This window comes from Nitrospira sp. KM1, assembly GCF_011405515.1.
In the GTDB taxonomy this organism is placed as follows: Bacteria; Nitrospirota; Nitrospiria; order Nitrospirales; family Nitrospiraceae; genus Nitrospira_C.
In genome coordinates, this window is record NZ_AP022671.1 from 806,005 (window position 1) to 1,036,690 (window position 230,686).

228 protein-coding genes, 2 tRNA genes, 2 pseudogenes and 2 riboswitches (2 of these 234 running past the window's edge) are annotated in these 230,686 nt (G+C 55.5%); of the genes and pseudogenes, 107 read left to right on the top strand and 125 right to left on the bottom strand.

Annotation, left to right across the window (positions count from 1 at the left end):
* From W02_RS03740 to W02_RS03845, 22 genes are all read right to left on the bottom strand, one after another.
* A protein-coding gene (locus W02_RS03740; RefSeq protein WP_173044940.1) for a hypothetical protein crosses the window boundary here: on the bottom strand, positions 1-915 show its 5' portion. It extends 27 nt beyond the left edge of the window; only the first 915 of its 942 coding nucleotides appear in the window; its start codon is at positions 913-915; its stop codon lies off the left edge, out of view.
* A 54-nt stretch (positions 916-969) separates the two neighbouring features.
* Complete coding sequence (locus tag W02_RS03745) at positions 970-2,505, bottom strand: response regulator (protein WP_173044942.1); 1,536 nt, start codon at positions 2,503-2,505, stop codon at positions 970-972.
* A 36-nt stretch (positions 2,506-2,541) separates the two neighbouring features.
* Positions 2,542-2,991: a chemotaxis protein CheW gene (locus W02_RS03750; protein ID WP_173044944.1), complete on the bottom strand. Its 450-nt coding sequence runs from the start codon at positions 2,989-2,991 to the stop codon at positions 2,542-2,544.
* A 27-nt stretch (positions 2,992-3,018) separates the two neighbouring features.
* Entirely contained in the window at positions 3,019-3,495 is a 477-nt protein-coding gene (locus W02_RS03755; protein WP_173044946.1) for a chemotaxis protein CheW, read from the bottom strand.
* Positions 3,496-3,551: 56 nt separating this feature from the next.
* Positions 3,552-6,977, bottom strand: a complete 3,426-nt coding sequence (locus W02_RS03760) for an Hpt domain-containing protein (protein ID WP_173044948.1) — start codon at positions 6,975-6,977, stop codon at positions 3,552-3,554.
* Between the two features lie 36 nt (positions 6,978-7,013).
* Positions 7,014-8,888, bottom strand: a complete 1,875-nt coding sequence (locus W02_RS03765) for a methyl-accepting chemotaxis protein (protein ID WP_173044950.1) — start codon at positions 8,886-8,888, stop codon at positions 7,014-7,016.
* A gap of 56 nt (positions 8,889-8,944) precedes the next feature.
* Entirely contained in the window at positions 8,945-9,481 is a 537-nt protein-coding gene (locus tag W02_RS03770) for a chemotaxis protein CheW (RefSeq protein WP_173044952.1), read from the bottom strand.
* A gap of 4 nt (positions 9,482-9,485) precedes the next feature.
* Entirely contained in the window at positions 9,486-9,848 is a 363-nt protein-coding gene (locus W02_RS03775) for a response regulator transcription factor (RefSeq protein WP_173044954.1), read from the bottom strand.
* A 52-nt stretch (positions 9,849-9,900) separates the two neighbouring features.
* Positions 9,901-10,638 carry a DUF3365 domain-containing protein gene (locus W02_RS03780; protein ID WP_173044956.1) on the bottom strand — a complete coding sequence of 246 codons (738 nt, stop codon included), beginning with the start codon at positions 10,636-10,638 and terminating at the stop codon, positions 9,901-9,903.
* 410 nt (positions 10,639-11,048) lie between these two features.
* Positions 11,049-11,810 (bottom strand): adenosylcobinamide amidohydrolase, encoded by a 762-nt coding sequence (locus W02_RS03785; RefSeq protein WP_173044958.1) that lies wholly within the window; start codon positions 11,808-11,810, stop codon positions 11,049-11,051.
* Positions 11,803-12,924, bottom strand: a complete 1,122-nt coding sequence (locus W02_RS03790; protein WP_173044960.1) for a histidinol-phosphate transaminase — start codon at positions 12,922-12,924, stop codon at positions 11,803-11,805. The genes W02_RS03785 and W02_RS03790 overlap by 8 nt, the downstream gene beginning before the upstream one ends.
* Positions 12,909-13,862, bottom strand: coding sequence for an adenosylcobinamide-phosphate synthase CbiB (gene cbiB / locus W02_RS03795; protein ID WP_197742130.1), 954 nt, complete (start codon positions 13,860-13,862; stop codon positions 12,909-12,911). Before cbiB ends, W02_RS03790 begins: the two co-directional genes overlap by 16 nt.
* Complete coding sequence (cobS, locus tag W02_RS03800) at positions 13,859-14,623, bottom strand: adenosylcobinamide-GDP ribazoletransferase (protein WP_173044964.1); 765 nt, start codon at positions 14,621-14,623, stop codon at positions 13,859-13,861. Before cobS ends, cbiB begins: the two co-directional genes overlap by 4 nt.
* A complete protein-coding gene (gene cobT / locus W02_RS03805; RefSeq protein WP_173044966.1) occupies positions 14,620-15,675 on the bottom strand; it encodes a nicotinate-nucleotide--dimethylbenzimidazole phosphoribosyltransferase in 1,056 nt (351 codons plus the stop codon). Before cobT ends, cobS begins: the two co-directional genes overlap by 4 nt.
* A 7-nt stretch (positions 15,676-15,682) precedes the next feature.
* Positions 15,683-16,231: a bifunctional adenosylcobinamide kinase/adenosylcobinamide-phosphate guanylyltransferase gene (cobU, locus tag W02_RS03810; RefSeq protein ID WP_197742131.1), complete on the bottom strand. Its 549-nt coding sequence runs from the start codon at positions 16,229-16,231 to the stop codon at positions 15,683-15,685.
* Complete coding sequence (locus W02_RS03815; RefSeq protein WP_173044968.1) at positions 16,231-17,727, bottom strand: cobyric acid synthase; 1,497 nt, start codon at positions 17,725-17,727, stop codon at positions 16,231-16,233. Before W02_RS03815 ends, cobU begins: the two co-directional genes overlap by 1 nt.
* Positions 17,728-17,730: 3 nt before the next feature.
* Positions 17,731-18,327: a cob(I)yrinic acid a,c-diamide adenosyltransferase gene (locus tag W02_RS03820; protein WP_173044970.1), complete on the bottom strand. Its 597-nt coding sequence runs from the start codon at positions 18,325-18,327 to the stop codon at positions 17,731-17,733.
* 1 nt (position 18,328) lies between these two features.
* Positions 18,329-18,538 (bottom strand): cysteine-rich CWC family protein, encoded by a 210-nt coding sequence (locus tag W02_RS21990; protein WP_370467973.1) that lies wholly within the window; start codon positions 18,536-18,538, stop codon positions 18,329-18,331.
* Positions 18,539-18,624: 86 nt separating this feature from the next.
* Complete coding sequence (locus tag W02_RS03830; protein ID WP_173044972.1) at positions 18,625-20,628, bottom strand: TonB-dependent siderophore receptor; 2,004 nt, start codon at positions 20,626-20,628, stop codon at positions 18,625-18,627.
* A gap of 25 nt (positions 20,629-20,653) precedes the next feature.
* Positions 20,654-20,917: riboswitch (cobalamin riboswitch) on the bottom strand.
* Positions 20,918-20,974: 57 nt separating this feature from the next.
* Positions 20,975-21,868, bottom strand: coding sequence for an ABC transporter ATP-binding protein (locus W02_RS03835; protein ID WP_232068645.1), 894 nt, complete (start codon positions 21,866-21,868; stop codon positions 20,975-20,977).
* A complete protein-coding gene (locus tag W02_RS03840; protein WP_173044973.1) occupies positions 21,865-23,010 on the bottom strand; it encodes an iron ABC transporter permease in 1,146 nt (381 codons plus the stop codon). The genes W02_RS03835 and W02_RS03840 overlap by 4 nt, the downstream gene beginning before the upstream one ends.
* The gene (locus W02_RS03845; protein WP_173044974.1) at positions 23,007-23,906 is read right to left on the bottom strand and encodes an ABC transporter substrate-binding protein; all 900 of its coding nucleotides are present in this window, start codon (positions 23,904-23,906) and stop codon (positions 23,007-23,009) included. Before W02_RS03845 ends, W02_RS03840 begins: the two co-directional genes overlap by 4 nt.
* Before the next feature lie 191 nt (positions 23,907-24,097).
* Positions 24,098-24,289, bottom strand: a riboswitch (cobalamin riboswitch).
* A gap of 142 nt (positions 24,290-24,431) precedes the next feature.
* Here W02_RS03845 and rpmB point away from each other — a divergent pair.
* Positions 24,432-24,623 (top strand): 50S ribosomal protein L28, encoded by a 192-nt coding sequence (gene rpmB / locus W02_RS03850; RefSeq protein ID WP_173044975.1) that lies wholly within the window; start codon positions 24,432-24,434, stop codon positions 24,621-24,623.
* Positions 24,624-24,639: 16 nt separating this feature from the next.
* Here the strand turns inward: rpmB and W02_RS03855 are convergent, their stop codons facing one another.
* From W02_RS03855 to W02_RS03965, 23 genes are all read right to left on the bottom strand, one after another.
* The gene (locus tag W02_RS03855; RefSeq protein WP_173044976.1) at positions 24,640-24,954 is read right to left on the bottom strand and encodes a hypothetical protein; all 315 of its coding nucleotides are present in this window, start codon (positions 24,952-24,954) and stop codon (positions 24,640-24,642) included.
* Positions 24,955-25,321: 367 nt separating this feature from the next.
* Positions 25,322-25,396 (bottom strand) — tRNA-Gly (locus W02_RS03860).
* Entirely contained in the window at positions 25,368-25,880 is a 513-nt protein-coding gene (locus W02_RS21995; RefSeq protein WP_370467959.1) for a site-specific integrase, read from the bottom strand. The genes W02_RS03860 and W02_RS21995 overlap by 29 nt, the downstream gene beginning before the upstream one ends.
* A 3,616-nt stretch (positions 25,881-29,496) precedes the next feature.
* Positions 29,497-30,708: a tyrosine--tRNA ligase gene (gene tyrS / locus W02_RS03870; RefSeq protein WP_173044978.1), complete on the bottom strand. Its 1,212-nt coding sequence runs from the start codon at positions 30,706-30,708 to the stop codon at positions 29,497-29,499.
* Entirely contained in the window at positions 30,705-31,220 is a 516-nt protein-coding gene (locus tag W02_RS03875) for a ComEA family DNA-binding protein (RefSeq protein WP_173044979.1), read from the bottom strand. Before W02_RS03875 ends, tyrS begins: the two co-directional genes overlap by 4 nt.
* A gap of 247 nt (positions 31,221-31,467) precedes the next feature.
* Positions 31,468-31,854, bottom strand: a complete 387-nt coding sequence (gcvH, locus tag W02_RS03880) for a glycine cleavage system protein GcvH (RefSeq protein WP_173044980.1) — start codon at positions 31,852-31,854, stop codon at positions 31,468-31,470.
* Between the two features lie 29 nt (positions 31,855-31,883).
* A complete protein-coding gene (gene ndk, locus W02_RS03885) occupies positions 31,884-32,303 on the bottom strand; it encodes a nucleoside-diphosphate kinase (RefSeq protein ID WP_173044981.1) in 420 nt (139 codons plus the stop codon).
* Positions 32,304-32,398: 95 nt separating this feature from the next.
* Complete coding sequence (gene mtnA, locus W02_RS03890; RefSeq protein ID WP_173044982.1) at positions 32,399-33,430, bottom strand: S-methyl-5-thioribose-1-phosphate isomerase; 1,032 nt, start codon at positions 33,428-33,430, stop codon at positions 32,399-32,401.
* 118 nt (positions 33,431-33,548) lie between these two features.
* On the bottom strand, positions 33,549-33,737 hold the full coding sequence (locus tag W02_RS03895) for a ribbon-helix-helix domain-containing protein (protein WP_173044984.1): 189 nt from the start codon (positions 33,735-33,737) through the stop codon (positions 33,549-33,551).
* Positions 33,738-33,932: 195 nt separating this feature from the next.
* Complete coding sequence (locus W02_RS03900) at positions 33,933-36,464, bottom strand: DNA internalization-related competence protein ComEC/Rec2 (RefSeq protein WP_173044986.1); 2,532 nt, start codon at positions 36,462-36,464, stop codon at positions 33,933-33,935.
* Positions 36,465-36,569: 105 nt separating this feature from the next.
* Complete coding sequence (glmM, locus tag W02_RS03905; protein WP_173044988.1) at positions 36,570-37,919, bottom strand: phosphoglucosamine mutase; 1,350 nt, start codon at positions 37,917-37,919, stop codon at positions 36,570-36,572.
* Entirely contained in the window at positions 37,912-38,748 is an 837-nt protein-coding gene (folP, locus tag W02_RS03910; RefSeq protein WP_232068646.1) for a dihydropteroate synthase, read from the bottom strand. Before folP ends, glmM begins: the two co-directional genes overlap by 8 nt.
* Before the next feature lie 225 nt (positions 38,749-38,973).
* Positions 38,974-40,785, bottom strand: coding sequence for an ATP-dependent zinc metalloprotease FtsH (gene ftsH / locus W02_RS03915; RefSeq protein WP_173044990.1), 1,812 nt, complete (start codon positions 40,783-40,785; stop codon positions 38,974-38,976).
* Between the two features lie 100 nt (positions 40,786-40,885).
* Positions 40,886-41,425, bottom strand: coding sequence for a hypoxanthine phosphoribosyltransferase (gene hpt / locus W02_RS03920; RefSeq protein ID WP_173044991.1), 540 nt, complete (start codon positions 41,423-41,425; stop codon positions 40,886-40,888).
* Position 41,426: 1 nt separating this feature from the next.
* Positions 41,427-42,815: a tRNA lysidine(34) synthetase TilS gene (tilS, locus tag W02_RS03925; RefSeq protein ID WP_173044992.1), complete on the bottom strand. Its 1,389-nt coding sequence runs from the start codon at positions 42,813-42,815 to the stop codon at positions 41,427-41,429.
* Positions 42,816-42,889: 74 nt separating this feature from the next.
* Entirely contained in the window at positions 42,890-43,840 is a 951-nt protein-coding gene (locus tag W02_RS03930; protein ID WP_173044993.1) for a bifunctional riboflavin kinase/FAD synthetase, read from the bottom strand.
* A complete protein-coding gene (hemB, locus tag W02_RS03935; protein ID WP_173044995.1) occupies positions 43,837-44,814 on the bottom strand; it encodes a porphobilinogen synthase in 978 nt (325 codons plus the stop codon). Before hemB ends, W02_RS03930 begins: the two co-directional genes overlap by 4 nt.
* Before the next feature lie 2 nt (positions 44,815-44,816).
* Complete coding sequence (locus tag W02_RS03940; RefSeq protein WP_173044997.1) at positions 44,817-45,209, bottom strand: cyclic nucleotide-binding/CBS domain-containing protein; 393 nt, start codon at positions 45,207-45,209, stop codon at positions 44,817-44,819.
* Positions 45,210-45,268: 59 nt separating this feature from the next.
* Entirely contained in the window at positions 45,269-46,828 is a 1,560-nt protein-coding gene (gene cobA / locus W02_RS03945; RefSeq protein ID WP_173045000.1) for a uroporphyrinogen-III C-methyltransferase, read from the bottom strand.
* A complete protein-coding gene (gene hemC / locus W02_RS03950) occupies positions 46,825-47,763 on the bottom strand; it encodes a hydroxymethylbilane synthase (protein WP_173051355.1) in 939 nt (312 codons plus the stop codon). Before hemC ends, cobA begins: the two co-directional genes overlap by 4 nt.
* 21 nt (positions 47,764-47,784) lie before the next feature.
* Positions 47,785-48,105, bottom strand: coding sequence for a hypothetical protein (locus W02_RS03955; protein ID WP_173045002.1), 321 nt, complete (start codon positions 48,103-48,105; stop codon positions 47,785-47,787).
* A 12-nt stretch (positions 48,106-48,117) separates the two neighbouring features.
* On the bottom strand, positions 48,118-49,494 hold the full coding sequence (hemA, locus tag W02_RS03960) for a glutamyl-tRNA reductase (protein ID WP_173045004.1): 1,377 nt from the start codon (positions 49,492-49,494) through the stop codon (positions 48,118-48,120).
* A complete protein-coding gene (locus W02_RS03965; RefSeq protein WP_173045013.1) occupies positions 49,494-50,297 on the bottom strand; it encodes an inner membrane protein YpjD in 804 nt (267 codons plus the stop codon). The genes hemA and W02_RS03965 overlap by 1 nt, the downstream gene beginning before the upstream one ends.
* 2 nt (positions 50,298-50,299) lie before the next feature.
* Here W02_RS03965 and W02_RS03970 point away from each other — a divergent pair, with 2 nt between their 5' ends.
* Positions 50,300-51,109: a 16S rRNA (cytidine(1402)-2'-O)-methyltransferase gene (locus tag W02_RS03970; RefSeq protein ID WP_173045014.1), complete on the top strand. Its 810-nt coding sequence runs from the start codon at positions 50,300-50,302 to the stop codon at positions 51,107-51,109.
* Here the strand turns inward: W02_RS03970 and W02_RS03975 are convergent.
* The 3 genes from W02_RS03975 to W02_RS03985 all read right to left on the bottom strand — a co-directional run bounded on the left by W02_RS03975 (position 51,088) and on the right by W02_RS03985 (position 52,535).
* Positions 51,088-51,348 (bottom strand): sulfurtransferase TusA family protein, encoded by a 261-nt coding sequence (locus tag W02_RS03975; RefSeq protein WP_232068647.1) that lies wholly within the window; start codon positions 51,346-51,348, stop codon positions 51,088-51,090. The genes W02_RS03970 and W02_RS03975 overlap by 22 nt on opposite strands.
* A 137-nt stretch (positions 51,349-51,485) precedes the next feature.
* Positions 51,486-52,247: a hypothetical protein gene (locus W02_RS03980; RefSeq protein WP_173045015.1), complete on the bottom strand. Its 762-nt coding sequence runs from the start codon at positions 52,245-52,247 to the stop codon at positions 51,486-51,488.
* A 201-nt stretch (positions 52,248-52,448) separates the two neighbouring features.
* Positions 52,449-52,535, bottom strand: a tRNA-Leu gene (locus W02_RS03985).
* Between the two features lie 162 nt (positions 52,536-52,697).
* Here W02_RS03985 and W02_RS03990 point away from each other — a divergent pair.
* The 12 genes from W02_RS03990 to alr all read left to right on the top strand — a co-directional run bounded on the left by W02_RS03990 (position 52,698) and on the right by alr (position 61,485).
* Positions 52,698-52,976, top strand: coding sequence for a Fe(2+)-trafficking protein (locus tag W02_RS03990; RefSeq protein ID WP_173045016.1), 279 nt, complete (start codon positions 52,698-52,700; stop codon positions 52,974-52,976).
* Between the two features lie 136 nt (positions 52,977-53,112).
* Entirely contained in the window at positions 53,113-53,580 is a 468-nt protein-coding gene (locus W02_RS03995; protein WP_173045017.1) for a bifunctional nuclease family protein, read from the top strand.
* Between the two features lies 1 nt (position 53,581).
* On the top strand, positions 53,582-54,088 hold the full coding sequence (locus tag W02_RS04000; protein WP_173045018.1) for a bifunctional nuclease family protein: 507 nt from the start codon (positions 53,582-53,584) through the stop codon (positions 54,086-54,088).
* A 35-nt stretch (positions 54,089-54,123) separates the two neighbouring features.
* Positions 54,124-54,552 (top strand): 50S ribosomal protein L13, encoded by a 429-nt coding sequence (rplM, locus tag W02_RS04005; protein WP_173045019.1) that lies wholly within the window; start codon positions 54,124-54,126, stop codon positions 54,550-54,552.
* A gap of 33 nt (positions 54,553-54,585) precedes the next feature.
* Complete coding sequence (gene rpsI / locus W02_RS04010; protein ID WP_173045021.1) at positions 54,586-54,978, top strand: 30S ribosomal protein S9; 393 nt, start codon at positions 54,586-54,588, stop codon at positions 54,976-54,978.
* 73 nt (positions 54,979-55,051) lie between these two features.
* On the top strand, positions 55,052-56,116 hold the full coding sequence (argC, locus tag W02_RS04015) for an N-acetyl-gamma-glutamyl-phosphate reductase (protein ID WP_173045023.1): 1,065 nt from the start codon (positions 55,052-55,054) through the stop codon (positions 56,114-56,116).
* Positions 56,117-56,134: 18 nt separating this feature from the next.
* On the top strand, positions 56,135-57,358 hold the full coding sequence (argJ, locus tag W02_RS04020) for a bifunctional glutamate N-acetyltransferase/amino-acid acetyltransferase ArgJ (RefSeq protein ID WP_173045025.1): 1,224 nt from the start codon (positions 56,135-56,137) through the stop codon (positions 57,356-57,358).
* A gap of 217 nt (positions 57,359-57,575) precedes the next feature.
* Positions 57,576-58,349 carry a 30S ribosomal protein S2 gene (gene rpsB, locus W02_RS04025; protein WP_173045027.1) on the top strand — a complete coding sequence of 258 codons (774 nt, stop codon included), beginning with the start codon at positions 57,576-57,578 and terminating at the stop codon, positions 58,347-58,349.
* Between the two features lie 54 nt (positions 58,350-58,403).
* Positions 58,404-59,000, top strand: coding sequence for a translation elongation factor Ts (gene tsf / locus W02_RS04030; RefSeq protein ID WP_173045029.1), 597 nt, complete (start codon positions 58,404-58,406; stop codon positions 58,998-59,000).
* Positions 58,997-59,722 carry a UMP kinase gene (gene pyrH, locus W02_RS04035; protein ID WP_173045031.1) on the top strand — a complete coding sequence of 242 codons (726 nt, stop codon included), beginning with the start codon at positions 58,997-58,999 and terminating at the stop codon, positions 59,720-59,722. The genes tsf and pyrH overlap by 4 nt, the downstream gene beginning before the upstream one ends.
* 17 nt (positions 59,723-59,739) lie before the next feature.
* Complete coding sequence (gene frr / locus W02_RS04040; RefSeq protein WP_173045033.1) at positions 59,740-60,303, top strand: ribosome recycling factor; 564 nt, start codon at positions 59,740-59,742, stop codon at positions 60,301-60,303.
* A 30-nt stretch (positions 60,304-60,333) separates the two neighbouring features.
* Positions 60,334-61,485, top strand: a complete 1,152-nt coding sequence (gene alr, locus W02_RS04045; protein WP_173045035.1) for an alanine racemase — start codon at positions 60,334-60,336, stop codon at positions 61,483-61,485.
* Here the strand turns inward: alr and W02_RS04050 are convergent.
* The 6 genes from W02_RS04050 to W02_RS04075 form a co-directional block, all read right to left on the bottom strand.
* Positions 61,482-62,831 (bottom strand): OmpP1/FadL family transporter, encoded by a 1,350-nt coding sequence (locus W02_RS04050; protein WP_173045037.1) that lies wholly within the window; start codon positions 62,829-62,831, stop codon positions 61,482-61,484. The genes alr and W02_RS04050 overlap by 4 nt on opposite strands.
* Before the next feature lie 89 nt (positions 62,832-62,920).
* The gene (locus W02_RS04055) at positions 62,921-65,614 is read right to left on the bottom strand and encodes an ATP-binding protein (RefSeq protein WP_173045039.1); all 2,694 of its coding nucleotides are present in this window, start codon (positions 65,612-65,614) and stop codon (positions 62,921-62,923) included.
* A 269-nt stretch (positions 65,615-65,883) separates the two neighbouring features.
* On the bottom strand, positions 65,884-66,540 hold the full coding sequence (locus tag W02_RS04060) for a PIG-L deacetylase family protein (protein ID WP_173045041.1): 657 nt from the start codon (positions 66,538-66,540) through the stop codon (positions 65,884-65,886).
* 39 nt (positions 66,541-66,579) lie between these two features.
* Positions 66,580-67,389, bottom strand: coding sequence for a sugar phosphate nucleotidyltransferase (locus W02_RS04065; RefSeq protein ID WP_173045043.1), 810 nt, complete (start codon positions 67,387-67,389; stop codon positions 66,580-66,582).
* A gap of 218 nt (positions 67,390-67,607) precedes the next feature.
* On the bottom strand, positions 67,608-67,916 hold the full coding sequence (locus tag W02_RS04070; RefSeq protein ID WP_173045045.1) for an MTH1187 family thiamine-binding protein: 309 nt from the start codon (positions 67,914-67,916) through the stop codon (positions 67,608-67,610).
* A 20-nt stretch (positions 67,917-67,936) separates the two neighbouring features.
* Positions 67,937-68,587 carry a bifunctional precorrin-2 dehydrogenase/sirohydrochlorin ferrochelatase gene (locus tag W02_RS04075; protein WP_173045047.1) on the bottom strand — a complete coding sequence of 217 codons (651 nt, stop codon included), beginning with the start codon at positions 68,585-68,587 and terminating at the stop codon, positions 67,937-67,939.
* A gap of 139 nt (positions 68,588-68,726) precedes the next feature.
* Here W02_RS04075 and W02_RS04080 point away from each other — a divergent pair, with 139 nt between their 5' ends.
* Entirely contained in the window at positions 68,727-69,182 is a 456-nt protein-coding gene (locus W02_RS04080) for a hypothetical protein (protein ID WP_173045049.1), read from the top strand.
* Positions 69,183-69,324: 142 nt separating this feature from the next.
* Here W02_RS04080 and W02_RS04085 read toward each other — a convergent pair whose 3' ends face one another.
* Positions 69,325-69,870, bottom strand: coding sequence for an HNH endonuclease (locus W02_RS04085; RefSeq protein WP_173045051.1), 546 nt, complete (start codon positions 69,868-69,870; stop codon positions 69,325-69,327).
* A gap of 143 nt (positions 69,871-70,013) precedes the next feature.
* Here W02_RS04085 and W02_RS04090 point away from each other — a divergent pair, with 143 nt between their 5' ends.
* Positions 70,014-70,352: a Rieske 2Fe-2S domain-containing protein gene (locus W02_RS04090; protein WP_173045053.1), complete on the top strand. Its 339-nt coding sequence runs from the start codon at positions 70,014-70,016 to the stop codon at positions 70,350-70,352.
* Here W02_RS04090 and W02_RS04095 read toward each other — a convergent pair.
* Positions 70,345-70,827 carry a hypothetical protein gene (locus W02_RS04095; protein WP_173045055.1) on the bottom strand — a complete coding sequence of 161 codons (483 nt, stop codon included), beginning with the start codon at positions 70,825-70,827 and terminating at the stop codon, positions 70,345-70,347. The genes W02_RS04090 and W02_RS04095 overlap by 8 nt on opposite strands.
* Before the next feature lie 186 nt (positions 70,828-71,013).
* Here W02_RS04095 and W02_RS04100 point away from each other — a divergent pair, with 186 nt between their 5' ends.
* Genes W02_RS04100 through W02_RS04110 form a run of 3 tightly spaced genes read left to right on the top strand, consistent with a single transcriptional unit; the run spans position 71,014 to position 72,364 of the window.
* Positions 71,014-71,463: a gamma-glutamylcyclotransferase family protein gene (locus W02_RS04100; RefSeq protein WP_173045057.1), complete on the top strand. Its 450-nt coding sequence runs from the start codon at positions 71,014-71,016 to the stop codon at positions 71,461-71,463.
* A gap of 40 nt (positions 71,464-71,503) precedes the next feature.
* A complete protein-coding gene (locus W02_RS04105; RefSeq protein ID WP_173045059.1) occupies positions 71,504-71,830 on the top strand; it encodes a ferredoxin in 327 nt (108 codons plus the stop codon).
* A 21-nt stretch (positions 71,831-71,851) separates the two neighbouring features.
* Positions 71,852-72,364, top strand: a complete 513-nt coding sequence (locus tag W02_RS04110; RefSeq protein ID WP_173045061.1) for a molybdenum cofactor biosynthesis protein B — start codon at positions 71,852-71,854, stop codon at positions 72,362-72,364.
* A gap of 491 nt (positions 72,365-72,855) precedes the next feature.
* On the opposite strand, the gene W02_RS04115 is transcribed toward W02_RS04110, so the two are convergent.
* The 3 genes from W02_RS04115 to W02_RS04125 all read right to left on the bottom strand — a co-directional run bounded on the left by W02_RS04115 (position 72,856) and on the right by W02_RS04125 (position 76,038).
* Entirely contained in the window at positions 72,856-73,293 is a 438-nt protein-coding gene (locus W02_RS04115; RefSeq protein WP_173045063.1) for a cyclic nucleotide-binding/CBS domain-containing protein, read from the bottom strand.
* A 137-nt stretch (positions 73,294-73,430) separates the two neighbouring features.
* Positions 73,431-74,459 (bottom strand): zinc-binding dehydrogenase, encoded by a 1,029-nt coding sequence (locus W02_RS04120; protein WP_173045065.1) that lies wholly within the window; start codon positions 74,457-74,459, stop codon positions 73,431-73,433.
* Between the two features lie 646 nt (positions 74,460-75,105).
* Positions 75,106-76,038 (bottom strand): PhzF family phenazine biosynthesis protein, encoded by a 933-nt coding sequence (locus W02_RS04125; RefSeq protein WP_173045067.1) that lies wholly within the window; start codon positions 76,036-76,038, stop codon positions 75,106-75,108.
* A gap of 287 nt (positions 76,039-76,325) precedes the next feature.
* Here W02_RS04125 and W02_RS04130 point away from each other — a divergent pair, with 287 nt between their 5' ends.
* Positions 76,326-76,988, top strand: a complete 663-nt coding sequence (locus W02_RS04130; protein WP_173045069.1) for a TIGR02466 family protein — start codon at positions 76,326-76,328, stop codon at positions 76,986-76,988.
* 126 nt (positions 76,989-77,114) lie between these two features.
* Complete coding sequence (locus W02_RS04135) at positions 77,115-77,951, top strand: aminoglycoside phosphotransferase family protein (RefSeq protein WP_173045071.1); 837 nt, start codon at positions 77,115-77,117, stop codon at positions 77,949-77,951.
* A gap of 252 nt (positions 77,952-78,203) precedes the next feature.
* Here the strand turns inward: W02_RS04135 and W02_RS04140 are convergent, their stop codons facing one another.
* Positions 78,204-79,454, bottom strand: coding sequence for a hypothetical protein (locus W02_RS04140; RefSeq protein WP_173045073.1), 1,251 nt, complete (start codon positions 79,452-79,454; stop codon positions 78,204-78,206).
* Positions 79,455-79,512: 58 nt separating this feature from the next.
* Here W02_RS04140 and W02_RS04145 point away from each other — a divergent pair, with 58 nt between their 5' ends.
* Positions 79,513-79,770 (top strand): hypothetical protein, encoded by a 258-nt coding sequence (locus W02_RS04145; protein ID WP_173045075.1) that lies wholly within the window; start codon positions 79,513-79,515, stop codon positions 79,768-79,770.
* A 69-nt stretch (positions 79,771-79,839) separates the two neighbouring features.
* Here the strand turns inward: W02_RS04145 and W02_RS04150 are convergent, their stop codons facing one another.
* Both W02_RS04150 and W02_RS04155 read right to left on the bottom strand, forming a co-directional pair.
* Positions 79,840-81,795, bottom strand: coding sequence for a radical SAM protein (locus W02_RS04150; protein WP_173045077.1), 1,956 nt, complete (start codon positions 81,793-81,795; stop codon positions 79,840-79,842).
* Between the two features lie 150 nt (positions 81,796-81,945).
* Complete coding sequence (locus W02_RS04155) at positions 81,946-83,847, bottom strand: B12-binding domain-containing radical SAM protein (protein WP_173045079.1); 1,902 nt, start codon at positions 83,845-83,847, stop codon at positions 81,946-81,948.
* 858 nt (positions 83,848-84,705) lie between these two features.
* On the opposite strand from W02_RS04155, the gene W02_RS04160 reads away from it, so the two are divergent.
* On the top strand, positions 84,706-84,969 hold the full coding sequence (locus W02_RS04160) for a hypothetical protein (protein ID WP_173045081.1): 264 nt from the start codon (positions 84,706-84,708) through the stop codon (positions 84,967-84,969).
* Between the two features lie 351 nt (positions 84,970-85,320).
* Here the strand turns inward: W02_RS04160 and W02_RS04165 are convergent, their stop codons facing one another.
* On the bottom strand, positions 85,321-85,635 hold the full coding sequence (locus tag W02_RS04165) for a type II toxin-antitoxin system RelE/ParE family toxin (protein WP_173045083.1): 315 nt from the start codon (positions 85,633-85,635) through the stop codon (positions 85,321-85,323).
* A 16-nt stretch (positions 85,636-85,651) separates the two neighbouring features.
* On the bottom strand, positions 85,652-85,840 hold the full coding sequence (locus W02_RS04170) for a hypothetical protein (protein ID WP_173045085.1): 189 nt from the start codon (positions 85,838-85,840) through the stop codon (positions 85,652-85,654).
* Positions 85,841-86,587: 747 nt separating this feature from the next.
* On the opposite strand from W02_RS04170, the gene W02_RS04175 reads away from it, so the two are divergent.
* From W02_RS04175 to W02_RS04205, 7 genes are all read left to right on the top strand, one after another.
* Positions 86,588-87,472 (top strand): HTH domain-containing protein, encoded by an 885-nt coding sequence (locus tag W02_RS04175; RefSeq protein ID WP_173045087.1) that lies wholly within the window; start codon positions 86,588-86,590, stop codon positions 87,470-87,472.
* Positions 87,462-88,319: a hypothetical protein gene (locus tag W02_RS04180; protein WP_173045089.1), complete on the top strand. Its 858-nt coding sequence runs from the start codon at positions 87,462-87,464 to the stop codon at positions 88,317-88,319. Before W02_RS04175 ends, W02_RS04180 begins: the two co-directional genes overlap by 11 nt.
* A gap of 15 nt (positions 88,320-88,334) precedes the next feature.
* A complete protein-coding gene (locus W02_RS04185; RefSeq protein WP_173045091.1) occupies positions 88,335-89,336 on the top strand; it encodes an AIR synthase-related protein in 1,002 nt (333 codons plus the stop codon).
* Positions 89,337-89,357: 21 nt separating this feature from the next.
* On the top strand, positions 89,358-89,912 hold the full coding sequence (locus W02_RS22000) for an adenylyltransferase/cytidyltransferase family protein (RefSeq protein ID WP_370467974.1): 555 nt from the start codon (positions 89,358-89,360) through the stop codon (positions 89,910-89,912).
* A gap of 9 nt (positions 89,913-89,921) precedes the next feature.
* A complete protein-coding gene (locus W02_RS04195; RefSeq protein ID WP_173045095.1) occupies positions 89,922-90,725 on the top strand; it encodes a Dam family site-specific DNA-(adenine-N6)-methyltransferase in 804 nt (267 codons plus the stop codon).
* Positions 90,726-90,979: 254 nt separating this feature from the next.
* On the top strand, positions 90,980-91,525 hold the full coding sequence (locus W02_RS04200; RefSeq protein ID WP_173045097.1) for a hypothetical protein: 546 nt from the start codon (positions 90,980-90,982) through the stop codon (positions 91,523-91,525).
* Positions 91,526-91,781: 256 nt separating this feature from the next.
* Positions 91,782-92,471, top strand: coding sequence for a hypothetical protein (locus tag W02_RS04205; protein WP_173045099.1), 690 nt, complete (start codon positions 91,782-91,784; stop codon positions 92,469-92,471).
* Between the two features lie 86 nt (positions 92,472-92,557).
* Here the strand turns inward: W02_RS04205 and W02_RS04210 are convergent, their stop codons facing one another.
* The 3 genes from W02_RS04210 to W02_RS04220 all read right to left on the bottom strand — a co-directional run bounded on the left by W02_RS04210 (position 92,558) and on the right by W02_RS04220 (position 94,624).
* Complete coding sequence (locus tag W02_RS04210; protein ID WP_173045101.1) at positions 92,558-93,265, bottom strand: hypothetical protein; 708 nt, start codon at positions 93,263-93,265, stop codon at positions 92,558-92,560.
* Positions 93,266-93,636: 371 nt separating this feature from the next.
* Positions 93,637-94,260, bottom strand: a complete 624-nt coding sequence (locus tag W02_RS04215) for an SH3 domain-containing protein (protein ID WP_173045103.1) — start codon at positions 94,258-94,260, stop codon at positions 93,637-93,639.
* A gap of 22 nt (positions 94,261-94,282) precedes the next feature.
* Positions 94,283-94,624 carry a hypothetical protein gene (locus tag W02_RS04220; RefSeq protein ID WP_173045105.1) on the bottom strand — a complete coding sequence of 114 codons (342 nt, stop codon included), beginning with the start codon at positions 94,622-94,624 and terminating at the stop codon, positions 94,283-94,285.
* A gap of 489 nt (positions 94,625-95,113) precedes the next feature.
* Between W02_RS04220 and W02_RS04225 the strand changes: the two genes are divergently transcribed.
* The 7 genes from W02_RS04225 to W02_RS04260 all read left to right on the top strand — a co-directional run bounded on the left by W02_RS04225 (position 95,114) and on the right by W02_RS04260 (position 99,536).
* Positions 95,114-95,395: a hypothetical protein gene (locus W02_RS04225; protein ID WP_173043555.1), complete on the top strand. Its 282-nt coding sequence runs from the start codon at positions 95,114-95,116 to the stop codon at positions 95,393-95,395.
* A gap of 54 nt (positions 95,396-95,449) precedes the next feature.
* Positions 95,450-95,743 (top strand): hypothetical protein, encoded by a 294-nt coding sequence (locus W02_RS04230; protein ID WP_173045107.1) that lies wholly within the window; start codon positions 95,450-95,452, stop codon positions 95,741-95,743.
* 284 nt (positions 95,744-96,027) lie between these two features.
* Positions 96,028-96,711 carry a dihydrofolate reductase family protein gene (locus W02_RS04235; protein WP_173045109.1) on the top strand — a complete coding sequence of 228 codons (684 nt, stop codon included), beginning with the start codon at positions 96,028-96,030 and terminating at the stop codon, positions 96,709-96,711.
* 203 nt (positions 96,712-96,914) lie between these two features.
* A complete protein-coding gene (locus W02_RS04240; protein WP_173045111.1) occupies positions 96,915-97,169 on the top strand; it encodes a type II toxin-antitoxin system Phd/YefM family antitoxin in 255 nt (84 codons plus the stop codon).
* Positions 97,170-97,175: 6 nt separating this feature from the next.
* Positions 97,176-97,439, top strand: a complete 264-nt coding sequence (locus tag W02_RS04245) for a type II toxin-antitoxin system RelE/ParE family toxin (RefSeq protein ID WP_173045113.1) — start codon at positions 97,176-97,178, stop codon at positions 97,437-97,439.
* A gap of 25 nt (positions 97,440-97,464) precedes the next feature.
* Positions 97,465-97,728 carry a hypothetical protein gene (locus tag W02_RS04250; protein WP_173045115.1) on the top strand — a complete coding sequence of 88 codons (264 nt, stop codon included), beginning with the start codon at positions 97,465-97,467 and terminating at the stop codon, positions 97,726-97,728.
* Positions 97,729-98,105: 377 nt separating this feature from the next.
* Positions 98,106-99,536: a CoA transferase gene (locus W02_RS04260; protein WP_173045117.1), complete on the top strand. Its 1,431-nt coding sequence runs from the start codon at positions 98,106-98,108 to the stop codon at positions 99,534-99,536.
* A 228-nt stretch (positions 99,537-99,764) separates the two neighbouring features.
* Here the strand turns inward: W02_RS04260 and W02_RS04265 are convergent, their stop codons facing one another.
* The 4 genes from W02_RS04265 to W02_RS04280 all read right to left on the bottom strand — a co-directional run bounded on the left by W02_RS04265 (position 99,765) and on the right by W02_RS04280 (position 102,815).
* Positions 99,765-100,409: a dihydrofolate reductase family protein gene (locus W02_RS04265; protein WP_173045119.1), complete on the bottom strand. Its 645-nt coding sequence runs from the start codon at positions 100,407-100,409 to the stop codon at positions 99,765-99,767.
* A gap of 53 nt (positions 100,410-100,462) precedes the next feature.
* A complete protein-coding gene (locus tag W02_RS04270; protein WP_173045121.1) occupies positions 100,463-100,669 on the bottom strand; it encodes a hypothetical protein in 207 nt (68 codons plus the stop codon).
* A gap of 239 nt (positions 100,670-100,908) precedes the next feature.
* Positions 100,909-101,349 carry a hypothetical protein gene (locus W02_RS04275; RefSeq protein ID WP_173045123.1) on the bottom strand — a complete coding sequence of 147 codons (441 nt, stop codon included), beginning with the start codon at positions 101,347-101,349 and terminating at the stop codon, positions 100,909-100,911.
* A gap of 14 nt (positions 101,350-101,363) precedes the next feature.
* Positions 101,364-102,815 carry a hypothetical protein gene (locus W02_RS04280; protein WP_173045125.1) on the bottom strand — a complete coding sequence of 484 codons (1,452 nt, stop codon included), beginning with the start codon at positions 102,813-102,815 and terminating at the stop codon, positions 101,364-101,366.
* 251 nt (positions 102,816-103,066) lie between these two features.
* On the opposite strand from W02_RS04280, the gene W02_RS04285 reads away from it, so the two are divergent.
* The 3 genes from W02_RS04285 to W02_RS04295 all read left to right on the top strand — a co-directional run bounded on the left by W02_RS04285 (position 103,067) and on the right by W02_RS04295 (position 105,497).
* The gene (locus W02_RS04285) at positions 103,067-103,438 is read left to right on the top strand and encodes a flagellar brake protein (RefSeq protein WP_173045127.1); all 372 of its coding nucleotides are present in this window, start codon (positions 103,067-103,069) and stop codon (positions 103,436-103,438) included.
* A 244-nt stretch (positions 103,439-103,682) separates the two neighbouring features.
* The gene (locus W02_RS04290; protein ID WP_173045129.1) at positions 103,683-104,615 is read left to right on the top strand and encodes a HEAT repeat domain-containing protein; all 933 of its coding nucleotides are present in this window, start codon (positions 103,683-103,685) and stop codon (positions 104,613-104,615) included.
* Positions 104,616-105,101: 486 nt separating this feature from the next.
* Positions 105,102-105,497: a translation initiation factor gene (locus tag W02_RS04295; protein WP_173045131.1), complete on the top strand. Its 396-nt coding sequence runs from the start codon at positions 105,102-105,104 to the stop codon at positions 105,495-105,497.
* A gap of 187 nt (positions 105,498-105,684) precedes the next feature.
* Here W02_RS04295 and W02_RS04300 read toward each other — a convergent pair whose 3' ends face one another.
* Complete coding sequence (locus tag W02_RS04300; protein WP_173045134.1) at positions 105,685-108,264, bottom strand: Ig-like domain-containing protein; 2,580 nt, start codon at positions 108,262-108,264, stop codon at positions 105,685-105,687.
* Between the two features lie 374 nt (positions 108,265-108,638).
* Here W02_RS04300 and W02_RS04305 point away from each other — a divergent pair, with 374 nt between their 5' ends.
* Positions 108,639-108,995 carry a PilZ domain-containing protein gene (locus W02_RS04305; protein WP_173045136.1) on the top strand — a complete coding sequence of 119 codons (357 nt, stop codon included), beginning with the start codon at positions 108,639-108,641 and terminating at the stop codon, positions 108,993-108,995.
* A 374-nt stretch (positions 108,996-109,369) separates the two neighbouring features.
* On the opposite strand, the gene W02_RS21725 is transcribed toward W02_RS04305, so the two are convergent.
* Both W02_RS21725 and W02_RS04310 read right to left on the bottom strand, forming a co-directional pair.
* Positions 109,370-109,501 (bottom strand): hypothetical protein, encoded by a 132-nt coding sequence (locus tag W02_RS21725; RefSeq protein ID WP_255458559.1) that lies wholly within the window; start codon positions 109,499-109,501, stop codon positions 109,370-109,372.
* An 84-nt stretch (positions 109,502-109,585) separates the two neighbouring features.
* Positions 109,586-111,139, bottom strand: a complete 1,554-nt coding sequence (locus W02_RS04310; RefSeq protein ID WP_173045138.1) for an AsmA-like C-terminal region-containing protein — start codon at positions 111,137-111,139, stop codon at positions 109,586-109,588.
* 244 nt (positions 111,140-111,383) lie between these two features.
* Between W02_RS04310 and W02_RS04315 the strand changes: the two genes are divergently transcribed.
* The 5 genes from W02_RS04315 to W02_RS04335 all read left to right on the top strand — a co-directional run bounded on the left by W02_RS04315 (position 111,384) and on the right by W02_RS04335 (position 115,437).
* On the top strand, positions 111,384-112,217 hold the full coding sequence (locus tag W02_RS04315) for an alpha/beta fold hydrolase (RefSeq protein ID WP_173045140.1): 834 nt from the start codon (positions 111,384-111,386) through the stop codon (positions 112,215-112,217).
* 215 nt (positions 112,218-112,432) lie between these two features.
* Positions 112,433-112,816, top strand: a complete 384-nt coding sequence (locus W02_RS04320) for a hypothetical protein (RefSeq protein WP_173045142.1) — start codon at positions 112,433-112,435, stop codon at positions 112,814-112,816.
* Positions 112,817-112,998: 182 nt separating this feature from the next.
* On the top strand, positions 112,999-113,403 hold the full coding sequence (locus W02_RS04325; RefSeq protein ID WP_173045144.1) for a hypothetical protein: 405 nt from the start codon (positions 112,999-113,001) through the stop codon (positions 113,401-113,403).
* 681 nt (positions 113,404-114,084) lie between these two features.
* Positions 114,085-114,534, top strand: coding sequence for a hypothetical protein (locus W02_RS04330; protein WP_173045146.1), 450 nt, complete (start codon positions 114,085-114,087; stop codon positions 114,532-114,534).
* A gap of 378 nt (positions 114,535-114,912) precedes the next feature.
* Positions 114,913-115,437, top strand: coding sequence for a hypothetical protein (locus tag W02_RS04335; RefSeq protein WP_173045148.1), 525 nt, complete (start codon positions 114,913-114,915; stop codon positions 115,435-115,437).
* Between the two features lie 167 nt (positions 115,438-115,604).
* On the opposite strand, the gene W02_RS04340 is transcribed toward W02_RS04335, so the two are convergent.
* Entirely contained in the window at positions 115,605-116,804 is a 1,200-nt protein-coding gene (locus tag W02_RS04340; RefSeq protein WP_197742132.1) for a Fic family protein, read from the bottom strand.
* Positions 116,805-117,077: 273 nt separating this feature from the next.
* On the opposite strand from W02_RS04340, the gene W02_RS04345 reads away from it, so the two are divergent.
* Positions 117,078-117,461 (top strand): VOC family protein, encoded by a 384-nt coding sequence (locus tag W02_RS04345; protein WP_173045150.1) that lies wholly within the window; start codon positions 117,078-117,080, stop codon positions 117,459-117,461.
* 141 nt (positions 117,462-117,602) lie between these two features.
* Here W02_RS04345 and W02_RS04350 read toward each other — a convergent pair whose 3' ends face one another.
* The 3 genes from W02_RS04350 to W02_RS04360 form a co-directional block, all read right to left on the bottom strand.
* Complete coding sequence (locus tag W02_RS04350; protein WP_173045152.1) at positions 117,603-121,103, bottom strand: hypothetical protein; 3,501 nt, start codon at positions 121,101-121,103, stop codon at positions 117,603-117,605.
* 37 nt (positions 121,104-121,140) lie between these two features.
* Entirely contained in the window at positions 121,141-122,493 is a 1,353-nt protein-coding gene (locus W02_RS04355; protein ID WP_173045154.1) for a hypothetical protein, read from the bottom strand.
* A 510-nt stretch (positions 122,494-123,003) separates the two neighbouring features.
* Entirely contained in the window at positions 123,004-123,297 is a 294-nt protein-coding gene (locus W02_RS04360) for a GYD domain-containing protein (protein ID WP_173045156.1), read from the bottom strand.
* A 502-nt stretch (positions 123,298-123,799) separates the two neighbouring features.
* Between W02_RS04360 and W02_RS04365 the strand changes: the two genes are divergently transcribed.
* Together W02_RS04365 and W02_RS22005 are read left to right on the top strand one after the other, a co-directional pair.
* A complete protein-coding gene (locus tag W02_RS04365; RefSeq protein WP_173045158.1) occupies positions 123,800-124,723 on the top strand; it encodes a TIR domain-containing protein in 924 nt (307 codons plus the stop codon).
* Between the two features lie 248 nt (positions 124,724-124,971).
* Positions 124,972-125,178 (top strand): hypothetical protein, encoded by a 207-nt coding sequence (locus W02_RS22005; protein ID WP_370467975.1) that lies wholly within the window; start codon positions 124,972-124,974, stop codon positions 125,176-125,178.
* Here the strand turns inward: W02_RS22005 and W02_RS04375 are convergent.
* The 4 genes and pseudogenes from W02_RS04375 to W02_RS04390 all read right to left on the bottom strand — a co-directional run.
* Positions 125,164-125,382: pseudogene (locus W02_RS04375) on the bottom strand (DUF1801 domain-containing protein); the annotation flags it as partial. The gene W02_RS22005 and the pseudogene W02_RS04375 overlap by 15 nt on opposite strands.
* Before the next feature lie 93 nt (positions 125,383-125,475).
* On the bottom strand, positions 125,476-125,751 hold the full coding sequence (locus W02_RS04380; RefSeq protein WP_197742133.1) for a YciI family protein: 276 nt from the start codon (positions 125,749-125,751) through the stop codon (positions 125,476-125,478).
* Between the two features lie 132 nt (positions 125,752-125,883).
* A complete protein-coding gene (locus tag W02_RS04385) occupies positions 125,884-126,288 on the bottom strand; it encodes a nuclear transport factor 2 family protein (RefSeq protein ID WP_173045164.1) in 405 nt (134 codons plus the stop codon).
* A gap of 81 nt (positions 126,289-126,369) precedes the next feature.
* Positions 126,370-126,828, bottom strand: a complete 459-nt coding sequence (locus W02_RS04390; RefSeq protein WP_173045166.1) for an SRPBCC domain-containing protein — start codon at positions 126,826-126,828, stop codon at positions 126,370-126,372.
* 407 nt (positions 126,829-127,235) lie between these two features.
* Between W02_RS04390 and W02_RS04395 the strand changes: the two genes are divergently transcribed.
* The 6 genes from W02_RS04395 to W02_RS04420 all read left to right on the top strand — a co-directional run bounded on the left by W02_RS04395 (position 127,236) and on the right by W02_RS04420 (position 132,512).
* Positions 127,236-127,661: a peptidylprolyl isomerase gene (locus W02_RS04395; RefSeq protein WP_173045168.1), complete on the top strand. Its 426-nt coding sequence runs from the start codon at positions 127,236-127,238 to the stop codon at positions 127,659-127,661.
* A 67-nt stretch (positions 127,662-127,728) separates the two neighbouring features.
* Positions 127,729-127,992, top strand: a complete 264-nt coding sequence (locus W02_RS04400; protein ID WP_173045170.1) for a hypothetical protein — start codon at positions 127,729-127,731, stop codon at positions 127,990-127,992.
* A 6-nt stretch (positions 127,993-127,998) separates the two neighbouring features.
* Positions 127,999-129,315, top strand: coding sequence for an FAD-dependent oxidoreductase (locus W02_RS04405; protein ID WP_173045172.1), 1,317 nt, complete (start codon positions 127,999-128,001; stop codon positions 129,313-129,315).
* A gap of 368 nt (positions 129,316-129,683) precedes the next feature.
* A complete protein-coding gene (locus tag W02_RS04410) occupies positions 129,684-130,649 on the top strand; it encodes a hypothetical protein (RefSeq protein ID WP_173045174.1) in 966 nt (321 codons plus the stop codon).
* A gap of 151 nt (positions 130,650-130,800) precedes the next feature.
* Positions 130,801-131,169, top strand: a complete 369-nt coding sequence (locus tag W02_RS04415; protein WP_173045176.1) for a VOC family protein — start codon at positions 130,801-130,803, stop codon at positions 131,167-131,169.
* Positions 131,170-131,306: 137 nt separating this feature from the next.
* Positions 131,307-132,512 carry a patatin-like phospholipase family protein gene (locus tag W02_RS04420; protein ID WP_173045178.1) on the top strand — a complete coding sequence of 402 codons (1,206 nt, stop codon included), beginning with the start codon at positions 131,307-131,309 and terminating at the stop codon, positions 132,510-132,512.
* A gap of 102 nt (positions 132,513-132,614) precedes the next feature.
* On the opposite strand, the gene W02_RS21730 is transcribed toward W02_RS04420, so the two are convergent.
* Together W02_RS21730 and W02_RS04425 are read right to left on the bottom strand one after the other, a co-directional pair.
* On the bottom strand, positions 132,615-132,746 hold the full coding sequence (locus W02_RS21730; RefSeq protein ID WP_255458560.1) for a hypothetical protein: 132 nt from the start codon (positions 132,744-132,746) through the stop codon (positions 132,615-132,617).
* A gap of 389 nt (positions 132,747-133,135) precedes the next feature.
* Positions 133,136-134,188 carry a methyltransferase domain-containing protein gene (locus W02_RS04425; RefSeq protein WP_173045180.1) on the bottom strand — a complete coding sequence of 351 codons (1,053 nt, stop codon included), beginning with the start codon at positions 134,186-134,188 and terminating at the stop codon, positions 133,136-133,138.
* A gap of 188 nt (positions 134,189-134,376) precedes the next feature.
* On the opposite strand from W02_RS04425, the gene W02_RS04430 reads away from it, so the two are divergent.
* Positions 134,377-135,432 carry an AraC family transcriptional regulator gene (locus W02_RS04430; protein WP_173045182.1) on the top strand — a complete coding sequence of 352 codons (1,056 nt, stop codon included), beginning with the start codon at positions 134,377-134,379 and terminating at the stop codon, positions 135,430-135,432.
* A gap of 197 nt (positions 135,433-135,629) precedes the next feature.
* On the opposite strand, the gene W02_RS21735 is transcribed toward W02_RS04430, so the two are convergent.
* Positions 135,630-135,755, bottom strand: a complete 126-nt coding sequence (locus W02_RS21735; protein ID WP_255458561.1) for a hypothetical protein — start codon at positions 135,753-135,755, stop codon at positions 135,630-135,632.
* 70 nt (positions 135,756-135,825) lie between these two features.
* Here W02_RS21735 and W02_RS04435 point away from each other — a divergent pair, with 70 nt between their 5' ends.
* Positions 135,826-136,686, top strand: coding sequence for a GNAT family N-acetyltransferase (locus W02_RS04435; RefSeq protein WP_173045184.1), 861 nt, complete (start codon positions 135,826-135,828; stop codon positions 136,684-136,686).
* Positions 136,687-136,742: 56 nt separating this feature from the next.
* On the opposite strand, the gene W02_RS04440 is transcribed toward W02_RS04435, so the two are convergent.
* Together W02_RS04440 and W02_RS04445 are read right to left on the bottom strand one after the other, a co-directional pair.
* The gene (locus W02_RS04440) at positions 136,743-137,144 is read right to left on the bottom strand and encodes a hypothetical protein (protein WP_173045186.1); all 402 of its coding nucleotides are present in this window, start codon (positions 137,142-137,144) and stop codon (positions 136,743-136,745) included.
* Positions 137,145-137,163: 19 nt separating this feature from the next.
* Positions 137,164-137,850, bottom strand: a complete 687-nt coding sequence (locus W02_RS04445; protein ID WP_197742134.1) for a class I SAM-dependent methyltransferase — start codon at positions 137,848-137,850, stop codon at positions 137,164-137,166.
* Between the two features lie 270 nt (positions 137,851-138,120).
* Between W02_RS04445 and W02_RS04450 the strand changes: the two genes are divergently transcribed.
* Positions 138,121-139,767 (top strand): NAD-dependent malic enzyme, encoded by a 1,647-nt coding sequence (locus W02_RS04450; protein ID WP_197742135.1) that lies wholly within the window; start codon positions 138,121-138,123, stop codon positions 139,765-139,767.
* A gap of 83 nt (positions 139,768-139,850) precedes the next feature.
* On the opposite strand, the gene tmpT is transcribed toward W02_RS04450, so the two are convergent.
* A complete protein-coding gene (gene tmpT, locus W02_RS04455) occupies positions 139,851-140,489 on the bottom strand; it encodes a thiopurine S-methyltransferase (protein ID WP_173045188.1) in 639 nt (212 codons plus the stop codon).
* A 232-nt stretch (positions 140,490-140,721) separates the two neighbouring features.
* On the opposite strand from tmpT, the gene W02_RS04460 reads away from it, so the two are divergent.
* The 4 genes from W02_RS04460 to W02_RS04475 all read left to right on the top strand — a co-directional run bounded on the left by W02_RS04460 (position 140,722) and on the right by W02_RS04475 (position 143,727).
* Positions 140,722-141,501, top strand: a complete 780-nt coding sequence (locus W02_RS04460) for a bifunctional 2-polyprenyl-6-hydroxyphenol methylase/3-demethylubiquinol 3-O-methyltransferase UbiG (protein ID WP_173045190.1) — start codon at positions 140,722-140,724, stop codon at positions 141,499-141,501.
* A gap of 187 nt (positions 141,502-141,688) precedes the next feature.
* Positions 141,689-142,705, top strand: a complete 1,017-nt coding sequence (locus W02_RS04465; RefSeq protein WP_173045192.1) for a catalase family peroxidase — start codon at positions 141,689-141,691, stop codon at positions 142,703-142,705.
* A 177-nt stretch (positions 142,706-142,882) separates the two neighbouring features.
* Positions 142,883-143,221 carry a helix-turn-helix transcriptional regulator gene (locus W02_RS04470; protein WP_173045194.1) on the top strand — a complete coding sequence of 113 codons (339 nt, stop codon included), beginning with the start codon at positions 142,883-142,885 and terminating at the stop codon, positions 143,219-143,221.
* A complete protein-coding gene (locus tag W02_RS04475) occupies positions 143,218-143,727 on the top strand; it encodes an SRPBCC family protein (RefSeq protein ID WP_173045196.1) in 510 nt (169 codons plus the stop codon). The genes W02_RS04470 and W02_RS04475 overlap by 4 nt, the downstream gene beginning before the upstream one ends.
* Positions 143,728-144,747: 1,020 nt before the next feature.
* Here the strand turns inward: W02_RS04475 and W02_RS04480 are convergent.
* Positions 144,748-145,473, bottom strand: coding sequence for a hypothetical protein (locus W02_RS04480; protein ID WP_173045198.1), 726 nt, complete (start codon positions 145,471-145,473; stop codon positions 144,748-144,750).
* 144 nt (positions 145,474-145,617) lie between these two features.
* Between W02_RS04480 and W02_RS04485 the strand changes: the two genes are divergently transcribed.
* Positions 145,618-146,022, top strand: coding sequence for a hypothetical protein (locus tag W02_RS04485; protein WP_173045200.1), 405 nt, complete (start codon positions 145,618-145,620; stop codon positions 146,020-146,022).
* A 276-nt stretch (positions 146,023-146,298) separates the two neighbouring features.
* On the opposite strand, the gene W02_RS04490 is transcribed toward W02_RS04485, so the two are convergent.
* From W02_RS04490 to W02_RS04500, 3 genes are all read right to left on the bottom strand, one after another.
* Positions 146,299-146,958 carry a hypothetical protein gene (locus tag W02_RS04490; protein ID WP_173045202.1) on the bottom strand — a complete coding sequence of 220 codons (660 nt, stop codon included), beginning with the start codon at positions 146,956-146,958 and terminating at the stop codon, positions 146,299-146,301.
* Complete coding sequence (locus W02_RS04495) at positions 146,948-148,183, bottom strand: hypothetical protein (protein ID WP_173045204.1); 1,236 nt, start codon at positions 148,181-148,183, stop codon at positions 146,948-146,950. Before W02_RS04495 ends, W02_RS04490 begins: the two co-directional genes overlap by 11 nt.
* A gap of 388 nt (positions 148,184-148,571) precedes the next feature.
* Positions 148,572-149,795 carry a tetratricopeptide repeat protein gene (locus tag W02_RS04500; protein WP_173045206.1) on the bottom strand — a complete coding sequence of 408 codons (1,224 nt, stop codon included), beginning with the start codon at positions 149,793-149,795 and terminating at the stop codon, positions 148,572-148,574.
* Between the two features lie 399 nt (positions 149,796-150,194).
* Between W02_RS04500 and W02_RS04505 the strand changes: the two genes are divergently transcribed.
* The 5 genes from W02_RS04505 to W02_RS04525 all read left to right on the top strand — a co-directional run bounded on the left by W02_RS04505 (position 150,195) and on the right by W02_RS04525 (position 154,705).
* Complete coding sequence (locus W02_RS04505) at positions 150,195-150,455, top strand: DUF2630 family protein (RefSeq protein WP_370467960.1); 261 nt, start codon at positions 150,195-150,197, stop codon at positions 150,453-150,455.
* A 13-nt stretch (positions 150,456-150,468) separates the two neighbouring features.
* On the top strand, positions 150,469-151,875 hold the full coding sequence (locus tag W02_RS04510; protein WP_173045210.1) for an ATP-binding protein: 1,407 nt from the start codon (positions 150,469-150,471) through the stop codon (positions 151,873-151,875).
* Between the two features lie 2 nt (positions 151,876-151,877).
* On the top strand, positions 151,878-153,542 hold the full coding sequence (locus W02_RS04515) for a response regulator (RefSeq protein WP_197742136.1): 1,665 nt from the start codon (positions 151,878-151,880) through the stop codon (positions 153,540-153,542).
* Between the two features lie 20 nt (positions 153,543-153,562).
* Positions 153,563-154,123, top strand: coding sequence for a thioredoxin domain-containing protein (locus tag W02_RS04520; protein ID WP_173045214.1), 561 nt, complete (start codon positions 153,563-153,565; stop codon positions 154,121-154,123).
* 255 nt (positions 154,124-154,378) lie between these two features.
* Complete coding sequence (locus W02_RS04525) at positions 154,379-154,705, top strand: nuclear transport factor 2 family protein (RefSeq protein WP_173045216.1); 327 nt, start codon at positions 154,379-154,381, stop codon at positions 154,703-154,705.
* 93 nt (positions 154,706-154,798) lie between these two features.
* On the opposite strand, the gene W02_RS04530 is transcribed toward W02_RS04525, so the two are convergent.
* On the bottom strand, positions 154,799-155,218 hold the full coding sequence (locus tag W02_RS04530) for a DUF1398 family protein (protein WP_173045218.1): 420 nt from the start codon (positions 155,216-155,218) through the stop codon (positions 154,799-154,801).
* A 418-nt stretch (positions 155,219-155,636) separates the two neighbouring features.
* On the opposite strand from W02_RS04530, the gene W02_RS04535 reads away from it, so the two are divergent.
* The 5 genes from W02_RS04535 to nhaA all read left to right on the top strand — a co-directional run bounded on the left by W02_RS04535 (position 155,637) and on the right by nhaA (position 160,708).
* Positions 155,637-155,852: a 4-oxalocrotonate tautomerase family protein gene (locus tag W02_RS04535; RefSeq protein ID WP_173045220.1), complete on the top strand. Its 216-nt coding sequence runs from the start codon at positions 155,637-155,639 to the stop codon at positions 155,850-155,852.
* Positions 155,853-155,876: 24 nt separating this feature from the next.
* A complete protein-coding gene (locus W02_RS04540) occupies positions 155,877-156,503 on the top strand; it encodes a hypothetical protein (protein WP_173045222.1) in 627 nt (208 codons plus the stop codon).
* Positions 156,504-156,571: 68 nt separating this feature from the next.
* On the top strand, positions 156,572-157,630 hold the full coding sequence (locus tag W02_RS04545) for an NAD(P)-dependent alcohol dehydrogenase (RefSeq protein WP_173045224.1): 1,059 nt from the start codon (positions 156,572-156,574) through the stop codon (positions 157,628-157,630).
* 470 nt (positions 157,631-158,100) lie between these two features.
* Positions 158,101-158,622 carry a hemerythrin domain-containing protein gene (locus tag W02_RS04550; RefSeq protein ID WP_173045226.1) on the top strand — a complete coding sequence of 174 codons (522 nt, stop codon included), beginning with the start codon at positions 158,101-158,103 and terminating at the stop codon, positions 158,620-158,622.
* 250 nt (positions 158,623-158,872) lie between these two features.
* On the top strand, positions 158,873-160,708 hold the full coding sequence (gene nhaA, locus W02_RS04555) for a Na+/H+ antiporter NhaA (RefSeq protein ID WP_173045228.1): 1,836 nt from the start codon (positions 158,873-158,875) through the stop codon (positions 160,706-160,708).
* Between the two features lie 36 nt (positions 160,709-160,744).
* Here the strand turns inward: nhaA and ilvA are convergent, their stop codons facing one another.
* Positions 160,745-161,953, bottom strand: coding sequence for a threonine ammonia-lyase (gene ilvA, locus W02_RS04560; RefSeq protein WP_173045230.1), 1,209 nt, complete (start codon positions 161,951-161,953; stop codon positions 160,745-160,747).
* A 122-nt stretch (positions 161,954-162,075) separates the two neighbouring features.
* Entirely contained in the window at positions 162,076-162,222 is a 147-nt protein-coding gene (locus tag W02_RS04565; RefSeq protein ID WP_173045233.1) for a hypothetical protein, read from the bottom strand.
* A 380-nt stretch (positions 162,223-162,602) separates the two neighbouring features.
* On the opposite strand from W02_RS04565, the gene W02_RS04570 reads away from it, so the two are divergent.
* Together W02_RS04570 and W02_RS04575 are read left to right on the top strand one after the other, a co-directional pair.
* Positions 162,603-163,829, top strand: a complete 1,227-nt coding sequence (locus W02_RS04570; RefSeq protein ID WP_173045235.1) for a tetratricopeptide repeat protein — start codon at positions 162,603-162,605, stop codon at positions 163,827-163,829.
* 123 nt (positions 163,830-163,952) lie between these two features.
* Positions 163,953-164,339, top strand: a complete 387-nt coding sequence (locus W02_RS04575) for a VOC family protein (protein ID WP_197742137.1) — start codon at positions 163,953-163,955, stop codon at positions 164,337-164,339.
* A 148-nt stretch (positions 164,340-164,487) separates the two neighbouring features.
* On the opposite strand, the gene W02_RS04580 is transcribed toward W02_RS04575, so the two are convergent.
* The 3 genes from W02_RS04580 to W02_RS04590 all read right to left on the bottom strand — a co-directional run bounded on the left by W02_RS04580 (position 164,488) and on the right by W02_RS04590 (position 168,127).
* Entirely contained in the window at positions 164,488-164,961 is a 474-nt protein-coding gene (locus tag W02_RS04580; protein WP_173045237.1) for a hypothetical protein, read from the bottom strand.
* A 69-nt stretch (positions 164,962-165,030) separates the two neighbouring features.
* Entirely contained in the window at positions 165,031-167,136 is a 2,106-nt protein-coding gene (locus W02_RS04585; protein WP_173045239.1) for an NHL repeat-containing protein, read from the bottom strand.
* 319 nt (positions 167,137-167,455) lie between these two features.
* Positions 167,456-168,127, bottom strand: a complete 672-nt coding sequence (locus W02_RS04590) for an alpha/beta family hydrolase (RefSeq protein ID WP_370467961.1) — start codon at positions 168,125-168,127, stop codon at positions 167,456-167,458.
* 290 nt (positions 168,128-168,417) lie between these two features.
* Here W02_RS04590 and W02_RS04595 point away from each other — a divergent pair, with 290 nt between their 5' ends.
* Complete coding sequence (locus W02_RS04595) at positions 168,418-169,761, top strand: patatin-like phospholipase family protein (RefSeq protein WP_173045241.1); 1,344 nt, start codon at positions 168,418-168,420, stop codon at positions 169,759-169,761.
* 146 nt (positions 169,762-169,907) lie between these two features.
* Here W02_RS04595 and W02_RS04600 read toward each other — a convergent pair whose 3' ends face one another.
* The 5 genes from W02_RS04600 to W02_RS04620 all read right to left on the bottom strand — a co-directional run bounded on the left by W02_RS04600 (position 169,908) and on the right by W02_RS04620 (position 173,624).
* Positions 169,908-170,408 (bottom strand): TlpA disulfide reductase family protein, encoded by a 501-nt coding sequence (locus W02_RS04600; protein WP_173045243.1) that lies wholly within the window; start codon positions 170,406-170,408, stop codon positions 169,908-169,910.
* A gap of 16 nt (positions 170,409-170,424) precedes the next feature.
* On the bottom strand, positions 170,425-170,895 hold the full coding sequence (locus tag W02_RS04605) for a DsrE family protein (RefSeq protein ID WP_173045245.1): 471 nt from the start codon (positions 170,893-170,895) through the stop codon (positions 170,425-170,427).
* A 138-nt stretch (positions 170,896-171,033) separates the two neighbouring features.
* Positions 171,034-171,696: a response regulator transcription factor gene (locus W02_RS04610; RefSeq protein WP_173045247.1), complete on the bottom strand. Its 663-nt coding sequence runs from the start codon at positions 171,694-171,696 to the stop codon at positions 171,034-171,036.
* Positions 171,683-173,110 carry a sensor histidine kinase gene (locus W02_RS04615; RefSeq protein ID WP_173045249.1) on the bottom strand — a complete coding sequence of 476 codons (1,428 nt, stop codon included), beginning with the start codon at positions 173,108-173,110 and terminating at the stop codon, positions 171,683-171,685. Before W02_RS04615 ends, W02_RS04610 begins: the two co-directional genes overlap by 14 nt.
* 253 nt (positions 173,111-173,363) lie before the next feature.
* The gene (locus tag W02_RS04620) at positions 173,364-173,624 is read right to left on the bottom strand and encodes a hypothetical protein (RefSeq protein WP_173045251.1); all 261 of its coding nucleotides are present in this window, start codon (positions 173,622-173,624) and stop codon (positions 173,364-173,366) included.
* Between the two features lie 295 nt (positions 173,625-173,919).
* Between W02_RS04620 and W02_RS04625 the strand changes: the two genes are divergently transcribed.
* From W02_RS04625 to W02_RS04650, 6 genes are all read left to right on the top strand, one after another.
* Complete coding sequence (locus tag W02_RS04625; RefSeq protein WP_173045254.1) at positions 173,920-174,390, top strand: nucleoside deaminase; 471 nt, start codon at positions 173,920-173,922, stop codon at positions 174,388-174,390.
* 293 nt (positions 174,391-174,683) lie between these two features.
* Positions 174,684-175,151, top strand: coding sequence for a hypothetical protein (locus tag W02_RS04630; RefSeq protein WP_173045256.1), 468 nt, complete (start codon positions 174,684-174,686; stop codon positions 175,149-175,151).
* A 31-nt stretch (positions 175,152-175,182) separates the two neighbouring features.
* Entirely contained in the window at positions 175,183-176,490 is a 1,308-nt protein-coding gene (locus tag W02_RS04635; protein WP_173045258.1) for an MFS transporter, read from the top strand.
* Positions 176,491-176,630: 140 nt separating this feature from the next.
* Positions 176,631-177,101 (top strand): hypothetical protein, encoded by a 471-nt coding sequence (locus tag W02_RS04640; protein ID WP_173045260.1) that lies wholly within the window; start codon positions 176,631-176,633, stop codon positions 177,099-177,101.
* A gap of 139 nt (positions 177,102-177,240) precedes the next feature.
* On the top strand, positions 177,241-177,738 hold the full coding sequence (gene lspA / locus W02_RS04645; RefSeq protein ID WP_173045262.1) for a signal peptidase II: 498 nt from the start codon (positions 177,241-177,243) through the stop codon (positions 177,736-177,738).
* Between the two features lie 187 nt (positions 177,739-177,925).
* Entirely contained in the window at positions 177,926-178,972 is a 1,047-nt protein-coding gene (locus W02_RS04650) for a hypothetical protein (protein ID WP_173045264.1), read from the top strand.
* 644 nt (positions 178,973-179,616) lie between these two features.
* Here W02_RS04650 and W02_RS04655 read toward each other — a convergent pair.
* Entirely contained in the window at positions 179,617-180,210 is a 594-nt protein-coding gene (locus W02_RS04655) for a sigma-70 family RNA polymerase sigma factor (protein WP_173045266.1), read from the bottom strand.
* 330 nt (positions 180,211-180,540) lie between these two features.
* On the opposite strand from W02_RS04655, the gene W02_RS04660 reads away from it, so the two are divergent.
* Entirely contained in the window at positions 180,541-181,089 is a 549-nt protein-coding gene (locus tag W02_RS04660) for a metal-dependent hydrolase (protein WP_232068648.1), read from the top strand.
* 486 nt (positions 181,090-181,575) lie between these two features.
* On the opposite strand, the gene W02_RS04665 is transcribed toward W02_RS04660, so the two are convergent.
* Together W02_RS04665 and W02_RS04670 are read right to left on the bottom strand one after the other, a co-directional pair.
* A complete protein-coding gene (locus W02_RS04665; protein ID WP_173045268.1) occupies positions 181,576-182,718 on the bottom strand; it encodes an AI-2E family transporter in 1,143 nt (380 codons plus the stop codon).
* 302 nt (positions 182,719-183,020) lie between these two features.
* Positions 183,021-183,776: a DUF72 domain-containing protein gene (locus W02_RS04670; RefSeq protein ID WP_173045270.1), complete on the bottom strand. Its 756-nt coding sequence runs from the start codon at positions 183,774-183,776 to the stop codon at positions 183,021-183,023.
* Positions 183,777-183,944: 168 nt separating this feature from the next.
* On the opposite strand from W02_RS04670, the gene W02_RS04675 reads away from it, so the two are divergent.
* Positions 183,945-184,433 carry a hypothetical protein gene (locus tag W02_RS04675; protein WP_197742139.1) on the top strand — a complete coding sequence of 163 codons (489 nt, stop codon included), beginning with the start codon at positions 183,945-183,947 and terminating at the stop codon, positions 184,431-184,433.
* Positions 184,434-184,523: 90 nt separating this feature from the next.
* Here the strand turns inward: W02_RS04675 and W02_RS04680 are convergent, their stop codons facing one another.
* Entirely contained in the window at positions 184,524-185,138 is a 615-nt protein-coding gene (locus tag W02_RS04680; protein WP_173045272.1) for a DUF3365 domain-containing protein, read from the bottom strand.
* 326 nt (positions 185,139-185,464) lie between these two features.
* On the opposite strand from W02_RS04680, the pseudogene W02_RS04685 reads away from it, so the two are divergent.
* Together W02_RS04685 and W02_RS04690 are read left to right on the top strand one after the other, a co-directional pair.
* Positions 185,465-187,347, top strand: a pseudogene (locus tag W02_RS04685) (potassium transporter Kup).
* A 118-nt stretch (positions 187,348-187,465) separates the two neighbouring features.
* Positions 187,466-188,212 (top strand): MBL fold metallo-hydrolase, encoded by a 747-nt coding sequence (locus W02_RS04690; RefSeq protein WP_173045274.1) that lies wholly within the window; start codon positions 187,466-187,468, stop codon positions 188,210-188,212.
* A gap of 99 nt (positions 188,213-188,311) precedes the next feature.
* On the opposite strand, the gene W02_RS04695 is transcribed toward W02_RS04690, so the two are convergent.
* The gene (locus W02_RS04695) at positions 188,312-188,620 is read right to left on the bottom strand and encodes a carboxymuconolactone decarboxylase family protein (protein WP_173045277.1); all 309 of its coding nucleotides are present in this window, start codon (positions 188,618-188,620) and stop codon (positions 188,312-188,314) included.
* A gap of 56 nt (positions 188,621-188,676) precedes the next feature.
* Entirely contained in the window at positions 188,677-189,498 is an 822-nt protein-coding gene (locus W02_RS04700) for a class I SAM-dependent methyltransferase (protein WP_173045279.1), read from the bottom strand.
* A 192-nt stretch (positions 189,499-189,690) separates the two neighbouring features.
* Here W02_RS04700 and W02_RS04705 point away from each other — a divergent pair, with 192 nt between their 5' ends.
* The 5 genes from W02_RS04705 to W02_RS04725 all read left to right on the top strand — a co-directional run bounded on the left by W02_RS04705 (position 189,691) and on the right by W02_RS04725 (position 194,204).
* The gene (locus W02_RS04705) at positions 189,691-190,749 is read left to right on the top strand and encodes an AraC family transcriptional regulator (RefSeq protein WP_173045281.1); all 1,059 of its coding nucleotides are present in this window, start codon (positions 189,691-189,693) and stop codon (positions 190,747-190,749) included.
* Positions 190,750-190,952: 203 nt separating this feature from the next.
* Positions 190,953-191,477, top strand: coding sequence for a cupin domain-containing protein (locus tag W02_RS04710; protein WP_173045283.1), 525 nt, complete (start codon positions 190,953-190,955; stop codon positions 191,475-191,477).
* 76 nt (positions 191,478-191,553) lie between these two features.
* Positions 191,554-192,147 carry a DJ-1/PfpI family protein gene (locus W02_RS04715; RefSeq protein ID WP_173045285.1) on the top strand — a complete coding sequence of 198 codons (594 nt, stop codon included), beginning with the start codon at positions 191,554-191,556 and terminating at the stop codon, positions 192,145-192,147.
* 341 nt (positions 192,148-192,488) lie between these two features.
* The gene (locus W02_RS04720) at positions 192,489-192,674 is read left to right on the top strand and encodes a hypothetical protein (RefSeq protein WP_173045287.1); all 186 of its coding nucleotides are present in this window, start codon (positions 192,489-192,491) and stop codon (positions 192,672-192,674) included.
* A gap of 69 nt (positions 192,675-192,743) precedes the next feature.
* Positions 192,744-194,204, top strand: coding sequence for an RNB domain-containing ribonuclease (locus tag W02_RS04725; protein ID WP_173045289.1), 1,461 nt, complete (start codon positions 192,744-192,746; stop codon positions 194,202-194,204).
* Between the two features lie 551 nt (positions 194,205-194,755).
* Here W02_RS04725 and W02_RS04730 read toward each other — a convergent pair.
* A complete protein-coding gene (locus W02_RS04730; protein ID WP_173045291.1) occupies positions 194,756-195,961 on the bottom strand; it encodes a potassium/proton antiporter in 1,206 nt (401 codons plus the stop codon).
* A 378-nt stretch (positions 195,962-196,339) separates the two neighbouring features.
* Here W02_RS04730 and W02_RS04735 point away from each other — a divergent pair, with 378 nt between their 5' ends.
* Together W02_RS04735 and W02_RS04740 are read left to right on the top strand one after the other, a co-directional pair.
* On the top strand, positions 196,340-197,083 hold the full coding sequence (locus tag W02_RS04735) for a 2OG-Fe(II) oxygenase family protein (RefSeq protein WP_173045293.1): 744 nt from the start codon (positions 196,340-196,342) through the stop codon (positions 197,081-197,083).
* Positions 197,084-197,281: 198 nt separating this feature from the next.
* Complete coding sequence (locus tag W02_RS04740) at positions 197,282-197,887, top strand: tetratricopeptide repeat protein (protein WP_173045295.1); 606 nt, start codon at positions 197,282-197,284, stop codon at positions 197,885-197,887.
* Positions 197,888-198,094: 207 nt separating this feature from the next.
* On the opposite strand, the gene W02_RS04745 is transcribed toward W02_RS04740, so the two are convergent.
* The 3 genes from W02_RS04745 to W02_RS04755 form a co-directional block, all read right to left on the bottom strand.
* The gene (locus W02_RS04745; protein WP_173045297.1) at positions 198,095-199,309 is read right to left on the bottom strand and encodes a class I SAM-dependent methyltransferase; all 1,215 of its coding nucleotides are present in this window, start codon (positions 199,307-199,309) and stop codon (positions 198,095-198,097) included.
* A gap of 62 nt (positions 199,310-199,371) precedes the next feature.
* The gene (locus W02_RS04750) at positions 199,372-200,760 is read right to left on the bottom strand and encodes a glutamate-5-semialdehyde dehydrogenase (RefSeq protein WP_370467976.1); all 1,389 of its coding nucleotides are present in this window, start codon (positions 200,758-200,760) and stop codon (positions 199,372-199,374) included.
* A gap of 65 nt (positions 200,761-200,825) precedes the next feature.
* Complete coding sequence (locus W02_RS04755) at positions 200,826-202,127, bottom strand: NTP/NDP exchange transporter (protein ID WP_173045301.1); 1,302 nt, start codon at positions 202,125-202,127, stop codon at positions 200,826-200,828.
* A 74-nt stretch (positions 202,128-202,201) separates the two neighbouring features.
* On the opposite strand from W02_RS04755, the gene W02_RS04760 reads away from it, so the two are divergent.
* The 6 genes from W02_RS04760 to zwf all read left to right on the top strand — a co-directional run bounded on the left by W02_RS04760 (position 202,202) and on the right by zwf (position 208,058).
* The gene (locus tag W02_RS04760) at positions 202,202-203,422 is read left to right on the top strand and encodes a hypothetical protein (protein WP_173045303.1); all 1,221 of its coding nucleotides are present in this window, start codon (positions 202,202-202,204) and stop codon (positions 203,420-203,422) included.
* Positions 203,419-204,447, top strand: a complete 1,029-nt coding sequence (locus W02_RS04765) for a low specificity L-threonine aldolase (protein ID WP_173045305.1) — start codon at positions 203,419-203,421, stop codon at positions 204,445-204,447. The genes W02_RS04760 and W02_RS04765 overlap by 4 nt, the downstream gene beginning before the upstream one ends.
* Positions 204,448-204,508: 61 nt before the next feature.
* Complete coding sequence (locus W02_RS04770) at positions 204,509-204,736, top strand: hypothetical protein (RefSeq protein ID WP_173045308.1); 228 nt, start codon at positions 204,509-204,511, stop codon at positions 204,734-204,736.
* 2 nt (positions 204,737-204,738) lie between these two features.
* Positions 204,739-205,524: a nucleotidyltransferase domain-containing protein gene (locus tag W02_RS04775; protein WP_173045310.1), complete on the top strand. Its 786-nt coding sequence runs from the start codon at positions 204,739-204,741 to the stop codon at positions 205,522-205,524.
* An 89-nt stretch (positions 205,525-205,613) separates the two neighbouring features.
* On the top strand, positions 205,614-206,507 hold the full coding sequence (gnd, locus tag W02_RS04780; protein WP_173045312.1) for a phosphogluconate dehydrogenase (NAD(+)-dependent, decarboxylating): 894 nt from the start codon (positions 205,614-205,616) through the stop codon (positions 206,505-206,507).
* A 9-nt stretch (positions 206,508-206,516) separates the two neighbouring features.
* Positions 206,517-208,058, top strand: coding sequence for a glucose-6-phosphate dehydrogenase (zwf, locus tag W02_RS04785; protein WP_173045314.1), 1,542 nt, complete (start codon positions 206,517-206,519; stop codon positions 208,056-208,058).
* On the opposite strand, the gene W02_RS04790 is transcribed toward zwf, so the two are convergent.
* Both W02_RS04790 and W02_RS04795 read right to left on the bottom strand, forming a co-directional pair.
* Positions 208,055-208,378, bottom strand: a complete 324-nt coding sequence (locus W02_RS04790) for a co-chaperone YbbN (RefSeq protein ID WP_173045316.1) — start codon at positions 208,376-208,378, stop codon at positions 208,055-208,057. The genes zwf and W02_RS04790 overlap by 4 nt on opposite strands.
* The gene (locus tag W02_RS04795; protein WP_173045318.1) at positions 208,375-209,013 is read right to left on the bottom strand and encodes a GDSL-type esterase/lipase family protein; all 639 of its coding nucleotides are present in this window, start codon (positions 209,011-209,013) and stop codon (positions 208,375-208,377) included. Before W02_RS04795 ends, W02_RS04790 begins: the two co-directional genes overlap by 4 nt.
* Positions 209,014-209,188: 175 nt before the next feature.
* Between W02_RS04795 and W02_RS04800 the strand changes: the two genes are divergently transcribed.
* The 3 genes from W02_RS04800 to W02_RS04810 all read left to right on the top strand — a co-directional run bounded on the left by W02_RS04800 (position 209,189) and on the right by W02_RS04810 (position 213,243).
* Entirely contained in the window at positions 209,189-211,012 is a 1,824-nt protein-coding gene (locus W02_RS04800) for a HEAT repeat domain-containing protein (RefSeq protein WP_173045320.1), read from the top strand.
* 12 nt (positions 211,013-211,024) lie between these two features.
* A complete protein-coding gene (locus W02_RS04805) occupies positions 211,025-212,590 on the top strand; it encodes an HD-GYP domain-containing protein (RefSeq protein WP_173045321.1) in 1,566 nt (521 codons plus the stop codon).
* Positions 212,591-212,682: 92 nt separating this feature from the next.
* The gene (locus tag W02_RS04810) at positions 212,683-213,243 is read left to right on the top strand and encodes an OmpH family outer membrane protein (protein ID WP_173045324.1); all 561 of its coding nucleotides are present in this window, start codon (positions 212,683-212,685) and stop codon (positions 213,241-213,243) included.
* A 40-nt stretch (positions 213,244-213,283) separates the two neighbouring features.
* On the opposite strand, the gene W02_RS04815 is transcribed toward W02_RS04810, so the two are convergent.
* Both W02_RS04815 and W02_RS04820 read right to left on the bottom strand, forming a co-directional pair.
* Complete coding sequence (locus tag W02_RS04815; protein ID WP_173045326.1) at positions 213,284-213,652, bottom strand: rhodanese-like domain-containing protein; 369 nt, start codon at positions 213,650-213,652, stop codon at positions 213,284-213,286.
* Positions 213,653-213,678: 26 nt separating this feature from the next.
* Complete coding sequence (locus W02_RS04820) at positions 213,679-214,692, bottom strand: PA0069 family radical SAM protein (protein ID WP_173045328.1); 1,014 nt, start codon at positions 214,690-214,692, stop codon at positions 213,679-213,681.
* Positions 214,693-214,805: 113 nt separating this feature from the next.
* Here W02_RS04820 and serS point away from each other — a divergent pair, with 113 nt between their 5' ends.
* From serS to W02_RS04845, 5 genes are all read left to right on the top strand, one after another.
* Entirely contained in the window at positions 214,806-216,095 is a 1,290-nt protein-coding gene (serS, locus tag W02_RS04825) for a serine--tRNA ligase (RefSeq protein WP_173045330.1), read from the top strand.
* An 887-nt stretch (positions 216,096-216,982) separates the two neighbouring features.
* On the top strand, positions 216,983-217,540 hold the full coding sequence (gene lexA, locus W02_RS04830) for a transcriptional repressor LexA (protein WP_255458562.1): 558 nt from the start codon (positions 216,983-216,985) through the stop codon (positions 217,538-217,540).
* Between the two features lie 19 nt (positions 217,541-217,559).
* Positions 217,560-218,744, top strand: coding sequence for a hypothetical protein (locus W02_RS04835; RefSeq protein WP_173045334.1), 1,185 nt, complete (start codon positions 217,560-217,562; stop codon positions 218,742-218,744).
* Positions 218,745-221,777: a DNA polymerase III subunit alpha gene (locus W02_RS04840; protein WP_232068650.1), complete on the top strand. Its 3,033-nt coding sequence runs from the start codon at positions 218,745-218,747 to the stop codon at positions 221,775-221,777. It begins immediately after the preceding gene.
* Positions 221,778-221,795: 18 nt separating this feature from the next.
* Positions 221,796-222,698, top strand: a complete 903-nt coding sequence (locus tag W02_RS04845; protein WP_173045337.1) for a DUF72 domain-containing protein — start codon at positions 221,796-221,798, stop codon at positions 222,696-222,698.
* Between the two features lie 194 nt (positions 222,699-222,892).
* On the opposite strand, the gene W02_RS04850 is transcribed toward W02_RS04845, so the two are convergent.
* The 8 genes from W02_RS04850 to W02_RS04885 all read right to left on the bottom strand — a co-directional run.
* Entirely contained in the window at positions 222,893-223,396 is a 504-nt protein-coding gene (locus W02_RS04850; RefSeq protein ID WP_173045339.1) for a group 1 truncated hemoglobin, read from the bottom strand.
* A gap of 673 nt (positions 223,397-224,069) precedes the next feature.
* Positions 224,070-225,017 carry a hypothetical protein gene (locus tag W02_RS04855; RefSeq protein ID WP_173045341.1) on the bottom strand — a complete coding sequence of 316 codons (948 nt, stop codon included), beginning with the start codon at positions 225,015-225,017 and terminating at the stop codon, positions 224,070-224,072.
* A gap of 640 nt (positions 225,018-225,657) precedes the next feature.
* Positions 225,658-226,134 (bottom strand): c-type cytochrome, encoded by a 477-nt coding sequence (locus tag W02_RS04860; RefSeq protein WP_173045343.1) that lies wholly within the window; start codon positions 226,132-226,134, stop codon positions 225,658-225,660.
* A gap of 267 nt (positions 226,135-226,401) precedes the next feature.
* Positions 226,402-226,911: a peptide-methionine (S)-S-oxide reductase MsrA gene (gene msrA / locus W02_RS04865; protein ID WP_173045345.1), complete on the bottom strand. Its 510-nt coding sequence runs from the start codon at positions 226,909-226,911 to the stop codon at positions 226,402-226,404.
* 55 nt (positions 226,912-226,966) lie between these two features.
* On the bottom strand, positions 226,967-228,448 hold the full coding sequence (locus W02_RS04870) for a YdiU family protein (protein WP_173045347.1): 1,482 nt from the start codon (positions 228,446-228,448) through the stop codon (positions 226,967-226,969).
* Positions 228,449-228,520: 72 nt separating this feature from the next.
* Positions 228,521-229,132 (bottom strand): cytochrome P460 family protein, encoded by a 612-nt coding sequence (locus W02_RS04875; protein ID WP_173045349.1) that lies wholly within the window; start codon positions 229,130-229,132, stop codon positions 228,521-228,523.
* Between the two features lie 96 nt (positions 229,133-229,228).
* The gene (locus W02_RS04880; protein ID WP_173045351.1) at positions 229,229-229,501 is read right to left on the bottom strand and encodes a helix-turn-helix domain-containing protein; all 273 of its coding nucleotides are present in this window, start codon (positions 229,499-229,501) and stop codon (positions 229,229-229,231) included.
* Between the two features lie 725 nt (positions 229,502-230,226).
* A protein-coding gene (locus tag W02_RS04885) for a chlorite dismutase family protein (RefSeq protein WP_173045353.1) crosses the window boundary here: on the bottom strand, positions 230,227-230,686 show its 3' portion. It continues 326 nt past the right edge of the window; the window shows 460 of its 786 coding nt (coding positions 327-786); its start codon lies off the right edge, out of view — the gene reads right to left on this strand; the stop codon is at positions 230,227-230,229.

Here is a 230,686-nt window from a genome sequence, read left to right on the forward strand (position 1 = left end):
CCGGTCGATTGCCGCACGTTCCGTTCGTCCGCATTCAATCCATTGATGAATAAGGTTCTTCACAACGAGAAGACGATCTCTGACCGCATCGATCCGCCGAGCGGCCAAACGAACGCGATGCTGCGCACACACTGAGAGAAATGTCTGCAGCCCGGACAAAAAGGAGATGGCGGGGACGGCATTGATCTGCTGGGCGTCTGCCTGCAGTTGCGTCACGTCTTTTAACGACTCTTCCAGCATTCCTTCTCGAGGTCGCGAGGGTTCAGCCAATAGCAGAAGCCGTTCCGCTAACGCGTCGACGGTGATGTCCAGTGTCTGAGCAAATGCCTCCTCCGATTGGGACATTCTAGCAAGATAACCCTGAATCGCGTCTACTCCCGCCTGCTGAACTCCGGCTTTGATCTGCGCTTCCACTTGGTCCATCATCGCTCCGACAAGATTCCGATTGTAGGACTCTCCGGGAATCGGATGGCGCGGCAGGCTGCACAGGGCTTGAAGGAATGCTTCCAACGACACAGAAGGCTGGACTTGGGCCGGTCGCTCTGTCTCGCCATGATCTTCAAATGACACACCTGTGGCACGTGTCAATGCGCTTTGGATTTGTCCAAGTTGTTTGCAGAGTGAGAGAAAGTCTTGAACGGAAAATGACTTCTGCGGATCGGTCAAGGCTTCAATGAATGGAATGGCACCAAAGCTTGCCCGTTCAACCTCGGGAAGGTTGATTGTCGCCGCAGAACCACCGAGGTTCGTGACCCCACCGGTCAGTATTCCGATCAATGCGGCATGGCGATCAGGATCTGGCCCCTGCTGCAGTTCATCCAGCGCGACATGGATGTTCTGTAGCCATTCCTGTGCTTCCTGAACAAACAGGTCGACCAGTTCCTTCTGAAACTCATCTGAAGATTCCCCTGCCATGAATCCGGTCCCTCACGCTGTATGCACTCGGTGCACCGCACGCATCATATACGATCAGGACCGCCGCGCCCCGCTTCCCAATTGGGAAGCCAGTCCGGCAATTTCTCCGAGCTTCTTGGCCATGTCCTCAAATCGTTTCGTGGCTTGCTGCGCCGATTGCTCGGTCTCCGACACATGCCTCGTCAGGACGGCGTTCCGATCACGCTCCATTTGCAGTAGCTCCTCGAGTTCTTTGACTTTGGCCGCGATTCCTTCAATCTCCGCCATTCGTTTGGCCATTTCCTCCATACGCTGCTTTTCTCGGGCGAGGTCCTGGACGAGTTCCTCGGAGCGCTTCTGTTCGAGCGCATAGTCTCGTGCGATCTCCTGCCCTCGGGCTACTTCCTCCTCCAGGCCGTTCATCTGCTGCACAAGCTGCATCGCCGCCTGACGCTCGGCATTCAACGCGGCTTCGAACTCTCTGGCCCGATCCGCCATCTTCTGGACCTCGGCGAGATGCTCCGCCTGCTCAGCCAGCGCATGGCGTTCCTGCTGCAGCGCCGTTTCCAGCTCCGGCACGCGATCTGCCAATTCTTGCAGCTGCGAAACACGTTGCTTCACGAGTCCGCACTGTTCCTGTTCCGCCCTGAGCTGTACCTCCAATTCGCTCACGCGTCCTGCGGCGAGCATGAGGTCATTCGCGGTCTGCTTCGCCTGGATCGCAAGTTCCTGCTTGGCCACACGCTCAGCCTCCAACTCTTGAATCTGCCTTCTCAGCAGCTGCAGTTCTTCTTGGGACTTGTGCGCGACCAGCGCCTGCTCCTGAGCCGACTCCTTCAGCTCCTGCATACGCTGTTTCGCCTCATGAAGCTCTTCGGAGGCGCGGTTAGCATGAGACGCCTGCTCCTGAGCCGACTCCTCCAGCTCCTGCATACGCTGTTTCGCCTCATGAAGCTCTTCGGAGGCGCGATTGGCATGAGACGCCTGCTCCTGTCCGGCAGCGACAAGCGACTCGAGCTCCTTGATTCGTCCAAGCTGGCTCTCCAGTTGGGTCAGCTTGTGGCTCAACATCGCCGTCTGATCACGCTCTCGTTTCAGATCATCCTCGGCCTGCTTCAATTGCGTGGACACCTGGCGGTATGTTGCAAGTTGCTCCTCGCTGATACGTATTCCCTGTGCCGCCTCCTGAGTGGGCTGAACTGGTTCTGCCGACTTGACCGGCTGCGCCGGGGAGGCGTGCGCTTGCCGTTTGGCAAGCAGCTCCAGGACGCGATCCTTGAGAGAGGTTCCTTGGAAGGGTTTTTTGAGCACACCGTCGGCACGGCAGGATTCCGCCTGTTTCGCTACCTCATCGTTCACGATTCCGGAAATCAGAAGGACTGGGGTTGCGGCCAATGCAGATTGGGCACGGACAAAGGCGCAGACTTCGTATCCGCTCTTATCAGGCATAATCACATCGGATACGATGAGATCCGGACATTCCTTGGACAGAAATGCAAGTGCTTCTTCACCGTTCGCCGCGAGGCTGACTCCCAGACCGGCTTCCGTCAGCAGCCGTTCAGCCACTTTCCTTACGGCGATGCTATCGTCAGCGACCAGGACTTTCGGCATATCTGTTCCTTTCGACAAATCTCATAGCGGTCGAATCTACAATTGTTTTCCCAGACGATCGAGCGCCACAATGGCCACGTCAGATCCGTCGTGATCGAAACTCCCAAATGTTGCGATGTCAAGGCCAGAGGTCGGGCGGATGCGTGACGCCTCGATCGTATGCAATGTTGGTATGTCCTCATCGATACAAATTGCCATCGGGCCATCAACGTGTCGCGCCATCAAACAGAGTCTCGTTGCCCCTTTGAGACTGCGGGTCAAACGAGATGCCAAGTCGTACACAGGCAGCACGGCCTTCTCCTGTCTGATGAGTGAATTGACAAATGGGGTACGGCTCGGAACTGGAATTTGTTGATCCCAGGGTGATACGCCGCCGACATCTTCGGTCCGTGCAGCAAGCTTCAGCCCTCCGACAGAAAAGACAACAACCGTCCACGCCCGCTTCGCCGCTACGGTCTGTTTCTGCTGACGCGCAGCTCTCAACACGGTCGAATCGCCTCTCTCTGCATCGGGTTACTCATGTCGGGTAGCAGGTCCGACTAATGCCAGCTCTCCGATCTCGCCCAACACCCACTCGGAATTGAGGATCAATGCCAGATCATGCTGATAGGTTATCGTCCCCGGTATCCAATTTCGTTCTTCGGCCTGAAACTGGGGAGGAAGCGGCTGACACTGCTCTCGGGATACCTCGACCAATCCCACGACCTCATCCACTCGTATGGCGGCATGAGAACGATCGTTGGAATACAAAATGGTCCGAATCTCCCGGCTCTTCTTGTCCAAAAACGTCGACAGAAGACCTGCAAGGTCGACATCCGGATACATGGAACCGAGCCATGTCACGGCCCCATTGATGCCAGCCTGTTCAACCGTCAGCACGCCTCGCACGCAATCGGAAGGCAGAGCGCAATAGCGCGTGCCGTATCGGATGACAAGAAATCTCGCCGAGTCGACCGCGGTTACGGCTTTGAAATGTCCGCGCAAGCTCATACTTGGTGTGCCCTTGAGAACCCCCTGGACTGTCCTCTAGGATGCGGCCAGCAACGTCACGCCTCGCCTGCATGCACCTCGGGTCCGATCCAGCGCTCCAGCTCCTGGATCAAGGCCCGTTCTTCAACCGGTTTGGCAATGTAGGAACTGGCCCCAATGTTGATAGCCATTTGACGGTGCTTGTCTCCAGCCCTGGTCGTCATGACGATAATAGGTGTCTGCTGGGTTTGCGGCCTGCTTCTCAGGGCCTGAATCACTTCATAACCGTTCAGCTTCGGCATCTCCAGGTCCGTCAGTATGAGCCTATAGCTCTGCGCGGACGCTTTCCTCAGACCTTCCTCACCGTCTACGGCAGTCTCAACCTCATATCCAGCGGTCTCCAACATGCGCCCTACGAACTTTCGGATACTTAGGGAATCGTCGATCAAAAGAATCTTCTTCTCACTCACCGGGGGAGCAATCGACGTGTCGAATGCTTTCTCACTGTTGGCGGCGATTGGCTCTTGCGAAACCGCATCAGCGATTGACGGTTTTTGAGTTCCCGTGACCAGCCTCGCAGGATCAAGCACGAGTACGACTCGTCCTTCCGGGTCGATGGTCGCGCCCCCGAACATAGAATGTGCGAGGGACTTGAGCGAAGCGATCGGCTTGATGACAATTTCCTGTCTGCCCAATAATTCGTCCACCACGAGCCCGATCGGCCCGACACCGGTCCGCACAATCACGACCGCTTTCCCAATCTCTACCGTGCCAACGGCGGCCCGATTCAGCAGCCGCTGTAGGGGTTGTACCTCTATCGCCTCGTCTCCTATCTGAATGACCGAGCGGTCACCCAGGTGCTGCAATGATCCGTTCGTCAACATGGTCACTTCTCGGACGCTTGGCAGCGGTATGCCGTATCGTTCTGACCCACTGCGGACCATCAATGCGGTTGCGATCAACAGGGTCAACGGGAGATGTAGCGTGAACTTCGTTCCGATCCCTCTGACAGATTCCACGTCGATGTGCCCGTTCATGCTTTCGATCACACGCTTGACCACGTCCATGCCAACCCCGCGACCGGCTTGTTCACCGACATGGTCCGCCGTGGAAAAGCCGGGCATGAAGATGAATTTGATGACCTCGCCCTCAGGAAGTGTCTTGGCCAGATCGGCACGCACGAGTCCGCGCTCGACAGCTTTGGTACGGATCTTTCCGATGTCGAGGCCGGCGCCATCGTCCTCGACTTCGATCACAACGGCATTTCCTCGATGTGAGGCGTGAAGATAAATGGTTCCGGCTGCCGGTTTGCCGATGGACACACGCACGGCCGACGGTTCGATACCATGATAGACAGCGTTCCTGACCAAATGGACCAAGGGATCGACCAATCGTTCGACAACGCCGGTATCCACTTCGGTATGCTCGCCCGAGGTGACCAGGGTGACCTCTTTCCCGGTCGCTCTCGCCATTTCCCGAGTCGCACGGCGGAACCGGGTAAACGGGGTGCCGATCGGAACCATGCGGGCTCTGGCAATCTCGTCCCGCATACCGAGCGTCAACTGCTGGAGCTGGCTCATATCTTCATGCGATCGCCGGATTGAACCGCTCAATTGCGACATCGACTCGGAAATATCGGCCGTGACCTCACTGATACGGCGCGCGAGAATGTTGAAATCATCGTACTTATCGAATTCCAGTGATCCGAAATCGCTGAGGCCGGGGAAGGAGGAGCCTGACTGGCCGGCATGCGAGCCTCTTACGCCGGCTGGGATGTTCGACACCACAGACGGAAGGGTAAAGGTGTGCTTTTCCTCGAAAGACCGGACAGAGTCCATCAATCGGCCTTTACAGGCAAGCACCTGCTGGGACAATTGTTCGAGCACTCGAAGACGTTGCTCCAAGCGGCCGCGGCCAATCACCAATTCGCCGACCAGATTCAACAATCGTTCCAAGCGGTCTCGGCTGACACGGATGACTTCTCGATCTTCACTCCCCGCGCTGTCTTTCGCTCTTGCATCGTTCTGTTTTGAAGAATCGAGATCCTGCGCATCTCTGGTCTCTGCGGCTGCCTGGGTTTGAATGGCCTGTGAATGATTAGACTGGGACATCGCCGCGACTATCGCGGCGGGGTTTTCCAGTTGCTTGAGCCCGTGCGAGGCGATGGTATAGCGCTGCCGTACGGTGTCCAGCAGTGTCGGATCTCTTCGCATCAGTAACCGCACGACGTCGATGGCCCTCAGAAGCATGTCGGCGTGGCCGGGCAGGACTTTCACGCGGCCGTCCCGCACAGCTCCCATGAAATCCTCGACATAGTGGGTCAGATCGCCGATCGCCTGAAAGCCGACGGTATACGCCGATCCCTTCAACGTATGGGCGGTGCGGAACAGTTGATTGATCAACTCTGGATTCTCTGGCTCCTTTTCGAGCCGAAGCAGTTGAGCCTCGAGCGATTCGAGATACTCCTGCGCTTCCGGGGCGAAGTAGGACAAAACCTCAGGATCCAGTTGTGGAAGCAGATAGTCGTCGGACAGCTGAAGCGGCTGGCCAATGGAATGGTCTGTTGTCTGGGACTGATCGATTGGCGATGCGACGACCGACACGGACGGGTGAACATCGGGCTTGGAAGCAACGGCCGACTGATCCACTGCCATGACGGCCTGTCCCTGTGCAATCGCATGGAGTCTCTGAATGGCGGCAGGAACATCGCGCTGGAGCTGAGCAATTCGTCCATCATCCCGTCGCATCAGGATTCGAATCACACCCGTGGCGTAGCCGATCGCTCCCCACAACACCTCTGACCCCGTGATGTGCTTTTCTCGGACGGCGATCAGGCAGTCCTCCATGCCATGCGCGACATCCCCCACGACAGTAAACCCAATGGTGTGGGCTGATCCTTTTAATGTGTGAGCGGTACGAAATAATGCATGAATCGTCTCGGCTTCACCTGGCGCTTCTTGCACGCGCCTCACGAGTCTGTCCACCGTATCCAGGTACTCTTCCGCTTCAGGTGCAAAATACGAGAGAACATCCGCATCGATGGATGGGATCAGATAATGGGGGGCGGGCAGGTTCTCACTTGACGGATCGGCATTCGAGGCCCCAGGTGACTGAACCAACAACCGCGCGACCTCGCTCCTCCACCGCTCACTCACAGCCACATCTTCGGAGCCTCCCTGTCGGACGACTTCCAGTTGGGCGGAAAAGGATTCCAGCATCCCTCGCAGCGCCCCAACGGCGTGCGGCCACAATGCCGCGTCAATCGACGTGGCCTGTTCCAACGTCGATTCGAGCAATTCCCCGAGCGTGGCCAGACCTGTGAATCCGTAAATCCCCGCAGCACCGCGAACCTTGTGAGCCCAGACGTATTGACTCTGCAGCTCCACAGCTGAAGGAAGTGCGTCTCCCGGAGGATGAAAGGATTCCGCCAGCGCCGTCGCGGCTTCGGTGGCTTCCATGACAAAGATGTCGATCAAAGCCTGTCGATCCAGTTCGGCGCTCATTCCAGTCCTTTCCTACAGGGAGCCCAGCCAGCATTCCTATGCGAGTTTGAACTGCGCAACCGAAGATGTCAGCCCGTCGGCGAGCTTTGCCATGTCCTCGACGGTCATACGCGCCGCATCCGTCGCCTTCTGCGTGGCAACGGCGCCGCCGGTAAAATCCCTGATCGACCGTCCGACCTGATCCGTCGACGCGGTCTGAGTGACAGCCGAACTCGCGATGGTCTGTGCCAACTCCGCGGACCGCTGCGCGATGCCCGAAATCTCATTGAACACTTCACCGGTACGAAGGGCCGACGCTGATCCGGCTTCCACCGCTTGAGTTTCCTGTTCCATCGCGACGACGGCGTCCTGGGTTTCCGACTGGATGACTTTCACGAGATCGGCGATCTCACGGGTTGCCTGCGTGGAGCTCTCGGCAAGCTTTCTGACCTGATCAGCGACGACGGCGAACCGGGCTCCGGCCTCACCGGCGCCGGCCGCTTCGATCGCCGCATTCAAAGCCAGCAGGTTCGTCTGATTGGCGATGTCTCGGATGGTCGACACGATCTGAGAAATTTCCAATGACCGGTCGCCGAGGGCTTTCACCTGTTTCGACATCCGTTGCACCGCGGAGCGGATGCTCTGCATGTCCTGCACAGTTTCCTGCACCGCAACCCGCCCGCGCTCGGTCGCCTGCAGCACTTGCTTTGCGGATTCAGACGAGGCGCCTGCCGTTTCAGCCACCTGCCGCATCTGCGCGGCCAATTGCTCGACGGCGCTCAGCGTTTTGACCGATTCGTCTGCCTGATGTTTGGCGGTTCCGGCCATCTGTCCCGCGCTGTCCCGCAATGTTCCCGCCGACTTGTTGACGCGATCGGCCGCTTCTCTGACCTGTTTGAGCAACTGTCCGAACCGGGAGATCATCAAGTTGAACCCGTCCGCCAGGTTACCGAACATGTCGGCCGTCACTTCACCACGCTTGGTCAGATCCCCTTTACCGACCTCGGACACCAACACGAGGAAATTCATCAACCGCTTTTGCATCTCGTTTCGTTCGTCTTCCGACGTCACCAGTGACGTGATTCGGTCCAACATCGTATTGAACGAGGTTGCCATTTGCCCGAGCTCATCCTTGGACGCAATCTTGGCGCGAGCCTGATAGTTTCCGTTGGCCGCGAGCTGCGCGACGCTGGCCACTTGGCCAAGACCGAGCGCCAGCTTGTGGGCGACCCAATACCCGAGCGCCAGACCAAGCAAGACGGCAATGAGTCCGCCGGCCACCAAGACCAGTGTTCCGTTCCATGCCAGCGACTTGGCGTCATCGTTCAGGTCGCTCGAAACCGCTTGGATGGTCTTAATCTGATCGGCATGTCGGCTGGTGACCAGGTCATACGCGGGAGCAATACTGACCGTCAGCGCCAACTGACCCAATTCACGCATTTGTAAGGCCTGAGACTGCGTCAGGGCCTTGGATTCGAAGCTCTCTGCAATCGCCGCAACGCCGGCTTCGGCCTGGGAGAAAAATCCGGACAGCGCCGCTTTCAAATCCGTCAGGCCTTTGGCCTCATCCAGTCCAGAGCTCGACGTCCGAAGGGGCTTCATGCCGTAATTGTTCACCAGCTGCATCGCCCGCTGTTTGTAGGGAGCCAGCTTTCCGATGTCCGCCTTGAAGTCCGCGGCACGCGGGGCTTTGGCCAAATCCTGCAGGGTTTCATGGTATTTGTTCACATTGAACAGCAGCTGATTGAAGTCGATCAACGCGACGGTGTAGTCGGCATAGATCTGATCCGCCTGCTGGCTCAGCCGCTTGTTGGTCCAGACGCCAAGCGACGCCATGAACATGATGATGACGCTGATGACACCGAACGTCACCAGAAGTTTGGACTGTGTTTTCAAATTCTCAAATTGCTGCATCATGCCAACCCGTGCCATGAGAGCCTCCTTCTCGCGTCCTCGGACCGTATAAAGCGTCGTTCAATTGTCTCCGGTTATGCTGCGTTTTCGAAATGCGAAAGCACGACGGATGTCTCCAACACCCCTCTGAGCCGATCCTCCAGTTTGACGACCCCGGAGATAAATGGATTGGCCGCGTCTCCCGTTCCTGACGGAGACGGCATGAATTGATCTCTCGCAATGGTGCGGATTTCCGGAACAGCATCGACCAGAACCGCGACTTGCCATGATCCATGCTTCAACACGACGGCATACCGAAGAACCGCGTCGTCTGCCAACCCGAACATTCCCCGCAGATCGAGAAGCGGCACCACCGCCCCACGCAGATTGGTCACGCCGACCAGTCCGGCAGGCATTCCCGGCACAGGAGTAATCGATTCCACGACGAACACTTCTCGGACATGTTGCAAATCGACCGTGAACAGCTCTCCGCCCAGCGAGATGATCGCCACACGGAGCGCGGCGGCACCGGGGGAAGGGGCGACGCCATTACCATGGGGTCGCCCCACCGACGGAACAGCCTTCTCAGGCTGACTGATCGGAACCGGCATAGAAGGCTGCGCCGACGCCATGTCTCTATCCCAGCACCCGTTTCACCGCCGCTAACAATTCTTCGCCCTTGAAGGGCTTCACGATGTGGGCGTTGGCTCCCTGTTGTTGTCCCCAAAACTTGTCGCTCTCGTTTCCCTTGGACGTGCAGAGAATGATCGGAATATTCTTGCATCGCTCATCGTTCTTGAGGTCCCGACAGGCTTGAAATCCATTGCGTCCCGGCATGACTACGTCCATCACAATGAGGTCAGGCTTTTCAGTGGCGACTTTTTCTTCAAGTTTGTCACTGTTCGGAAATGACACAACGCTATGGCTGGCTCCCTTCAAGACTCCTTCGATCACCTGGAGTTCGGCATAGGAATCATCAACGACGACAATCTTGCTCATCTTGCATTCTCCTTCAATTAATGGTGTATCGAACCCGGCACTGACGGTACATCTATTTGAGGGGCAGCACGACGCTGATCGCGCCGGCCAGTTCCCCTTCCTTCCATCCTTCCTTTTTGTGACCCGAGACATCGCGCTCACCCTTTGGTGATCCATGACAGCCTAAACAACTGGCAGCGGCATATTCCGGGTCCATCATGCGGAGAACCGGTCGGCCATCGAGCATGGTGTTGCGAACATACGACTGCCCCTTGGGATGTCGAGCATCGCTGAACATCCGCAGCACCTCGGCTTCGAAGTCATCGGGTTTGTTGCTGGGATTGCGATAGTCGATGCCCGTGAGCTTGAGCCGCACTCCGGATTTCTTGTAGAAATGTTCGCCCGTTCTCCTCGCAAACACTGCGGGGATAAAGCCCTTGAAAGAAATGCCGACCTTGTTGATCACCGGTTGCGCCTCGTCCACGACTTCCTTTTCGGCTTCGACTAAAGCCAGATACAGATTCGCCTGCGGCACGGCATTGGGAATGCGAAGATCGATTTTCGTCCGTTTTTTGAAGCGATCCATGACCTGGGCCGCCATATAGTCACCGGTAAACCCCTTGTCTCCCTTCGTCTGATCATTGATATTGGCCATCTGCTCGGACACGACTCCGCGCCCAATCTTGACAAGCTCGATCAAATGTTCGGCTACCTCTCCTTCATTCGCAGCGAGCGCAGATCCCGTCCACCCCGCCAATATGAAAACGGCAAGCGCGCCCATCGTCATCGTCCTCATACGTATCACTTCCATACCGCCCTCCTTGTTGGTCATGGCACGAGCATCGGCTGGACCATGCTCACGCGCTTACTCTTCATGGTGGGATTCATTCATCTCCACTTCGGTTGAGGACATCACTCCATTACACGGACACGCCTGCACAAGAGGCGACGGGGACCTGTGTGCCCGTCCATCCTCCGTTCAAAATATCCGAATATCGTACCCTGTCAACTTTTTTGGATTTTTGCACTCACGCAGACAGGCCATTCATCTCTGCCTGATCACCGAGGCAGTGTGCGATTGTTTATGGTGGCGAAGCCCAACCAGAACTGGAGCAGGTGGCGTGACCGATACCACGCAATCGCGGATGACACGGTGAGTGCGATCAATTTCCAGGATGACGATGAAGCATTATCGACAACGCGCCGGCGCCGACCCGGCCGTTATCGCGCTTTGGATGGGCGGAGGTTGTGTTGCCATCGACTGGAGCGCTGGAGCCCTTCGTACACGCAGTTTGCCACCAGACGACCGATGATCGATCCGATGATGGTGTGCGTCCCACTGTAGGACACTTTGGGACCATGACCTGAACTCGCGATGACGACGGCATCCGTCCCTGTACCGGTGGCCATATGTTTTCCGCTTGAACTGGGAACGCGGCACTCGAGTAGCGTCGCGGTCTTACTCTCCGTCGCCACCTGCACAGCACCAACCATCGCAGACCGAGACAGGCAAGCGTTCGTGACGAGAATGACGTTGATCGTTCCAGTCTGATCGCGTTGTTTGGGCGATCCTGTGTGACTTGCCGACTCACCGGCTCTCACCGCATTGGTCACCCCGACGGTGCAAAAACACATGACGGAGAATCTGCCAACCCGCTCGCTTGCTGTCACGAGTTGCTTGAGAGCGACCGCCGTCATCAATCCGACGCTGGGTTCAGCGGCACTGAGACGTGAAGCCACGTTTCTTAGATATCTCGCAGGACCGCTCCATGACATGCGTTGCAATCCAGGCCGCGTGCCTGCTGCAGGCCTTGCGAGAGGGTTCGCTTCTACCTGATGATTGATAATTGACCGTGCCATCGCAAACCCACCAGCCCGGGGTGCAGAAGACAACACACGATACGGTCGAGGGAAATCTATGACCAGCGTGTTGTCCGCGACTCGATACGATAGATCGATATGATTGGGTGTCCTTTTATGCATTCGTGTGAATTCTCAGCGTCTTCCTCAACAGGCGGACCAATCTATCGTTTTCCAGCGAGGTTCGAACGGCCAGGCGAATGGTCCGGCCATTGAGCCCCGGGGTTTGAGAACAGTCCCTGATCAGAATCCCCTTCCGCCCTAACATCATGGTCACTGCATCGGCACGCCAGCCCGGAGGCAACTCAATCATGACGAAGTTCGCATGCGAGTCGAATACGGTTAATCCCCCTATCGAAGCCAGACTCTCCATAAAACGCGGGCGTTCTTTCAGCATGAAGGCGAGCGATCGGTCCATATATCCACGATCCTGCATCGAGACGATGGCGGCGTGCTGGGCGAGGACGTTCACCGACCAGGGAGGCTGCAACCGACGAATCCGTTCTGCCGTGCTCGGACAAGAGATGCTGTAACCAATGCGCAGTCCAGGAATGGCGTAAAACTTGGTGAAGCTGCGGAGCACGACCACCAGGGGAAAATGTTGCAACCGCGGCACAATGGAGACCGCCGAACAATATTCCGCAAACGTTTCATCCAGAATGGTCCATGCGCGGGCTCGGTGAGCTGCTCTCAAGATCGTTTCCAGCTCCTCCTGCTCCCAAATTTGACCCGTTAGACTGTTCGGCTGACAGACAAACACGGCATCCACACCCCGCCTCTGGAGCTTCCGGCTCCGAATCCACCGTACGATCTCGCCACAGGAAGGACGATATTGCTCAATTCGCTTCGCCGACAAGAGAGTCGAACGGCCGCCGTGCTTCTCGACCGCGGCGGCATATTCTGAGAAAGCGGGCCCTGCAATGGCGGCTGAGCGGATCGACAGCGCACGAGGCACCGTATCGATCAACTCGGATGAACCGTTTCCAACTACGAACCAATCGGCCGGCAAATTAAACCGCACGCCCAGAGCGTACCGAAGCGCAGAGCATTCGGGGTCCGGGTAATGCCTGATGACCGGAAGCATATCCGCGAGCGCCCGCATGACTCTTTTCGAAGGACCGAGGGGATTGACACTCGCACTGAAATCGACGATCGCGTTGAGCGGTTTCCGAAGAATTCTCGAAGCTTGATGGACATTCCCACCATGCGTGGGCCGTTTGGTTACAGTGCCAGACATACGATCGATCCCGCAATACCGAGAACATAAGAGACGCTCATGATACGTTGGGCCTGTTCAATATGATTGGGGGAGAGCGCATGGACAGGTTCCCCGAGATACGGTCTTACGACCCTTTTGCCGTCATAATAGCTTTCGCCTCCTAACTGCACACCGATTGCACCCGCCATCGCAGCTTCCGGTCTACCGCTGTTTGGGCTCGCATGCTTGTGTCCATCGCGAAGCAGAACGGTGGCACCGCGTGTGGCGGCTTGCAAATCCCGCATGACAATTGCTCCCGCCGCAACCATCAACCATCCCGTGAGCCGTGACGGAATCCAGTTGAGCAGATCGTCCAACCTCGCGGACGCCCACCCAAACTCTCGATACTGGTCGTCCTGGTGTCCGACCAGCGAATCGAGTGTGCTCACGGCTTTAAAGGCCAATGCGAGCGGCACACCACCGAGAGTCAGATAGAAGAGCGGCGCGACAACGCCATCAGAGGCGCTTTCTGCGACGGTCTCGACGGTCGCCCTGACGATCTCCTGTTCGGAGAGTGGGTCGGTGTCACGGCCAACAATCAGGCTCACCGCCTTCCTTGCTTCGACAAGATCGGTTTGCCGCAGTGCATCGAGAACACGGTTCGAATGGTCCATGAGATCGCGCCAAGCCAACACCGTACTGGCAAGCCACAGGTTGACCACGAATCCAATCCACTCGTGGATCCCGGTGGCGACGGCAATGACAGCCCATCCCCCTATTGCGGCGACAGCCGGCAATCCCAAGGCGAGCACCGTACCGGCTATCCGAAGAGCCAGCGGACGCCGGCACGATGCGCGGATCACCTGTTCGAACCACACGCTGGCTGATCCCATCATCCGAACCGGATGAGGGAATCGGCGCGGGTCTCCGATTACCGCGTCCAATGCACAGGCCGAAATCACGTCGGCGGCTGTCATGGCCATCGGCTGAGGACAGGAATGCTCACGAGGAAGACCAGTTCCACAATTTCATTGGTGGCGCCAAGCGTGTCGCCGGTGATGCCTCCGAAATACCTGACATACGCAAATGTCAATGCTCTGCATACGGCGCCGCTTATGAGCACGATCAGTACGGCCAGCACAATTCCAAAACTCCAGGCTAGAAGAAAGAACACGGAAATGGTGGCCACAACGAGGTGACCGGCTTTCAGATGATCGAGGAATGGCGCAGCCAATCCGCCGCCTGGCCTTGCGTACGATGCGCCATACGCTCCGCTGGCCATGGACCAGCGGCCAACAGCCGGCATACACAATAATATGGACGTCCGGAGACCATCCGGCAGGGTCACAAGGGTGGCATAGCGGAGCAACAACGACAGACAGAGCCCGGTGCCTCCAATCGCCCCGATTCGGGGATCGCGCATGATCGTCAAACGCTCCGTGAAGGTCCGTCCACCGGCCAGTCCATCGAACGTGTCGGCAAGTCCGTCTTGATGGAGGCCGCGTGTCATTGCAACCAGCACGATCATGAGGATAATCGCTGTCACTTCCCGGGGGAACAATCCGGCCATGAGCAGATCAACCACTGCAAGCCCTGCCCCCAGGAGAAATCCGACGAGGGGATACCACATCATCGAAGCCGCGAGATCCCCAGGCATGGGATCGTGATGATGTCGGCTCAATGGGATGGCCGTGAGGAATTGCCAGGCCACCAACAAAGGGCGCAGCACCGCGGTCATTCGCTCCGCCCCGACACTCCTGCTTCTCCGAACGTCGCCATCTCCGTTAGAATCTTCACCGCAGCTTGCACCATGCCGATTCCCAAACAAGCTCCCGTCCCCTCTCCCAGCCGCAGATCAAGATCGAAGAGTGGGTTCAGCCTGAGTCTCTCCAGAATGATCCGATGCCCTCGCTCCACCGACCGGTGGGAGGCGATCAGGAATTCCCGGCACCGCGGAGCTACACCACAGGCAATCAATGCCGCGGCGCCGGCAATGAATCCATCCAAGACAACAGGCACCTTGACAGCTGCTCCTCCGAGAATGAGCCCGGCCATCCCGGCAATCTCCAATCCCCCGACTTTGGCCAGAACATCGAGCGGGTCTTCCGAGTCAGGCTGATGTATGGCCAACGCCCGTCCGATCACTTTAACCTTCTTTTCTCGAGCCCTCTCGTCGATACCAGTGCCGGCTCCCGTCACCGAATCGACAGCCGCGCCGGTCATGGCGGCGGTAATTGCTGAACTGGCTGTCGTGTTGCCTATCCCCATCTCACCGGTCCCGATCAACCCTGCTCCATCACGGACCGCGGCAGTAGCCAGTTCCACACCGACCATGATCGCTTGTTCGGCGACAGGTCGGCTCATGGCCGCCTCACGAAGCATGTTGCAAGTCCCTCTCATCAACTTCCGGTTGATGAGACCATCCGTCGTAGGAAATTCATGGTCGACCCCGATGTCCACCACGCGCACCGGGATGCCCACATGACGGGCCAGCACGTTGACCGCCGCGCCCGATCGAATAAAATTCAACACCATCTGGGCCGTCACTGCCCTGGGATAGGCGCTCACCCCCTCATCGACCACCCCGTGGTCCGCAGCGAATGTAAAGACGACACCCGACGGAACGGCGGGTTTGCGATCTCCAGTCATGGCGCAATACTGCACGGCTAACTCCTCAAGGCGGCCGAGGCTTCCTTGGGGCTTGGTCAAGTTGTCCAATCGCCGCTGCGCGTCAGCAGCGGCAGTCATATCAGGGAAACCAATCATACGTGTGACATCCAATAAAGACATAACTCTCCTATTTGATCTGAACAGGAAGCCCGCTCACCACTAAGAACACTTGGTCCGCTTCGGCGGCAATCAGCTGATTGAGAGCTCCTGCCAGTTCACGAAATCGCCTGGAGACTCTATCTGCAGGGACAAGGCCCATGCCCAACTCGTTACTGACGAGCACAGCCCGAGCGTGACTCTTCCGGATACACGAAAGAATGGCCTTTGCATCCTTCAGCACTCTTGAATCCGAGATTTCCTGTTCATACTGGTTCGACACCCACATCGTCAGGCAATCGACGAGAATCACGCGATACGACGCCGCATGCCGTTTCATCCATGCAACCAGTCCGAGAGGGACTTCCGCGGTCTTCCATGAGGATGATCGCGTGCGCCGGTGTCTGGCAATCTTCATCGCCATCTCCTCATCCAACCCTTGTCCCGTGGCCACGAATGCACGGCGCGCCGTCCGTTTCACACCGCGAACCGCTATGTTCATCGCCGCCTCACTTTTACCTGACGATGCGCCGCCCAGGACCAGGATCAGCTCGGATGCCGGCTTGTCCCTTCTCCGCACTACACTCCCTCTTCGATCAACCGGTCAATAACGGGTAGCGCCAGGTGCTTCACGACCACATCGGCCAGCCGGTCGATTTTAGCGTCCAATGAGTGGCTGTGTGTCACCGGGAGAACCTCCCATCCCTTCCATCGGCGCAATCGATTCAACCACCATCGCCGAAATTCGGCGCACTCGAACAGTCCATGCACAGAAGTCCCAAACTTCCTCCCGTGATCGAGGGAGACGCCATCATCAAGATATTCCTCCGCCGTCGGGGACTGCATATGAATGAAGGGCTGACTTTTTCCTCGAATGGTGGTGCGTCCCATATGCACACGATAGCCTGTCACTGCCGTCCCGCTCTCCGCGTGACGTCCTGCGACAGGTTGGACAATCTTCGGTACGGCGAACACGGTTTCGACCGGGAGGATTCCAAGCCCGCATGCTTCGGCCTGATCGGATTCCAGATGTTCCGGGTCCCGGATGGTCCGTCCAAGGAGCTGGTACCCGCCGCAAATGCCGCCGACCATACCACCGGCCTCCAGGACCCGTTCTGCAAAAGTGTCAAATTCACGAGCGCGAACGAAGCTCAATGCCTGGATCGTGTGTTTTGTTCCGGGGAATATCAGGGCATCCACCAAATGATCACCAGGTCGCTCCATTCGCAGAACTTCGACATCCGGCTCCGAGGCCAGCGGCTCGAAATCCGTCGCATTGGAAATTGCAGGGAGGTCCACGATGCCAACCCTGATGCGATCGGGCATCTTGTCAGTCGAAACAAATCCGCTCAACCACCCCAACGAATCCTCCTCCGGAATATTCATATCCTTTATATAGGGAACCACGCCGGCGCAGACCATCCCGGTTTCCTTCGAAACGCGAGTCAGCCCGCCGTCGAGAAGATGCTCGTCCCCGCGAAACTTATTGACGGCGAAGGCCTTCAAATGCCGACGATCGGGTTCGTCCAGCAATGACCAGGTACCGACCAACGAGGCAAATACCCCGCCTCGGTCGATATCCCCCACCAAAACAACCGGCGCCCCTGCGAACCGAGCCATCTGCATGTTTACGACATCGCAGTCCCGAAGATTGACCTCCGCGGGGCTGCCGGCGCCTTCGAGCACAACCAGGTCGAATTCGTGAGCGAGTCGCGAAAAACTTTCTTGTACCACAGACCAATATCGGCGCCGGATCATTCCGAAATCTGCGGCAGTCAATGTATCGCACACATCACCCGCGACAATCAGTTGAGCCCGGAGATCATCGGCCGGCTTAATCAACACGGGATTGAAATCCGCCCTCGGCGCCAGTCCGCAGGCCGCAGCTTGCACGGCCTGGGCTCGGCCGATCTCCTTCCCGTCCGGAGTGACGAAGGAATTATTCGACATGTTTTGTGCTTTGAAGGGCGCGACGCGAAGCCCTCGCCTCGTGAACACGCGGCACAGGGCCGACACGAGCGTGGACTTGCCGACATGCGACGCCGTTCCCTGGATCATGAGCGTGCGTGCCGGCATGCACTAGCGTTCCGCTTTGAGGTCTGCCGATTGACGCTCCCATAGAAACTCCGGCTCGCCGTGCATTTTGGCGACCCATCGCGCCAGGACGAACAGCGCGTCGCTCAACCGGTTCACGAATTTATTGATCTCGGCTTCGACCGTTTCTTCCCGCGACAGACGAATACAGACACGTTCCGCTCGACGGCAGATGGTTCGCGATACGTGCAACGTGGCGGAGACTTTCCCTCCGCCTGGTAAGATGAATTCCTTGAGGGGGGCTAGATCTTCCTGACAGCGATCAATCATATGCTCGAGCCCCGTCACGTCCTGCGCCGTGATCGTCGGCATGTTCTTGAAGCGATCACCTGCTGCCGTGGCGAGAATACTGCCGATATCGAACAGTTTGTTTTGAACCCATCGTAAATCGGTTTCGAGGCGAGCTGCCTGGACTGAGTCTTTTTCATTGTTCAGCGTCCGGGCCAGTCCAATCGATGCGTTCAGTTCATCGATGGTTCCATAGGCCTCCACGCGAAGACTGTCCTTCCACACCTGCTGTCCACCGGCCAAACGGGTTTGTCCCGCATCGCCGGTCCTCGTATAGACTTTTGTAATACGCATGTCAGGTCCTTTTCATGATTGCGGCAGTAGGACCGATTTCTCCGCTGACAATTTTCCTCAGACAGCTTGGGCAAAGACAATCGTCAAAGGCTTGCTCAATCCAATCCATCTGCTCTGTCGTCACAGCTAGTTGTCCGCACCAGCAGCAATACTGCCCGCACTCAAATGTCCCTCCGCACACTTCGCAGACCTTGACGATCGATCCCTTCATACAGTCCTTGACCTCCACGGAGCAAGCCGGGACGACGGCTCTTGCCGATCCGCCGTCCAGGCTCACAAATGTTGCTTCTCCTCGGACTATAACGGCACGTCGAAATTGATCCGTACCCCGCCGAATATCGATTTGATGGGCGTTCCGAAATACAAGACTTCTTCATACCGGCGGCCAAAAATATTGTCGGCTCTTCCATAGATTTGGACGGACTTACTGACGTCATAGGTGGCCGACGCATTCCAGACATAAAAAGACGAAATCGGTTGATCATTAAATGTATCATTGAACCGCTGCCCAATATATCGGCCCTCGAGATTGGCTCTGAACGATTCGACAGGCTGATAGCTGACTATGGTTGACCATTGATGGAGCGGCCATTTGGGCAGCCGGGTGTTCGCATTATCAGTCAGATTTTCGGTGTTCGTATACGTGTATTGGAACTGCACGTCCAGGCTCTTGATCCAAGGACGGTCACGAACCACTTGGATCTTGGCACTTGCTTCAAGTCCATCCGCCCTAGCTGCTCCGATATTCTGAGCACAAAACCCAAACCCTCCCGGTGGACATCCGGCTGGATCAAACACCGACAGGATCAGATTTTGATACCGGGTCCAAAAGTACCCGGCGCTTAACAGTACCCGGTCATTAAACAACGATTGATCGAGTGCAATATCTAGACCTTTGCTTTTCTCCGGTTTCAAATTTGGATTGCCGAAGTCGGGAAAGAATAGCTGATTGATCGTCGGAGCACGGAAGCCAGTTCCATAGCTGCCGCGCAACTTGGTTCCGGTTTCTTTGACTAGATAACCAGCTGTGACACGGTATGTAGTCGCACTTCCAAATACATTGTATTCGTCTTGCCGAATCCCTGCTGTTCCAAACAGACGGTCCCATAAATTGAGTTTGGCTTCGGCAAATCCTGCATTACTGCTCACGCCTTTGTTAGGAATGAGGCTTGTACCGTTCAGAGTATCGACAAATTCTCCAAGCTGCTCGCGAAATTGGTACCCCGCCGTCAACATTACCGGCTTGGCAACCTGAAAATCATGCTGCCACTCGATTCGATTACTGGTGGTGCTGATCTCGGAGTTGAAGGCAAACGGAGTATCCTCAAACCCAGTGACCAGATTACGCTGAAGCGTTCCAGAGCTCGTCACCAGATTATCGGTTGCTCGTGCCAACGTCAGCTTTTGCGACCACCAGTCCGTGATCGGTTGCATATATGAGCCGGAAAAGACATGCTGCTTGCTTTGCGTTTTTGCGCCAAGCACGTCGGCAGGATCAGTGAATGCGAATCCATCTAAGTTCGTAATTCCATCCATCCAACGAAAATTAAAATCCAGTCGTCCGTCTTTCGGAAGATCGACTCCCAACCTGACTGAACCCTGCCAGTTATGAAACCCGTCCCGTTCACTTGCACCGCGTCTGTAATTGATGGCGGAAAAGCTGGCTGTATCCCACCGAGTGAGGGATGCGGCTACATCGACCGGTCCCTTCTTTCCCGAAACGGTGGCCCCTTCGCGAATCGTATTAAACGATCCGTACTCTGCAAAGCCCGAGACGTTCGGCGTCTCTCGTCCACGTTTCGTTGTGATATTGATCACGCCGCCCATGGCATCCGAACCCCACATCATGCCTTGACTGCCCCGCAGGATTTCGATGCGTTCAATGTTGTCGCTCGTCAAATTGGCAAAATCATAGGTGCCCAGTGTGGCACTGTTGACGATGGCGCCGTCGATCAGAACGAGCGTCTGCTCCGGTGTTCCTCCCCGCATCCGCACATCCACATTCGTTCCCGGTCCGCCGCTTTGAAATACGGCCATCCCTTGCGCCCATCGTAACGCCTCAGCCACGGTTCTGACCTTGCGCTGTTGCATTTGTTCGCCGGAGATCACTTCGACGGCGCTCGTAACTTCTCTTATGGGAGTTTCCGTTTTTGTGGCACTGACGACCACTTCCTGAGTTTCTATGACTTCGGATGACTCGGCCATCGCAACTTCTTGCGCACGGACGGTCTGAACGGGAACCGCGAGGCCGATCACAAGAATCAGCACACGAATGACAAGGCAGACGGAAACCTGACACATGGAAACCTCCCTTTGGCTCGAAGGGTGTTGATGCGCTCCGTCGGTCGGGTCTCCTGACTCGCGGATCGATGCTTCTCTGCGCCTTCCCATCCTCTTGCGAGATCGGCTGAGAGCACGCCGCACCGGCGTGACCAGCCGATGCGACGGACCACTCGGTTCCGTCGTCACATTTCTAGACAGTGGCGTTCGTGCAGAGTCGCTCCCCGCTTACAGTGGCGGCACCGTGATGGTTTTTCACCATCTTCCCCGTCACCGACGGCGTTGGTCTGACAATCCCTCCTCAATATCCCATGCCCTGATCGGAATGACGGGTGGCCGGGCACGAACCTTCCCGTCTTTTCTTCTATCAACTCGAACTCTGAGCGGATCGATCTCCCGGTAATGTAATCCGTGGAAGTCCAGATTCCGGATGCCGGTCGATCAGGACATCGCAACTATAAACCTGGCGCAAGACATCGGCCCGCATGACGTGTTCCGGCGAGCCCAAAGCTTGGATAGCCCCGTCTTTCATTACCGCAACTCTATCGCAGGACTGACTGGCGATATTCAGATCGTGCGAGACCAAGACAATCGTCATGCTGCTGTCGCGTTTCAGCCTGCGCAGGAGCGCGCACATCTCAACCTGATGCTGCAGATCCAGAAATGCGGTCGGTTCGTCCAATAACAGGATCTTCGTATCTTGAGCGAGCGCGCGGGCGATGATGACACGTTGCCGCTCGCCGCCCGAGAGCTCCGTGACGGCTCGTCCGGCAAGCCCCCAGACATCCATGGTCTCCATTGCCTGTTGCGCGATCGCTCGATCGTCTCGGCGGTCCCAGCCAAATCCCATGTCCCAGTAGGAATGATGGCGATGCGGAAATCGCCCCATGAGAACTGTTTCGGCTACGGTAAACGGAAATGACAAATCGGATTCTTGGGGCACGAATGCCACGGACCGTGCAACCTTATCCGGAGTCAAATCCCACAAAGAGTGTCCAAATAATTCGATGGAACCCTTCGAGGGTCTGGCAATCCTCGCGAATAGTTTGAGCAGAGATGTCTTTCCGGACCCGTTGGGCCCGACGATTCCCAGGATTTGACCTGACTCGACATGGAAATTGACGTTTCGGATGATCCAGGGTGAAGCGGCCTGGTCTTGTTTCCCATAGCGGAAATGCAAGCCGCGAACGTCGAACGCATGCGGGACCGATCCCTGTGACTCGTTCTCTGCCGGCAAATTCATCTCGACGGAGGCGTTCACGACATGCGGTCCTTTCTCCAGACCAACAAATAGACGAAAAACGGACCACCGGCCAATGCCGTCACAATTCCCACCGGTAGTTCCGACGGCGCCGCGTACGTTCGGGCAAGTGTGTCGGCAACCGTCAGAAATGCGCCTCCGATCAAGACTGAAGCAGGCATAAGGAGACGGTGATCCGCACCAAACACCATACGCACGGCGTGGGGAATCACCATGCCAATGAAGCCAATCATGCCGCTGAAGGACACGACGGCGCCGGTCATCAAGGCCGATAGGAGAAGAAGATTCCGTTTCACCCGCTCGGTATCAATGCCCAGAGACCGCGCCGCATCCTCGCCGAACGCCATCAGGTTCAGCACGCCGACGTGTCTCAGCAAGAGAAATAGACCCAGCAGCACATACAAAGAAAAGACCGACAATGCGGGAAGAGCTGGAGCCGTCAGCGACCCCATGAGCCAGGCCATCATCCCGAACGAACGATTCGGATCCAGGATCGAGGTGATGAACATGATGAGTGCCGAGAAGATCGCATTCAAGATGACGCCGGCCAGGAGGACGCTGTGGATGGGGAGACGGTCATAACTCACCGCCATACGATAGATCACGGCCAACGCCATGAGGCTTCCCAAAAATCCGCATAGCGGCAACGCCGATACCGACAGTATCGTCGTACCCACGCCGAAAAGGACGGCCACCGACACGCCGAGCGCCGCTCCACTCGACACCCCGAGCACGTAGGGATCTGCCAATGCATTGCGCAGCAATGCCTGCAATGTGACGCCGATCGCGGCCAGGCTCGCTCCTGCCAAAAATCCCAACAACACCCTGGGAAGGCGCACCTGCATCAGAATGGTGGCGGTCACATCGGAATCGGCCGTCCCGGGGAAGCTTGTGATCGTCCGCCAGATGATTCCGAACATTTCGCCCAATCCGATGTATTGCGTACCGAACTGAAGGCATAACACCACTGTCGCCACCGATACCGCGGATAAGAAGATGATTATGGTCAACCAACGCTTCGTCGTGAGCGTGGACTGTTGAAAAGTATGGTGATCAATTTCTTGCGAACGAGGGACGGTATTCGATGCCTGGACCATGTGAGTCGGCTGGGACGATGGAGGATGCGAAAGAGTCGGCATCATGGTCGGGTCATGACAGGGTCGTCGGCAAATGCCTCCGGATGGATGGCGCGCGCGAGGAGTTCCAGCCCTTCGACGATTCGAGGACCCGGCCGATTGAGCGCGTCGGAGGAGACATCTCGGAACTGTCTGTGACGAACGGCCGAAAGGCCGTTCCAGCGATTCCATTCTTGTTGCTCGCTTTTGGGGATCCCCTCGAGAGAACCGACTGGGAAGATCAGGACTTCGGGGTCTTCGCCCAAAACAGTCTCCATACTCAGTCTGGGATACGGCATTGGAGTTCCGGAAGCAATATTGAGCCCTCCCGCCAACCCGATCATTTGATGGATGTAACTTCCCGGCCCGACGGTAATCAGCGGATGACTGTTGAGGACATAGAGCACGCGGCGTTTTCCGGATGCGGCGACCCGTCCGGAAATCTCGCTGATGCGCTCACGCATGGCTTTCGTCAAGCGATCCGACACCGGCGTCCGATTGAAGATCTTCCCCAGGTTCTGAATTTGTACCAGAATATCTTCGACAGTCTTGGCCTCCAGAAGAAAGACCGGAATCTTGAGCTCATCGAGCTTAGCCAAAATTTCCGCACGGAGAAATTCCTGCGGGGCGACGACGAAATCCGGCTTGAGGGCAAGGAGCGATTCAAGATTGGGACGCGCATACCCGACTTTCGGTTTCGTGAGGGCCGCCGGAGGATAGTTACAAAACTCCGTGACCCCCGCAATGTCTTCGTCGAGTCCGAGCGCAAACAGCATCTCGGTAATGCTCGGAGCAAGTGAGACGACTCTCGCAGGCGCCTTGGCAATGTAAATGTTGCGCCCCGCGTCGTCCACGAAGGTGCGTGGCGTGATATTCGCCATGAATGGCATACCGGTGAGAATGCCTTGCTGACGGCGTTTCATGATAATCGAGTCATCATCAGCGATTGCAACCGTCGGCCAAGCGACGAACAGCAGACACCAGGCCGCTAGCAATCGCTCAATCCACGATGTATGTTCGGTCCGGCAATGCAAACAAAAAATCCCCAAGGCCTAGGAGACCCTGAGGATTGCACCCGCTTCTCATCCTCGCCTGTTCCCCAGCCCTCGAGGGAACGGTGGTCAACTCTCAGGGCAGGTCTTCTGACTCGTGGTTCACCCTACTCCCTGCGCCTTCCCATCCTCGCCGGACAGTGGTCCTCGCAGGTTTCGTCCCCACTCACAGCGGCGGGACCGTGAGGGATTCACACCCTCGTTCCCTTACCCGGGAGACTATGTTGGCGGCAACTCTAGGAGAGAGGGATAAAACTTGTCAAGGTGAATATTCCTGGAGCTCTCAATCAATGGATATGGCCGGACCCAATGGACGGGCGGAGGCTCTTGTTATAGACGAATCTGCTGTGATATTTTATTCATTCGAACATCCACCTCGACGCAAGGGAGTCTCCCGTGGCATTTGCATGTGATATTTGTTCGAAGAAACATCAGACTGGCAACAACGTCAGCCATGCCAACAACAAGACGAAACGGGCGTTCAATCCAAATTTGCAGCGTGTTCGGGCAATCATCGATGGTTCGACCAAGCGCATCAAGGTCTGCACGCGCTGCCTTCGCAGCGGGCGGGTTCAAAAAGCCGTCTAGCTTCCCCACTCATTTCCTACTGAGCCGACCATAACACGCGACCAGTCCGGTCCGTGAGTTTGATGGCGGGTTGTTCGTCGGGAGACAGGCTGAGCTTTCTGGAGCCATCCCGACTTGTCAGGACCAGCCCCACCTCTCCATTCGCATCCAAACCGAGTCCGGCCCGAGCTTTGCCGCTTTGGTCCAATAAAAGGAATTCCTCCGCATGGACGCCGTTCGTCTTCTGCGCTCCTGCAGGCACGGCCCCTACCAACCATCCGATGAACGCTCCTCCGATCATGCTTCCGTAGAAGACCGCAGCGAGTATTAGCATAAATCTGAGACGATTCATGACAGATCCTTTCTGTATTAAGTCACAGTGTTAACCCGGCATGTCGGCAAGTACTGAAGTACTGAGCGGTGTCGATGCAGGTGAGGAGATGTGAATCTACTGCGTCGCTGGATCGGTCCGTGTTATCCAGCTTTTCTCAATGTCTCTGCCCAAGGATCCTTCGCAATTCCCGCGTCGTTTACTATCTTCATAGATGTTGGAGCGGGCGATGGGATTTGAACCCACTTCGTCGCCGGATCGGCTCTGAAGCACGCCTCCCGGCTCCTGCGGAGGGGGCCAGCCCCCTCGCAGCCTCCCCTCGAAAGGGCTTACCCCTTTCGGAATCCCCTGTCGCGGGATTCAAATCTCATCAGAATCTTCACCAAATTGGAGCGGGCGATGGGATTTGAACCCACGACAACTAGCTTGGGAAGCTAGGACTCTACCACTGAGCTACGCCCGCTCGCGATGAAATTTCGAGCACTTATAGTTTCGGCTCCGGCCGCCACACCCTCAGGTGTTATTAGAGTGTTAGTTTTGTGATTATGAAGCTTCTTGGCCGCAGCATGCAAGTCGTCCGGCGTAATCGTGTTATACCGGCGATGCATGCGGTCTGACTTATGCCCCACGATCTTCGTGGCTGTTGCTGTATCGACCCCTGCACGTCTAAGGTTGGTGCTCGCGGTATGCCGGAAGTCATGAATTTTGAGATTCGTGATACCCGCTCGTCGGCACGCCGCGTTAAAAGCTGTTCCGATCCGCTTCACCTCTGCACCGTTATACAAGAACACCCTCTGAGTGTCCAGGCGCCGCTCCTTCCACAATTCCGTGAACACTTGATACACGGTGGGAGTCATCGGAACCAGGCGCACCTCTCCGTTCTTTGTCTCTCTTAACGTGAACTCCTTGCGGCGCATATCCACGTCTGCCCATTCAAGCCTTAACAACTCCCTTTTCGAGGACCCACCTCATACGCCACCGTCAGAAGCCTTCGCAGATGTGGCGCAAGTGTCGCCTTCAGCCGTTCCCATTCCTCAGGGCTCGCGATTCTGTCCCGTTCATTCTGCGGGTTCGGCTTTGGCACATGTGCAGCAGGATTGTCAGTCACTAGACGAAACTGAGGGCTCCTGGCCACGTTGAACATGTGGGTTAATGCCATGTGGTCGTGGTTAATGGTCTGAAGCTTAACAGCGTTACCGGCATCAGTCCGCTTCCATCGACACTTCTTGCAAGTCGCGGCATTGACCCACTTCTGACACTTGGGGCACCGTGTACGTGAATACTGGACACGTTGCGCCCGATAGGCGGTTACATCCTCCGGTGTGATAGCGCCTAGCGCCTTATCCGCAAAGAAATCGGGGAGATTTTTGACTGTTTCCAGCGCCAGATACTGCTTCCCCCCTGGCGAAACGTGATGGATTGAGATCGAGCTTTGCGAGGACTCGCGATTTGTCCACTCATCAGCTTCGTACGAAGGACAGCTTCGTGACGCTTCGCCTCAGTTCTGTTCAGAGATCCCACTTTCCAAAATTTCCGCCATTATGTCTGAGCGATTGTAGTCAGTGAAGAGGTACCTCCCTAGACCCCAAGGATTAAATTGCTTCTAAATCAACTTTGAATAAAAATCCGTTCTCATCAATTCTTTGAGTTTCTTCCAGCCCCAATCCGAGTCGCGCTTCCAAACGTAATATGCGGCTGGCAATGTGCCTCCAGATAAAATCACGTCTACACGTTGCATAAACCCATGGATTTCAAGTTCCTGTAACACCGCCGCCGCAAAATTTGCTGACCTGCTGCCACCTCCTGAAATAGCGATTCCGATGAAGGCTTAGGCTTTTCTGTTTCGGCAGATGCCAGCGAATTATCCGGTACTTCAATTGTAGAGGGGACAGAGGTGTCACGCAGGATAAAGTCATTAGTGCTGGCATTGGAGTTCAGAAACCGACAGCTGAGTATTCCGCACAAGAAAACAAGGATCATTGCCAGATTGCCAGTTCTTAATGATGGCTTAGTGATCGACAACTTGGATCGTGTGGAGTAATGCGAGCAACTCGCTTCTCCGGTGACAATTCGCCGTACCCACAGCTCCTTAACAGTCCGATTCCAAGGATGGTGTATGTACAAAAAGTGGATTTCAGATGATGCGGAGGAGGTAAGCTATGCATGAAGAACTTCTGACATCTTCAGTTGGTAGGAGATTAGCATGTAAACAACCTAAGTCCAATCATCAACGGCTGGGGTCATTTTAATGCAATGTTCTTAAGTGAAATCAATCACTGCCGGGCGGAATGTTGCTAAATCTCAATAAATTATGACGCATTTCGAACCAGATACGAACCAATGTAGTGTGCCCGATAATCCAATGATTGGAGCGGATTGACCTCAGTATGCGAATTCGCGGGTCTGGTGATATTAAGGGAAAGATATCTTACAAACCATAAAGGGTCTCCTCCGTTGATTCCATAAGACATAATTCTTGAATCAGTGCCACTGCTAGGGGCAGCCAAATATTGTTTGCCATTCATAAGGTCTAGTAACACCTCAATGCCGGTGTGATTCCGTGAGTCATTGGGTGACGGTAAAAATGCCGGTTCAGTCAGACCTTTGGTTATCCCTGCGTGGCCGTAGAGTACTCCAATGTCGCCACCAATTGCGTAACGGAACCCGTGGGTTGTCGTAAACCCTCCGAACCCCGCCAGGACCTCGTTAGCCGATCGATTTGCCGTTGCGGTCAGATTCAGCCACTCCAGATTGGTATCAGTGTCCAACGTGAGTAGTTGGTCTCCAGTCCCAGGATTAAGATCCTTCTGAATAAGTGACATGGAATATCCTCCATAGTGAAAAGCGCTTCAGAGCGGGTCAAGTAATGCACCTGCCAGGTTATTCATTTGCTGGACCGCAAAAAGGCTTATTTGAGATACCCGTATATGTGTAGTCGTTCCGTCCATGGCCCGCCTGACAACGGACACGTCCCCAAATTGGTTGTGCATATGCTCGCACCATTAAATGCTGACGAAGCATCGGTGTTGTGATTATTCTGCTTCCTCCCTCCAATGCTTTGTTCAGGCCATTTGTCAGACCATCCGAGAGCCCAGCTGCTAGGCCTCTACTAAGGGTCTGTCAAAACTCATCGCCCCTGTCACAGCACGACTTTTCCACCTCATCTTTGTCGTAACCTTGCTTGTCTAGCTCAATGCGCCGTTCAATAGTACAGCCGCTCCAGGCATCCGAGTCGACAAGCACCAAGCCGGGACGATCAGGCTACACAATGTGATAACAGCCATAGCATGTTTCATCGTAACCTCCTTCAGAGTGGTGATTGAACTTTCACGTTCAATCCCTACGGCCAGAGATTCTTCAACATTACGAGTGCAGATCCCGCGCCCAATCGCACTGTGAGGACGAGCACTGAATCGAAGAAGCTTCTCATGGTTTTATTCCGTTTGTGTCCTGGTAAGACTCCATAATCTGCAACTGCTGGACCAGTGGCGTACAAAACATGTTTCAAAATTTGAAAGAAGCTATATCAACGGTTTCAATGGTGAAGGTCGAGTAGGAATGTACGAGACACCGCCATGGTTGTTGAAGGTGGCCCGTAACCTGCTGGGATCACAATCGATACACCCGATACAAATAGATACGCCGGAGCAGGTCGCTTAAATTGCACTGATTAGGTTAATAGTCGGTACTTCTAACCAGACTTCAGAGCAAGCACTTCTGTTTTTAACTGTTTTTGTCCTCGTGACGCATTTCGATATAGGACCGTTCGATTGGAGGCATCAGCGTCTGCCCTTGAGAGTAGGTATTGTACAGTGTTAGAAGACCAACAAGTCGGAGTGGCCGCCCGTCACTGCTTATTATGGAGATCAAAACTGGCTATAAAGAGGTTATCCAAAACGCACGCGTCTCATGAATGGATTCCAGATCGGTGTAGTTCAACCTCGTCCATGGTTAAACCATCCGATTGAACCGGACTATGAAGCCGTCTCTTTTGTAATTCCGTCCATTGCGTTTCCCTGGTTCCCATTCGCCTTTGGGTTCCCATTTAATAGTTTGCAGATACGACCAAGTGGAGCTGGGAATGGCTCATCCGACTACATTCTTTTCGCCAATATGTGGCTCCACTATCCGCAGACATGATCACAGCAGGTGTCCGAGCATTTCCAAATTGCATAAACGATCAACACCGTGGCTTGCCATGAGCTCTTCATAGGTGCTCCATATAGTCTCACACTGCACATTCTTTAAGGTGACCTATACCATTTAAGACATGGGCAGCCACAAGGGTGCCCGTGGCGTGCACCCAACGTCTGGTCGTGGTCCGAGGTGCAAAACGAGGTGTCGATCAGGTGTTATTACAGTGTTAGGAAGTACACTAAAGTGTGGTGAATTGCAGTTACTGGATGCTACTAGAAACGAAGGAGTAAAACGCAGAATCCTCACTAACGACAAGGGATTGCCTACGCCATCAAAGGCTTAAGCAATCCCCCTAGGTAAGATTGGGAAGCTAGGACTCTACGAGTCCTACGCCGGCCTTTGACTCAAGTCAAGGAAGCGAGGGCACTAGGGCGCCAATTGTACAAGCGCAAACTTCCGTCGTCCGACTTTCAGCTGATACGATCGCCCGGCTGCCAATGCAATGAGCATGTTGGCATCGGTCTGTTTTTGGCCGTCGACTTCCAGTCCACCCTGAATGATCAGCCGCCGGGCTTCGCTCTTACTGGGAACCAGTCCGGTCCTCGCGACCAGATCTGCCAGTCCGATGGATCCGTCGGGTTTGACATCCGCCGGATGTAAGATGACGGTGGCATCCGGCTCACTGGGAAATTCACGCTCCCGGAATTTCTGTTGAAATTCCTCGCGAGCGTTCTTCCCCGCTTCCGCTCCGTGATAGCGTTCGACGAGCATCTGGGCCAGGGACTGCTTTGCCTCCATGGGATGAAGGTTCTTGACCGCTGCAAGGTCTTCCGTCGTCAGCAACTCGTAATACCGAACCATGAGCTCATCGCTGATGGACATGACCTTTCCGAACATGTTGCCGGGCGCATCTTCCAATGCAATGTAGTTTCCAAGGCTCTTGCTCATTTTCCTCACGCCGTCGAGTCCTTCAAGCAATGGCATCGTAATGACGACCTGTGGTTCCTGGCCATAATCCCGCTGCAAATCACGGCCAACGAGCAGGTTGAATTTCTGATCCGTACCTCCCAGTTCCACGTCGGCCTTTAGCGCAACTGAGTCGTATCCCTGTACCAGAGGATAGAGAAACTCGTGAACGCTGATCGGCTTTTGATCCCGGAATCGATTCTGAAAATCGTCCCGTTCCATCATACGCGCAACTCTGTAGTGCGCCGATAGCTGAATGATCCCTTCCGCCGTCATGGGAGTCATCCATGTGCTATTGAATTCGATCACGGTCTTCGCAGGATCGAGGACTTTGAAAATCTGTCGCTCATAGGTTTTTGCGTTCTCCTGCACCTGTTCTTTTGTCAGCGCCTTTCTGGTTTCCGAGACGCCTGTGGGATCACCGATGAGCCCGGTGAAGTCTCCGATCAGGAACATCACATGATGGCCCAGATCCTGAAAATGCTTGAGCTTATGAATGAGAACGGTGTGCCCCAGATGAAGATCCGGAGCGGTCGGATCGAAGCCGGCTTTGACACGCAGTGGTCGCTGTTCTTTGATCGCACGCGTGAGTTTCGATTCCAATTCGGCATGATGAATGATTTCAACAGTGCCGCGGCGGATCAGATCCAATTGGCGTGCCAATTCGCTCATGTTTTCTTCCCGTCTTTCGCCAAAACGCTGTGCCCGGGGACATCGACCAATGTACGGATGCGCTCCAGCGTTTTCTTGCCGATTCCCTTGACTGTACGCAGATCCTCTACGCTGCGGAAGGACCCCAATTCTTCCCGGTGCTGAATAATGCGGCCCGCTAGGACCGGTCCAATTCCTGGAAGTCCTTCCAGGTCTTGCGCGGTCGCACGGTTCAAATCCAGTCTCCGAACAGCAACCGAAGTCCGGGGTCGATCTAAACCCTCCGCATGTTGGACAGCTGAGGGAACCGCAACCGCCTGGCGGAGTTCAGGCATCTGAGTCTGCCGAGGTGCCTGAACATCTGCTCCCCGGTCCTCCTGATCAGCCTGCGGAAGCCCCCATCCGACCCAGAAGATCATGGCCATCGTGAAGACGACCATCCCCAACCTGATGAGAAGAGAAAGGAGCACTAAACCACCGGTTTCGAATTTGATCTGTGGACTTACAATCGGCTGGATTCTGCGGGCGACCATCTGGCCGAATCACAGCCGACTGATCCGGTATCCAACAGGCCGAACGCACCGCCTTCTGGATTATCTTCTAGTTCGACGATTGAAAATGGGTTTTACTGGGGATGCACCCTCAATGCAATAGACTCTAATGGCTGCGTCGAATTCCATATCCGTGACGCAAGCACCGGGGTTGAGCTGACTGAATCACCCGCGACCTAGCCGCCGGTCCTGCGCCAAGAATGGCAATGCGCCTCAGCATGCAAGTCGCTTAGTGCTTTTGCCCGGCGAGGAACACCTCATACTGCGCGGGGGTCATCAATGCGTCGATTTCACCGTCGTTGGAAAGGTCGATCACAACCATCCAGCCATTGCCGTAAGGATCTGAATTCACGGCTTCCGGATGGTCTTTGAGGCCCGCATTGACCTGAGTGATGGTTCCACTCACCGGAGTGTAGATCGTGGATGTGGTCTTGGTGGATTCCACTTCGCCGATCTGCTGTCCGGCTTTCACGACGGTACCGGATTTCGGCATGTCGATGAACACGATGTCTCCGAGCGCATCCTGCGCAAAATGGCTAATCCCGATCGTGGCCTGCTTGCCATTGACACGAACCCATTCATGTTCCTTATGATATCGAAGATCTGCTGGAATCATAGACTCCTCACCTGTCTGTTCAGAATCTCCTAGCGGACAACATCCATTTCAGGGAAGAAATAGGCGATCTCCTGCTTTGCCGTTTCCGGCGAATCGGAGCCGTGCACCGCATTGAATTCGATGTTCGCCCCGTGTGCGGCCCGGATGGTTCCCTTATCGGCCTTCGCGGGATCCGTGGCTCCCATCAGGTCACGATTCTTCTTGATGGCATTGTCTCCGCTGAGGATCAACACCACAACCGGCCCGGACGACATGAAGGTGCAGAGGCTGTCGAAAAACGGCCTGCTCTTGTGCACGGCGTAGAACCCCTCCGCCGTCTGCTTGGCCATCACCATCATCCGCATGGCGACAGGACGAAGCCCCGCTTGTTCGTATCGGTGAATAATGTCGCCGATGACGTGCTTCTTGACCGCGTCCGGCTTGATGATCGCTAATGTTCGCTCACTCATTGCTTCAAATCTTCCTCCAATTGGATTTGCAGAATATAAAAATCGCGATGTGCATTATAGGGACGGGCTGTCGGAGATTCAAGGCGCAGGAACCGCTATCGGGCGAAATGTCTCGACAATTCAGACGGCTTGAAGATGCCCCGTTCGGTAATGATGCCTACGATATTGGCGGCCGGCGTGACATCGAATGCCGGGTTATAGACCTTCACCCCCTGTGGGGCCACCGGATGACTGCCATGGATTGAGGTGACTTCCAAAGGATTTCGTTGTTCGATTGTGATGTCTTCGCCTGAAGCGGTCTTCAGGTCGATCGTGGAATAGGGCGCTGCAACATAAAAAGGAATGCCATGGGCCTTCGCCAGCACGGAAACGGAATATGTTCCGATCTTGTTCGCCACGTCTCCGTTCGCCGCAATGCGGTCCGCACCAACTACGCAGAGATCAATCCTCCCCTGGCGCATCATGGCTCCGGCCATATTATCGGTGATCAACGTCACGGGAATGTTGTCCTGCATCAATTCCCAAGCCGTCAGTCTGGCGCCTTGAAGGACAGGCCGGGTCTCGTCCGCTATGACTTCAATGCGCTTTCCCTGCTCCCAGGCTGCGCGGATGACGCCGAGCGCCGTGCCATATCCCGCTGTTGCCAGCGCTCCCGCATTGCAGTGGGTCAGCACGGTCTGTCCATCCTTGATCAATTGGGCGCCATGTCGCCCCATCGCCTTACACAACTCGATATCCTCATCCAAGATGGACTGGGACTCCTGGAACAATGCGCTCTTGATATCCGGGATGTTCATGGCACGGCATTCGGAGAGCTTTCGCTTCATACGCTCGATCGCCCAGAACAAATTGACAGCGGTCGGTCTTGTGGCGGCCAAACGATCGCAGATCGAATTCACCTCCCGCGCGAATGTCTCGTACTGTTCGGCGCCGCTCGTTCCTGCCCCTAAGGCAACTCCCATGGCCGCCGTCACCCCGATGGCCGGAGCTCCCCGAACTTTTAGTTCGCGGATCGCACTGACCACGGCATCCACAGTGGAGCATTGGAGAAACTCAACATGCTCGGGTAAGCGACTCTGATCAAGCAGGCGGATGACACCTTGTTGCCATTCGACGGTGTGCACCATGGGCTCTTGTAACCAGAATGCACCGGGAGTGCAAGAGGGAATTGGCTGCCGAGAGAGCTTTCAGCAAGCCAGGCTAAAGCGCTTCATCCTAAGGTAGGAGACAGGGTGCCAGGTGACGTCAGCGTACATTGACTTTCTTATCGACGAACTGAAGCAGCGGGGCAGGCTTGGGTTCCGACGGTCCGAGTTCTCGTTCCAGCATGGCACGGATAAAGCCACTGGTGGTGTAGCCCTGCTGTTTGAGGGCATCCAGCTTCTGTTTCAGTTCTTCCGGCAATTGAATGACGATGCGGACCAATTTCGCCATGGCAGAACTCCTTCTTCAACAGGCAACGACGAAGCAAATCAGCGGCGTGAGTTGCACACGCTGTGCCCTGTCATGGCCATATTCTGCATGAATGAAATTGCGCACTTGTGGGTCTACCTCCTTACATTCAATGGATCAGGTCCCGCCTCGTTTGCCCGTATCCGTACAGGGACGAACAACCCGCGCAACCTCCGCTCAGGTTCGATCCTTCCATCGCGTCCAAACCCGATACCAGTTGTCGCATTCACAGGGCCAGCCGCATGAGGAAAGATCGATGGGTTGAAGTTTCCGATCGCGTGTTCGATGCACGGTCAGCACCTCCTCGGAGCCGTTGCCGGTTATCCAGATTCCCCCATCACGATCTGTACGATATAGCGAAACGTGCTCGTCCACATAGGCTTGAATCACTGCGGCTGCAGGATGATTGTACGGGTTGTGTTTCCCGGCCGAGATAATCGCGACCCGCGGATGCAGAGAAGCAATCCAGTCCCGATCGAGCGAGCTCACAGCCCCGTGGTGAGGAACTTTGAGAATTTCGATGGACCGACGAATCGGTGCAGCCTTGATCCGATTGATCGCCTCCCTCTCGATATCGGCCGTAAACAAGACTTGATGCAACCCGCAGGTCATCAGAGTGACCACCGACCGATTATTGAGTCCATGTCCCTCCTGTCGTTTTGAAAGCAACGTAGATGAAATATCGAAATATTCCGGTGGATTGAGTACTTGGAGACGGCACTCTCCGGAAGATACGATGTCCATCCCTTCATACGCCACCTGCTCGCTCAAACCCTGTGATGAGACAGACTGCCGGAGTCGGTCGTAGAATGCTTCCTCACGCACCTCACCGGTTCCCCAGTATTCGCGTACGGGAAAATGTCTCATCACCCAGGCCAGTCCCCCCACGTGATCGAGCTGCGGATGGGTGGCAATGACGTGATCGATCGATCGTATGCCCCTATTCCAAAGATACGGAGCCACCACACTTCTTCCCATGTCGAATCGCTCATATGTCGCTCCTCCGTCGATGAGGACGACTTCTCCATTAGGAAATTCGAGCACAGCACTATCGCCTTGGCCGACATCCAGAAACGTCACACGGAAATTGTGACCGTCTGACAGATGTGGGGACCACACCCACCAGAACAGAATGCATACGAGGCCTATCACGGCAGCCCATCTGGTCCAAGCACTGCGCCGCCGCCAGGCCCCCATCAGTAGTGCAAAGAAAAGTGCCATCAGTGGAATCGAAGGCGACGCAACATGCCATTCCGCAATAGGAAATGCGGACATCATCCGCATGCCTGCGATAAATCCATCTATCAATACCTGTATAGCGGATGACAGCGGAAGTGACGCGCTGCCATCGGCCAACTGCCACAGTGCACTGAGAAGTCCGATCGGCACCAAGAACAATCCCATGACCGGTACGGCCACGACATTCGTGAACAGGCCCAGCCATGGAATCTGATTGAAATACAGCGCCACGAGCGGCAGGGTCACCGCTGTCACCACACCGCTCATCACCATCGCGTCTCGCGCCCAGCAGAGCGTTGTCCGTACGGCATTCGAATGCTCCGGCAATACGGAGTCGGACTCTTCGGACCTTGACAACCATCCCGCGATGGCAAGCACCGAGAGAAACGACAGCTGAAAGGAGATGTCGTACAAGGCCTGCGGGTCGTGAAGCAGAATGAGGATCGCAGCCAAGGCCAACGCATGCAGCATGCGCTGTTCGTATCCAAGCCATCTCGCAAGAAGCGCGACCAGCACCATCAGCAGGGACCTCATCGTGGCGAGTTCCGCGCCGGCGAGGCAGGCATAGAGGGTGACCGGAATCACTGTGACCAAAGCGGCCATACGCGTCGGCGGCGCTGTTCGTGACAGCCTGAGCAGCCAACCGGCCGGCAACCGCAGTAATATCCCTCTGACCGCCGCAAATGTGAGGAGCGCCACGAGTCCTAGATGGCTCCCGGATATCGACAGGAGGTGCACCGTTCCCGTCACCATGAATTGTTCGCGCAGGTCAGAGTCGATATAGTTTCGTTCGCCAATCACGATGCCGAGATATATGCCCAGCGCAGGCTGAGAAAGACTCTGGACCGCAGCCAAGCGGATTTGATCTCTCCACTTATCCAATTGATTCCAGACGGCCCACCAAAGGCCATTAGCACCTCCCTCCAGTCGCTCGACCGCGTGCTCTCCATTCACAGAGGCCGTTGCCGAAATTCCCTGTCGTTCCAGATAAGCCACATAATCAAACCCTCCAGGATTAAGCGACCCTGAAGGTCGTCGGATCCTTGCTCGAAACCGGATACGGTCCCCCTGGAAGAGCGACCGATCGGGAACGCGCCACGTCAGACGAAGCCGATACAGATGCTTCCCTTCGGCGCTGGCGTCCCGCAAGACTATTGCGGTCATGCGTTCAGCTGTCTGTTGAACCGGCGCAATGATCCGTCCCGTGACTTCCTCCGGACTATCAGATTCCAGTATGGCTTCGCCATCCCGGGCCGGCCGTTCGACGGTTACACTCCAATAGAGCACGCCGAAGAGCACACACCCACACAGCAGCGTGGTTTTGGCCGTCGAATCGCGGAACCGACGTTCCCACAGGGATAGAATGATCGGCGAAACGACCAGAAGGCAGGACACAGACAAGGGAAAGTAGGGAACGAATGAACCGAGGACAAGACCGGACAGAAAGGCCACGCTCAGAGACGGCAGCATAGGCTTCCGTCAGGGGCAGGATGCTCTCATCTGAGACTCTTTCGGGTGCTGCAACCGAGTCTCATGGCGATATCGCCAGCCAAGGTTGTTTGACAAAACGCCCCGTCACCCCAAATGAGTTCTGACGAGTTGGGCCAGCCGATCGGCTTCTTCGCGGATGACCTGATCGCGCTCGCCTTCGATCATGATTCTCAACAAGGGTTCTGTGCCTGAATACCTGACGAGAACACGCCCGCTGCCGTTGAGACGGCGCTCGCTCTCTTCGATCGCGTGCTGGAGATCAGGCATCGTCTCCAATTTCGGTTTTTTCGAAACCTTTACGTTCAACAAGACTTGCGGAACAGGGGTCATGACCTTGGCCAATTCCGAGAGCGGACGGTCGCTCCGCTTCATCAAGGACAATACTTGGAGCGCAGAGATCAATCCGTCGCCGGTGGTGTTGTGATCGAGGAAAATGAAATGCCCGGACTGTTCCCCGCCAAAATTGTATCCGTCCGCCAGCATACGCTCGAGCAAATATCGGTCTCCAACGGCGGTACGAACCAGGCGAATCCCCGCCTGAGTCATGGCCAACTCCAATCCAAAATTGCTCATGACCGTGCCTACAACAGTCTGTTTGGCCAATTGCCCATTGCGATGGAGATCCAATGCCATGGCGGCCATGATGTGATCGCCATCAATGACATTCCCCTGTTCGCAGACGAAAATGGCGCGGTCGGCGTCCCCGTCGAGCGCGATTCCAATCTGTGCACCGCTCTCAATCACCGCCTTGCGCAGTGATTCGGGATGGACCGCTCCGCATCCTGCGTTGATGTTCATTCCGTCTGGCTGGTTACCAATGACCTCAACTTTCGCGCCCAATTCCCGGAGCACCGTCGGAGCCACGCTATAGGCCGCCCCATTGGCGCAATCAACCACCAATTTGATGCCTTGAAAATCCAGATTCTTGGGAAGGAGCTGTTTGACGAACTCGATGTAGCGTCCGGCGGAATCGTCAATACGATATGCCTTCCCGATGGCATCGGCTGTCGGGCGGAGATGCGCAATTTCCTTGGAAACGATGAGCTCTTCGATTCGGGCCTCCATGTCATCCGGCAACTTGAGCCCGTCGTTTGAAAAGAATTTGATCCCATTGTCCTGATATGGATTGTGGGAAGCGGAAATCATGACGCCGGCGTCGGCACGCAAACTTCGCGTCAGGAAGGCGATCGCCGGAGTCGGCATCGGACCGACAAGCAGTACGTCGACTCCCATGGAGCAGATACCGGACGTGAGAGCGGATTCAAGCATGTAGCCGGATACCCGCGTGTCTTTACCGATGACAATCTGATGGCGGCCCGCCCGGCGCATGAACAGATAGGCGGCCGCACGCCCGAGTTGCATGGCCGTCTCACTTGTCATTGGCTCAAGGTTGGCCACCCCTCGAACGCCGTCTGTTCCAAAAAGTTTACGCATGTTGTTCCCGTCCGAATGAAATGGTTCGATTGTGGATAGCCGAGGCGACTGTCACGACATCTCGCATGGAGGCGACGTCATGAACCCGCACGATGTGTGCACCGCGCCCAACGGCCGATGAAACCGCACCTGCGGTGCCCCACAAGCGGTCGTCTACCGAGCGGCCCAGCAGTGTTCCGATGAATCCTTTTCTGGAAATACCGACCAACACAGGGCACCCGAACTTCGTGAAGGTATGCAGTTGAGCTATGAGATCGAGATTATTCTCCAGGAGCTTACCAAATCCGATGCCGGGATCAAGGATGATGTGCGTTCTCGCGATTCCGTGATCTGACGCAAATCTCAATCGCTCATCGAAAAATTCAGCGACCTCCGCCACCACGTTACTGTAGCTGGGAGAGAGCTGCATGGTACGAGGGGTTCCTTGCATGTGCATCAGAACCAATCCCACACCGGATTGTGCGATTGTATCGGCCATCAGGGCATCGCCTCGCAACGCCGTCACGTCATTGACGATGGATGCTCCAGCGTCGATCGCCGCCCGCGCCACCTGCGCTTTGGACGTATCCACCGAAATCGGTATCTTCACGACTTTGGCCACGTCCATGACGGTGGGTATCAGTCGGCGCATTTCCTCGGCCTCATCAATCGGCTCGGCTCCCGGCCTTGTTGACTCCGCTCCAATGTCGAGAATGTCCGCCCCCTCTTCCACTAATTTCAGGGCATGGTCGACAGCCGCCGACGGATCCGCGTACCGTCCTCCATCATAAAATGAATCGGGGGTGACATTCAGAATTCCCATGAGGAGAGGTGTGCCGCCCCAAGCCATGACGTGCTGTCCTGCAATAAGCTCCATACATCAAATAGCGGCCACGCGGAGCATCTGGAATGCTCGCGCAGGTGAAATCAACTCGGTAGCAATCGGAGGGGCTGAAAGCCCTTCACACGTGGTTGCCAAACACAGGGTGTGCAATCCACCCATAAAATGATGTCTACCGGCGGCCGGCTTCTGTCCCAGTGCCCCTGGAACCAAGCCAGCCAGCCGGAAGACGAATCAGGCAGGAACGGTTTGCGATGAAGATTGCATGAGAATGTGATCGATTTCAGGCGCATCCAGCACTTCTTTTTCCAGAAGTGCCTCCGCCAACGCCTTGAGACTTGTCATATGGTCGGTCAACAACCGTTTGGCTCGTTCGTAATTCTCGGTCACAAGCCGTTTGATTTCCAAATCGATTTCCAAAGCGACCTGGTCACTGAAATCACGCTTCGTCGTCAGTTCGCGTCCGAGGAAGATTTCTTCCTCTTTACGCCCAAACGTCAGGGGGCCGAGTTTTTCGCTCATACCCCATTCGCAGACCATTTTCCTTGCAAGGTCGGTGGCTCGTTCGATATCGTTTCCCGCTCCGGTTGTGATGTGCTTGAGGATCAACTCCTCCGCAACACGACCTCCCATCAAAATTGCGAGATTGTTGTACAAGAACTCCTTCGAGTAATTGTGCCGGTCGTCCGTCGGCAATTGCATGGTCACGCCGAGCGCCCGACCTCGCGGAATGATGGTCACTTTGTGGACCGGGTCCGTTCCTGGAAGCAGCTTTGCCATCAACGCGTGTCCGGCCTCATGGTAAGCCGTTGTACGTTTCTCCTCATCGCTGAGGATCATGCTCTTGCGCTCGGCGCCCATAAGGACCTTGTCCTTGGCCATTTCGAAATCGACCGTTTCAACTTCTTTTTTGTTCTGCCGAGCAGCCCACAGCGCCGCTTCGTTGACGAGATTTTCGAGATCGGCGCCTGAAAATCCCGGCGTCCCCCTGGCAATCTTTTCGAGCTCGACATCCTGTGCAATCGGAACTTTCTTCGTATGCACTTTCAAAATCTCGGACCGTCCGCGTAGGTCCGGCCGATTCACGACGACCTGCCGATCGAAGCGACCTGGCCGCAACAAGGCCGGGTCGAGTACATCCGGTCTGTTCGTCGCGGCAATGAGGATGACACCTTCGGTCGTATCGAACCCATCCATCTCGACCAGTAACTGGTTGAGCGTCTGTTCGCGTTCATCGTGTCCGCCGCCCAAACCGGCACCACGCAGCCGCCCGACTGCATCGATCTCGTCGATAAATATGATGCAGGGCGCATGCTTCTTCCCTTGCTCAAAGAGGTCGCGGACTCGCGACGCGCCGACACCGACGAACATTTCTACGAAATCAGATCCGCTGATGCTGAAAAACGGCACGCCCGCTTCACCGGCAATGGCTTTCGCCAACAATGTCTTACCTGTTCCCGGCGGTCCAACGATCAAGACGCCTTTGGGAATTCGTCCACCGAGCTTCTGAAACTTTCTGGGGTCTTTCAAAAACTCAATGATCTCGAGGACTTCTTCTTTGGCCTCGTCGATGCCGGCGACGTCAGAGAAGGTCACCTTTTTCCGTTCCTCGGTGAGCATGCGAGCCCGGCTCTTGCCAAACGACAAGGCCTTATTCCCGCCGATCTGCATTTGCCGCATCAAGAAAAACCACAGACCCAAGAACAGGACAAAGGGGCCCCACGTGACGAGAAACGTGATGTACCAGGGGCTTTCGTCAGGAGGTTTGGCCTCGATCTGAACGCCCTTTTCCCGGAGGACTTTTACGAAATCGGGATACTCAGCCGTGTAGGTTCGTATTCTTGTCTTGTCCTTCAGTACGGCACTCACATGACTCGACTTGATGATGACTTTTTCGATATCGCCCTTGTCGAGCTTGGCCATGAAGTCGCTGAAAATCACTTCCTCTTCAGTCGGATGGGTAGGTACGCTGAAAAGATTGAACAGCAGAATCATGAAGAGGCCGACGACGACCCAGAACAGCAGATTCTTTGCCCGTGAATTCATCCGGCGCTCCTTGTGGAAGGACTGTCAACTACCGAGTAAAACCGCGAACTTGTGTGATGTTACCATACGATGAGCAAGGCTGACAACTGAGCGGATAATATTATTCCGGATTGCTCTCCATGTCCAGAACGGCGAGATACGGAAGATTGCGGTATTTTTGTTGATAATCGAGCCCGTACCCCACGACATACTGATCTGGAATTTTGAAACCCACATACTCGAGTGGGACGTCGATGGTCCTGCGATCGGGCTTGCTGAGTAACGTACAGACCTTGATCGAACGTGGCTTTTGCTTGGCCAGGGTCTTCATCAGGTATTGAACAGTCAACCCAGAATCAACGATGTCCTCGACAAGCAGTACTTCCTTTCCTCTGACGTCTTCGGTCAACTCCGTGATGACTTTCACCTTGCCGGAGGTTTTTGCTCGGGACCCATAGCTGGCCACGATCAGAAAGTCCACACGCATTGGAATTCTAATGGCACGGGCGAGGTCCGCATAAAATGCATAGGCCCCTTTCAGCACCCCCACCAGTACGAGATCTTTGCCGGCATAGTCCGCCGTGATCTGTTTGCCCAGTTCCTTGATTCGAGCCCGCATCTCCTCTTGCGTGACGATCGGCCGTCCGAATATTCGTTCCATCCTATCGAACTCCTTCTTGAGCAGTTCCTGCACTCACCGTCACGACGAGGCAACGGGACGTCCCGTCATGAACACGAAACCGTTCATCCTCACGGCGCCCCACGACCCAGAGAATCCCTTCCGGAGCTGTCAGCAATGGAATGGCGCTTCGCTCCGGTCTGGCTATTTTCATATCGGTAAACAGATCCTGCACTTTCTTCCGCTTGCCCCCCATGCCGATGGGATGAAAACAGTCGCCGTTTCGCCATCCGCGAAGCATCAGCGGCTCAGACATGCGATCGGCATCGAATACGGCCAAATGGCCGGGCCGGGTTTTCAGTAGCGGCAAGGCGGTCTCGCGTGGCAACACTTGTACATGAATTTCCTGGTCCGTTCCAGGCCAATAGACAGTCGATGGGATGGAAACGGCCACGGCTTCATGACTATTCACTTTGGTCGTCCGACTGCTACCGGATCCTGCCGGACCTTTTGACAACCACAGATATTCGCGGTCGCAACTGACATGTCCATCACGCAATGCGGTGATAGCTCCTTGCTTTCTCGTCAGGCAAAATCTTCTCACCGCTTCGACGACGCGGAAGCTCGACGCCAGGCCTTTTGCTTCCACTTTTCTGAGCATGAGCCGAATGAGCCTCCGCTGAATGGCAATCGGCAGGGCGGCACATTCTCTTCGACGCAGTCGTTGTCGCCCCGCAGCATCAATACTGACAAAGGAGCCATACAGCCGCCGGACGACCTGCTCTAGATACGCTTCGTCCTCTCTCAGGAGGGCCGCCTGACGTTGCAGCAAAGGGACGACGGCAGGCACTATCTTCTCCATAAGCGGCAGCACCTCGCTTCGAACCCGGTTCCGACGGTAGCGATCGCTCTTATTGCTGCTATCGCGCCGATAGGTCAGACGATTTCGCGCCAAATACTCCATGACGTGCTGACGCGTGACGGCCAACATTGGCCGGATAATGAATCCGTCCCGTGAAAATGGCATCCCTGCCAATCCGGTCAACCCTGAACCGCGGAGCAACCACAAGAGGACAGTCTCGGCCTGATCGTTCGCCGTATGTGCGGTGAGAATCCGATCAGCCCCATACTCGACCCTGAGCCTCGCCAGAGCATCATAACGAAACTCTCTGGCCAGTTCTTGCAGCGAGGAAGCCCCCGGCCGCTTTTTCAGTGTGTGATGTTGCACGATGAGAGAGATGCCCTGCGCGCGGCACAATTCGGATACGAACGCCTCGTCCCCCTCGGACTCGGCTCCCCGCAGACCATAATTGAAATGGACGGCGGTCAACTTGAGGTTCCAGGAAGTCGCCAGGGCCGCTACCAAGGAGAGTAGCGCTGTTGAATCCGGCCCGCCCGAGACGGCCACCAGCACATGCTGCCCAGTCGTCATGAGCCGCTCCTGTCGAATCGTTCGGACGACTCTTGTGAAAAGCGGATCTTTCGGGCTTGGGCCGACTCTCGGTTTCATACTCCCACACTGCCAGCTTGGCGTCGAAGAATTGCCGTTACCTGTTCGACATCCCGTGCAATCTGAGCAGACAACGCTTCCGGTGACCCGAACGCGCAATCGCCGCGAAGCCGTTCAACGAACTCGACCGTCAATGGCTGTCCATACAAATCCTGATTGTGATTGAGCAGATAGGCTTCGATCAGCCGTTCGCCCGTTGCAAACGTCGGCCTGGTCCCAATATAGACGGCGGCATCATGCTTCACCCCTTCAAGACAGGCCCAACCTGCATACACTCCGTCCGGCGGGAGAACTCGGTGTACTGGGACCGAGAGATTGGCGGTAGGCCATCCCATCGCCTGCCCTTGCTGCCTTCCAGAAATGACCGGGCCGGTGATACCGTACACCCGCCCCAACAGAGCAGCCGCCCGCGCCATGTCCCCGGACTGGATACAATGACGGATCCTGGTTGAACTCACCACTTCACCGTTAACGGTGATGGGTGCAAACGGGTGGACTGCAAATCCCAGTCTATTCCCGAACCGTACGAGATCATCGATACGTCCTGACCGGCCCTTGCCGAAGGCGAAATGCTCCCCGACGAAAATCTCTGCAATCCCCAGCGACCGATGCAACACATGGTTGGCAAACTCTTCCGCCGCCATGGCCGCCAGTTCGGAAGTGAATTCGAGATAGACGACTTCATCGACACCGGCCGCCTCGAAGCGAGACAGTTTTTCCTCTGGACTCGTCAGGAACTTGAGATCGACGTGAGGAGCCAGCACCCTGATGGGATGCGGTTCGAATGTCAGGACGATGGCCGTCCCTTGCCGTTGCTTGGCGCGTTCAACAACCGTCTGCAGCAGCGCACGATGGCCGCGATGATGCCCGTCGAAATTTCCGATCGTCGCGACCGGATACGGGCGCGGGCGAACGTCGGACAATCCCCGCGTGACGGTCATGGTCATGGGGTATGAAGGAGGCGCGCGGCGTCTTTTGCAAAATATGTCAGAATCAGGTCGGCACCCGCACGCTTGATGGCCAGCAAGGACTCCAGCATGGCTCGGGATTCGTCGATCCACCCTGCTCGGCCAGCAGCTTTAATCATGCTGTACTCTCCACTGACCTGATATGCGGCGATCGGAAGTAATATCCGACTCCTCGCCATGGCGATGATGTCCAGGTATGGCAATGCCGGCTTGACCATGACAATGTCGGCCCCTTCTTCGACATCGAGAGCGATTTCTCGCATGGCTTCACGCCCGTTCGCGGGATCCATCTGATACGATTGGCGATCGCCGAACTGGGGCGATGAGCCGGCCGCCTCGCGGAAGGGTGCATAGAAACAGGACGCGAATTTCGCCGCATAGACCATAATCGGCAACTCGGTGAATCCGGCTCGATCCAGTTCGGCTCTGATGGCAGCCACACGGCCGTCCATCATATCCGACGGCGCGACCATATCAGCGCCCGCCTCGGCATGCGATCGCGCCATGGCCGTGAGACATTCCAGCGTTTCGTCGTTCACAATCTTACCGTCCCTCACGATGCCGCAATGACCATGGTTGGTGTACTCATCGATGCAGACGTCCGTGACGACAGTCAATTCCGGGACTTGCTTCTTGAGTGTTCGGACCGCGCGCTGGACGATTCCCTTGGGATCGAATCCAGAGCTTCCCCGTTCATCCTTCCGGTCAGGGATGCCAAATAGAATGATGGCCGGAATACCAAGATCCCGAATCTCGGCAGCCTCTTTCACGAGCAGGTCGACTGACAGCCGGTATTGTCCCGGCATCGAGCCGATCTCCTCCCGACGATCGTGTCCTTCAGTCACAAAAATAGGGTAGATAAGATCAGCCCTGGACAGGCTGGTTTCCCGCACCATTCGACGAAGGGCTTCACTCTGCCGAAGCCTACGAAGCCGTTGGACCGGAAAAGCCATCGCTACTTCCTGGGCAAGTTGGTCAAGAACACGACAAGATCGCGAACTGAAATCATGCCGACCAATTTGCCGTCCCGGCTCACGCCGAGATGCCGCATGTGCGTTTGAGCCATTAAATCGTTGGCATCAAGCAAGGTCTTGCCTTCTTCGATGGTCATGATCGGAGCGGACATGATCTGCTCGACCGACGTCTTGTGAGTGTCCGCTCCAGCCGCGACGACTCTCCTGACCATGTCGGTGTCGGTGATGATGCCGACAATCTCCTTGCTGTTGGTCACGAAGAGACTTCCGATACCCTTGTCGCGCATGATACGGGCTGCCGTTTGGACATCGGTATCACGTTCCACCGTGACGAACTTTTCCCTGGGAATCATGAAGGACTTCACCGGCACCATATCGACACTCCTTTATTAAATGGATGGATACTGATCATAACAAGATAAGAATTACCTGCTCACGCACCTGACACCGCCACACGAGCTCCTTCAGCGAAATATTTCACGATCGCTTCCGCCAATGCAGGCACGGTATTTTCTGGCGGCATGATCGTCACTGTGAGACCGCACTCCTCCGCAGTCTGTGCGGTGACTGGTCCGATGCAGCCGACAATGGCGTTCACAGTCAACCGCCGTGCTTCGTCCCGTCCCCCGATCAGTTCCACGAAGTTTCGGACTGTCGACGAACTGGTAAAGGTGACGACGTCCACCTTTCGATCTTCAAAAAGCGGAGCGAGTGGATTCGCGTCCTCGCCTGGTGCAATCGTACGGTAAACGGGAACCACATCCACTTGAGCACCCATCTGGCTCAGCTGCTGCGGGAGAATTTCTCTCGCAATTTCCGCACGTGGAATCAAAATGCGCTTCCCTTTCATCTCCTGCTCCGACAATGAGGCGAGAATCCCTTCAGCTTGGTACTCTGCCGGGATGAGATCCGCGGTCAGACCATATGTCGCGAGCGCATCGGCGGTGCGGGGGCCGATTGCACAAATGCGAAGATGGCCCAGAGCCCGTACGTCCTTCCCAGCGGCTCGCAGCCGATCCATGAACGGTCTCACCCCATTGACACTGGTGACGATAAGCCAATGGTACGCCTGCAACCGGGAAATAGCCTGGTCGACAATGGTCCAGGTTGGCGGCGGAATGATCTGAATGACCGGGACTTCGATAGTCTCAGCGCCGAATGCTGTCAGAAGCCGAGCAAACTCATGTGCTTGCTCCTTCGGTCTGGTCAAAAGCACGCGCTTACCAAACAGCGGCCGTCTTTCGAACCAATTCAACTGTTCTCTGAGTTTGACGACGTTGCCGACAATGATGACCGTCGGAGGCTCGAATCTCGCTCGTTCGGCTTTCGCGACGATATCGCGCAGTGAACCGATCACCGTCTGCTGTTCGGCTCGCGTTCCCCAGCGGATGGCGGCGACCGGCGTATCGGAGGCCCTGCCTTCCTGAAGCAGCCGAGACACGATAGCCGGCAGTGTCTTCATTCCCATCATGAAAACCAAGGTGCCTGACGTTGCTGCAAGCTTTGGCCAGTCCATAACCGGAGAGGGTTTCGACGGATCCTCATGACCGGTGACGATGGTCACCGTCGAAGCCATCGTGCGATGGGTGACCGGAATTCCGGCGTAGGCCGGAACGGCCACCGCAGCCGTCACACCTGGAACAACTTCAAAATCGATCTGCGCTTCCGCTACGGCTTCCGCTTCCTCCCCGCCCCGTCCGAACACAAACGGATCTCCGCCCTTCAGACGGACCACGACTTGGCCGGCCCTCGCCCGTTCGATCATGACTTTATTGATATCATCCTGATTTTGATATTGCCCCCTCCCACGGCGGCCGACATAGACGCGCTCGGCAGATTCCCGAGCATGCCGCAGCAGCGCAGGATTGGCGAGGTGATCATAGAGAACGATATCCGCCTGCTCCAAACACGCCTTGCCCTTGAGTGTCAGCAGACCGGGATCCCCGGGCCCCGCACCTACCAAAAACACTTTCCCGCGATTCGATTTCGTCACGGAGCAGTTCCATAGATGGTCTGCAGAATTCGATCGCCTCCGCGTGCAAGCAGCCGTTCCGCCAGCGTCACTCCGGCAGCGATCGGGTCTTCTGTCCGACCTTCGACTCGGTCCCGAATCACTTCTTTGCCATCGACGCTGGCGACCACACCTTCCAACATCACCTTATGATCCTCCAGCCTTGCATGCGCGGCAATGGGCACCTGACAGCCTCCTTGCAGGCGGTGAAGCAGCGCCCGCTCGGCGCGAACCGCCGTCCGTGTCCGCTCATGTTCCAGGGCGGCGAGCAGCGAGCGTACAAACTGATCATTCGCCCGCCCTTCTATTCCGAGCGCTCCCTGTCCGATTGCGGGCAGGCAGATGGACGGATCGAGATACTCAGTAATTTCATGGCCCCAGGTCAGTCGCCTCAGACCTGCCGCGGCGAGGATAATCGCGTCGTACTGACCATCCCGCAACTTCTTGAGCCGAGTATCGAGGTTTCCTCGCAGCATCGTGATCGAAAGATCGGGTCTCGCCTGTAGAAGCTGAGCCTGACGCCGAAGACTGCTGGTTCCAACCCTCGCTCCCAGCGGCAAGTCTTTGAACTTACGACCGTCACGACTGATCAGCGCATCGCGCGGATCTTCCCGTTCAGGGACGCACAGCAGTTCCAATCCTGCCGGCAACTCGGTCGGCACGTCTTTCATGCTATGGACCGCCAGATCAATCTCGCCCGACAGGAGCGCGTCCTCAATTTCCTTAACGAACAGCCCTTTCCCGCCAATCTTCGCCAGCGGAACGTCAAGAATCTTGTCACCGGACGTCTGAATCCGTCGAATCTCGACAGTCACGGCGGGAGCAATGTCCCTCAACCGCGATTGAACCCATTCACTTTGGCGGACGGCCAGTTTGCTGCCGCGAGTCCCTAATACCAACGTCGATCGCTTTGACATCAATGGCATGATGAAATCAACTCATGGTCCCGTTTGTGGATTCGGCGGATATTCAATCGGCACTGGCGTCTTCCCGGGTAGCTTTTCTCCGTTGGACATGTGACTCGACGATTCGGGGCCGGTCTGTGTCGGAAGCACGGTCCGATAGGACGAAGAAACCAAAAAGTAACTCATGAGCCCCAAGATCGAGAGCAGATACACGATGACATCCCACCGAAATCCACCTTGCGCTCGATAATCGAACCCGCACGCGGGACAATCAGGCAAGGTCTCGTACCCGAGATAGGCCTTTCGGCATTGGGGACAGGTAAATAATTTGGGGCCTTTTGTGGCAAGTCCCATGACTGCCTCCGATCATCCTGTTGAACCGGAACGCTCGGTTCTCGTTTGAGACGCAGTCTCTTCAATGTCATCCGCCGGTTTGTAGTGCGTCGTGTTCGTTCCATTGACTGAAGTGCCATCGCCATCCGTCAAATTAAAGAATCGTCTGGCGGCTTCGACGAACGCAGCCCCGCCCGTGGATGCGACTTCCGCTTTGAGCGTGATCATCGTGTTATGGATCAGTTTATTGACGATCGAGGACGCCATGCCCTCGACCAGTTCTCGCTCCTGGACCGAAAGATGCAGGAGACGTCCCAAAGTCTTTTCAACCTCCGTCCGCTTGATATCCTCTGCACGCGTTTTCAATGCGACGATGGTAGGAGTGACTTCCAGGGATTGAAGCCATTGTTTGACGACGACGACTTCTTCAACGACCATGTGCTCGGCCCGTTCCGCTTCCTGAAGCCGTTCACCGCGATTCTGCTCCACCCGAAATTTCAGGTCGTCGATGTCGAACAAGAACGCGTTGTCGATGTCCCGGACGGATGGATCGATATTTCGGGGGACGGAGATGTCGATCAGGAACATGGGACGGTTCATGCGTTGACGAACCGCCCGCTGCACTTCTTCGACTCCGATCAGATAGTGTGACGCACCGGTCGAAACCAGCACGATGTCGGCAGAAGCCATGTCCTCGCGGAACTGCTCGAATGCCACCGCGGTACCTCCGAACCGGTCGGCCAATTCCAGCGCGTGCTGGGCAGTTCTGGTGGTGACGCGCACATGACGCACGCCGTTGGCAATGAAATGCCGGGCGGCCAGTTTTGCCATTTCACCGGCGCCAACCAGCAGGACCGTCTTGTCGCTCAAGTCGGAAAAGATCTTCTTAGCTAGCTCGACGGCCGCATAGCTGACCGATACAGCCATTTCCGCGATCTTCGTGTCCGTGCGGACTCGCTTGGCGACGGATATGGCCTTTTTCACGATTTTGTTCAGAATCAATCCGGTGGACTTGTGTGCGAGAGCCGTCTCAAATGCCTCTTTGACCTGTCCCAAAATTTGCGACTCGCCGATGATCATCGAGTCGAGGCTCGCTGCGACGCGGAAGAGATGGGCGATCGCACGGTCGCCCGTATGACAATAGAGATGAGGGATCAACTGATCTGATGACAGCGCGAGATGGGCATCGGCAAGGAACTCCTGAATGCGACCGTATCCGGATTCCAACTCGTCAACCACCGCATAGACTTCAACGCGATTACAGGTGGACAGCAGCATGCCTTCACGGACGCCTTCATAGGCACGGAGACGCGTCAGCGCCTCTCCGATGCGGCTTTCCGAGATGGCCAGTTTTTCCCGGATTTCCACCGGAGCGGTTTTATGACTCAATCCGACGAGGACAATGTGCATTACGATACCGTCCCGGAGCTTTTGACGGCGACGCCGACGAGGGTCAGGATGACACAGGCGAACCCGATGATCGTGAGATACGCCGCCCGTTTTGCCCGCCATCCCACCGTCAGCCTTCCGACAAGCACGATAAAGTAAAAGAGCCAGGTGACGAGCGCCCAGGTTTGTTCGGGGTTCCAGTTCAAATAGGCTCCTCTTGCAAATTCAGCTGAAATGGCCCCCGTAATGATGCCCAAGGTCAAAAGCGGGAATCCGAGTACGATGGACTGCTGGTTCAGTTCATCCAGGAAGTCCAATGCGGGCAGCTTCGAATACAGCACATTGAAGCGTTTGGACTTGAGAAGTTTGTCTTGAATCAGATACATGACACCCGCCACAAAGGCGATGGTAAATCCCACGGTACCCAGCATGCTCAATGTCACATGTACCCATAGGGTTCGGAAAACCGGCTGCAGCGTGGGTACGGTTTCCGGCAATGCGGCAGCGGAAACGAGCGACAAGAGCGCCATCGGAAGGATGAATGATCCAAGTACATGCAGGCGATGACGAAACTCCACTGCGAGGAACACCAGAATGAGCATCCAGGAGAAAAATGACAGTGCCTCATGAAAGCTCGGCGAAGATGTCCCGGCGATTCCGAACATCCTGGCAACGATGGCCAGCGTATGGGTTCCGAACCCGATAGCCGTTATGCTCAGCGCTACGGTTGAGAGAGCTTCAGCCCGCCTGATAAGCAACCCAAGGAAAGCCACGGTCGCGGCAAAATACAGCGCGATCGTAACCATAAAAAACAAGGCGGCCATTAATGGCTATCCCCTTAAATTTTCAGGACAATCTGACAGAATTTGAACAGGCGATTATATCGGCGATGGAACGGAGGAGTCAACATAAGGTCCCAGTAAATCCCAAGTTGGGCACGCTGTATGTGATCGGCACCCCGATCGGAGATGTTGACGGGATTACGCTTCGCGCGATCAATACGTTGAAGAAAGTGGCAATAGTTGCGGCAGAAACTCCTCTTGTCGCAACAGCCGTCCTATCTCAATACGCCATACACACCCGTGTGACCAGTTATGGTCCTCGTCATCTGCACGAAAAGATTGCCGTCCTGATCACTGAATTGAAACGAGGTGTGGATATCGCCCTGGTGTCAGACAGCGGGATGCCCGTAATCTATGACCCTGGCTGTGCGCTCATCCACGCGGCACATGAAGCAGGTCTGTCCGTCAAGGTCATCGCGGGCCCTTCGGCCTTGACGGCTGCGGTTGCGCTTGCCGGGTACTCGGGAGATCGCATCCTGTTCGAAGGGCGTCTACCTCGTACGAAACAGGGATTACGCAAATTTCTCACCCGACTCCGTCATGAAGGACGGACGACGGTTCTTTTTGTGGAAGCACACAGGAGTGCGGATATATTAACCGCGCTTGTAAGCACCATGCCCCGTCGTGCGGTCGCTCTGACGATAAATATGGAGCGACCTCACGAGACCGTGTTGCGGGGACGGCCACGAAGCGTTTTGGAAATGCTGACCAGACAAAAGGTCCTTGGTAAGGCCACGCTGGTCATCAAAGGGATAGCGTCAAAGAAGAGAAATCAATCGTCTGCGCGGCGTTGAATGGTCACGCGATACGATTGATTGACCGGCTCTTCGGCAAGGACGGTGTGTCCTTCGTTCCGTACACTTTGAGGGACATTCTTAATGGGATCTCCAGCATCCAGAAGGACCGAAAGAATCTGCCCCTCCTGCATGGCTTCAAGCTTGAGCTTCGTTTTCACAAAATTATAGGGACAAATCACGCCTCGAAGATCCAATTCCGCATCGATCCCCTGCGCGCTGCGGCCGTTAGTGTTCACTTGATCCTTCACCCATAAATATTTGCTTGATGGAGAAATCGTACCAGGAGAACCCCTCGGTCAGCAAGCTTCGTTGCGGCGTCAAAAAAATGGGGCAGCCTCGCGGCTGCCCCATTTCAGATTCCGTCTAGCTAATTCTAGTTCAGACCCTTGACCAAGTTCGGCTTACCAGCATCAGTTCCATAATCAGACTTGTTCTGAAGCTTGGTTTCCGGGGCAACGGTCTGATAGCCCCATCCCGGCTGCGGTTCACAATTCCAGCAGGGAGCGGCACCCGTATATTCACCCACCGTGGTGGTGATCCCAGAATTCACCTGACCGGGAAGCACGCCACCTGCAATGCCGCCAGTCATGCTATTGCTGCTCGTATCGATCCCGCGTTCGGTCATCGGATTCGGACGCTGTCCAAGTCCGCCGAATCCTGCCAACTTTTCATTGCCTCGAAGGACGGTAATTTCACGAACCAATTTGCGTCCGGTTCCGTACGGCTGAGAGTTGGTCGTTTCCTCGACCGCCTGAATGGTGACATCATCCCCGGTTTCAATCACTCGGAGTTGATCCATGTTCGTACGGTCATCGAAATACACAGTCCGATAATCCATCGCACCGCCGCCCGCACGCCCTTCATCGTGGGAACTTCCTCCGCCTTCTAGGTGCATCTTCTTCCCTGGAATATCAATGGCGAGCACACGGCCGAACACCGTCTCATTTTGTGACAGCCGATCGAGGAAATTAGATCGATCAAAGGTGGTCACGCGGGTGCTCGAACCAGAGACGTCTCCGACTCCTGTACCAACACCCATACCTGACTGGTTGGACTGTAGGCGCTCCTGCGCCCCTACCACACTCACGGAGCCGACAAGAAGTACTGCCGCTCCCAGTGCCAACACGTTACGCATGTGCTGCCTCCTTAGGTGAGTTAGAAAATGAAAAATGACGGACGACAAGAAAATAGGACCTGTGAATCATGAAGAGTTGGATGTATTTTCATCATCCTAGGAAGCGGACTATAGGCCACCTGCAAATACATGTCAAGAGGCATCGAGTTCTGCAAACCACCGATAAGTTATTGAACTTCAAATCACATCCCTTGTATTCGCTGGTGCCCGGAGGGAGGGTCGAACTCCCACTCTCTTGCGAGAACCGGATTTTGAGTCCGGCGCGTCTGCCAGTTCCGCCATCCGGGCAAAAGGTTTAAACAGCTTATATCGGAATGGGCGTTTCTAACATGCCGGCGGGTAAGGGTCAATGACAGGCCTATGATTGATCTTCTCTTGAGTGCTAAGATGATGGCATCTTCATGCTGGATTCACTTTCAAGCCTTTGATTTGAAGGAGGACGAACACGCTATGAGCGAAGTGCAATGTGTGACCTGTGGCCAACCTGGAGAATCAATCACCGACCAGTTGTTCATGGGAAAACTGGAAACAGAAATCAAGGCGAAAGTCTGCAAACCATGCTGGAAAAAATGGGAATCGATGCGAGTGATGGTCATCAACGAATATCAAGTCAATCTCGGCGACGAGAGCGGGCGTGAGCTCGTAAAAAACCAAATGAAGGCGTTCCTCAAGATCGGTGCGCAGGCAGACACTTCCAAACTGGATCAGAACTATCGACCTCAGCCATAGCTGCCGAGTTTTCGAGTGCGAGTTTTCTCCTGCGATCTCGTCGACTTCGTTGACAGAGCAAAACGGAAAATGCTATGGTGCGCTCTTCTTCCATTTTTGAAGAAGACCATTGCTTGGCAAACCCAAAGACCACGTCATGATTACGCAAATGCATCTCAAAGGGTTGATGTTCGACCCCTATAACAACGCGTATATCGTCATCCTGCGCGACGAAGATGGAGCTGAGATGCTCCCCATCTGGGTCGGGAAGGCAGAGGCCGGATCGATCAGCATGGCGCTTGAAAATGTCGCGCCGCCGAGGCCGATGACACATGATTTCATGAAGTCGTTTTTGGATGCTTATGACGCCAAGGTGCTCAGTGCCGTCATCACCGACCTCTCGGAACATACGTATTTCGCCAAGATCCATATCATGTACGGTGATTCCGAATACACGGTCGATGCCAGACCTAGCGATGCCATTGCACTGGCCTTGCGGTGCAACGCACCCGTATTCGCCAAGGAGACCGTATTGACCAAACAAAGCTCCGAGGAACTTGAGCAGTGGCTGGAAAATCTCAAGCCGGAAGACTTTGGAAAACTCGATTCGAGTGACGAGAAGTGAGATGAGCGATCAGCAAAGCCTTCCGCACAAGTCAGCAGTCGAATTTCGCGTCGACCGCGTGCTGGATGAGTCCAATACCGATACCAAAATTGTCGTCCTCGTGAGACAGGATGGACAACCGGACAACTTCCCGATCTGGGTGGGATCTTCTGAAGGACATGCCATCAAGCTTGCGTTCGACGCCACGGTCACACCACGACCGATGAGCCACGATCTCATCAAGAGTTTCGCCGATCATTTGGGCGTCACGATCCGAGAGGTGGTCATCACCGACGTAAAAAACAGCACCTATTTTGCGACTGTGCATCTCGAAAATAACGGCCTGGAGCGCACAGTGGACGCAAGGCCGAGTGACGCCCTGTCGTTGGCACTGCGGATCCGCTGTCCCATTTTCATCACGCAAGACGTGCTCGAACGAAGAAGCACGATCAACCTGGATGCCTGGTTGGCCAAATCGGCTTCGAAAACCATCGATACGAATGATGCGAAGGAAGTGCAGGAAACCTGATCCTACCTCTCGACCCGAAGGAGCATGAGCGAACCATGTCGACTTATTTGCAAAAACCGCTTGAAGTGCAGGAAAAATGGTATGTGGTCGATGCCGAAGGCAAAACGCTGGGCCGTCTGGCCGCCCGCGTCGCCGCCATGTTGCGAGGCAAGCATCGCCCGACATTCACGCCGAACGTCGACATGGGTGACCACGTCGTCGTCATCAATGCAGAAAAGATTCATCTTACGGGCGACAAGATGGAAACGAAACTGTATCGAAGCCACTCGGGATATCCGGGCGGATTGAAGACCGCGACCGCGAAACATGTGTTCCGGAAAGATCCGACACGCTTGCTGGTTGAAGCGATTGAAGGCATGCTGCCAAAAACCCCGCTCGGCAATCACATGGCGAAGAAGCTTCGTGTCTATGTAGGTTCTTTACATCCTCACCGTGCGCAGAACCCGGAAACAATCACGCTCTAAGAATTCACACGACGACGAAGGAGGCACAGCAGCATGGCAGCCGCGACTCAATATGCAACCGGACGACGGAAATGTGCGATTGCCCGAGCCTGGGTTACCGGCACTGCGGGCGACATCACGATCAACGATCTCCCGCTGGAAAAGGCGTTCCCCCGTTTGACGCTCAGGCAGATCATCCAGTTGCCTCTCGAGCTCGCCGGAGTGACCGGAAAATTCTCGATCAAAGCTACCGTACATGGCGGCGGTCCCACTGGACAGGCCGGCGCGATCAGACATGCGATTGCACGGGCGCTGGTGGCACTGAGCCAGCCGCTGCGGGCGCCGTTGAAAAAAGAAGGCCTGCTGACCAGAGATTCCCGTGTGAAAGAGCGCAAGAAGTACGGTCAAAAAGGGGCGCGAAAGCGTTTCCAATACTCGAAGCGTTAATTCAGGAGCCACAGGATGACAAAAGGGAAGGCTCCAGAGGCCTTCCCTTTTTTGTGTCTTTAGCTGACCTCACATGAGTCACAAAGAGATACGAGTCGCCATTGCCGGCGCCAGCGGATATGCCGGTGCTGAATTGGTTCGTTTAGCCGCTCTGCATCCTCACTTCGAACTCGTAGCGGTTACATCAGAAAAATCGGCCGGGACGCCGGTGGCCAAGGTCTTCCCAAGCCTCGCAGGCCTTGTCTCTTTGACGTTTCAGTCACTCACGCCTGAAGCCCTTCTGGAAAATGCGGATGCGGTTTTTCTGGCTCTACCCCACACCAAATCTATGGAGCCGGTGGCGAATTGCATGAAAGTTGGGCGAGCCGTCGTCGACTTGAGTGCGGACTTCCGGCTGAGAGATTCCTCCGTCTATCAGCGCTGGTACCAGACTCCTCATACACATGCCGACCTTTTACCGCACGCGGTCTATGGTCTGCCTGAATTGCATCGTGACCACATTGCCAAGGCAAAACTGGTTGCATCGCCAGGCTGCTACCCGACGGCCGCGATCCTTCAGTTGGCGCCCTTGTGTGCCCGTGGCCTCATTGAACCTCACACGGTGGTCATCGATGCCAAATCCGGAATTTCTGGAGCCGGACGCAGCCCTGCACTGCCCTACCATTTTCCTGAAGCCCATGAATCGCTGGAGCCGTATAAAATCGGCCAGCACCGCCACATTCCGGAGATTGAGCAGGAACTGCAAGCGCTGCTTCCATCGCAACCGAATCACGCGCCATTTTCTGTGGCCTTCACTCCGCACCTCGTACCAATGAATCGTGGAATTTTGAGTACGGCCTATTGTCGCCTGACGCGGGCGACAGCATTGCCCGAACTGCGGACACTCTATGAAACGTTTTATAAGGACGCACGATTCGTGAGGCTGACGGGAGACATCGTGCCCAATCCGCGCTATATCAAGGGTTCGAATTATTGCGACATCGGCATCTATGTGGATCAGAGGGCGGGTTGGGTGGTTACGGTTGCCGCCTTGGATAACCTGGTCAAAGGAGCGGCAGGCCAAGCCATTCAAGCGATGAATCTGATGCTCGGGTTGCCCGAAGAAACCGGACTCACCGCCCCTGCTGCCTACCCCTAACTCCCGATACCGGATTTCATGGCCACCGCCAAAAATTTCAACGGCCAATCACGCGGAGTCACAGCACCAAGGGGTTTTCGCGCCGGCGGGATTCATTGCGGCATCAAGAAGGCCGGTGCGCTCGATCTCGCATTGATTGTCTCCGAACGGTCTGGGCCGATTGCCGGTGTATTTACGCAAAACCGGGTCGTCGCAGCGCCGGTTCTACTCGATCGTCTGCACCTCAAACACGGAATCGGCCGCGCCATCATCGTCAATAGCGGGAACGCCAATGCCTGTACCGGCAGGCAGGGCATGGATGCCGCACGGGCCACTGCAGCCGCCGCGGCACGCGCACTAAAGATTTCCACGCATGAAGTCTTTGTCGGATCGACGGGAGTCATCGGTCGCGCGTTGCCAGTAGACAAACTTCTGAGAGCCGTCCCCTCACTGGCAGCTGCAACCAGTTTGGGTGGAGGAATTCTGGCTGCCCGCGCGATCATGACCACGGACGTGCATCCCAAATACACGGCGAAGCAGGCTCGTATCAACGGACGTCCCGTCACCGTAGGCGGAATGGCTAAAGGATCGGGAATGATCCACCCACACATGGCCACCATGCTCGGATACGTCACCACCGACGCCGCCATCACCCGTTCCGCACTCAAAAAGGCACTGATGGTCGCTACGAATGAATCATTCAACTGCATCTCTGTGGACGGAGATACCAGTACCAACGACACGGTCCTTTGCTTGTCAAACGGAATGGCCGGGAATTCACAGATCCGTGAGGGAACCGTCGGCTATCGACAGTTTGTCCGACTCTTGATCGACGTGTGTCAGATACTGGCGCTATCCATCTGCCGGGATGGAGAAGGTGTGACCAAAGTCGTCAAGATTAGCGTTCATGAGGCCAAGACCGCCGCCCAAGCCCGTCTAGTCGCCCAAACCATCGGCACATCTAATCTGGTGAAGACGGCGCTGTTCGGCGAAGATGCGAACTGGGGACGCATCATGGCTGCCATCGGCCGATCGGGTGTTCCTGTTGATCCATCACACATCAGTATTTCCTTCGGAGGGGTGCCGATGGTGCGGAAAGGCGCGGGGTTGGGCCTCGCAGCTGAACGCCGTATTGCCAAGGTATTCCGGCAAAAAGAGTTCACAATCGACGTAGGCCTCGGGCAGGGACAACACCGCAGCCATTTGTGGACAACCGATCTATCTTTCGACTATGTCCGTATTAACGCAAGCTATCGATCATAGAGGACAATTCATCGATTTGATCCTTGTAAAGGCTGCGACGATCTGCTAATGTTCCAAGGTTCCGAGGTCGCAAGACCGCCTATTTCGCACATAATCCGGTGTGCGAGACAGACACACAAATACACATCGACGCGAATGCGTCGCTTGGCTTGAGTATAAGGGGTCACCCCTCGCCTGAACATTGGGCGTTCTGCAAGCCTTGAGGGGAGGTGAAGGTATGGGAGTGATCGCGATCAAGGAATTGCTCGAAGCGGGAGTCCATTTCGGCCATCAGACCAACCGGTGGAATCCCAAAATGAAGAAATTCCTCTTCGGTGAACGCAACGGCATCTATATTATCGATCTCCAACAGACCGTCGCGCGCATGGAGCAGGCCTATGCCTTCGTCCGCGATACGGTGGCCTCCGGCCAGTCCGTCCTGTTCGTCGGCACGAAACGGCAGGCGGCTGAAATTCTCCAAGAAGAAGCCACTCGAGCCAACATGTTCTATGTGAACCAGCGCTGGTTGGGCGGCATGCTCACCAATTTCCAGACCATCCGCCGCAGCATCGACAAGATGAAAAAGATCGAAGGTATGCTCGCAGATCCCGCGCAGCATGGCCTGACGAAGAAAGAAATCTCGCAGAAGCAGAAAGAACTCGTGAAACTGCAGAAGTTCCTGACCGGCATCAAGAACATGCGCGGGCTACCGGGAGCGGTCTTCATTCTGGACACCAGAATTGAACGCATCGCCGTGCAGGAAGCCACTCGTCTGGAAATCCCCGTCATCGCGATTATCGACAGCAATTGCGATCCCGATCACATCACGTATCCGATTCCGGGCAATGACGATGCGATCCGCTCGATCAGGCTGATCACCTCCAAGATCGCCGAGGCCTGCATTGAAGGAGCGCATTTACGGACCCAGCGCGAAGAAGCGGAATTCCAATCGCCGGCCACCAGCGACGTGCGAGTTGGGACTCCAAGTTTAGCGGGCGCTCCCGCGTCCTAAATCGACATCCCGCGGATCGATCTTTCACCGTTATAAAGAAAAGGACTGTTAGGTATGGCTGGATCAAGTCAGCTTGTTAAAGAACTCAGGGAAAAAACAGGCGCGGGAATTCTCGACTGTCAGAAAGCGCTCCAGGAAAACGGGGATGACGTCGAAAAAGCGATCGACTATCTGCGTCAAAAGGGATTGGCCGCGGCCCAAAAAAAAGCCGGTCGCGAAACCAATCAAGGTTTGATCCATGCCTACATTCACATGGGCGGCAAGATCGGCGTCCTGATCGAGGTCAACTGCGAAACCGATTTCGTGGCCCGCAACGAGGAATTCAAAGGATTCGTCAACGACCTGGCACTCCAGGTCGCCGCGGCGAAACCGCAATACGTCAGACGGGAAGACGTTCCGGCCGCGACCGTCGAAAAGGAACGATCGATTTTCGAGGGACAGGCCAAAGAAATGGGAAAACCGCCGGCCGCATGGCCGAAAATTATCGAAGGCAAACTCGAGAAGTTCTATCAGGAGAGTTGTTTGCTGGAACAGGCCTTCATCAAGGACCCTGCCGTCACGGTGAAAGAGCTTCTCTCTCAGAAAATTGCGAAAATCGGCGAGAACATGAACATTCGTCGGTTTACCCGCTATCAACTGGGCGAAGCATGAGTTCTGCCACCTACCGCCGCATCCTCCTCAAAGTCAGCGGAGAGATGTTGGCTGGTGAGCAGGGATACGGCATCCAGCCTTCGGTTCTGGAAGGACTCGCATCGGAAATCGCTTCCGTCGTTGCACTCGACATCGAAGTCGCCGTGGTCATCGGCGGAGGAAACATCTTTCGCGGAATCGCCGCCAGCGCGACTGGGATGGAACGCGCCTCGGCGGACTACATGGGCATGCTCGCCACCGTGCTCAACGCGCTCGCGCTTCAAAACGCACTGGAACGCGCCGGTGTGATGACACGCGTGCAATCGGCGATCGAAATGCGCCAACTGGCGGAGGGGTATATCCGGCGACGCGCGATCCGGCATCTCGAAAAAAAGCGTGTCGTCATTTTCGCGGGGGGCACCGGAAACCCGTATTTCTCGACCGACACCGCGGCTTCGCTTCGGGCCATGGAGATCGGTGCGCAAGTGATCATGAAAGGCACCAAGGTCGACGGCATCTATGACGCCGACCCGGTCAAGAATCCGTCCGCAAAAAAATACCGCGAGATCTCCTTTCTCGCGATCCTTAATCAGAATCTCAAGGTGATGGACGCCACGGCCATCAGTCTCTGCATGGACAACAACCTGCCCTTGATCGTGTTCAATCTCAAGGAACAGGGCAACTTCAAACGCGTCGCCACCGGCGAATCCATTGGCACGCTGGTCACCGCCGGACCGCGCTAACCATTCTCGGAGCCGCTATGCCTAACGCCGCTGCAATTCGCCAGACCATCACAGGGAAAATGGAATCGGCGCTCGAACACCTCAAGCGCGATCTCGCTGGACTGCGAACCGGCCGAGCGTCCATCGCTCTCCTGGATAATGTGCGCGTCGACTACTATGGAACAATGACGCCGCTTCGCCAGGTTGCCAACCTCTCCACTCCTGAAGCGCGTCTGATCACGATTACGCCTTGGGAACCGCAACTGATCAAGGAAGTCGAGAAAGCCCTGGCGACTTCAGGTCTGGGTGTCACACCCTCGAACGACGGGAAAATGATCCGTGTCCCATTGCCTCCATTGACCGAGGAGCGGCGCAAGGAACTGACCAAGATCTGCAAGAAACACGGCGAAGATACGAAAGTACACGTCAGAGGATTTCGTCGCGATGCCAACGAAGAGTTGAAGAAACTTCAAAAAGATGCCAAATTGACCGAGGATGAACTTCGGAAGTCCGAGACCGAGATTCAGAAGCTGACCGACCAATACACACAGAAAATCGACGATGTCATCAAGAAGAAAGAGCAGGAGATTCTTGAGGTATGACCTCCCTGCTGATTTCAACCAGTTGGCAGAGTGACTACGACATCGACCGTGCCCACGACTTACGCCCACGTTGATTTTTCGGCCCTCTCCCACAATCTTTCACTCATCTCCGGTATGATTCCCAATTCCTGCGGCATTCTCGCCGTCGTCAAGGCCAATGCCTATGGCCATGGCGCCGTAGAGACCGCACGTGCGCTCATCAATCAAGGCGTGTCCCGCCTCGCCGTGGTCTCCGTGGCGGAAGGGCTGACCCTGAGGGATAGCGGCATCACCGGGCAGATCGTGGTGCTCGGTCCAATCTTGGAAGCGCAAATTCCCGACCTGCTCGCCCGCGAACTCACCCCGGTGATCAGCGACCTGCGCACGTGTTCCGCCATAGCCCGTGCTGCCGCCGCCCTGGGCCGATCTGTCTCAGTGCATGTGAAGGTGGAAACAGGGATGGCACGTCTGGGACTCACGTCCGACGAACTTCCCCGTTTGTTCGAAGCTTTGGCTGACGTGAAATCGATCCGTATTGAAGGGCTCATGACGCATCTTGCCGATGCCGATGGGGATTCCAGCGATCTCACCGATGCGCAACTGCAGACCTTTCGTGCAACCCTTGGGACTTTCGCGCGTCGGGGTATCCATCTTCCGTTGGTGCATGTCGCAAATAGCGCCGCCATCCTCCGATTCCCCGAATCCCATTTTTCGCTCGTTCGTCCCGGCATCATGCTCTATGGCTATCACACGCTTCCGAAAACCGTCCCCTCTCCGAATCTCAAACCGGTTCTCCAGTTCCATTCCACCATCGTGCACTTGCGGACAATCGAGGCCGGAACCACCGTCAGCTATAATCGGACCTTCGCCGCAAGGCGGAAAAGTACGATCGCAGTCCTTCCCATCGGCTACGCCGACGGATATAACAGGCTGCTCTCGAATCGTGGGAAGGTACTCGTCCGAGGGAAGCGAGTTCCGGTAGCAGGGCTCGTCTGCATGGATATGACGATGATCGACGTGACCGAAGTACCCGACGTGCAAGTGGGAGATCGTGTCACGCTGATTGGACGGGACGGACAAGAGACCGTCTTCGCGGACGAAGTGGCCGACTGGATAGGCACAATTCCTTATGAAGTGTTATGTGGAATCGGAAGTCGCGTTCCGCGCTTGTACGATTCGCCGGCTGGAACGGTGCCAGTCTAAAAGGATAACCGGATCGAGACCCCTCCAGAGTGTAGAGTCGTTTTGTAGGTGCCGTTTACTGTTGGATTTCTGTTTCCCACCACCGTGCGATCTTCATACAGCGATGCCTGATAGGAAAAATCGAGACCAATGGTTGCGGTCTTGACGGCACCGATTCCCATTTCACCGCATTTCATCCATCCGAAGAGCCGCCCTTGTTTCTGACAGAGTAGGCCGATTCCTCCCCCGACAATGTGGACATCAGAGGAAGGAATTCCGGGATCGAACGTCTGATCGGGAACTTGGTTTTGCTGGTTGGTATATCCCGCACGCAGTGCAACGTCCCATCCCGGCATCGAATCAAGCGCGAGCCACTTGTATTCCGTGCCGGCCATCACCGCATATGTATCACGCCACTTGAGCGGCTGAGGAATCGTGGCGCCGTTGGCCAGATGCACGTCCAGATTGCGGGATGTACTCCACGATACATGATCCACGTCAAGTTCAAGTTTCCATTCGCGTTCGATCGTCCGAACGGGCCACAAAGCAATGGCTCCGGTCATCACTTGTGGCAGCACAAACGTTGCTGTCGCGTCCGAGACCTTGGAACCGTTCGCGAGCAGGGCTCCGGAAAGATGCATCGTCGCCTGGCTGCGATACACAAATCCGACGTTTGCGATGGGCTTTCCTTGATTATTGCGTAGGGCGGTATAGAGGATGCTGGCATTAAATCCAGCGGCCGTATCGCGCCCGAACAGTTCAACTCGCGCTCCGGCCGGAATGCCGAATCCGCCTGGCCAGATCGACTGCCGTTCGACATGTCCCTCTCCCACCGTTTGCGAAAACGTATAGATATCCGCGCCCAATCCAATCGAAAGACTCTCGGTCAGTCTATAGGCCAACGTTGGCTTAACGTCGAGGAGGGGCAAAGAACTGAATACTGTCGCCGTCCGGAACGGACCGTCGGTCGGCCACCGGGTGAGCGAACCAAACGGAACGGTGAGCCCGATGCCTACGGCGAGCGGACCAAGAAGCGTGACGCCCAAATCCGGCAGATTGGCGGTGAGATAGAAATGAGCCGGCGGGGGCCACGCCATGCTGCCGTTTCTGTCGCCGCGAGCCGTTGTGCCGTTTGCTCCCGTAAACGTCGTCGCCCCTCCCGTCAACAATCCTCCCGCCATGGATTCAATGCGCGGCAAGTGGGTAAGGCCAGCGGGGTTGTAATGCAGCGCAGATGCGTCATCAGCCTGAGCAGCAAAAGCATTGCCCATTCCTGAAGCCGCAGTCCCCTGACCCTGTATCCTGGGGACTTGGGCAATCGTCTCTGAATGAAGCAGCGCACCCGTCAACAAATAGACCAACCCCATGACGAAGCCATATACGCCTCGTGATCTACGCTTCCCCTTGGTGATTTGGTGAACCTGAAATGTGCTGTTTAAACTGGAACACTCCACCATTAGGCCTGTCCGCGATCTGCCGTTTCTGGGACGCCAAACCATGCGTCAACGATGTGGTCTAATTCTTCCGCCTCGAATGGTTTCAGTAGATAGGCCTGTGCGCCCATGCTGATCGCACGAACTGCCGCATCCTTCGCCCCGGACGCCGTGACCATAATGATTGGTAGCTGCTGATCCTTCTGCCTGATCCGCTTCAATACCTCCATACCGTCAAGAGAGGGAATGCCGATGTCGAGGATCATTCCTGAGAAGGTTTCAGCCCTTACGGCCTCCATGGCTTGCAGACCGTCACTTTCGGTCCGCACGTCGTAGCCTTTAGCCTGTAATCGATCCCCCAGCATCTGCCGGATGTCCATGTCGTCATCCACAACGAGAATTTTTGGCATACCATCCATGCTTCCCAAAGAGGGGGCTCCTACGAAGGAACGCAACGGAAGGGATACGCAAAACTCCGCGCCGCCGGGCTGTCCGCTTGCGACAACGATGGATCCACCATGAAGCTCCACCAGTGTGCGAACGATAGAAAGCCCCAATCCCAATCCCTTTGTCCCCGTGCGCCTTCCTTTCAGTTTGAAAAAAGGATCGAAGATCTTATCGGCGAATTCAGGTGCGACTCCCGGTCCCGTATCCAAAACAATGATCTCAACAGTCCGCAGACCTTCCTGCCGTACCGTCACGATGATGCGGCCCTCTTCCGGTGTGAATTTGATCGCGTTCTGCACCAGATTGGTCACGATTTGAAAAAGGCGATCTTGGTCCGCCCACACGGAAAGAACCTGGGTCGGATATAGGGCTTCGAGCTGCTGTCTTTTTGCTTGAGCCAATGGCCGCATCTGCTCGACCGCATCTGCGACCACCCTCGCAAGATCGATATCGCTGGGCATGAGTTCGAGACGGCCTGTCTGGATCCTGGTCCGATCCAATAATTCTTCGATCATACGGATGAGGCGGTCGGAATTCTCGAGAACCCGCGACAGATAACGTTGCTGTTTCTCATTCACCGGACCGGCCAAGCCGTCCAACATATTCTGAAGGAAACCCTTAATGGATGTGAGAGGGGTCTTCAGCTCGTGAGACACATGAGAAAGAAATTGGGAACGCAATCGGTCCGCCTGTTCGAGTTCTGCCGTCCGCTCGCGTACTTTGGCTTCCAGCCCGACGTTAAGCTCTTCGATCTGCTGATACGCCGCCGCATTGTTCAGAGCGCTTGCAACCTGATGGGCAAACGTCATGAGCAGTTCCAGATCGTCCAGCGTCAGGCAATGCTCCTGCATTCGATCGACCATCAGACTGCCGAGGATCCGATCCTGTGTCTTTAACGGCACAACAATGATGGATTTCGTTCCCATCATCAGAGCGAGTTCTCGATGCACCGGATGCAAACGCTCCCAAATAGCCCGGACATCGCCGATGAGAAGGGGCTTGCCCTGCAACAACACGTTTCCTTCCGGGCTTTCCGGATCCGTCACGGAAATCTGAACGGTCTGCGCAAATTCCTTGACCTCGTCGGTCACGCCCAAGACCCTGAGATCCTTTGAAACCTGCTTGGCCGAATCGTACGAGGAAATCATCGCACGGTCGTAATGCAACACACGGGTCAGGGTTTCCAGGATATGCTGATACAGAACCTCACGATCCAACGTCGAGCTGAATAAAATGCCCGCCCGATGGAGAGCGGTTAAATGGTTGATCTTGCGGCGCAGCTCAACGCGCGTCTGTTCCTGACCTCCATAGGCTTCGCGCAGTTCCTCGTGGCGCGATTCCGCGACATTGATCTGCTCCGTGATCAATGCCTGACGTTCACGGCTCTCCTGTCGAAGGCGTCTGTTCGTCACCAATACAGCCGCCAAGACGGGCACCAGCCCTGCCAGCGCCGTTTCCCCAAGACTGACCTCGGGAGACAACACCTGAGCCGAGAGGGACGCGAGGGCTCCAATCCCGCTTCCCCACAGTAACGGCCACGCGATCACCGGATGGGACTGTCTTGTCCACCTCACTTCCCACTCGCAATGCTCGTCCCCATGCACAATACACGTACGGTCCCTAACCGTAGCTGAAGGAAGGCTGTGCAGATGCAGCGGAACCATGGCAAGCCTTCCCTTGGCCGATTCACAGATCTGTGCCGCGCATGCCCTGCGGTATGGCCCAAATTGCCGGTACACACCTTCGGTCAGCGTCAGCCGCAAGATGGCCGACGCATCTGTGACATCGACGACGGTGTATTCCAACCCCCTGGCGAATTTCTGAGCAAAATACGGATACATCCGATAAATCTGCGCCAGACTGAATGGACGACCCAATGTTTGTATCAACGGGGAAATATGTTTCTCACGGCCTACGTTGAAGAAGAATTCAGGGTCGCCAGACAGCTCGCGACAAAACTCCCGCAGATAGGAAGCAAACTCATACGAATAGCTGTTCCACGCATTCTTCAGCTGACCCGGCGTCACATGGTGGTTGTGGTCCCATGCCCTTTCATTGAGAAGACGACACAGTTCAATAGACGCGTGTGCCGAAGCCTCAGGTCCCTTAGACCGGGCAATCCACTCCTCAAGATATTCAACATTGTCCCGAATGACGATTCCGCTGACATCGCCCACATGCGCGCCATGCTCATCGCGACCGAAAGGGACGTGCTGCATGCATGGTCTGTCTAGAATGGTTTGCTCGAGAGGAAACAAATGTTCCGTCATCCGCAAACTCCCGGTATGCGACAATTAAGGCGACGCGGCTCAGTACTAGCAACTTAGGAAGGCAAAGTATATACCGTGCTTATACGTACGCACGCCAAATGCCTTGAAACGAAGCGTTTAGGGCGTAAACCTCGTATCACGTGCTTGGCAGCCGAGCGTTCGTACGAATGCGGCGATTATCGGTTGTGATACGAGATAAGGAAGTGATGGATACAGAGAAGAGGGAGCCCGAAAACTAGGAGCAATCAGCGATACCTCGGCGGGAAAAGCTAGACAACCATTTTTCGACAGTAGAATGCTTCGGCATACTTTTCTGGCGCGTTGGACTCGATACCGCGGATGCGCATGACAGAAAGAAAGGTATCTTCGGAAAACCACTGCTTTCCGCTTTGAGTCCGAAAACAATCAATGATGGTGCGTATCTTTTTCCGGCAGGTCTCAATGTCGAGATGGACGAATAGGTTCGGACTTCCAAAATCTCCATCGTACTTGGGAATTTCGTACTCGAGAATCAAGTGGTCGCGGAAGGTGTTCCAAGTTAATTCCGATACCAATCGATGGTCTTGATGCAGGTCGTCACGGTAATGGGTGAGAATCATATCCGGTTCATAGGTTCGCTTGAGAGTCTCAAAGAATCGCTTGATCTGTTTTCCCGAATAGGGAAAGATTCCGTCAGGAAAACTTTTGACGATGATCTGCTTTCGCCGGACGTGCTGAAGAAATCGCCTCGCTCCGTGTATCGCCTCTTTGCGTCTGATCGACCGGGCGCTGAGCACCACCCATATGATTTCGATGGCATTGCCGTACTGCTTCACCAGTTTCAACAGGGTGCCGCCGCATCCGATCTCGATATCATCAGAATGGGCGCCGACACAGAGGACTGATACGCGGTTCTTGCGAGCGAGACGTGACTTCAGGTCAAACATGCTCAAATGTTCCAACTCGCAGGCAGGAGACGACGAACCTCACGCGCACTCTTCGTACAGGCTGAGATTCTGCCTCTCTCTCCAGACTGCCCACGGAGCCTTGCCCCTCGCATAGAGATCATCCAGCAACATCTTGTCTTTGAAGGTGTCCATCGCCGCCCAGAAGCCATTGTAGGTATACCCGACCAACTGGTCTTCCTTGATCAGACGCTGAAAGGGAGCATGGACCAACTCTTCACCCTCGCAGATGTACTTGAAAATCTCCCGTTTGAAGATGAAATACCCGCCGTTGACACGGATTCGAGAGTGCGACAACTCATCTAAACGCGTGATACGCCCATCACCGGCCATCGTCACTTGATGCATACTCAGCCGAGGGGTGATGCACAGACAGCTGGCAATGACATTGCGGGCACGAAAATGAGCCAGGTGATCCATATGCGGGAGGTCGGTCAAGCCATCGGTATAGTTGGCAAGAAAAGCCTCGTCCTTGCCGATGTGTTCTTCAACCGATTTCAGCCGTTGCCCGACTGTGGATTGAATCCCTGTATCCACGAACGTGATCTTCCAATCCTGAATATCCGCATTCAACAATTTGATCTGCTTCCCGCCATCGGTGAGCACAAAGTCGTTGGAGACGCATTCGTCGTATCGAAGGAAATATTCCTTGATGGCATCCGCACCGTACCCAAGACAGAGAATGAATTCCTTGTGCCCAAAATGCGCATAATATTTCATGACATGCCAGATGACCGGCCGGTACCCGATCGGGACCATGGCCTTCGGAACCTTTTCAGAATAGTCTCGAAGCCGAAGCCCGAGCCCCCCGCAGAACAGAACGACTTTCATAATGGTGATAGCGGTACTTGGAATGGAAAATTGAGAGGCCGACAATCAGGCGCACGTTTCAGACCCATGTCCGAAAGCTTACCAGAAAAATCGAGAAATCCCAGCGGATCTGACAAATCCGTCGCACGAAGAATGCCTCGCCGCATCCATACATTTTCTGATGAGCGAACGGATGGTGAAGAATTATTCTGGAGAACTGTTCAGCGAGATGGCGAGGCTTACGTCCGGACCGATCTCTTCAAACGACGTTCCACGCTCTGCACTTTGCTCGAAAGCCGGCCGCTGTGTCCCTTGCGGTAATCGATCTTGATCGAGCAGGAAATCCTATTGCAATCTTTTTTCATCCGCGCATAGCACTGTTCCACGACCGCCATCACATCGTGCCACTCCCCCTCCAGCACCGTCCCCATCGGGTTGAGCCGATATGCGACACCGCTCTTGTCGACGATATCCAGCGACCTGGCGACATATTTGCCGACGCTCTCGCTCTTCCCCAACGGCGACATGCTGAACTCGAGCAGGACCATATCTGCAGGCTCCTCGTCAATTATTGAGTAATACTTCCGGCCTTCTCGCCGGTCCGATGATCAGTCCAGACTTTTGGATATTGCACTTTCCCCAGTAGCCGAAATCCATCCAGCGCTTCCCGCAGCATCGCGCGCCGCTTTTCGGCGTCAGGCTCCGATGCCTTCGCCTGCTCACGAAGCTGTCCCAGCCAGTCGACGAAGGACACGAACTCGCCGTCGAGAATTCGTTCCAGATCTTCCTTCATGAACCACGACAACGCCGGGGCCATGCCACTGGTGCTGATCGCAACCCGCGCATGCCCGGAGGCGACAACCGCCGGCATGTTCACATTCGAGGCTTCAGGAAAATCGACCGACCACAAGAGAAACTTCTTTTCACGGGCTTTGGCGAACAACGTCCGCGCGAATTCCTTGTCCCCGCGCACGGTGTTCAGCACCAGGATCGCGCTCTCCAGATCCGTCTCGCGGAAATGCCGTCCACGATGGATGACCTTGGCCGAGGCCGCCAGGTCTTTCAATTTCTCATGCAGCGTTGGCGCGACAACCGTGACTTTCGCTCCCGCGTCCAACAATCGCTGACTCTTATCCGCCGCTTCCTCGTCTCCCCCGAGCACGAGCACGGGATAACCTTTGACGTCGAGAGACACGGGAAACCCTGGGTTCGCAGCCATGCCGACACCTCCTCGCTTGCAACAAAGCGATATCATACAACAGCCGCTTTTCGTGCGTAAACCATGATCTCCCCTTTTCGAAACGACCTCTGTATAATGCGCCCTCTTGTCTGGAAGTTGACGAGAGGAACTGCGCCCCATGGCCAAAATGGAAATGCGTACGCTCGGCTTCGCGGGAAGCATCATCGGCTTCGCCGCCCTCGCGGCCTGGTTTGGACTCGTGCATAGCTGTGATCCGCAGAGCGGAGAACCGGTCATCGCAGGGCGTGTTCTCATTGCCCCCGAGTTGGCGAACCAAGTGCGTCCGACAGACGTCCTCTTTGTCATCGTCCGTCGCCCGGGTGGAACTCCACGGCCGGTCGCCGCCAAACGGATCGACAATCCCACCTTCCCGGCTTCGTTCGAGATCACGAATGCCGATGTGATGGTGCAGGGATCGGAACTGCGCGGGATGGTCGATGTGGTCGCCCGGTTGGATCGAGACGGTCAGGCCGGTCCGGCTCAACCCGGAGACATCGAAGGACGATACGCCAGAAATCCCACGTTACCAGGCGGCCGCGATTTTGAAGTAATTCTGGATACAGTAAAGCAGTGAGAGGAAGGTGCTATCGCCTAGGTCGTTCAAACAAGCTTTTCGGCAAGGCCGCAGCAAGCGAAAGTTGAGTCGTACTCCCTTCGTACGTCGAAACCTTGAGCGTAGCGAGAACGCCGCTGACAACTTGTTTCAACAACCTAATTCAGGGACCGGAGGGATCGGCATCCAACTCCATATTCCAGTACAAGTAGTCGCGCCAGCTTTCGGGAGTATTTCTGATACCAATGGTGATCGTGACAATCGGGCTCCAGCGTGGCTTGACCGGCCGCTTAACGAGTCGCATCCCCGCCTCCTCCGGCGTGCGCCCGCTCTTTCTATTATTGCAACGCCAGCAGGCGGTCACAATATTTTCCCACGTCTTTCGTCCGCCTTTGGCGATCGGGGTCACATGATCGAAGGTGAGTTCCTCGGTCCGGAATCGGTTCCGGCAATACTGGCAGGTATACCCGTCGCGCGTAAAGATATTGATGCGGGAAAATTTGACCGCCCTGTGGCTGTCTTTCAGTCGAACCAGCTTGAGAAGGCGCATGACGGAAGGAAGCTTGAACGAAATCGATACTCCGTGGACCTCGCGGTCGTATACCTCGAGAACTTCAACCTTTCCCTGCCACAGGAGCGCGATTGCTTTTTGCCAATGAACGACACGAAGGGGTTCGTAGGTTGAATTGAGCAGGAGGGTCATTTCCATTAGGAAACCTCATTCCCAACCGAGGCTCCTTTGTATGAGGGCCTTCCATCGGTCTGGGTACGCTCTGTTAAATCTAATGCCATAAGCCGACCGTGAAATCAAGCTGGGGCTGAATCTCCGGCCAAGCCAATCAGGATATACGTATGAGCCAAGTCCCCATCCTGCAAGACTTTGTCACCGTCGCGAAAGTGGATGAGATCCCTCCCGGAACCGGACGGACCGTGGATGTCAAAGGCGTTTGGATCGCGCTGTTCAACGTCGACGGAACATTTTATGCGGTCGACAATGCATGTCCCCATGCCGGCGGTCCGCTGGGCGAAGGTCATCTCACGGGCGACATGATCGAATGCCCCTGGCATGGCTGGTCATTCAGCGTGCGAACCGGCGAGCGTCGAGGCAACTCGAACATCACCGTCGCTTGCTGCCCTGTGCGCATCGAAGGAGACTGCGTGCAGATCGCCCTGCCGCCCGGCTTTATCTGACGCCTGGGAACTGAGGAACGGCCGGACCGGGAGTCGATTCCGGCTCCGGAGCCTTCGGCGTGATACCATCAGCCGGTAATGAAGCCGCGTTCACTCTATTCAACGACAGGTTGGCGTGCCAGATGAATTCGCGTTCGAACCACTGTCCCGTCGCCCCCTGATCCCGCAGCTGAATTCTGATCTCGTACATATCGCCGTCTACTTGCTTCACACGCCACTCCCCCAGTCTGGCGTTCAGGCCCCGATCCTTCATGGCCCGAACGTGTTCGGTCATGGCCTGGAGGATGGTCGGATATCCTTGCGCGCGATGCGTTTGAACAAGGGCGAGGGCGTCGGCTGCGCGCCGATCGAGCATGGGATTCACCGTCGGCGGCTTGTTCCAAACAAAATACACCACCCCGAGCAGGAGAATCGCGACGACTGCGTAATGGATGATTTTGACCATGCAGTGTGAACGGCAGCGACCGATTCGCATCTTAGAAAGTCATCTCGCATGAAGTCAATCTGCCGCGATGCCCATCGAGGAAATTGTCAGCAGCCTGATCGAACCCTATCCGGGTCCTCGTGCGGCTTGTGCCAAATAAACAGGGTATGTTACAAGTACCGGCTTGATAATAGAATGAGTCTTTCTGCAGTTTCATCTTCCAGCTAATGGACACATATGAAATTTTTTCTCTACGGCGACAATCTCAACCCGACACAACTTAAGCGGCGGGCGCCTGAACACAAGTTCGAGATGCTGGCTACGCTTCCCGACCATACTATCCAGTTTTCCCGTTGGTCGTCTCAATGGCGCTGCGGCCTCGCCAACATCGTCCCGTCGCCGGGAGAGAAAGTGTGGGGAGCCGTATTCGATGTGACGGATGAGGATCTCAAGATACTGGATCAATTCGAAGAGGACGTTCCGCCAGGCGCCTACCGCCATGTGCAGGTCACGGTGTTGACCGATGCCGGCGAGAAAATTCTGGTGACGACCTATGCGGCCACTCCAGTGGGAAAGTTCAAGCCGAAGGACCACTACCTGGACTGGGTCGTGAAAGGGCTCAAACACTGGAAACTGCCGGAAGACTGCATGGCGCAATGGCAAACCTATCGTCCACGCGCTGATTGAACATTCCCCTGCGTCCGACTATTGAAGAGAAAGGATTTCCATGCCAAAACCCAAATACCACATCGTCGTGTGCACGAATGCCAGACCTCCCGGCCATCCCAAACCGTCCTGTGGGGGACAGGGGTCCGGCCAACTGCTCATGGCATTCAACATGGGTCTGATGCAGCGCGGCGTCATGCCGGGAGAGGTGTTGGTCAGCGGCTCTTCCTGCTTAGGCCCTTGCGAACAAGGTCCGACCGTCGTGGTCTATCCGGATGGAACGTGGTATTCGAAGGTGACCGAGGGAGATGTCGCCACCATCCTCGATGAGCACATCAAGGGCGGCAAGCCCGCGGCGAAGCTTAATCCCGACGCCGTTTGGAAGTAGCGTCTCGTCATCGACCTAACCATGGCACTCTCTACGGATCATGAACACAAGTCGCATGCACCCAAATCAATTGGGTGCATGGTGATCACCTGTAGCGACACCCGTACGCCCGACACCGACACGAGCGGCCGGCTCATTCAGAATCTTTTAAAGGGAAAAGGGCACACGATTGCCGCCTACCATCTCGTCAAAGACGAGCCGGCACAGATCAAAGAACGCGTGTCTGCCGCGCTATCGAACGAGGCCGTGCAGGCAATTATTATCAACGGCGGGACCGGCATCTCAAGGCGAGATTCCACCTTCGAAGCTGTGGACGCCATGCTCGAGAAACGGCTGGACGGGTTCGGCGAGGTGTTCCGCTATCTCACCTATATGGACATCGGCTCTCCTGCCATCATGAGCAGGGCGACTGCCGGCATCATCAAGGGGCGCGTGCTGTTTTCAACACCCGGGTCAGAGAACGCCGTGCGGCTGGCGATGGAAAAGCTCATTCTTCCGGAGCTCGGCCACCTCATCAAAGAACTCACCAAGTAACCCGCTTCAATACCCCGATTCTGGCGGTTGTTTGCAGGCATGACTGTGAACGGCCGATCGTTGAGGATGCTCGAATCGGTTTCTGCCCTCACCCTCCCACGCCCCAGCGCGGCGGGACGCGCTTCTCACCAGGCAAGGCAGTGAGCCCGGCGACTGAGGGGGTATTGCCTTGCGTGTGGCAGCAAGCAAATCTAAGGCTGGTTAAAACGACGTTCGGCAAGGCTAAAATCAATGTCAGAGGATGCTCAAAACGGTTTCTGCTATCACCCTCCCACCCCACCGCGCCGAGACGCGCTTCTCACCAGGCAAGGCCGCAGGGACTCCGGCGACTGGGGGGTATTGCCTTGCGTGTGGCAGCAAACAAATCTAAGGCTGGTTAAAACGACTTTGGGCAAGGCCGCAGCGAGCGAAGGCCCGAGGCGTACGTTGTTTGGTACGTTGAGGGTCTGAGCGATGCGAGAACGAAGCCGAAAGTCGTTTTAAACAGCCGATCAGTCCTGAGCGATCTTGGGTTCAGAGTACTCCGTCACCGCCTGCGCAATGTTCGATTGCGCATACCGTTTGTAACACCGAAGCAAGTCGCGCACCGAAATGACGCCGACGATATCGCCGCCATTTGTCACACCGAGGTGACGAATGCCCAGATCGCCCATCATGTCTTGTGCATCGTCGACCGGTCGATTGCCTTCGATCGTGCAGATCGGCGACGTCATGATGTCTTCGACCGTCAAGCTGTTCAGACTTTTATTGGTAGGCACAGCTTTACGGACAATGTCGGTATCGGTGACGATTCCAACCCATCGCTTGCCTTTTTTCACGAAGAGCGAGCCCAGCCGCGCGGCCTTCATCGTCTTCGCGGCGCTGCGGACAGAGGTTCCCGGACCGACGGTTTTTGGATTCTTCGTCATGAACCGAGCGACTGTGGACATAGGCTCCTCCTTTCGCCAAAAAACCTTTCAGAAAAGAACTCCCAACACCTGTTCATTGTAACGCTAAAAACTCGAATGGAAACATATCTTGAGACATTTTTACGAGGGAACACAGCCGAAGCCCTATCCACAACCGGTCACACGGTCAATACGATCTTACCAAAAAACTTCCTGCTCAGAAGCTGCTGCTGCGCCGCCTTGGCTTCGCTCAACGGATAGGTCCGGTCGATGACCGGCTTCAGCTTTCCTTGTCCGAACAGCTCTGTCGCCTTCACTAACTCAGCTCTTGTCCCCATATAAGACCCTTTAATCACAAACTGGCGGGAATAGACATAGCGCAGATCCAGCTTCACATCCGCCCCGGTGGTAGCCCCGCAGGTAATCAACCGACCGCCTTTGGCCAGCGAGGAGAGACAGTTTTCCCAAACAGCCGGACCGATATGTTCGATCACGACGTCTACGCCTCGGCCCTCGGTCAGCAGCTTCACCCGTTCGGCTACTTTCTCGGTACTATGGTTGATGACGGCATGAGCGCCCAGCAGGACCGCTTTGGGAGTCTTCTCGTCCGAGCCGACAGTCGTAATCACGCGCGCGCCCGCGAGATGTGCCATCTGCACGGCAACACTGCCCACTCCGCTTCCGGCCCCCATGATCAGCACGGTCTCCCCGTGCTCGAGCTGTGCCTGGGCAAACAGCATATGCGCTGCCGTGACCGACACGAGCGGAAAAGACGCAGCCTCCTCGAACGACAGGTTGGAAGGGATCGGCAGCACATTGCGAAACGGCACTTTGACATACTCGGCGTAACCCCCGTAGGTCATCGCGCCGATGAGAGCATACGAACGGCAAAAGTTATCACGCCCTGCCAGGCATTCGTTGCATCGCCAACAGCTTATACCGGGCGACACCAAGACGCGGTCCCCCACGGCCACGTTATCCACCTGCCCGCCCACGGCCTCCACAATTCCGGCGATGTCGGAGCCTGGCACATGCGGGAGCGGCATCGGATAGGCGGGATTCCCCTGCCTGATCCAAATGTCCAAATGGTTCAGCGCACAGGCTTTCACCCGAACCAGCACGTCCTGCATTCCAATTTCCGGCTTCGGAAGATCTTCGTAACTGAGCTTCTCGGGCCCGCCATGCTCACGAAACAAGACAGCCTTCATATTGTCACCCTTTAAATGCGTCTAGATGAAAGACGATTCATCTCTTCACGCCATGTCTTCTCTGTGATTTACTCTGCCCTCCATTACCCGTTGAGCGTTCAGCATTATCGAGGGCCGGCATGTCTGGCCCCATCGTCCGGAGGATCAAGGTATCCTTCGAGGCTCTGCCGTCATCTCATCCTCTCTTCAAAGTTCTGCAGAACGGGTAGCGTCGATCAGGACCCATCTCACTCACCCACCCACCCACGCTGTTCCGCGCCAGGACGCGGAACCTACCCATCTCACCCACCCCACCCTGTTCCGCGCCAGGACGCGGAACCTACCCATCTCACCCACCCCACCCTGTTCCGCGCCAGGACGCGGAACCTACCCATCTCACCCACCCCACCCTGTTCCGCGCCAGGACGCGGAACCTACCCAACCGCCCGCAACGAGGCTCCCCGCACCGAGCGAGGGTGAGACGCACGCGACTTGTGCCGAGGCTCGGGCACCGTACCGCTGAAACGCTTTCCCCCATTCAAACAGGATGATCAAAACGTCATGTAACAAGGCCGCAGGAAGCGAAAACTCTGAGGCGTACTCTTTGCCGTACGTCGAGGGGTTGCAGCGACCGAGAACGAAGTTAGATGGCGTTTTCATCATCCTCCTAAAACGACAACGTCCCTTCAACCACCATCACCACCTCTCCCCCCACCTTCACCGTCTGAATCGCATCGTCATCGGAAAGTACTTGCACATAGATCTGCGACGGCCGTTCCATCTCATAGCCCTGCTCGATCGTGATCTCCGTGATCGGCCCCACTTCGACGACGCCGTTTTGAACGAGATAGGCGCCGATCGCCCCGCTCGCGCTGCCGGTTGCCGGATCTTCGGGGATGCCGATTGAGGGTGCAAACATTCTGGTGTGGATGGTCGCGGACGGCTCTACCGTCACGGTTGTGAACACCATGATGCCGTTGGCCCCATACCGGCGGCAAACTTCCACGATCGCGGCCGGATCCGGCCGGATCGACCGGACGGCCGTCAGCGTGCGCACGGGCACGATCAGCACAGGCAGCCCGGTGGATACGACTTCGAGCGGCCACTTGGCATCCGAGATCACGTGTTTGGACAGTCCCAGCGCGCTGGCGACTTTGTAGAGATCCTCCGCGTCTTCAATAGTTCCGAGGAACTGAGGTTCAGGCTGAGTCATCACCACACGCGACAGTTTGCCATCCTGCTGATGCAGTTCGACCGGGAATAGCCCGATGTTGCATTCCTGTACGACGCGCGTGACGGGCTCGGGGGCGGCAATCAGGCCGAGCTGGTTCAGGATGTGAAACGTACCGATCACCGGATGGCCGGCGAACGGAATCTCTTGCGTCGGGGTAAAGATCCTGAGCTTGACGATGGCGGCCGGATCCGTCGGCGGAAAGACGAACACCGTCTCGGAAAGATTCATCTCGCGGGCAATCTGCTGCAACTCATCGTCGGTCAACCCTCCGGATTCGGGAAATACCGCGACCGGATTGCCGCCAAACGGCTGCGTTGTGAAGACATCGGCCTGATAAAATTTCAGCGATCGACGTTCAGTTTCCATATGAGCGGCACTCTAGGTTAGAAGGAATAGGCCTGTCAAACAGCTGATACCCAAACGTAGACTCATCACGTTTATCCTGATGATAATCGGCCCGAACTGCCTGGTTGCCCAAGATCACTGCGTCCTTTCCATTCAACGGCTTGTTCACGCGGCCGATCATAGCATGCAGGGCCGTCCGTTGCGCCTTTTACTCATGGGTTGCCCCTAGGCCCTTTCCCTCGGGTTGACTTGGCTTTTCTCAAAATTTATCCTCTCGGGCTTATATATCCAACGCGTGTGGGACGCGTATGGCCCGCCAACTCGATTTGAGCGTTCGGCCTATCTTTTCGACACCGCTTCTGGTGTTCGCAGTCCCCGACTGTGCCTGCATCAACCAGGAACTCAAGCAAGCCGTCCTCGATCACGAATCCACGCAGCTGACCTATGCCGACCGCGAAGTCATCGGCTGGTCGTCACCGCACGACATGTCCATGATGGAATGGGCCGGCAAACCGCTCAAGCAGTTGTTCGACGCCGTCACGCAGGTCGCGGAATTGGCGACCGAGTTCTCCGGCCGCACCGGGAGAACGGCACAACATCCGCACTGGCAGGTCGTCGAAATCTGGTCCAATGTGCAGCGCAACGGCGGCACCAATGGATACCATGCGCATCCCGGATCGTACTGGTCGGGCGTCTACTACGTCGATGTCGGTGATATCACCGACATGGAGGACAAGGGAGGTGAACTGCAGCTCTTCGATCCACGCGGCTGCCTGCCCCGCATGCTGGCCCCGTACCTGCGCTACTCCCTTCCCGAACTTCACGATGCCGGCAATACGATCTCCTTCACGCCGGCCACCGGACAATGCGTCATGTTCCCAGGCTGGCAGCACCACGCCGTCGCACCCTACAAAGGCGTGGCTCCCCGCATCAGCGTGGCCTTCAATCTCGAACCGATCCTGAATAAGTAAGCAACCCGCCACAGTTTGACGCATCGACAATTTTGACAACCTTGGCCTATCACGCGCAAAGCTCAAAAATTTATGGTTGAATGAACCGGATCAATCCGTCCAGCTCTCTGTAAACGACGGTCCTACGTGACACCAGCTCAAGACAGACGACGATCAGAAGTAGAACAGTATTGTCAGAAGTGGGCCCTATCTTTGCCCTTTCAACTGGCCAGCACTCACACCAGTTACATCTATAGAGTGACTTACCTGGAGCAGCCGGCGATTCTCAAGATCCTGACTACTAAGGGACGAAAGTTTGAGGCGAATGGCTCGAGTGCACTGAAATGCTTTCATGGACACGGAGCCGTCAAACTGATCGATTTTGATGTGGGAGCCATGTTGTTGGAATATCTCGACGGAGGCGAATTGTCGAACCTTGTAAAGCAAGGGCTGGATTCTCGTGCCGCACGCATCATCTGTGATGTCTTGGACGATCTCCATCGCTATGCAGGCGAGATTCCCTCGGGAATACAAGATTTGCAACACGAATTCGAATCGTTATTCGCGCGGGCCAGAGGCGAAAAGACGGATTCCGTCTTCCGGAACACAGCGGCGGTGGCGGAGAGACTAATCTCGACAGAATCGAATAAGAGGCTCCTGCACGGCGACATTCATCATGGCAATATCTTGAAGAGTGCATCGCGCGGATGGGTCGCGATCGATCCTCAGGGTCTATTCGGCGAAAGGACCTATGACGTGGCAAACTCATTTTTCAATCCGGACGAAGTCCCTCATGTAGTGGCAACGAGAGAAAGGATCGACTCGCTTGCCACAATCTTTTCCGAACGCCTAGAGGTCGATAAGTCGAGAGTCCTCCAGTTTGCCTATGCCCATGGCGGCCTCAGCGCTTCATGGCACCTTGACGACGGTGAAAATCCACAGTGGCGCTTGAGAATGACTTCCCTCATCGAGACACTTCTGTAAGACATCACATCCAAAGCCCCTCCAATCAGTAGGCGCGAATTGGTGATCGTCCAGTGTCCCGACCCGAGGCATACGCTGTTCTGTATGTCTAGTGTCCGGACGATGTAAAAATGAAGGCCCGATGCCATCCTGGCGGACAAGTTGCGGAATATTGGAATGGCTCTCAGCGAGGCTGCAACGAGCGAACTGTCGAGGCGTACTTTGTTTGTACGTCGAGCCATTGAGCGACGTGAGATCAAAGCTGAGAGGCTTTTACAGCATTCCGTCAGGCGGGATGGAGAGGGATTCATAGGATTGGACTAGCGGATTCGCCACGTAATCTTCCACATAATTCTTCAGCAGGCAGTTTCTCCACAGCAGCTTATTGGCAAGTCGGGTATCGATCTTGTGCAGAACCGTCACCTTCACGCCTGTTTTTCTGGTGAACTGTTCCGGCGAGACGCCGCCGATGTCCGTATAAAGGCCGCGGCCGGATTGCATCATACACTTGGGCACGTGAATGCGCTTCTGCGTCGTGACTCTTCTGGCGATATCGTCGAACGTCAGGAGCACCGAACAGTCGGAATCCCCGCCCAGCGTCGCGTTCGGCACCATCAGGTATCTGGCACGGTTCTTCCGGTACATGTTCAGCACCTTGTAGACGCTCTTCGCCATCACCACGGTATCTTTCTTTTCCAGTTCGAGCGAATCGAACGCGCTGACGATGCGCTTGCGGTTCATGAACGCCGTAATCGGTGCCTCTGTCTGGATCGTCTGGACGTTCGGCAATCCCTTGTCGTACAGGCGGCGCGATTCATCCGGCAGGAACTTCCTGCCCTGCCGCATCAAATCCGCGGTTGGTTCCTTGATTCCTTTCACCGGCGTGAGGCAACCCATCCAGAGCACGCACTTCTGATTGACCGTCGAAATCATCTCCGCGTCTTTCGACATCGTGTGCGCGTCGAACGAATAGAAATTTGCCGATGACACGGCCGGTCCATCCAAGACCTTCAAGAGGTGCTTCACCGACGGCGCATGCGGCATGAGCCGCTGGCGGTACTCGCTGAGCGTGATCACCGAGAGTTCGAAGTTGATCCGTCCCGGATACTTCGCCGCAAGCTGATGGATCTTCGGCACATGCACGTAGCCGACCGTAAAGAACGTGATGTTCTTGTCCGTGGAGACCAAAAAGTCCTCGACCCATTCCATCGCCTTGGGATGGAGGAACAGGTCGGTCCACTCCATATATTCGTTGCCGCCGAGACACCAGTACTGCATCGGATCGGTCGGCTTCTTGTTGATATAGTCGAGGATGAACTTCCAATCCTCGTCGGTCGTCTTCGGCGGATCGAGCGTTTCGCGATAGGAATGGTCGATCTCGTAGCAGAATTCGCACTTCACCGGACAAGTCTTGCCGAGGCTGATCGGGATCTTCCCGCCGTCCAACTCGCGGATCAGGACGTCCCGGTAATCCTTGTTCCTGAAAATGGGAGGCGCCTGGAGAATCGGCAGTTGCGTGGACATGAAGATGGTTTCAGCTGGTTGACAGACTCACTGAGGTTTCGCCAGACTCCGGATGACCATGGAACCGCCCGACGACTCGGTCGCACAGGCTTTGGCACTCTTCGAACTCACCCTGCCTCTGACCATCAAGCAGCTCACCTACAAGCGTCGCGAACTGCTGCATACGTGGTATCCCGCCCGCTACGCCAACCTCACCAACAACCCGAGAAAGTACATGCAAATGTACAAGCAGGCCGAGGAGATGACCAAGAACATCGAAGAGGCCTACGCTGTGCTGTCCGCATTTCTTGCATCGTCCGATAAGCCTACGACGTAACTCTCAAGGATGCTCAAAACGGCATCTCACAAGGCCGCAGGCGAATTCAAAACCGCAGGCAACATCCTTTCACGAGCCGACTCCGTGGCTCATCACACGCCCCATCCCCTCCTTGCCGTCTTCTCCCTCGCCCATCGAAACCGGCCACGTCACCAACCCCGAGACGCTATCCGACGATCCGACCGTCTGCCGTTGCGCATAGATCTGCGGTAGTTTGTTCGTGCCGAACTTCGAGATATACAGGAATACATGCTCGCGCGCGTTCACACGCACGGCCCAGGGCTGGAAATCGTTCCTGTAGAATTCTTCGCACAGCTGCATCGCATCCAGGCATGAAATCCCGACCGGCTCATTCAGCGTGTAGTAGTAGTCCAGCGGCAGGTCGTACTCTTCCTGCTTGTGGATCGTAATGCCGAACTTGTCCGGATTTCGTACCATCGGTGTGTGCCGGTACGCCACGAAGTAGAACAGCTCCACCGAATGGATCACCGGCTGGTTGTCGATGACGAACTGCCTGGTTTCAAGCGCCTCATCCCGCGTCTCGCCGGGGAACCCATAAAAGGCCATCACGTGATTCCAGATCCCCGCCTTCGCAGCTTGATGGAGATTATTCCGGATCACGCTCTTCTTGGCATGCTTGTCCATGAGATTCAGCACACGCTCGTTCGCCGACTCCATGCCGTAATAGAGCGTGCAGCACCCGGCCTTCGCGGCAAGGTCCCACACGGCTTGATCTTGTAGCGTCTCTTCGAACCGGATCAGCGTCGTCCATTTGATACCGACGTTCTGGTCCACGAGCATCTGCGAGACCCTCTTGAAGAGCGCCGGCGGATAGGACTCGTCGGCAAAGAGAAAGTGCCGGCACTGATACTTGTCGCGCAGCGCCTTTACCTGCTCGACGACCAACTGCGCTGTCATGCCGCGGTATTGATCGAAGTAGCCCTGCCCGTGATCGCAAAATGTACAACGTCCCCAGTAGCACCCGCGCGTTGCAAGATAGGGAATGATCCTCTCGGGCACGAAGTAATGATCGAGCGGGAAGCCGTCGAAGTCGGGAAGCGGTAGAGCCGTCGTCTTCTCTGTATAGACCTCTTTGTTCTGCTGAATGCCTTCGACCGTGTGATACATCAGGTTGGGCACCGAGGCGAGATCCCGCTGGCCGTTCAACGCTTCGATCAACCAGAGCAATGCATGTTCACCCTCATAAAGAATAGCAGAATCAAATACTTCCCCAAAAAACCTCTCGTGGTTAGGCAACTCTTCTTGTAGTCTGGTGATCACATTGCCGCCGACCACGATGTGCACATGCGGAAAGGTCTCCTTGATCATCTTGCAGAACGTAAATCCCGCGATGAGCTGCATCTGCGTGCCGATCGAGATGCCGACCACGCTCGGCTTCTCCTTGCTCACCGACGGCAGCACAAGCTGATTGCAGATGTCGCGGTATACATTCACTTGTTCATCGCCGAGACATGCAAAAAGTTCCTTCGAGACGCCGGGCCTGTAGCCAAGATTGCTTTCCATCGGATAGAACACGAGCGAAGCCGGATAATAGGCGGCTGAAATGAACTGCATCGTTTCACGGAAAGCATTCAGCGCAGCTTCAAGTTTATCCGCTTCATAAAAGTGCTGTCCCCGCACGACACTCTTGGCATCTTCAGCGCGAGCCGCAAGGTCGAAGACATCAAGCGTCATGACCTGCTCCAATATAGCCAGCTGACCGCCTTCCTGCTCTGTCAGCTCCCCCCGTTTCTCCTTCATCTGGAGCGCCTTCAAATGCATCGCCTGGCGTGCTCGCACCCAGATAAGGAACTCGGTCGTAAAGAAGTGATCGTACATCTCGATGTTGATGTCTCGTTGGATGACGGTATGGCCCGCAGCTCGAAGCACGGCGGTCAGTGACGGCAGCGCGAGATAGGGCGCGGTCGGCACCCATTCGGGTGGGAATAACAGCATGACCTTGGAGGTCTTGCGGTCTTCCTTCTTGATGGGGGTCAAGCCGTCGATTTGTACGAGTCCGCTCATGATGTGCAATCTAAACTTTGTCTTCCAAGATGTTCAAAACCGCTTTCCAACAAGGCCGCAGCGAGCGAGAAGGCGAGTCGTACGTTTCTCGGTACGTCGAGCCTTTGAGCGATGCGAGAACGCCGCTGGAAGTGGTTTTCAACATCGTCACTACATCTTACCAGCCAGCGTCGGCGTATGGCCCGCGATCTTAGCGGCCTGATATTGCAAATCCGGGAGTTTCGCGAGCCCGAACTTGCAGATGTAGAGAAAGATATATTCTCGAATATAGAGTCGCAGATCCCAGCCGGGGTTGTGGTTCTGCTCAAACTGCTGGAAGACCCGCTCCGCCTCTTCGATGCTCATCCCGTTCTTCACGGTAAAATAGTAGTCGAGCGCCAGGTCCCACTCCGGGTTCTTGTAGGCCGTCACGCCCCACTTCTCCGGATGTTTCGCGACCGGATTATGCCGGCCGAGATCGAACGTGCCGAACCCGAGCGAATGGACATAGTTTTTGTTCTGCTCCAGGAATTGCACCGATTGCCAGGCTTCGTCTTTCGTTTCGCCGGGGAATCCGAAAAAGCCCATACAGTGATTCCAGATGCCGGCTTCAGCTGTATACTTCAAGTGTTTCGTCATGATTTCCGTCGTCGTCGCCTTGTCCATCAACTGGAGCACCCGCTCGACGCCTGACTCATAGCCGAAGTGAAGATAGCGGCAGCCTGATTCCTTGGCATCCTGCCAGACGGTATCTTCCAAGAGGCTCTTCTCGAACCGCATGTGCGTCGTCCAATAGATACCCATCTGGGTATCGACCAGCCCGCGGGCCAACTTGCGGAACAGAGCCGGAGGATACGACTCGTCGGTGAAATGAAAATGCCGGGCGCCGTACTTGTCGCGCAGATGCTTGATCTCCGCCAGCACGTCCTGGATCTTCTTCGAGCGGTACCCGGCTGTATAGCCCTCGCCGTGGTCGCAGAATTCGCAGCGGCCCCAATAGCACCCGCGCGTGGCCAGGTACGGGAGCGTCCTCGTCGGCACGAAATACTTTTCCAGCGGCAAGCCGTCGAAATCCGGAGGCGGAAGCTCCGCCATATCTTCGGCATAGCTGAGGGCGGAGACATGAACGCCCTTGTCGTCCTTGTAAATGGTGTTAGGCACCTGGGAGAGATCCATCTTGGCGCCCACCGCGCCGACCAATTGCACGAACGCCGTCTCCCCTTCATAGACTACGGCGCTGTCGAAATACTGGAACAGCGGCGATTCGGGCAGCACATCACGCAGCCGCGTCACGGTATTGCCACCAATCGTGATGTGGATATTGGGAAAGTGCTGCTTGATCAGCGCGCAGAACGTCATGGTTGAGAAGATCTGCTGCTGCAGGACAATCGAGACCCCGATCACATCAGGTTTCTCGGCCTCGATCGCCGGCTTGACGATGTGATTGAACACGTCGCGGTAGACGTTCACTTGCTCGTCCTGGACGGCATCGATGACTTCGTTCGACGCAAAGACTTTATAGGACAGATCAGTCTCCATCGGAGGCATGCAGATCCGGGCCGGCGCGTAGACCAAAGAAATGACTGACGTGATTTCACGGAAGACTTGAATAGACCATTCTAACTTGTCGATATCGTAGAAATTATCCTGTCCACGAACGATCCGCTTTGCCTGCTCCGCTTTCTTGATCAGCTCATCGATTCGCTGCCGCGTCACCTCACACAGCGCCATCTGCACATCCATCTCGCCGTTGGTCAGCTCCCGTTTCTTGGAAAGTTTTCTAAGCCGGTCGAGCTGCTGCGGGACCCGGCGGAGGACCTTCTTCAAAAAGTCCTCGCTGAAGTACCAGTCCCACATCTCGAGGTTCACGTCTTTCTGGATGACGGTATGGCCGGCTTTCCGGAGGACGGCGGTGAGGGACGGGAGGCTGAGGTAGGGTTCGGACGGATACCAATCGGGCGGGAAGATCAGCATCACCTTCATCTTCCGGCCGCTGGTCTCGAAGGAAGTTTTGCGCTGGAGTTGGATCAGCTCGTCGGAGGCCCGCTGACCCTTGGAATACTCAATCCGCATACCGGATTAGTTCTCCCCCCTCGGGCTCTGTGAATAACACAAGAATGAGAAATAAAGCCAAGGGGTTAGGCTTAAAGAAAGACATTGTACGGGGGGTGAGGAAGGAGTTGCAAGTGACAGCCAGTCTGCCCCAGACGCTTTTCGGGTCCTGCCGTTTGCCAGCCCTGACGTACTCGCACCCCGCCCGGTGTAGGGACCCCGCTCCGTGCGTCAGGGCGCCCAGACAAACGTCACCCAAAATGGGCAGACTGGCTGAAACCGACTTGGCTGGAACAGCCAGTCCGACAGTGGTCTTCTCCCCGTATCAATAATCTTGAGGAGAGCGAAAAAGATCGCTGTCACCTGCCTAGCAGGCCGCACGAGTTCCACAACAGCAGAAACACAAGACCCAAGGGCGCTCAGGTAGCCAGCTCTTCCCCGCTACACACAACGCACACGGGAGAGGGAGGACGAAGAGCGGGATGCACTCCACCCGGTTTGAGGCCCCCCGCTGCATGCGTGAGAGTGCCCAGGCGATTGCCACCCGAAAACCGCATACAACTAGCTTCCCTTTGTAGCCTTTAAGCTCCCGGTCTAACCATTGACAGCTCAAAGCAAATTCAAGAGGATTGCCAACCTGAGCGCAAGAGAACAGAACGAGCGGAAATTCGAATGTTGGGAAGACCTGCCTGACGGACAAAGGCGGTATTGGCTCGATGTCTCAAGTCGATTTGGCTGGAAAGTTCGATATGTCAAAGAGGTGAATGCAAAAGAAGTGACGGTCCGATTTTATCAGGAAGTGTATAACGAAATCGGACAATTGGTTGAGGTCCATCATAAGTATCCGGTAGGCTTGAGGCATCGAAAGGTATAGCCGTCATGTCAATCGTAACCCGTGAGTCAGTTGCAGAAAAGCTTGGAGCTTACCTGCGTCACGACTTGTCGTTGGCCGCTCTTGTCGATTGGGCGGAATTGGCACTGATGGAGGAAGACTTTGACCCGGCTCAGATGACGACCATTCGCAATGCCATTGCCAGAATCGGCACCGCAGATGTTCGGACATTTGGGCTTGCCTGGGAAGACTGCGAGCAACTCCTCGCCCAACTCGGTTACTCCGCTCAGATTAATATCGTCGCCCGCTGACAGTCTCTTTATTCCCTCTTTGCCGTAAAATAAATCAGAAGAGAACAGTGCTTCCTCGGTCAGCTCCAGCTTTCCTTCCCGGCCAAGCCTCGGAAGATACCTCGCTCCTCCGGTAATGCTGGTTCAATCCGAGGGCAGCCCCTCTAGGAAATGAAGGGGAAGCGAAAATGGTGAAAACACAAAACCAATGATCCCTCAGGCAACGAAGGCTTACTCGCATGTACAGGACGTGAGAAGAAACAGCCTGCTTACCCCTTCAATAATTTGGGAGAATGAGAGACATGGAATGGTAAACAACAGCGACAATGGCCGCGAAAGTAGCCGTGACTCACGCACGATCGGAAAACGATCCTACGACAGTTTGGGTGCGGTATCACGCTCCGTGTGCCACAGAGCAAGGATCTCGACCGTCGTAGGTTCGGACACCATACGGTAGTAAAGATAGTACTGGACACGAGGAAGGTGAATGCGACGGACACCGGCGAGTTTGATATTTCGAGTCTGCGCTACGAACGCTGGTTGGGAGGCAAGGAGTTGATATGCGCGCTCAAGCTCCACAGCGAATGCATCGGGAGCTTTGGGACGATTAGCGGTCCACCATTCGGCAGCTTCGAGAATGGCGCGGGCAGCGCTCGCGACGATCCGGACTGGAAACGGACCGCTCACGATCGGCGGATCTGCTTTAGGAGCTGAGACGTGCTGGTCGTCTCGCCTCGGCAATTGCAGCAATCAGCTTGATCTCTTCTTCAGGATCGAGCGCGAAGGTTTCATCGCCCTCTGGAGCAAGCACCGTCACAACAGTACCCTCTGGAAAACTTTCGGCATCGACCTTGATCGTGCCTCCGACAACCTTTCCTGTTGTAATCAGCATAAAGGCGATCCTAGCACTTCACCGGCGACCCGTCTATCCTTCCAGCCGCGGGACTCGAATGGGGCTTCGATGGAACTGGATCAGCTCTTTGGAGGCCCAGTCACCTTTCGAATACTCGATGCGCATACCGGTATAAAATCTCCCCCTCGACCTGGGAATAAAGACGAGAATACGCTAGAAAACCAAATGGTTAGCCCAGGAAACAGATATTGTAGGGGGGATTGGAGAAGCAAGTGAGGCTGAATTGGGAGGCCCCGCTGCTTTCGCTAGACCCTGGTCTTGTTGGCCGCCGTTTCGCCTCGTGTTCGCTTGGCCCATAAACTCGGTCCTTTCGAAACACGCTTGAACGGACCATCAAACATATGTGCCACTCGCTACGCGGGTCGCTCCACTTCGTTAACGGCGGAAACCCAAGGCCAAACGGCCGCAAAAGTAGCGGGGGGCTCCACCCCATCAATCAAGGAAGGGAAAAACAAGGCCTCGCTCCTCCGGTAATGCTGGGCCAATCCCCCTCACGGAGACATACGGCCCAATGCCGCGAATATAACAGGACCTCTCTCATCATCGAGAGAAAGGAAGTCAGCAATTGATTTCTTATAGGTGATTTAGTTATGAGAGTTGAGAATCTGACACGTTGGAGGAGCGGATTAAGTGCCACCAAAGAATGAGTCTGAGTCATTGCTTCCTGACTGCAAAATCAAGATAATTGGCCAATTCTTCAGCTAATAGAAACCCCTAACCACTGTCATGGGTGATTTTTTAAAAGCTGCCTATCAAGTGCTCTCTGTACACGGAAAACCACTTTCCGCACGTGAGATTGTTTCAATCGCGAGAGATAGGCATCAACTCGATACACGTGGAAACACACCTTGGCAGACAATGAAATCCAAGCTGTCGACCGACATCTTGAAAAAGCAATCGAAGTCGTTGTTTATGCGTTCGGCAGCAGGAAAATTCGCTCTGCGTGAATGGGAGACACAAATACGTGAACACGTGGCTCCTAGGTATACAAGAGCGCTCTTTGATGAAGACATTATGGTATTTCCAGCTACGTCGCTCGAAAAATATATAAACAAGATCGGCCTCAACATTCGGCGCGTAGATTCACAGAGTCTATTCGGTGAGTGCTATCCAATGAGAAGACGCCAAGCCGAAGAGGACCAGAGTGTCATACAGCTCGTGTCGTTTTATGTTGTCCGATTCAAGAATGAATATCTCACATACAAGCGGACAAAAAGGCTGCCTGAGTCTAGGCTGCACGGATACTATTCGATTGGCTTTGGCGGACATCTAAATGAAGACGACTTCGCGCCATTGTTTAATCAAACAGAACCAGATCAAGTATTCACTTATATCATTCGAGAATTGCGTGAAGAATTAAGAGTTAAACCGGATCCAGCCATTTCCTTTCGAGGTCTTCTATATGATGACTCTAAGGAGGTGAGTAAGCAGCACTTGGGAATTGTCTATGACGTACAGCTGCATTCTCGCGACTTCGAAATAGGAGAGAGGGGCTTTTTAATGGATCCCAAGTTTGAAACTATCGACGATATAGTTTGCCGTTCAACCGAGTTTGAAAACTGGTCGGTACTAATCGCAAGAGAGGAAATCGATCGAAAATATGGATCTTAGTGCTGGCGTTGGACATGAAATCTTGATAGGGATCGTCTCCAATGCGATATTTGCAGTTTTTCTTTCATTTCTAAATTGGCTGGCTAAGCCGGCTTCGGAGTTCCTATACGGCAAGCGGAAATATTCGAGCAGGATTTTCATTTCCGGATCCTGGATTACGTGGTTCCTATCCAACATTCTTTATGCATACTTCTCTGGACCAAATCCTACGCTATTTGCGCTCGCGACCGGAGGACTGCTATCGCTTTTTCTTTGGAAAGAGCTGAATCAATTTTCAAGATTCGGGTTGCTGAAACTTGATCAGAGCGTTCGTAAAGGTTTGGATTATGATACAGCGCTCACCTTGTGCACAAATCAGTTCGAGTTCTTGGGCATAGGCGCATCAAAACTCACATCATCGAAAGCGTTTGAAGGCGCGATAACAAGGTGCAACCGTCTAGGCACTCCAATCCGTTTTCTTCTCACCAAGCCGGACAACCCTCTCTTGATTGGTGCCGCCAAACAGAAGAATGTGAACCCTAAAGAGTATAAAAAACGAGTGCAGGAATCTCTGGAACGGCTGGCTAGCTTCAAGTTAGATAGGGGCATGAATATCGAAGTCCGATTCTATCCGAGCGTGACAAATCGTGATCTTCAATTATTTAGAATAATGTTTATTAATGATGAATTGTGCTTACTCAGCTACAACGTTATAGGTGAAGGCGATGGCTCTCAGCTTCCTCAATTGCACCTCAAAAACTTCACCCACACGCGGAATGTAGAATCGTTTTATTATCCATTCCGAGAGTACTTTGAAAAGCTCTGGGTCGATTCCCTTGCATGGGATTTTAGGTTCCCGATCAAGTAATAACGTTGAATATCTATGGCGCTCAAGCTTCCGTCAACGGGCGAGTCAGGTTGTAGCTCGAAGCTGCGTGCCACTGATTTGGTTAATGTTCTCGATCTTTCTGCTCCGAATGGGTTTGCCGCTTTGTCCGGCGACTCAGGGCCCCTCAATTTCAATTCACGGCTTGTTTCCACTATCGATACCATTACGGCAATGACTCGAACACCCGAAGTGCTCGGTAAGGTTGCGGTCACACATGCCTTCGGCGATATATACGCATCTGGAGCAACTCCGACTGATGCTAACTTTTCGCTTGGACTCGACCATTCCGCCGTTAAGTCTGGTGATGGGGCTAGTCTCGCTCAATCGATCCGGAAAACTCTTTCGGTAGCAGGGGTAGGACTTACTAAGGCCCATACATACCAGTCTTCCTTGATAGAGATTACCCTCTCGGTTGTGGGAAGAAGGAATAAGTTGTTCCCCGCCATGAGAAAAAGTCTTGAATATGATCTCGTTCTCACGAAGCCACTCGGTGCCGGCACAGTCTGTCACGATGCATGGCTCCGCGAGGATAGGTCACTGATTTTGAAGAGTGAGCACACACTGCAGGTCGACCATCGGCCAATTCGGCATGCACTGTTAGATAGTTGCATTCGTGGAACTACTGACATCTCAGGATTTGGCCTGCTAGGTCACCTCATAATCCTGGCTTATGCTCAAATCTGTACGGTGGAAGTAAGTTTCGCTTCTCTTCCATTCATGAAAGAGCTTGACGCTGCCATAGCGCACACTTCGGGCAATTGCTCGGCTCGCAGAAACGAGGAAGACTTCGACGATTATTGCGACTGGAGCTTTCAGGGAAGTTCACTAGACAGAAAGAAAACATATGCAGCTGAAACCTCTGGTCCTTTGCTCTGCATCGTTAATAAGGATAACACCAGCAAGCTGCTTCAGATCATGCAACAGAACGGGTTCGAACAATCGTGCCAGATAGGAATAGTCAAGAAGGGGAATAATCCCCGTGTTAAAGTGCACTAACATAAGTTCGACACTATGAAAATGTATTCTGTCGGCTGTGTTCATGGTCGGTTTCAACTTCCTCATCTTGGACACCAAGAATATATATTGAAGGCGATGGAGTTATGTGAGTTCTTATGGATCGGAATTGCTAGGCCGGATATCCGAGAGCACTTACCCTGCACTGTAGCTAAACACAGAGCGAACACCTTGGATAACCCTCTAACGTACTATGAACGCATGATGATACTTCGAGAGATCCTTCTAGACTGCGCCAAGAATACAGACGATTTTGGCTTCATTCCCTTTCCCATCGATCAGCCTGAACGTCTACCTGATTTCCTACCGACATCAATACCTTGCCTTACCACCATTTACGACGACTGGAATCGTCATAAGATAAAAGAACTAGAGAGGATTGGATACAAAGTAGGAGTGCTGTGGGAGCGAAGTGAGAAGAAATACTCTGGCCACATCATTCGACAATCGATAATTGATGGCTCTACAGATTGGGAAGGCATGGTTTCGACCTCCACCAGGAGGGCCATACTGGATCTCCAGATCAGAGAGAGACTTCTCAGTCTGTCACAACAATAAACCCAATGTATGCCGACCGTTAGACCGTTTCTAAAGTGGCCAGGAGGTAAGCGCTGGTTCATTCAGTACCACTCCAGCATCCTTCCAAGCTCATTTAACACTTACATTGAGCCTTTTCTTGGAAGTGGTTCGGTATTTTTCCACCTGAAACCACGACGAGCCATCCTCGGAGATTTAAATCCAGAGCTAGTAGCTAGCTTCCAGGGAATCAAGGATGATTGGCTAGAAGTCGAGCGGTTGCTCGAAGGACACGAAGAGGCTCACACAGAGTCATACTACTATTTGCTCCGTGAGCAAACACTGAAGATAAACACCCAACGAGCGGCAAGGTTAATCTATCTCAATCGAACCTGTTTCAATGGAATATTCCGTGTTAACAGAAAGGGACGGTTCAACGTGCCAGTAGGCACGCGGGATACGATTATTTTTGACGATGACAACTTCAATGAGATGGCACAAGCCCTGGAAAAAGCCGAAATTAAGGAATCAGATTTTGCTCCGCTAATCAACTGCGCCACGCAAAACGATTTCATATTTGCAGATCCACCATATACAGTACGGCATAACATTAACGGGTTTCTAAAGTATAACGAGACTCTGTTTTCGTGGAGCGATCAGATTCGTCTTGCAGATGCTCTTTCTCGTGCTCGTGATAGGGGTGCAATTATTGTATCGACAAATGCGAACCACCAATCGGTCCGTAACCTTTACCAAGGAAGAGGCTTTCAAATGCGGACTGTCTCCAGATTCAGCCCGATATCAGCGGATCCTGACAGCAGAAAACAATTTGAAGAACTTGTGATCACCACATAGCGAACGCGGCTAACTTGCCAACAATCCTAGACTGCTCGAGCATTGAATCGACAATTGCATCCCTGAGTACGATCGTTGGCATAAACGGTGAAGCGATTCGAGAGTTCGTCAAGACATTCGACTGTAATGCCTACGTCAATGAACATCCTGATGACCATCGACATCTACGAGAACTCCTTCCTTATCTACTGCAGGACAAAGGGGCTATTCTACGTAACCCTGACATAGTGTGCTGGTTTCATGGGACTCGAGTTGTGGACCCAGAAACCATTCGCACTGTTGGTCTTATATCTCTGCAACAAAGAATCCCGCAGATATGGCAAGATCTTTTTGATCTGGCGCGAGATTGGGTCAGCGAAGAACAGTGGCAGTCCTTTCGTGCACAAGTTGAAACCCAAGATCATCATGAAAGCAGCGTTCGTTTTAGAAACAGAATGCACAACGTTTTTGACGGAGGCCCGCATGCAGTTTTAATCCGCGACGCGATTGCGGATCATGCACGTTTTGACGGAGTGGACTATCTATCTGCGCCAGAAACAATCGAGGATCTTTGCGAGTCATTTAAAATACACAATCAGCGAGACCTACTTGGTAAGTTCCAAACAGAGAGCGTTCCCTGCATCGTAAAGTTCCAGGATCAATGTCGCAGAGATGACCTTGTCGGAGTTGCTCTCTCCTACCTTTGGTGCACATCTCACGGTGAACCATGCCTAACCTGTAACGCATGCCTTGAAGGTGACAGGAATACAATTCCTGCCGATGCAATTATTGAAGTAGAACGGATAGACGAAAGAAGATAGTGAATCGAGTCTGCCTGCTAAGGGGGTCAGGTCTTGCGATCCAACATTTTGCAGGACGTGGCAAGGCCATTCGTTTCTAGCTCCCCGTCTCCGCTCATCACCCCTCACAGCGCGATAGACCCTGCGAAACACTCTTTGGCGTCTCCTCCCTGTTGCGAATCCGACGCCATGCAGCCTACAATTGACCTCCCTGCGAAGCGCTCATGCCCTGGTGTGGAACCCACGCATAATTCGGCGACGAGACGCAGGTGCAAAGATGATAGAAAAAGATGGCGGCTCTTCTGCTCGTTCTACGTTCTCTCTGCTCATCCTGGCTCTCTTTCTGCTTGGTTCGTTCGTGCTCCCCTCATTCAATCTGAGTCGAAGCCAAGCCCATGCCGCAGACGGAGGTCAGACGAAATTCCAGCGTAAATCGACGCAGTACATCGCGGCGTTGGGCGATCCAGGTGCGACCTCCGGGGGCGGCGCGCAATCGTGGGGTTTGTGGCCTCTGGACCCGGGTCCTCGGGGCGTCGAGCTAAGCAGCTATAAACGGTTGAAGGATGCAGGTGGCGTCGCCCCAGCGCATTGGAAATTCGAAGGCACGGACTGGTGGCTGGAGGAACACGGCCTGATCATGGAGCAGCCGACCTTTCCACTGCCTCCCAGCAAATACATGGTCACGGGTGCTCGCGATGTGACAGCTGTGCTGACCATTCATCCCCCCGACAAGAATGGCGACAGGCGCTGGGAGCTCGATAAGGGCGCGACGCTGTACGACGTGACGCACCTGGCCTGCCGCTCGGCTCGCTATACACCGGCAACGGCTGGCGGTTCGTGCTCGCCGGCAAACGCCAAGAAGACTGCGTTTCCAGTTGCGCCAGGGGGAGCAATGCCTCCGGTTGAGGGCTGCACGAAGCAGGACTACGCGGTTCTAATTGTAGTCGGTGTGGGTGTGGAAGACTGAATGCCGGTGACGGACTACATAAGAAAAGAAAATTATGGGGTCAGGTCTTGTAATCACACATGTCGCGGCGAGTGGCGGGCCAACCCCTAAGGCTCTGGCTGGCTGAATAGGTTGCCTTCGTCGCGGCAACCCGCGCCTCTTAGGACGAGATTACTGGCATTGCCGGTCGCAGCGTTATTATTCAGGTTGGACGGGCAAGTGACTCGGAAGCCGATCTGATCATTCCCGTCGGCGATGTTGCCGATCAACGTGCTGCCCCTGCCCGCCACGTCGATTCCGATCTTGTTGCCGACAGCCTGGTTATTGCGAATGACCCCCGCCTCCTGAACCAAAATGGCCGTGCCATTCCTGATCAGCAGATTGCCGGACACGATGCCGGACGCAATCTGAATTCCCATAGAGCCGTTGAATTGTACGATATTGTCCTGCACGATTCCGACGCCGACCAGTATTCCACTGGCATTGGATGTGACGCGCAGGCGTTCGACAGTGCCGCTCAGGTTTATCGCTTGGGCGAAGTTCGAAATGTCGCCGTTGCTCACCGCGGTCCGCGCTGGCGGAATGCCCGCACCTCTCTGCACACCCAGGATTCCGGTCCCGCTCCCGTTTCCAACGATCGCAAACCCATTGAGATCGATGGTGACGCCATCTGCGCTCACCGCAAGGCAAGTGCCCTCGGCCGTCAGATTGGCTGCCAGTCTATACGAGCCCGGTTGATCAATCGTTCGACATCGATGCAACTGGACTTGCGCGTTTCCATCCAAGGGGAATGCTGCTGCGGCCAAAGTGAGCATGACTACCACCACATGTCCCCTCATATCACCCCAGCCCTCCCTATCAGCGCACGGGATATCCCAGACGCTGGCCTACTTTTTTCTGGACGTTAGACATGTCAGGAGCCACCCTCTCCAACTCGTGACGGGCCAACAATCCCTGCTTCACAATCATCCACCCGCCCTTCATCTCCGGACTTTTCGCTGTACGGGTCAGACCGTGACGAAGAGAATTCCAGAAGGACACAGCGCAGTAAGAGCGTGGTAAGAACGAGCGCCACATGCGCATGTTCGCAGCCAAGAAGGGGGCAGCAACCGGCTTGATGTTCAAGACAATTGCTGCCCCCTATTTCTCCTAGAAACAGGGCGAATGAATCTACGAAAAGCCCGAACTATCGACAAGCACTCAGGTGATCGTCGGCGACCCACCCGTCACCGCCGGGCAACACGCCTTGCAATTTACACCATCCATGAGGATGGTGTTCAATCACGGGTGCAGTGGCGCCCTTGCGCATCATACCGACCACGCGAAAATTGCCGCCGGGGCCGTTGTATATATCGACATCATTTTTAGCCGTCGCGAAGTCCTGTGACGAGAGTTTTTTCGTCGAGCTCCAGTTGTCGATTGGACGTGAATCGTCGTCAAGTTTGACAGGTCCCACGAGTTGGTAGCCGAAGCCGGCAGTCGTCCGGACCGGTATGATTTCCAGGACCCCGTCACCCCTTGCGCCGTTAGCTTGGATCAATGTGAACACGATATATTTGCTAACCATGCGGCCGTGCAAAGTGCCCGCACCTACAAATCCGGGCGACGCCGTAAAGGATCCCACGACGTGGTTGGTCGCATCGATAAAAAGGGAGAGTTGGAAAGGAGCCGTGCGGGTCGACATAGCCCAGGTTCCTGCAACATCAGTCGTTGCCGGCTCTGCGCCGCCGGCGTAGGCTGACACGGTGCCGAACGAAAACAGGCCAAGAGTGATTAGACGAACTGCAACCCGCAATATATGCTTCCGCATTTGTGCCGCCTCCTCACCGCTTCTATTTCCTTTGTGCTGGCATGAGCTGACCCTGAGGAACAGTCTTGGTCGGGTTTTGCGCCTGAGCTTTCGGGGAAGTACTTGTGCACTTGCCGTCTCGCTTGTTTTCGCAGGTCACGCTTGAACCGTCGTTGTACATGCATGAGGAGAAGTTGCTTAAAGTAGTCGGTCCGGTATACGCACCCTTTCCTTTGCAGAGGACATCCACGCCGGTCTTATCCACCACATCTATGGACTTAGGTTTTTCACCCCACGCGTTCATGACCTGAAGCGTGATGATGAAACCGCCCACGACCGCCACAAACATTTTCGCGGATGTGTTTGTCTTATTGGCGTGCGGCATGTGGTCTCCTTCCGACACTTCGTTGATCTTCTGACAAATGTGAAGTTCTTTTCTCAATAGATCTTCCTATGCTGAAGGACAGAAACGCCTGGAAGCATACGCCGATGGAGTCGACAAAGCCAGTTACGCAGAAGTATCAGTACGAGGAGGGCAGAAAAAGGACAGGTTACTTTCTTGTGAATAAGAAAAGAGGATAGGCTACTTTTCTCAGGTCTCTATGGTCACCCTTGCCTTCTGAAGGTCGATTTCAACCCCAATGCCGACGCAATCGTCACTTGCCACTTCTCTTCTCCAAATGGCTGCTGCGATTCACACAAATACACATCTTTGTGAGTCGCGCACGACCCACGACCATAGAACAAAACAATAATACGTGTAATACGCGGCAGACCTACCTTGTTTAAGTAGACTACAGTCTTCTAAAATCACGAACTTTGTGCGTCATAAATATTACCCAATATTCCATACTCTCGATTGGAGGTTTCGATTATGACTCAACTGTTGCTTGTTGCATTCTTGTTTGGATTCGGATTAATAACTGCTGGTTGCACCGTACCCACGACCTATACGAAATCGATCACCGTCAGAAAAGATGCTGCAGGAAATATTATCGAAAGCCAAGAAACTGAAACTGTCGTTCAGCCCGGCGGACAGGGTTACCCGGTACGATTTGACTATCTAACTGGCGTCCGTCCTCCAGCGCAAAATTCCGTCGAAGAGGAACCAGATATGAGAAGCGGATATGAATTCCGTAAAAGGAATGTAAATTGAGACTGATATCCTGATTATCACTCATAAGTCTAATCCCTGAAGGAGGATGATTTCATGTTGACTGTAAGCATTGTCTTTCGTCACGGTTTCTCAATCGACGATCTGAATAACCGGGTTCGAAGCAATCCCAAATTTGTGTTTATCAGCACTAATGCAACAAGAAATAAATTGAAAACAGCCGCCTATCAGTGGAAACATCCGAAGCACGGGAATCTCAAATTGAAAAAAGAAGACGGCTTTTCATGGGCCGAGATGTCAAACAAAAGCAATCGACTGCTCGGGTCATTTGTTTCGTGGCTATTTGCAAATGCACGTGACTTGGTTGGATGGGTGGAAGTATACGAGTAAAGTTATCAAGAACGAGGACAAGTACCTTCATGAGACTTTCATAAGCCTATGCCCTCAGCGTGAGAAGACCAACGATATTCTTAATGCGTCGCCGACCAACCCGCCAGCAGTCTGATCAGACGACTCTCTAACTCAGTTTTCGCGACATTTGTCAGGCTGCAGCTATGCCCAAGCACCGCTGTCGATTATGGTCATTGCGGACGACTATAAATCGAACGCAGCATTTCATAAGCGTTCATCTTCTAAAGAGTCCTGAATCCAGTTTATAGAAAGGAGATTTGGCCATGAGAAAGGTGATTGTCGGCGCGATGGTTTCAATGGACGGCGTGATGCAGGCTCCCGGCGGACCGGAGGAAGACCCCACCGGCGGCTTCAAGTTCGGCGGGTGGGTTGCTCCACTGGGGGACGATCCGGTTTTCGGCGAAGCACTTGGAAAGTTGTTCGGCGGGCCGTTCGACCTGCTGCTCGGACGGCGCACCTACGAGATCTTCGCCGCGTACTGGCCCTATGCCGAAGGCGGGCCGTCCGACGACATCGCCAAGACCTTCAACCGGATCACCAAGTACGTTGCGACGCGCAAAGGCGTGGACCTGACCTGGAAAGGCTCAGTGGCGATGCGCGACGCCGCCAAGGATGTCGCGAAACTGAAACAGGAAGACGGCCCCGTGCTCCTCACCCAAGGCAGCACAGAGCTTGTGCATGCGTTGCTGGCCGCCGGCCTCGTCGACGAGATCCACACGTTCACCTTTCCTCTGCTGCTGGGCAAGGGCAAACGGCTGTTCGGCGACGACAGCCAGCCGCGCGCGTTCAAACTGACGCACAGCTCCGTCTCGTCGAATGGGCTCATCGCCGCGACGTACGTGCGCGATGGCGAGGTGAAGACAGCCACCGTCGGGGGCGAGGTCGAACCCTCGGCCACCGAGCTGGCGCGCCGCGAGAAGCTGAAGCGTGAAGGCCAGGGTGTGTGAAAAAGAATTGGAACAAGAAAAGTGGACAGGCTACTCTTGAACAAATTGAATCCGGGGAAAGCATTTCGCGGCGCGTGTCGGGCAGGCGCTTAATCTTTTCTAAGACGACACCGATTTGTTTCCTGTGCAGTCAGCCATCTGAAGGCCGCTAAGACATATCACGAGGTCAAATAGTACATCCGACATATGCGCTGGAGGACACCATGGCACATCTTCCCGCCAGTAAGGCAAGACAAGGCTTTGCAGATACCATTAATAGAGCAGCTTATGGGAAAGAGCGCGTGGTGGTGCGCCGAAGGGGAAAAGAAATTGCCGCCGTAGTGCCAATCGATGACTTGCGGCTCCTGGAGGAATTAGAAGATCGGATCGATCTCGCGGATGCCCGCGCCGCCCTGGCTGAAATCAAGAAGAAGGGTGCAACGCCGTTCGATAAGATCCTCAAAGACATTGGTCTATAGTCGTCGATGGCTCACTCGATCCTCCTCGCCCCGCCTGCCGAACGCCAGCTTCGATCTCTTCCCTTGGCAATTCAGAAACGCCTCGTCAAACGCATAAAGACCTTGCAGAACAATCCTCGTCCACCTGGCGTGAAGAACCTCGCTGATGAAGACGATTTGTACCGCATTCACGAAGCCGACTACCGGATTGTCTATACGGTTCAAGACAAAGAACTGATTGCCCTTGTCGTGAAGATCAGCGACCGCAAAGAAGCCTACCGCTTACAATGAGGAATAGAAAAGGCGCACATTTCGCATGATGACTTCTGTAGACGGGGGTCAGGTGACGTCCGATAGAGATCCCCGCGAGTACTTTCGCATCAACCTCACGCTCTCGATCCGCATTCAGCAGGAATCGGACCAAACGGAGGCTCAATCCCCTTTCCTATCCGGGCGGGACGCATCGCCTGCACGCCGGCGTGAAGTCGGTTCCCACGCGACCATCCGCAGAACCACTATTCCGCCTGATCGGAAAGGGTGGTGGTCATTTTTTTCATTAGACACAGGCTCTCCATTCTAAAACCTCGGCCGCAATGCAATCACTGCAATATGAACTCGCCGCCTGACTCACGTGAGGCACGCAGTACTCCTATGAGTGTACGTTCTGTAAGGCGTGTGTGGAGCACGTGTTGCGACCCGTAACTGCTTGCGCCTAATGACTTTGACCGACCCTCTACGTTATGCTCGCCGAGATTTTCCATCGATTGCGAAGGTGTTGGGGTCTTCCATTAAGAACTGTACTCGTCGCAGCTGTAACAGAATATCTATGATGGTGGACAGTATGCACATCCAATCACGCTCCGCGCTCGAGTTCTCCGAAAGGAACAGGCTACTTTTCTAGCTGCAGGTGGTCTTACCACCAACGTGATGTCCGACCGCGCTCACGAAGGGATCGGGATGGGAATAACCCAGGTGCAACGCCTCTCCGCCGGAGCGCTTAAACCACTTGCCGCCCTCGTCGATGACCTCGGCCTTGCCGCCCACTTCCAGGGCGATGCGATGTTGAACGGTATCGATCCAGTGATCCGTTCGCCGCACCGGCTCGGCGAAGCATCGGGAACGGCTCAGTTGCTCATCGGAATCGCAGGCGCCGCCGTCTGGCATGCGCGTACGGGCAAGAAGACCGACATCGCGATCGACATCATCGACGCGCTGCACTATCTGCATCCGACGCATTTCGTCCAGCAGCAGGGCCAGCCGATCCTCGTCGACGCGGAGCATGTCGAAGTCAACGACATATTCCTCTGCCGCGATAATCGCCATGTGATGCTTGAAGCCGGCCCACCCTACATGAAGCTGCTCAAGGGGTACTTGAATTTCTTTGATTGTGGCAACAGCAAGAAATCCTTTGCCCGCGAGGTCGCCAAGTGGGATTCGGAGAAACTGGAAACAGCCATGGCAACGGCCGGTCTTCCTGCGTGCCGCGCCTTCAGCCGCGAGGAATGGCTCGCGCATCCGCAAGGCGCCGCCCTGGGCCAGGTACCGGTCATCGAGATCGAAAAGATCGCCGACGGCAAACCGGTGCCGTTCCAAACCCCCGCCCTGTCGCCATTACAAGGTGTTCGTGTTTTGGACTTCACGCACGTGTTGGCGGGTCCCCGCAGCACCCGAACACTTGCTGAATATGGTGCGGATGTGCTGCATATCAGTTCTCCTGCCTATCCCGACACTTTCGCCCAGCATATCGGCGTCGATGTCGGTAAGCGATGCGCCTACCTCGATCTGCGCAATGCCGACGATCTGGTGACGATGAAGCGGTTAGCGGCACGGGCGGACGTCTTCACCAACACGTACCGTCCCGGGGTGAATGCACGCTTCGGGCTATTGCCGGCGCAACTGGCCGCAGCGAGCGAACGCGGCATCGTCTGCATGACGGCTAACGCCTATGGTCATTCAGGACCGTGGGCCGAGCGGCCGGGTTTTGATCAGAATGGGCAAGTCGCTTCCGGTTTTGCTTGGAAGGAGGGGGAGCCACACAAACCCCGTTTCTCGCCGGTCTTCTACCTGGGCGACCTCATGACCGGCTATTTCGCGGCAGCCGGCATGATGGCCGCGTTACTCCGCCGGTCTACTGAAGGCGGATCCTATCACGTAACGCTTTCACTCACGCGGAGCGCGATGTGGGTACAGGAACTGGGCTTCCTCGAAACCACCAGACAGGCGTCCTTACCGGAACGGGACAGCTACCCGGCTAGAATGACATCCATTGATTCGGTCTATGGCAAGGTGTCGTTCCTTGCCCCGCCTCTCACCTTTAGCAATCTGGCACTGCCAAATGCATCAAGGCTCTCGCCGTATGGGGCTGACGTGCCGGAATGGCCGGCGTAGCTTCGAGAACGGCGGTTGGGCTTTGCTCTGCAGGAAAAGCGAAACCCTTGCAGGCCCCTATTTCATGGAAGTCCTGAAAAGAGATGACGTCAGGAACCATTTCTCGGCGCGTGACGGTCGGTCCATGACGTTGGAGATACGATACAGCGCCTTCGTGCATTGGGTGCAGTAACGTTTTGTTCCGCCAAGCTTGCTCCAGCTGCTCTGGGGCGAGAATGATGCATTGGATCAGTTCTTCGTGAGCACCACGTGTGTGACATTCGCCGTGGGAACGTGTTCAGTACACCGGTACCCAAGCTTTGAAGCGTCGATACCGCCAAGAAGATGTTCCCCAGAACCCAGAAGGATTGGAGAAATCGCAAGGTGCATCTCGTCGATGAGTCGGGCGATGAGATATTGCCGGATAGTCGCCACGCCGCCTCCAAGCACGATGTCTCGACCCTTGGCAGCTTCGGCGGCGCGTTCAAGCCCACCGTGGATGTCATCCGTGACAAAGTGAAACGTGGTTCCACCGTCCATCTCTATGGATGGTCGGGAATGGTGGGTCAGGACGAAAACCGGGGCGTGAAATGGCGGGTCGTTACCCCACCACCCCTTCCATGTATAGTCGGGCCAAGGTCCTCGGATTGGGCCGAACATGTTTCGGCCCATGATCCATGCTCCAATATTCACCACACCGCGCGCCGCGAAGTCGTTATCGATCCCTGTCGTCCCGCTCCCACCCCCGTGGATCTCTCGAAACGTGCGCGTTGCGATGAACCAATCGTGGAGCGCTTCACCTCCGACTCCGAGAGGATTGTCCGTGCTCTGATCGGGACCGGCAGCATAACCGTCGAGTGATATGGTGAAGTTGTGAACACGAAGTTTAGACATCTCCTGACTCTCTCTACCTGCTACCTCCGTTTGTGATTCGAAAGTACCTCCCGCTAATAGCGCCCAGGCTGGCTACGGCTATACGGATCCATGTTTGAAGCCGGCGGACGTTCGTCGAAACGATACTGTTGGCCCGACTGCGGCGATCCCATATCGACGTTGTGCGCGGGGCGTTGTCGACCAGAAGGATCCTCAGCACAGCCGGCGACCATCGCACCGACCATAAGGGCAACGGGCAAAGCGTATAGAATGCGAATCATACTGAACCTCCTTGATCATTCGGAGTTATTTCCATGCATTTCATACCATCAGTCTTCTATCCTTGCCGAATATCGCATACCTAGCAAGCTTCCTTGCAACAGCCAATGGGGTCAGTCATTCAGTGGCGGGTGACGGGTAGCCGTGTTCTGCCTCACCTCTCTTGTTTCGTGGCTACGCCATCGTCTTCTCAATCTTGCCATGGACTTAATCCACTGCGCAAAAGCAGATTTGCCTACCCTCAGTCTTCGGTTGCGGAAGGATGCGACAAGAAAGGTCCCACCGCCTCCTTTACAGCCCCGGCCAGAATGGCGACGTCAAAGGCATACCCTGCGAGGTCTTGAGCGGCTTGGTCCGTGGTCGTTCGATCGGAGGACATCCGGCAATTCGATTCGGTGAGTTTGCGGTGAAGGAGGTTCGATTTATACGTCAGCCTCGTGAGCCATTCGGAGACGTCCGGTCGAATGGCATTACGGGTTGCGACGTTGAGGTCGGCTGAAATCCATAACGAGAAGGCGATCAGCATCATGCCGCCTAATCCCAATATGACATCCATCCAATTGACCTTGTGATTCCACAGCACAAGCCCTATGACCACCCCAGACATGATGAGCCCGAGGCTCATGCTGATTATCACTCCATAGGCCTCTGCGATCCTCCAGAGAACATCCACCTTGGCCATAGCGAATCTCCTCATCACAGGACATTGTGGGTAGCTGTTCGCCCCCTTGAGCCGGAGGCCGATCGAGACGATGGCGGCATGGCCCAGTACTGTGAATGGACTTTCCCGGCGCGCAGGATGGGGACAATCAAGAATGTGAGAGTCATGCTCCCGATAAAGACAAGCGAGATTGTGTCCACGATCGGGCCCCATGTTTCGGCCGGCAGGAACAAGCGCAGGCCCAAAGACAGGAGATATGGGACAAGCACGGCCGTTACCACATACAGGGCTAGACCGCTTGCCAGCACGACGGTCAGTGCCACCGGCGCTAGCAGCGTTTCACCGACGAGTATGAGCCGGTCTCGCCACCATTCCTTGCTTGTCGTTTGTGTGAACGGAAGGCTGCGCCCTACGAGGCCTTCGGTGAGCGCCCTGAGAAAGACTGGGCTATGCTCATAGACGACGTGTCCACGAATGAACCCGCCGCCGAGCAAACGATGGTTTCGTACAATCCCCCACTGACTGAATCCCCGAAGCATTCCCGCCACAGGATCGAACCAGGAGACGAAGTTATCCCACTGGATCTTCTTCCCACCAAGACAACCGCCTTCCATCATGAGGCGAGGCCAGAAGAATTGAATCTTTTCCAATGGACTACCGATTGTGTACACGTGTTGGACCGTGCGGCTCGCTGCCAGAATCGCGTCTGCTTGTTCGCGACCCAGAGAGTCGAACCGCAGTCCTGCCAATGCATGGTAGGTCACGACAGTCCCCAGACTATGTGCCACGACCTGAATCGTGGCACAGCCGTCGGCATGCGCTTTGATCAGTTGGCCGTAGAACCGCTGCAGCGCTGCGCTGTATACACCCTGGACATCCGCCGGTATGGGCTGCTCATCCTTCTCTCTGTAGAAGGCATTTCCAGCCGAGTTCACGTAGCTAAAAATGTCGCCAACGTACTCGTCAAGAATCCGATCGAGCGTAGATGTCTTTCTCAGCTTGTTCGCCGGCGTCGGCACGCAGCTCTGTTTCGTCTTATCACCGACACCCACCTCTTTGTCTTTGAATAGCTCGCTGGCAACATCAATGATCCAGCCGGCTCCGTAATACGCGAAGAGGATCAGGAAATTGATGAAGGGCAGTGCCACGCACCACCAGACAAGTTTCACAGAAGAACACTTGTTCGCCCGATAATTGCCGCACCGCCAGTTTCTCCACGGAAACCACGACAGACATTGGAGTTCCTTCATCTGAAACGCGCCGATCGTGATATCGCCCTTGAGAAGATCCGCCCAGTAGACTTCATATAAGCGCACAGGTTGGCCGCTGACCGTGAACGTTCCGCCATTGTCCGGCACAATGAGTTCCGGCCCAACTCGCCTGAGCCCCGCCATCAGTTTGCGTTCAGTTTCTCCAGGTTCCTGGGCGCCAATGCCATGCACGACCAAAATGCCAATCGGAGCTCTCTGGCTCTGTTCCTCGGTCACAGTCAGCCTCATGTTGCCATATGATTTGCGGTATCCTGTCTGCGATTCTGTCGTGTGTGTGAAATTGAGGCAGGCTACTGCGGGAAGAGAAACGTGTCAATCGACTGTCACGGATATTACACGCATTTTAGCCGGATGCGAGGCGAAGCTGATTGGTCACACCTTCTCCACAGTCAGCAGATATGCGCCAGTGCTGTTCCTGAAAATTTGCTATAGTCCTTCGCATGACGGCTTGAAACGGGAGTCAGCCAATGGCCGGCAGAGAGCGCCGGGAGTACTATCGCATCAATGTCACGCTGCCGATCCGCATTCAGCGGGAGTTGGACCAGAAGGAGGGCGCGTTCGTCGAAAAGTCGGTCAACCTGAGCGGCGGCGGCATCAGCGTGATAATCACCGAGGTCTATCAACCCGACGACATCCTTGCCGTCGCATTACATCTCCCGGACGACATCCTCTTCACCGCCTTCGTCGAAGTCCTGCGGGTCGATCCTCTTCCCTATCCGGGCGGGACGTATCGCTTGCATGCCCGCTTCGTGCGCATGCCGGCTGCTGACCGTGAAGTCTTGATCCGACACATCATGCGGTTCCAACGCGACCATCTGCAGGACCACTACTCGTCCTAATCCTGCCCCAGCAATACATCCGCCATTCATGTTCCCCAACCGCGACTGCGGCATCACTATGTGCGCAGTCGCGCAAGCCCGGATACAAGACACGTAGCCTAACCCTGCGCCTCTTTTTGACTGCTGGATGCAGCCTGTCCTCATTCTCTATTGTTTTGAACCACCGGACGACAACAGCTCTCTGAGATTCAAGAACTATTGTCGGGAGGTTGATTACATAAAATGATGCGGCTAAAGTCATACCATGCATGGGGTGAGACAAGATGTCGCCGTCACACAGCCTCTGAGTTTTGCCCTTGTCTTTATCCTGATGGCTCTCCCGACTCTGCCAGCGATGGCCGAAGATTTGCCGTCCGACGTTGGATCGCGTCACGAGCTGGTGCCATCCGATCAACGAACCATATATCTGAATGTCGATGCAACGTCTTACCGAACTCGCGGCCGCGTCTCCTTCGGCTTCGTTCCGACACTGAAATCCAAGCTTGCTGCCTACGGCTATACCGCTACGCTGGAGCATGACGCCCGGCATGCTCTTACGCTCACGATTCAATATCGTGAAACTCGCGGGCAACAGATTTCACTCGACTTGTACGGCACTGATATCTCCTGTGCCATGATTCTCAGTGGTCTTGAGAAAGATCACCTGCTCGACCTTGCGGTGCGGGAGTCCCCCGATTACGCCGGCATGATTACGGCTCCATATGTCGAGGTAGTCGATAAATTTCAGTCAAATCCCTATTTTTATTTCCTCCCTGACCTGATCCAAGCAAGCACCACTTCGGGACTCGATGCCACTGCAGGTCTCATTGCGGCACTGGAACGAGCATTGTATTCGGCAAAGCCTGCGGCGACGCCATTGGATACGCTCGTGTCGCCGGCCGAGACATTTTCCGACATGGACGACCACTTCTCGTCTGCCGCGTCACAACGGACCATTGAAGAATTGGGCCGGCTACAGGATCGTCGAGCGACGGACCTCTTGATCAAATTGACCGGACATCCAGATCATGCAATACGGCTGGCAGCGGTACGTGCGCTGGAGAATTTTTCCGTCCCGGCCATCTCGGCTGTCATCACTCAGGTTGCGCAAGAGGACACGGATGTTTCCGTACGGGAAGCTGCAAAGGCTGCTCTAAATTGGCTTCCTGCATCCGTAGGCCATGAGCATCAAAGATAATCCGCTCCCCTGCGCGACGTGGGAATTACTGGAACAAGATAAAGATGACAAGAATACAAAATGGGACAGGCTCACTCCGGCTCTTATCGACAGTAGACAGTAATGATTCAAAGTATAGGAAATCTCATGTCATCTCTGACAGTTTCAGAGAATATCGGGAAGATGCCGTTCTGCCAGGAAAGCGCATGCCCTCGACTTTTCCGTATTCAAACGCGGGGGTGAATGCACAGATTCGGACGTGAGGATTATCGAGTGAGCCGTCTGACGAAGCCGCATCGCCCTTGTTACAGCACACAGGGCAGCCGGGAAACTAATCGAGCAGCCTACCCTTCAATTTATTCCGCGCTTCCAAGCGGAGCCATAACCGCCGTCCGTCTAATCTGAGTGGACTTTGCGATCAACATTAGTCGGTGCGTGGTTGCGCTGCCCAAACTGCTTGCAGAACCTGTTACGTTGAGATAGCTTTCCAAACCAGAGCGGATGCAGATGAAGGAGAAGAAATACATTCCCACGAGTGATGAGGTGTTTACATGGAAGAGTCCGTTCGCGGGGCTGAAGGAAGCGATACCGCCGTCCACGCCAACCAATCCACCTGCTCGCAATCTAACTACTACTCCGGCAGCAGCGCCAAAAAGAAATCGTGGCCGAGTGGATGTCATTCGTTCGACCGCGCATCGGGGCGGCAAGACCGTGACAGTTGTCACAGGATTTGTCGGTATCAGTCAGACCGAGAAAGAGCGTCTGGCGAAAGAAATGCAAAAGTCCTGTGGTGCTGGAGGCACGGTGAAGGAAGGGCGGATCGAGATTCAAGGAGATCACCGTGACACCGTCGCGGGCATTTTGGTCAATGCGGGCTTCCGTCCCGTCTTCGCCGGTGGTTGAACCGCGCGCTCTCTCCTTCTCGCCCCTTCTGGGCGCCGCCCCACCTCTTGCTGATTCCAAAGCAGTGCCGGCTTCGTCCCCTTCTATCAGGTGAAAGTTTAGATCCGCCCGCCGACAATCTCTGGAATCCTGGAAATGCCCCGTTCTATGTCGAAGATTCCTAATGAATGTTCGCAGGGCATATCCCTCAAGGACTTACCAGAGGAGATCGGACGATGACGACTTCATTTGAAGAAGTGCGAAATGCAAGACCGTCGGTTCCCCACCTCACTAAACTTGTGAACCGAGGATATTGCGCCATCACCGGGATCCCCAGATTCGGAATATCTAATGCACTCTTAAGCGTAAGCGTGTTCAGATCGAATGCCTGAATCGTTGCCACCGAATCATAGGTGCCCGCCACTGTTACAGCAAACAGTTGTTTTGAATTTCCATCCGGTCGGATGCTGTAGGCTCCAGTATTGGTAAAGGAACCAACCACCGAATAAGTCGTCGCACTGATCACATCTCCGCTCGCTGTATAGACTACATCATCAAGAAACTTAAAATCGCGTCCCGGCCAGTTCGTCAACCTGTTGGAGTCTATCAATGACAGACCAGATGCTGTCAGGGATAGCCGGGAGAGCGAGCCTGGACTAAATGTCCCCAATCCAAATAAGAGGGACGGCGAGTTTGAGAATTCAAGACGATGAACAGATGAGGAACCAGTCATCGTATTCGGGAGCATCGTGCCATCTTCATAGACGGCCGCTCCATCAGGCTCGTTGAACGCGCAGGACCCAGAGGCAATTGGATGTCTTGCGATTGCGACCACGACTGTTCGTGCGTTGCCTGGCACCACTTTCATATCTTTACCACACAGAAATTCTCCAGGATGAGTCACTGGAGCCATGTTGGCCAAGGGAACCGTTAGATCCGCAGTCAGTGCGGGCAATGTCAGACGCCTGACGGCGTTTTCATTGTCGATGCTCACATAGAGGAACTGACCATCGTCAGAAATCGCCAGGCGATCAGGTTCATCACCGACTACTGCCGATTGGCTTACCGAGCCGGTCACAGGATCTATCGTAGCGATTCGACCATGTGTCCCTGGGACAGAAGCGTAGAGTTTTCTCGATACATTATCGTATGCTAGGTCGTTTGTTGCTAACTGTAAGACCTTTACATCGCTGACTGTAACCGGAACACTATTGCTCTTGAGCGCGCCCAGCAATGCGGTGACCGTCGCCGTGCCTTTTCCTATACCCAATAATGTCCCGTCTTGCCGGACTGTAGCGATTGATGGGTCTGACGATAGCCACATATAAGGCAACCCGACGACCTGATTATTCGACATGTCAAATGCTGTTGCCTGGAGAGTGTTCTCTTCTCCGACACGCATGGATACCGATGAGGGTTTGACTTCAATTCGTAACCCGCTTCCATATCCATTGACAACATAGCCCTCGAGTTCTTCGGTTAACACAGTCTCTGACGTGCCGCCATCAATCTGCACCGATATCACTTCTTTGACCTTTCCGACACCCGGTGCATGCCAATCGGAATTCGTTTGAGTGAGGGTAGCTTGACCACCTCTGGTAAAACTCACGACAAAGACTGCCTTGAACTCAATGTGCAAACTATCGATAAACGTTCCCGCTGGTACTGTTAGAGGTTCCATAGTCAGTACGTTTTGAAACAATTTGAAGCTAAACATCTCATTGCGTCCATCACCGTCTTCATCATTTCCCCAGTTCAGCCCGGTTCTCTCAAGCAGAACTATGCTGGTCCCAGGAGTCAGGGGGAAACGTACAGATTGATATGGAACCAATTGACGTGTAAGGCTGTCGTTGGGATCGTCACTACCGTGCGAGACAACCCCCGTGGGCCCTTTAACGTCATAATGCCTCCCCTCCCGATTTGCTCCCTGGCTATTCGTTTCAAAAAATATGGTGCTATTTATTCCGCTAATCGGAGAAGGTCCTTGTCCTGAAACAAGCACAGTTGTGTCGTAGTTGGTAACTCCGAGGAGAGATGAGGTCCTGCCCCTATAACGCCAGATGTTGCCTTGCTCGAACGGGAAAAAGTTCCCGACGTCAGAGGTCCCCTGAGTCGACTCCCCACCTTTCGCTGCATTCGCAATAAAGGACATTACGCTCGAATTTGAGTCAACTGCGGATTTCACGAGAGCCACTACTTCAGCAACAGTGACGGCGTTTCCAATGTTCTGGGACAAGGCGATGGATCCAACTGCCCCGGTGATATCTGAAACCTCCTGCAGCGTGTAATTAGAGAGCAACCCATCGCCAAGTGCCTGTATGACGAGTTGACAGGTCGCTTCCGATACCGGACTGATGTCGGCTGCCGTTCCAACCACAAACGCACGCATTTCTCTCCCATTGGAGCCAGCAACCCGAACAATCAAATCGGTCGCCGGCTGCAAACCCAATCCGGCCAAATTAAACGAGTACCGTCCACCGGATATCGTGGTGGTCGTAATAACGGAAAACCCGGTCCCGTTCGCACTGAATCGGGCGAGCTGAACTATCGTGCCGTCTGGCACCGGACCTAGCCCGGCAATAGCTGCGTACGCCTCTGACTCGAACGAGTCCCAAAAGGAAGGCCGTTTGTTTAATGCAATGGTGCCCCCTGGCGCCGTTACCATTCCAGAAACCGTCGTTGAGACAGGCGCCGTCGGCGCAGTTCCTCCGCTGCCAACGCCAACTTCGCCACCGGAACATGAAACCGATATGCTCGCGATAGCAAGAACCAGCAGGAGTTTCCGCATAAAGGCCCCCTCCAGGTGCGAAGCTAGCCGTCTGCAAATAGTTAAGGATTGTTAACAAAACCATCTCCTGGATCGTATTCCCCATTAGTACAGTGGAGACGGCTGTAATTTAAAAGTTCGAACAGTCCCACCACTCCTTCGATTCAGGACATGATAGGCACAACCACCGGTTTCTCCAGGCGAGATACGAAGCATGGGCGCGCACGGTAGGCGACAATCATTTTCGACGCAAGACAAAGGAAGCTGTCCCCCTCTTTATTCCTCCCGGGTGAATAGCCTCACACCGCGTTGTTAGAAGTCAGCAGATATCTGATCCGTGTTTCTGAAAATTCGCTATAGTCCTTCGCATGACGGCTTGAAACGGGAGTCAGCCGATGGCCGGCAGAGAGCGCCGGGAGTACTCTCGCACGCTGCCGATCCGCATTCAGCGGGAGTTGGACCAGAAGGAAGGCGCGCTTGTCGAACAGTCGGTCAACCTGAGCGGCATCAGCGTGATAATCACCGAGGTCTATCAACCCGACGACATCCTTGCCGTCGCATTACATCTCCCGGACGACAGCCTCTTCACCGCCTTCGTCGAAGTCCTGCGGGTCGATCCTCTTCCCTATCCGGGCGGGACGCATCGCTTGCACGCCCGCTTCGTGCGCATGCCGGCTGCTGACCGTGAAGTCTTGATCCGCCACATCATGCGGTTCCAACGCCACCATTTGCAGGACCACTACTCCTCCTAATTGGGAGGCCCCCGAACTGCGACAGGTCGGCGAAGTGATCCGATCGCTTCATCCCGACCTGAAACGATCAATCAAATCTGCAATCCGCGCCATTGCCACTGATCCGGAATGCGACGAACCTCTGCTACGCGAACTCCATGGGCTGCGAAAGTATCGCGTTCGACGCTTTCACATCGTCTATGCGATCGACCGTAAGACATGGACGCTCCCGCATCATGGCTGTCGGCCATCGTCAATTTATCTACGAGGAACTGACCATCCGGTTGCAGAAGAAGGACTGAGGCGGAGCTTATTTCATTTCGCGGCGCGTAGCGGAACATGAATGGATTGGCCAGCTACAGCAGCAAATGGTGACAAAGGCAGGACGTGTTATTTTAGAGTGCCGGCTGGTCTATGGTTGGCTTCAGCGCGCAGACGACTCGCCACAGGGCTTCATAGCGAGTGCTCGGCTTGCCGGTAAATCCGCTACTCAGCAACAGACACGCCGCCAGCAACAGTCGGTTCATGTGCATATCTCCCGATAAGGCGTCAGCGCTGCTGGATGAAATTGGGCGCGCCCGCACGTCTACGCAGACCACACCGGCCCGTCGTTAATTGCCAAAGAATTTCTTCAACGCGCCGGAACCTTTTTCGAATGTCTTGCTCAAGAATCCGCTCACAGCTTCAAGAGCCTTGCTTTTGGCCTGTTCTACGACCCGATTTTTAACGGCCTCCGCATCGAGTCCAAAGGATGGCGCCTGCGTCGTCCCAGTGATCACAAGGGGAATCATCATGCGCCCGTCCGTGAGCGCAGTCTTGACGACCCGTGATGTGCCGGCAATCTTTTTGCTGAGCGATTCGGACAGCGTGATGCTGGTTTTCAGGTTGAGCGTCTGATCGAATCCCACCGTTCCTATTGCCGTGGCATCGAACCCGGGACATTCCATTCGAAACTTTTTCACCTGAATGCGTCCCTGATTCATCTCAAAATCGCTCTCAACAGTCGAAAACACCGTGAATTTGGCCATGTCCTTGGAAAAGCCCGCCGCTTCGAGCACGCCCGTAGCTTCTTGCAACAGATTGATCCCTTCGATCCTCCCGTCCTTGAGCACCAAGTGACCGCCTCCCTTCAGGTTGCGCGTCATGGCCGGTTTGGAAAAGCCACGGCCCTGGACAGACAGTTCACCGGCACCCGTTCCGCTGACCCAGACATGCGGAAGGTTCAGGTGTTCCATCAGCGGACCGAGCTGGACGCCCTGAAGAGAGGCCTTTCCATTAAATGGAGGAGATTCGGATCCCAGCGTCGCGCCACCCTGGGCCGTGAAACGTCCTTGAAACAAATCAAATGCCAGTTTGAGTAGACGTGCCTCAAGCCCATTCATCTCGGCCTGGAGTTGGACATTCTGGACCGTCAACGGTTTCTTTGGCGACTGCGACAAAGGAAGGAGGATAGCACTCGCGTTCTGTCCGTTGACCAACTGCATATGCAAGGTCTCGAAGCTCAACGGATCTGTGAGAGGGCCAAACGTCCCGTCGACGATGATCGGCAAGCGCAGCGGCTGTAGCGATGCCGTGAGATGAAGCGATGCCGTCTGGCCGAGGTGAACATTGCGAAGTTCCGCGTTCAACTCTTGGAGCGTATACGCCGAAGAGCTGCCGGCTAAAAGATCGCGGTAGGCGACTCGCCCGTTCAAAAGCGAGATGTGATCCAATCCCAACGCTCCGAGTGGGTTGTACGCGGGTGACTCCGGTGCCGGCGCACTCGGCTCCGCCATTCCCGCCTTCCCGATGGTGGACACATTCAACAGACCCTTCTTGTTTTTCACGAGCGTGATAATGGGATCCTTGAGCACGATCTCATCGAGCTCGAGGTGTCCGATCAAGAGAGGCAGGATGCGGGCACGCACCTCCAACGAACTCAACGACGCAAAAGAGTCGGCGCCGAACGTCGGATCATCCTGGACACTGAAGTCAGACAGCCGCACACCAACGTGGGGGAAAAGGGTCAGCCGGATGTCCCCCAGGCTGATCTTCCGGTTGAGCGCCGCTTCGATGAGAGGTTTGTACTGATCTTGATACTTATTGAGGTCAATGAGGAAGGGCAGCAGGACAATGACCAGACCGAGCAGGAGAAGAACGATCCCGATGCGTATCAGGATAGTCATTGGCGCCCACCCTCAGGGGGCCTACACTACTGCCCGCATCTCCTGCGAGTCAAGGACCTCCTGTTTTCGAGGACAACGGCGGCTCTCGCCGCCCCTCGTCGATTCCAATGCAATGCCGCGATAGCCACTTGCCAATCCCCCGGTCCCTGACTGGGCTGCTGACGATTCCAGCCCTTGCGCAGTCTCGTAAGTTCATGATCAAAATGTGACTGCAGCGCAAAAAAGGGGGGAAAGGAGACGCGTTATGCCCTACGTGACAGTCGGAGAAGAAAATGCCGGCAATATCGACCTTTACTATGAAGATCATGGCTCCGGAAAACCGGTGGTATTGATCCATGGATACCCATTGAGCGGCGCCTCCTGGGAAAAACAGATCCCTCGGCTGCTGAATGCCGGACACCGAGTCATCACCTACGATCGCCGAGGATTCGGCAAATCCAGTCAGCCCGCCGAGGGCTACAACTACGACATGTTTGCGGAAGACCTTCACAAACTGATCACCTCTTTGAAGTTGCAAAACTTCTCACTGGTCGGTTTTTCGATGGGCGGAGGTGAAATCGCCCGCTACTTCGGGAAATACGGTTCCAATGGCGCACGCAAGGCCGCCATCATCGGTGGGATACCTCCGTTCTTGCTGAAAACCGACGACAACCCCGAAGGCGTAGATGGCAGCGTGTTCGAGAGCATCAAGAAAGCCGTCGCCGGGGACCGCTATGCCTTCTTTACCGAGTTCTTCAAGAACTTTTACAACACCGACCTGCTTCTCGGTAAGCAGGTCAGCGAAGAAGCCGTACGCGCCAGCTGGAACCTCGCTGCAAGCGCTTCCGCAACCGCGAGTCTGGCATGTGTTTCAACCTGGGTCGAAGACTTCAGAAAAGATCTCACCCGCATGGATGTGCCCACGCTCGTCATTCACGGTGACAATGATCGCATCGTTCCGATTGCCGCGTCGGGTCAACGGACGGCCAAACTCATCAAAGGGGCCCGGCTGGTGGTGGTGAAGGGAGGGCCGCACTGCATTACCTGGACTCACGCAGAAGAAGTCACCGCCGAACTGCTGAACTTCTTACGCGGATGACAAAAGCCGACGCAAGGACGCCACTTCCATTCCTGTGCCCTTCTTACGCGTCATATTCAGACTGCATTTTAATGGAGGGCAAGACACAAAAAAGAAGAGGTAACCGTCTGGTGCGAAGAGAAAGATATTAGAAACCATTTCGCGGTGCCAACCGCATGTACCTTGTCGCCGGTGAACTTCTGGGCGTATAATTTTTACGATCAAGGAGTGTCGCGATGATGTACCGGTCGCTCCTTTCCATCGGTCGTTGCGCTTGTCTCACCATTCTCATCTTGTTTCCCTGTAGCTTTACAATGGCAGCCGACGGCCAAACTTCGAGTCCGGATACGCATCCGCCAGTCCCTTCGGATGAAATAAAGCCACTTACCGGACTTGATAACACTCCGCACGGCGGAACCCTGCCCGGCGGCACACTCCCGGGAGGTACCTTACCAGGCGGAACTCTGCCGGGTGGAACCGTCCCTGGAGGTACCCTGCCAGGCGGCACATTGCCTGGCGGTACTCTTCCCGGTGGCACTGTTCCAGGCGGGACTCTGCCGGGCGGAACCGTCCCTGGCGGCACCCTCCCAGGAGGCACGCTCCCTGGCGGGCCTCTGTAATGATGTGCGCGATATTCCCGCGATTGGCCCACCTACGTCTCCATGAGAAGAAAGGGACAGAAGGAGAAGCGGGACAGCAACTGTCCTCCTTTCTTGGTCCAGTCATAGCTCTGATGCAAACTCCATATCACGAAGCTCTTTCTGGGGTAATGCTGATAGGCTTGTTGACGCTGACTGCTTGCGTGTCTGTACGTGTCGAGCCGTTGACCGGTGCGGTCTATCCTCCTAACGAGCGCTCTAACCACGTGCAGTGGCTGGAATCAGCCCCTGAGTCTCCACATATCAAGTTGGCCCGGATCATTGCGACGAGTCAGAGCGCGGATGAAGACGAATTGCGTGACAAGATTCTGGACCGTGCCGCCACGCTCGGAGCGGATGCGGTCGTGATGGGAAAGTCCGATGTCTTGGAATCTGTCGGATCCGGCACGGCTCCGCAATCCACCATGGGACCAGCAGGAGGAAGTTCAGGAGGCTGGTGGCCTTTCTATTATGACCGTTGGAGTTTCGCGCAAGGCTCAGTCGATAAGACCTCGCTGACGGAATATTTATCTGGTACGGCCATCAGATACCTGAATGATAAACAATGAACCCCGGTCGTGACCAATGCCCCACAAAATAATAGCCATAATTGACTTGCTTAGTTCAGACGGCCTATCATCATCCTTTCTCTCGTACCGCTATCATCAGTTCTCATACCTAGCAAGATGCTGAAAAAGTCCTCCGGCTGCGTTCTCGCGTCGCTCAGAGATTCAACGGACGGCCCGGGCAAGAGCGGCTTGGGCCGCGCCGGGCGGGTGAGACCCGGGAAGACGACTGTTCCCACAGTCGGTGGGCGGGCGGGTGAGGACAGCAGCCTTTTGAACATCCTGTGAGCCCTTCCGACTCGATCAGCGATCATGCTGGTTCTGTGTTTTTCGGGGTCCAAAACAGTCGTTCAACTGCCTGTAGGATTAATTGCTGTCACCGGTGAACGAGTTCATGTCTTGTTGCGCGTTCGTTTCTACACCGCATGACCCGAGGCCTAACCTTGCTCTTCCTTAAGAAGAAATTATGAGCCATCTGAAGCGCCACGCATTCCCCCCGCCCGGCCAGGGCGCGCCAAGTGGGAAGCATTCCGCCGACCTAAGACCACCTGCTGCCAGCAAAGGCAGCGTGCACCCACTTGATCAGAACATGCCACTGTTACGTCGCGGCGTTGAAGGCGAGCAACCAGTGGAGCAGACGCGGTCGGTGATGCACCTCACAATCGACAAGAGGAGCACATGCCCATGCGAAACACACTGATAGCCGGTCTCTTCGCAACCTGCCTCCTGGTGCTGGCGATGCCGGCCGAGGCGCTGTACGTCAAAGACATGTGCGGTGGGACTCCCAGCGAAGGTGCAAGCATGACATGCCCGCCTGGCGACTATTTGTTGATCCGGCCACTATATTCGGACGGCACGTGTGGCGACTGGGCCTGTTGCCCGAAGAATGCCGGGGGCCCGTCAACAGGCTATAACTGTGAACTGGGGGTGCCTCCCACAAGAAGTGCAGTGAGCGGAACACTCAAGAAATTTTTAGGTCCGAGGGTCGTAATTCCGAACCTCACCCTGAGCCCGGCCACCACCAAACCGGTCCTTCCCGGAGCAAACGCGCCGATCATGCGCCGCAATGTGGAAGGTGAACAGCCGGACGCCGGGACAGCGAATCCGTCCGGTATGTCATCTGAGACGAAATGAACATGAAGCCAGTAAATGTGTGATCGCAACGCCTGATTACTCTCATCTTACTAGGCCAGTCGTCGACTACGGCAAGAAACGGGGAACCTTCTGAATCTTGCGGCGCGTGGTGAGGTGTTGTTGGAATCGTGAATACGCATCCGACTTTGCAATCCACTCACCGCGGCAGATGACGAAACGGACCGCATAATCTACCTGCATCGAGAATGTGGCCGCGACAAGCGATTCTCATGCGGTCGCCACCCTCAACGTCGAAACGGACCTGGGTGCCCTCAGCAGTGGCAGTGCATTCAGCAGCCAGATCGAAGGTTGGCGTGGCCGATTGCCGACTCCCCATACCTTATCGACATACAGCAATCCAACACACGGAGGCAGGCTATGCCCTCATGCAGCAATCTCGACATTGTGAAACTCGCGATTGATGCCCTCACACCTATCCTAGTCCTGATACTTGGAATTCGCGTGAATACATCTCTCAAGAAGAGCGAACGTTCCACCGATCTGCGCAGTGAGATCTATAAGACCATCGGCGTGGACCTAAATGATATTTACTGTTACTTGTCTTTCGTTGGCGGCTGGAAGGAATTGACGCCGATTGACGTGATTACCAGGAAGCGGTCGGTCGATAGAGCCATTTTCACATATCGACCATTCTTCTCTGAGGAGCTTTTTACCACCTACCAAAAGTTCATGCATGAATCTTTCAAGCCGTTTGGCGGACCAGGAACTGATGCCTGCATCAGAAGTGACGTCGAAAGTCCGAAGGGGGATAGACGGAGCCACGGGCTCAAGACATGGGATCCGGCATGGGAAAACAGATTCACCAAAGAGCAAAACCATAAGGCACAAGAAGAGGCATATGCCAAATTTCTGAAGCAACTCGCCCGTGACCTGAAGATCTAACGGGGAAGGACTCCGGGGACATTCTGAATTTCGCGACGACAGAATGGGGACGGGCTACTTTCTAACACCCCCGAAGGCCGTCCTCACTTCCTCAATGTCGACTCGAATTCCGATAGAGGCTTCTTTCATAGGTCTGCGCACTCCAGAGGAATACGGTCTCTGTTTGATTAGTTTGAGCTCCGTTCATCAATCAACCTGATCTCATAGCGTGTGCTTCTGCCACCGCCCAACGGGATCAATATGCCCTTTTCCGCAAGGTCCTGCAGGTCGCGAGTGGCCGTAGGCTTCGATGTCCCGGTGAGTGATATGTATTTTTTAGCGCTCATTCCTCCCTCGAAACCTATCGGACCTTCCTCCAGCATCCGCCGCAGCACCTGCAGTTGGCGCTCGTTCAGCTCATTCCTGAACCGGTCGAACAATCTTGCTTTCTTCAACGTGAAATCGATCTGCGCTTCCGCCTGGATCTGAGCCTCAAGCGCAATATTTACAAACCATGTGATCCATGGCGTGATCTCGCTTACCCTTTGAGCTGCCTGCAGCGCCTCGTAATAGCTCTTCCGCTTCGCTTCGATCGCGCGTGAGAGGCTCAGGAGCACCGGCCGGCCGAGACCCTGCGACAGAGCCTTTTCCGACAAGGCGCGCCCGATCCGGCCGTTGCCGTCCTCGAACGGATGGATCGACTCGAAATACAAATGCGCTATCGCCGCGCGCACGGCAGCGCTTCGGATTTCTCTTTTACCGCCCGGAGCCGTGTCGTTGAACCATTTAATGAACTGCGCCATTTCCGTTGGCACGGCCGATGACGGCGGCGCTTCGAAATGCACCTTCTGATGTCCGATGGATCCTGATACGACCTGCATCGGCTCTTTATGCCTCCGCCACTCGCCTGCCCTGACGCGGCGATTTCCCGCCATCACCATCCGGTGCCATTCGAACAGTTTCTTTTCTGACAGCGACTCTAAGAAACTGTCGCGAACGTCAAGCATCAGAGAAGCCGCGCCCTGCGCCCGTTTGTCGCCAGGCTGCGCGCCGCCGTCCATGCCGAGATTCCGGCGGATGGAGGACATGACGTCTTTCCGGCTTAACATCTCGCCCTCGATGGCCGAAGTTTTGATCGCCTCTGCCACCATCAACTCGATCGCCGTCTCCGTCCGCGCCTCGGGGCTAAGCCCCTCAAGCAGCCCACCCGCTCGGCCTGTCCGCTCCGCAAAAGCCAGCAGGACATCTCCAATGCCCCCCACCTCGTACCGGAATGCAGGCCAGTCTTTTTGCTGCCAGTTATAGCTCATGAGCCGATTATAGGACGTATTCGGCTCATAATACAATATAGTTTGAGCCGAATACGTTCCGTCATTCGGCTCAGCCAAACAAACCAGACGTCGTTTCGGAGATGCTTTGCCACCACCGAACTCAATCGGGTCTGGGTTGGGGGATTTTCACAGCCATACCGGGCCCGAGCGGGGGTCAAAAACCTTCAAGAGACATTCTGTCTCGGCTGGGAATTCCGGTTTCCTCTTCGCTGTTTTATCCAGGCAAGACTTTCAAGCCGTTGCCGTGAAGTCTGTCGCGGCATGCGCCTTGCGAACTTCCCTTTGGATTAACTAAACCCACAAAACCCAAGAAACTCATGAAAGGAGAACATGATGAAGAACAAAGTCGTGATGTTCGAGATTCCAGCATCGGATTTTAAGAAGGCCAAAGAGTTTTACGAGGCGGTGTTCGACTGGAAAGTAGAGTTATGGGGCAATGAAGGCGCAATGGCGCTCACCACACCGGCGGACAAAGACTACAATCCGACGGAGCCGGGCGGAATCAATGGCGGGTTCTATAAGCGAACATCCAAAACCGATCAGCCTTCGTGCGGTGTGGAAACTGAATCGATCGACGAGACACTCAAGGCAATAGAGAAGGCGGGCGGAAAAATCGTGACACCGAAACATCCTATCGATGAATGGGGTTTTATGGCTGACTTTGCCGATCCTGAGGGCAATGTGCTTTCGCTGTGGGAAAAGCCGAAAAAGTAATGCTGCCCACTGGACAGATGGATGGGGCGGAAAGACTGATTGTCACCTCTCTGCGGCGAATGGCCGGGATGCGCGGAAATCGAAAATGGCCGTCACTATTGAGGCACTCACTCGCGGTAAGAGCATCGCCGAGGCGACCGGTCACGAGGAGGTCGCTTCTCCGGCCACCGTGGTTACCAGAGCTCCGAAGTCACACACCGCGGCAATCCCGACGAGAAATCCGGTCGAGATGCCATCGGTTGCATCGTTCAAGGGAAGGAGCCAGGCACAGCTTGTGGGGATCGGGGCGATGATGTTGCCGGTCTCGGTCCAACCGTTCTTGTAGCTTGAATCCAGGGCCTGCTCCACCGTGGTCCATGCACCGATGCCAACAGACATGGCGCCGAAGAGGGAAAGAGCGATCGGCCCCACGACCGGAAAGTATCTTGACTCCGCCTTCACATTCGACAAGATCGCAAACGCAATGTTGAGCAGGATGGGCCCGAAGCCGAACGCCCAATAGGTGAGCGTCGCCTTGTCGGCCTCAGACCAGTCGTTCTCGGACTTCGACATAACCTTGTACGGCACGGTCACACCTAAAATCACCACACCGAGGACAATGCCTGCCCAGGACAGAAACGTGGCAAACGGGTCTTGTTCGCCATCGGCCGCAGCGGCAGACACATCGATCCCCATATCGCAGAACGCATAGAGGAAGTAGGTGATGCCGCCGAGAGTGAGCAATATTTCCTGCGTCGGTGTCATCGTGCCCGGGGCCGCTTGCGCGCCGGTAGACGACAGAGTTGGCCAAGGGATGGGACTGCTTGTGATCGCGTTGACCTGTGCAGAGGTGAACGGCGCCGACGCGTTCGCTCCGCCGAACAGAACCTTATAGAGGATGGTGGCCGGGATGGCGAGGATCAGGCAGAGCAGATCGAGGATCGTCAGATCATCCCCCGGATCCACAATCGTCCCCGTGATGACGTATTTGTAGAGCCACGAGATGATCGGAACGTCGATGTCGGCGTTCAGCACACTCTGGAGCGCGGTGATTGCCTCGCCGATCAAATCGAGGAGCGCGACGGCGATGTCTTCGATCACGTCAAGCACGAAGGTGATGACCTCTGCCGCGGCTTCGAGGAATCCGACAGCGGCGAGATCGAACACCTTGGTCGGATCGCTGGTCTGGATCTGCAGCAGGCTTTGCAGCTTTGCGGTGCTGTTCTGTAGGCCGGCAACCTGCTGCTGGATCATATTGAGCAGGTTGGCGAACGGACCGGAATCGACGGAAGCCGCAAGTGAGGCCGGGAGGCCGGTTGCGCCGGCGAAGTGTTGCTGGGCCTTGGAGAGAGCATAGTTGCAGCGGACGGCATGGCCGTTGAACGTCGCGCGATAACTCTGAGCCGCGAGACTCGACGACGAGCCGCCGGGCTGCTGGCTGATGAAGGCATTGAACGACTGGCTGCCGAACACGGTCCCGATCTGGTTGACGCCATTCGTGATCTTGCCTTGCAGCGCACTGAATTGGCTCTGGATCAGGTCGACCGCCTGCTCGTCGCTGTTTCTCAGATTCGTGAACACCGAGTTCACGTAGTACTTGATGACCGTATGCGTGCGGAGGATGTCGTCCCATTCGAACAGCATACGAAGCCACTCGATCATCATCTTGATGATATCGATCACTTCCTTGAAGAGCGTTGCGATCTTCTTCAGAACCAATTCGATGCCATCGACGATATCGTTGATTGTCTTCAGCGCATAGGCGATGCCATTGATGGCAAGGCTGGCCACGCCGTCGACGATGCTGACGGTGATCGTCTTCACTTCATCGACCGCGTGCTTGAAGAAGTGGATGACGTCTCCAACAATGTCGCTGAGCCAGCCGCCGACCGCGCTTCGGACTGCGGTCGCCCCGACGAGGTCCGTAGAGACCTCACGCCACACCAGGCGACCCGGTTGAGTGAAGTCGAGTTGGAAGCACACATTCGGCACAGCGGCACGCGGCGCGCTGCTCGTCGTCGGCGCGAGATTGACCGCTGCGGCGCCGAGCTTGGCGATCGTCCGGGCGGCGTGATCGGCATCGCTCGGTGACATCGTCGCGGGCAGCAGGCCCGCAGCCTGAAGCGAGGCGCCGGTCATCGGAAAGGTTGGATCCTGTCCGGCCAGCCGCTGATGCACGCGCAAGTCCGACCGGAACCAGGCCGCCGTTCCCGCCGCGCCGAAACTGCTCCCGAGCGCGGCGCCAAGAGACGGCGCGCTCAACGCCGTGGCCGTTGTCGCGATCGTCACCGCTCCCCTGCCGTCACTCTCGACCAGCACCGGCTCGTTCGGCCCGATATGGTACGAAAGACCGTTCGCGACGATCACCGCCTTGCGGTCCGCATACAGAGTTACGGGCGAGCTCGGCACGGGCAGCCCCTGATTACTCTGCGTGATCAGCTCCTGCGTGTAGGTCGTGGTCTGGGCCGGATTGGCGGTCACGCCGGCCGGCACCGCCAGTTGAGTGGTAAACCACGTGCTGCTGCCGCCCGTGATGTCCTGCGCCATCTGGCAAACCTGTTCCTGGAGATTGCAAAAGAACAGCTCCGGCCCGGCGGTCATGATCGGCGGGCAGGCAATCGCCGCAAGCTCGTCGCCGAGCAGGACCCAGTCGTTGAATGTCACGCCCCCGGCGTCGATCGAACCTTGCGATTGCCGGAGCAGCCAAAGTCTGGTGGTCGTGGCCTCGATGACAAACACCATCCAGCGGTTTTCGCTGTCGAGCCCGATGGCCACTTGCTGGGCGCCGGCGGGCTGATTCGCGCCGCCGGTCATCGGGGTGACAGTCGGCTGGTTGGCGAGGTAGTCCTCGATCCGATAGAGCGTTCCCGTCGTGCTCAGCAGTAAAAAACCAGGATCGTTGCTCTGAGACGGCATGGCGAATACCTGCTGTGCCGCGATGTCTCCAAGTCCGAGATCATGGCTCACGGCGGGCTGCGATCCCCACTGGAACATGCCGTCGATGATCGATCCACCCTGGAACGTCGTGGTCGCCCCTTGCAGCGTCACCACAGTCATTTGATCGCCACCCTGTCCCGGCAGTAGACGGTACGTGGCGCCGCTTGCAGCCTCCGACTCGAAGACCAAATCCCAAGGCTGCCCGTCCTGCGCTGCCAGCATCACGAAGGGAGGTGGAGAGAGATTCTGAGAGACACCATAGACAACCACATTGCCGGCGGCGTCGGTGAACATGGCAGTCTCGACCATTGCGCCAAGCGCGTTGCTCAGGTCAGGCGTCATCGGCATCGCCGCCCACCCGTTCTCAGGGGTCTTTTGCATCCCGATGACCCGGTTCACTCCGCTGGAAACCGCATAGTGGGCGAACACGAACAGCGAATCGCCCTGATAAAACCCGATCAGTTTGGTGATGGGCTGATCCGGCGCATCGTCGACCAGACGCTGCTCCTGCCCCCAGCCGGAGTGCGCGCTCGAATCACGGAAAAAGTGCAGCAACTCATTTTGATCGCTGACCGTAAGCAGTTCAGTCACGGGCGTCCCGCCGGTCCCATTTTGTAATGTCAGGAACGAGTACTGAACATTTTGGGCGACCGGAGGCCAGACGGTCAGCGCATAGTCCTCGATCATGTTGTAGTTGTACTGGATCTGCGTTGCTTGCATGGTCATCCCACCTCCTGTGTCCGAGCCGAAAAATCCCCGTGAGTTATCCCTTACCGCGAGGTTTTGACAGATCCGGCACGTAGCTGCACGACTGTATAATCAGATAGGGCAAATCTGTCGTTGCCATACTTGAGGTGCCACTGTAACTACCGTCGGCGGTCGTGACGTAGGACTGCCTTCCATATCCGGTTCGCGTCGGCCCGCCGGGATAGGCGGAGGCTGGAGGAGAGACAACTCCCGAGAACCCGTGGTCGTGCTGGACCGGAGTCTGGCTTGAACCAATCGGGTCTCCACCGAAAGTCTGCCCTTGCGTACCGTTGCCCCCAATGCCGATGATGAAGCGGCCATTGGCTCCAACCGTGACGCCCCAATCGTTCGGACATTCCTGGCCTTCAAAGAAAATGGACGTGCCTTGCGGAACACCATCGCTGTTACCAAACCCGTTTGTTCTTTCGCACACCAGCAGGCTCACATATGGCAGCAGCGGCCCTGCGGGGTCTGTTGTTCCGGTTACGGCATACGTTCCCTGATTCGCAAAGTCGACCCAGTTGGACGGAAAGGCCTCATAATCTCGCGACTGGGTCCCGAACGAGGACTGCAGTCCGTGGGTGTGGGTCGGAGGATTGGCCGGACTCCAGCTGGCCGAGGTCGCAAAGCCGGCAGATCCTGGCACGAGAAAGCGCCCATCTGCCGTAGCGACCGGTGCCCAGTTGTTCGGACAGGTCGACGCGTTGAAAAAGGCAACCGTTCCATACGGTGTTGAATCCGGGGATTCCGCTACCATATGTTCACACACCAGGAATTGCATAAAGGGCAGATTGAGCGACGTTCCCACTCCTTGAGTGGTGCCGCTGCTGTTGACCTGTCCACCTGCAGCCCTTGGGATATCTACGCCATCACCGCCGGTTGGCAATGACGAATTCGACCCGGAGGCTATAGTGCCGGTTACCGTGAATGTGTGGACGTGCTGGGGCTGCTGGAGATCACCCGCCGGGGTGCCTTTCTGAACCTGGACCTTCGAGCCATCGATCGTGCCGAGGATCAACCGTCCCTGTGCATACCCCGCCTCGGTCCAGTTATTGGGGCATACAGTTTGTCCCGATTGCGTCATGTAGGCGACCATGTGTTGCGGCAACCCCTGCGCTAGAGCCGAGTCTGGAGCCGCCCACAAGAGGCTGCCACATACCAAGCCGACAGCCAGACAGCCGGAGAGAACCGGCGCACCCTTCCCAGGGAATCGGATAAAACGGATGAACCCGGCGACAGAGTTCATGCAACGTTTCGCTTTCAGCTCGATTTCGAAAAAATCTTTCCTGAACTTCTCGTCGGCATGCGCTTTCCGGTCCTTTTCATGAGAATTGATCACGGTCTTGGCGAACATATAAACGTTGCGCATGGCGTGTGCCTCCCTAGGCTTGCATGGGTTGAGGATACCGCTGACGTCGATGAAGACATCGCCGATCTAGCGCGATTCAGTATGAGGATCACGAAGCCCGGAGCGCGCGGCCAAGCATTGCGACGAACCAGTCATTGAAGAAGCCGACGAACCGGTTGTCCTATTCGCAGTCCCGTTCGGATACTGCGTGTGCCAGCGGTCACCGAGAGATCGCCTCGCAAATCTCCAATCGGCGCAAGAATAGCCAGTTTCACTTAAGAGGACAAGCCTATTTGGTACGTAGAAATGGAAATCTGGAATTGACAACCTTGAAACGCAGAGATGTGCATCATGGAGCTACGAATCCGTGAATTTTTCTGACTGGTCTTCCCAGTAGTATTGCTTGTTTTCTTATGACCATGTACCGGCACGAGGATGCAGGCAGCTACTTTCCTGATTCTTCGCAGATCTTCCTCGCGCCTCGATCGATTCCAACCCAGTGCCGAATTCACTGCCTTGAAGGTGTGAAATTTACGTCAACCCACCGACAATCCTTCGAAACTCGTCCTCGGTAAATGCCCGCACGGTCTGCGTTCGGATATTGCCTTGCGAACCAAGCCACAAAAGGTATTCCGCAAGTACCGCATCATTGAGTACATCGACGATGGCCAGCATGTCATACGGTCCCGTGGTCAGATAGAAAGCTTTAATTTCCCCGCCCATTTCCTTGAGCTTCTTTTTTCCAAGATCGAGGCGTTTCACTGACTCTTTCACATTTCGAATCCCCTGGTCCGTCCACTGTGACTGAAGCAGATATGTCGGCATGTGTCCCTCCTTGATCATATCGAGTTCGAGTCGGCGACGGGATCGATCTTATCAGTGGAAGGAAACCAGTGGCATCTTGAATTTTGCTGCGCCGGGCAAGCCGTGGCCACTGCCATCTTTCAAAGATCCGCAGTTTAGGGATTTCCCATAGCCCTTACCTCAGACAGTCCAGCCACATAAGAAGACGACCATATATAAGTCCTGATGGGCTGATTTGTCAGTCCTGCCAACAGCGCTAGGCGAGTGAGAGAAGGCTCTGTTACTTTTGACAGTGTTTAGCCGAAAGACAACCCGGGTAAGATGCGGCTGCTGCTTGATGATGGAAAGGAAGGGATCGCCAGAAGGAAATCCACCATAAAAGCAAAATCTGAATAATGTGGTCCTGCGCGATGCTTACGCGAGCTCGGCACATGAGACAGCATTCACGAGTGCCGTTAGCCTGCAGGAACGAAAATAATAATGGTGGCAAGACGCCATTCCTAAAAGGAGTCACGGAGTCACGGTGAAGGAGATTTTTATTGGAAGCAGCAAGGAAGGACTTGAGCAGGCCATGCAGGTGGCTGACATCTTCTCGGGCGCCAAAGATGTAAAGCCGCTCCTGTGGACTGAGGTCTTCAAGCTCGGCGACATCACCTTCATGGGGATTGAAAACATCGCGAGCCGAGTCGCCGGTGCCGTGTTCCTGGCGACACCCGACGATGAATCTGTCATTCGTGAGAGGCGCGTCTGGACGCCACGGGCGAACGTGTTGTTTGAGTACGGGTATCTCACCGCCATGCTGACTCGGAGGAGGGTTGCACTGTGCCTGTACTCCGGCGTTGAACTACCATCGGATTTCGCGGGGCTGACCTACGTTCCAATGGGCACGTTTGAGGCAACCAAGCCCCTCGATCATCAAGCGAGCGTGAAGCTTAAGTCATGGGCAACCGAGCTCCCCACCGTTCAAACCGGATTTTCTCCGACTCGCCAGATGCACGGTTATTCAGGATTATGGCAAACCGAGATCGTCTACCAAGTGTGGCGTCGCATCCCATTCAATGACCCAGATTACGCGGCTCTCAATGGAAAGACGATTCTGCAGATCGCACCCGATGGAGATGGAGGTACCGGCTGCTTTTTCGGAAATTTGCAAATCCAGATTGGGAATTGCTACGCGGAGTTTGAGATCAGCGACCGAGTGATCGATGTCAAAGTATCGGGCGATGGGAGCATGAAAATCCGCAACACAGTGCAGAGTCGACAGCGCACCAGATTGGAAGGAGACCCTCCGCAGAGGGACGGATTCGAACCCGATTGGCGAGGCGCGCGGGAGATCGATTTGTTCATTCACTGTCCCCCTGACGAGCCCGGCATCCTCCGTGGACACCTCTCAAGTGAGGTTGGTGGCAACATTTACTCCAAGGCCACCGGGAAGTGGTACAGGTAGTTCTCGCGTTATGGACGCAGAGACTCACATTGTACCGGAACTAATAGCCGTCTCACCGCTGCGCTCCACTCGATAGCGCGACTCAAAGAACTCTCAATTGGCATCGATTCACGCACACGCAACTGAGTCCGGGTGTACCGGGTTCGATGCTTCATGACAGACTCCACGTCACAGAGGGATGGAGAAAAAGCGGCGATGGATTTGGAAAAGGGATGCACATGCGGATTGGGATCATCGGCGCTGGGAATATGGGCGGGCCACGTGCACGCCTCCTCGTCAAGCTCGGGCATCAGTTCTCGATTGCAAACTCGAAAAGACCGGAGAGCACGAACGCATTGGCGGCCGAGATCGGCGCGACATCCGTTCAACAGTCCACGCCGCCAAAACCGGAGACATCGTCATCCTCGCAATCCCTACCAAAGCCGCCGCCGAGCTTCCGCGGCAGGGTCTGTTAGTGATGCGCCCTTAGCGAACGTACGCTTGACGACGGCCTGATACGTCTCGCCGGTGCAGATCAACCCATCGTGTGACCAGACCGGTACCCCTCTCCATTTCCACTCCTCGACCACTCCGGGATCGGCTTGCTTGATGAGGGCACGCACTCGTGCCAGCATCTCGCCGCGCCAGTCGTTCAGCTCTTTGATTCTTGCATCGATAATGCTGAGCCGGAGATTGGTCCTGCTTCGAACCGATCTTCTTCATGTCGTTTCTCTCCTGCACATCCTGTTGATCATCCTGCTGAGACTCCGCCTTTAACGCGCAATGCCTCGCCGTTTTTCGCTCTGCTGAACCAAAGGGATGAGATCCAGCGCCGGACGGATTTCCCATCGACCCATCTGAACACCAGGGTGATTCGAGATGAGCTGCACCGCGTGGTTCAAGTCCCGGGCCTCAATGGTGAGGAGTCCGCCCAAAATCTCCTTTGTTTCCGCATAGGGGCCATCGGTTATCGCGACCTTTCCCTTCTGATACCGCAGGCTCACCGCACTGTCCGGCCCTGCAGCCCATCCCCGTAGACCCAGTTCCATTGCGTTTGAGCGTATCGTCATAGGCGAAGCAGCGATCGATCATGGCGTTCTGTTCATGCGACGAAAGCTTCCCCCATTGTTCTGCGTCCAAGTATCCGAAGCAAACATACTTCATGATCTCACCTCACTCTGTTATTTGGAATCGTGTGGAGGTTGCGCGGATGCCACAGCCGAGACGTTCAACCACTTGCCACAACGCTTGGCCCAGCCTGCAGTGACGAAATTCCTCATTGAAATCTCGTTCCCCTGAATGATGGCATGCGCGTCTACGTGATACGTGACGATCGCGGCATCATCCGTCAGCATGGTCACTCGGAAATTACTCAGGGCATAGTCTTGCAGATCGGCTCCACGGAGAAACGCCAACAGCTCCGATTTTATCCGCTCTTCTCCATCGGGGAAGATGTCATAGAAGTCCTCGGACAAATAGCCTGCAAACCCGTTGAGATCTTTTCGTTTGATCAACCTCCACGTGTCATGTTCGCAGGCGATTAAGGTGTCCGTCGTAGAAATGTCTTTTGTTCGTTGTTTCCCCATTGGCATTCCTGTCGAGAGCGAGCCTCCATTGACTCGCCGCCCCTCCCGCTTCATCAAGACTGCTGATGGCTCTCTCTGCGTCTAATTCCAATTATCAATTTTTATGTCGTGAGGCGAGGGCTTACCTTTACCAGTTTCAACGAGTTCTCTGAGGCTCAACAGAAACGTTGCCCATTTCATGCTGCAATGTGAGGTGAACTCGTTTCCATCGCGCCAGTTCTTATGACCGAAGAGCACAATCGTGTAATCACCTTCCTGAGAGAGGTTGAATATCACGTCAGTCCCTATCCATTCCCCTGGTCCGGATGTAACGCGCCAATGCACTTTCTTATTGGGATCCAGCGCGATGACCTCCATGTTCATGCTGCCTATTTCTTTGCCATCCGCAGAATGAAAACGAACTCCTATCGTTCCTCCAATTTTCGATGAGCCGGAGGTGTGTTTTGTCCACCAGCCGGCAACGCCCTCGACCGTCGATAACGCCGCGTACACCTTCGAGAGGGATGCGTTAATTCCAACTCGATGAATGATGTCTACCATGTGTCCTCCGTTGGGTTTCATTCACGTAGCTATGATGGGCATTCTCTCTTTAAGACTTCGGCCGGATCCCTACCCCTAGAACACGTCTGTTGTGGTCTCGAGTTCTAGGTCGAAGCCGATGCCGTGATCGAGTCTAGCACCGAACCGGTTCAACTTCTTTGTCGAGCAAGAGACGGCAAATCGACATGGGAACTAACTTGGCGATAGTACAAAGACTTCTCGATCTGTTTCTCGAGGACTTAGGACATTTCCTCACATGTCGGCTTCGCCACAGAAATTTACAAGCCAACCTTCTTGTTCAAGCGGAGCAGACTCGTTACAGTGACAGGAAGGAGCTTCGCGATCGCTGCGCGGAATTTTCCCCACCCCAATCAATTTACACTCCAACTCGTGGAAAGGAACTCCCGATGAACAAGACTGTCGCAAACGGAAAAGTGATTTCATTGGAATATACGCTCAAGTTGGAAAACGGCATGGTGGTTGACACCAATGTAGGCGCAGCTCCTCTAACATACACGCACGGCGCAGATCAGATCGTACGGGGTGTGGAGTCGGCGGTGGATGGCATGGAAGTTGGACAAACCAAAAAGGCCGTCGTACCTCCAACTGAAGGCTATGGCGACCCGGACCCTAATGCGTTCCAGGAAGTGTCAAAAGAAAAGCTTCCTGCAGAAATTAAAGTTGGCACCCAGCTACGTGGAAAAGACGCCAACGGCCACGAGATTCGCCCCATTGTTTCGGAAATCAAGGAGGAGACAGTGCTTTTGGACTTTAACCATCCCCTTGCAGGGAAGACGCTTTACTTCGACTTGAAGGTCGTGAACATCAATTGACCGACACCTGTGCCTTCTCGATGTGGATTCTTGACACGTCAAAAACGCACGAACGGCTCGCGCGTCGTTGACACCATTTCAAGGATCCGATGCATGCAAATGCGATGGCGACGACATTCAATATTGGACCGACGACGACACGCTGCTGTATCAGAAGTATGGTGCTACGGTCGACTACACGTTGGACTACGGTGATGGCCGGTTCTACTGGAACTTCTGTGTCAGGCCGATGAGACGGGTTGCCGACGTGTTTGGTCGGAACGCCGTGAAGCTCTGCGCCATCTTCAATCCAAAGAGCCAAGTCCTGGCAGCCTCCGGCCCGGACGTGTAAACCCGCATGCCGCTTCCTCGTTCGGCTGCAACCGGAAAACTGAAAAATCGGCATGGCATCGCAATCGTTGGGGCAGGATTATCCGGCTTAACGGCTGCTCATTTCATCGCACAATGGAGCAATATCCCAATAACCATCTTCGAATCCGATAGCCATCCCGGCGGCAGGGTATCCACTTCCCAAAGCCCTCCCGGCGAGCATGGCGCGAGGTATCTGCTGGGCAGTGAATTGGATGTGACACCTGGGACCAAATACTGGAGAGACTATGGATTACCCGATGGCAGAAACATCCGCGCTTTGTTTCGCACGTTGAAGGTGCGCGTCACGAGATTTGGAGGCAAGGATTGGCCCCGTTGGTGCCTTCTGAGCCCATTCCGTTCCATGCGGCTCGATCCCACTGGAAAGAATCTCCTCAAAGACTTTCGTGCTGCCGCAACTCTCATCGGCAGACTTCAATCAGAGATGAATCCGGACAACGGGAAGTTCAAGGATTGGATCAAAACCTCCTGTCTCCTTGAAGGAAAGTCTCTCACAATCATCAAGATGATTCTTGCCGGCGAATCTTGCGCGCCGTGGACTCATCTCTCAACCGCATATGCCCTGGAGTGTCTAGCCTCGGCAGTCAATGCGAATGAAAAGTGGTTTCAGATCCGGGGAGGTTCTACCGCTCTCATAGACAACTTATCTCGACCATTTCATGAAAGGATTTGCTGGAACAGTGCCTGTACGCGAGTTACAACGGTTTCAGGCGATACCGTACAAGTGACATACAAGAACAGCAGAGGTTTGAATAGATCTTACTTTGATGGCGCCATTGTGAGTTCGTCCGATGGCGACGCACTTACCGGGCAATACACCTTCCGGCGGCACTTTCATTCGTACATCAGCATGCTCTTCGAGTTCGATGCGAAGCCCAGACTTCTCAAGATACCGACCGCTGATCTGTGTAGTGGGCTTTATACTGACGATCGCCTCGTGAACTATCTAGAACTGGAGGACACGAAGAGAAGTACGCGTAGATGGGTCTTTCGAATCCTTATTCCCGACGCAGGCAAGTTTCTGCGGTGGTCGGACAAAGACCTTGAAACACGGTGCGTGAAGACCTTGATGCGACTTGGGCTAAACGGAAAGCCCCTCAATGCTCCGAGTGTCAAACGTTGGGCAAATGGGCTTCCTTGCGGAGGGACCAGGCGGAGTTACGACAGAGTTTCCGAGAAAGTCTACCTTTGCGGAGATCGCTATGGGAGGTGGCCTTCGATGGCCGCCGCGATCGTCAGTGGAGCAAGAGCGGCGGAAGCTCTGCTAAGCGAACTGGAGAAGTAACATATCGAATCACACTGCAGAAAGAGCATGAGTTGCTAGACTGAAGTCCTAGAGGTGTTCTCGTCTTCTCAATGTCAGTTCCGCCCGCGGTGCTGCTTCCGTCCGTCGCCTCAAGTGCGGTGGGATAAAACGCAGATCGTCTGCTCTTGTGTCACGCCAATACCAGTTTCGTAGCCGGTCGATACAATGTAAAATTTTGCATCCTGTGTTCTGGTCAGCTTCATCGGCTTCAGTTGTGGATGTCCGAGCGAATATCCTCATTTCACCGCACCGGGGAGACCAATCTGCCGCAGGCCATTATATTTCGACGCCAAAAGGTAGAGTGTGCCGTTACGGGTGCCACCGACACGCCACCTTGTAGGTCTCGTATGAACAGGATCATCGTCTCAATCGCACTCGCTCTGGCAGTAGTCGCCGCAGGATGGGCGAATCGGAATCATATCGCGGTGTGGCTCGCCCCTGCGAAGAAGGCAACGAGCATCCGGGGCGACGCGGCCATTAAGGCCGACGAACTCTTTTGGCAAACTTTTCACAGCGGCGCTTACGATGACATCCAACGTGGACTGGAAGCCCTGACAGCGGCCTACTTGGAAACACCGACCGATGCCGTTACTGCCGCTCACATCGCTTGGCTCCACAACTGGCGCATGGCAGAACGGGCGCGGCTATCGGCGATCCCGGCTACGATCACGGACGAGATGATCTTGGCTCGGAGATACTTTGAAGAAGCCGTCAAACTCAATTCGTCGGACGCGCGCTACCTGGGCTTTCTCGCTGGCCATACACTGGCGGAAGGTACCCTGCACAAGGACGACCGCCTCGTCCGGCGCGGGTATTACATGCTGCTTGACGCCATCGACGCGTGGCCGGAATTCAACCTGTTCACTGCCGGCTATGTGATGAGTCGTCTGCCGGCGGACTCGCCGCGCTTCAAAGAAGGACTGGCATGGCAGTGGCAGAACCTGGATGTATGCGTTCAAGCGCGCATCGATCGAGCCAATCCGGACTATGCAAAATACATGACCCTCGAAACGAAGGAGGGAGTCAAGCGCGTCTGTTGGAACTCCTGGATCGCACCGCACAATTTCGAGGGCTTCTTTTTGAACATGGGGGACATGCTCGTAAAGTCAGGCGATTGGCAGACAGCACAGAGAATCTATGCGAATGCCACTCTCTCACAAGATTATGCGACCTGGCCGTTTGCCAAGGTGTTGGAAGCCCGTATTGCGCGCGCGCAGGAGAATGTCGCCGCGTTTAATGGAGCACCTGATACACCGGCTCGACCGATCATGATCAACTCCGCGTTTGCTTGCGCCGCCTGTCATCAGAAATAGGCGGTCCTCTGGCGAGGAAGCCGATCCATAGATTGTCCTCATTTCCCCTCATCTGCCCCCCTCACCATAGACCTATCTATTTTGAAAAAGTACAATGTCACGATTTATTCACTCTTCATTCGTTGACCTTATTCGGACCGGAGACCTGGCCATGAAGATTTCTGAATTTGCCTTCGTCGTCTATCCGTCGACGGACCGTGATCGGTCCAAAGCCTTTTATGAGGAAGTGCTCGGACTTTCACCTTCGATGTCACTCGATATCCCCGGCGGCTTCTGGATCGAGTACGAGATCGGTCCGCACACCTTGGCGATCGGAAAGGAACCGTTTCTGAAGCCCTCAGGTGATGGCCCACACCTGGCGCTGGAAGTGGACGACTTCGACCGGACGATCGAGCATCTCAGGCGCCACAACGTACAGTTCGCTCATGAACCGTTCGACCTGCCAGGCTGCCGAGCCGCGATCCTTTTGGACCCCGACGGCAACAAGCTGGGCATTCATCAACGAAAGAGGACAGTCTAACGTTTAAGTTGTCCGCGCGCGGCGGGCAGGTCATGTCCGTCTCGTTTGTTTCGCCTGGTGGTGCCCTTCGCCTTCACCACCCGGAGGACATAAGATGCCCCACTCCAGTCCCGCAGAGCAGGCCTGACGATGAAGAGGTGCCTCTATGTCTCGCATTCTGGAGTTGCGAATACGTTCGCCCCACTCTCAATGCTCCCTTGATTCAATACGCACCCGCCGGCGGCTATCGTCTCCTGAATCTGGCGCCACCTGAGGCTGACAATTCCGACGGCCTTTTTCTGGCCGCCACATTTTCCGGTGGTGAGGTCCGTGCCTCGGCGCTCGCCTTCGGGGTCTTACGAGAACTGGCACGTCATGAGATCGCCTGGCAAGGCAGGCACAAGCGACTCCTCGATGAGCTCGATGTCATCTTCGCGTTATCCGGAGGCTCCTTCACCGCCGCATATTGTGCCTTGTACGGCGATCGCCTTTTTGACGATTTTGAATACCGCTTCTTGCGCAAAGATTGGGATACGGAACTCAGAACTCGGGTGTTGTGGTCGCCGAGTAATTGGATCCGGCTCTGGTCTCCCTATTTTGGCCGTGCACACCTCTTGGCTGAACTCCTGGACGAGGCTTTGTTTGACAGGAAGACGTATGCCGACCTGGCAGCCCGCCGCCAGCGACCCTTGCTTGCGATCCATGCAACCGATATGACCTCGCTCTCCAGGTTCGAGTTTACGCTCAAAAACTATGCGGGACAGTGCCGGCACCAGCCTCTCGACTTTCTCGAGCGGGCAAGGAGGGAAGGAGGAGTCTCAGCGCAAGTGGCAAGCGAAGCACTGTCCTATCTGGATGTGAAGAAACGCCCGTATGTTCATCTCGTCGATGGCGGCCTGGCGGATAATATGGCGTTACGGGGCATCATTGAAGGAGTTGGGCTCGTTGGAGGGCATGAACAGCTGCTGAAGCTGTCGGGCGTGAAAAACATCCAGAAACTGGTCGTCTTGGCGGTGAACGCCGAGACGAGTCCCGATGCTCTCGAATATCGGAGTGACCATGTACCGATCATGTCCCAGGCGATGAGATCCATGATTGACGTTCCAATAAATCGCTACTCGTTTGACACGGTGATGCTGATACGGCTCGCGCTCAAACAGTGGCAAGAAGATCTCCGTGACAAACCACGTGGCGTGGATAGCCCGTTCGCACCGGATGCCAAGATCCATTTCATCAATGCCAGTCTCGCCGAAATTGTCGATCCGGACGAACGGCTTGCGCTCATGAAGATCCCGACATCGCTCTATCTCACGGAGGACCAGATTGATCGCCTACCGTGCCGCATCCGGCCTCATCCTTCGTGATCCGGAGTTTCAGCGACTCATGGCAGATATGCATGACGATACAGTGGATGTACCCCCAGATCGATAAGCCGGTCTCATTGTTTCAGCGTTGGAGAGCCCCTCTCAACTCTGTAGCCGGCCACCCTTCAGCACACCCGCCGCGAGATTGATGACATCGCCGAGGATGAGATTTCCAACCATCCACCACGACATTCCGGCCCCGACTGCCAGTGCCGCCTCAAGAATGATTTGCATGAGAGAGTGCTCGCTTTCCTTTTTCATGGGCGGCCTTGATTGAGCTGCAGTGCCATTCTCAATGGTCTCTCGCTTCCTAAACCGTACATGAGCATCAGTCATGCCGAAGTTGGATCTACCTCTTTGCATCCTTCCGACCTTCGGAACCTTTTGATTCGAGAGAGAATTGCTTCTGCGCACACAATCAAGCACGATGAAATGCGGTTGGCTATGGCAGGGCGAGCGTATACAACAGATGCGCAGAAGAATCTAAATGGATTCCCAAACAAGAAAATAGGACAGAAAGAGATCAGGATACTTAGCTGGATGCCGTGGAGGGGCACCTTCGCGGCCAGACGGTCGAGGGACGCCGCAGCATACCGCGGCGTCCCTCATGCCATCGCTTTAGTTCAGGGCCGTGCCTCCAGAACCAGGTTGAACGGCGTCTGAGTTGCGCGGCGGACTCGCGTGAAGCCGCCTTTCATGATGACCTCACGGAGACGCGCCTCCCCTGCCTGAGCCCCCAGGGCCGGTCCATTATAGTGCAACGAAGCGGGCACGCAGACCATCGTGGAGGCGGCATAGAAGACACGACCGACGGGGTTCAGATTGTCTTCCACTTTGTCCCCTGCGAAGGGTTCCACGATCATCCACGTACCATCTGATGACAACGTCTGCTTCACTCGCGCGGCGGCGCCGACCGGATCGCCCATATCGTGCAGGCAGTCGAAATGCGTGACAAGACCATAGCCGCTTCCAGAATAGTCCGTTGACTTGGCCACTTCGAACGTCGCGTTCAAGACGCCTGCGCCTTTGGCCTGCCGGCGCGCCGCCTCGATGGATGGTTGATGATAGTCGAACCCGATGAAGGTGGAGTTGGGGTAGGCCTGCGCCATGAGAATGGTCGAGGCGCCGAAGCCGCAGCCGACGTCCGCCACGCGGATGCCGCTCTTGAGTTTCGCCTCCACCCCGTCGAGCGAGGGAATCCAATTCGAAACGAGGTTGCCCACGTAGTTCGGGCGGAAGAACCGTGCCGTCCCTTCGAAGAGCTGGTGGTCGTGTTCCTCCCACCCCAGTCCTTTGCCCGTCCTGAACCGCTGCTCGATCTTGGGATTCGCGGCGAACGCTGCCGCGATGCCTTGAAACGCGCCCGGAAGGAAGTACGGGCTGTCCTCGTTCGCCAACGCCGCCGCCTGCTCGCTCGGCAACGTGTACCGTCCGGTTGCGGGATCGTAGGTCACATAGCCGCCGGCTGCCTGATTTCCCAGCCACTCGCGGATGTACCGTTCGGCCGTCTCCGTTGCCGCCGCCAACTCAGCCGAAGTGACCGGCCCCAGATCCGCCATCGCCTTATAGAGACCCAGCTTGTCGCCGAGCAGCACCATGTTGGCGCTCCAGGCCGCCGCAATATCGACGATCGCCTTGCCGAGAAAGTTATTGAGTTTGTCCTGATCGATCACCATCGTGGCCTCCCTGCTATATGTGGTGGACCGCAACCCGGGGTGCTCTGCTCGCATTATAGAAGGGGACCACTAGGGAGTCTTATCAGGGCATCTGGCTCTCTTAGCAGGGGAATGCTAAGCTGCGGGTCGTTTAGCGGCTCGTCCGGATTTCTTAGCCAACAGTCGGTCCCGTTTCGAGGAGTTCCCGTATGGACGTGCTGTCCGAAGTGCTCAAGGCCGTGAAGCTCGATGGCGCCGTGTTCTTCAACGGCGAATTCTCGACACCCTGGTGCGCGCGTGAGCCGGACTCGTGCACCATGGCAACCTATCTGTCCGTCCAGTCAAAACACGTCATTATTTTCCACCTCGTCGCAGAAGGCGATGCCTACGTCAGAATGGGGGAAGACGGAGGGCGCATCTCACTCGTGCCCGGCGACATCGTGGTGCTTCCGCACGGCCAGGCTCACATGATGGGAAACGGCCCTCCTGTCACGCCGATGGAAAGCGCCGGCCACCTCCCCCGCATCGTCTCCGAAGGACTGCGGCTTTATCGATTCGGCCAAGGCGGGGACGTGACGAAGCTCATCTGCGGCTACATGACCTGTGACCCGCAACTCAGTCAAATGCTCCTCGCGGGGCTGCCCGAGATCATCAAGATCAATATCCGCGACCATGCGTCGGGCCGATGGCTGGAAAATACACTGCGCTACTCGGTTGACCACGCCGAAGCCTCTGGTCCGGGAGGCACTGCAGTCGTTGCGAAATTGTCCGAAGCGTTGTTCGTGGAGGCATTGCGGCAGTATATCGCAGGGCTGGCACCGGAACAGACCGGCTGGCTCGCGGGCGTGCGAGACCCGGAAATTGGCAAGGCCTTGGCCCTTCTGCATCGAGAGCCGGCGAAGCCTTGGACGATTGCCTCGCTCGCGAGCGAAGTGGGGCTATCCCGCTCCGTGCTCGCCGAGCGATTCCGTTATTATCTGTCGGAGACGCCGATCGGCTATCTCACACGGTGGCGAATGCACCTCGCGGCACAGCTCCTCAAGTCGACCTCGAAAAGCGTGGCCGAAGTGGCTGGCGAGGTGGGCTATGAGTCCGAACCGTCATTCAATCGCGCCTTCAAACGAGCCTTGGGAATTCCGCCTGCCCGCTTCCGAAGCCACGCGAGGCCTCGCCCCGACCAATCGGCCGGTGCCGCAAACTCCAATGGCAGGGCAAAAACACGTAGGGGGAGAAGAGAGCTTGCGGTCCACGGCGAACGGTCTTAACGGCATTCCTTGCTACTGTAATACTGCCTTTCACACCTATTTGCATCGCCCGCCCCCATCAGGACTCTGACAATATCGATAACATCATCGACCATCTACGGATGTGCACCGGGTTGCATGAAAGATCCAATGCCCGGGTGTTGTGTACCTTTGCTCAATTCACGGACCGGTAGCCTTGCACAGGGGGGGCAGAACGCTTACTGCTCACGGAACTCGTGAGGGAAACGCACGAGTTGAAAGTTCGGCGGCAGTTCCTCACGAAGGTCTGCCAGATTCGTGTGATCGATGTGGGCAGACCGTCCAATCAGGATTCTGACTTTCACAACGTCCGCTGGTCCAGATATCATTGGATTCGTTGGAAGCAAGCGCCATCCTATCCACGCGGAGGCAGCCATGAAGAACACGGTGCTCCGACCAGGTACGACCGGTGATGCCGCACTCTGTGGGAGAATTGCCCATGAGGCATTTAAAACGATCGCCGAACAGCACAATTTTCCTCCTGACTTTCCCTCCGCGGACATCGCGGTCTCCTTGCTTTCAATGGTGTTGTCACGAGCCGATGTCCATTCAGTGATCGCGGAGATCGATAATCGCGTGGTCGGCAGCAACTTTCTCTGGGAGGGCGATACCATCGCGGCTGTGGGGCCGATCACTGTCGCTCCTGCCGCACAAAACGAGAGCATAGGCCGCCGATTGATGGAGCGGGTGCTGGAACGGGCATTTGCACGACAGCATGTGGGAGTTCGGCTTGTCCAGACCGCCTATCACAGCCGCTCGCTTTCCTTGTATACGAAACTCGGCTTCCGTGCACGCGAACCCCTCTCGGTCTTGCAAGGACAGCCGCTCAATCTGGCTCTGCCGGGTTATCGCGTGCGCTCCGCGACCCTGCACGATTTAGACGCGTGCAATGAACTGTGCTTCAATGTGCATGGGCACAATCGGCGCAGCGAACTCGCGCACGCGATCGCCGACGGAACGGCTCGAGTCGTCGAGCATGGCAATGGGATTACCGGTTACACCACCAATGTCGGATTCTTGGGCCATGCCGTTGGCCGGACGAATGAGGAGATCAAGGCGCTGATCGGTGCAACGACAACGTTTGCCGGTCCGGGATTCTTGCTCCCGACTCGAAACACGGATCTGCTGGCGTGGTGTCTGACGCGTGGCTTACGCATCGTCCAGCCCATGACGCTCATGAGCCGTGGCCTGTATCAGAAACCGGCCGGTGCGTTTCTTTCTTCGGTGTTGTACTGAACGCCCTGGGAGCATGTCTATCCATTGTGTCGAAAATCGATCCGCCTCTCATGCAATCAACCGTTTGACTTGCAACCAAGCCAGAACAATATCGATGAGATGATACCGACGACGGCGAAGAAGGCCATCGGCTGCCACTTCGCATGAAGCAGACTGAGAGCGGCAAAGGCAACGACGAGTGACCACCCTTTGGCAAATCTCCACACGCGCGCGTACAAGACTACCCCTTCCGACTTTCCCAATGTCCGGCCTACCGCTATCGACGCGACGACTCCAATGGCACCCGCAACATACAACCACTCCTCCCTATCCGGCATCATCGAGAAGATCAGACAGAGAGCGATCCCAAGGGGAGTCCATTCAATCAATCTGTCTGAGCCTGTTCCTGGCTGCGCTGTGGACGACATCTCCGTGTACTCTTCAGTGACCAAATCACTTGTCAGCCCGATTCCATCCATTGGACGGCGCCGGAAAAATTCACCCGCGAGCCGAAAACAAGGCGGCACATCCCACGACGTCAATGGTCACTGAGGTGAAATGCTCCGAGAGCGCGGTTCGCAAACCTTGGAGATCGTCTTGATCGTTCGTAAACACGCCCTTGGCATTATAAAGGGCCATCAGCCGCTTGGCAGCCCAACTGCGATGCACACCATCGGAGAGCAGCGTGGCGCCGAACATTACTCCGTTTGGCTTGAGCAACGGTTTGAGATGTCGAAACACCGCGCTCTTGGTTTTCATCGTCCCAGGCAGACAGTGCAGGAGGTAAGTCAGGCTGATGGAGTCGAAACTCGGGATATCGCGGCTGATCGGATCGAGTACATTTGCCCTATAGACTTCCGGGCGATACCGGGCGAGCCGTTTTCCAGCGGCATCGAGGCAGTTGGAATTCAAATCCATCAATCCCAGTCGCGTTGAAGCATCCGGAAAGCGGCAGGAGTCGAGAAAGTATCCGGTGCCCACGCCGACGTCCAGGTGATTCGCCGTCACGTGTCGATCGTACAATGCAAGAATGTGCCTTGAAGGGCACTTCCAAATCAAACGGTTGGAAAATCCTAAGACGAACCAATCGTATATCCCGAGAATCGGCTTAGAATAGACTGCTTGCCCCGCTTCGACCTCTTGCTCGGTCATAGTCACTGTCTTTCCATCGTGAGAGTCATGCACTCACTACTCCTTCCCGGCAAAGACCGTCAATATGACGGGGACGATCTCCTGGGGCAGGAGGCTACGGTTTGATGACACGTCTGTCAAGCAAGGGAACTCAGGCGCGGAAACAAACAGGGAGGTACGGATACATAATCGAACTCGTTTCCGCCTATACTACGGCTGCTGCTTAGGGCGATTGGTGACGGCATTTTAGAAGAAGTCGCTCTGAAAACATTTCGGCTTTGCCGCTTCAGCCATGCATACCACGTCAACCCAGGAGTCATCCCTATGGACATTCAAAGTCTGCGTGAGGACATGCCACACGGCATGCGCCTCCTTCGCGACCCTCGCTTGAACAAGTCGACGGCCTTTACCGAACGTGAGCGAGAGACGCTCGGCCTGATTGGGCTCGTCCCGGAAGGCATAGACACGGAAGAGACTCAACTCCGTCGCATCCACCTTCAACTCAGCCGTAAGTCCACCGACCTCGAAAAATACATCTACCTGTCGTCGCTACAAGACAATGACGAGACGCTGTATTACAAAACGTTGATGTCCGACCCCGCCCATTTTATGCCGCTTGTTTACACACCGACGGTGGGAGAAGCCTGTCAGAAGTTCGGCCACATCTTACGAAGGCCCCGGGGCCTCTATCTCTCCATCAAACGCCGTGGCCGCATCAAGGAGGTCCTTCGCAACTGGCCTGAAAAAGACGTGCGGTTCACGGTGGTCACCGACGGTGAACGCATACTCGGACTCGGTGACCTTGGCGTCAACGGCATGGGCATTCCCATCGGCAAACTCGCCTTGTACACAGCCTGCGCGGGCGTGCCGCCCTACGTCACTCTTCCAATCACGCTGGATGTGGGAACGAATAATGAAACGCTGCTCGCCGACCCGCTCTACCTCGGGCTCCGCCAGCCGCGAATCCGCGGAGCCGAGTACGATGACTTTCTCGAGGAGTTTGTGACGGCCATGCAGGAGGTCTTCCCGCGCTGCTGCATCCAGTTCGAGGATTTCGCTAATTTCCATGCGGTCCCGCTCCTGGCCCGGTATCGCGAGCGGGTCTGCTGTTACAACGACGACATCCAAGGCACCGCGGCAGTGGCAGTCGCCGGCATCTCCGCCGCCCTCCGTATCAACAACGGGAAGATGAAGGAGCAGACATTCCTCTTCCTCGGCGCAGGTTCGGCAGGCACCGGCATCGCGGAACTCATCAGCCTCGCGATGATGGAAGAAGGCCTGTCTGCTTCCGAGGCGCGGGCACGTTGCTGGCTGGTGGACGTCGATGGACTGATCGAGAGCAGCCGCCCGAACCTGACCGATTTCCAGAAGCCGTTCGCGCACCGGCATGCGCAGTTGAAAGATTTTCTCTCTGCCGTTGAATCGATCAAGCCGACCGCGATTATCGGGGTCAGTACCGTGCCGAAGCTCTTCAACCAAGCCGTGATCGAGGCGATGGCCCGGATCAATGCTCAGCCCATCATCTTCCCCTACTCCAATCCGACTTCATGCTCGGAATGTACGGCCGAAGAAGCCTACCGGTGGTCCGAAGGCCGCGCGATCTTTGCCAGCGGCAGTCCGTTTGCGCCGGTCCGTTTCGGCGGCAAGACGTTCGTGCCGGGCCAGGGGAACAACGTCTATATCTTCCCTGCTCTGGGCATGGCGATCTATGCAACCGAGGCGAGGCGCGTCACCGATGAGATGTTCCTGTGCGCCGCCAGGAGCGTGGCCGAACAAGTGACGCAGGAGGATCTGGACGCAGGCCTGATCTACCCTCCCCAATCGGACATTCTGAAGTCCTCTCTCCATGTCGCGGAAAAGGTAGCAGATCTCGTCTTCGCGCGAGGCCTCGCCGGTGTCCCCCGGCCCGCGGACCTTGGCGCCTTCATCCGGGCCAAGGTGTACGAGCCGGAGTACCACGACTTCGTCTAACTTCAGGCGCGTGGCAGGCGTCGGATAGGGACGAGCCGTACCCGCGGGTGCGAGTGGTTGACCGGATAAATCGCCTCATGGAGCTACTTATTTCTTAGCAGCCAGACATTCTCTTTGGCGGGACATTTCCCCTTTAATCCACCGGATACATCCGTGCTCGAAATGAGCGTTAGATCGTAATGATTTGCGTAATGCCGGCGTACTTCATCATTGCTGATTGAAAACGGAGGCCCATCCATCAGGCGTTGGTCGTAGTCATAGCAAATCATCAACTGTGGTGCCTTCCCAGTTATCTCTATCAGATGCGCGGCATAGCGTTTTCGCATTTCTTCGGGGAAGGCCACTAACGCCGCCCTGTCATAGATGGCATCGGCTGGACCAAGTATCTTTCTGGACAATGCGAAGATATTTCCAACGAATATGTCGATATTGTTGGCGCTCCACTGCTCGAGTTCGCCGACTGTAGATATTTCCGGTTGCGCTCCAAGTTCGATGAATAGCTGCTCGATGGCAACTTGACTCAATTCAGCTCCGGCGACGTGATAGCCGTGAGAGACCAGCCAAGCAATATCGAGGGTCTTACCGCACAATGGGACGAATATCCGCCTGCCTTTGAGTAAAGACAATTCCTTGAAGTGCTTGACCAAGAGCGGGTTGGCCTTACTTTCGTGGAACGCAATTTCATTCTTCTCCCAGCGTTGATGCCAAAAACTTGGATCCATGATGAGTTCCTTTTACTTGAGATGGGTGTCTGTATACAGGGTGTTGCGCGCTGGCGCGAGATTCTTGAGGTTGTTTGATCAATTGTCAAGGGCCGTGTGGTCGTCCACTCTAGACAGGAGACTGCCTCCGACGTTGTCCAGTTCGCCGGGAGATTGCCTGATAGACCGAACCGGGCTCGAACGATTAAAATGCCCGGTCTCTTAACCCGATTAGCCACCACTACGGAGTGCCATGATGACAGACCAGCAGCGCGTGCGCGTGTTCGATTCCCAGGGCGAGGCCTACAAACTGGCCTTTCAAACGTTCCTGGATCATACCGACCAGAAGCGGAACGCCAGGCGCTGGCTTCAGCAGGTGGTTGACCGTCTGCCGGCTCGCAACGTTTTCATCGATGCCGGAGCGGGTAACGGCGAGGTCACCCGGAACTTCGCAGACGCCTTCGAACGCACCATCGCGATCGAGCCGAATATGTATTTATTGAAGCAGTTGCAACAGGCCGTCCCTGCCGCCGAAGCGATCGGCCAGCCGATCATGACGGCGGAACCGGCTGCGCAGGGTGATCTCGTCCTGTGCTCTCATATGTTTTACTACGTTCCGGCCGAGGATTGGCTGGCGCATCTCGAGCGCCTCGTGTCATGGATGTCGCCAACCGGTGTGACCATCGTCGTCCTCCAACACCGCGAGAGCGGATGCATGAACATGGTTCATCATTTCCTTGGACATCGTTTCGAATTGCGCCAGGTTGCCGACACGTTTCGCGTGAAACACGGGGATCGGTATGAGGTCGTGACCACGCTCGATCCGGCAAATGTGATGACCCCCGACCTGGCCAAGACCTACGCGGTTGCGGAATTCATGCTCAATTTGCTGGACATCAAGGAACCCCCTTCCCGGCACGAAGTCGAAGCCTACCTCCAGGCCAACTTCACTTCTCCTGAAGGCGGTTATCGAATTCCCGTGCATCAAGACTTCTTGCAGATCCATGCCCGTACGTCCACAACTCTCGCATAGACATAGGGCGGTCATCGCGAGCCCGGCTGTTCATCATGGCATTTGTGGATGGTCAGGAGCTTGTGGGTGGTCCAAAGCTTTCAGACGGGTCTCGCGGCATCGAACTAGGAATTAGCTACGTGAAAGAGTACAGTACCGCTGATTTCACATTTGCGACATCTCACCGATAGTCTGAGGAGGGGCACTCATGCCTAAAGCACTCGCAGCGATGGCCGCGCTGACCGTCTCGCTTGTGGTTCCTGTCTTAGGATTTGCCCAAGAGACAGCCGCAAGTCAAAAATCTCTGGCTGAACAACTGGTCGATGCCTTCACTGCCGTGTTCGGAGCCCATCCCGGCATGCGGGCCAATCACCCGAAGGGCGTCGTATTGGAAGGCACCTTCACTCCGAGCGCTTCGGCGGCATCGGTGAGCAAGGCTGCTCATCTGAAAAAACAGAAGAAACCGGTGCCGGTGACCGTCAGGTTCTCCGCCGGGTCGGGGCTGCCAAGCGTTCCCGATACCAACGACATGCCACGCGGTATGGCCGTGAAGTTTTCCCTTCCGGACGGGTCGAAAACGGATATGGTCGTGCTGTCCTACAACGGCTTTCCCGTTGCCACGGCCGAAGAATTCAGAGATTTCCTCCTCGCGATTGCGTCAAGCGGACCAGATGCCTCGAAGCCGACGGCCATCGAAACGTTTCTGAGCACACATCCTGCGGCAAAGACATTTGTGGAAACCCCCAAGCCTCCGCCCGTCAGCTACGGCACCGTCGCGTATTTCGGAATCAATACGTTCAAGTTCACCAATGCCAAGGGAGCCACGATACTGGGTCGCTACCAGCTACAACCCTTGGCCGGTGCGCAATACCTCGCCAAAGAACAGGTATCCGACAAGGGGCCTGATTATCTGACCGCTGAGATTCACGACCGGGTTCATCGCGGTCCCATCACGTTTAAGCTGCTCGTGCAGGTCGCTGAAGCAGGCGACAAGATTGACGATCCGACCATTGCATGGCCGGATACGAGAAAGACAATAGAGCTGGGTACGATCGCCATCACCAAGGCGGTCGCGGACAGTCAAGCCGCAGAGAAAAAACTGTTGTTCGTGCCGGGGGCTCTGACCCCAGGTATCGAGGCGGCGGACCCAATGATCGCCGCACGGTCGGCGGCCTATATCGTGTCGCTCTCCCGACGCGTCCAGACCAATGACAAAGCCAAATGAATCCATGAGGCACTCTCATTCTCCCGCCCTTGCTGAATGCTCTGTGCCGAATCATTGCGGGCCGTTTGATGACCTAAGAGTTTTTCATTTTTGCCCATCATTGCGTAACGGTTCCTGGCGTCATCCTCGAACACGTAGCTATTGACCTAAGTGTTTCTCCATCCTATAGTTAGGCGTATGCCTAACTCTACCCTTGCCCTCGATCGCGTGTTCTATGCCCTGGCCGATCCCACCAGACGCGCCGTACTTGAACGATTGAGCAAGAAACCGGCTCCTGTCAGCGAACTGGCGGCGCAGTTCGATATGGCGCTCCCTTCGTTCATGCAGCACCTCACCGTCTTGGAAGATTGTGGTTTGGCGCGCTCACACAAAGACGGTCGGGTACGAACATACCACCTTGAGCCAAGAGCCCTGAGAGCAGCGGAGCAGTGGATGACCAAGCATCGGGCAATCTGGGAAACACGCCTCAACCAATTGGATGACTACCTCACGAACATGAAGGAGACGAACAGATGACGCCTATGAGACATCAGCCTGATTCTCAGCTCGATTTGATTTTTGAACGTATCGTCGATGTTCCGAAAGAACTGCTCTGGAAAGCCTGGACTTCCCCTGAACATCTCAAACCCTGGTTCACTCCAGCGCCATGGAAAACCGTCGATTGCGAAATCGATCTTCGGCCGGGCGGGATCTTCCGTACAGTGATGCGCTCGCCGGAAGGACAGGAATTTCCACATGTCGGCTGCTATCTTGAGATCGTCCCGAACGAGAAGCTCGTTTGGACGAATGCGCTGTTGCCAGGGTACCGCCCGGCTCCTCCACCGGCAGACAACGTGGCAGCCTGTGACACGTTCTTATTTACCGCCATCCTCGTCTTTGAACGACATCAGAAAGGAACAAAGTATACGGCGCTCGTGGTCCACAAGGACGAGGCGGGTCGGAAGCAGCATGAGGAAATGGGATTCCACGAAGGCTGGGGCACAGCATTCGATCAGCTCATAGTCTACGCAAAGACTCTCTAAGGCTACCGCTCAGTCACTTGCAGACTTGACTCCGCTTATCGCCCGCGGTGGGACTCAGCCGTGATCATCGATATGGTGATTAGGACTGATTGATCTACGCGATCGGCTCCTCGATCCCCTTGCTGGTGTCCTGGGCCTTGATCGTCTTGTGGAATTTCAGCCGGTCATCCTTTCGGTTTGCCCGATCGGGATCCGAGAAGTCTTGAACACCTTATCGAATTGCAATACTTCAAACTCGATCTCTCCGACCCTTTCTTCCTGTGAGAGTCAATAGCACGTCGTAGCTTGCCTTGACCGTCATACCACATCATCACTTTGTAAAAACTCAGGCAACCTGGGACTCCTTTGAAGACCGGGTCATCTTCCTGTCGAGGCATATTTCCTTCTCCGCTTTCTGAATGAGACCGAGAGAGAGTTCATGGTCACTCCGCTATTAGATAATCGTGAAAGGTATGAGACCATTGTCTGCACACCCGGCTCTGTGTTTTCCGGGGTCCAAAACAATTTTTCAGCAGCCTGCTAGTGGTACTTTGGTTCACATATCCGCATTCCACCATCCAAGATTTACACATAATTAATCACCGCGAGTGCCCTACTTTAGGTTAATACCCAAGCGTAGGGATTGCCATTGCACACTGACGCAGGCATCCTGCCAATCATGAGTATGCATAATCATCTGCGTTTATTTCTTACGACATTCCTAAGCCTGATAATCTGTTTCCTTGCTTCGTGTGACAGCCGAGAAGAGAGTAGGCACACCTCGCATGCTCCTTCCTCCGGCCCCGCATCCTCTGGAAGTACAATCGATGAGGTGGTTTCTCCTCATCTTGCAACCATAGATCTTAGGAAGATCTCCGCAACTCACAACCAGCCGTTCTGGTTCGATGGCGAGTCTCTCTGGTTTGTTCACGAACTGGAGGACAATCGGCGCTCTAACTGACGCAAGCGCAGTGTGCGAGGAGAGTCTATGGCTGGAGCGAGCAACAGCTATGGAATGGATTGAACACCCTGCCCTGAGGCTTAGCGCAACTCTTTAGTGGCAGCATCCAACGGAGTGACGGGCCCTCCTTTTCGAGCGATGGTGGTCGCTTCCAGCACTCGGCCATGGTTGGTAGTCGTCCCGTACCCTTCGACTTCTATATACAGATTCTGCTCCAACGATGCAGGGAAACGCTCTCCCACATCGGGAGGCAAGCGGACCTGTGTTCCATCGGATAGCAGCATGCCATTGATACCACCCTTCAAGTAGTCATAGAGCAGGATTTGAATGGTTCCCGCGGCTCTCATCTGATTGACTGTCGGCTGGTTTTCTGTGGGAGGGATGGGCAGGTCGAGGCGGTAGGGAACGGTGAAGGTCTTGTCGTCCGTTACGTTGACGATGACATCAGGCGTCACGAGGGTGGAGTCGGAACCACGACGTCCATACACTCGCACATGATCACCAGGCTGAACGTCGTTCATGAGTCCTTCGGCAGCGCGGTAGGTCACATACATTTGTGACCCGTCGCGCAACAGAAGTCCATTCACGCCTCCACGAGGGTGGAGCAGGTATCGATCCACCACTCCATCGGCAACCGGAAGACGGTCTCGTGATGGAGGATGCTCGTCCGCAACCGGAACGGCCAACTTATCCTGGGAATCGTGAGAAGAGCCCATCAAACCGGTCGGAAACGCTTGAGCGCTATCAGTATTCGCAAAAGCCAGCCATACGAAGAAGGATATTAGATGGAGCAAGGTTTGTTGCATGGTCGTTACTGGACCCTGGATGTTTTACCCGCCTGGAGCCGTTCGCATTCCAGGTTTGGCAAAAAACTGGACTGCCTGTAACTCCCTGGTATCTTTTCTGAATGATGGCAAGACTTTCATCGTTATTCTTGTAGGGAGGAATATATGCGCAGGCCAAACGTCTTTGTCGTATTCACACTCATCTACAGCCTATCAGGTTGCTCTGTCTTGATGGTAGCAAGCCGCGATACCAAAAGAGGCGATGTCGACGTCATTCAGATAGGCGCTCAGCGCTCCGCAGTGATCGCCGAACTGGGCCAACCTGACAACATGTCGACTTTGGAAAATGGCGGATATGATGACCGATATAAATTAGACCCTGATGCTCACGGCGGTGTCGCCAAATTCTTTACCGGATTTCTGTATTTTGCTGCCGACTTTTTCACGCTTTGCCTGACGGAGCTGATCTTTACCCCCATTGAAATCGCCTTCAAAGATAAACTCGTGATTTACCATCTCACGTATGCGCCTGACGGCAAACTCTCGGCCATTGAGAAAATAAAGCCCTGAACCGCGATGGCGGGGCAGCCGGCGGACACGTTTCAAGGCATGGCAGGCACGTCCTATACTTCTACTTCTTCTGCCCGTCAAATGTCCGTCCAATACGAGGTATGGGTACATAGCGAGCGCGCAGATGGCATTACAACCAAACGGCGTGGTTTCCATCATACAAGTTGCACTGGATAAATCACATCCAGAAGATGGACGTTGATGGATTTCTGGCAAATGGGCAATCGCTCACCACACCGTGAATTCATCAAACAGTCGAATTCTCGAAGCCTCTGATCATCCGGTTCCGATTCTGATCATCTTCTCAGGATAGAAATACTTCTCGAATGTCTCTCTCGCCTTCCGATAGTCGTTGTCTGTTGCATACTTCAGTCGGTAATTGAATCGGCAGTTATGGGCCTTCTCGTATTGATACACCTCCTGGGTGAACGACACAATTTCATCCAGGTCCGACGTCTCATTCCCCTTCGTCAGACTGACTTCCAAGTCACGAGGAATCTCTCCAATGACCTGAACCGATTCCACACCATTCAGCATGCTGGCTTCGATCAACGTATTACTTTCTTTCTGACAGAGCACATAGCCGCGCTTGAGGTTGTCAATGGCTTCTTGAAAGCTCTCTTTCGTCGAAGCCTTTGCGCCCACCATGAGCTTTAATTCATTGACAAGAACCGCCATGTCGTTGACCCGCTTCTCCAGGGCGCTGTTCTTTTCCTCATTCTTGTTGTCCGCACTGTTCTTCGCCGTCGCCATATCAAACCCGGGCGGGACGGCTGCACTTTGACTTTTGGGCTCAAATCCACCTTCCGCCGGCTCCGGTCCTTTGCTCTCGACGTTGTCCGCCACATAGACCATCATCACTGCAAACACGAGCAACAGCAGTACTTCAACGAATGATAACGTGAGTGGCCAGCTTGAACGCGATTCACTTTCCATTTGCAGAACCTTCCTGAGTCACCCGGTCTCTCAAGAAGAACATGACTCCCCGCATCGTCGATTCGATCGCTTTGCTCGCGTCGAGGCTTGAATCGACCGCCTTCTGCACATTTATCAAGCTGCTCCTGACATCGGCGGATATTGCCGTGGCCGACACGTTGCTCAGTTCGGTTTCCAATGTTGCCAATTGTGTGGAGACCTTGCCAAATGCCGCCCGCACCGACTGCAAGTTATTGAGCTGACCATTCAGCTCTAAACGGCTACCCTCCAGTGCGATAGTCAGATCGGCGAATTCTTGAGCTCGTTCTTTGATCGTGCCGTGCAAATCATTCACGGCGATTCCAACCTGCTTCGCACTCTCCGATCCGAAGAATGAATCCCCAAACTGGGTCACGGTTTCAGCCGCCTGCATCAAACTCGCCTCCAGTTTGTGCACCGCTGCTTCAACGCCTTCTCCCTGCTTCCCTAGCGCGTCAACAAGTTTGGCCACCTCTACCGTGAGCGTCTCCTGTGGAATCTGAATCGCCCCCAGTCGCCCGACAAATTCTTTCAACGAAGATTCAAATCCTGCGCTCATGGTCTGGTGCTGCTCGGCGATTTTTTCTCGAATACCGGTCAACGACTGGCGAAGATCCTGGAGCGTCCCACTGAGATCTCCGAGTGCGCGATCTCGGAACGACCTCATGTCATCCGTCGCGACCTGGATCTCCTGCGTCAGAGCCGCGACGTAACGATCAAGATTATCGTGGGCTTCCATCAGTCGATCGGGATGCGTCTCCTTAAATTGGACGATCAAGAGCCGGAGAAGCATTCCACAGAACGTCGTCACCAGTGCGTAACCGAATAGAGTCAGAATCGCATTGGCTGTCAGCTTGGGGGCCGGCCAGACCACCAAGTTCGCGATCAGGGAAAACATCGCCCAGAGAAAGCCCATGTAATAGACCGAATCGCCAAATTGGTTGGTGCTCTTCTTTTTTAGGAAATACCCGTATCCTGCATAGCAACAGAGAAGAGCGATCAGGACCAAGACGGTGGAGGTACGAAAGGATTGCAGCATTGACGAGTATGCAAGACCGATCACACCCGTCAGTGTGACGCTCAACCAAGCGATTCGTAGTTTTGCATTCCCCCGTTCGATGGAATTCGCGCTTGCGAACCCGCTGTCCTCAAGATCATCAAGACCGGGCAATGACCTTTCAAAGTGGGTTGTTGAAAGCCGAGGCATACCTCCCTCCTCACCGTTATGCTCATTTTTGCCGCTGTCACTCATGGCATATTCTGATCTAGCCCCAGTGCTTATAACAGGGGGATTTTCACTGTTTGTATGTCGCTCACAAACATCGACAACATTTGAGATTTGCAGCTGCTTCGTCGCAGCTCGCCTTCTAATCTCCGAGGTCGTTTGACCGGTCAGATTGGAATACCAGCGGCACCGTGTGATTTTCCTCGGCGACAGAGCCCACTCACCGTCTCACACATCTCGTTCAATCAGACCTAGCACGGAACACATAACGATCATTTCCCGGCAGACGACCAGAATGAGGATAGATACGACGCCACAATCATTCACGTTGGGTGATGACGGGTGCAGGGCGCTCGCTTGCACGAGTTCATCACCGCGGTGGATCAGGCGCGATGCATCCGGAGCCGCCGGCATCGCGGCAGGCCTTGTACTCACGATTTTTCCATTCCCACTGCAGCATGGCCTCTTCGTCATCCGCTTGTTTCCCAGCCTGCATAAGATAGGCCATGCGCTCGGAGGAATTCCGGAACGTTCGGCCGACCGGCTCGATGTTCAGCGTAACCATCCGCAGTTTCAATCCCACGACCGCATCGCGTTCCGCGTCATTCCGAAATCCGATGTACGTATTGCGTCCCTTCAATTGATTCGACCAGTAGTTGGCCTGGTCGTGCCCCTTATCGCCGGCTTTGTCGAACCAGCGGATCGCCTCTTGTCGGCTCTGCGGCACCGTCATGCCGAATTGATAGACGCGTCCAAGCAGAAAGATCCCGTCTGGATTTCCCTGATCGGCGCTCTTGCGGACCCATCGGACCGCTTCTGCCCAATCTTCCTTCACGCAGATTCCGTCTTCATACATCATGCCCAAATAGTTTTGGGCTTCCGCATATCCCTGATCTGCCGACTTTCGATACCATCGCGCCGCGTCATCGCAATTCTTGCGAACGCCCTCCCCACGCTCATATTGGTAGGCCATCCGATATTGCGCCCGGGGATGCCCTTGCTCGGCCAACTTCTGAAAGATCTTGGCTGCTCCTGCAAAATCCTTCGCCTTGTACAACCGCAATCCTGCATTGATTTTATCCTGGTCCGGAGTGAGGGGCTCCGTCGCTTGGCCAAGGCCGGCAAGCGCCTGCTGAGCATCCCGCGATCCGGCCGCCGCTGCCTTCGAGTAATAGGTCCTGGCCTGCCCCAAGTCCTTCGTGAGCCCGATGCCGTGCTCATAGGCTCGCCCCATATTGAAGAGCCCGTCGTCATGTCCCTGCTCCGCGGCCTTTCGATACCATTTTGCCGCCTCAACGGGATCGGTCCTCACCCCATCGCCGCGCTCATAGAGGTATCCGAGTATGGCCTGGGCCGGTGCGTAGTTTTGCTCTGCCGCTTTTCGAAACCATGACGCAGCGGTGGATCGGTTTTTCGGATGATTCAGCGCAAAGGCATATGAGAGCCCTAGACAATATTGCTCGGCAGGAGACTTGGGGTCTGACCCGATCTGAAGAATATTCCGGCGGCAGGCAGCGAAATCGCCATTCAGATCCGCGTACACGGCGCAGGGAATCATGGCAAGGATAGCGGTACAGAGGCGAAGAGTCCTCATGATGCCTCCCGCACTGCGTGGAAATACGGAATAACGACGCCGCGATGGTAGCAAATGATAAAGGGAAGGATCAACGCACTAATCCGGAACAGCCGTGAAGCGGGCAACTGGTGCCGTTTGAGAGATCTCTTGAGATCCTTGAGAACACCCAACCCTTTTTCAAGCGACAGAAACATCTCCTGTTCATAACGAGTCCCCGCCGTATAACATGGCGATCGCAAGGGCGTGACAGTCTTGCGTAGACGCACACTCGTCGGGAAAGTAAAATATCAACCGTGAGTGCGTTCGCGCCGATCTCAAGATGCGGCATCTCTGCCCGCGTACAACGTGTTCTTTGAGTGGAGACTTCTACGAGGGACGAACCAATGGGAACCCAACGAATACGGTAAACGAGGAGGGTTGGTTATGAGCGAGAAAGACACGGATCAGCCTGTGCTGACACATATTGAGAAACTTGTCACGGAAGAGCATCAGTTGTTTTCGCGTGGAAACCAACGAGCCCTGACCGAAGCCGATCAAAAGCGGCTGACCACTATTCAAGTCGAATTGGATCAGTGCTGGGACCTACTCCGCCAACGTAGAGGGCTACGGGATGCGGGACAAGATCCCAAAGAGGCTCATGTGAGACCGTCTACGGTTGTCGAAGGCTACGAACAGTAAGCGGGTCTCCTTCATGAAGGCTGCCGAACTCCGAACGCTTCCATTATTCGCCGGTCTGACCGAAGCCGAGAGCAATTGTCTCGAGCACGGTGAAGAGATTCAAGTGCCTGCGGGCGAACTGTTGATTCGCGAAGGCTCTCCGGCGGAGTATTTCTATGTGATTCTCGAAGGGGAGATTCGGGTCACCAAGCTTTATGGCGGGCAGGAAATCATGATGACGACCCACACGCCGGGCAAATTTTTTGGGGAAGTCCCCCTCCTGCTCAACATTCCCCATATGGTAGACGGCAAAGCCAGAAAGCCTTCCCGCCTCCTGCGCTACTCCAGGGAGGCCTTCTGGTCAATGATGCGGGGATGTCCCTCCGTGGCCACGGAAATCCTGCGCACGATGGCCACTCGCCTACGTGCCCTGGAAGGATTTTCACAGCAACGAGAAAAACTCGTGTCCTTGGGGACGATGGCGGCCGGCTTAGCCCATGAACTGAACAACCCGGCCTCCGCCGCTCGGCGAGCCGCCGCCGACTTACGCGTGGCGGCCGCCGGTTTCCCCTCGCTGGCCTGTCGTCTCAACAAACGGCAATTATCGCAGCGCCAGTCCGATGCTCTGATACAGATCCAACAAGATATTGCCGCTCGGTCCGCGCGACAATCGGTAGCGCTGGACCCTGTGGCTCGAAGTGATCAGGAAGAACAGGTGGCGGCGTGGCTGAACCGGCATGGAGTGAGCGATTCATGGGACCTTGCGGGAACATTCGTGGGAACGTTACTCGATCAGACCTGGCTTGAGCACGTGGCCGGTCAGTTTCCAGCCGATGCGATGGCCGACGTGCTCAAGTGGGTCGCCGGCACGCTCACGATAGAAGACCTCGTCCGGCAGGTCGATCAAAGCACGACTCGCATCTCCGACCTCGTCAATGCCGTCAAATCATATTCCTACGAAGGCCGTGCGCCGCTTCAGGCCGTTGATATTCATGAGGGGTTGGAAAGTACGCTGACAATCCTATCGCACAAGCTCAAACATCTCACGGTGTCCAAAGAGTACGACAAGACGATTCCGGTCATCCACGCGTACGGCAATGAACTCAACCAAGTGTGGACAAACTTGATCGACAATGCGAGCGATGCAGCCGGACCCAGTGGACACATTTGGATCCGCACACGTCGGGAAGACAACATGGTGGTCGTCGAAATTCAGGACAACGGGCCTGGCATCGCGGAGGAGATCCGCCCCCGCCTCTTTGAACCCTTCTTCACAACCAAAGGAGTCGGCAAGGGGACCGGCCTCGGTCTGATTATCAGCTATCGCATCATTAGCGACCGGCACAGCGGCGAAATTGAGTTCGAATCCAAACCGGGCGACACACGATTTTTCGTACGCCTTCCTCTCGCGCAGCCCGGCACTCCCATCGCATCCGAATGAATATGGCTCCTAAACCCGTCTTAATGACAGTCGACGACGACACTGACGTGCTGCGCGCCATCGAACGTGATTTGCGTCGGAAGTACGCAGAACAGTACCGGATCCTTCGAGCCGATTCGGGGGCCGTCGCTCTGGACGCGCTCAAACAACTCAAATCGCGAAGTGAATCCGTCGCGCTCCTGTTGGTCGATCAACGTATGCCGAACATGACGGGTGTCGAGTTTTTGGAACAGGCTCTGGAGTTTCATCCGGAGGCAAAACGTGCGCTGCTCACCGCGTATGCGGACACCGACGCCGCCATCCAGGCCATCAACAGCGCGCATATCGATTATTACCTCATGAAGCCTTGGCATCCTCCGGAGGAACGGCTCTATCCGGTTTTGAATGACTTACTCGAAGACTGGCAGGCTTCGTTTCGCCCCTCCTTCGAAGGCATTCGTGTGATTGGTCATCGATGGTCCCCGCAAGCCCATCAGATTAAGGAATTTCTCAGCCGTAACTATATTCCCTATCGATGGCTGGATATTGAGAAAGATCCGGAGGCACCTGTCCTCCTCAACACTATCGGCACTGGAGATCAGCAACTGCCCGTTCTGTTGTTTACGGACGGATCATCTCTGGTGAAGCCGACTCCCGGCTTGATAGCGGAAAAGGTCGGCTTTCGCGTGAGAGCTGAGCAGGCTTTCTATGACCTCATTGTGATTGGGGCCGGACCGGCCGGCCTCGCTGCGGCCGTATACGGGGGCTCCGAGGGTCTTCGAACGATGTTGATCGAACGCGAGGCTCCCGGCGGCCAGGCTGGAATGAGTTCGCGAATAGAAAACTATCTCGGCTTTCCGTCCGGACTCAGTGGTCAGGACCTGGCTCGCCGCGCGCTGACGCAGGCACGGCGTTTCGGCGTCGAATTGCTCAGTCCTCAGGAGGCTGTCGGACTACAGGTGGCCGGCCCTGCACGCATCGTGAAATTGGCCGACGGCAGCGAGGTAAGCGGAAAGACCCTCCTGATTGCGACCGGCGTCTCGTATCGCACACTTGAGGTTCCGGGTATCGAACGCCTCGCCGGAGCCGGCGTGTATTACGGAGCCGGCATGACGGAAGCTCTCGCCTGCAAGGGGGAAGATGTTTTCGTTGTAGGAGGGGCCAATTCGGCCGGACAGGCAGCCATTTACTTCGCGCGATACGCCAGGCAGGTGACTCTCCTCGTGCGAGGCGAGTCGTTGACGCAGAGCATGTCGCACTACCTCATCGAGCGCATCAAGCAGACCCCCAACATTCTTGTGGAAACCAATGCATCGGTTGCTGAAGCACAGGGAAATGGCCGGCTCGATGCGCTCGTGATCGAACAGACCAAGGCCGGAGAACGTCGCACTGTCCCGGCTGGATCTCTATTCATTCTGATCGGCGCAATGCCTTATACGGACTGGCTGGGAGATATCGTCAGCCGGGACGAACACGGCTTTATCCTGAGCGGAACGGACCTGTTGCGCGAAGGCTGTCTCCCCTCAGGATGGCCCCTCGCCAGACCTCCTTACCTTTTCGAAACCAGCGTGCCTGGCGTGTTCGTGGCCGGCGATGCCCGGCATGGCTCTATTAAGCGGGTGGCCTCAGGCGTCGGAGAGGGGACCATCGCCCAAAAAATGATTGAGCGCTATCTCGAAGAAATGTGACTGCCTTACGGAGGCATACCATGAAACACAAAACGCCGCATGCCGGCAATTCGGCTCTCGACATCACCGGGCAGGATCACGTTCAAGGAGCGGTGAATGCGGCCGTCACGCTCGTCGAATATGGAGACTTCGAGTGCCCATACTCGCGACTAGCCGCCCATACCGTGAAGAAGCTGCAACAACAGTTCGGAAACGAACTCCGGTTTGTGTTCCGCCACTTTCCGCTGACGGCCAAACATCCCCATGCGCTCATCGCATCCGAAGCAGCGGAAGCTGCCGCTTCCGAGAGACGCTTCTGGCTGATGTACGATCTCTTGTTTGATAGTCAGGACCGGCTCGAGCGGAGTGATTTAATGGAGTATGCCGGGCAACTGGAGCTTGATCCAAAACGGTTTGATCGGGCGTTGACCGAACACCGATACCTCGATCGTGTGAAGACGGATGTGGCGAGTGGGAAGCAACACGGGGTCGACGGCACGCCGACATTCTTCATTAACGGCCGCCGGCAGGATGAAGACGATCTTCCGAAGCTACAAGCTGCCATCCGGCAGGCGCTTCACAATCAGTACGGCATTCAATAGATGCGCCAATTTCCGTCCCGGGATGCAGATAGGGATGTTTTCCCCTATCTCTTCACATGAACATAACCCGAACGACGTTCCATCAGTTCCTGGCGGCATTGACCTGAGACATTGACCATCTGCCACGCGGCAACCTGCTGCGCCTCAGGAACCATTCGATCCGCCGAGCTGTGTGGCGATGCCTGTCACAGGCGCCGATGACAATACCGTTCAGCATCCCATACGACCCACACATGATGCGTTAACGTCGCCACTATGGATCCACAATTGCCCGCCATTGTTCGGACTTACATTGACGCCAAGAACGCCTTTGATGTGAACGTGGCTCTCGAGTGCTTCAGTGACGATGCAGTGGTGCACGATGAACAAACAGACCGTCGCGGGAAACAAGACATCAAGCGATGGCTCGAAGAGACGATCAACAAATACCACGACCAGCTTCGGCCGATTCGATTCACCGAGCAGAATGATACAATCGTGCTGACAGCGGAGATTTCAGGGACATTCGACGGCAGTCCTGTGGAACTCGATTTTCACTTTAGTCTCCAGAGCGGCAAGATCTTAAACCTCTCGATTGCTTAGAACCCTCACCCATCGCCATACATCACATCGAGCATATTGACTTTAGAAAAGAGAGACCTGTTTTCTGCAGACACCTCTTCTCTGCAGCCAAGTTCAGGGGCGTGAGGAGGTTGCATCGGGACCAGCCCCCGGAAACCATTCAGTATATTGCTCACCTTGCCTACCGAGATAGGTCACACGCTTTCCGTTCAGAAATGCGAAGTAGCCTTGCACTCCAGCTCGCATGGCACGCTGTGAGAATTCTCGATGCTGTTGCCCCTTCTGCTGGCTATCCAGAATAGCTTGGCGTAAGGCCGTCACGTCGAAATCTCGCGCGACGGCCGGCAAGCCTTCATAAATTACCGGCGCGACAACGGTACCCGCATCAGCTCCATAGAAAGTGAATCGCAGCAGAATATAGTCGACATGGTAAAACTCGACGCCTGACTCGATGAGATGACGGACGATTTCCGGAAATGGCAGAGATCCGGCAATGGTGGCACGAGCCGCGTCCAATATACGTTGAGAATTCACTCATCCTCCTTCAGTAATAACAATATCCCACCGGAGAATAGCATTTTCATTGATTTTTGGCATACGGGAGAATGGAAACACGATCACTCGCGCCTCTCTCCGGACTTCGCCGTGGACCTACCCGCATTGAAGACGTAAAATGTCCTCGGTTTTTCATCTTGTATTTTTCTGTTTTAGTGACTTTGCGTCGCAGAGCGGAAAACTCTTCGATCTGCTGACCTGCGAAAAGCGCTTTCACCGATTCAAGGACGCGGAGGGTGGAGGAGGCCACTGCCGCGGCCTTGGCGCCATGCAATGGGAGCAAGCGACCTTCGATTGGCTCAATGAAGTTTTGGCCCGCTCGAACGTCCGACCGACCGCATGAATGGAACAGCAATCATAATGAATTAATACTTCCTCCCAGGCAAAAGGAGTTCTCATGCCGTATGTCAATGTTCAGATCACCAAGGGTGCGACCAGAGCCCAGAAAGCCCAGCTCGTGCGGGAGGTCACGGATTCACTCGTCCGCATACTCGGGAAAAAGCCTGAGCATACTCATGTCGTCATACAGGAAATTGCGGAAGCGGACTGGGGATTTTCAGGATTACTGACCGACGAATGGAAGAAGCGCCGATCCCGCAAAACGAGATCATAGATCAACGAGGACTACAAATCCGACATGCGCCCAGGACATCATCACGCGCTTCTGGTTCACGCGTGCCACCTTCTCTGCTTCGCGATTCTCCTGGTAGGGTGTCCTTCCAAAGCTCCACCTCCTGGCGTCCGATTTCCCATTACCACCGGCTCTCATCATATCTTGCCGGACACTCAGCAGCGCATCCTTGTTTCGAGTGATCCTCAGCTGGCCGATATCGCTATCGAATGGCTCCGTGCCCATCATTATTCGAATGTTGCTTCGCCCGATGGAGCTTCGCTCCATACCTCCAATGCTTCACCAAGACCTTCGAATCGCAAGGCTGCGCTCGCTCTCGCAAAGGAGATGAAGGCCGGCCTCGTGTTATTTGTGGAGCGCGAGATGGGTAAGGAATCGCTGATCGAGCCTCACTGCGATGCGTTCTTCTATGTGCATGTGAGCCTGCAAGGTGTATCGGTAAATAGCGAAGAGACGGTGCTGCGAGGCACTGCCCACTATCCGCACTGTGTCGATCTCAGCGAGCAGACTGTTCGGAGCCTCACTTGCCAGACCTTCGCGACGGCTTGGGGGTTTCGCCCGCCCGGGCAACTCGATATTCCATCGAATCTGATGTGTACGGTTGGTCAGACCGGGCCAACGCCAATGCATTGAGCCTCCGGACACCTCTCGACTTCTCCATCTTGCTTACCTGAGTATTCTTGAAGCATACTGGGACAAACATGTACAAAACAAAAGCTTATTCAGCTGCCAGTCCGACATCTTCGCTTATCCCCACCACGATTACGCGTCGTGACCCAACTGAACATGACATCCAGATCGAAATTCTCTTCTGCGGGATCTGCCACTCCGATCTCCATCAGGCCCGTAACGAGTGGAGCGGGGCCATGCCAACCGTGTATCCATGCATCCCGGGCCATGAGATCGTCGGTCGAGTCCTTCAAGCGGGCACGGCGGTCAAGACGTTCAAGGCCGGTGACCTCGCCGCGGTTGGCTGCATGGTCGACTCGGACCGGACCTGCACAGACTGCCTGGATGGTCTTGAACAGTTTTGTAAGAATGTCACCCTCACCTATAATTTTCCGGACAAGCACCTCGGAGGCGTCACGTATGGTGGCTACTCTGACAGTATCGTTGTCGATGAACGTTTCGTCCTGCGCATTCCTGCCAACATCAATTTAGCGGGGGCCGCGCCGCTGCTGTGTGCCGGTATCACCACCTACTCCCCCATGCGCCATTGGGGCGTCACGAAAGGGAAGAAGGTTGGTGTGGTGGGGCTTGGGGGACTAGGCCATATGGCCGTGAAGTTTGCTCATGCGCTCGGAGCGCACGTCGTGATCTTTACGACTTCGGCCAACAAGAAGGAGGATGCCCTTCGTCTCGGGGCGAACGAAGTCGTCATCTCCCGCAATTCTGACGAGATGAAGAAGCATGCCGGCAGCTTTGACTTCATCCTCGACGCCGTCTCGGCCGATCATGATATCAACGCCTATATCGAACTTCTGCGCCGTGATGGCACCATCACCCTCGTCGGTGCACCGGAAAAACCTCTCGCCGTCGCTGCCTTCGGTCTCTTGTTCGGACGCCGCAGCCTCTCCGGTTCACCCATCGGCGGCATTCCAGAAACCCAGGAGATGCTGGACTTTTGTGGGAAACACAACATCACCGCGGATGTCGAGGTGATCCCGATTCAGAAGGTCAACGAGGCCTACGACAGACTGCTCAAGTCCGATGTCAAGTACCGCTTCTCCATCGATATGGCTTCTCTCAGATCAGAGTAATCCGCGCAGAGAGAAAGAGTTGTTCAGTTGCCGGCGTATGGTGGGACTTCGCTCACACTCTGCGTCGTCTAAGAATCTCTGATAAGGAAACAATATCGATGAGGCGTCTATTGAAGGTTATTGCATCGCGGTTGCGCTCGGCGCCTGCACCACCACCAACTGACGCTATCTCGATGATGCGAAGGGGACTGCCAGTCAAGCGGAGATCGTCAAGACGTTGGTCCAGCCTGCGAAGAAACAGACTCTGGACAATGGTGGGACGCATTGGGTCTATCATAAGCGGCACTGTAGTTCGGTCGGGGCCAGAAACGTCTGTCTAGTCTTCGAACTGCGTTTTGACGCTCAGACGGCATTGAAAGACTGGGAAGATCACGAAGTGAACTGCAATGCCGAAGCGATGTAACCGGGATTCTCTTCCCGTCCATCGCACAGCAATACATCGAACCGCACGTCACTGTAAGGGACACTTCATGAAGAAGGGCAAACTACAGGAGTTGGCGGACTCGAGCCACGCGCAGTCTGCGCATAGCGTCGTCAAGTTGCTCGTCGCCGATCACGACCTGATGCGCACACTCATGGATGAAGTGAAATCGCAGAAGGCCACACCGGCGAAGCAAAAATTGGCGTTCAAAGAACTCAAACGCACGGTGCAATCGCATGTGAAGGCCGAAGAATCGACCTTTCTCACCTTGATTGAACATCATCCCAAGTTTGAAGACCGAGCACTCGAAGGGTACGAAGAACATCGCGTTCACGAGACGATTCTCTCCGGCATTACCCATGTCCGGGAGGAAACGCGACAAATCCAACAGATGAAAGTGTTCTGCGAGATTCTCGAGCATCACCTCGACGAAGAAGAGGAATATCTCTTTCCACGATTCAAAAAGTATGCGGCTCTCTCTACGCGAAGGAAGATTGGCAGGCGCTTCCTCAAGGTCAGGAAACGGACCGATACGATGTCGAAGAAGCGCGGCGCCGCTCGCTTCTCGTGATCAGGCCCAGCCAGCAGATCTCGTGCATACCTGCATTTCTCAAGAAGTGATAACACTTCTTCCCGGATTGCGCGTCAGACTCACACTTTTCATCCGGACCAACCTGGGTTTCGGGACTCGTCCCGTACTGAGCGTTCGGATCCATCCGTGGAGTTGCAAGGCCTTCCGCTATTCGTCTGCCCTCTCGTCACACCTCTGGACCAGGGCCAACGCACCCACGTAGAGTGGGCGAAATCGACGGAGGAAATGCATGTCTCAAACACCGACAAGCAACGGATGGCTCGATCGCCCGGTCGACGAGAGCCGAGACCACGTCCTTGGGCCCATCGATGCACGCATCACGCTCGTGGAATACGGCAGTTATGCCTGTCCGTATTGTCGGGCCGCCAACGACAGCATTGCAGCCGTGCGCGACCGCTTCGGCGAACGGATGCGCTATGTATTCAGACAGCGCCCGCTCACGAACAACGATCTCGCCCGCCGGGCGGCCGAGCTGGCGGAGCGAGCCGATGCCGACCAGTTCTGGAGGACGCACATCAAATTGATGACGCGTTCAGAGGCGCTGACCCAGGACGATCTTGTCGCCGTAGCCGCCGACCTGGGGCTCGACGGACGTGACGGTGAAGAGACTGAAGAGGCCCGCCGGGCAAAGGAGCGCGTGGAAGCCGATGAAGCCAGTGCCCGCGCCAGCGGAGCCGCGGTTGTCCCCACGTTCTTCATCAACAGTCGGCGCTATGACGGCCCATGGGATGAGAGCTCGCTGTCCGATGCAATGCTCGGAACATTAGGCCATCGTGTCCGTTCCGCCGCGCTCGACTTCGTCAGCTGGGGACCATCGGCGGGTGTGCTGTTGGTCATCACCACGTTGATGGCGCTCGTGTTGACGAACTCCCCGTTCGGCGCCGCATTCGAGACGTTCTGGCAGCAAGACTTCGGATTCTCTTTCGGTGAAGCGGGTTTTCAGATGTCCCTGCGCCATTGGGTCAATGATGGACTGCTCACAATCTTTTTCCTGGTAGTCGGCTTGGAGATCAAACGGGAGTTCACGGTCGGCCATTTGGCCAGCCGGCGTTCTGCTGCGTTGCCGATCGCCGCGGCGGTCGGCGGGATGGTCGCGCCCGCCCTGATCTATCTGTCCGTCATTCCCCAGGGTCCCTGGTCGCTTGGTTGGGGCGTGCCGATGGCGACCGACACCGCCTTTGCGATTGCGCTGATTGCGATGATGGGCACTCGGGTGCCCATCGAACTGCGCGTCTTCCTGACGGCGGCAGCGATCGTCGATGATATCGGGGCGATTGTGGTCGTGGCGGCCTTCTATTCCGGCGCACTGCAATTCGCGTATCTCGCCATGGCGACGGTGACCGTTGTCGCTCTCGCGTTTCTGAATCAATCGAGGATCTATCGCCTATTCCCGTACATGGTCCTTGGCGTGGTTCTATGGGCCTGCGTCCATGCCGGCGGACTGCATGCCACACTGGCCGGCGTGCTGCTTGCGCTGTTCATTCCCACGCGGCCGCCGCCGAATCTGCAGACCCTCATGACACAGGCGGACGTGATTTTGGCTGCGGAAACTCAACACAGCGGTGAGGTATTACGTCACGGACCCTCTTTGCCTGCGCTGCGCGCGCTTGACGATATCCATGAACGGTTGGAATCCCCGGCCGACCGCCTGTTGCGTCATGCGGGAGCACGCTCGAGTTATTTGGTGCTGCCGGTATTCGCGTTGGCCAACGCGGGAGTGGCGATCACGACCGAAGCGTGGAGCGGCCACGCTTCTCTCCTGCTTGCCATCATGGCCGGACTGGTCATAGGCAAGCCCCTTGGATTGATCGCGGCTTCAGCGCTGGCGGTCGGGACGGGACTCGCCGTCAAGCCGGAAGAGTATTCTTGGCGCCAACTCAGCGGAGCTGGAGCGTTAGCCGGCATAGGTTTTACGATGTCGCTGTTCATCGCCGGCCAAGCCTTTCCGATTCCGGCAGACTTCGCGGCCGCCAAGATCGCGGTATTCTTGGCTTCGGTTCTGTCCGCGGTCATTGGTGTCGCAATTCTTTGGAGAGTCTCACGGGGAAGCAACGTCAACCCATGATGGGCATCCCATACGCACATCATCGACACAATACGGTTATTCGATCACGTTAAATTCGTAGCTCGACCCTTTGAGGGTGGTCAAGAGCTCCGACGCATGTTCGCGTCCTCGGGTTTCCATGGTGATATCGATCGCGGCTTCATTCAGGCTGACACCATAGTGGGCACGGTTATAGGAAGTCTCCACGATATTGGCGCGGGACTTTGCAATAATCGATGTCAGACCTTCCAATGCACCGGGGTAGTCCGGGAGGCGTACTCGGAGGCGCAACCGTCTTCCGTCCCGAACCATACCCTGCTCGATGATTCTCGCCAGGAGATTGACATCGAGGTTACCACCGGATACGAGCACGGCGATGTTTTTTCCACTATGCCCGGTTTTGCCTTGCAGAATCGCCGCAAGCGCAATGGCACCGGCCCCTTCCGCCACGGTTTTTTCACCCTCCAGCAACACCAGAATCGCCGCCGCGATTTCGTCTTCATCGACTGTCACGATCTGATCGACATATTCCCGAACCAATGGCAGCGTGCGCGCGCCTGCCCTTCGAACGGCAATTCCATCTGCCAAGGTTGATCTCCCTGGAAGATCAACCGGTCCCTGGTGTTGCAGTGCCGCTTGCATGGACGGCAGCCGCGCGGTTTGCACACCCATCACCTCAACGCGAGCGTTGAGCCCTTTCACCGCGCACCCAACACCGCCGATCAATCCTCCTCCTCCCACCGGCACAACGATCACATCCAAGTTTGGATTCTGCTGCAGGAGTTCCAACCCGATCGTCCCCTGTCCTGCGATCACCGCATCGTCGTCGAACGGATGAATGAACGTCGCATTTCTCTGCTCACTCCGTTCAACAGCCGCCTCGCAGGCTTCATCGTAACTGTCACCGTGCAGGACAACGTCCGCCCCGTAGGCGCGCGTCGCTGATAGCTTGATAAGGGGCGTCAACCGAGGCATCCAGATCTGAGCCGGAATACCGCGCTGCGTTGCATGATAGGCCACTCCTTGACCATGGTTGCCCGCCGAGGCCGCGATCACGCCTTGCCGCCGTTCGTCATCGGTCATGGTCAAAATTCGATTCAGCGCACCTCGCTCCTTGAAGGATCCTGTCATCTGAAGATTTTCCAGCTTCAAGAAGATTGAATTGCCCGTCAGCCTGGAAAGCATTTTCGAATGCATCAGCGGAGATTCGTAGATCGACGATTTGATGCGGATGGCGGCTGCTTCGATAGACTTGCCGTTGACCATGCTATTTCCCTTTCCGTGCCCCGGCTCTCGCATCTGGGCACATAAAAAGCCCCTGACGGAATTCAAATCCGCCAGGGGCCTTTGCATGCTTAAATGACGCTCTCGGTCGCAGGCAGACAGGCTCAGGCGGAGCAGGCGATCATCATCGCCGCTGCCATACCAATGCCGATTTCCCGCCCAATCGTCGTCATCATTGTATGTTCGTAGCTTGGGATCTGCTGGAGGTGCACCTTATACCATCCGCGGGGGGCCAGATCAAGAGAGAGCAAATCCATCTCCTTCTGAGTTAGGTCCCTATCATTATTGACAGGTACTCGGCAGACAATCGTGTTGCCCCGCATAGAAAGGCCGCTCCTTGTTGCCCACCTTAACCTGCTTGACCGTCTTTTCGACAGCCCACAGGGAGCATGTTCCCGATCATATTTAGTTAGGAGCTTGATGGTCTTGCATGTACGTTAGAGTAGCCGCTGCGGTGAGAGACCAGATGGAAATACAATCATTACACTTTCATACCGCTTTCTCTCTTGACCGACTAGTCCTACGCTTCTCAAGTGTCATCGCCACCACACTTCTGGCGTGGAACCTCTACGGCTGTCACGCATCGGGAGATCTCTTTAGGCCTGTTGAACCGGCCGTTGGGATGTCAGCCGTGTATGTGATGCGCACCGATACTTGGGCATCTTCATTGTATGATGAACACATCTATATAGATGACCACGAGGTAGCGCGGCTGTCGCCGGGAGGGTACTACGTCCTGCCTCTCAGGCCAGGTGTCCATCACCTCACAACCAAGATGTTCTTGCGACCTGAACTGCACGGCCTATTGGTAACTGAAACGGGTCGAACCTATTACATCAGAATCGGGGTCGAAACCCCTCGTACAACCATCGTCGATGGCACCGACAGCAGACGTATCGAATACCTCAAGCCAGAGTCCGGCGGCCCGCTTTTAGAAAGCATGAAGCTACAGAAACAGTCGATTAGCCACCCACTTCCTCTCTCTCCCAAGAGCGAAGAGGAATACCTCGCGGCCATTGCCGCAGCAGAAAGCGCTGGACAACATGCGACACTGGCGGCGGCACTCAACGAGATGGGCCAGTTTTACCTTGACCAATCACGGCTGAGGGAAGCAGAGCGGCTCTATCTGCGGGCAAGAGCGTGGGCTGAACGTGCAGGATTGCCTGGCGAGCTCTCAAGAAGTCTTAATGGATTGGGGATGGTCTGTGAGGGAACCAGCCGCCTTGTAGAGGCAGAGGCATATTATCGGCACGCCATTCAAGTGGACGAATCGCTGAATCAGGAACTGCAGGCATCAAGTACTCAACTCGCGGCGCATCTGAGCAACTTGGCAAACCTCTATCGTCACCAACAGCGATACGACGAAGCGGAACCGCTCTATCAACGTTCTCAAAACCTTTATATTAATCTGGGAGACACTGAATCCCTTGCGGTCAATTTGAGCAATCAAGCGTATGTGTTTGCATCGCAGCATCGCGACGAAGATGCCGAGCTCCTGTTCAGGACGGCGCTCGCACAATTCCAACTATCTCCGTATGCCCGCCCTACATACGTGGCGAGCAACCTGCGCGGATTGGCCTCTCTCTATGTGAGGCAACACAGGTATGGCGAGGCTGAACCACTCCTCGAACAAGCGATTGTCGCCTTAGGTGGAGCAGCCACAGGCCCTGCAAAAGACAACATCAGGCTATTTCTCCTCACTTGTCTCATTAACGTTGCGGAGGTCCAACTCGCTCAAGGCCATACCGCAGACGCCCGGATATCCTACCAGCGCGCCGCATTATCTGCGGAAATCACATTGGGATCTCAGCACCCCGAGGTCTTATCGCTGAAGAAGACACTTGATCACATCCTCTAAGAAGTATCGCCGGTCGCCGACCCAAGAATGATTTCCACACTCAAATAAGATCGGGGCGAGCGTTTGCCATCCGCAAGCGATTCTGTAAGCTCCTCGTTTCTCTATCCTGCTATAATTCCGGTTGTGGGAATCTACGATCACATCGATTTGAGAGTACGAAACCTTGCCGAGGCGCGAAGCTTCTATGAGAGACTTTTGCCCTCGCTGGGATTCGTCCACAATGTCGGGATCGACGGGTGGCTGCAGTTCGAGGCCCAAGGAACCGACGGTGCGACTCAGTTTTTTGGCGTCACGGAATCATCTGGACACGTCGCCAACGAGTGTCGCATCGCGTTTTGGGCTCAAAGCAATGCGGACGTGGATAGACTTGCCGAGATCGTCGTGCGTGCTGGAGCTCGGCACGTCGAAGGCCCCGATGAGCAGGAAGGGCCTGGGTACTATGCAGTCTTTTTCGAAGATCCCAGCGGGAATCGATTGGAAATCTGTCATCGAACAGGCACAGCCAAGTGAGCCATGATGCCAGGAACTCGCTTGTCGTTCCTACTGGCACTGCCAAAATAGATCCAGTCACATATGTATTTAAATAGATCATAATATTCAATTATATACATGATATAGTTAAATATTTAGATGAATATCATCTAACGTTGGTCTTCTCTTATTTTCGAGGAATGGACGTAGTGGTCAGCTCGGCAGCGAGTTGTTGATACAGTTCCTCCAGCCCGATCAGATGTCCTTTGGTGCGCTGTTGAAGTGTTTTCGCCAATGCAACCGGATACCGATACCCCACCCCTTTCTTCAGCAAATTCTTATCCGTCACAATCACATCCGAACTTTTAATTTTACCGTGCGCGGTGGTGACATTCGCTACCGCTCCGACAGTCATCGTCAGCCAGGTTTTCTTTGACGTTTCGACGGCGAAGATCGGTTTGTCGGAAACTAATATGACGTTCAAGTTTCCGTGAAGTGCCGCGGGTGAGCATGACGTGCGTGTCTCACGATTGATTGCGTTCATGAGGTGTTCAATTTCACGGCACATCGCAGCCGTCTCTACCGATTCATCGGCTTGGACCGAAGCCACTCCCATGACGCTATTCAATAGCATGAGTCCAAAAAGACAACGGACATGCATGTTGATCCTCTTCCTATCTCATATTGTCATAGATATAGCCGTACATCGCCACCGGAAAGACTCATCGAACTACCGAAACGAAATCGGAGGTCCGATCAGAGGCGTCTTCAGTGGTCCCGCTGCTCCGATGGCAATCACAATCGCGTTTCCGAACGGATTCAGAAACGGATTGGCGTCCCGCTTCCAGTTGTTGGTCAACCAGATGTTTCCGGACGGATCGATTTGGCCGCCAGTGATCCGTTCCAGGGCATCGCTTCGATAGCCCGTGTCCGGGGAGATCGGATCTCCCGTTTTCATGCCCTTCGGACATTTCCTGGTCGCCGCTCCGCAAAACCGGCTGATGCCGGTTGCAATATCCGTGGTTTCACCAACCTTCACGGCGCCGAAGTTAAACACCCAGACCATATCGTCACCGTCAACCGCAATGCCCCATGGAAGCGTCAGCCCGCCGCCGGTAAACGGGGATCCAGGTTGGGGGCGCCGGTTTTTTGCCTGGAACATGGTGATCGTAGGATTCGTAGCAGAACCCAGATCTGTCCGCGTGGGACAAGGCGAATCGAGCCAATCCGAATTGGCCACCCACATATTGCCTTCGCTGTCCGAGGCATTGCCGACCGGATGGCTGAGAACGGTTCTCCCCTCATAGATGCCCGGAATCGTGTCGATCACGTGACCGTGCGGGGAAACGACCGAGACCGTATGACTGCGGTTGTTGTTGACCCAAACATTGCCGTCGAGATCGATCGCGAGTCCGAACGGCTTCATTTGCGGACGGTTGGAGGGGGGGGTGGCGCCCAAAGGAATGTTGAACGCCCGTGTATGATCGCCTCCCGGTATCTTGGTGACGGAGTCGTTTCCACAATTGGCAATCCAGATGTTGCCCTTGCGGTCCGACACCGTCCCCTGCGGCCACAAAACGTCGCCGTTCGTGAATCCTCCGGCATGTGAAATCGGCGTACCGTTCGGACGGAAGGCGGAGACACTGTTGTGCGGTGCCGCAACGGGGCGCATGGCGCACGGCGGATCTTGAAACCCGAAATTGCCGACCCAGACTCTGCCGAGGGGATCAAGTGTGATCCCGTAGCCTGCCCCACTCAAACCGCCGCCAAAATACGGGGAGCCGGGAAACGTCTTCCCCCAAGGATAAAACTTGAGGAGCCGGCGGCCGGCGCAGGCGAACTCATCGGGCGGCTGAGGCACGGCATTGTCATTCACCCACACGAAGCCTTTATCGTCGATGGCGAAGTTGCCCGGACCATTCATGAGATTGTCGCTATCCTGCGCGCTCCTAAATTCGCCGGTGATCTTCAGAAAGAGCAGCCAATTCGTCGGCCGATGGATCAGCGCAGGATGGTAGATCGGCGTGAGTTGGGACAAGAGAAAGATCGGATCATCGGCGTTCGTCGGGTAGCCAGGGTAAGAAGGATTCTTCGTCAGATTGGCGAGGGCCTGCAGCACGTTCCTGGGCGGCCTACCCGCTCGTGGAGTTGTCGCCTCAAAAAGTCTGTCACAACGTTTCTCGTCCGCCACACAACCTGCCACGACATTGGCGAGAGAATTGAATGTCGCGAGAGTGGATGTCTCAACGCCGTTGGGCGACGACGAAAGGATGAGTCCGACCGCCCCAGTCTCGGGACTCGCCAAATTCGCCGCCATATGCACAGCGTTGAGGAGGCCGTACGCGTTGCCTTCGATTTCACCTCGGTCGATAAATTGCGCGGCTACATTCGCAGTTGCCACCGTCGTGCGTTCATTCACGACGACTTTGTCCGGAACCGAGTCTCCGATGCCAATCGCACTGGCGAGCATGACCGCGCCCTTTTTCGCAATCACAAAGAGCGCGGGCTTGGACATATTGTGCCTCTTGTGATCATTGTCACCAAGCTCGGAATCGTCGTTGCCAAACACCTCAAAGTAATGAATTCGGAACCGACCTCGCTGGTCGGTCTTGTCAGATCCTAACGGGTCGAAACGCGGGTGACTCCCGCCATAGCTCGCGTACAGCGTGACGTGATACCCGGGCAGGCCGACACCATCGCTGGCCACCAGACCCTCAAGACTTGGAATGCGGCCGCTTCTGGCCCAAGCCGGCTGGATCACAGCCAGTGTAAGCATCACCGCGAGGGACATTGTCCAAACAGAAGTGCGCTGCCACCAAATCCGCTCGTCTGCCATGATCAAGCCTCCTCTGCAGCGAATTTCAGGATCTTTGTCATGCTTATTTGGCTCAACAGTCGGCAGGGAGCTTAGCCCAGCCTGTCAACCTTCATCAATGTCAAAATATATACGTAGAATATACAGGCTAGGTATCTACCGGTCATTCGTGGCAGCTCATAGCGGCTTGCAAGCTAACTCCAAGGGATCGCGTTCGACTTCGGCAGCATTGATTGTTGCAGCGGATGCAAAAATTGATCGATGGAAAATCCGCATGAGAATTCACGCTCACGCACCGAGTGCGCTTGCTTGCTCTTCTCTCCGCCTGTGATCAAATGTCTTAAGGAAGGGAGTCGGCCCATGAGACCACGGCACATGCCAACTCGCTCAAGACATCCGTGTCGGTCTTTCCTGATCGCTTCAGCACATGGAAAGAGTGGTCCGCCGTATCCATGACATGTAATGTGGCCCGCGATCCAAGTTTCTGGCGCAGCGTGCGCATCAAGGTGAGGTCGGCCAACGTGTCGCGCGTGCCCTGGAAAAACAACATCGGCATCTGCACTCGTACCAGATGATCGGCGCGTTGAGAGCTCGGACGCCCTGGGGCATGCAATGGAAAGCCAAAGAAGACTAGGCCGCGTACGCCGGCCATGGCGGTTTCCGCCGCTGACGGCTTTTCCGAAAGCGCCATCGATGTCATGCGCCCTCCGAGGGATTTGCCTCCCGCCAAGAGCGGAAGATCCGGTGCGGCGGCCAACGCCGCTGTAATCGCCGCTCGAACCGTGGCTGTTAACACGGCTGGAACGTCGGGGCTCTTCTTCCGATGCTGCGTGTACGGGAATTGATAGCGGAGACTCGCCACGCTGCAAGCAGCTAGTTGTTCGGCGAGACTGTCCATGAAAGGGTGATGCATGCCCGCTCCTGCCCCGTGAGCCAATGACAAAATCCACTTGGCATCGTCCGGACGAAGCAGCAAACCTTCGACATCGCCGATGGAATCCGAGACATGCACCGTCAGTGGTGGCTGTCTTCTTCATGCCTCCGATTATATGACGTGGCTTGTCTATTCGTCAGGCCATTCTCTTTGCATCCCATCACTGACGACACCGACAGCATCCTCAGGAACCAGCCTTGATTTATTCGTCATCCGAGCAATCTCACTTGGGTGTATTTTACGAACGACGGATCTTGACGCCTGTTCAGCAGCTTGTGTAACCTCCCTCCCTCATGAAACAAGCTTGCGCTTGGCTGCTCGCCACCATGCTCACAATAGCGTGCGGCTGCGAGTATGTGCGCCCCACCATGAACGAGCCCCTCCCCAAGTGGAATCCCGAGTACGGGTACCGATTCGCGAACCTTCCTGAGTCCGTAGCCGGCAGTTCTGACAGTCTGTTCATCGTAGCTTCGTTCTCCGGCGGTGGCGCACGCGCATCCGCCCTATCCTACGGGGTCCTGCGTGAACTGGCCAGAACGCCCATCGTGTGGGAAGGTTACAGCAAGAAACTGGTGGACGAACTCAACATCATCAATGCGCTCTCCGGCGGTAGCTTTACGGCCGCCTATTATGCGCTCCATCACGACCGCATCTTTCATGACTTCGAATATCGCTTTCTTCGGAAGGACTGGGAAAGCGAGTTGCGCGCCCGCATCCTGCGCAATCCCAGCAATTGGTTTCGATTGTGGTCTCCCTACTTCGGCCGTGCTCATCTTTTTGCCGAGCTGTTGGACGAAGCACTGTTCGAAGGAGCCACCTTCCAAGACCTGCTCTCGAGCGATCAACGACCGATCATTTTTATTCATGCCTCCGATATGGCCACCGTATCGAGGTTTGAGTTCAACCAGCGACAATTTGATCTCATTTGCTCCGATCTGAGCCAAATGCCGCTGTCCGTTGCCACTGCTTCGTCGAGTGCCCTTCCTCTGCTCCTCAGCCCCATTTCCTTGAAGAATTACGCCGGACACTGCGGGTTCGACCCACCAGCCTATCTGACCGCACTGAGGCACACGTCGTGGGGACGACGACGTGCCACGGAACTCAAGTCATACGCAGACCCCGTAAAGCGCCCCTACATCCACTTATTGGACGGCGGTCTGGCCGACAACCTGGGAATGCGCAGCGTGTTGGAGCTCTCGGCCCTTCTGGAAAACATCGAGGCTTCGTTCGAATTGCTAGGAGTGAAGAAAGTTCGAAAACTCGTCTATTTAATGGTCAATGCCGAGACGGATCCGGACGTGAGTCAGTATAAGCTGGACGAGATTCCCAGCTTGACGCGGGTGCTCAACTCGTTGGTGGACATTCCGATCAACCGCTATTCCGATGACACGTTCGAGTTGATGGGCCAAGCCGTGACCCAATGGCGAGCCCAATTGCGCGCTCGTGCGAAAACCGATACGAGCGTTTTCGCTCCGGATGCGGATATTTATTTCATCAATGCGAGCTTGTCCGAGTTGGAAGATCCGGAGGAGATGGCGCGCGTGATGAGAATTCCCACCAATCTGTCGCTGACTGACAGCCAAATAGACCAGTTGTTGTTGGCGGCATCCAAGCTCATTCGGAACGACAAAGACTTTCAACGGCTGCTGCGCGATTTGGAAGAAGAAGCGGCAAAAACGCCATTCATCTCGCAATCGTCGAGTGTTCAATAGAGACACGTTCGGACCCGTTCACCAATAACATGGTGCGCCATAGAACGATTCGCTTCACGATTAGTGACACCAGTGCCAAGGCACCGAAGGCGGTGTACCTAAGATTAGGTTTGACCCAATGGCCACACGCCCCCCAGCCTTCCTATTCAACTCTTGATGCCGGCTAGAAAGTCTCGGAATTGAGGATTCTGCAGGACCCCTCCGCCCCTATGAATCAAAACGATCCTTCCCCGCACGTCTAATAGGACATAGGTCGGAGTTACATTGATGTTGAAGGATTGCGCCACCCAGCGATCCTCGTCATATGCGCTCGGAAAGATGAAGACGCCGGCTCGTTCCTTCACAAATCGTTCGACGTTGGTTCTCGTATCGGCAAATCCGATCGAGACAACGCGAAGCTCTGACGGCCTCTCGTGCAGATAAAACTCTCTCATGAGCGGCAGATCGCGCTGGCACACCTGACACCAGGGCGCCCAGAAGATCAACAGCGTCGACCGTCCTTTCACCGAATCGGTGCTGTACGATTCGCCGCCGAACGTTACCACTTCGAACGCCGGCGCCATCTGGCCAACTGCTGCCGCCCACGGCCTGGCAGGGCACAGCACTGCAAGGAGACACAGGGTTAGGGCTGGAACGAACCGGCTCATCAGCATCCACCTCCCTTCATGGCTTGATGTAGAGGTAGCCTTCCTTCTGTAGGTCCGCGATGCGCTTGACCGCCACAGGATGCAGTGTGGCGACAAACCCTTTCGCCAGATTATCGATCGTTTTGCCAAACGCCTTCATCGATACCTGGCACATCTCCGCTTTCGCGCCCTTTTCAATGATCTGATCAAACCGCTTCGTCATCTCCGAGTCCATCCTGTCCTTCTCAAACAACTCCAGAGCAGGGCCGTGGACGACCAGTTCGACATCGATCTTGTCGGGACCACCTTCGGCATCGATGTGTTTATTGATCAACGCCAACGCATATTTGGCTACTTCAGGATCTTTTCCGTCGACGTGGTACAGCACCTTGACCTTTCCTTGTCCGTCAGCGGCCAGCGCTTGACTGCCGAACGGCAGGATGGCCATCGCTCCTGCAAGCGAGAGCCGGAAGAACACCAACCGGATGTAACTCATCGTCCGTAACATGACAGCCTCCTTGGTGAGATGAGCGTGGTCGTCATCGGAGTCAGGAGGTCATCATATGGCAGGGATAGGACTGCCGGTAGGGTGAGGTGCTCCGAAGAGCCGACAATTGTTCCCCTACTCGGCCGGGGGAAGACGCCCCTACCGTTTGGTCTGTTGCTTCGAGAAATAGACGGCGGCCTGAGTGCGGCGGGATACCTGCAGTTTCTCGAAAATATTTTCGAGATAGTGACCGACGGTTTTATCGCTCAGCTTCAATAGGGCGGCGATCTCCTTGTTCGTCTTGCCGTCCGCAACCAATGCCAGCACCCGTTCCTCCTGGGGCGACAATGGATCGCGCTCTTCGCGCGATCGGGTGGTGGACAGGGATTGCACCTTGCTGAGCACCCTCCTCGTTACGGCAGGATCGAGAACGGACCGTCCTGAGGCAACCGTTTTGACCGCATCGATCAGTTGTCGACTGCTCACTTCTTTGAGGAGGAACCCATCCGCCCCGGCCAATATGGTCGCAAGCACGGCATCGTCGTCTGCAAAAGAGGTTAAGAAGAGCACCCTCGTGTCGGAATGGGCAGCACGAATGGTTCTGCAAGCATCTACTCCACTTCCGTCCGGCAGCCTGACATCCATCAAGACCACCGCCGGCTTCAGTCTTTCTGCCTCGGCGACGGCGGCAGCCATCGTACCGGCCTCACCCACGACATGAAATTCCCCGGCTTCGGTGAACAATGTCCGCAGGCCGATGCGAAGGACTTCATGATCGTCCACCAATAAGATGCGAATGGGCTTTGCCTCAGATCGTGGCATGGGCTGGCACCGAAGGAAGGTCCAATACGATTCGCGTGCCCCGGCCTGGATTGGAGACGATCTCTAAGCGGCCACCCAGGGCGCCGGCGCGCCTTGCGATATTGTTGAGGCCATGCCCCCCTCGTCTCATCGTAGCCGTATCGAATCCGACTCCGTCGTCCTGGACGGTGAGTCGCACATGTCCATTGTGCACCTGGAGCGAGAGCGTGCTGCCATGAGCTGCGGCATGGCGTAGACTATTGGTTACGGCTTCTCGAATGATAGGTAACAGATGCGTCGATTGTTGATCGGTTACCAGATGTGCAGCATCAGCATCTACCTCAACTGTCAGATTCAACCGACCTGAGATGGTCAAGTCTTCAACCAGCGAGGCCAGAGTGACTTCGAATGTTCGTCGGGTTGGAACCGGAGTTTCCAGACCGAGAATGTGGCCTCGCAGATCCCGGATGACCGTTTTCAAACTCGTCACTGCTGCTTCAAGCTGCATGGCCACTTCATGGTGAGTCATCGATATGAGGCGCTGGCACCGTTCGAGATTGAGTCCAATGGCAAAAAGAGACTGAATGGTGCTGTCGTGCAGATCCTGAGATATGCGTGTACGATCGTTCAGTGCCAGGCGCAATCGATCCTCGCTCCTGGTCAATGTATCTTTGGCGGTGACGACTTGAGCAAAAGATGCTCGCAAATCGGAGGTGACCTGAAAGTAAATGCGCCCGATGTACCCCAAGGCCAACAGGAAGGCCGTCAGACGCAACGTATGCCAGAACCACCAGCGAGAATCCCATGGCATTGAATACATGAACTCGAGTTCAGCTAAGGCGAAGAGGCAACCCACACTCGCGAACAATGCGTCTTCCGCACGGCCTATGCGGTGGTAGTCAAAGAGAAAGCGCACCGCGCCGGCCATGAAGAAAATACAGGCCAAACTTTGGGGTGCAACGGCGGTCGGGGTGAATTCCCCGTTTCTGACCATCACAGGTATGTGCCGGGGAAAGCTCAGAAACCACAATCCAGCGAAGAATGCGCCGAGCGCGATGATCAAGGGAAGTTTGCGTCCGTTCGTGCCGCTGGTGAGATCCGCTCTCCAGACCAAGAGAAATCCGACACCACCGGTCAGACTGGCAAGGTTACGAAAGAAGACAAACCCATCGCCCGGTCGCGAGATAGCGTGAAACTCCTCGAGCACGCCCATACCGAGAAATCCCGATGCAAGCGCCCAGTATTTGTCCTCTGCACATTCACCCTGCCTGTACAGCAAGACCACCGCCATCGCGATGGCCGAGAGTCCTCCGAGGGCCTCTATCGCGGAGTGGAGCGGTTCATGATACCAGCGCCAATCAGGCCATCCGGCGTGCAGCGCCGTGCCGGTAAATACTGCACCGGCGCAGGCTACGGTCACGATCACGTACAACATCAGCGTCGATCCTGATTTGCAGCTCCGCAACGATCTGGTCCTGTACATTCAGGACATAAGTGCCGCTAAAGATCAAGGTGCGGGAAGGCGGCGTACGCAAGAGGCCATGAAGCTGGTCGGTAATTCTCAGCCGCATGAGACCGGATCGCTGAGTGGTAGTAGGATTAAGACCAGTGGAGGAAACATGACGGCCAGTTAGGCAAGGGCTAGCCAGCCGTCACGGCATGTGACACGTCAATGAACGTACCTATTATTAACCGAAACTCTTTGACCTGTTTGCAGCTGCTGCACGGATCAAAGCCAAACCGTCCTGCAGTCCCATCATGTATCGTGCGTAGACGGCTGAAGTCGATGTCTTGTACTTATTCGTATGGTCCTTGTTGAGAAGAGCATCCCTCAAGCCTTCTTCTTCAGCATCCCATCTTTCCAACTCCGGACTGGCTTGGGATTGCATTTTTTGCTGACGACACCATGCAATGCGAGATTCAATGGATTCCACAGCATATGCTGTCATGAGTCCCTCCCTCTACAATTGCATCCATTGCAGTTGTGAACGACTCTCAAGCATCATTGGCAATTGTCATTGGCAAACGAGATACCAGATTGTTTATTTGGGTAGCTTTCACGAAGATGACTGAGAAGGTTTCGAGTATCCTTTATTTTCCCATAACTTGCGATTCCCATTCATTGATCGATGGCGCTGTAAAAATACTATCTAGGGGAATGTTCCAGGGACTGCTTGTCCGTTCTTGGACAAACTGTCTTATTCTGCTTACGCTTTGTCATAGTCTGAACTACAGGAGGTCGTCATGAACTTTATTCAGCGGACCATTGAGTTAGCCAGGGAGAATGTTGAGTCGGGAGGACGTCCGTTTTCCTGTCTCATCGTGAAAGACACAACCGTCCTCGCGGAAGGCGTCAACCTCGTCGCACAGACACGCGATCCGACGGCCCATGCCGAGATCTGTGCGATCCGCAAAGCAACAGCCACGCTCCACACGGAGCACCTCATCGGGACAGAATTTTACCTTCTCGCTCATCCCTGTCCCATGTGCTTGGCGGCTATGTATTATTGCAGTCCTGACCGCGTTGTATTTATTACCAAACGGGAAGACTATTCCGGCTACTATCAGGATGACCGGAAGTATATTTCCTTCTCGAGCTTCTACGGCGAGTTTGCCAAACCATGGAACGAACGCCGCCTTCCGATGACGCATCAGTCTGATCCGGACGGGATTTCCGTGTATCGGCGATGGCAGGAACTGAACGGCAAGAACTAGCAGGCTGTTGGCAGCTGTGTCTCAGACACGACGCCATCAGAGATTATCCCATGGTTTGTCAACTCACTGCTAACTACCGCACCCACGCACTTCATTATCAGTACTGCAACGGCAGCGCACGCGTGGATCTCCAGCCCCATTTGCGATACACTCCACCCCCTAATCTTGATCATCCTGACAATTGACCATCGAGAAGCTTCTGTGAACCAACCGCTCACGTGCAAACTTGGGCTGATAGCTGAACGCGCCGCCGAACTCGATTCTGCAACCAGTGTGGATTTCGGCAAGGAGCGATGTTGAAGTCTTTCCCCATAGCTCTTCTGCTTGGAGCAGCTGTGCTTTGCCTAACCGAGGCAAGCGGCTGTGACGGCAACCGCGCCACAGGACCATATTTCCAGGATCTCATTCATCCGACTCCCACAGATACGATTGTCTATTTCTATCGCGATGCCAGACCGGACGCTCCGAAAGCCTCCGACTGGATTTATGCATTCGACCAGATGATCCGCATCGATCCTGGCGGATATACGTTCCAGAGCATTCCCCCAGGCCGCTATCTGATGTCCCTCAAATCAAAAGAGCATGCCGATAACCTGTGGTTTGATTTTGCAAGAGGGCAGACGACGTTTTTGAAATGGGATTATGCACGGACCGCCGCAGGAGGCTACGAGTCCAAGCTTGTGAGGGTTGAGCCCCAGCAGGCCCTGCAAGAACTGACCGCCTGCCGTCTTATGCAATTAGACCCAGGGGGCAGGCCGTAAATCCCAGTTCTGCAGGCTCGCGAACAGGAAGATGCCAACGCTATACAAAACGTTGGTCGCGGGAATGATCGGCAACGTGATGGAGTGGTATGACTTCGCGTTATTCGGTTATTTCGCGCCAGTGATTGCACGCCTGTTCTTTCCTTCGGACAATCATCTCGTGTCGCTCATCAACACCTTCGGTGTGTTCGCCGCCGGATTTCTCATGCGTCCCGTAGGAGCCGCGATCTTCGGCCACATCGGCGACACTGCCGGCCGAAAGCGGTCGCTCACCCTCTCCGTCATGCTGATGGCTATTCCCACCTTTCTGATGGGACTTCTTCCGACCTATGCCCAGATCGGCGTCCTCGCTCCGATTGCTCTCACCCTGTTACGCATGCTCCAGGGCATTTCCGTTGGTGGGGAATACACCGGCTCGATGACGCTTTTGATCGAATCGGCTTCTCCCGCACGACGGGGCTTTATAGGAAGCTGGGTACCATTCAGCACCTGTATCGGCATCCTGCTGGGATCGGGAATCGGCGCATTGTTAACGGCCGATATGGCTCCAGAGGCACTCTATTCTTGGGGCTGGAGACTTCCGTTTCTGCTGGGGATCGTCGTGGGCGTCTGCGGTCTATACTTGAGACGCGGACTCTCAGAATCAAAAGACTTCCAAGGTATCCAAGAGGCCGGAGAGGTGGCGGCCTCTCCCGTCCAGGAAGTCATGGCAGACCATCGTTCAGAAATCATCACCGCCATCTGCCTGAACTGGCTCAACGGGGCGGCCTTCTATACAGTTTTTGTCTATCTCATTACCTATCTCGCCAGCATACTGAAATTTCCGTTGGGGTCGGCTTTGATTATTAATACCATCAGCATGGCGTTTCTCGCTGTTCTCCTGCCGGTCGTTGGAGCGTTGTCAGACAGAGTGGGGCGAAAACCGATCATGGTCGTGGGCGCCGCGAGTATGGTATTGTTCGCCTACCCGCTCTTTCAGCTCTTGTCTCATCACACATTCGAATATGTCCTGTTCGGTCAACTGGCTTTCGCGTTCTTGATCGCGGTGTACTTCGGGCCTCTCCCGGCCACGGTAGTTGATCTGTTTCCTCCACGACGTCGGTGCAGCGGCCTTTCGATCAGCTATAACTTCGCACTCGCGGTATTTGGAGGGACGGCACCGCTCATCGCCACGTTTCTGATCAAGGAAACAGGCAATCCGCTTTCTCCGAGCTTCTACCTCATCATCAGTGCCTTGGTGTCGTTGCTGTTCGCGTGGCGCATTCCAGCAATGGCCGACGTTGCGCCGTTCACTTCCACGACCTCTCAATCGCGCTCCACTGTGGATCGCACGTACTGATATATGATTCTTCGACAGCTTGGCTGAGTGGGAATTCCATGAAGAAGCCTGAGTCGCTTTATCGTGTCCTTGCTCCCCGGATCCGGTTATTATGCCACCACCGACACAGTCACCCTTGTACTTCTGATTGGAAGGAACCAATGAAAGGTCTTCGCATACTCCTAGCTTTCAGCTTGTTGGCACCGCTCTGCGGATGCCTGCCACTCTATGTGACAAAACAACCGAGCATCACCTTCCTTGTTTTGGATCCGGAGAGTCTTCCCGTGGAACAGGCCGCGATCCACTTCCTTCAATATGACCCAATGAATCATTCGACGCCTATTCAAGAACTCAAAGTGGCCACGGACCCTGGCGGGCGCGTGACGATCCCCAAAGACTCCGAGTGGCAGTACTTGAAGTTCACCTCTGACAGCACCGCGAGAAATTACGATTGGAGCTGGTGTGTCGAAAAAGCCGGGTTTTCCGCCGAAATCAAGAACGGACTTCGTAAGTCCGGAGTGGCGGACAGGGAGGTCATCCGCCTCAGACCGACGAAGAATGCCGAGCGCTGCGTAAGATCGAACCAGCACCACGGAATCTTCGAAGTCGGGGTGCCTGCGCGTGGCAAGTGAAGAGAGTCCACCGTGGCGGGCTACATGCTCATACAGCTTGCCAAACCCTTGATCGCGAGCTTGCTCGGCCAGAATCATTCCAACAGGTGTTCTCTTTTTCCGCACCGTTCCATGCAGATATTCATATAGAATGCCGCACATGAGGTCGTGGAAGCGCAACCTTTTGATCTTGATCGTACTGCTCTCTTGTATTGGATGCGACCAGGTCACGAAAGATCTGGCCCATCATCATCTCGCCGCCGAATCACGAGTTTCCTGGTTTCAGGATACCTTCCGGCTGGAATATGTGGAGAACTCCGGTGCTTTTTTGAGCCTCGGAACCGGCCTTCCGGAGGAGTTGCGCATTGTATTATTCCAGGTGGCAGTCGGAATCGGAATGCTTACGCTGCTCATCTTCTTGATGCGTTCGTCAAACCACCCGGCAGGGTTTATTGTCGCCTGGACTTTGATTATGGCCGGAGGGGTAAGCAATCTGCTGGACCGTGTGCTTCATCATGGGAAGGTCATCGACTTTATGAACGTGGGCATCGGTCCGTTCCGCACCGGGATATTTAATTTTGCCGATATCTTCATCACGATCGGACTCTGTATATTCCTCCTGCTCTCGCTCAGAACAGTCGATCGGCCGGCCGTTTAAGAGACCCGGGACATCTCCCGCATTTTGTGTTGTAAGAAAACGCGATCTCCTGCGACCTATCCTTTCTCTCCCGGTAGGTAACCGGCACATCCCTGCAACATTTGGCCGAAGCTGTAAGGTTCCGTCACATGGTGCGACTCATGCACGGGCATGCGCTCAATCAATTCACAATAGGAGGAGGTCCGCGATGAAGACGACAGCACACGCGTTCACGATCAAACGTACAATACTCGCCATGGCCATGATGATGACGGCCGCATCAATTCCCTCGACGGCGAGTGCGGAAAGCTCGAGCACGGGTCATCGGTTGCTTTTGAAGAGCGCCGTTGAGAATGCGGCATTTACGGAAGTCACTCTTCCCATTTTTGAAGGGCGGAGAGGGAACGAAACAGTCTGGTTCGTTGTGACGGAATCATCCGACCGTCAGGATGCCGAACGCCGTGGTGTTCACTACAGCCCTAAAATGGCAAATGGGAAAGGGACTCTCGCGGTACAACAAGTCGCAATGAGGGACGGGATCGTACGCGTTCTCGGCAGCGTGGACTTCTCTCCGGAGCGCGTCGTCATCCCCAGCGCGACTGGATTCCCTCCAAATGAAGCGACCCCGGGTGCCATCGGAGAAGCGCTGTATACGCCGTTGATCGAACTGCCGAACGGCATCGTGTTGAATGCACCACAGATCAAGAATGCGAGCGGGGAACATGACCGGCTGATCCGGATCGATCTGGAGAAGCGGACGGCCACGTTTCGCATGACGGACGGCTTCTTCGAGGGCCGCCGGGTGCATTACACGTCGTTCAACGCATCCGATCCTGCCGTCGCGGCGCTCGAAGCAGCGAACTACACACCGAATCTGAAAGCATTGCCAAACAAGGGTTCGAATTCGCCAAGTTCCGCGCTGACGGGCCTGGCCCCGATCGTGAACGGCCCCACAGGCAAGCAGAACCCCCAGCGACAAGGCCTCAGCTCAACCCTGTTGGGAGAGGGGGATCCACTGAACATCGTGCAGGAGATCCCAGCCGGGAAGCGGGCCCTTGCCTACAGTCCGATGTGGGACGTCCATGCGTCGGTCTGGACACAGCGTCCCATGCCAGTAAACAATTCCTTGCTCCAGACGGACTTCAATGCGGTTGCAAGACTTGGAATGGCAGGCCGCATATCCGGCCCAGAGGGAAAACCATGGGGTTCGATCGGAGTAATCGTCAATTGCCCGATCATCAGCATTGAAGAATAACTCACCGATCTCAACCGGGATGCAGCCTACCTGTTGTATCCCGGCTGTCGGTAAAGAGCGGACGATCGTCGATGTGGTGTTGGCTGACACCTGCGGATGGAAGAATGGGGCTCGCCTCGCCGACACTTCCTCAATAGTCAATAGCCTTCGCCACTCCGCAGTGTGCCCATCGGATTCAGGCTGATCACTTTGAAGACGCGACACTTCACTTTTGGAGAAGGGCTTGCTTAAGGCGGTCCTTGGCGTCAGAGGAAAGCTGATGAGCAACATTGTCTGTTTGACTGTGCAACATTTCCGGCCGACGACGGACGGCCTGACGGAGAAACAATAACTGTTGTTTGTAGCGTTCGCACCACTTGCAGATAAGAAAGTGCAGCCTCATTCTGAGGCGAATACCAAGAGGAAGCGGACGGTCCATCGCGTGCGATAATAACTCGGTCATGTCCTTACAAGTCGGCGTGATACGAATCAGCCATCCGGCAATGGGGCTGATCCACAGTCGAAGGCGTTTCATATCCTGTCTGGGTCCGATCTGCATGGCTTATGAAATGTCCTTGAGCAGAGTGCCTGGCGGCACGTGCGACCGCTTCATGAAACACTGTTTTCGATCTATGCTTTCTGGCTGCCGCTGATCGATCATGGCTTCAATGGACCTCCCGGCGACCGAAAAAGTTGATTTCCAGACATTGCCGCAACTGTTTTCTAGCCCGGTGCAGCAATACCCAGAGATTCGATGCACTGACGTTCAACATCCGACAGACCACATCGCTTTCGATTTCGTCCACCTCCCGCAAGGTGAAGACCTGCGCCATTTTGGGGGGAAGCCCGGCCACGCAATGTTCCAGAGAACTCCAAAATTGCTTTCGTTCCAGAATATTTCCCGGGTGATCGGGCCAATCCATCGGCGCGGTTTGATCGAGCCTCCAATGTCCGTGTTGGTCAAAAGACCCGCCGTCCTCACCGCTTCGGACGAACTCGTTCAAATCTTCTGCCGGTTGCTCGCGGACATCTTTCCGGAACCGGTCCACGATTTTATGTTTCAGAATGCCGATCATCCAATTCCGTTCCGAGGACTGGCCCGCAAAACGGTCTCGTGATTGGAGGGCAGCCAAAAATGTCTCCTGCACTAGATCTTCCGCAACGGCACGGTCCCGCACCCGCAAGAGGGCACAGCGGAACAGGTAATCTCCATATTGTTCTACCCACAGTTGCGGATCGGATTGCAGGCCTTCATCCATCGAGAGCTCCCCGCCGGCTTCGTATTTTCCCGCGGCGGAGGCGCATGGTAGCGAACGGAGCACGGCACGTCAAACTCTCATCATCTAGGCTGGCGCGCGGCGGCATCCGCATGAACAGTCTCTCCCGGTACAAGTCGTGTGTAGACCTGACATCCTTACAAATTCGCCAATCTTTGAGGAAGCTGCGTTCCTGGCGGGCCGATTCACGAACGCTCGGTCTGTCTGCGGTTGGTCGGGCTCAACCCCTTCGGTTAGACCCGCAGCGGCAAACTTATGTGGAGCAGTCCGTCGGACATCGGACACCGGACTCGCGTTGGATAGGCATGAGAAATGAACGTACAATGGCCGGAGGAAATCACGGACCACATGGACATCATCTCTCACGGCCTCTGGGGCGCAGTCCTCTTCGGACGAAAAACCCGATGGAGCTTTTGGCTTGCCTTCGTCATCGGGCTGGCACCGGATCTCCTATCGTTTGGCATTCTATGGACGGCTGCCGCACTTGGTATGTCCGATAGGCCCGACTTCAGTCATGGCACACCCCCGGAGTCCTCGATTCCTCGCTATGTCCACCATCTTTATGATGTCACCCACAGTCTCATTGTGTTCCTCCTGACATTTTTCACGACGTGGATGCTCCTAAAGCAACCACTGTGGGAACTTGCCGCCTGGGGCCTTCATATCCTGGTCGACATCCCCACACATTCATCTGAATTTTTTCCCACACCGTTCTTATGGCCCGTTTCCGATTGGAAGTTCAACGGTTGGCAGTGGATGACTCCCGGCATTCTGATTCCCAATTACCTGCTTTTGCTGTTCATATATATCTGCTGCCTTTTTCTGAGCGGCAGGAATGGGAACCAGGTTGGACGCCGGTGAAGCCGTCAGGATCGATCGATGGAACGAGGCTCAAACAGCTAGCCCGCTAAAGTCAGCCGAGATTGCGCGCCGACTGTGCTATTTGGAGGCTATGACCAGGAATAGCGAACCGGCGCCCCATTCGCTCATCCCCTAGTATTGTCTTTCATATCTCTTCCGCAAGGATCCGCCGGTGCTTCGACCTTGTCGCCGCAATTTGTCAAGCAGAGCGGCTTGTCGAAAGAACATCCGCTCGCAGCAAGAACACACAAGAGCAGCAATATCTTGATCATCGTTTCGCCTCCTGTTTTGGTTACGCGATGAGGGAACCAGCTCTATACTTCGGTTGGAACCGAGTCTAGACAACAGAGGACGAAGTTTCAAATGGAAGGCAGCTTGTAAAGCAGAAAGAAGACGAGATAAAGAGTGGAGCTATTTGTTACGAGCCTTAGGACATTCCATAAGCCAGGACTCAAGAAGCCTATGGCTGGCGTTCGAGTACATCGCTTACGAGGTGCGATCAAGGGTACGGTCATGGACGACATGTGCGGGACGATTGGCCGGCCGGTACTCTTCCCAAATAATTTTTCCACATGCGGTTACCGGGATGGCTAACAGCAAGCCCAACATGCCTCCCGCACCGCCCCCAATCATTACGGCGAGCAAAACGGCAACCGCGCTCAACTCCATCGTCTTGCTTTGAATCCATGGCGTGAGAACCCACCCTTCGAGAAAGCCTACCAGCAGAAACACCGCACTCGGCCAGATCAACACGTCAGACCAGGCAGGCGCGCCGCCTGATGACACCATGTCGACATACTTGAGCAATAGGGCGACGGGCCAGCCTGCGATGGCCAGGTACGGCACGATCGTCAACAATCCCGTCATGATCCCCAACAGCAAGGCATACGGAACACCCGCCCAGCTCCACCCGATCGCAAATGCCACCGTCGTGATGAGCGCGATGAGGGCCCGTCCCCGGACAAACCCGCTCACAGCTTCATCCATACGGTGGATCGTCCGCCGAAGACGTGGCTCTCGACGCCTCGCCAGAACCGTGTCCAGATCTTGCCGATAGCTGTCGAAATGCCATGCGAACAGGAAGAAGAAGATGGGCAGCAGCATGGCAGCGACGAGAATTTCGACCGTGCTGACCACGATCGCACCAAGAATGCCCACGGCCTGACTCGTCCCGGTAAACAGCGGAGAAAGCGTCTTGACCGGGCTTTCCTTAATTCCCTCAGCCACTGCGGCCAGATGCTCGCTCAATTTCCCAAACCTCGCGCTGTATCGTTGTTCAAGCGTTGCAATGTACTGAGGCACCTTCGAGGCCAGGGCTTGGATTTGCTCCGTGAGTAACGGGCCGACCCAGGTGAAAAAGAGCACCACTCCCAAGATCAGGATCAGCGTGAGGACCAATGCCAAACTCCAACGGGGAAGGCCGGTCCTCGCCGTCACCGCCTGCAGCATGGGATCACACACATAGGCGACGATGAACGCGATCACCACCGGAGCCAGGAGCTGACGAAAATCGAACAATAGCCAAAGCAAAGCCGCAAGGGCGCACAGTCCGGCGAAATCACGAATCGGTTGTATGTGCCACAACCGACGGTCCGCGACGTGTCGGGGCAACGGCCGTGATGGATTCATACCCCGCTTTCTCCGGCGAGATCAGATGTCACAACTGTGCGAAGAGCATCAGACATGCCCCGATCCGCTGATCGGCGGCGATGCAGTCGACGCTCTGCGCCCTGGTAGTGAACATCCGTTCCTGTTGCGGTCACGTAAGGTATATTCGGCCACGAATATGATAATTTGCGACGAATCATACACCTTCAAGAAAATGACAGCGGTCCGGTCGTCCGCTTCACCTTCGTATCGCCTTCCCCCGTTCACCGCTTAAACAATCCAGGCGGCCCATCCACGGTTGGTACCTACGCGACTTGGATGTGTCATGATTTGGGCCGAGACTTCATCAATGCGGTCAGCATCCGCGCGTTCTGCACTGCATGGCCCTCCGCATCGTTGTTGAAATATGCATAGACGTCATAGCCGTTCTGAAGATGCCGCTTCATCTTTTTCGCCTCTTCGGCCAATTCAGTCTTCGAATAGCTCGAGGCAAACAGATGGTGCCGGCCGTGGAACCGCATGTAGACAAAATCGGCGGTAATGACATCCTTGCGCGGATAGCGCCCTGAATCTCCGATACAGAGGGCCGACCCGTGTCGGCTCAGCAGCCGGTAGATCCCGTTCGCAAACCAGGATTCGTGACGGAACTCAAACACGAGTCTCAGATGCGCAGCCTTCCCTTCCGTCGTTCTCACCATGGCGAGGAAGCGGCCCAGGCGATCGTCGTCACGTCGGAATGAAGCGGGAAACTGAAAAAGCAGCGGGCCAAGATGCGTCCCGAGCGACTTCGCGCTCTCGAGAAAGAGATGCCACGGTGCTTCAGCGTCCGTCAATCGTTTGATATGGGTGATGAACCGGCTGACCTTCACAGAAAAAGCAAACTCGTCAGAAACCTGTTCTGCCCATTTCCCATAGGTCGACGGTTTCGGGAGATGATAGAAGGAATAGTTGACCTCCGTCGTTGGAAACTGTGTGGCGAAGAACTCCAGGTACCGGGAGTTCGGAAGAGTTTTGGGATAGAACTTGCCCTTCCAACTTGCATACGTCCACCCTGATGTCCCAATGAGCAGTTGTGCCATCTCTGGCTCCGTGGATCTGCATGAGTATGATAAATGGCTCCAGAGTCTTGCACCAGTCGACCTCGTTCCTCGAGATATAGAACAAGGATGGCCTCTACAGTAGACTGATCGTGGGGGCTCCAGATAACTTCGGTCTCCTCGCACACCGAACCATCGTAAGGGGATGTCATGCGCAAACGAACCGTTCCGCTCGACGCAAACGAGGCTCTCTTAGTAGAGGCTCTATCATCCGACGCGAGGTGGCTGAATGTGGACACCCTCGCAACCGTCGAAATCACGTCGGAGGATTCGGCTCATCCCATCGAATCCGCCCTGCTGCCGGGGCGCGCGCCTGGGTGGCGCGCCGCCGGTCCAGGAGAACAGACCATACGGCTTCTCTTTGACCTGCCTCAACGACTGTGCCATATCCACATGCAGTTTTCGGAAACCGGCCGGGAACGCACGCAGGAATACGTCCTCCGCTGGTCGCCGGACCATGGGCGCTCGTACCGTGAAATCGTGCGGCAGCAGTGGAATTTTCATCCGCATGGCTCAACCATCGAAACGGAAGACCATCGCGTCGAGCTTCAGGATGTCACGATACTCGAACTGAATATCGTTCCGGACATCGCCGGAGGGAATGCCGTCGCGTCCCTGGCACAGCTTCGGCTTGGCTAATCCTCGCCCAAGGGAAACCAACGGCATGTACCCTCGCTGCCTGCAGATGCGTTGTGCAGCGAGAAATCAGATCCGCGGCATAACACAGTCTCATTCCGATCGTCCCTCCTGCGCCGCAAGCGGAATCGTAATGACAATTCCACCCATTACGTCGCGTAGTTTGAAATCCTTTTTGGGACTGCTGGGATGTGCATTGTGACACCCGACGCAGGTCTGGGAGACGGCCTTGTCCGGATAGATTGCCTGGAAATACCGTCCGCCATCTTCGGTGATCACGCCGGTATGGGGCCGATCACTATTGACGAGGATTTCAGTAAGCCCGGTTCGCTCGAAGTCGGTGCTGGGCCGATTGCGTTTGTTGATCGCCCAGTTGCTGAGCAAACGGACGCGAATCCCATTTCGCTCCCCGCGCATAAGGAGCGCAGATTCCATCAGAAACTGCGCCGGCAATGGCAGCGTTCCCTGCGCTCTCCAATTCTCCGACGCGACGACCGTTCCCCTCATCTGCATCCGTTCAACAACGTCGGTCGTATAAAACGTGCGGTCAGCTTGAATCGCACTATGCACATAATCGGCGGCGATCTCGGCTGGAATACACTCATGCGACTCTCCTCCCCTGCCCATGGCAGGCGCGATCCATTGACCGAACAACCACGCTGAAAGCGCTCCGACCATGACTCCCGCCCCGAAGCCTTTACGGCCCATAGCATTCCTCCTTTCACCGTTGGGTCAGTGCCGACGGTCGACATGATATTTATTAATTGCCCGAGCAACTTGTGCCCGTTGTAGGCCTTGTCTCAAGCATACGCCCGGCTATCGAACAAATCGAGGCGCACATATACGCGTGGATCCAATAATCCGACGTGGCCGGTGGTCTAACCCCGTGGCATATGGTAAAAGCGTAGGTATTGTCTCGGCATCGAGATGCTTCGCACCGATGACGCTCTCGCGTCGATGGATATCTTCACCCGCCTGCTTATCGACATCACCACGTCAGCGCGTGCTGTCGATAGGCACGCGCTCGCTCACCTATGGTAGTCCCGACGTCATCCCAGTGTCGCGCAGCCCTTGCCTTAAGCGCGCTTGGCATCGTGTATGGCGACATAGGAACCAGCCCGCTCTATGCATTGCGCGCGTGTTTTCATTCGAGCTTCAACCTCGCCGTCACGAAGCCCAACATTCTGGGCATCCTGTCGTTGATCGTCTGGGCGCTGGTGCTGGTGGTCACCGTCAAGTACTTGTGGTTCGTCCTCCGTGCCGATAACGAAGGCGAGGGCGGCATTTTGGCACTCTTTGCCCTCTCGCAACGGCATCGTCCGCATGCCACGTATCCGCTCCGGTTGAATCCCCTCATCTTGCTGGCTCTTGCCGGAACGGCGCTCGTGTACGGCGACGGCATCATCACGCCGGCATTGTCGGTCTTGAGCGCCGTCGAAGGTCTGGAAGTCGGAACATCGGCCTATCAAACCTACACGGTTCCCATCACCGTCGTGGTCCTGATCCTCTTGTTCGCGGCGCAACACCGGGGGACCGGCGTCATCGGCCGGTTGTTTGGTCCTATCATGGCCTCTGGTTCATGGCGCTCGCCGCCTTGGGAATTCGCGGCTTGATTGAAGCGCCGGAGGTGATGGCCGCGCTCAGTCCGCATTTTGCCGTTTCGTTCCTTTGGCATCATGGGGCGGTTGGTTTTGCCGTCCTCAGCGGGGTGTTCTTGACATTAACTGGAGCGGAAGCCTTGTATGCCGATATGGGGCACGTGGGGCGGGGGCCGATCCGCATCGGATGGTTCGGCGCTGTCTTTCCTGCTTTGCTCCTTCAATATTTCGGACAGGGCGCACTGCTCCTGCGTAATCCCGAAGCGATCGCAAACCCATTCTTCTTCCTCACGCCGGCCTGGCTCCTATTGCCGACAGTCGCTCTTGCGACTGCCGCCACGATCATCGCCTCCCAGGCCATGCTCACGGGCGCATTTTCACTCTCCCAGCAGGCAATCCAGCTCGGCCTTCTCCCGCGCATGGATATCCGGTACACGTCGCCTGAACAGATCGGACAAGTGTATATTCCCGTGGTCAACTGGCTCATGCTGGTCGGCACCCTGGCCTTGGTGGTGACCTTCGGTGCGTCTTCCAATCTCGCTTCGGCTTATGGCATTGCCGTTTCCGGCACGATGGTCATCACCACAATCATGATCACCATTGTCGCCCGGCGGCGATGGGACTGGCCGGTGGCAGGCATCAGTGCCCTGCTCGGATCGTTTCTCGTCATCGACGGAGGGTTTTTCATTGCGAATGTATTGAAAATTCCCCAAGGCGGCTGGTTGCCGGTTCTCCTCGCCTGCCTGCTGATCCTCGTAATGACAACGTGGAGTGGAGGCCGGCATCTCGTCGCACGGCACCTGTGGAACAAGATGCCTTCGTTGACCTCGTTCATCGAGCAGATCCGAGCCGATGGCGTGGCGCGGGTCAATGGCTGGGCCGTATATATGGTTTCCGCGCCGGAATATGCGCCCCCCGCTCTCCTGCAAAACGTGAGACACAATAAGGTCGTCCATGAGGACCTGGTCTTCCTCACCGTCATGACTGTCAGAGTGCCTTCGCTCCCGGTCGCCGAACAGATCCATGTCGAGATATTAGGCACTCACGTCTTTCGCATAACGGTCCGCCACGGCTTCATGCAGCCGCCGGACATTCCCAAAGTGCTGCCAAATTGCGCGGCGGTCGGCGTCTCCATTCCGCTCGCTGAGGCCACGTTTTTCTTGAGCCGCATCAATGCCCTGGCCACTCCCAGACCCGGGATGGCCATTTGGCGCGAGCGGCTCTTCATGTTCTTGGAGAAGATCTCCCAACGCGCCAGTTCATATTTTCATCTCCCCGCCGACCAGGTCGTGGAAATCGGGATCGTTGTGGAAATCTAACGGCTTCAAGCCGATCGGACAGCCCGGTGGCGAACACGCATGGACTCCGCGATCCCCAGAACGTACAATGGGCCGCGCACCGGCAATCCCTAAAAAGCATTCCCCTGGAGTCTGAGAGATGACGAACCTTCGTGCCTATACCGTGACCGTATTGTTGGACGTGAACGACGTGCAGGATGTCGATGACCGGGCGGAAAGCCGATCCTATATCGTGGCAGATCGCGAAAGTGGGAACGCCGCCATTATCGACGCGGTCATCGAGAACGTGGAGCGGGATTTAACAATCGTGGCCGAATTGGGATTGACGTTGGTTTTTGCAATGGAAACTCACATCCATGCGGACCATATTACCGGTGCGTCATTGATCCGTGACCGCACGGGAGCCCGTATCGTCTATGGCGGCGGCGCCGAAGGTGCGGTCAAAGGCGCCGACCTGTTTCTTCATGACGGCCGTCAACTCGGCCTGGGGCATACGGCCCTGCAGGCCCTTGCAACGCCGGGCCACACCGACGGATGCACCAGCTATTTTCTACCGGGCGCGGTTTTCACCGGTGACACGATGTTCATCCGGGGCAACGGCCGCACAGACCTCCAGGGCGGATCACCGGAGAAGCTCTACCGATCCGTCCGGAATAAGCTGTTCACACTTCCTGACGAGACGACCGTCTATCCCGGTCACGATTATCACGGCAGAGTCTCCTCGACGATCGGCGAAGAGAAACGATTCAATGAGCGTTTAAATCTGTCGGTGACGGAAGAGGCCTTCGTCAATCTGATGAAGGCCAGGCAAGTTCCGCCCCCAGCCAAAATGGCCGTGGCCATCCCCGCCAATATGCATGCCGGCCGTGTCATGGCGCAGGAATGAAAAGGCCGAGGGCGTCATGTCCCCGGGGACATGACGCCCTCAAACTCGTGGTGGCAAGCCTACCTGGTCGAACCCATCGCGGTTGTCTTCACCTGACCGTCACGCGCCTTTGATTGCATGTGTTCCATGCGTGATGGCCCCTCCCGCTCTCAACGCCGCAGCGACCAGCACCGTTTCAGCCATTTCCTGATCCGACGCCCGCGCCTCTCTTGCCCTCGTCGAATGAAGCTCGATGCAATAGGGGCATTGAGTCGTGAGCGCCACGGCCACGGCCATCAACTCTTTGTACTTGACAGGAATCACTCCGTCCGCAAGCGCCGCCTTGTCGAACCTCACGAAGGCTTGCATGGCCTCGGGAGCGTTGATCTCAATGTTTTTCATTTTCGCAAGATTCTTCATGTCGTACATGACTACCTCCCGGGCATTACATTATTGGTGAATTTCCATGTACGGTCTGCAAACTCTCACGCTCGCATGCCGATGACCTCAAGATATTCTGCATAGACCGTCGTACTATCCTGGCTTCCTCTGTTGTGAGAGGACCAGAGGGTCTCCAGTTCCTGTCGCAAGTGTGTCTGCCCTTCGACATTCAGACCCGCAAACGCCCGACTCATAGGCCCATAATAGAGACGGAAGAATTCCACCACCTCTGACGGCGGAAACGGATAGTCGAACATGTACTGGCGCTTGACCAGATTCAGACGGCTCAACCCGTCGCCGAAACGTTCACGGACCGTGGTCTCGTCCCCCCACAAGACCGGCGAAGGCATCCCGGAGGGCGCGATAAATTTCGAGATGGTCTTGAACATCCGGCCGACAAAACCCTCCGGAGTCCAGTTCGCCATGGCGATGGTGCCTCCGGACCTGCACACGCGCAGCAACTCCTTCGCCACGCGGTCAGGACGGGGCGCAAACATGGCGCCGATCAGGCTCGTCACCAGGTCAAAACTTGCATCCTCATAGGGCAAGGCTTCCGCATCGGCTTCTTCGAAGCGGACGTGCAGGCCTTCGGCCTGCGCACGGGTCCTGGCACGGGCGATCAAGTTGCCGGCAATGTCCACACCGGTAACTTCGAGCCCGTGTCTGGCAGCGATCAGCGCGAGCTGGCCTGAACCGCATCCCACGTCCAGCAGCCGGCATCCCGATGGAGCGTTCAGGCGATCATAGAACTCCCGGGCTCCGCCTTCCATATAGCGCGAAAAGCGGTCATAGTCCCCTGCCATCCATGTCTGTTGTAGACGGCTCTTAAGCTTGTCCAGTTCGGGAACAACGAGATCGGTGATCATCCTCTCCTCCTTGGTTGGTGTGAGCAGCCCGTCCGAATCCTGCCGCCATCCGGCATACCCGCACTCTACACGCCTTAAAGGACCATGCCTTTATCCGAGCGTCTGGTTCTCTTGACCAGGGCGTGGTAGGCTGCACCTCGTTTGCCCAAAAGTCCGGATAACTTTGCCGCCATTCCGGCCCCGGTGAACAACATGGATGTCTTGTCCGAAGTGTTGAAAGCCGTAAAACTCGACGGCGCGATGTTTTACAACGCCGAGTTCTCCGCGCCCTGGTGTTTTCGATCTCCGGCCTCGCGAATCGTCGCTCCCTATTTTGCATCAGGCTCTGCACACATCATCATCTATCACCTGTTGACGGAAGGCTCAGGCTACGCCCATATCGAGGGCGACGAGCGGAAGGTTCGGCTCGATGCAGGGGACCTCGTCATCTTTCCTCACGGGGATCCGCATGTGATGGGAAACGGCCCATCCGTTCAGGCGGTCGACAGCGAACAGGAGCTGCAGCGGATCCTGTCACAGGGGTTGAACGTGTCTCGCATGGGCGGCGGCGGAGCGCTCACGAAATTCATCTGCGGATACATGGCGTGCGAACCTGAACTCAGCAGCATTTTCCTCGGCGGGCTGCCTCCGGTGTTTAAGATTCCCATCCGGAACGATCCTTCGGGTCTCTGGCTGGAACAGTCGCTCCGGTATTCCGTGGACCATGCAGGCGCCTCGGCGCCTGGCGGTGCGGCCATGCTCGCCAAACTATCCGAGCTGTTATTCATCGAAACGCTCCGGCGATATATTTCATCGCTCCCGCCGGAACAATCGGGGTGGCTTGCAGGCGTGCGGGATCCGGAAGTAGGTAAAGCATTGGCCCTGCTGCATCGTCATCCGGCTCGTCCCTGGACGATCGCCTCCCTTGGAACTGAGGTCGGCATGTCACGCTCAGTCCTTGCCGAACGGTTCCGCCGGTACCTCTCTGAAACTCCGATGGCCTACCTCACCCGTTGGCGCCTTCAACTGGGCGCACAGATGCTCGGATCCACCAGCCGGAGCGTGATGCAGATCGCGGCCGAAGTCGGCTACGAATCCGAAGCATCTTTCAATCGGGCCTTCAAACGGGAGTTCGGCCTTCCGCCGGCGAAATTCCGTACCAAAGCCAGAACGACCATGAAAATCGGGGCCCATGCAGCGAAGGGCGCCTTCGTCCAACCCGGACATGACGACTTGTCGAATCAGCGGCCTGTACAATCTCTCCCTGCTTGACGAGATCGCTTGGATCATAAGCATGATCATCCGCCGGATGGCTTTTTTTTGCGAAATCAGTATTTCGCCGACGTGTCGATGCGCCGAATCCATCGGATGCCGCGACGTCCCGAAGACCGCCTGTGAATCGAGCGCCTATCGCACAACGTGCCAAACGCGAGCGGAAGCAGCCGGCCGATCGATCATGAAGAGGGAGAACAGAAATGTCCACTAGGGAAAAGGCCAACCAGATCATCGACCTGCTCGGACTTGCGCCTCATCCGACCTGTGGATTTGTCGCCGAAACCTATCGAAGCAGCCGGCGAATTCCTTCTGCCGTCCTGCCGCCGGAATATGAGGGCGATCGTCCGCTCGCCTCGGTGCTCTACTTCATGGTCACGACCCAGACGCCGATCCGCCTGCACCGCATTCGATCCGACCAGATGTACCATCACTATCTCGGAGCGCCGCTGGAAGTCCTTCTCCTCTATCCGGAGGGAACCGGGGAGGTCAGGATCGTCGGACCCGATTTGGCCATGGGCATGCGGCCGCAACTGCTGATCCCGGGCGGGACCTACCACATATCCCGCATCCGCGCAGCGGACTCGTTCGCCTTGCTCGGAACCACCGAGTGGCCTGGATTCGAAAACCCCGATGTCGAGTTGGGCGATCCGCAAACACTCATGATGGAATATCCGGCTTTTCGCCGTCTCATTGAAGAGTTTATCGGGTCACCTGCAGGCGGGTGACGACTTCTCCCCTGATTCGGAAGACGTGGAGCAGTTCCCCGCTGAATACAGGACTGCGACCTTTCAAAGTAAAAGCATGAAAACCTGTTTTATCATTTTTAATTGCATGACCACCCTCGACTTCGTCGGCGTCTACGATGCCCTGACCCGGCTGAAATCGAACAACCTCATGCCGGAGTTTGCATGGGACATTTGCTCGTTCACCACGGAGGTCGCAGATCGTCACGGGCTTCGTCTGCTCCCGCAGTGTGTGAACAATTCCCTGGCAGACTATGACATGCTGATTGTTCCTGGAGGCGTGGACACTCGCACGCTCCAGCGTGACAGCCGGTTTCTCGATTGGCTCCGCACCTCGCAACCCGTGCCGCTCAAAGCGTCGATCTGCACCGGCTCGCTCTTGCTTGGGGCGGCGGGCTTCTTGAGGAACAAACGAGCCACAACACATCGAATCGCCTTCGAGGAGTTGAAACCGTACTGCAGGACTGTCGTCGACGATCGGATCGTCGACGAAGGAGAAGTCATTACGGCCCGCGGTGTCACCTCCGCGATCGATCTCGGGCTCTATCTGGTTGAACGGCTTGCCGGTGCGGCTGCTCGGAAGCATATTGCCAGACAAATGGATTACCCAATGGACGAGACGAATCTGAAATCACAAAGCAGCACGGGGTAGGAAATCTTCGATTTCCACTCTCCTTCCAGTCAAGAGAGACAGCCGCGGTTTGGAAATTACTTGAGGACGCCGACATGGTCGTGATCATCGACGATTCCACTACCCGGCTTCCGCGCAACGATTGTGCTGCGAAGCAATCCTTGAAACGGCACAGCGCCTGCCCTCCGTGCCCATATCCAGTTCACGCATGAACTCACACCGGCACCTGTCCCTTGCCGATCTCGTATTGGCATCCTCATATCTTGACTGATGCCCTCCTGTTGCATAACGTATGGAACTTTTTGCCGCTGGTCCGGTACGGACCGCATGATAATCTCATAATATGCAAGGGGGAATAGCGTATGCGGTTTATCAAGGTTAAGGATGAGGAACGTGCAGGAGAGGTGGCGATCAATCTCGATCTTGTCCGTGAAGCCCATTATGGTGGGGGCTTGCTGCACCTCTACTTCGAGCATAGTTCCAGCGCACAGGATGATATGACATTCACCGGCGACAATGCTCAAAAAATCTGGGCGGCTATGGGATGATGTTACGGAGGCCCGTGGTCACGAAACGATGGACGACGCGCTGAGGACAAGACGAATGTCGAGAAACTGATGACCAACGATCGTGTCAACCTGCGAGACATCGCCCGCCGTGCCATGGCAGAGCGGGATTTGTTCCCCGATTTTTCCTCTGCGGCAATTGCCGAACTCGCCCGCATACATGCACCCGCGGATCAGACGCCGAACACACGTGACTTACGGAAGTGGCTCTGGGCCTCTATCGATAATGACGACTCGCGCGATCTTGATCAATTGACCGTAGCCGAGCAGCGCCGGGACGGCTCGGTGACGGTGATGGTTGCCGTCGCCGACGTCGATGCACTGGTCGCCAAGGATTCGGCGCTGGATGCGCATGCCGGACACAACACCACCTCGGTGTACACGTCGGGCGGCATCTTCCCCATGCTTCCGGAAAAACTTTCGACCGACTTTACATCGCTCAATGAGGGGCAGGATCGTCAGGCGATCGTCGTCGAACTCCTCGTCGCCCAAGACGGTTCGGTGACTGCATCCACGTTGTTTCAAGCGCTGGTGCGCAACCATGCGAAGCTGACCTATGACGGCGTCTCCGCATGGCTGACGGGTACGGCGCCGGCACCAGACGCCGTGATGGCCGTGTCGGGTCTCGATGCGCAACTTCGTTTACAGGACCAAGCGGCACAGCGGCTGAAAACGAGACGACACCAGCAGGGGGCGTTGAGCTTGGAGACGATCGAATCCCGAGCCGTCTTTGACGGTGACGTCCTGACGCGTCTCAGAGTCGAAGAAAAGAACCGGGCCAAGCAATTGATCGAAGATTTCATGATCGCGGCGAATCAAGCAACCGCCGGATACCTTCGGCACATGGGAATTCCATCGTTCCGACGTATCCTGCATTCACCGGAACGGTGGGAGCGGATCATGGAGATGGCGGCACGCTGGGGCGAGCGCCTGCCGCCGGAACCGGACGCCCGCGCGCTGGAAGCGTTCCTGACAAAACGCCGGCAAGCCGATCCGGTCAGATTCCCCGACTTGTCCTTGGCCGTCGTAAAACTGATCGGCCGGGGCGAATATGTGCTGGACGAATCATGTGACGGCGCTCCCGAGCACTTCGGACTCGCGGTCAAAGGGTATACGCACTCGACGGCTCCAAACCGCCGCTATCCGGACCTTGTCACCCAGAGGCTGATCAAATCCGCTCTGGCACCGACGTCACCTCCGTATCGAATCGATGAATTACGGTATCTGGCCGCACATTGTACGGAAAAGGAAGACGATGCCGAGCGCGTCGAACGTCAGCTGAGAAAATCCGCAGCCGCATTGCTGCTGGGCTCACAGATCGGACATCAGTTCGATGCGATTGTGACAGGATCCTCTGACAAAGGAACCTGGGTTCGTTTGCTGGACCCTCCGGTGGAAGGGAAACTCATCACTGGAGGTCTTGGATTAGATGTGGGAGATACCGTGCACGTAAAGCTCGTCAGCACGGATGTCGAACGCGGCCATATCGATTTTTCGAGAGTGCCCTACTGACTCCGCACATCGGCTCACCAAAAGGTGGGGCAGCTCAGACAGCACGGGCAGCCTGCGCAGGAAGCGGAGACTGCCCGTATTGCGGCGCTTAGGACGCCTGATGCTTTCGAACGGGTGTGTTGTTGACCCGTGCGGATAACGGGTGTGTGGCAACTCGTCAGGGGAAATTCACATAGTCCCAGGTGCTTGCGTTCCTCACTCCGGCCTTGGCTCTCCACTGCAGCGCTCTCTGCGATGAGATCCCTTTCGCGGGAAAACGGGAGCGGATGGAGATCCGGTCAGCGTGACTGACGAGGTACCCGCCCGTGACTCGGCGGGCCGTCGTGGTCCGGTGGATTCAGGTCTTCCATTTCCACCTCCTCTTTTGTACGAGCGATCAACACAATCACTCGTATTGATAGTTCGTTTGTACTCCCGCTGTAATGCCTAGTCAATAAAGTTAATGCGGAATTTTTTGTGGCTGTGATTCGGCATAACTCATGCCACACAAATATGAAAACCGTCCGGCGTTAATACTTATCAATCCACCTCTGCGAGGTCAGAATCTGGATCTATTTCGACAGATCAGCAGATGCAGGCCTGATGTTAAGCAGTCTTGTGATCAGAGGAATAGGAGGTCCTTGCAGGAGTACCGATGTGACCGCGATGAAAAAGACCAGGTCAAAAATAGAATCGGCTTGCTTGACCCCGGCCAGAAGGGGAAACGTTGCCAGGACAATCGGCACCGCCCCCCTCAGTCCTACCCAGGCGACTAGAGTTTTCTGACGGAAGTCCAAGCGCGATAGCGCAAGGGCCACATACACACTGACAGGACGAGCAATGACGATCAGGTACAGGGACATAAGGAGCCCGACCCAAGCGATCGGGACCAGTCTGGAAGGAAACACTTGCAACCCAAGGATCAAGAACATGGTGATCTGCATCATCCAGGCCAACTCATCGTGGAATCTCACGATGCGAGGCTGATACGTGAAGGGTTTGCGTCTCAAAACCAATCCCGCGAGGTACACGGCCAGAAACCCGCTCCCATGCATGATGGCGGTGAGACCATACGTGAGCAGCGCGAGTGCAACCGACAATACCGGGTAGATACCTTCCAGTTCCAATTCCAATGTATTGAGCACTCGCCGGATGACTTCCCCCATGACTATGCCGATCACCGACCCGACCGCCATCTGCATGGTGAAAAAGAGCGCTAACTCGCTGACCGAAGTCGCGGGGTTCGTCAAGAGCTGAATGATGGCGAGCGTGAGCACGACAGCCATCGGATCGTTGCTGCCGGATTCGAATTCAAGCAAATGCGGCAGTGATCCAGGCAGCTTTGCATTTCTGGCCTTGAGAACCATGAACACGGCCGCCGCATCCGTCGATGACACAATCGCGCCAAGGAGAAGTCCTTCGAGAAAAGAAAACTCATGCACCCAAGAGACAAACGCTCCGACCAAAACGGCCGTCAACAGAACTCCGATGGTAGATAAGGCAAGCCCATCCCATAGTATGGGTCGAACCCAGCGCCATTCCGTATCCAACCCGCCGGAGAACAAGATGAGGACGAGCGCAATGACCCCCAGCGTTTGAACCATAGCCGGATTGTCAAAATAAATTCCGCCCAACCCGTCCGACCCGGCCAACATCCCGATGCCAAGAAAGAGGACAAGTGACGGAATGCCCAGGCGGTTTGAGAGTTTGATCGTCAGGATGCTGAGGATGACGAGCCCGGAATAGACGATAAACAGAAGATCGATGGTAGATGACATTGATCGTGATGCAGAGAAGCTCTCATAAGCACGAGTCGATCCAACGAGCTGATTCTATAGCACAAGCCACCGTGGCAAGCTAGATGCAGCTCGACATGTCATATCGTTGTTTTCTACCTACCAGAAAATTCTCCTCTTCAGTCTATTTATTGTGAAGTCTTTCAATAATGAGCGAATCCGCTCCCTGGGCACCGTGCGAAAATCTATAGATCCCCAGCTATCAGTCGCTGTGCAAAATTCTCACCAGATTAGTCCCTAGGTGAAATGGCGCGTCCGACGTGGCCAAAAATGACCCGCGCGCGTTGTTAACGCGATGCGGGAATATCGGCGCAAGTTTTGCACCTTAAATTTTCTTTTTCTGAAGAAGATTGCCGATCGATGCACGTTGAATTTGATCAATTCGATGCGGACAAGTTTTCCTTTCACGACCATCAAGTTTTGGTGATCGATAATTTTTGGTCGGCCGCCGAGCGTAAATTTTTTCAACGAGCCATGCTCGAAGCGTCATGGAAGGCCCTTCATGATAGTCCTCAACTCCGTGCAACGTTCCCCAATTGCGGGAATTGGCTCAAAGCAGACATCGCCCGCTCTGAGGGCACCGTTCTTCTCAATCGCGTGGGCCTCTCCTGTATCAGGCGTTATATCGAATCGTTTCCTGGCATTGTGGGGCGCCATCTGAATTTCAATTATTACTCCTACGGCGCCGGAGACTGTCTTCTCACGCACGATGACGTGGTACGAGACCACCAGGAGGGCGAACCCATCAATTATGCCGACCCCTTGCGACGACTCGCCCTCGTCACCTACCTCCACGATGAGTGGCAACCTGACTGGGGGGGGGAGTTAATTATCTATGACATGGCGCAGGGACGACGATCCCAATCCGATCTTTCAATTACCCATTGCATTGCGCCGAAACCCGGCGCACTCGTCTTGTTCACAGTTCCAAGATATCACCGAGTCTGCCGGGTCGACGCCGTCAGCGGTACATCTAAACGTCTCTCAATCGCCGGCTGGTTCATGACCGAGCATCAACCTGAAACCTTCGCGTCTCCACATGAATCCCATACGCATATCGATGCTCCGTTGAGAGCCGGTGAAGCGAGCCCCTACAGAACATAACTTCATGTTTAACTTTCTGTATATGTTTTTAGAACATTGCTTTTCCCAATCTTGAGCTCTCGGTCATCAAGCGATAAAATCCGAAATTTGCCTCTTGAATATTCTCCGGTCGGCTGGATAGTATAGGGTCAACCTTACCGGGTGGGATTGGTGTCGGAAGACCTTTCCTGATTTATTGACTCTCAAGCAGACTTTCCAGTGGCCTACCGATTCATCATCACTGTCTCAGTTCTATTCTCGACTTTGACTCTCTTCGCCTGCGCCGGGTCGGAACCGTCCCCTGAAAAAGCCGGGACGCTGAAACCTCATGCCGACTCGGAGCTGTCCGTGAACGACATCCGAAAAGCGGCAAACGCCGGCAATGCGGACGCGCGAAATAAGCTTGGCATTCTCTACAGTGAAGGCCGGGGCGTCGGTCAAAGTTACGTGCAGGCCAAGCAGTGGTTTGAAAAGGCGGCTGAACAGGGGCATGCAGGGGCTCAGGTGAATCTCGGAACCTTATATCTTCACGGTCTGGGAGCTCCTCAGAGCGATCAAATGGCGCTTGTATGGTTCCGTCAGGCAGCCAAACAGGGAGACTCTCTGGCTTTCGCAAAATTGGGACTCATGTTCACCCAGGGACGCGGCGTGGCCCAGGATTATGTTCAAGCCCACATGTGGTACAACCTCTCCGCCGCGCATGGAGAACGGCGAGCGGCGGAGTCCAGAGACAATCTGGCCAAGCAGATGACGCCCACTCAGGTGGCGGAAGCTCAAAAGCTCGCGCAGGAATTCGAACAGAAAGCCCCGCGAAGTCTTCAATAGTCTCTCCTCTCTCTTAACAATCGATTGTCCCATACGCGCGACGCATGTTCTTCGCCGCTCAGCTCTGACCATCGGCAATTATTCCCCTCTATCAACCGAACAAACGCGTCCGATTCCATCGGCACTCGTAACCACTTTCGTCGGCTAAAGAGCATTGACGCGGGGGCGAGGGAATGATTCACCGAAGAAATAAAGCGGGCGAACGTTTCAGGCAAGTCCACTCACTACTTCTTCGTAATAGGAACGCAGAATCGCTATGCGCGAGTGGTGGAAAATCACCAATTGGCGTTGGTCGAACGTATTTGAACAATAGACATAGCAGAGATCCTCCGCCGTCCCGAATTCGACGTGCACTTGGCGTCCATCCGGTTCCTGTCGAGTGGTCTCGCATTTAACTGTTCGACCCCGCAGGCCCTCCCATGCTTGTTGAGCGGAGGGGAAGTGATTCTCGTACAGTGGCACATCGTCCTGGGCAGGCTGCATTCTGATGTTGTCAAAGTCGAGGCGACGGCCTTCATCCGGTTCAGGCTGCTCGTCCCATGGGATCTCCGCCGTCTTCCCATTCATCACGACATACAGCGGTCCATCATCGGCTACTTCCTCAATCAGTCGATAGCGAATCAACTCCGGCTGCTCCAACAACGACAATCCACGTGAGGCCATTGCCCGCTGAAGGGGCACTCGCCTGGTGAGCTGCCGGCTTTTCTCAAACAGAATCAGCCGGCCAGGGGTGTTGAGACGTGCGCGAAACTGGTCAAGCCGCGGACCAAGCCCTGTGCGTTCTTCGAATTCACGTTGCAGCACTCCCGGAACCCGCTCAAACGTCGTCCAGTCACGACTGGGCACCCCCGTATCCTGTTCGGCCTGGAGCAGAGCATGACTCGCTACGATCAGGTCGAATGAGCCCACCGTCGATTCAGGACAAAGATCGAGACAGACAAACTGCACATTCTTCAGGCCCCTCTCCAGGGCAGCCTCGTTGGCACGATCGATGGATGCAGACGAGCGATCAATCCCGGTGAACATGATGTCTGGAAATCCGCTCGCATAAAACGTCGTCAAAATCCCCACACCGCACCCGAAATCCAAAACGGTCTTGGCCTCTCCGATGCGAGATGCGACCCGTGGACCGACGGCCGCGAAATAATCATACCGTTGACTGTAGATCACAGGCAGGAGGCGCGGGGCGGCGGTCGCATCGTAGAAGGCAATTTCATCGGCCGGAGACCCCGACCGCTTGCGCTCGATACGCCGATGCAGATCCTGGATATCGTCGGGAGCAAGGGTCTGCCGCTGCCATTCAAAATACTCTGCATCCGAGTCGAACCGTCTGAGACCCCAGGATGCGAGATGCGACCGAAGCGCCTCTTTTGATATGGAACGCTCCACGGCAAATTCGATGTTGGCTGGAATGGAATCCACCGAGCACACGGCGCAAGGCCGGTGCGTTGATCGACGGGAATGCTGAAACGGCCTGTAAACCGTTACGGCCGCTTCAGCATGATGGCGTCGAAATACGTTTCGGGAACGGGATGTGGGAGACGGAGCTGACCGTTACCGAACACCACATATTTTTCACAGGTCAATTGTTCGAGACCGATCGGCCCTTTCGCGTGAATTCTGGAGCCGCTGAGGCCGATATCCGCGCCGAACCCGAAACTGTCTCCGGCATTCAGCCGTGACGAAGCATTGACCATCACGGTTGCGGCGTCCACCTCACGCGTGAATCGCATGGCGGACTCATAACTGGTCGTGGCAATTGTCGCCGTCATGCAGGGCCCATGGTCGGCGATATGCCTCAAGGCCTCGTCGAGATCTGCAACCATTTTGACCGCGAGTATTCTGGACTGGAACTGCATCCTCCAATCGTCTTCGGATGCGGGCTTGATGGATGTATGCCCGCTCATCGCCATCTGTCCCATTAAGGCAATGGTCTTATGGCATCCGCGAACCTCGATCTTGAACTCGTTGAGCAGACGATTGATGAGCGCCGCCAAGAACTGTCTTGCCACCACCTGCTGTACCAGCAGAGTGTCCAATGAGTTCGCCGAACCGGCTTGTTGCGCCTTCGAATTGATCGTGATGTTTTGCGCCATGGGAATGTCGGTATCGGCATCGACGTAGAGATGCGACAAGCCGCTGTCATGACACAACACCGGCATCCTCGCGACATCCATGACTGCTTTGCGCAACCCGGCGCCGCCGCGGGGAATAATCGCATCCAAGGCCTTTCCCGATCGGATGAGTTCGACGGCCACATCCTTTTCCTGCCGTTCGATGAGAGCCCAACAGTCCGCCGGGAGTCCGCCGGTCTCCGCCTCTTCCCGTAATCCCTTGCCGATCGCTTGAAAGGTCAGATTCCATTCCGGAGCGCCGCGGAAGACGCTGACATTTCCGGACTTCACACACATTCCTATCGATTCCACCATCACCAGCGGCTTCATTTCGGAAATGATGCCGATCACTCCGATCGGCACGCGCACCCGGCTGACTTGCAGTCCGTCGGGTCGCTCGCGGCGGGAGGTGACGGTCCCGACGGGATCGGGCTGGTCAGCAATCACCCGAAGGCGCTCCACCATTTCCTTCACGTCATCCGAACTCACCCGCACCCGAGCCACCGCAGCCTTCAGAACATTCTTGTCCGGCTCCGACGCGAGCATCTTGCCCAACGCATCGACGTCTTTTTCATTTTCGCCGAGTATCCGGTTCTCATCCTTCTCGAGCCGGGCAGCCATCGCATGCAGGACCTTCTCCTTAACAGGTCCGGTTACTAGAGCCATAGAATGAACTTTTTTTCTGCACTCTTTCAATAACTTATCTAGATAAATCTTAACTGGAACTTCAGGCATTTTATGTTTCCTTTCCGCTGTCATCCGGATGAGGGTGAGCACTATAGCATGCGGTTTTTCCGGGGGTAAAGCGCGAGGAGGGCGTCACATCAGCCCTGCGAGGATGGGGAGATTGCCAACTCTCTGTTCAGTCGTAATGCCTCCTCGCGTTTGGCCAGTTTCAACGCGAGCCATGCCCAGAAGCAAGCAGCTGGAACCATGGCCCATGCGATCTGGCCGGTCGTCGCCCCCAACGCCTTCACCCCGCTAACCAGCCAACCGGTCGTGGCATCTCCTCCACGCGAGACGGCGGTATCGATGAAATTTTTCGCCTTGTATTTCTCCTCTCGACTGACGACGGTGAAAAGAACTTCGCGAGCCGGTTTGGCGATGGCATATTCCCCAACTCGTCGAACGACGGTGAACAGGACATACAGGACCAACAGCGGCACGAATCCGATAATGCCGAACCCGACCGCACTTGCCAGCGGAAGCATGACCAACGCCGAAGCGAGCCCGAACCGACGGATGAGCTGGCCCGTCACGAACACTTGAGTGAGAAACGTGATCGAATTGACGGCGAAATCCATGGTCGCAAACAACCTCGTCCTCGCTTCCGATGAGGCGACCTGCTCGCTGACCAGTTTCGTCTGTTCCAGATAGAGGAAAGTGGCTGTCGTCGTCAGGAGAAACAGGTATGCGCAGATGCCCAGAAGATACCTTGAACGAAATACAAGTCCGATGCCAGCAAGCATGTGGCCGCCGACGGGTTCTCCTCGAGAACCAGATGGAGCGCCCGCACGTGACCGCGACCATAGTTCGAGCCGGTGGATGCAGATCATGCATGCCCCAAGGCACCCGGCGGAAACGAGCATGAGAAACGGAATGGGAATGAGATAGGTCAATCCGGTGGTCAACAGCGGCCCGGTCATGGCTCCCGTGCTCCCTCCGGCCGCAATCAGCCCGAATAGCCTCGTCCCCTGTTCCGGAGTGAACAAGTCGGCCATGAAGCTCCAGAACACCGACACGACGAACAGATTGAATACGGAGAGCCAGACAAAGAACGCGCGAGCGACCCACTCTGGTCCTATGTGATTCATCATCACCAGAAAGAACCCGACGAGATTGACACCGAAGAACGCATACACGAGTAGAAACAGCCGGTAGCGCGGGATGCGGGCCGACAAGAACCCGAACCACGGCGTAACGAGCGTCAAGGTGACGAAGGTGGCCGTCATCATCCACGGAAGATGCTGCACACCTCCCTGCACCGCCATTTCGTCACGCACTGGCCGCAGGATGTAATAGCCGCACAGGAGAAAGAAAAAATAGAGGAAGGCCCAGATCAGAGGAAGGACTTCGTCGCTCTCGGCGCCGGTATTGGACTGGATCGCGCGGCTGAATCGGGACATCCGCCACGCATCCTGCCCATCCACCCTTTTCTGTGCAAGGGAAATATTTGCTACAATGCCGCCCAGGAGGGTCTATGACGGCCGAAGAAGCACGCGCATACTACAATTATCTGATGACACTCTGCATCCGGCGCGAAGAGTCATTCGGTCCGTTGGCGTTGACGTTTTTACGGGACCCCCGGTTCGATCACTATCCGCTGACACCGGAAGAACGATTCAATTTGTACATGGCGACGTCGGAAGTCTTCGCTCCCGAACCCAAGCGCTATACCGCAAGACTCGAGTGCCTGAACAAGGCGCACGATCTCCTGAGCCAGACCACCTTTTTCGATCCGGCTTTTGCCCGCCAGTTACAATATGACATTCGAAAAACGTCGGCGGACCTCGAAATCTACAATCAGGCGATGAAAGTGCCGAGGCCGCAAGGTCTCACCGTTCAGCGTCTGACCGTAGAGACGGAGGCGCCGGAATATTTTCTCGACCTTGCCCAGCAACGGGCTGCCGCCTATTATCAAAAGAAGTACCGCATGCCGACCGAATCGAAAACGGCCCAGCACTTCGGTGGGACACCCAAGAAGTTCGAACCGGAGAATCCGACGATCCATAAGGAATTTCCCGGAGCCTGCGCGCCGTTCATGGCGGCCCGCACCAACGCATTCCACTTTCTGCTCCCGTTCGACTTGAAGATCAGCCGAACGCCCGAGGAGCCGCTTGAGGCCGGCATACGGATCTTCTATGCGAAAATCGGCTACTCCTATCCGCTGCGCTATGAAATGGGGAGGTTGTGCGGATATCAGGACGGCCAGATGCTGGACATTGCATTGGACGACCCCAACCTGTTCTTCGTGTCCGTGTCCCCGCTGAGGGAGTCCTCGTTCCGGTTCATCCCGCCGGACACGGCTCCTGACGTCCCTGCCGAATTGGCCTATCCCTTGTCGGTGCTGAACACGGTCGGCTCGCTCGGACCGTTTATACAGGTCAGCTGCAAATTCAAAGTCTGGTTCGACGCCTCTGCAGTGTCCCTCCTCATCCAGGGGGCACCGGATCTCGCCGAGTATGGATTGCAAGGCGCATCGGGGCTCATGACCCGCTCTTACGCATCCGATCGCGTCGAGGCGTATGCCGAGTCTTCCCGCCATCCTTGGCAAGAGGGACTGAGCTACAATTTCGTCAATTTACATCTGGGACTGTTGCCTGGAATACAGTCTGCGGTCATTCCCTTCAACACGCCGATTTTCAGCCTCTACCCGGTGCTGAGCCGGCACGCCTACAGTCTGGAACCAAAACCGGAATGATCGATCTGCGCAGCGACACCGTCACCAAGCCGTCGGCCGCCATGCGGAAAGCCATGGCGCAAGCCGAGGTGGGGGACGATGTGTACGGTGAAGATCCGACCGTCAATCGGCTTCAGGACCTCGTGGCTTCGCTCTTAGGAAAAAAGGCTGCGTTGTTCGTACCGTCCGGCACCATGGCCAATCAATTGGCCATTCGCATTCAAACCCAGCCTGGTCAGGAAGTCGTGGCGGAAAGCAGGGCTCACATCGTGCGATACGAACAGGGAGCTGCGGGCGCGCTGGCGGGTGTTCAGCTGCACTGGGTCGCGGGAGAACGCGGGATCATCACCGCGGAGCAGGTACAGCAGGCTGTGCGCCCCAAAGATCCACATACGATCCAAACGGCGCTCATCTGTCTGGAAAATACTCACAATAGCGGAGGCGGGACGATCTATCCGCTGGCCACGATCGAACGGATTCGTAGCGTCGCCGGCAAGGCCGGTGTCCCAATGCACCTGGATGGGGCCCGCCTGTTCAACGCGGTGACGGCCACCACGCTGCCTCCGGCTTCATACGCACAGCATTTCGACACGGTCTCGGTATGCCTTTCAAAGGGACTTGGCGCTCCGGCCGGTTCGCTGTTGATCATGAACGATCTCGGACTCCTCGAGAAGGCCAGACGTTGCCGTCGCATGTATGGGGGGGCCATGCGGCAAGCCGGTATTCTGGCGGCGGCAGGGCTCTATGCGCTGGAGCATCACATCGGACGGCTGAAGGAAGACCACGACAATGCAAAACGCCTGGCAAGAAAACTCCAACAATTATCGTCCGTGACCGTCAATCCCCAGCACGTGGAAACCAACATCGTGATCTTCGATGTCGTCGGGCATCGGCTCGCACCTGGCGCGATCGTCGATGCGCTCAAACAGGAAGGCGTCCTCGTCAACACGATTGGAGGCACGAGTTTTCGCGCCGTCACGCATCTGGACGTATCCACTGCGGCCGTCGACCGGGCATACGAGGTCTTCGCCCGCGTGCTCGGATAGCCCTCCGCGCATTGACACCTCCTCCCCCCAAATCTAGAATGCGGAAGAGGCTGAACTTTTTATGACGCTGCATGCCGTGTCGTTTACTCAGATCAACCGGATCCTCGAACTGACCGATTCGCTTGGTTTGAGCCGGGAATGGGTGGAGATTCCTCTCTCCCCGGAAAGCCCAGGGATTGTCCGGCGTCTTCCCAACGGGAAGCTCGAAATCATCGTAGACGCCGATCAACCCTTCGACGCATGGCTCGACGCGCTCCCCAGAGAGATTCAACTGGTACAAGGATCGTAATAATGGACACCGGATCATCTCAAACGCTTCCCACCCGCGAGGAACTCCAGGCCGAATTGCTGGAGGTGCCCGAACCGCCGGAGCAGCCCGGCCCCGTCAATGAACCGGGCTTCGAGGACGTGCTTGCCGTGGCGCTCAAGCACGTCAAGGGTCGCCGCGGCGGCGATCTCGTCAGCGTGATGCTCGTCGGGTCAGCCGCCAGACGGGCACTCACTGCGCACAGCGATATCGATTTGATCGCTCTGGTGAAAGGAACCGCAGACGCCCATGAGATCGTACGGGTGGCAGAACGCCTGGCCGATATCAGATATTACGGATACGTCGATATCGAGGAAGAACTTCCCTACTCCGCACGCCTACCTTCGCTGCTGCGTAAAGCGCGGATCCTGTATGATCACGAAGCCATCGGCGCTAAACTGATCGAGCGCGCCAATCAGCGGTTTCGGCAGGGCCCTCCCCCCGCCAACATGAACGAACAGATCAGGATCAAGGCCCAATGTCTGCATTGGCTGGGGAAAGCGCAGGACATGGCCGATAAACCCTCCGCCGCCAACTACCTCCTGACGCTGTTTTTCGACGAGTATGTCAATGCGTTCTTCCGATTGAAAGGACTGTGGTTGACCGCGCCCGTCGACATACCCCGGTTCATGGCGTCACGGGATGCGACGTTGGGCGAGATGGCCGGACGTTTTCTGGCTGCCACGACGCTGCCTGAGCGGCTCAACTTCAGCCGTGATCTGACCGATTTACTGTTCAAGGACGTTCCGAACCCCGCGAGAATCGACTGAGGAATCGATGACGTACGGTAGTGCAGACAGGATCCGACGCGCGGACGCGGCCGGGTGTGCCTTTTAGCGGCATGACATAAGGAGCTGCCATGGAACTGGGTTTTATTGGATTGGGTAAGATGGGAATGAACATGGTGACGCGCCTTCGGCGCGATCAACACCGCGTGGTCGTCTTCGACCGCTCGACTGAGATCATCAAGCAAGCTGAAACCCACGGCTGTATCGGCGCTTCCTCTCTTGCGGACTTGGTCGGCAAACTCGCCAGTCCGAAAACCGTGTGGGTGATGGTGCCGTCGGGAGTTCCTACCGAAGAGACCGTGCAGGCCGTGGCCGCGCTGCTGCAGCCCGGCGACATCATCGTGGATGGCGGGAATACACGCTATCATGACGACGTCCGCCGCGCGGAAGGCTTGAAGAAAAAGGGGATCCGATATGTCGACGCCGGTACGAGCGGCGGGATTTGGGGGTTGCAAGTCGGCTACTGTCTCATGGTCGGAGGAGAAAAAGAAGCGGTCGACCACCTCGCTCCGGCATTGACCACTCTCGCGCCGCCCAAGGGATGGGCACACGTCGGAGCCGTCGGAGCGGGCCATTATGTCAAGATGGTGCACAACGGGATCGAATACAGCATGATGCAAGGGTATGCGGAAGGCTTCGAATTGATGTCGAAGAGCGATTACAAATTGGATCTCGCGCGGATTGCCGATCTCTGGATGCAAGGCAGCGTGGTCCGTTCATGGCTGCTCGAGCTCGCCGCCAGCGCATTGAAGGACGATCCCAAACTCGAACACCTCAAAGGCTATGTGCAGGATTCCGGCGAAGGCCGATGGATGGTGGCCGATGCCATCGAGAAAGACGTGCCCGTCCCGACCTTGACGACCGCGCTGTTTACGCGCTTCCGGTCCCGGCAGGAACAGTCGTTTGCGGAAAAAATGCTGGCGGCGTTGCGCAATGCATTTGGCGGACATGCGGTGAGACGATAGAGGTCGACCATGCCTCCCGTCACGAAGATCAATATCAAGCCAGAACGCGAAACCGGTCCGCCGGTCGAGCCCTGTACCGTAGTTATTTTCGGAGGCTCCGGCGATCTCGCACGGCGCAAATTGATTCCCGCCCTCTACAACCTCCTGCTCGACGGACTCCTGCCCTCCAACTACGCCGTCTTGGGACTCGGACGGAAAACGATGACCGATGAGGAATATCGCGCAACGCTGCGCGAGGGCGTCGTCAAATTTTCCCGGCAAGCATTGGATGAGGACAAATGGGGAGCCTTTGCCAGGCATGTCTTTTACGTCTCCGGGGAAAATGAAAACCCGGCGACGTATTCCACGCTGAGGTCCCGCGCGGAGGAAGTCGAACGGCAGTTGGGACTGCCCGGGAACCGGATCTTCTATCTGAGCATTCCCCCCAGTTCCTTCACGGCGGTCTGCGAAGGGTTGGCCACAGCCGGCATGACAAGTCATTCGACATCGCCGGCCCCCTACGCCCGCATCATTGTCGAAAAGCCCGTCGGCCACGACTTGGCCTCGGCCAAGGACATCAACTCTGTCACCGCGCGCGTCTTCGACGAATCTCAGATATTCAGGATCGACCATTACCTTGGAAAAGAAACCGTACAAAACCTCATGGTCGTTCGATTCGCCAACATCATCTTCGAACCGATCTGGAATCACAAATATATCGACCACGTCCAGATTACGGTCAGCGAAGCCGAGGGGGTCGGCACCCGGGCCTCCTATTACGAAGAGGCGGGCGCCTTACGCGACATGGTCCAGAATCATATCCTTCAGTTACTGTGCCTCGTCGCGATGGAACCTCCCTATTCACTCGATCCTGACGTCGTGCGCAATGCGAAGATGGAAGTCCTTCGATGCCTGCGGCCGATCGTGGGGAAAGACGTCGAGAAATACACCGTGCGCGCGCAGTACGCCGGCGGCGCGGTCAACGGAACGGCCGTTCCGGGTTACCGGCGAGAATCCGGTGTCAAACCCAATTCCACGACGGAGACATACGTCGCTATCAAATGTTTCGTCGAAAACTGGCGCTGGTCCGGAGTGCCGTTCTATCTGCGCACCGGCAAGGCACTGCCCCACCGTGCCAGCGAAGTCGCCGTTCAATTCAAGGAGATTCCCCAAATCCTGTTCAACAGCAACACCCAACACCCGCAGCCACCGAATGTCCTCGCTCTTCGCATACAACCCGAAGAAGGGCTCTCGCTGCGGATTGTATCCCGTGTCCCCGGCACGAGGGCCTACACCCACCCGGTGGAAATGAATTTCGAGTACGCCGAAGTCTTCGGACGGCCTTCGCCGGAAGCCTACGAGCGGTTGTTGCTGGATGTGATGACCGGTGATGCCTCGCGATTCATGCGGCGGGACGCAGTCGAAGCCTCATGGGCCTGGATTACCAAAATTCTGGAAGGATGGCAGCAACAGGGCTCGCGCTGGCTGCCCGAGTATCCTGCAGGAACGAGCGGGCCGGTTGAAGCAGACCGGTTGATCCAGGAGGACGGCAGAAGCTGGCGGACCCTCTAATCCGATAGCGCCGATGACAACGTGTTGCGGATGGCCTCCTTCGTGCCGATTCCCCCGATGAATCGATCGAATTGCCCGTTGCGGTAGAGTGCGAGCGCCGGCAGCGAACGGATTTCCAACTCGGCTGGGATCTGAAAATTCTCATCCACGTTCATCTGTAGCATGAGGATACTGTCGGCGAGATCCGCTTGCAGGAGTCCAAGTTGCCGCATCAGCACGCGACAGCCGCCGCAACCCGGCTTCCAAAACGCAATCAACACAGGAACCGGTGAACGCTCGACCAACCGGTCAAAATCCAAGTCCGTGACGGCCCCGATCATCGTGTGTTCTCCGTCGAGGAAAAGGCCTCACCGAAAATCCGGTCATAGAGCAACGTCGCAAATTGCTGATAGCCCTCCGTACTAAGATGAAGGCCGTCGTTTGAATATTGCTCGGCAAGCTGTCTCGTCGTCGGCTCGGCCGTCGCTGTAAAGAGATCCACCCACGCGAGATCCTTAGATTCCGCATATCGCTGAATCAGCGCGTTTAATTCATCACGGCGGCCGAGATGCTGCTCGATGAACGTCTGCCCCTCCCGCCCCGCCTCCATGACATCAATACGAATGGAAGGAACAGTCACGGGAACCGGAACAATGCCGCCGGCGCGGGCGGTCTCATACATCTTAAGGAGATTCCGCATGATATCAGCCGGCTGGGCGTTCCACCCCAGGTCATTGGTGCCTCCGAGGATGACGACATAACGAGGGGTCCGGGCCAGTACATCTCGGCGAAAACGCATGGCCATCTCAGCCGTCAGTTCACCGCAAATTCCACTGATGGCAATTTGCACCTGAGGTCCAAGCCGCTGTTTCAAGAACTCACCGTATGGCGTCTGCACACCACCGGGATTTTCTCGAGTGGGAACCTGGTAACCGGCAGTGAGGCTGTCCCCGAAACACACGATATGAGAGGCCATCTGTACGTCTCCATATGAGGTCACTGGGAGGCGAGGCGCTCGGCGAATCTACAGACTCTCCGGTACCCGTGCAACCCCGGTGTATGTGCCAAACCGATCAGGTCGACCACGTCGACCTGATCTGGAATCCCGGCTTTTCTTGACGGATTCGCGCTCGCCAGGTAGTTGTGATTCTATGTCCGACCTTCAAAAAGCCCAGGACATGATGGCTGCCGCCATTGCATCCAAAGCTACGGATGACCCTGAACTGGTCTCCGTCAAACGCGTGCTCAAACTTCTCGATAAAACGGCTAAATCCAACAGGACATACGGTTCGACCAATCCGGTCGCACAGAAGTTCTCTCAACAACTCTTCGAAGAACTGTCCACTCATCTGTCCACCTACTCGAGACTCACGTTTCTGGTGCAACGTTCCGCGCTGATGTGCAAGGACCAGATCGTGTATCAGCCGGAACAGGATAGCACCGCCGAAAGCATCGCATTCAAGCTGTATGCCGACGGCATCCGCGAACTGTCCATCCTTCAGGGCGTAACGCAGGAAGAGCTGGGATACTTTCTCGATTCCTTGTGGAGTACGGCGGACGCCGGTAAGGACGACGACGACATTGTGACCCGTTTGTGGGCTAGAAACCTCTCGACTCTGACCGTTGTGACGGCGGAAGAAGTGGCCAAATCGTCCGGTGGCCATGACGGATTTCTCCTGCTCGACGCCAGTCTCAGTTCTTCGGACATGACGCTGAGAGAATTGCTCGATCGCGAACAGTCCCGCGGTAAAGGCCGAAGCGGCGCGAGCGGGGGAGAGGGTGCGGCGGAACAGGGAGGCGGCAGCGGAACGGGAGGAGGCTCCGCCAGCCGCCGGTTCAAATCCAACCTGATCGGCTATGAAGTCACTGAACAAGAACTCGATGCGCTGTCGAAGGAAGTTAGCGCGGAAAACCAGCGTGACGACACGCTATACGTCCTGGACATGGCCACGGCGATTCTGGCTTCTGAAAAATCTCCCCAACTCCTCACGAAGCTCTTCCGGTTATGGGGAAGCGTAGTGGATTCGCTCTTAAAGGACGGACGCTGGACAGTCTTGGAAAATGTGCTGGGGCAGTTGCACGAAACGGAGACGGTCCGACCCGACTTGAGCGAGGACCACAAACGTCAATTGGCTGCCGTCTTCGATGGTTTGAGCCATTCCGATCGATTGAAAACCATCGAGTCCTATCTAAATCGAACGCCGGGAGCCAATACCGAAGGCCTGTCGACCATTTTCTTTCTCATGAAACCTGACGCCGTACCCGGTCTGTGCTCCGTGTTGGCCAACCTGGAGGCCCCGGGACATCAGGCCATCGTAGCCGAAGCGCTCTTTACGCTGGCGAAAGACCATCCGGAACCGATCTTGCGCGGACTGGCCGATCGCCGGCCAGCCTATGTCCGGAATCTGCTCGCCATTCTCACCAAATGGAATAACCCCCGGTTCGTCGATTCGATCGAAAAGCTCATGCGCTACCCTGACATGCATGTCCGGAAGGATGTCATCAAAGCCTTGGGGTTGCTGCGTCCAAGCGGCAACGGCACAAAGCTGATTACATTCGTGACGGATGCGGATGAGTCCATCCGGTTGGCCGCACTGAAACTCCTTATGTCCGGGCAGTACACCGCTTCTTTTTCGAACTGGTCCACCTTGCTCTCATCAGAGGAGTTCATGGAACGGCATCTGAGCGAGCGGCGGGCCGTCTATCACGCCGTGCGGGCCACGTCCGGCGACGAAGCCGTTCCGTATTGGCAACAACTGTTCACGGAATGGAACTGGACTCACCGTAAGAAAAAGGAAGAGCTGGCCATCTTGGCTGCCGAAGCGCTCGGCAAGTTGGCCACGCCGTCAGCGATCGAGTCGCTGGAAATTGGGCAGAAGAAAGGCGCCTCATCCGTCCGGCAGGCCTGTGCCATGGCTCTGTCCCACATTCAGAAGCAGCAACGGGCCAAAACTCCGTTGTCGGCGAACTCGTAAGGAGCGGGTATCGTGCACGACGCCAAGGTCTCCACAGCTGGCCCCGACGACGATCAAGTCCAGCCGCTGCTGACCCACGAAAAATCTCTCTCCCATAAGATTGCCGAAGGATCAGAGGCCGGCGATATCCTCGATCAACAGATGGTGATGCTGGGATTCCAGCTCATCACGCATTTGAACACCCTGATCAAGACATCCAGAATTCACGGACGCACCAACGCGGCCCTGGATAAGCCGGTCGAGGCCATGCTGACAATCGTCGCCACACTGACTCACGACCAGCCTGTCACCCTACGTCTTCAAAACGACTTCCTATTTCTCGGCGACAGCCATCTCAAGGTCAACGCGCAACAAATGATGGTAGTGACCAGCATCATCGATGCCATGAACAAGTGGCGCATCGGCGGCGTGACATTTTCCGCCTCGATCACCTCAAAGGATCTCAGGGAATTCTCCTACCTCTTCGTCACGCTCGACCCATCAGCCATGTCCGTCGAGGAGTTTCGCAGCGAATTGAAGGATCACGGTGTCTCCGGCATCGAGATCGAAGATCCCAGGGAACTCGTCCTACGGGAGGAAAAGGGAGGTACGGGTCGGGGTACCTCTTCCGAACCCGACTCCAAGGCCCAGCACAAGACCAACTCCAAAGCCGCGTATGGAAAGGCAGCCAATGCCCTGGGCCACCTCTCGCAGACGGCGCGCGACGGCGGGACCCTGAGTTTCAAACAAGCCAAGCGGGCGATTCAAAACATCGTCGATCTGATGATGCACGACGAATCGACGCTGCTCGGTCTCACGAATTTGCGCTGTCACGACCAATACACACACAACCACTCGGTCAACGTCGCTCTGCTTTCGATGGCCTTGGGCAATCGGGCGGGATATCCAAAGGTCGATCTCGCCGATCTTGGCATGGCAGCCTTGTTTCACGATGTCGGCAAATGCGCGATCTCCCTGGATATTCTGAATAAGCCCGGAGAGTTCACGCAGCAGGAATGGGACATCATGCGGACGCATCCCACAGAAGGTGTGCTGACGCTTATTGAACTGCGGGGACTGGCAAACGTGCCGGCCAGAATGGCTTCGGCCTCATTCGAACATCATATGAACTACGATTTCTCCGGATATCCAAAGCTCGCAGTGCCGTGGACCCAAAGCCTTTCGAGCCGAATTGTCACGATCGCCGATTGCTACGACGCCATGACGTCGTCCAGAGTGTACCGTCGCGAACCGCTTTCGCCCTCCAATGTATTGAAGTTCATGTTCGGCAAGAGCGGCCAGTCATTCGACCCCGTCCTGCTCAAACTGTTCGTCAACTGTGTCGGGATCGTCCCCATAGGAAGCGTCGTCTTGTTGGAGTCCGATGAACTGGCCGTCGTGCTGAAGCCTGCCGCCGACAAGAGCAACGCCGAACGTCCCACAGTGAAAATCATCGCCGACCCTCAGGGGAATCCGAAAGAAGACGGTCACGATGTGGATCTCACCGTCAAAGACGACGCAGGAGTCTACCTCAACAGCATCGTGCGACTGATCGACAATGCGGAGTATAAGTTCGACATCGGCAGATATTTTGTGTAGGCATTCCACCGCCTTGACAGCGCCCTGCCCCCCAGCTATCCTCCCGGGTTGAATTCACGCATTGCTGTCCCACTCATGGAGGAGTGCCTCATATGTCTATGAAGTTTCTGATCAGGAAGGCCGTCCTTCCTGTCGCTGCCATCGGTGCCCTGACGGTCGGTCTCGCCTCGACGATTGACGCGGCTGAGGCATTCAAAATGGGAGTGGTCGATCCGCAGTCCGTGCTTGAAAAATCAAAAGCAGGAAAGAAAGCCCTTGACGGACTGAAAGAATATGTCTCCACCCGCCAAAAACTCTTGTCCCGCGACGAAGAGGAATTGCGCAACACAGAAAAGACGCTGAAAGAGGCCTCGGCCAAACTCAGCGAGACCGAGAAAAAGGACAAGGAAACCCAATTCCGCTCGAAAATTCAGGACTATCAAAAGCGGGCGCAGGAGTTCAACCAGGAACTTCAAGGGAAACAGAAGGAACTGGTGGACGAGTACATGAAGAAAATCGCGGCGGCAACTCAGACCGTCGCGGAAAAGAACGGGTTCTCGCTTGTTGTGGACAAAGGCAGCGAACAAACGGTCAAGATTGTCATCTACAACAAAGACGCGATTGATCTGACCGAGCAAGTGATCAAAGAGTTCGACCGCGTCAACAACAAATAGCCTTCCTTCGACGACAGGGTCCCCCCCCGGACGGGACCCGTCATGTCTCCATTGGATAGTGCGCCTCTCTCCAGGCTTTGATGCCTCCGTCCATTGAGACGACATTGGTATAGCCCATTTGCTGCAGTGCGTCCGCGGCAAGAGCCGACCGGTACCCTCCTCCGCAGTACAGAATGATCGGCGCCTGCTTATCCGGAACGGCGGTTTCGATATCGCGCTCGATGATGCCTTTCCCAAGATGGCAGGCCCCCTTCGCATGATCTTTGGCATACTCAGAATCTTCCCGCACATCGATGAAATGGGCCACCTCCCCGCGGTCCAGCCGCGATTTGGCCTCCGCCACCGTACATTCTTTGACTCGTTGCCGTGCCGTCTCGACCAACTTCAGAAACCCCTCGTTGTGTTTCATGCCACTCTCCCTCATTGTTGTTCTCATCAAAAAAGAGTCGTCTGCCCGGTCGCTGGACGCCGGAACGTCCTCGGCACTTCCCCGTCTTTGGAAGCACGAAATCCCGCTTTCCGGCTGCTGAGGTCGAACAATTGCTCCACCATAGTCCAATAAGGGCCGCTTCCATGATGGCGGGAAAAAAATGCGCTGTTGTTCATGGCCCCGCCGCGAACCTCCTGAATACGATGCCTGATCTTCCTCACCCGATCCGGGAATGCTTCCGCCATTCGCTCGAGAAATACCTCTTCGAGGGAGCCCGGCAGCCTCAGGAGTGAGGTCATCGCCTCGACCGCCCCTGCACCCTTGGCTTGATCCAATAGGTCGGGAATATCTTCGTCGTTCAGCCCGGGAATAATCGGAGCGATGGAGATTCCGGTCGAGATCCCCGCCGCGGCCATCGACCTCATGACCTCGAATCGTTTTCGCGTAGAGGCCACATGCGGCTCGACCTGGCGCGCCACTGTATCATCGGCGAAGGGAATACTGAAGTAAACCCGGAGCCATGCCTCGCCATCCAGTTGTTGCAACACATCGAGGTCTCGGAGCACCAACGAGCCCTTGGTAATAATGGCAACCGGGTTCCGGTATTCCGCACAGATCTCCAAACATTGACGGGTGATTCCGAGCGAGGCCTCGATCGGTTGATAGCAATCGGTATTACCCGAGAACACGATCAAGTCCCCTTTCCATGACGGCTTGTCGAAGAGCCGGCGGAGCAACTGAGGGGCGTCGCGCTTGATGACGATCTTGGATTCGAAATCCGTCCCCGCGCCGAATCCCCAATATTCGTGCGACGGTCTGGCATAGCAATAGGCGCAGGCATGGAAACAGCCGCGGTACGGGTTCAAGCTCCAGCGAAACGGCAAATCCGGACTTTCGTTCTTGCTGAGAATTTCTCTTGTGGCGTCCTCGTAGAGCTGAAGCCGGACATGAGGGGCAGGTTCCAACAAATCCCGATGCTGAGATTCAAAGGGATTCGGAGGATTGTCTATGGTGCGCATGGCGCATCGTCTCTTCTCGGAGCACGCCTTGTCAACCTCGCATGCCCTTGGCGTTGATTGACTCCGATACACCTCGATGCTAGATTCCTGCCGCTCATTTCACGGGGAATTGTATGCACGATTTGCGAGCGCTCAGGGACAATCTGGATGCGATTCGGGAACGGCTCGGGCCGCGCGCAGCCGATGTCGGATGGGATGTGCTCCGCAAGCTCATCGAAGAACGCCGCGCCCTAACCGCCCAGGTGGAGCAATGGCGGCATGAACTCAAGAAAGGCTCCGAAGAAGTCGCGAGATTGAAGAGAGAGAAACATCCGGCCGACGACGCCGTCGCTGCGATGAAAGCCGTCGGCGAGCGCATCACGCAGGGAGAGTCGGAGCTTCGCGATGTGGAGAGCCGTCTCAACGACACCGCGCTCCGTATTCCCAATCTCCCTCACACCAGCGTGCCGGCAGGGCGGGATGCGTCCGACAATGTGGAAGTCCGTCGGATCGGAACCCTTCCCTCACTGAGCAGTCCCGCAAAGAGCCATTGGGAACTCGGCGAGACTTTGGGCATCCTGGATTTTGACCGGGCCGCGAAAATCGCCGGCGCGCGATTTGCGGTGCTGACCGGCGCCGGGGCGCGACTTGAGCGTGCGCTCATCAACCTCATGCTCGATACGCATACGGGTCGGCACGGATATCGGGAGGTCATCCCTCCCTTTCTTGCCAATCGTCAGACCATGACCGGGACCGGACAGCTTCCCAAATTCGAAGAGGATCTGTTTCGACTCCGCGACGAAGAGTTTTTTCTGATTCCAACGGCTGAAGTTCCGCTGACCAATCTCCACCGCGAAGAAACGCTTGCCGAGGATTCGCTTCCGATCCGCTATACGGCCTATACGCCCTGTTTCCGCCGCGAAGCCGGATCGTATGGCAAAGACACCAAAGGTCTGATCCGCCTGCATCAGTTCAATAAAGTCGAACTGGTGGCATTTACCAAGCCTGACCAGTCGTATGATGAATTGGAACGGCTGACCGGGCACGCCGAGACGATATTGCAGAAGCTGGAGCTTCCGTATCGCGTGGTCACTCTGTGCACCGGAGACATTGGATTCTCCGCCGCGAAGACATACGATATTGAAGTCTGGCTGCCGTCGCAGAAACAGTACCGTGAGATTTCATCCTGCAGCAATTTTGAGGCGTTTCAGGCAAGACGCGCGGGCATCCGTTTCAAAGCCGCCGGAAACAAAAAGGATTCGAAGACAGACTTTGTTCACACGCTGAATGGATCCGGACTCGCCGTCGGCAGAACCGTCGTCGCCATCCTGGAGAACTATCAGCAACCGGACGGTTCAATCTTGATACCCGATGCATTACGACCGTATATGGATGGGATGGAGCGGATTGTTGCTGAGGGGTGATCGCCGGCGTCTGTCAACAAGGCCTACGGCTATTCTGAAAAGACACGACAGCCGAACATGTCGGCAATTGTTCCGACGTTCAGAGGATACGCGACTCTATAATTGTTAATATGATCGGGAAATATCACGGAGGGGTGACGGAGCGGCCGAACGTGCCGGTCTTGAAAACAGATTTAGACCCTCAAGAACCTCCGAAAACCGCATAAACAGCGGCTTCTGATTGGACAGGATGGGTCATCTGTGGCTCATCCTGTTCTCATTTCCGCGCCCCAAGTGGACCCCGCTAACGACGTACATTCTTACCTGCTGATCCTACCTTCCCTACCTCTCTTCCTCTAACTCCGATGCCGCTCTCTTACAACCGGCACACCCCCCCACCGGCATTGGCAATCGGTCCCATTTGGGGTTTGCCCCACCAGGGCAAAAATGGCCACGGAACCGCTTACAAACGGGATTCCCCCTAATTTCAACCCACGAACGCGCTACAGACCAGGAGTCCATGCAGACCGGTAGGAGCGGAGAGTCCAGCCCATGTGTCTGTTCGGGCAGGTCCGCTAATCCTGGAATGCTAGTCCGAGTTTGAACTATTTAGCACTTCTTGAGCTGCCCGGTTAGCTCATCAATACATTTGTGATGCCCTGGAATGTGGCCATGCGGAAAGTGCGATTTTTTCTCCACCTTGGACAAATCCAGATTTGTCGCCTTCGTTGCAACGTACGCCCAGATTTCTGCAAGGTCGGCTTCCGCCGTGTCCGTAAGACGAAGGGTCAGGGTTTGGCTAATAATTTCCTCCCTCGCGCCATAATTTTTCTCGGATCAAAGTCGGTGACGCGCCCAGCGGCAAGATCCGCCACGAGACACGTCTCTTGACAGATCCACGAAAGCATGTGACATTATGTCACATGCGGCCTGGATCGTTACGGGAAGCCCGAAAGACCCTTGGGATGACTCAGGAGACCCTCGCGCAGACTCTGCACTGCACCCGCCGATCGATCATCCGCTATGAAGATGGCACTGTTCCGATTCCCATGGCGGTGGAATTAGCCCTCATGCAGCTCAGCTCCGCCCAGATTCCGCTAGCGGGAGTGGTTGCGGCTGGGGCACCCATTGAACCGATTCCTCAGATGGAACGCGTCGAGGTGCCGAAAAGCATGGTCGGTCGTGGCGAGACCTTCGCCCTTCGTGTGAAAGGCACGTCCATGCAGAATGAGGGCATCTTTCCAGGTGACATTGTCGTGGTGCAGAAACACTCGTCTGCCAGCAATGGCCAGACCGTGATCGCTTTGGTAAACGGCGAGGCCACGATCAAGACGTACCTCCGTAAGGCCGGTACAGTAGAACTCCATCCCGCCAATGACGCCATGCAGCCGATTATCATCAAGCCCTCGGACAGTTTCCAGATCGAAGGCATTGTCGTCGGCGTCATCCGTCACCTCCGAAAGTGAGGCTCAGGCCGTTGGCACCATGGATCGCCAGATTGTCTGCTTTGGGATTCCTGCCTTTGAAGTCGCCGTTGCTCGGCTTCACAGTCCCAGCCTCTCGACTCGACCACTGGCCATCGCTCCGTTAAATACCTCCCGGGCCTGCCTACGTGAAGTCTCATCCGAAGCGGAACAGGCAGGCCTTGGGATTGGCATGTCCGTCGAGCAGGCCCGACGGGTCTGTCCCTCCCTGCACGTCCTCTCCCCGGATCCCTCTCGCGTCCGTACGGCGGAGGAGTGTTTGCTTCAGGTCGTGAGACGCTACGCTCCGGTCTGGGAACCGGTTCAACCTGGTTTCTTCGTGATGGATCTGACCGGGACCGGACGACTCTTCGGACCAGCCTCTGATGTCGCGGCGAAGGTCCAGCATGAGGTGCTCGCTCAGTATCGACTTGATGGGGTCGCCGGTGTTGGGAGCAACAAGCTGGTGGCTCAGACTGCAGCGACGTTGATTCAGCCGTCAGAACTGTATGATGTCCGCCCAGGGTCGGAGCCGGTGTTCATGGCACCGCTGTCGGTACGCACCCTGCCAGGTCTGCAGCGGCCCTGCATGCGGCAAGTCTTGTCACGGCTCGATGATTTGAACCTCGACCGGCTCGGCGATGTCGCGGAGAGCCCGGTTGATGCGCTGGAAGTCGCATTAGGAGACTACGCCGGGCAGCTCTCTCGCTGGGCCCAAGGGATTGATTCATTGCCGGTGCTGCCACCGGCGAGTCAGCCTCATCTCGAAGAGATGGTCTTATTGGACCCGGATGAGATCGATGATTACGTGCTGACTGGCCGATTGCTCGACACGCTGCAACGGCTCTGCCGAATGCTGCGGAGTCAGCGCCGCGTCTGTGGCCGTCTGTCCCTCACGATCCGCTACCGCGATCACCTTGAAGTGACCAAACAAGAGCGCGTCACGCCCGAGACCTGCTGGGAATGTGATCTGTCCCCCGTGGTGCGGTCGCTCTTTCAGAAATGCATGCGTCGGCGCATTCGACTCCGTGCCATGACGCTCAGCATGGCCGGCTTGACTGGATTTGCCCAGCAAGGCGTGCTGTTTGATGCCCGGCCTGTCGAGGAACAGCGTCGGCAGGAGCGGGCTAAGAAGCTCTCCGTCGCGCTCGATCAGCTCCATGCTCGATTCGGTGAGCAGGCCATTCGGTATGGGAGGAGTGATTGAGTGGCCTTCGTCCACCTGCATACACATTCGTCCTTTTCGCCGATGTGGGGTATCCCGACAGTGAAGACCCTCTGTCAGGCAGCTCAATCACAGGGACAGGACTATCTCGCCCTCACAGATACCAATGGGCTGTATGGCGCGATCCGTTTTCTGGAGGTCGCCCGTGAGCATGGACTGAAGCCGATCATCGGTACGGAACTCGTCTCCGATCAGCACCGGGCCGTGTTGCTCGCGAAGAATGTCACGGGGTACGGCAATCTTTGCCGGATTCTCTCCGCTCGCCACTGCGATGCGTCCTTTGAGTTCATCGAGACCGTGACGCGGCATCGCACGGGACTGGTGTTGCTGTCCGATGATCCTGTCGCCCTGACTGCCTGGCTGGCGGAGTCGGAAGAGGATCTCTATGTCGAGTTGACCCCGGGTCTCGCCTTATCAGACATGGTCGCGTTGAGCCGGAGACAACGACTGCCGCCGGTAGCCACCACCCGCGCCGCGTTCCTGCACCCAGCCGACTATGAGGCCCATCGGTTGCTACGAGCGATCGCTGAAAACACGACCCTCTCACGACTCAAGCCGGGGCACTGTGCGCTCCCCTCTCACTGGCTCATGCCTGAACGTGTGCTCGCTGGACATCTGCCCCACGTGCCAGTAGCTGTCGCCAACTCACGGAGCATTGCTGAGCAGTGCTACACCGAGTGGGACTTCAAACAGACCATCTTTCCCTCCTTCCGTCAGCTCTCCTCGGACGCCGCCTTTGAAACCCTGCGCCGCAAGACCTATGACGGCGCCATCTGGCGATATGGTGCCTTGTCTCCCGTCGTCCGAGAGCGCATCGAAAAGGAACTCACCGTGATCTGTGACAAGGGCTATGCCGACTACTTTCTCGTGGTGGATGAAATTGTCCGTCAAGCGCCACGAACCTGTGGTCGAGGATCTGCTGCCGCGTCGATCGTGTCCTATTGTCTCGGGATTACCCATGTGGATCCGATTCGACATCATTTGATGTTTGAACGATTTCTCAATCCCGGGCGTGACGATCCGCCAGACATCGACATTGATTTCCCATGGGACGAGCGACCAAAGATTCTCGACTGGGTGTTTGCCCACTATGGACACCAACACGCGGCCATGGTCGCCAATCAGAACACCCTCGCCTCTCGGGCCGCCTTGCGTGAGATTGCGAAGGTGTATGGCCTGCCCGCCGGTGAGATTGGCAAGGCGCTGAATTTTCTCCAGCGGCGAGCGGACTTCGTCGATGTGCGACCAGGGACGACGGTGCAAGACTGGGCGCGGGACGTCTGCAGGGCCTTGAACCTGAGGAACCCTTGGCCAGAGATTCTCTATTGGTCCACGCAATTGGACGGTCATTTCAGGAATCTGAGCCTCCATCCCGGCGGTGTCGTGTTAGTTCCGGATGAGATCCGGCGTTATGTACCGGTTGAGATCTCCGCTTCTAACTTGCCAGTGATCCAATGGGAGAAGGATCAAACCGAAGACGCGGGGCTCGTCAAAATCGATCTCTTAGGCAATCGCTCGCTCGCTGTCATCCGGGATGCCATCGCGGCCGTCGCCCGCAACACTGGCCGGGTCATTGACTATGCGACGTGGGACCCGATCACTGATCCGGCCACCAATGACCTGATTCGGCGCGGCGAAACGATGGGCTGCTTCTATGTGGAGTCTCCCGCAACTAGACTGTTACTCAAGAAGCTCTGGGGTGGGATGCCACCAGAGCGACACGCCGTGGCCGATGTCTTTGAATATCTCGTGGTGGTGTCGTCGCTCATACGCCCCGCTGCGAATGTGTTCGCCGATGAATTCGTGCGTCGAGCCCATGGGCAGCGCTATCAGTCACTTCATCCCTTGTTTGATGAGGTCCTCGCGGAGACGCACGGCATCATGGTTTATCAGGAAGATGTCATGAAAGTGGCGGTCGCACTAGGTGGCTTTTCCGTGGAAGACGGCGATCAGCTTCGGAAGGTGTTGAGCAAGAAGCACAAGGAACGGCAACTACGAGACTATCAATGCCAGTTCTATCAGGGAGCCATGGCCCGTGGTGTGGAGTGTCGCGTGATCGATGCGATCTGGGCCATGATCATGAGCTTCGCCGGCTATAGCTTCTGTAAGCCGCATAGTGCGAGCTATGCCCAGGTCAGTTTCAAATCAGCCTACCTGCGAGCCCACTATCCAGCGGAGTTCATCGCCGCAGTCGTGAGTAATCAAGGCGGCTACTACTCGGCCTTCGCGTACCTCTCGGAGGGACGACGGATGGGGCTGACGATCCTGCCGCCGGACATCAACGCGAGTGTGTGGGTCTATACCGGATCAGGGACCATCGTTCGAGTGGGTCTGATGCAGATCAAAGGCGTGCAAGAAGACCTCGTCACACAGATCGTTGTGGAGCGAGAAACGAACGGTCCTTACCGATCGCTGTCAGAGTTTCTGAGTCGCGTGAAGCTCGACTACGCGCAAGCGAAATTGTTGATCAAAGCCGGATGCTTCGACTCCATCGCTGGAGAACTCACCAGACCAGCCCTTTTGTGGCGTGTCTTTGCCGCGCAAGCGGCCAAGCCACCGAGCTCCATCCCCATTCCCACGGAGTATTCAGCCCAGAAAAAACTGCAGCACGAGCTCGCCCTCTTTGGCTTTCCCTTACACTGTCACCCACTCGATCTGTTTACGGAGCTACTGGCTGCGACCACTCACATATTCGCGAAGGACTTAAATCAGTATGTCGGGAAAGAAGTGACCCTCATCGGTTGGCTTCTTACTGAGAAGATCGTCTCCACCAAGAAAGGTGAGCCGATGGAGTTTATGACTCTGGAGGATCAGACCGGGATGTATGACGCAACGGTGTTTCCCAACACCTACCGAACCTACTGCCATCTGCTCGCGGCGAACCAAGCTTACATGCTGACAGGCCTGGTAGAAGAGCAGTTCTCAACTGTCACGGTCACCGTGAAAACCCTCCAACTCCTGACCACCGGTGGAATCCCGGCACCGAGTGAGTCTCTTGAGGAGCAAAGCGTGTAGCCAGTACACTCTCACCCCATGCTCCTCTCTCCCTTCATTCGCTTCGGGACCTCCACCTGGACCTATGAAGGCTGGCAAGGCCAGGTCTACTTGAAGAAGTATGCCAAGACGACCTTTGCGCGGGAATGCCTGGGCGAGTATTGTCAGTATCTCCACAACGGTGACCCGTGCTTTCGCACGGTCGGCAATGATTCCACGTTCTACCGTCCACCGACAGCCAACCAACTGCGACACTATCTCAATCAGATCCCCGAAGACTTTGAGATGTGCTTCAAGGTGTGGGAGGAGATCACCATTCCGACTTACGCGAAGCAGGCTCGGTATGGCACAAAGGCTGGACAACCGAATCAACGATTTCTTGATGCAAAGCTCTTCAATGATCTCGTGCTCACACCTTATCGAGAAGCCAAGTTCGAGCCACACACCGGCCCATTCTTGTTTGAATTCCAACGGCACGGGATGTCGAGTGAGGAATTCTGCTCGCGCCTAAATACGTTTTTTGGTCAACTCCCCCAGGACTTTCGCTATGCGGTTGAAATCCGTAACGCGGGGTTACTGGGTCAGGACTATCGCAACGTCTTGGAGAATCACGGCATCGCCCATGTCTACAATTATTGGTCCTACATGCCTTCGTTACGGGACCAGCACCAACGGATGGAAGAGCGCTTCACGGCGCCCTTCACGGTCCTGCGTCTCCTCACGCCGCTTAAGATGTCCTATGAAGCAGCGAAGAAACGAGCGGAGCCGTATACGAAGATTGTGGAAGAGCTGCCAGAGATGCGGCGAGAGACGGTGGAACTGGTGAAACAAGTGATGGCAGAGAAGCGAACGGCCTATGTTTTGGTGAATAACCGCAGCGAAGGGAATGCTCCCCTCACAATACAAGCTCTACGGAATGCGCTCCAAGTGGCGGAGACATGAGCTTTGCCTATTTCCATTTTTCTGCTCCCCATACCTCGCGGGCGTCTGTGATCATTGTGCATCCGATTGGGGAGCCGCACAAGGTTGAAAGGCGTCAGGGAGTGCTGGCAAGGGAAACGCCGAGGCCGGAGCTGGAGATCCCGACAAGAAGGGCTGAGCGCTCGTGTCGCTCAGCCCTTGTCGCCGGCTAGAAGCTATTTCCCGACAATGTCTCCACGTAGCCCGCCGATAATTGCAAGGAGCTCACCCTTCTCAGGCTGTGGCACCTTGAACTTGTCAAGCGTGGTGACGAGGTGTGCTGCCACCTGATCAAATTGTATATCTGTGATTTTCATTCCCTGATGCGTGGCTGGCATGGCCCGCCCGATATACGTACAGGGGCCACCGGTTGCTGCACAGACCATTAACACGTTCAATTGTTTGAAGCGCGCCTGTCTGTCAGGTGGCAATCCTCCAAAGGATGACGCCAGTTTGGGATCAGCAAAGAGCCGGTTCCCAAAGTCACTGACCACAGCGGAGATGGCGTCGTACCCACCGAGGCGTTCATAGAGAGTTTTCTGACTCCCCGCTTGTGTAGATGGAGGGGAACCGGCTGTAGCAGATCGAGGACTGCCGGTTACGAACACAAGCAGACCTCCAAGTGCTGCTGATACGACGAAGACCTTACATGCTGTCCGTGCACTCGTTGTTATAGCCATGACATACCCCCTTTAGAAAAATTGATTTGGAACCTACGAAAACTACATAGGCATCTGTAGATGTTTATCGAGGAAATATCTGTCATGGAGATGACAAAGCCGAATACAGAGATCATGCCGAGATTACCGACTATTCGATCAAATCCCACAGAACTCTCTGATGATGAAGCGAACGGTGTCACTCTGCCAAACCATATGATGAGCGATTGGCTCACCCTGTGTTATGAAAATGCCAGCCTTGGATCTTCGCACACGGTGGTGTGTGGTGTATGGAGAACGATACAGCGTGAACGATCGCAATGGCTTAGGCCTCCATTTTCAAAGCAGGTTCTAGTACCTCGGCTACTGCAATGCATAGAGTGGCCCGATTTCATCAGGCTCGTCCTTCTACAGAGGCCTGTGAAATTAGGAGACGGTCAGCCTATCGCAGGGGAAGAGGGTCAGACATAACCCATGTGAAATGAAGAACCCCGCCCTTACAGGCGGGGTCTCCTTACAATTCAAGCTACGCTTGACCCGTCTCCTGCTCGCGCTGGTGCCGTACATACGGGCGAATCGTGACTTCGCTGATGCCCATCACAGAGTTTCATCGACGGCCATCTTTGCACCAGGCGAGCAACAGACGGCTCCTGGCTCACACCCCCACCCTCCCAGGTGGGGAACTCCCGCGTCATTAGAACCGAAGCAGACTTCCGAAGGTGACGGTGTTTATTCTGGCTGCTTCTTCTTCATAACTGAGTTTCCATCGTCCGTGTAGATACCCAATCGAAAGTGCGAGCGCCTCGGTCAACTGATATCGTGCCAACACTTCCCCCTGGTAAATCTTTTCGCGCGCGCCAAGAAAGTCATCACCAGGCAAACCCGACGTGTAGTTGGTTTGCTCAAGATCAAAGCCTCCTAGCAGGGTGAGTTTATCCGTGAAACGCGCCTCCAACTCCGCTTCGACATAGTGTGTGACATAGGAGATGTCCTCTCCAATTTGTGGATTGTGTCTCCCGTCAGCCAGCCCTCGCTCGTAGTGGTATCCGACCACCAATCCGATTCCTGGCTTGATTTCCCACATGATATGTGTCCCAAGAGTCCAAAAGCGAGTATTCCGATGCGCAAAGCTCTCGTTGTACGATCGGTCTCCGTATCGAGCTAACCCGCGAATGGTGACATTCTCGAGTAGCTTACGCTCCAGTTCTGCCGTTCCAAAGTGTGTCGTGACGTACTCACCCCCACGATCCGATGATCGTAATTCACCGGGACCGTGATTGCCCAAGAAGAGGTGCGGACCGTAGTGATACCGCATCCGGAAGATAGTCTCTCCTCCTGGAAGTGCTTGAGTCAGCTGCGCGCCATACGTGCCATGAGAAAAAGCGGCCTGGTCGGTAAAGACAAACCCTTGGGCTCGTGCCGTCAGGTCGGTTCTCCCCCAGCTCGATTGCAATGATCGCGTGAGGTGGGCAACGGGTTCAAACACCCCGCTTGAACCTTGACCGGTGGTCTGAATGACCGGTTGTGTAGGATCCTCTTGCAGTGACAATCGCTGAGACGCCGAGAACAGCGCAACGTCATCGGTATAGAACGCATTCATCTCTCCGCCAACATGCCATCCTGATTCAGACTCGACGTCCATCTTCATATCCTTCATCTCAGAGGCGTCCAAGCTCATATCAGTTTCAGCCTGGGCCTGGGAGCACAGCAGCAACAACACCAGGAACGGCCACCCACACCATCTAATTAGCTGTACTTTCACGCACGCCACCAATTTGTATTGAAAGCATTCTTTAATGCCGAACCATTCGCCCCTGGATCTAGCGAGAGCCTCACACGACTGTCCGAATACACATAGCGCCTGCACTGGTATTCACTTTTTCCTCAAATCTTGTACGCAGGAGAGGCCCAACAGGGAGTTTCATCGCACGCAATACCCCCCTCGTTTACTTGTAATAGATAAATGCAAACTGGCGTTGTAGGCTTGGTTCGTACTTTATAGGGAAAGCGCACACATTTCTGTCACTTATAAGACAAGGAGTTCAAATTTCTCGTATTCACTGAGGGGAATGCCCCCGCTGAAATCAATTCGCAGCTTGGTTTCAGTGGAACAAACATGGTCTTGAGAATGCCTGACATGCAGCTGTGGGTAGGCGAGCAGTAACCCTCTTCCACCTGGGGTCGGCCTTGCAGTTCTTTGAATAGCTATGGTTGCCGAAGCCCGATGAGGGTTCGCCGCTTCTCAAGCGAAGTCTTGAGTTACGGATATCAGGAGGCCTCTTTTATTTTGCGAGGCTTCTCACATAATGAACAAGCTTCCACACTTCCTCGTCCGATAAATCCGGGAACGCCATCATCCCTGTCCCTGAAGAACCGTACTTGGTAATCCAGAACAGTTGCCCGTCAGAAATCTCGCGCATCATCGCACTGCATGTGAAATCGCGCGCCGGCGGCATCATTCCCCCGCTGACCGGTCCTTTCCCCTCTCCCCGCTTGCCGTGGCACAGCGCGCAGGCCATCGGCTTCGCGTCGTGAAGATACAATCCTTTTCCCACCTGAAGGACGTCGCTGGAAGCAGGAAGCGGATTCGTCTTAGCTAACATGTCTTCTGGAGCATTGGCAGTTTTCCTCGGCTGAACACAGGAACTGTTTTGCCCCCCTTCGGAGTCGGCCGCTACAGCCTGCTGGGTGAATGGGATAAGCCAGAGGATCACGGCCATCGTTGCTATCACGTTCTGTTTTGTCCTCATTGAATTCATCGTGCACTCCTTTTATTACAGAAGCCTTAGTAGGCATCCTGTTGAGTCCGAGCACCTTCGATCTGTATCAGTCGTCAGGGTGATGCTTGATCTCCGTGCGACTTTCCATTTGTGGTACTCCGGAGTTACCTCTCGATCATGATCGGCAAAGGATGCGGAGTGTGCGTTCGACGCCCACCGGCGGATGCCCGGCCCTCTCAGGCTTCGGATAGAATGGCTCGATGATTGCCGCCAGTCCCCTCACACCGAATGACATGACCTCTCTCATCAAGAAACCGCTCGAGACGGTACCTTCCAATGAGGTCTTGGAAAGTGGCACGTATATCCGTGGGGATTTCGCTCGAGATAATCTTGATGTTCAGGTTCCGCCACCCAAAATGGACCTGCGGGCCGAACCTCCGTCACCACCTTGCCGGGCCAAAGGCCCGACGCATCGACATCGGCGATGACTTCCTCTGCTGTTCGGCGTTGAGTATCGGACGTGTAGTAAATTCCTGATCGATAGGACATGCCCACATCGTTGCCCTGGCGATTCAGTGTGGTCGGGTCGTGAATTTGAAAAAATACCTCCAGTAGAGTGCGGAACGCCAGCTTGTCACGGTCAAACACGACTTCAATCGCCTCTGCATGGGTACCATGACGACGATAGGTGGCGTTCGGCACATCGCCACCGCTATAACCTACCCTGGTTGAAAGCACTCCTGGCAGCTTGCGAATGAGACCCTGCATCCCCCAGAAACACCCACCGGCCAATATGACCGTTTCTGTTTGACTCATATAACGCTCCTTAATCATCATCTCACAGGACGGAGAGACCGCCGCTGCGACGTTTTCACGTACCGCAGAATGTTTGATAGCAGGCCGTCACCTCAGCAGGAGCCGGGGTGGCGTAGGCGTCCAGTTCAGGGTCTTCATCAAACGGTCGAGTGACGGCTTTCAACAGCCGCTCGAATGGTGCAAGGTCCGTATTGTCCGTGGCGGCAGCCAACGCTTCTTCAACGCGATGATTTCGAGGAATGTACAACGGGTTCACGCGTCGCATTGCTGCAGCCCGCGCCTCCGTCTTCAAGGACTCGCGGTCGAGACGCATGCGCCACTGTCTCAACCACATTGCGAGTGCTGAAGGCTCACGAAACACCGCCTGAAGGGGACGGTCGTTACCCTCCGCTGCGTCGACGAGGTATCGCCAGGCGAGCGTGTAATCGGCGCCTCGTGCGTGGAGCAATGCCAACCATTCATTGGCCAGTACGTCGTCTCCCTCCTCCGTTGTCGCAAGGCCAAGTTTCTTCCGAATGCCTGCAAGCCAATAATCATAATAGCGAGCGGGAAACGTTTCTAAAATCTCGAGAAACGGGGCAACCTTAGACTCTCGTGAGCCATTGGTCATCACCGGAGCAATGGCTCCGGCAAGACGTGCTAAATTCCAACGTATAATGTGCGGCTGGTTGTGATAGGCATACCGACCCTGCGTGTCGATCGAGCTAAACACCGCATGCGGGTCATATGCCTCCATAAACGCACAGGGCCCGTAATCGATGGTCTCGCCGGAGATCGTTGTGTTGTCCGTATTCATCACGCCATGGATGAAACCAACCAACATCCAGTGCGCGACAAGACTCGCCTGTCGATCAGCCACGGCCCGGAACCATTCCTGATACCGATGAGGATGGTCGGCGAGCTGAGGATCGTGCCGTCGAATTGCATAATCCACGAGTCGTTGTACCTGGTGTGGTTCCTCACGGGCCGCGAAGAATTCAACGGTGCCGATTCGCAGATGACTGGCCGCGACGCGCGTCAATACAGCCCCCGGCAGTGGACGTTCACGAAAAACTGATTCGCCTGTCCAGACCGCGGCAAGTGCGCGTGTGGTCGGAATACCCATGGCATGCATGAATTCTCCGATGAGGTATTCCCGAAGGACCGGACCTACCGCTGCCTTTCCATCTCCACCACGAGAGAAGGGGGTTGGTCCAGACCCCTTTAAAGCCAAATCTCTGCGTAGACCATCCTTGTCTACCACCTCACCGAGGAGCAGCGCCCGGCCATCACCGAGTCGCGGTGCGAAGTGCCCGAACTGATGACCTGCGTAGACCTGGGCGATCGGTGTTGCTCCGACCAGCGTTTCGTTTCCAGAAAGGAATGCACTACCTGCTGGGCCATTCAGTATTTCTATCGGTAGACCCAGTTGAATACCTAGGTCCGTATTCAAGCGAAGAAGCTTTGGAGAGGGCACCGGAGTAGGTTGCCAGGGAACGTACATACCTTCGAGTTCCCTGGCATAGGTATTGTCAAACTGGATAAGCGTATCCATCATGAAAATCTGTATGACATCGCCACCAGTCAACCTCTCCCCTCAAGGCTCACAATGGCAGCCCTCAATCTCGGGCTATTGTTTTTGTAAAACCGGATAGCCCAGCGTGTAGATCCATTTGTCGGCTTCAGCTGCGTGTGCAGGGGCCAATCCCTTAGCAGGCATGTGACAGGGGATACATTCCGCTTTATAGTTTTTCGTGACAGAGTGAGTCATGTCTTCCTTGTTGAAGAGCCCCCAGGCCCACCCGTCTCCCCACACCTTCGAATCTTTATACCGTCCCTTTGTATCACGCACGAGCACAAACCAGCCCTTGACGGTGGTAGCATGGCCGACTGCAAGCCCGGTACTCATCGCCATCGTCTCTGCGTTTAAGAGTTCCTTTACCAGTACGGCGCCGTCCGGGAACTGCCCAGTCTTTTTATAGTGGGCAATCGTTGAGGGCTGCGTATACACCGTGTGATACTCATGAAGGCCCGGACCACTTTTCTCCAGTTTCTCATCCGCATTGGCGTGAGCCCAGGTGCCAAGTGTGGGCCAGTCTCTGTAGTTATCCGGGACGCGGAGCGCCCCCGTAGCCGTATCGACATTCGGTGCAAACGGTCCTTCTTGCTCCGCATTGGATAAGCCGGTCAGCCACAGAGCCCCACATGCAATAGCAACAACTCCCAAAAGCATTTTCTTCATGATCCCTCCCTTTACCTAATGATAGTTATGATTACCCAGCACTAAGAGTATCGAAATGGTGAAATAAGAATACACTTTGGCTCGCCAAGACTTCTGTCATCTAGGCGACAAATTCGGTAGATCCCTGGCAGGAATAGCATCAAGTGTGACGATTCGGCTGAGAGCGTCAAGGTCTCGCACACACACGTAGCCCCTCGTGTAGGAGAGAATGTCTTGGTCACGCAGGGTTTTCATAATGGCACTCACATTGGGACGGGACGCCACGACAAGCTCAGCGAGTTCCTCATGGGTCATTCGAACGTCCACGATATAGCCGACGCCATGGTTGCAGGGCTGCCCCTCGAAGCACATCAAGTCAACGAGTGTCATTGCAACCCGCCTTTGTAACGGCGAAGTTAGTTGCCACTGCAACCGACGATCAAGGAAGTGCAGCTGGTGACCATAGGTTTCTAGAAGTCCTTGCCGCAGATTTGCATCGGCCTGAGAGGCTCTTTCAATACTCACTCGATCAAGCTCCAACACAGTGGCCGTTCCATTTGCGACTGCCGATTCTGCATTCTGAAAGATCGAAAGAACGGTTTTTGACAAGTGCTCGCTATTGCAACGGTTTCCCCAATTTAATTGTGATATCGGTAACTTAGGCCTTTCCGTTGGTTCCACTGTATTCCATCCTTTCTGTCTGTTTCAACAGAGTTTTGACACAAATTTGTCACACCTAGTCCGTACATCAATCGAATCAGGCAGTCATGTCTCCGATGAAAATACAGTACCTGAGCCATCCTCATCAGAAGACAACGCAGCCCACAAGAAACAAAAGTAGCCCCCTCGACTCGGCATTTGAGAAATGCATCAACATGATCATTCCTCAGATCGCCCGGTGAGTAGCAATTGCCTCCCTCATCCCTCAGGAGATCCCACGCCAAGCCTGTTCTGTTTACATGCTATCGGGTTTACGGTCAGGCCAGTGCTGCCAAAATCCCTAAATGCCCGCACAGAGGGAACCCCGTGTCCCTGTACCCATGCGGGTTGCCATACCAGTGCTATGAGAACACGGTCGGGGCATGTCGCCTAGCGACGGCACCTCCCGTGCGTCCTTACCGTGAAAAGACTTCGAGGATTTCATCCAGGGAGCGGATCGTCCCCAACAACAACGGATCACCAAACCGCTTATTATGGCGATTCTCCTTCACCTTCAATAAGCCGATCACCAGATTGTTGAAGTCGTCCAGTTTTGCCGTCTCAAAATAGGTGATGAAGTCCAGGTCATCCAGCCCGCTGGAATGATACAGCTTGCGCTTGACGGTTTTGAGATATGCCACTGTCGCATCCGTATGCTCCTTCATCAAAGCGGCACGCGGATCGTGCGGCATCATCCACCATTCAGCATCTTTGCGGATAGGAACCACCAGGACATACGGACTGCTCGGAGGTGGAGGAGTCTTCAGTTCAGTCTTCAACTCTTCAGGAAAACTCGGGACATAATTTAACGCCTTTGTAATCCCGTTGAACGTGTCGGTGTTCTTCAACGCTTTCCCGAACGTCGTGCCCATGAAG

Excerpts from the sequence above, each read along its gene's own strand:
- W02_RS03745 (WP_173044942.1), bottom strand. The coding sequence starts at position 2,505 with ATGCCGAAAGTCCTGGTCGCTGACGATAGCATCGCCGTAAGGAAAGTG.
- W02_RS03755 (WP_173044946.1), bottom strand. The coding sequence starts at position 3,495 with ATGAGCTTGCGCGGACATTTCAAAGCCGTAACCGCGGTCGACTCGGCG.
- W02_RS03760 (WP_173044948.1), bottom strand. The coding sequence starts at position 6,977 with ATGAGCGCCGAACTGGATCGACAGGCTTTGATCGACATCTTTGTCATG.
- W02_RS03765 (WP_173044950.1), bottom strand. The coding sequence starts at position 8,888 with ATGGCACGGGTTGGCATGATGCAGCAATTTGAGAATTTGAAAACACAG.
- W02_RS03770 (WP_173044952.1), bottom strand. The coding sequence starts at position 9,481 with ATGGCGTCGGCGCAGCCTTCTATGCCGGTTCCGATCAGTCAGCCTGAG.
- W02_RS03775 (WP_173044954.1), bottom strand. The coding sequence starts at position 9,848 with ATGAGCAAGATTGTCGTCGTTGATGATTCCTATGCCGAACTCCAGGTG.
- W02_RS03780 (WP_173044956.1), bottom strand. The coding sequence starts at position 10,638 with ATGGAAGTGATACGTATGAGGACGATGACGATGGGCGCGCTTGCCGTT.
- W02_RS03785 (WP_173044958.1), bottom strand. The coding sequence starts at position 11,810 with ATGCATAAAAGGACACCCAATCATATCGATCTATCGTATCGAGTCGCG.
- W02_RS03790 (WP_173044960.1), bottom strand. The coding sequence starts at position 12,924 with ATGTCTGGCACTGTAACCAAACGGCCCACGCATGGTGGGAATGTCCAT.
- cbiB (WP_197742130.1), bottom strand. The coding sequence starts at position 13,862 with ATGACAGCCGCCGACGTGATTTCGGCCTGTGCATTGGACGCGGTAATC.
- cobS (WP_173044964.1), bottom strand. The coding sequence starts at position 14,623 with ATGACCGCGGTGCTGCGCCCTTTGTTGGTGGCCTGGCAATTCCTCACG.
- cobT (WP_173044966.1), bottom strand. The coding sequence starts at position 15,675 with ATGTCTTTATTGGATGTCACACGTATGATTGGTTTCCCTGATATGACT.
- W02_RS03815 (WP_173044968.1), bottom strand. The coding sequence starts at position 17,727 with ATGCCGGCACGCACGCTCATGATCCAGGGAACGGCGTCGCATGTCGGC.
- W02_RS03820 (WP_173044970.1), bottom strand. The coding sequence starts at position 18,327 with ATGCGTATTACAAAAGTCTATACGAGGACCGGCGATGCGGGACAAACC.
- W02_RS21990 (WP_370467973.1), bottom strand. The coding sequence starts at position 18,538 with ATGAAGGGATCGATCGTCAAGGTCTGCGAAGTGTGCGGAGGGACATTT.
- W02_RS03830 (WP_173044972.1), bottom strand. The coding sequence starts at position 20,628 with ATGTGTCAGGTTTCCGTCTGCCTTGTCATTCGTGTGCTGATTCTTGTG.
- W02_RS03840 (WP_173044973.1), bottom strand. The coding sequence starts at position 23,010 with ATGATGCCGACTCTTTCGCATCCTCCATCGTCCCAGCCGACTCACATG.
- W02_RS03845 (WP_173044974.1), bottom strand. The coding sequence starts at position 23,906 with ATGAAACGCCGTCAGCAAGGCATTCTCACCGGTATGCCATTCATGGCG.
- W02_RS03855 (WP_173044976.1), bottom strand. The coding sequence starts at position 24,954 with ATGAATCGTCTCAGATTTATGCTAATACTCGCTGCGGTCTTCTACGGA.
- tyrS (WP_173044978.1), bottom strand. The coding sequence starts at position 30,708 with ATGAGCGAATTGGCACGCCAATTGGATCTGATCCGCCGCGGCACTGTT.
- W02_RS03875 (WP_173044979.1), bottom strand. The coding sequence starts at position 31,220 with ATGGTCGCCCGCAGAATCCAGCCGATTGTAAGTCCACAGATCAAATTC.
- gcvH (WP_173044980.1), bottom strand. The coding sequence starts at position 31,854 with ATGATTCCAGCAGATCTTCGATATCATAAGGAACATGAATGGGTTCGT.
- ndk (WP_173044981.1), bottom strand. The coding sequence starts at position 32,303 with ATGAGTGAGCGAACATTAGCGATCATCAAGCCGGACGCGGTCAAGAAG.
- mtnA (WP_173044982.1), bottom strand. The coding sequence starts at position 33,430 with ATGGTGCACACCGTCGAATGGCAACAAGGTGTCATCCGCCTGCTTGAT.
- W02_RS03895 (WP_173044984.1), bottom strand. The coding sequence starts at position 33,737 with ATGGCGAAATTGGTCCGCATCGTCATTCAATTGCCGGAAGAACTGAAA.
- W02_RS03900 (WP_173044986.1), bottom strand. The coding sequence starts at position 36,464 with ATGCTGCCGTCTCTGAGCGTGGCCTTTCTGTCCGGTCTTGTCCTCGGT.
- glmM (WP_173044988.1), bottom strand. The coding sequence starts at position 37,919 with ATGCGTAAACTTTTTGGAACAGACGGCGTTCGAGGGGTGGCCAACCTT.
- folP (WP_232068646.1), bottom strand. The coding sequence starts at position 38,748 with ATGGCTTGGGGCGGCACACCTCTCCTCATGGGAATTCTGAATGTCACC.
- ftsH (WP_173044990.1), bottom strand. The coding sequence starts at position 40,785 with ATGAATTCACGGGCAAAGAATCTGCTGTTCTGGGTCGTCGTCGGCCTC.
- hpt (WP_173044991.1), bottom strand. The coding sequence starts at position 41,425 with ATGGAACGAATATTCGGACGGCCGATCGTCACGCAAGAGGAGATGCGG.
- tilS (WP_173044992.1), bottom strand. The coding sequence starts at position 42,815 with ATGACGACTGGGCAGCATGTGCTGGTGGCCGTCTCGGGCGGGCCGGAT.
- W02_RS03930 (WP_173044993.1), bottom strand. The coding sequence starts at position 43,840 with ATGACCATGACCGTCACGCGGGGATTGTCCGACGTTCGCCCGCGCCCG.
- hemB (WP_173044995.1), bottom strand. The coding sequence starts at position 44,814 with ATGGCTTTTCCGGTCCAACGGCTTCGTAGGCTTCGGCAGAGTGAAGCC.
- W02_RS03940 (WP_173044997.1), bottom strand. The coding sequence starts at position 45,209 with ATGGTGCCGGTGAAGTCCTTCATGATTCCCAGGGAAAAGTTCGTCACG.
- hemC (WP_173051355.1), bottom strand. The coding sequence starts at position 47,763 with ATGTCAAAGCGATCGACGTTGGTATTAGGGACTCGCGGCAGCAAACTG.
- W02_RS03955 (WP_173045002.1), bottom strand. The coding sequence starts at position 48,105 with ATGGGACTTGCCACAAAAGGCCCCAAATTATTTACCTGTCCCCAATGC.
- hemA (WP_173045004.1), bottom strand. The coding sequence starts at position 49,494 with ATGCACATTGTCCTCGTCGGATTGAGTCATAAAACCGCTCCGGTGGAA.
- W02_RS03965 (WP_173045013.1), bottom strand. The coding sequence starts at position 50,297 with ATGGCCGCCTTGTTTTTTATGGTTACGATCGCGCTGTATTTTGCCGCG.
- W02_RS03970 (WP_173045014.1), top strand. The coding sequence starts at position 50,300 with ATGGCTATCCCCTTAAATTTTCAGGACAATCTGACAGAATTTGAACAG.
- W02_RS03980 (WP_173045015.1), bottom strand. The coding sequence starts at position 52,247 with ATGCGTAACGTGTTGGCACTGGGAGCGGCAGTACTTCTTGTCGGCTCC.
- W02_RS03990 (WP_173045016.1), top strand. The coding sequence starts at position 52,698 with ATGAGCGAAGTGCAATGTGTGACCTGTGGCCAACCTGGAGAATCAATC.
- W02_RS03995 (WP_173045017.1), top strand. The coding sequence starts at position 53,113 with ATGATTACGCAAATGCATCTCAAAGGGTTGATGTTCGACCCCTATAAC.
- W02_RS04000 (WP_173045018.1), top strand. The coding sequence starts at position 53,582 with ATGAGCGATCAGCAAAGCCTTCCGCACAAGTCAGCAGTCGAATTTCGC.
- rplM (WP_173045019.1), top strand. The coding sequence starts at position 54,124 with ATGTCGACTTATTTGCAAAAACCGCTTGAAGTGCAGGAAAAATGGTAT.
- rpsI (WP_173045021.1), top strand. The coding sequence starts at position 54,586 with ATGGCAGCCGCGACTCAATATGCAACCGGACGACGGAAATGTGCGATT.
- argC (WP_173045023.1), top strand. The coding sequence starts at position 55,052 with ATGAGTCACAAAGAGATACGAGTCGCCATTGCCGGCGCCAGCGGATAT.
- argJ (WP_173045025.1), top strand. The coding sequence starts at position 56,135 with ATGGCCACCGCCAAAAATTTCAACGGCCAATCACGCGGAGTCACAGCA.
- rpsB (WP_173045027.1), top strand. The coding sequence starts at position 57,576 with ATGGGAGTGATCGCGATCAAGGAATTGCTCGAAGCGGGAGTCCATTTC.
- tsf (WP_173045029.1), top strand. The coding sequence starts at position 58,404 with ATGGCTGGATCAAGTCAGCTTGTTAAAGAACTCAGGGAAAAAACAGGC.
- pyrH (WP_173045031.1), top strand. The coding sequence starts at position 58,997 with ATGAGTTCTGCCACCTACCGCCGCATCCTCCTCAAAGTCAGCGGAGAG.
- frr (WP_173045033.1), top strand. The coding sequence starts at position 59,740 with ATGCCTAACGCCGCTGCAATTCGCCAGACCATCACAGGGAAAATGGAA.
- W02_RS04050 (WP_173045037.1), bottom strand. The coding sequence starts at position 62,831 with ATGGGGTTGGTCTATTTGTTGACGGGTGCGCTGCTTCATTCAGAGACG.
- W02_RS04055 (WP_173045039.1), bottom strand. The coding sequence starts at position 65,614 with ATGACGGAACATTTGTTTCCTCTCGAGCAAACCATTCTAGACAGACCA.
- W02_RS04060 (WP_173045041.1), bottom strand. The coding sequence starts at position 66,540 with ATGTTTGACCTGAAGTCACGTCTCGCTCGCAAGAACCGCGTATCAGTC.
- W02_RS04065 (WP_173045043.1), bottom strand. The coding sequence starts at position 67,389 with ATGAAAGTCGTTCTGTTCTGCGGGGGGCTCGGGCTTCGGCTTCGAGAC.
- W02_RS04070 (WP_173045045.1), bottom strand. The coding sequence starts at position 67,916 with ATGGTCCTGCTCGAGTTCAGCATGTCGCCGTTGGGGAAGAGCGAGAGC.
- W02_RS04075 (WP_173045047.1), bottom strand. The coding sequence starts at position 68,587 with ATGGCTGCGAACCCAGGGTTTCCCGTGTCTCTCGACGTCAAAGGTTAT.
- W02_RS04080 (WP_173045049.1), top strand. The coding sequence starts at position 68,727 with ATGGCCAAAATGGAAATGCGTACGCTCGGCTTCGCGGGAAGCATCATC.
- W02_RS04085 (WP_173045051.1), bottom strand. The coding sequence starts at position 69,870 with ATGGAAATGACCCTCCTGCTCAATTCAACCTACGAACCCCTTCGTGTC.
- W02_RS04090 (WP_173045053.1), top strand. The coding sequence starts at position 70,014 with ATGAGCCAAGTCCCCATCCTGCAAGACTTTGTCACCGTCGCGAAAGTG.
- W02_RS04095 (WP_173045055.1), bottom strand. The coding sequence starts at position 70,827 with ATGCGAATCGGTCGCTGCCGTTCACACTGCATGGTCAAAATCATCCAT.
- W02_RS04100 (WP_173045057.1), top strand. The coding sequence starts at position 71,014 with ATGAAATTTTTTCTCTACGGCGACAATCTCAACCCGACACAACTTAAG.
- W02_RS04105 (WP_173045059.1), top strand. The coding sequence starts at position 71,504 with ATGCCAAAACCCAAATACCACATCGTCGTGTGCACGAATGCCAGACCT.
- W02_RS04110 (WP_173045061.1), top strand. The coding sequence starts at position 71,852 with ATGGCACTCTCTACGGATCATGAACACAAGTCGCATGCACCCAAATCA.
- W02_RS04115 (WP_173045063.1), bottom strand. The coding sequence starts at position 73,293 with ATGTCCACAGTCGCTCGGTTCATGACGAAGAATCCAAAAACCGTCGGT.
- W02_RS04120 (WP_173045065.1), bottom strand. The coding sequence starts at position 74,459 with ATGAAGGCTGTCTTGTTTCGTGAGCATGGCGGGCCCGAGAAGCTCAGT.
- W02_RS04125 (WP_173045067.1), bottom strand. The coding sequence starts at position 76,038 with ATGGAAACTGAACGTCGATCGCTGAAATTTTATCAGGCCGATGTCTTC.
- W02_RS04130 (WP_173045069.1), top strand. The coding sequence starts at position 76,326 with ATGGCCCGCCAACTCGATTTGAGCGTTCGGCCTATCTTTTCGACACCG.
- W02_RS04140 (WP_173045073.1), bottom strand. The coding sequence starts at position 79,454 with ATGTCCACGCAACTGCCGATTCTCCAGGCGCCTCCCATTTTCAGGAAC.
- W02_RS04145 (WP_173045075.1), top strand. The coding sequence starts at position 79,513 with ATGGAACCGCCCGACGACTCGGTCGCACAGGCTTTGGCACTCTTCGAA.
- W02_RS04150 (WP_173045077.1), bottom strand. The coding sequence starts at position 81,795 with ATGAGCGGACTCGTACAAATCGACGGCTTGACCCCCATCAAGAAGGAA.
- W02_RS04155 (WP_173045079.1), bottom strand. The coding sequence starts at position 83,847 with ATGCGGATTGAGTATTCCAAGGGTCAGCGGGCCTCCGACGAGCTGATC.
- W02_RS04160 (WP_173045081.1), top strand. The coding sequence starts at position 84,706 with ATGTCAATCGTAACCCGTGAGTCAGTTGCAGAAAAGCTTGGAGCTTAC.
- W02_RS04170 (WP_173045085.1), bottom strand. The coding sequence starts at position 85,840 with ATGCTGATTACAACAGGAAAGGTTGTCGGAGGCACGATCAAGGTCGAT.
- W02_RS04175 (WP_173045087.1), top strand. The coding sequence starts at position 86,588 with ATGGGTGATTTTTTAAAAGCTGCCTATCAAGTGCTCTCTGTACACGGA.
- W02_RS04180 (WP_173045089.1), top strand. The coding sequence starts at position 87,462 with ATGGATCTTAGTGCTGGCGTTGGACATGAAATCTTGATAGGGATCGTC.
- W02_RS04185 (WP_173045091.1), top strand. The coding sequence starts at position 88,335 with ATGGCGCTCAAGCTTCCGTCAACGGGCGAGTCAGGTTGTAGCTCGAAG.
- W02_RS22000 (WP_370467974.1), top strand. The coding sequence starts at position 89,358 with ATGTATTCTGTCGGCTGTGTTCATGGTCGGTTTCAACTTCCTCATCTT.
- W02_RS04195 (WP_173045095.1), top strand. The coding sequence starts at position 89,922 with ATGCCGACCGTTAGACCGTTTCTAAAGTGGCCAGGAGGTAAGCGCTGG.
- W02_RS04205 (WP_173045099.1), top strand. The coding sequence starts at position 91,782 with ATGATAGAAAAAGATGGCGGCTCTTCTGCTCGTTCTACGTTCTCTCTG.
- W02_RS04210 (WP_173045101.1), bottom strand. The coding sequence starts at position 93,265 with ATGCTCACTTTGGCCGCAGCAGCATTCCCCTTGGATGGAAACGCGCAA.
- W02_RS04215 (WP_173045103.1), bottom strand. The coding sequence starts at position 94,260 with ATGCGGAAGCATATATTGCGGGTTGCAGTTCGTCTAATCACTCTTGGC.
- W02_RS04220 (WP_173045105.1), bottom strand. The coding sequence starts at position 94,624 with ATGCCGCACGCCAATAAGACAAACACATCCGCGAAAATGTTTGTGGCG.
- W02_RS04225 (WP_173043555.1), top strand. The coding sequence starts at position 95,114 with ATGACTCAACTGTTGCTTGTTGCATTCTTGTTTGGATTCGGATTAATA.
- W02_RS04230 (WP_173045107.1), top strand. The coding sequence starts at position 95,450 with ATGTTGACTGTAAGCATTGTCTTTCGTCACGGTTTCTCAATCGACGAT.
- W02_RS04235 (WP_173045109.1), top strand. The coding sequence starts at position 96,028 with ATGAGAAAGGTGATTGTCGGCGCGATGGTTTCAATGGACGGCGTGATG.
- W02_RS04240 (WP_173045111.1), top strand. The coding sequence starts at position 96,915 with ATGGCACATCTTCCCGCCAGTAAGGCAAGACAAGGCTTTGCAGATACC.
- W02_RS04245 (WP_173045113.1), top strand. The coding sequence starts at position 97,176 with ATGGCTCACTCGATCCTCCTCGCCCCGCCTGCCGAACGCCAGCTTCGA.
- W02_RS04250 (WP_173045115.1), top strand. The coding sequence starts at position 97,465 with ATGATGACTTCTGTAGACGGGGGTCAGGTGACGTCCGATAGAGATCCC.
- W02_RS04260 (WP_173045117.1), top strand. The coding sequence starts at position 98,106 with ATGGGAATAACCCAGGTGCAACGCCTCTCCGCCGGAGCGCTTAAACCA.
- W02_RS04265 (WP_173045119.1), bottom strand. The coding sequence starts at position 100,409 with ATGTCTAAACTTCGTGTTCACAACTTCACCATATCACTCGACGGTTAT.
- W02_RS04270 (WP_173045121.1), bottom strand. The coding sequence starts at position 100,669 with ATGATTCGCATTCTATACGCTTTGCCCGTTGCCCTTATGGTCGGTGCG.
- W02_RS04275 (WP_173045123.1), bottom strand. The coding sequence starts at position 101,349 with ATGGCCAAGGTGGATGTTCTCTGGAGGATCGCAGAGGCCTATGGAGTG.
- W02_RS04285 (WP_173045127.1), top strand. The coding sequence starts at position 103,067 with ATGGCCGGCAGAGAGCGCCGGGAGTACTATCGCATCAATGTCACGCTG.
- W02_RS04290 (WP_173045129.1), top strand. The coding sequence starts at position 103,683 with ATGCATGGGGTGAGACAAGATGTCGCCGTCACACAGCCTCTGAGTTTT.
- W02_RS04295 (WP_173045131.1), top strand. The coding sequence starts at position 105,102 with ATGAAGGAGAAGAAATACATTCCCACGAGTGATGAGGTGTTTACATGG.
- W02_RS04300 (WP_173045134.1), bottom strand. The coding sequence starts at position 108,264 with ATGCGGAAACTCCTGCTGGTTCTTGCTATCGCGAGCATATCGGTTTCA.
- W02_RS04305 (WP_173045136.1), top strand. The coding sequence starts at position 108,639 with ATGGCCGGCAGAGAGCGCCGGGAGTACTCTCGCACGCTGCCGATCCGC.
- W02_RS21725 (WP_255458559.1), bottom strand. The coding sequence starts at position 109,501 with ATGAACCGACTGTTGCTGGCGGCGTGTCTGTTGCTGAGTAGCGGATTT.
- W02_RS04310 (WP_173045138.1), bottom strand. The coding sequence starts at position 111,139 with ATGACTATCCTGATACGCATCGGGATCGTTCTTCTCCTGCTCGGTCTG.
- W02_RS04315 (WP_173045140.1), top strand. The coding sequence starts at position 111,384 with ATGCCCTACGTGACAGTCGGAGAAGAAAATGCCGGCAATATCGACCTT.
- W02_RS04320 (WP_173045142.1), top strand. The coding sequence starts at position 112,433 with ATGATGTACCGGTCGCTCCTTTCCATCGGTCGTTGCGCTTGTCTCACC.
- W02_RS04330 (WP_173045146.1), top strand. The coding sequence starts at position 114,085 with ATGCGAAACACACTGATAGCCGGTCTCTTCGCAACCTGCCTCCTGGTG.
- W02_RS04335 (WP_173045148.1), top strand. The coding sequence starts at position 114,913 with ATGCCCTCATGCAGCAATCTCGACATTGTGAAACTCGCGATTGATGCC.
- W02_RS04345 (WP_173045150.1), top strand. The coding sequence starts at position 117,078 with ATGATGAAGAACAAAGTCGTGATGTTCGAGATTCCAGCATCGGATTTT.
- W02_RS04350 (WP_173045152.1), bottom strand. The coding sequence starts at position 121,103 with ATGACCATGCAAGCAACGCAGATCCAGTACAACTACAACATGATCGAG.
- W02_RS04355 (WP_173045154.1), bottom strand. The coding sequence starts at position 122,493 with ATGCGCAACGTTTATATGTTCGCCAAGACCGTGATCAATTCTCATGAA.
- W02_RS04360 (WP_173045156.1), bottom strand. The coding sequence starts at position 123,297 with ATGCCGACATATCTGCTTCAGTCACAGTGGACGGACCAGGGGATTCGA.
- W02_RS22005 (WP_370467975.1), top strand. The coding sequence starts at position 124,972 with ATGGGCGGGCCACGTGCACGCCTCCTCGTCAAGCTCGGGCATCAGTTC.
- W02_RS04380 (WP_197742133.1), bottom strand. The coding sequence starts at position 125,751 with ATGGAACTGGGTCTACGGGGATGGGCTGCAGGGCCGGACAGTGCGGTG.
- W02_RS04385 (WP_173045164.1), bottom strand. The coding sequence starts at position 126,288 with ATGGGGAAACAACGAACAAAAGACATTTCTACGACGGACACCTTAATC.
- W02_RS04390 (WP_173045166.1), bottom strand. The coding sequence starts at position 126,828 with ATGGTAGACATCATTCATCGAGTTGGAATTAACGCATCCCTCTCGAAG.
- W02_RS04395 (WP_173045168.1), top strand. The coding sequence starts at position 127,236 with ATGAACAAGACTGTCGCAAACGGAAAAGTGATTTCATTGGAATATACG.
- W02_RS04405 (WP_173045172.1), top strand. The coding sequence starts at position 127,999 with ATGCCGCTTCCTCGTTCGGCTGCAACCGGAAAACTGAAAAATCGGCAT.
- W02_RS04410 (WP_173045174.1), top strand. The coding sequence starts at position 129,684 with ATGAACAGGATCATCGTCTCAATCGCACTCGCTCTGGCAGTAGTCGCC.
- W02_RS04415 (WP_173045176.1), top strand. The coding sequence starts at position 130,801 with ATGAAGATTTCTGAATTTGCCTTCGTCGTCTATCCGTCGACGGACCGT.
- W02_RS21730 (WP_255458560.1), bottom strand. The coding sequence starts at position 132,746 with ATGCAAATCATTCTTGAGGCGGCACTGGCAGTCGGGGCCGGAATGTCG.
- W02_RS04425 (WP_173045180.1), bottom strand. The coding sequence starts at position 134,188 with ATGGTGATCGATCAGGACAAACTCAATAACTTTCTCGGCAAGGCGATC.
- W02_RS04430 (WP_173045182.1), top strand. The coding sequence starts at position 134,377 with ATGGACGTGCTGTCCGAAGTGCTCAAGGCCGTGAAGCTCGATGGCGCC.
- W02_RS04435 (WP_173045184.1), top strand. The coding sequence starts at position 135,826 with ATGAAGAACACGGTGCTCCGACCAGGTACGACCGGTGATGCCGCACTC.
- W02_RS04440 (WP_173045186.1), bottom strand. The coding sequence starts at position 137,144 with ATGGATGGAATCGGGCTGACAAGTGATTTGGTCACTGAAGAGTACACG.
- W02_RS04450 (WP_197742135.1), top strand. The coding sequence starts at position 138,121 with ATGGACATTCAAAGTCTGCGTGAGGACATGCCACACGGCATGCGCCTC.
- tmpT (WP_173045188.1), bottom strand. The coding sequence starts at position 140,489 with ATGGATCCAAGTTTTTGGCATCAACGCTGGGAGAAGAATGAAATTGCG.
- W02_RS04460 (WP_173045190.1), top strand. The coding sequence starts at position 140,722 with ATGATGACAGACCAGCAGCGCGTGCGCGTGTTCGATTCCCAGGGCGAG.
- W02_RS04465 (WP_173045192.1), top strand. The coding sequence starts at position 141,689 with ATGCCTAAAGCACTCGCAGCGATGGCCGCGCTGACCGTCTCGCTTGTG.
- W02_RS04470 (WP_173045194.1), top strand. The coding sequence starts at position 142,883 with ATGCCTAACTCTACCCTTGCCCTCGATCGCGTGTTCTATGCCCTGGCC.
- W02_RS04475 (WP_173045196.1), top strand. The coding sequence starts at position 143,218 with ATGACGCCTATGAGACATCAGCCTGATTCTCAGCTCGATTTGATTTTT.
- W02_RS04480 (WP_173045198.1), bottom strand. The coding sequence starts at position 145,473 with ATGCAACAAACCTTGCTCCATCTAATATCCTTCTTCGTATGGCTGGCT.
- W02_RS04485 (WP_173045200.1), top strand. The coding sequence starts at position 145,618 with ATGCGCAGGCCAAACGTCTTTGTCGTATTCACACTCATCTACAGCCTA.
- W02_RS04490 (WP_173045202.1), bottom strand. The coding sequence starts at position 146,958 with ATGGAAAGTGAATCGCGTTCAAGCTGGCCACTCACGTTATCATTCGTT.
- W02_RS04495 (WP_173045204.1), bottom strand. The coding sequence starts at position 148,183 with ATGCCTCGGCTTTCAACAACCCACTTTGAAAGGTCATTGCCCGGTCTT.
- W02_RS04500 (WP_173045206.1), bottom strand. The coding sequence starts at position 149,795 with ATGAGGACTCTTCGCCTCTGTACCGCTATCCTTGCCATGATTCCCTGC.
- W02_RS04510 (WP_173045210.1), top strand. The coding sequence starts at position 150,469 with ATGAAGGCTGCCGAACTCCGAACGCTTCCATTATTCGCCGGTCTGACC.
- W02_RS04515 (WP_197742136.1), top strand. The coding sequence starts at position 151,878 with ATGGCTCCTAAACCCGTCTTAATGACAGTCGACGACGACACTGACGTG.
- W02_RS04520 (WP_173045214.1), top strand. The coding sequence starts at position 153,563 with ATGAAACACAAAACGCCGCATGCCGGCAATTCGGCTCTCGACATCACC.
- W02_RS04525 (WP_173045216.1), top strand. The coding sequence starts at position 154,379 with ATGGATCCACAATTGCCCGCCATTGTTCGGACTTACATTGACGCCAAG.
- W02_RS04535 (WP_173045220.1), top strand. The coding sequence starts at position 155,637 with ATGCCGTATGTCAATGTTCAGATCACCAAGGGTGCGACCAGAGCCCAG.
- W02_RS04540 (WP_173045222.1), top strand. The coding sequence starts at position 155,877 with ATGCGCCCAGGACATCATCACGCGCTTCTGGTTCACGCGTGCCACCTT.
- W02_RS04545 (WP_173045224.1), top strand. The coding sequence starts at position 156,572 with ATGTACAAAACAAAAGCTTATTCAGCTGCCAGTCCGACATCTTCGCTT.
- W02_RS04550 (WP_173045226.1), top strand. The coding sequence starts at position 158,101 with ATGAAGAAGGGCAAACTACAGGAGTTGGCGGACTCGAGCCACGCGCAG.
- nhaA (WP_173045228.1), top strand. The coding sequence starts at position 158,873 with ATGTCTCAAACACCGACAAGCAACGGATGGCTCGATCGCCCGGTCGAC.
- ilvA (WP_173045230.1), bottom strand. The coding sequence starts at position 161,953 with ATGGTCAACGGCAAGTCTATCGAAGCAGCCGCCATCCGCATCAAATCG.
- W02_RS04580 (WP_173045237.1), bottom strand. The coding sequence starts at position 164,961 with ATGCATGTCCGTTGTCTTTTTGGACTCATGCTATTGAATAGCGTCATG.
- W02_RS04585 (WP_173045239.1), bottom strand. The coding sequence starts at position 167,136 with ATGGCAGACGAGCGGATTTGGTGGCAGCGCACTTCTGTTTGGACAATG.
- W02_RS04595 (WP_173045241.1), top strand. The coding sequence starts at position 168,418 with ATGAACGAGCCCCTCCCCAAGTGGAATCCCGAGTACGGGTACCGATTC.
- W02_RS04600 (WP_173045243.1), bottom strand. The coding sequence starts at position 170,408 with ATGAGCCGGTTCGTTCCAGCCCTAACCCTGTGTCTCCTTGCAGTGCTG.
- W02_RS04605 (WP_173045245.1), bottom strand. The coding sequence starts at position 170,895 with ATGTTACGGACGATGAGTTACATCCGGTTGGTGTTCTTCCGGCTCTCG.
- W02_RS04610 (WP_173045247.1), bottom strand. The coding sequence starts at position 171,696 with ATGCCACGATCTGAGGCAAAGCCCATTCGCATCTTATTGGTGGACGAT.
- W02_RS04615 (WP_173045249.1), bottom strand. The coding sequence starts at position 173,110 with ATGTTGTACGTGATCGTGACCGTAGCCTGCGCCGGTGCAGTATTTACC.
- W02_RS04620 (WP_173045251.1), bottom strand. The coding sequence starts at position 173,624 with ATGACAGCATATGCTGTGGAATCCATTGAATCTCGCATTGCATGGTGT.
- W02_RS04625 (WP_173045254.1), top strand. The coding sequence starts at position 173,920 with ATGAACTTTATTCAGCGGACCATTGAGTTAGCCAGGGAGAATGTTGAG.
- W02_RS04630 (WP_173045256.1), top strand. The coding sequence starts at position 174,684 with ATGTTGAAGTCTTTCCCCATAGCTCTTCTGCTTGGAGCAGCTGTGCTT.
- W02_RS04635 (WP_173045258.1), top strand. The coding sequence starts at position 175,183 with ATGCCAACGCTATACAAAACGTTGGTCGCGGGAATGATCGGCAACGTG.
- W02_RS04640 (WP_173045260.1), top strand. The coding sequence starts at position 176,631 with ATGAAAGGTCTTCGCATACTCCTAGCTTTCAGCTTGTTGGCACCGCTC.
- lspA (WP_173045262.1), top strand. The coding sequence starts at position 177,241 with ATGAGGTCGTGGAAGCGCAACCTTTTGATCTTGATCGTACTGCTCTCT.
- W02_RS04650 (WP_173045264.1), top strand. The coding sequence starts at position 177,926 with ATGAAGACGACAGCACACGCGTTCACGATCAAACGTACAATACTCGCC.
- W02_RS04655 (WP_173045266.1), bottom strand. The coding sequence starts at position 180,210 with ATGGATGAAGGCCTGCAATCCGATCCGCAACTGTGGGTAGAACAATAT.
- W02_RS04660 (WP_232068648.1), top strand. The coding sequence starts at position 180,541 with ATGAACGTACAATGGCCGGAGGAAATCACGGACCACATGGACATCATC.
- W02_RS04665 (WP_173045268.1), bottom strand. The coding sequence starts at position 182,718 with ATGAATCCATCACGGCCGTTGCCCCGACACGTCGCGGACCGTCGGTTG.
- W02_RS04670 (WP_173045270.1), bottom strand. The coding sequence starts at position 183,776 with ATGGCACAACTGCTCATTGGGACATCAGGGTGGACGTATGCAAGTTGG.
- W02_RS04675 (WP_197742139.1), top strand. The coding sequence starts at position 183,945 with ATGCGCAAACGAACCGTTCCGCTCGACGCAAACGAGGCTCTCTTAGTA.
- W02_RS04680 (WP_173045272.1), bottom strand. The coding sequence starts at position 185,138 with ATGGGCCGTAAAGGCTTCGGGGCGGGAGTCATGGTCGGAGCGCTTTCA.
- W02_RS04690 (WP_173045274.1), top strand. The coding sequence starts at position 187,466 with ATGACGAACCTTCGTGCCTATACCGTGACCGTATTGTTGGACGTGAAC.
- W02_RS04695 (WP_173045277.1), bottom strand. The coding sequence starts at position 188,620 with ATGTACGACATGAAGAATCTTGCGAAAATGAAAAACATTGAGATCAAC.
- W02_RS04700 (WP_173045279.1), bottom strand. The coding sequence starts at position 189,498 with ATGATCACCGATCTCGTTGTTCCCGAACTGGACAAGCTTAAGAGCCGT.
- W02_RS04705 (WP_173045281.1), top strand. The coding sequence starts at position 189,691 with ATGGATGTCTTGTCCGAAGTGTTGAAAGCCGTAAAACTCGACGGCGCG.
- W02_RS04710 (WP_173045283.1), top strand. The coding sequence starts at position 190,953 with ATGTCCACTAGGGAAAAGGCCAACCAGATCATCGACCTGCTCGGACTT.
- W02_RS04715 (WP_173045285.1), top strand. The coding sequence starts at position 191,554 with ATGAAAACCTGTTTTATCATTTTTAATTGCATGACCACCCTCGACTTC.
- W02_RS04720 (WP_173045287.1), top strand. The coding sequence starts at position 192,489 with ATGCGGTTTATCAAGGTTAAGGATGAGGAACGTGCAGGAGAGGTGGCG.
- W02_RS04725 (WP_173045289.1), top strand. The coding sequence starts at position 192,744 with ATGACCAACGATCGTGTCAACCTGCGAGACATCGCCCGCCGTGCCATG.
- W02_RS04730 (WP_173045291.1), bottom strand. The coding sequence starts at position 195,961 with ATGTCATCTACCATCGATCTTCTGTTTATCGTCTATTCCGGGCTCGTC.
- W02_RS04735 (WP_173045293.1), top strand. The coding sequence starts at position 196,340 with ATGCACGTTGAATTTGATCAATTCGATGCGGACAAGTTTTCCTTTCAC.
- W02_RS04750 (WP_370467976.1), bottom strand. The coding sequence starts at position 200,760 with ATGACAGCGGAAAGGAAACATAAAATGCCTGAAGTTCCAGTTAAGATT.
- W02_RS04755 (WP_173045301.1), bottom strand. The coding sequence starts at position 202,127 with ATGTCCCGATTCAGCCGCGCGATCCAGTCCAATACCGGCGCCGAGAGC.
- W02_RS04760 (WP_173045303.1), top strand. The coding sequence starts at position 202,202 with ATGACGGCCGAAGAAGCACGCGCATACTACAATTATCTGATGACACTC.
- W02_RS04765 (WP_173045305.1), top strand. The coding sequence starts at position 203,419 with ATGATCGATCTGCGCAGCGACACCGTCACCAAGCCGTCGGCCGCCATG.
- W02_RS04770 (WP_173045308.1), top strand. The coding sequence starts at position 204,509 with ATGACGCTGCATGCCGTGTCGTTTACTCAGATCAACCGGATCCTCGAA.
- W02_RS04775 (WP_173045310.1), top strand. The coding sequence starts at position 204,739 with ATGGACACCGGATCATCTCAAACGCTTCCCACCCGCGAGGAACTCCAG.
- gnd (WP_173045312.1), top strand. The coding sequence starts at position 205,614 with ATGGAACTGGGTTTTATTGGATTGGGTAAGATGGGAATGAACATGGTG.
- zwf (WP_173045314.1), top strand. The coding sequence starts at position 206,517 with ATGCCTCCCGTCACGAAGATCAATATCAAGCCAGAACGCGAAACCGGT.
- W02_RS04790 (WP_173045316.1), bottom strand. The coding sequence starts at position 208,378 with ATGATCGGGGCCGTCACGGACTTGGATTTTGACCGGTTGGTCGAGCGT.
- W02_RS04795 (WP_173045318.1), bottom strand. The coding sequence starts at position 209,013 with ATGGCCTCTCATATCGTGTGTTTCGGGGACAGCCTCACTGCCGGTTAC.
- W02_RS04800 (WP_173045320.1), top strand. The coding sequence starts at position 209,189 with ATGTCCGACCTTCAAAAAGCCCAGGACATGATGGCTGCCGCCATTGCA.
- W02_RS04810 (WP_173045324.1), top strand. The coding sequence starts at position 212,683 with ATGTCTATGAAGTTTCTGATCAGGAAGGCCGTCCTTCCTGTCGCTGCC.
- W02_RS04815 (WP_173045326.1), bottom strand. The coding sequence starts at position 213,652 with ATGAAACACAACGAGGGGTTTCTGAAGTTGGTCGAGACGGCACGGCAA.
- W02_RS04820 (WP_173045328.1), bottom strand. The coding sequence starts at position 214,692 with ATGCGCACCATAGACAATCCTCCGAATCCCTTTGAATCTCAGCATCGG.
- serS (WP_173045330.1), top strand. The coding sequence starts at position 214,806 with ATGCACGATTTGCGAGCGCTCAGGGACAATCTGGATGCGATTCGGGAA.
- W02_RS04835 (WP_173045334.1), top strand. The coding sequence starts at position 217,560 with ATGGATCGCCAGATTGTCTGCTTTGGGATTCCTGCCTTTGAAGTCGCC.
- W02_RS04845 (WP_173045337.1), top strand. The coding sequence starts at position 221,796 with ATGCTCCTCTCTCCCTTCATTCGCTTCGGGACCTCCACCTGGACCTAT.
- W02_RS04850 (WP_173045339.1), bottom strand. The coding sequence starts at position 223,396 with ATGGCTATAACAACGAGTGCACGGACAGCATGTAAGGTCTTCGTCGTA.
- W02_RS04855 (WP_173045341.1), bottom strand. The coding sequence starts at position 225,017 with ATGGACGTCGAGTCTGAATCAGGATGGCATGTTGGCGGAGAGATGAAT.
- W02_RS04860 (WP_173045343.1), bottom strand. The coding sequence starts at position 226,134 with ATGAATTCAATGAGGACAAAACAGAACGTGATAGCAACGATGGCCGTG.
- msrA (WP_173045345.1), bottom strand. The coding sequence starts at position 226,911 with ATGAGTCAAACAGAAACGGTCATATTGGCCGGTGGGTGTTTCTGGGGG.
- W02_RS04870 (WP_173045347.1), bottom strand. The coding sequence starts at position 228,448 with ATGATGGATACGCTTATCCAGTTTGACAATACCTATGCCAGGGAACTC.
- W02_RS04875 (WP_173045349.1), bottom strand. The coding sequence starts at position 229,132 with ATGAAGAAAATGCTTTTGGGAGTTGTTGCTATTGCATGTGGGGCTCTG.
- W02_RS04880 (WP_173045351.1), bottom strand. The coding sequence starts at position 229,501 with ATGACACTCGTTGACTTGATGTGCTTCGAGGGGCAGCCCTGCAACCAT.